The organism is Hymenobacter seoulensis, from assembly GCF_054780535.1.
The window spans coordinates 115344-346029 of the sequence record NZ_BAAGWD010000003.1 but is presented as its reverse complement, the minus strand read 5'-3'; the positions used below and the strand labels follow the sequence as shown (position 1 = coordinate 346029).

The following is a 230686-nucleotide window of genomic DNA, read 5'->3' as shown; positions in this document are numbered from 1 at the left end:
AGTACTTTACAGATACGGCCCGGGTAGTAGTATAACTAGCATTACCATTGTAAATGTTGATCGGCGCGTACTCTCCCCGAATAGCGAGGTACACGGCCTCAATCTGTAGTGAAAACTGCTTTCTTGAGCTTACATTCATAAACACACCGCCCTGATAGCTAAACGGTGCCGTATAGGTAGCACTCGACGGGAAGCCGGGATAATTCAGTCGCGTGGTATGTACACCTCCTTTTACCCCGAAATATGTTTGCAGGCCACCGGGTTCGGCTATCTGTTTGGCCGTCTGCTCAGGGTAGCGGCACGCGTTGTACTCCTTCACTAAGCGCGTTAGGCCGTTGTAATTGTAGAGGTAGCGGCCTTCGATTTGGCTGTAAGCGAAATCAAGGCTGGGGCAGCCGGGCAATACGCGCAGATAGGTAAGGCGAGCAGTAGCAGGCGGTACTTCTACTATGTAAGCCGAATCATGCGGCTGTATGTAAAAGCGCTTTTCACCCAACGTATTTTCACCTGAAAACAAGCTCACTGGGCCCAAAACTAAGGGAGTAACAAACCGAGCTTCGCCCTGCGGACGGCCTACTGCTTGGCTTACTCCCCACACACCGTTGGCGTCGCCGTAGCTAGTCACATCGGTTGCAGAAAAGTCTGCTACAGATTGGTTGGGGCGGTGCAGACGGATCGTTTGGTTTTGGCCTCCGGTTATGCTAATCCTTCCGCGCAGCGTATCTCCTTTAGAAGTTACTAGGTAATGGTTTTCACTGGCACGTTGAGCTAGGGCTGAGAGCGAAGTAAGCCCTAGCATTGCTGCTATAAAATAAGCCTTCATGTAAAAAGTAAAAGTGTTGTATAAAAGTTCGGGTCAGGTAGGAGGAGCAATGGGCATAGAAAAAGCCTGAGCGGTATAGCCCAGGCTTGCTCTACACTACAAAGAAACTGAATTTACTTCAGCTGCATATCATCAATAATGCGCTGGATTTTTTCGCCGGCTAGGCGGTCAGCTAGGTCGAAGTCCACGGCGGAGGCCAGGGGCTGGCGCACGCTGAAGTAGAACTTGATTTTGGGCTCGGTGCCGCTGGGGCGGGCCGAGATTTTGCTGCCATCTTCCAGAATAAACTGAAGGACGTTCGAGCTTTCCAGGCCGGTTTCAGTTTCCAGGCCGGTGCGCATGTCCCGGATTTTACCCGTCTTGTAGTCGCGCAGTTCCACTACGGGCTGGCCGGCAATGGTAGCAGGCGGCGTGGCCCGCAGGCTGGCCATCATTTCCTGAATTTCCTCGGCGCCGCGCTGGCCTTTTTTGGTCAGCGAAATCAGGTGCTCCTTGTAGAAGCCATAGTCCAGGTACATCTGCACCATTTCCTGGTACAAGGTGCGACCGTGGTCTTTGGCAACGGCGGCCATTTCGGTTAGTACGGCGCAGGCCGAAATAGCGTCTTTGTCGCGCACAAAGTCGCCGATCATGTAGCCGTAGCTTTCCTCGCCGCCGCCAATGTAGTTTTCCTCGCCTTCCAGGTCGCGGATGATGCCGGCAATGTACTTGAAGCCCGTCAGGGTCTGGTAGGCCTTCACGCCCTGATGGCGGGCAATATCACCGAGTACTTCGCTGGTAACAATGGTGTACACAATGAAGTCCTTCTCCGTCATCTTGCCAGCCAGTTTGCGGGCCGAAAGGAGGTAGTGCGTAAGCAGCGCAGCGGTTTGGTTACCGTTAACCAGCACCCACTCGCCGACGTTGTCCTTTACGGCAATGCCTACGCGGTCCGAGTCGGGGTCGGTGGCAATAACGAGGTCGGCATCGAGGGCTTTAGCTTGGTCGAGGGCCATTTGCATGGCTACTTTTTCCTCGGGGTTCGGTGATAACACCGTGGGGAAGTTGCCATCAGGCGTAGCCTGCGCTTCCACGATGTGCACATTGGTAAAGCCTAGCTGCGCCAGTGCTTTAGGTACCAGCGTAATGCCAGTGCCATGCAGCGGTGTGTACACAATCTTGAGGTCGTGCTGGCGCTGGATGGCGGCGGGGTTGATGCTGAGCTCCTTTACCCGGGCCAGGTAAGCCTCATCAAGCTCGGCGCCAATCAGGCGGACGCGCGACTCATCGGCCTGAAACTTCACCTCACTCACCGACTGAATGGCTTCTACCTCCCGGATGATGTTCTTGTCGTGGGGGGCTACTACCTGCGCGCCATCGTTCCAGTATACTTTAAAGCCGTTGTACTCTTTGGGGTTGTGCGAAGCCGTAACCACACAGCCGCTCTGGCAGCCCAGGTACCGAATGGCAAACGACAGCTCCGGCGTGGGGCGCAGAGCATCGAAAAGGAACACCGTAATGCCATTGGCCGAGAAGATGTCGGCGGCAATGCGCGCGAATTCCTTGCTGTTGTTGCGCGAGTCGTGCGCGACGGCCACCTTAATTTCTTGCCCCGGAAACTGCTGCAGCAGGTAGTTGCACAAGCCTTGCGTAGCCATGCCCAGCGTGTAGCGGTTCATGCGGTTAGAGCCCGCACCCATAATGCCGCGCAAGCCGCCGGTGCCAAACTCCAGGTTGCGGTAGAAGGCATCAGAAAGGAATTCCTCCTGATTCTGGGCTATCAGGTCGCGGATTTCGGTGTGGGTATTCGTGTCGTAGCTGTCGCTCAGCCAGGTCGTAATTTTCTCTTGGATGCTCGGCGTTAGGGCCATACTCAGGTAGGGTTTGGGTACTTGGGATTCTGAGAACGGGAGTAAAGAAAAGAGGTTTTCTTGTGTTCTGCCTACTTAAGTTAGTAAGTGTCCGAGATTGAGCACTTCCCGGGCCCAGCCCATGCGCAACGGTAGCAACGAGCCATGGAGTTTGCGCAGCGCCGCAGGGTTTAGAATGCAACCGGCCCTAGTAAAACGACGCGAGGTGCGTGCGTATTTACTAGGGCCGGTTGCATTCTAAACCGCAAGCTAACCTAGGCCAGCACCTGAATGACGGCTTCGGAGAAACGCTCCATTTCTTCCAGTTGCGGGCTGCACTGCAGTAAGAACAGGTCAACGCCCACGGCTTCGAAGGCGGCAATGCGCTCGGCTACCTGGTCGGGGGTGCCGGTGAGGCCGGAGCGTAGGCCGCGGTTCGATACCGAGTAATCCTGCAGGCTTACCTGGTTTTCGAGCTGGGTGCCGGCCAGCCACTGCTGGTAGTTTTTGTAGCCAGCCGCCGAGCCGTTTACGTTGGTAATGCGCTCCAGCTCTTTTTTTACTTCCTGCTCGGTGTTGCGCACGATAGAGTACGCTGCTACGCCAAACTTCATGGGTGGCAGGCCCAGCTTTTCGCGGCGCTGGCTCAGGTCCTGAATGCGGCGCCCGATGGCGGCGGGCTCGTCGCCGTGCATTACGTAGCCGTCGCACTGGGCCGCAATCAGGTTTTTGGCTGCTTCCGACTCACCGCCAGCGTACAGAAAAGGCCGTGGGCGCGACACCGGCTTGGGCTGCAGAATGGAGTCTGTAACCTTATAAAACTTGCCCTCGAAGGTGAAGTGGTCCTGCTTCCAGAGGTTGTCTACCACGTGCAGCCACTCGGCGGTGCGGGCATAGCGGTCATCGTGCTGCTCAAAGTGTACGCCGTATTTCTTCGCCTCATCCTGCCACCACGAAGACACCACATTCAGGCTCAAGCGGCCGCCGCTGATGTGGTCGATGTTGGCTGCCTGCTTGGCCAGCAACGCCGGGGAGTGGAACGTAGGCCGCACGGCCACCATGAGCTCTAGTTTCTTCGTAACGGCAGCCAGGGCGGCGGCTGTGCTCCAGGCATCCAGAGAAGGGGCTTCTTCGCCTTTGATGTCGTTGAGGTTTAGCTCGGCAATGAGGGAAAGGTCGTAGCCTAGGTCCTCACTACGTTGGGCCAGCGTTTTCACGTAGTCCCAGTCGGCGCGCATGTTTTCGTCCTCGACGTTGCGCAGCCACCCGCCAAAAACGGGCATCCAATATCCGTATCTCATGATGACCTAGTGAATAGAAGCCGGAACCGGCTGGTGAGAGGTTTGAGCCGCGGCAGTACCTAGCGAACCAGAAGCTGTTGTGGGCGCCAGTTGCGTTTCCAGGTAATCCACGAAGCGGGCGTAGGGGTCGAAGCCCACCACATTCACGGCGTCGGCCACGAAGTTGGAGAGGGCATTGATGTCATAAAACAGTACGTCGCCGGTGCGGTCATCAATCAGGTACTCAATGCCACCCACGTCAATTTTGGCGGCGGCCACAATGCGCTCCACGGCCTCTACTACCTCGGCTGGGGGCGTAAAGGCTTCCACCTGAATGCCTTTCTTGGGTGCTTCCGTGAGGCAAAACTCTGCCGACTGCTCCTCCGGAATCTGGCAGATTTCGGCGGGGCAGAGGTTGAAGCTTTCACCGGTAGTATATACCTTCATGGCGTACAGGAACTTGCCGTTAAGCGTCTCCACGCGGTGAATGTTGCCGTCGCGGGGCGTCACGTATTCCTGCACCAAGGCGGTTTGGTCGATGCCGAGGTCAATCTGGCCGGCTTCTACAGCGGCGCGTACGCCTTCCAGGGTATCGAAGCGAATGATGCCGGCGCCGCTACCCCCAATGTTCACCTTCACCACAATCGGGAATTGCAGCTGTTGGGCCGCGTCCGGAATGCGCGAAGCATGGTTCACGACGAAGGATTTGGGGTATTTCAGATCTAGGGAAGCAAACAGGGAAAGCTGGCGGGCTTTGTTGGTTTCAATGGCCGTAGCCGCCGAGCCGTTGATGATGCGTGTGCCGATGCGCTCAAGGTGCGTAGCGAAGCCTGCGGTGTGGAAAATGCCCTGCCCGTGGCCGCGCAGGTATGCCGAGGAGCTCATGCGGTTCACGACCAACGAGTAGCGGCTTTCAGTTTCGGAAGGGTCGAAGAGGTGGTGCGCGGCGTCGATTTGCTCGTAGGGTAAGCCCCGCCGGTCGAGCTCCGCAAACAAGGGTTTAAACCACTCGGGGTGTTCGTAATAGATGCCAATGGGCTTTACAGCGTGCGCCATGAGGAAAAAGTAAGAAGAGGTAGGTGGGGAAGAGGACGACACGGCAAGCCAGTATCGTCTGAGAAGGCCACGCAGCAGTGCGCAGCCCAGAAGAAGCTAGATGGCTAGTAGTCAGTGGCTAAACAGTAGGAGGGCGTGAGTTGCTCCCTGAGCACCGTACAACATGCGGGCATGCGAGGCCGGGCACGTGCCGAAAGGCCACCATACGCGGTGTTTGCCACGCCCTGCAAGCAGAGGCGAGAACCTGAAAAGTACTAGGGGCAACATGCCAGCAAACGTGCTAGCTCAGCTGGATACAGCGGGGTACTAACAACAACAACACGCGCCAGCCATGTACCAACCGGCTACGTGCATGCACACGCCAGAGGTGAGCCGTTGCGAAGGAGCAACGGGAGAAGCAGAGCGAACCGAAACGTTGTTGGCAGTGTCCACGGCAACTTGTTTTTATATGTGCAGGAGTTGGCACCGTTCCAGTAACTGGGGGTTGCCGGCGTTTCGTCGAGCCTGTCTCTCCACGCCTCTGTATAAAAACAATCCTTTGGTCAGAAAGAATTGACTCTGCAAAGGTAAATCAGGCCGTAGCACATTGCCAAATTCAACCACATATGGTTGCAAGGTACCTTGATGAATTAAACCGCTAGAGCCAAAAAAGCCCAGCCAATTGCTTGACCGGGCTTTTCTTACGCTAAAGGGCTAGTAAAATTACAGGTTGCCGCGCAGGGCCTGCTCACGCTCAATGGCCTCAAACAGCGCCTTAAAGTTGCCTTTGCCGAAGCTCTTGGCGCCTTTGCGCTGAATGATTTCATAAAATACGGTGGGGCGGTCTTCCACGGGCTTCGTGAAAATCTGAAGCAAATAGCCTTCCTCGTCGCGGTCCACGAGCAGGTTCAGGTCGCGGATGCTGTCCAGGTCCTCATCGATGTGGCCCACGCGGTCCAGCAGGTCATCGTAATAGGTGTTGGGCACTTGCAGAAACTCCACGCCGCGGCGGCGCAGCTCCGTTACCGTCGTGCGGATATCGTTGGTGATGAGCGCCATGTGCTGCACGCCAGGCGAGTGATAGAAGTCGAGGTACTCCTCAATCTGCGACTTTTTCTTGCCTTCGGCAGGCTCATTGATGGGGAATTTCACGAAGCCGTTGCCATTCGACACCACCTTGCTCATCAGGGCCGAGTACTCGGTGCTGATGTCGTCGTCGTCGAAGGTGATGAGCAGCTTAAAGCCCATCACGTCCTCGTAGAATTTCACCCACTGGTTCATTTCGCCCCAGCCTACGTTGCCTACGCAGTGGTCGACGTACTGCAGGCCCACGGCCGGACCTTGCGGAACGTTGCTCTTGCGGGCCACGAAACCCGGCAGGAATGGGCCCGAGTAGTTGGTGCGCTCCACGAAGGTGTGAATGGTTTCGCCGTAGGTATAGATGCCCGACAGCGTCACGGAGCCGTGTTCGTCCTCGATGGTATAGGGCTCGAAAGCGGGCTTGGCGCCGCGCTTGGTGGTTTCTTCGAACGATTTGCGGGCATCATCCACCCACAGGGCCATCACCTTCACGCCGTCGCCGTGCTGAGCTACGTGGCGGGTAATGTCGGAGTCGGGCAGGAGGGAGGTAGTGAGCACCAACCGAATTTTGTTTTGCTGGAGCACGTAGCTGGCCCGGTCGCGCACGCCGGTTTCGGGGCCGGCATAGGCTACCAGCTCAAAGCCGAAAGCCGCCTGGTAGAAATACGCCGACTGCTTGGCATTACCGACGTAAAACTCCAGAAAATCAGTACCATTGAGCGGCAGAAAATCGTGGGCGGGATGGGCCTGTACGGCCGGCGAAGTCATGGTTTCCATGGGCGGGATATGAAGTAACGGGTGGATAGAATGCGTTGGTAAAAATACAGGAATAGCCGGATTCGTGGCGCTTCTGCCAACATGCGCTTCCGGAACTTCGTAAAATCCCCAATTCCTACGCACCTTTGCAACACACCATTTATTGCCCGTGGCCATGAATAAGGAGGACCTCGACCGCGCCCTCGTTGCGCTCATCGAAAAGAAACAGTTGCTGCACGAGATGTCGTACGACGACGCCCGCTACGATGATGTAGAGGAGGAACTGCACGATCTGGAAGACGATTTCAACGAAGAGTACGGCCCTTTCCTGGAGGCGGCCCTAGAGAAAGTGCACAACGACCTGAACTCGGATACCGACGTGCTGCTGCCTACGGCTTACTTGCCCTCCAGCACCGGCGGCAAACCCTCGCCCAAAGAAGGCGTGTGGGTTGACTCTGAGAAGTACCCCGGCAAAGAGGCGCGTATTACGCTCGTACCCAGTCCCACCCGCATCATGCTAACGGTAGGCAAAGCCGTGCAGCAGGAGCTCTGGAAGGCGTAAGCTGAGCAGTACATTTGCTCTAATCACCTAAAGTATGCCAAGGCGCAGCCGACGCAGCTTGCACGGAACCAAGTGGGTACTAGCCCTCTTGCAACCCGTAAGCTGCGTCGGCTGCGCCTTGGCATGAGCAGGCATTTCATCTATAATGTTAGCGCATGCTCTACCGCATTGCCGAACCCGCCGATTGGGAGCAGGCCCAGCAAACCGGCTTCTTTGCCAGCCCCGACCTAGCAGCCGTGGGCTTCATTCACTGCTCGGAGCAGCACCAGATTCTGGAAACGGCCCACCGCTACTACCCCCATCGCACTGATGTAGTGCTGCTAGAGTGGGACGAAGAAGCGCTGGCTGCGGCCGGAGTGCGTCTGGAGCGAGAGTGGGTGGAGAGCCGGCAGCAGCATTTCGCGCATGTATTTGGGCCGGTGCCGCTGGCTGCCATGCGGCGCTTCTGGGCGTTTGGTGCCGATGCTGCGGGGCGGTTTGAGCTGCCCGAAGGGCTAGTACAGTAGAACTTGGAGCTATTGTTGCGGTGCAGAAACACTATATAGCGCCGGCGTAGTTATTAGTTTTTGCGCCGGCTCTGGTCAGCAGTTATCCTTCCAGAAACTACTTTAATGGCTATTTCATCCTTACGCATCGGGCAGGGGTTTGCGGCCCTGTGGTGCCTAGTATTTTTAACTTCCTGCAGCTCTACATCTTTCCTCAAGATGCTGCCCAACCGCTACGATGGACCCTGGGTAGATGGCCACCCTACCAGCGTGGTGCGCCACCCCGACAGCGTGCAAGTTCGCTTGGGTTTTGTACGCTACGAGCAGAAAGCACTGGTTTTTGAAGCACAGTTCACTAATTATTCCGATCAGCCTGTAGTTGTTGCGCCCGAAACCTTCTACTACCTTATGCTCCCGAACGATTCCTTGGCCGAAGCCCAGCTGGCTCAGGGAATACAACACCTGAAGGTTCCGGCCCTGGACCCGCAGATGCAACTGCAGCAGTTGGCCGCCAAGCGCGACAAGCAGGCCGCCAAGGCCACAAACGTTAGCTGGTTTGAAATCCTGACCAGCGCAAGCCATGTGGCCGAAGATGTAGCTAGCATCAAAAAGAAAGAAACAGCTGAGCAAGTCGCGGAGCGCGACGACCGCCACCAAAGCGACAACGCGTTTTTTGAGGAACAGCGAGAGCAACATGCCCAGCAAGCCGATGAGCTCCACAGCAAATTAGCCCATTTAGAGTCGTCGGTGCTGCTCCGAACCACGCTGCAGCCGGGGGAACGAGTTACGGGCCAGGTGTATTTTCCCCGGAATGACTACATGAAACGCGTGCGCCTCGTGGCCTTCTTCAATGAGCGCCCCGTGCAGTTCGATTTCACCCAGATTCCGGGTATCTAGTACCTAGGTAGTACCTGAAACGCAAAATCATTCAGTAAGAGTGATGTAGCTTGCCAATCACTGCCGAATGCAAATTCAATTGCCCGTAAAAAAGCCCTTCCTGATATAGTTCAGGAAGGGCTTTTTGATGGACTAGGTGCTTGGGCTATACGAGCTCGGCAAGCTCTAGCCACCGCTCTCCTTTCGTGTCGAGGTCAGCGTCGGTGCGCTTGAGTTGAGCGGCCCAATCGGCCAGCTCTTGGTGGGAGCCAGCGCCGGAGTTCAGCTTTCCTATGAGCTCCTGCTTCTGGATTTCGAGTTGCTCCAGCTCCTTTTCCAGCGTTTCGTACTCCTTTTTCTCGGCAAAGGTGGCCTTGCGCTTAGGCGTCTCGCTAGGTTTAGGAGCAGCTGCAACCGGCGCTTGCGCTGGGGCCGCAACGGCAGCTTTGGCAGCGGCGCGCGCCTGCTTGGCTTCTTTCTCAGCGGACTCCACGGCGGCTTCACTTTCGCGCTCGGCCAGGTAGCCGCGGTAGTCGGTGTAGTTGCCGGGGAAGTTGAGCACGGCCCCACCGGGCTCCAGCACAAACAGGTGGTCGGCTAACTGATCCAGGAAGTACCGGTCGTGGCTTACGATAATCAGGCAGCCGCCAAAGTGCAGCAGGAAGTCTTCCAGAATGTTGAGCGTGCCCAGGTCCAGGTCGTTGGTTGGCTCGTCAAGAATCAGGAAGTTGGGGTTCTTGATAAGTACCCGTAGCAGTTGCAAACGGCGCTTTTCGCCCCCGCTCAGCTTACTTACCATGGTGTACTGCTGGGCCGGCGGAAACAGAAACAAGCTCAGAAACTGGCTGGCCGTGAGCACGTCGCCGTTGGCTAGCTCCACAATTTCGGCCACCTCCTTCACAATGTCGATAACTCGCTGCGAAGGGTCAAATTCCAGCTCCGTTTGCGTGTAGTAGCCAAACACGGTGGTCTGGCCCACTTCAATGGTACCCGAATCGGGCTGGAGCTTGCCCGTGAGCATGTTCAGCAGCGTGGATTTGCCCGCGCCATTGGGGCCAACCAAACCAATCCGGTCCTTCTTCTTGAACACGTAGCTGAAATCATCCAGCACCACGTTGTCGCCAAACTTCTTGTTGAGGTGGCTGGCTTCAATAATTTTACCGCCCTGGCGCGTGGTTTTCACGCTCAGCTCCACCTGCTGTTTGCTGAGGTTGGTGCTAGCTTTCTCCTTGGTAATATAGAAGGCGTCGATGCGGGCTTTTTGCTTGGTGCCCCGGGCCTGCGGCATGCGGCGCATCCATTCCAGCTCCTTTTTAAACAGCTGGCGGGCCTTTTCTACCTCGGTGGCTTCCCGCATCTCGCGGTCGGCTTTCTTCTCTACAAAATAAGCGTAGTTGCCCTGGTAGCGGTACATCTGGCCCTTGTCGAGCTCCACTATTTCGTTGGCCACGCTGTCGAGGAAGTACCGGTCGTGGGTTACCATCAGCAGCGTCAGGCTCGGCGACGACAGGCGGTTTTCCAGCCACTCAATGGTAGCCAGGTCCAGGTGGTTGGTTGGTTCGTCGAGCAGCAGTACGTCGGGCTCTTCGATGAGCACGCGGGCCAGAGCCACGCGTTTGCGCTGCCCACCCGAAAGCTGGCTAACGTTACGGGTCAGCAGCTCGCCGAGGATGCCCAGCCGGCTCAAGATCTGCTGCACCTGCGCCTCATAATCCCAGGCATTAAGCGCATCCATACGCTCCAGCACGCGCTGCAGGTCATCAGACTTGTGGTCGGGGTCGTTGACGACGTGCTCGTATTCCTTAATGGCGCGTAGCGTATCGTTCTGGCTGGCGAAGATGGTTTCTTCTACCGTTAGGCTTTCATCAAACACCGGTTGCTGGCCCAGGTACGTAACCCGGATGCCTTTGCGGGTGCTCACCAGGCCAGTATCGGGCTGCTCAAGGCCCGCCAAGATGCGCATGAGCGTGGTTTTTCCAGTGCCGTTGATGCCCACGAAGGCTACGCGCTGGCCCTGGAGCAAGCCAAAGTTCAGGTCCCGGAACAGCCACCGGTCGGCGTAATTTTTTGAGAGATTCTCAGCAGAAAGCAGATTCATACCTGCAAAGGTACGAGAGGGAGGGTTGTGAAAGGAGAAGGAGGTGAAAATGTGAACGGTGGGTTTAATGTTCAGGCCTACCTAGTAGTACAGCCAAACAGCAAACTCACCAGTCCTTATTTTCAGCTCTTCACTTGCCACTTATATCACCCGTACCCGGTCGCGGTGAGTGTCGTCGCGCAGGATTTCGAGGCCGCGGTAGGCCAGCGGGCGGCCAGTGTTGTGCGTGAGGCTGTCGCCTTCATACAGATGAGCCACATCCAGCACGAGTTGCGTGTACTTACGCTCGCCTAGCTCAATGGCAACCGGACGGCCGTGGCTGGAGTCGAAGGTGGCCAGCACCTGGTCAATTTCTTCCAGAATCTTGCTCATATGCTCAAAAGGGAACGGATAAGGCAGGAAATATAAGAAGTTGTGAGGATTTGGCGCGCCCTCCACAGAAATTTAGCATGCTACTAATGGCATGAGCACCAGCACGGCATGGCAACTCAGGAATGGTAACCTCTACCGTAGATAGGAACAGGCAAGCATAATTAACTCAGAGGCAAACGACTGAGTTGTACTAAAAAGTGGAAGTGACAACTACACCAGTCTGCACAAAAAACTGCCCCGATGACTTCTATCTCAGAAGCCATCGGGGCAGTTTGCGCGCCAATCGGACCTAGTTACTTAGCCAGCATTTTCAGCAGAGCTTCGGCCGCTGGCTCCGATGAAGCCGGGTTTTGGCCCGTGATGAGGTTGCCGTCTTGCGTGACGTAGGGCGCCCAGTCAGCGCCTTTAGAGTAGTTGCCGCCGTTTTGCTTCAGCATATCTTCTACCAAGAAGGGAACGACATTGGTTAGCTGCACAGCTTCCTCCTCGGTGTTCGTGAAACCAGCTACCGATTTGCCTTTTACCAGTGAGTTGCCGGTGGCATCTTTTGCATGGCGCAGCACGCCCGGGGCGTGGCATACAGCTGCTACGGGTTTGCCAGCGTTGTACATGGTCTCAATCAGCTCGATGGATGTGCGGTCCTCGGCCAGGTCCCAGAGAGGGCCGTGGCCGCCGGGGTAAAACACAGCATCAAAATCAGCAGCCGAAACAGACGAGAGTGGAACCGTGTTGGCCAACGCCTTTTGGGCTTCCGGGTCTTTTTTGAAACGCTCGGTTGCCTCCGTCTGGGCGCTGGGGTCGTCGCTTTTGGGGTCTAGCGGAGGTTGGCCGCCTTTGGGCGAAGCCAGTGTGAGCGTAGCACCGGCATCTTTAAACACGTAGTAGGGGGCGGCAAATTCTTCCAGCCAGAAACCGGTTTTGTGCCCAGTGTTGCCTAGTTGGTCGTGCGAGGTAAGAACTACTAAAATATTCATTTGCAAGAAAATTAGGTGGTGGAAAGTGACTTGGGTGCAAGCAAGGACGCACGCCGGAGCTGAACTGTAGATTACGGCAAAGAGCTGCGGACAGTTTGCGCAGCAGCAAGGGGTAGTAAAGGACTAGGGCCTAAAACTTACGCAACCTTCACGATGGCCTTGCCGGTATTTTCGCCCTTAAACAGGCCCAGGAAAGCTGCTGGTATCTGGTCGAAGCCGTCGGTAATCGTTTCCTCGGTCTGGAGCTGACCGGCTTTGTACCACTCGGTAAGCTGCTTTACCGCCTCGGGCCACCGCTGATAATAGTCGCTCACGATGAAGCCTTGCAGGCGGGAGCTAGTAGTGAGCAGCTTGCCTTCGGGCCGCGGGCCAACCGGCGCTTCAGTAGCATTGTAGCTGGAAATTTGGCCGCAGAGGGCAATACGGGCGTGCTTATTCAGCAGGTTGTACACGGCGTCCGTAATAGCGCCGCCTACATTATCGAAGTAGCAATCTACGCCATTAGGGGCCGCGGCAGCCAGGGCCGCCTGAATGTTGGCGGTTTTGTAGTTGATGGCTTCATCAAAACCAAGCTGCTTGAGGTAGGCCACTTTCTCATCGGAGCCGGCCGTGCCTATCACGCGGGCTCCTTTAATCTTGGCAATTTGGCCTACGAGCATGCCCACGGCGCCGGCAGCACCCGAAACCACCACCGTTTCGCCGGCTTTTGGCTGGCAGATATCGAGCAGCCCGAAATAGGCTGTGATGCCCGGCATGCCTAGTAACCCCAGGTAATAACTGATAGGGGCCTGGTCGGCAGGTATTTGCTGCAGGCCCTGACCCTCCGAAATGCTGTACTGTTGCCAGGGCAGGTTCCCTACTACCAGAGTGCCTACCGGAAATTGATCCAGCTTGCTTTCCACCACTTCGGCGACCACACTACCGGTAATGGGCTGGCCTACCTCAAACGGAGGCACATACGATTTGCCCGCGTTCATCCGGCCTCGCATATACGGGTCGACGGAAACATAGCGGGTTTTGAGCAGTACCTGGCCCGGCTGAAGCGGTGGAAGCTCCAGGGTTTCAAACTGGAATTGAGCGGCGGTCGGCTCCCCTTTCGGGCGACTGGCCAGCAGGATAGTTTGCGTTTGCATAGCGCGGAGGTAGTGATGGAGAAGAAAATAAAACTGTCATTCTGAGCGCAACGCAACTGCTTCTGGCGCCGGTACAGAATTAACCGTTCACCCGGGATAAGCTCCTGCGTGCTGCTCAGAATGACAGCGTTACTACGTGACCCGCAAAGGGCTAGGCCGCGTTAGTGGTGGTAGTCAGGTTTACCTCGATGTTGCCTTTGGTAGCGCGCGAGTAAGGGCAGATGCCGTGCGCGGCTTCCACTAGTTGCTCGGCTTGGGCCTGCTCAAAACCCGGTAGGTTCACGTGCAGGTCGGCCGAAATGCCGTAGCCGCCGTCCTCGGCTTTACCAAAGCCGATGAACGCTTCAACCGTAACGTTTTCCAGCTTCACTTGCGCTTGTCGGGCTGCTACCCCCAAAGCACCTTCAAAGCAGGCGGCGTAGCCAGCGGCAAAAAGCTGCTCCGGGTTGGTAGCACCCGCTTTGCCCGGGCCACCCATTTCTTTGGGAGTGCTGAGGTCAACCGTGAGCACGTTGTTGTTGGTGGTCACGTGGCCGTCACGGCCGCCTTTGGCTTTGGCTTGAGCAGTGAAGATTTTCTCGATTTTCATGAGAAGTGGTTAAATGGTAAATGAAGCCGGCTAGGCCAGCCGGGTAAGTAAGGTGTTGAGTTGCTGCCGTAAGCTTTCAAACTCAGGCGGCGACATATCGAGCTTAGTTAGAAGCTGCTCTGGTACCTGGCAGGCCCGCTGTTGCAGAGCTTGCCCCGCCGGCAGCAACCCAATAATCACGGAGCGCTCATCGCGCGGGTCGCGGCGGCGGCTAATCCATTGCTTTTGCTCCAGGCGCTTCAGCAGCGGCGTTAAGGTGCCAGAGTCGAGCAGTAGCTTTTCGCCCAACTCTTTCACCGTCAGCTCCTGGTGCTCCCACAGCAGCAGAAACACCAGGTACTGCGGATAGGTAAGGTCAAGTTCTTGCAGCAGTGGCTGGTACGCCTTAGTGATCATCCGCGAAAGGGCATACAACGGAAAGCACAACTGGTTTTCCAGTTGCAGCAGCGGATTTGTGTCGGGGGAGTTGGGCGTCTGAGTCATGCTTCTGGTGTAGTTAACTGAATATGGTTGTGCAATGTTTGGTTGTGCACAATTAAAATAATCACTGCCAAGATAAAACCTTGTCTGACAAGCTAATAAAATTTAGACTGGACAGTTGCTTCATCCATCATTGTACGCTGATGCCAACAAAAAGCCCTGAAACCACGCGGTGCGCAGTTTCAGGGCTAGTGCAAAGCTATTGATGAAACTAAGCCTGCTGGTAGGCCTGCATACCGCCTACTAGGTTGCGAACATGCTTGAAGCCTTGCTGCGTCAAGAAAGCTTTGGCTGAGCTGGAGCGGCCGCCGCCTTTGCAATGCACTACCACTTCCTGCTCTTTCAGGTCTTCCAGTTCGTCGAGCTTGGTTGGGAGTGTGCCGAGCGGAATATTCTGGCTGCCTTCAATGCGGCTTTCTTCATTTTCCCAAGGCTCGCGCACATCAATAATAACGGGAGCCGTGCCAGCGGCCTGGCGCTCTTTCAATTCAGCAGCGGTGATGTCGTTCATGTAAGGCATTGGTTACGTTTCGTGGGAATAAGGGGTAGGGGTGGTGGCGCTTTTCTGGGTGCAACAATAAGAAGAAACTACCACACCTACCGGTCAACTAGGGTTTGTGGTTGGCAGAACCCTAGTGAGCCGCTACAGCTAGGCGCTTGGTTACAATTTGGCCATTCAGAAGCGTGAGCCGTACAAAATACAGGCCAGCCGGCAATACAGGCAGCGCCAAAATGGCTTGGCCGCGCTGGCCCGTGGGTTGCTCCCACACTACCCGGCCCAAGGCATCCAGAGCAGATGCGCGGGCATAGCGGCCCTGCACCTGCACGCGGCCATCACGGGTTGGATTAGGAAACAGTTGATAGCCCGCCGCTACCTCGGCCGGAGCGGCCGATGAGGTAACTACACTGCTGACTACGGGGCGCATCATTAGGGCGCCGGCAGGGCTAGTGGCCGTGGCCGTAGTAATGGCCGACCAAGTGCCCTGGGCATTAATTAAGAAAGAACCAGCAGGCGGCGCATTGTTCAGGTCCAGGCCAAACTCAATGTATTGCCCTATGGCACCCTGCCCGTAGCCGGCGTAAAATTTACCACTCACCGGAACCGGGGCATCGAAGGCTACTTCTACAAAGTTTTGGCCGGCAGGCAACGTGGCCGGAATCACAAACGACTTAGTGGCTTTGGGTGTCGCCGTTGGTTTGCCCGTGCCATCATCGTCCCAGATGTTAAGCGTGATAGGCCGGCCAGCCGCCGTAATTAGCCCGGGAGCCAGCCGGATAGCACGTATCTGGTCAGGCTGGTTAAGGTCAAAGCGGAGGGCATAGTAGCTGGCTGGCCCCGTTGACACGGGCGGCAGGCTGATGCTGGCTTCGGCGGTGCCGTCGTCGTAGGCATAATAGTCGCTCAGCTCCGTTAGGCGCGTAATGGTATCGTTGGGGAGCGTAAGCGGGTTGGTTTCGTTGGTGACCAGTGTAATGCGCTGCCGCAGTACCTTGGTGGCCGCCGTAACCGGCACAGAAGCGGTACTGGGGTTTCCTGTAACGGGCTGCTGGCGCGCGTTGGCATCTAGTGAGAGTCCACCCTCCAGAAATTGGCTCCGTGGGCCGCTGGGCAATACTTCCAGGGTTCCGGTCCAGGTTATGGGGGTAGGAGCGGGGCCGGCATCTAGGTTGTTGATGGTAGTGCTGGTGCGGTCGGTTAGCTCTTGGCTTGGGTTCTGGTTGAACTGTGCCACCGGCATGGCGGCGTAGCGCTTAAGGGCGCTAGGCAAGGGGCGGCTGGTGGCAATGTCGCGAAAGGCAGAGTCGGTGGCCGTGCGGTTACGGTCCATCCGGATGTAGTCGAGGCTCCAGGCGTCGCGGGCATTGTAGAGGTAGCCGCTCACACGAAACCGGAACCGAAACTGGCTGTGAAAAAAACCTGCCTGATTGACAGGTAAGGCCTTAAACCGGAAGTTGGTGGTATCGCCCTGGCTCCGCAGCTGCCACACCTGCCGCCATTGCTGGTCGCTGTCCAGAAAATCGACATACAACGCAATCGGGCGAGTTCCGCTGGGTGAGGGCGGCCCAACTAGCGTGCCCGCCTGCCAGAAAAAGCTTAGGTATACGTTGTCAGTTGTGGAAAGCGCACTCAAATCCAAAGGCTGAGAAACCAAAGAATCAGCATCCCCAATAAACGAAACCGGGCCCCTAGGTCGTCCTGATGCCGAAAGCCCATCGAGTGTGGCTACTCCCCGGGTAGGAGGCCGCCGCGGAAAACGGCTGTTTACGAGGGTCCCGCCGCTGGTTTCCCAGCGCTGGGCATCGGGTCGGCCTTCGGGCTGGCTGGCAAAATCATCAAAAAAGGGAAGCGTTAAAGCTGCGCCGCGCCGCGCTCCGGCCGTAGGGCTGGCTCGGTGGGCAGGTTCAGCCCCTAACGGCCGCACCACCGCTTGGGCTAGGCTTTGCTGCGAAGCCAGACCTAGTAGAAAAAGGCACCCAAAAAATAAGCGTAACGAAGTTGTCATCAGGGCAAAGTACGGCAATAGAGTGGAGGGAGCGAACAGCCTGCCATGTCCTCACGAAGGGAAACAAAAAAGGTTCGCTGGCAATTGCCAACGAACCTTTTCTGATTGTAGTACAACTCGGCTATTCCACCGCTTTCACAGGCTCTTCACCGGCAATCCAAACGTCAACCATTTGGCCCATCCGGATGGTAGTATTAGGGCCTGACACGGGGCGTTGCTTTACAATGGAGCCTTCCGTTTCGCCGTCTTGGGCGGGCTGATAGAACTTCTCTCCTACCATTAGGCCTTGGCCAGCCAGCAAGGTAAAGGCCTCATCAGCAGGCATATTCACGAGGTTAGGCACCGGGAACTCCTGATTTCCTAGGCCGTCGCCCACCTCCAAGTCAACGCGCGTGTTCTTGGCAATAGGAGCGCCGGGCGTAATTTCTTTGCCGCCCACAAACTGCCGCAACACGGCATCTTTCTGAATGTTGGGCACCAGCTTAATCTGACCTACAATCAAATCATAGCTTTTCAGAATCATCTGGGCGTTTTTCAACGAGCCGTCGGTCAGCTTGGGCATCTTAATCACCGGCGGGTTCTTCATGGCCACCGTGATATAGATTTTGCGACCTTCTTTTACTTTTTCCCCGGCTTTCGGTTCCTGGTTCAACACGGTGCCGGGCCGAATATCGGGACGGTACGTGCTATCGTCCACGAAGTGCGCTAGGTTGCGCTCATCGAGGTAGTCTTCCAGATCGGTCTGGTTCATGCCCGTTACCTTGGGTACCACAATGGTTTCGCCGTGGTTAGTGGTGATGGGCAGGTACACGTAGAAGAACCCGAACACCAGGATACCCGTCGCCAGCAAAATCACCAGCACGTGTTTGAGCAGGTCGGCCGGAGTATCGGATTTAAAAAAAGACATCAGGAGTAGCTAGGAGTTAAAAGCTAGTGAAGCGCCACCGAAGCGGCCGACAAAACTAGGGATTAGTAGGCTAGTTCCTCACTTCATTGGAAGCGGGAGACAAGGTTCTTTGCTGCTTATACCACTGCCTTCTCCGTCCGCTGCTTCCCAAACTCCAAAATTCGGTCGATGAAGTCGTAGGGGGTGTAGCCGGCTAGGGCGGTTTGATGGAAGATGCAGGTAGCAGGCGTCATGCCGGGCAGGGAGTTCACCTCAATGATAATGACTTCTACGGCTCCGTTCTGCCGTACCCGCACAAAGGCATCGATGCGAGCATAGCCCTGAATGTTCAGGATTTCCGCCACGCGCCGCAGCTCACTCTTCACTTCCTCCGATACGCGCTGGCGCTCCGTCAGGTCGGCAGCATAGCGGGCGGGCGTGATGTTCTGGCCTTCACCGGCCAGGAATTTCTCCTCCAGGCTCAGCACTTCGCCGGTTGCTAGGGCCTCGGAAGCCTCAAACACCTCAATTTTCAGCTCGCCGTTTTCATCCCAGTGCGTAAGCAGGCCGCCGGTTACTTCCAGGAAGTGTGCAGCGCCGTCGCGGTCAATGAGCGTTTCTACCAGGAAAGCTTCTTTCTGCGGGAACTCCTCCTTGAAGCCCAGGCTGAGGGTAGTGGCCTCGGCGGGCATCAGGTCTTCCTGACTGCGGAAAATTAGGCGCGTGAAGGCCTCTAGCTCCTCGCGGTTCTTGATTTTCTTTACGGCTGAAGAGCAGCCGTCGTCGGCGGGTTTGGCAATGAAGGGGTAGGGGAACTGCGTTTCCAGGCTACGGTAGAAGCCTTCCGCGTCGGCGTCCCACTCCAGGCGGTTGGCCATGCGGTGCTCAGCCACGCGCAAGCCGGCTTCGCGCAGGCGGCGGTTGGTTTCGAACTTGTTGATGGTGATAGAGGAGCTTTCTACGCCCGAGCCGTTGTAGGGCAGGCCGAATTTCTCCAGCTCGCGCTGCAAAGCACCATCCTCGCCGGGGCGGCCGTGCAGGGCAATAAACACCTCATCTACCATCCCGGCCAACTCCTCAAACGACACACGCCGGGGTTGGGCCGTAAGCTGACCAGCGTAGGTGCTGGTAATAGCCTGGGCCTCACGGCGAATGTGCTCCAGAATGGGGTGTAGGCTGTGGCCTGCTTCCATGTGCTCTACCTTCTCCCGGATGTCGTCGGCGTTGTCCTTGAGCATCACGTTAATGGGTAGCACATACAGGCGGAATTCCTGGCTGTTACCGGTCAGGAACACGGGCACGGGCTCATACTTCACGGAGGAGCTCAGCTTCTCATAGATGTTGCGGCCGCTTTCCACCGAAATATGGCGCTCCGAGGAGTAACCGCCCATAATCACGGCTACTTTGGTGCGGTTGCGCTCCTCACTGGCCCTAGCGGCTACGGCCGCATCCAACTGAGCCAGCAACCCCGCCAACTTCACCGGACGCAGCCCTGCCCGCCGCCGAGCAGCTAGCGAGGTACGGATCAGGTAAGTCAGGAACTGCGAAGGGTTCAGCCCAATTTCAGCCGCCTGGTGGAAGAAGAACGACGCCGGTAACATACCCGACGTTGTGTTCGGGTCGTTTAGGAACAGCTTGCCATCGGCCCCAATGAAGCCATCGAGGCGGGCATAGACCTGGAAACCGAAGGTGCGGAACATTTCCTCGCAGGCCTCGCGGATTCGCTGAATTTCTGCTTCGGGCAGGTCAATAGGCGTGATTTTGCGTGATAGGCCGGGCAGGTACTTCGAGCGGTAATCGAACATCTCCTCGCCCTTCACGATTTCCGTGGGCGGCAGGGCTAGTGCTTTGCCATCGGGGTCTTCTACCACAATGCACGAAAACTCGCGGCCATGCACGAAGCTCTCCACCAATACCTGCGTCTCGCCTTCTACACTGGTCAGGCGCACCGAGCTAGCCGTTTGGAGGCGCTCATTCAGCACGCGTAGCAGCTGCTCCGGCTGGTAAATCAGCTCGGGCTCCTTATTGAGCACAACCGGCAGGCCGATGCCCTCGCGGATATCCACTAGCTGCTGCAGCCACACAATCTTCTTCTGCTCCGATAGCGCCTGCCACTCTTGCTGGGTTACGGTTTTGCGGAACAAGCTGCGCTCTACGGCCGTGGCAAATTTCGCCACATCAGCCTCGCGCAGAATGCTCACGCCAATGCTGCTGCCCTGGCGCGGGGCCTTAAACACCAGCGGCAAACCAAGCTCCCGCACGAGATAGTCGAGGGTAGCTTGGGTATCGGCCACATCCCATTCTTCCGCCGTGATAAGGCGGAAGTCGGGGGTAGGGCGGCCCAGGGCTTTGAGCAACTTCTTTTGGGCAATTTTATCAATGCCGAAGGCCGAAGGTAAAATGCCGGAGCCCGAGTACGGAATGCCGTACCACTCCAGCAAACCCTGAATGGCGCCGTCTTCGCCTCCGGGGCCGTGCAAAGCCAGGAACGCGAAGTCCATGAGGCTACTTAGTTCCTGAGGCTGCACGCGCTGGCCTACCTCCGAGATGATGCGGTCCTGCTCGTCCAAGCTCAACTCGCCCAAGCTCTCAAAGTACATCTGCACCGGTAGCTCCGTGCGCGGCAGCGCCGACACGGGCGGGTAAAAGTCGCGGATGGTGCCTTTGTAGATGTATTCCCACTCCAGCCGGATGAAGTTGCCGCGGCTGTCCACAAACACGGGCACAGCCTCAAACAAGGACTTATCCAGATTATCGTACACGGTGCGGCCGCCCGCAAAGCTGATTTCCCGTTCACGCGACGGGCCGCCGAAGAAGATGCCTATTTTCATACGTAGGGGCAAAGGTAGTATTTCGGGAGGTGCGGAAATAACCCATACGGGCTACTAGCTTGCGCACCCCAACAAAGTGCCTCCCAATAACGTGTCATAGGGAGCAAAACAGCCGGTTTCCGCATTTCGGCAACCTAATCCCAACCCAGAAGCGCCCAGGTTGCTAGGGCAGTTTCTGCACGAAAGTGCTAGATTTTGCCCAATGCTGGGTTTTCTGCCAGCTGCTTAGCTCAAAATCTTACCTTCGCCCCAGCCAAACCCATTTCCTTTTGCATGAAAACTCTCGATCAGTACAACTTCGCCGGCAAACGTGCCGTGGTGCGCGTAGATTTCAACGTGCCGCTCGATAAGAGCTTCGCCATCACCGACGACACGCGCATTCGGGCTGCTACCCCTACTATCAAGAAAATCCTGGCTGATGGCGGCTCCGTGGTGCTGCTCTCGCACCTGGGTCGGCCCAAAGGCGGACCAGAAGACAAGTACTCCTTGAAGCACATTGTAGCCCGCCTAGGCCAGGAGTACGGTCAGGAAGTACAGTTTGCTGATGATGCTCTGAAGGCCGAAGAAAAGGCGCAGGCGCTGCAAGCCGGTCAGATTCTGCTGGTGGAAAATGTGCGTTTCTATGCCGAAGAAGAGAAAGGCAACCCTGAGTTTGCGGCCAAGCTGGCCAAACTGGGTAATGTATATGTGAACGACGCCTTCGGGGCCGCGCACCGCAAGCACGCTTCTACGGCCGTTATTGCTGAGAGCTTTGCGCCCGAAGACCGGGTAGGCGGCTACCTGCTGCAAGGCGAGCTAGACAACGCCAAAAAAGTGCTCGAAGAAGCCGAGCGCCCCTTCACCGCCATCATGGGCGGCGCCAAAATCTCCGACAAAATTCTCATCATCGAGAAGCTGCTGGATAAGGTAGATAACCTGCTCATCGGCGGCGGTATGGCGTATACCTTCGCCAAAGCGCAAGGCGGCCAGATCGGTAACTCCCTTCTGGAGGTGGACAAAATGGACCTGGCTCTAGAGCTCATCGAGAAGGCCAAAGCCAAAGGCGTAAACCTAGTGTTGCCCACCGACAGCATCATTGCCGATAAATTCGCTAACGACGCGGAAACCAAAGTAGCCCCGAACGACCAGATTCCGGAAGGCTGGCTCGGCCTCGACCTAGGTCCGGAATCTATCAAAGCCTTCACCGACATCGTGCGCCAGTCGAAAACCATTCTGTGGAATGGCCCGATGGGCGTGTTTGAGATGAGCAGCTTTGCTAAAGGCACCGAAACCGTTGCCCAAGCCATTGCCGATGCCACCAAAGCTGGCGCCTTCAGCCTCATCGGTGGCGGCGACTCCGCGGCGGCCGTGAATCAGCTCGGCTTCTCAGAGCAGGTATCCTACATAAGCACCGGCGGTGGCGCCCTGCTCGAGTACATGGAAGGCAAGGAGTTGCCTGGTGTAACTGCCCTAGGCGGCCGGTAGAGCAGCACTGAATAGAACAATAAAAAACCACCGACTGAAAAGTTGGTGGTTTTTTATTGTTCTATTTCTGAGCTAGTTGGCTGATGGAGCAAGGCCGTATTCAGTGCCTAACATATTGTCAGAACCATAAAACCGACCGATGAGGCGCGTTTTTAGCTTATGAAATTCATTGTCACTGAGTGCTCCCATGCTCTGTAGCCATTCCAAGCGAGCTAACTGTGGCTCGACTGGCAGCAGCGGATCTATTTTGCCATACTGCTTTATTAAATACTGCGTAGTATGGGCACGGATAGAACTGACAAACGAGACTATCGCTTCCTGATTTCTAGTGCTGTCAAACACGGCTATATTACCACTGGCTGTAGTGATAAGGAAATCATGTCGCCAGAGTTGTAAAGCATAGCTGCTTACGCCCAGCAAGAGTCCGGTTAAAATAAGTAGCAGCCACATGGCAGACTCACGCTGGGTTGGTTGCGCAACGATAGTATAAGTTGCTTTTAAGCAGCCGAACCCAATAAATAGGGCAGCAAGCGTCAATCGGAAAGGGAAAGTATGATACCGGCCAATTCCAACGGGTAGCAATTCTTCGTAGGAAATCAGGATATCGGACCGTTTGAAAAACCGCTTTTCCTCAATCCGTAAGCCTGTTTCTTGAAGGGTAAGATGCGAATAGCCAATGAGGGAATAGGGCTGCTTAAACTCTGGTAGCATAGACAGGGATGAGTCCACAGTAAGGAAAGCAAAAATACTATTTAGTTCACGTACGGTGTCTCCAAATCCTGGCCCATGAGCTTGAGCGGATCAAGGGAGAGGCGGCCCGTGAGGCGGGTACTGAGGGTTTTAAGCTCGGCCGCCGACAGTACATTAAGGTGATGCAGCCAGTTGAGCCGGTGGAGTTGCAGCTCAATGGGTCCTAGCGGATTAATCTGGGCGTATTCATCGCGCAAATACCCGTGCGCGCGCAGGCGCAGCTCGTGGGCAAAAGCCTCCAGCGCCGGGCGTTTACTAGGCTGGTCGCGCAGCGTAACCCGAATGCGGTTGGTACCCAGCGTGATGGTGTGGGCAAGGCGACGGCGTATTAGGAGTATTGTCCATAGACCTAGCAGAAACCCTAAACCGCCGACTAGTAAAGGCGCTGCTTTCTGATTTGTTAGGTAAAAAGCCGTCTGTGCAATTAACCACCCCGCTATCAGGAGGGGCTCAATGTTCAGCGAAGACGGGCTGGCATATTCCAGCTCCACGGGCAATAGTTCTTCGTACGGAATTTCGGTTTCAAGCCACGGCGCACCGTTGCGGTTGCCCTGGCTGACATAAAGCCCGTGCTGGCGCATTAGCAGCACCGTAGTGCCACGAAACAGATGAGACTGAGTAAAAGTAGGAAAGGTCATTAGCAGAGCCAGTCCGGGCGAGTAGGCCCTTTGGCAGATAGCTTTAGCGAAAAATAAAGGGAGTAGGCGTAAAGCACAGCACAAAAATAACCAGCATTAGCCAGCCCAGCACTTTCCGGCTACGGGAAAGCGGCCGCTCATCGGGTGCCGGAGGGTGAAATATGCCGGTGAGTCGGGCCAACATCAGCCCAAAAGCCAACCAACTTGGGTTGCCTTCCAGCCCGGGCGCCGCCGATGCCAAAGCCAGTTGCCCCAGCCAGATACTGATACCGAGCAGAATGGCCCGCCGCGCAGTAGGCACCACGCGCCGCAGTACCAGCCACAAATACAGGGCGTAGGGCGCGGCTCCGTAAAGCCAGGTGTCCTGGTCAGAGCGCAGGGAAATAAGTCCTAGGCCTGCATAGAAGATAAACCCAATGAACAGCACCGCCGACACCCTTGCCGCCCGGCGCGGGCCTAGTAACCCATACACAATATGCCCGCCATCCAGCTGCCCAATTGGAAGCAGGTTCAGCGCCGTGAAAAACAGGGCCAACACGCCCGCCACCAGCACCGGGTAATGCATCAGTTCATTCGGATGTGGCATCCGGGCTGGGTCAGCCAGCAAAGAGGCTAGGCCCTGAAAAAGTAATGGTTGGGCCAGCACTGTACTAACTTCTTGGCCGGGCGGATACACAAAGTTGGCGTAGTTAGCCCCATACATGCGGTATTGCGGATGAATGCCATACAGATACTCAAGAGGAGGCAAATTCAATAAACCATACACTATAACAGCCAGCGCCACTATAAACCCAGCCAACGGCCCCGCCAGCCCCACATCAAAGAATTCCCGCCGGGAGAAAATTCGGTCCTTGATTCGAATAACTGCCCCAAACGTGCCAATTCCCAATGGGAACGGAATGAAATACGGCAGCGTAGCTCGAATCTGATAGTAACGAGCCATGAAATAGTGCCCAAACTCATGCACAACCAGCATGCCCAGAAATGGTACCGAAAACCATAGCCCAGGCTGCAGAGCCGCCAACATCTGAGGCCACGGCTGCAGTAACAGGTCGTAAGGTGGATATTGCTCGGTAATGGCCCCAGCCGTAAGCACCAAGCCAGCAAGCGTGGTAGTGAGCAGCGTAACTAAAAATAGCAGCAAATGAAGCCCATACTGCCAGAAGCGCTGCAACGGACGGCGCTCATAGCGCTGAAAAGCCGCGGCCGCATCTTGGGCCGCTTCAACTGAAGTATACGAGGTAGAAGAAGGCGCCTGGATATCAGGCAGGGGTAGGGGCGGAGTATTCTCGGGGGAAGGCACGGATAGCAGCGGGCAAAGCGTCAGGCAGCGTGAGCGGCGGAGTCAGGAACAGGGTGCGTAGTCCTAACCGCTGAGCCGTGGCAATGTGTTGAGGACTGTCTTCAATAAACAACGTTTCCTCGGCCTTCCAGTTCATCTGCTGCAGCGCGTGCCGGAAAATTTCTTCACCCGGCTTACGCAAGCCTACCTGCTGTGAGTAGAACACTCGGTCTAGGCAATCTGCAATGCCGTGTTCCAAGCCATACTGCGTTTTTAGGCGGCGGTTTATTTCCTCGATGTGAATCTGGTTGGTATTGGAGAGCAAGGCAGTCTGATGTCCCTGCGCCCGTAGCTCGGCAATTAGCGCCAACCTTTCGGCCGGCACATCCAGCAACATCGCATTCCAGGCCGCATCAAGTTGCTCATCGGTGGCAGTTAATTGATAATGCGTGCGCAACCCCTCCCGGAACTGCTGAGGCGAAAGTTGCCCGGTTTCCATCAGGTCGAATAGCTCCGCTTGGGCGGCCTGTGTAAACTCAATGCTGCTCCCATACTGGCGCATTGCCGCCAAAGTCAGGCTGTAATCAATATTGATAATTACACCCCCAAAATCAAAAAGGAGGTTTGGCTTCGTTGACATAAGGAAAAGGAGTAGGGTGTATTTCAAGCCTAAAGCTTGCAGATGCCAAACCGATAAACGGCCGCTTTTTGCCCATCTGCACGCATTGTCTTTGCAAATTCGCCAACAAAAGTCGAAGTTTGCGCAGCTGAAACCAACGAGTGAATCGTTGATTTCGCATCGGGCCTATAGCTCAATCGGTTAGAGCAGCTGACTCATAATCAGCAGGTCACTGGTTCGATTCCAGTTGGGCCCACAAATAGCCCGTCATCTCAGTTGAGATGACGGGCTACTTTTTTATCAGCCAAGGGGCTAAGATTCGACGCTAAGGAGGATAAATAAATACTATTGTATATATTATTGATAATCAATTCAGCTACAGAATTGCTCTAGTAAGAGTAGTAAATTAGAACCATGGACACGACCCAACACCCCCATAACGAGCCCCCGAAACAGCCAGAAGTTAAGCTCGAACGGGAAGATCACACGTTGGAGGACTTAGCTGCTTTGACCGGTTTATTTAATCCAGATGTTATAGTAAACGAAATAATAGCGCTGGATAAGGAAGACGAGCAGGAAGAGACCAAGCCAGAATAATAGGACGAGCTGCCGCCTTAGCTAACAAGGTAAAACTAGCGCATTCTGCTCCGCAGTTTAGCGGTTTGATGTGCGTGTCGTTGCTTGAACGAATGTCTTCTATTGAGGTAGATGAATTTGGAAGGTAGTGCCTTGATCTACTACGCTGTCTACTTCTATATGCCCGCCTGCCTGGTGTACCAGTCGGTTTACTAGGTATAGCCCGATGCCGGAACCAGGTACCTCCGGATGAAATCGCCGGAACAGCTGAAACAGCTCGCTCCCATATCGCTCCATATTGATACCACGACCGTTGTCCTGGATGCGGAGGATAAAGGTATTGCCCTCTTGGTGGGTGGTTAGCTTTATGTGTAGTGGCCGATGGGGCTCGGCGTACTTCAGGGCGTTGCTCAATAAGTTATATAGGATGCTGTGCAGGCTGGCCCGTGCAATGCGCAGGGTAGGAGCTGCAGCAAAAAGCAGCTCAATGTGAGGCTCCGGCTGGGGTGAATGGGGCTGCAAGCTACTGATGATTTCCTCCGTGAAGGGCTGCAACTCAATAAGCTCTGCTGGCACCTGCTCCAGCTGCCGCTGAATCTGTACTAGCTCCGTCAGGCTCTCAATGGTGCTCAAGATTTCCTGTAGGGCCTTCTCAAACATGCATACCATGCCGGGCGCGTCCGGATCATGGAAAGTGGTGGTGCGCTTGAGTTCTGCAAACAGGCCCGTCATGTTGTGGATGGGCTGTTTTAGGTCGTGCGAGGCGGTGTACACGAAATTGTCCAGGTCAGAGTTAATCCGAACTAATTTCTCGTTCTGCAGAATTAGTTGGGCGTTGGCGCGAGCCAGCTCCTCGCGCTGATCCTCAGCCTGGGTTTTGGCTCGTAGCAGTTCCTGCTCGTATTTGCGCCGCTCGGTGATATCAAACAGGGTTACGCGAATCAGCAGAGGCTCCGAGTTGCTGTCGCGAATCAGGGTGGCGTTCATCAGAACCGGAAGGGTAGTGCCATCCTTGCGGCGAAGCAGGTAGCTCAGTTCCCGAACCTGATCCTGCAGCAGCAGCAGCGGAGAGCAGTGCGTTTCGTAGTGCAGGCGTCCGCCAACGGTTAGGAGCTGCTGCAGGCAGTGCCGGGCTATTAACTCTTGGCGCGCATAGCCTAGCCATGTAAGCAGGGTCTGGTTTAATTTTACTAGGGTGCCATCGGGCAGGCAAGTGCAATACCCGCACGGCGCATGCTCGTAAAGGTCATCCAGGTTTTCTTGCGTGAGGCGCAGGTCCAACTCCGGCAGCAGTTCATCTTCCGGCACACTCATGATACTGGTAGCGGGGCGGAAGCCAGAAATTGCTGAATAGCGGCAATGGTAGCCTGCGGCGCACTCAGGTGCGGGCAGTGGCCTGAGGTATTGAGGATTACTAGCTGGCTGTGCGGTAGCTGCTGTTGCAAATAGGTTCCGACTGCTACGGGGGCTAGCGCATCATGAGCACATTGCAGAATAAGGCAAGGCGTAGAAACCAGGGGCAGGTCAGTTCGGTTATCGGCTAGAAACGTGACGCGGGCAAAGTGACGGGCAATAGAGGGCTCAGTGCGGCAGAAGCTTTGGTGCAGTTCCTCCGTTAGCTCCGGCTTATCAGGGTTGCCCATGATTACCGGCGTAATAGCGCCCGACCAACCCAGATAATTGCTGTCCATGGCCTCGAGTAGCTCCTCAATATCGGTCTTCTCAAAACCACCAGTATAGCCAATATCATTAATGAAGCGCGGAGACGGCGCTACCAGCACGAGCTTGGCAAACCGGGCTGGCTCCCGGATGGCAGCCAACACGCCCGTCATGGCGCTAACCGAATGCCCTACGAATATTACCTGCTCCAAGCCAAGCGCCTGAATTACCTCCAGAATATCGTCGGCATGAGCCGAAAGGGAGCTGTAGCGGTCGGGGTCATAGGCAGCCAAATCAGAGTTGCCCGCGCCTACCAAATCAAAAAGCACTACCCGGTACTCAGCCTCAAAGGCTGGCGCTACCAGCCTCCACATGCGCTGGTCGCAGCCGAAACCGTGGGCAAACATGATGGCCTGTTCCCCTGACCCGGAAACTGTGACGTTGTTGCGCTTTAAAACATCCATATGCGGGAAATCAGGAACTGAAGACACTCTATTCTGCCTAGCTACCGCCGACCATCCAGTCTCATACTTTACTGTACGAGTGGTAGGTAGGAGGATGTTGCCGCACGACGGAGCTACCAGAAGGTTTGCCGGAAAAAGCTACCTAGTAGGGCAGTACTTAAGCTGAGCCGTTGTTAGCCTCTTGTCTGAAATACGCCGAGAAAGTAGAGCCGCGCCCTAGCTCACTCATCACCTCAATCCGCCCACCGGCATTTTCCATAATCTTCTTCACCATGTAGAGGCCAATGCCCGTGCCTTCCACGTGGTCGTGAAAGCGTTGAAACATGGTGAAGAGCTTGGTAGTATTGGTCAGATTCAGGCCTAGGCCATTGTCGTGCACGTCCAGCACCGTGTACCCATCCACCACGCGGTGTTGCAGCCGCACATGCGCCGACCTGTCGGGTGAGCGGTACTTGAGAGCATTGCTGAGCAGGTTATACACCACGCTGCGCAGGTTTTTCTCTGAAAAAGGGATGGCCGGGCACGCCGGTAGCTCTATCTCCATCTGGGCTTCTGAGGTTACAATCAGGGGTTGTAAATCCAGCAGTATTTCGTGCACGATGGCGGCCACATCCAGCTGCGCAATGGGCTGGTCGTTTTCTTTTTGGAGCTTAGTGACTTCCGTTAGGTGTTCAATGGTGCGCTTAAACCGATCCACGGAATCCTGCATATGATGCAGAATAGGCTGTACCTGCTCGTGCTGCGAAGTACTAGCGGGCAGCTCTGAGAGAAGCGCATGCAGCAGGCCTTCAATGTTGTTGATGGGCGCCTTTAGGTCGTGCGAGGCTGAATAAATAAAGTTGTCTAGGTCGATGTTGACGCGCGTGAGCCGTTCATTGTTTTCCTGCAGCTGGCGCTGGGCGTGGTCGATACGCTCCTGAGCCAGCTTGTGCTCATGAATATCGGTGCAGGTGCCAATCCACTGCATAATTTCGCCCTCAGAGCTGCGCGAGGGGAGGGCTCGGCCCAGCATCCAGCGGAACGCGCCCGTTTTGTTCCAGAACCGAAACTCAGTTTCGAAGGGCTGGCCAGTGCGCAACGACTCCTGCCAGCGGGCCTGGGCAGCCGGTAAATCGGCCGCATGCATGTATTTGTTCCACTGTAAAGTAGATAGCGCATCGGGCTGCTGGCCGCTAAAATCAAACCAGCGCTGATTCAGATACGTCGTATGGCCAGCTGGGTCAGCGGTCCAGGCAATTTGTGGAATGCCTTCCAGCATACGATTCGCCTCAGCAATGGCCCGTTCTGCCAGTTGCCTAGCCTCTTCTTGCTCCTGAAGCTCCTGGTTTTTACGCGTCAGCAGCACATTCTGCTCGGCTACCTGCGCCCGAATAACCTTGATTTCTTCCTGGGCCGAAAGGCTCGTGGCAATGACAGCCAGCACGGGCGTTTCGTTAAACGTGAGCACGTTCATGGAAACTGAAAGCGGCAGCTGGGAGCCATCGGCAACGCGGAGGGCCAGCTCGCCTTTGCACTTGCCCGTCCAGCCCTTAGCTACCAGCATGTCCCAGTACGTGTGCGACTCAACTGGAATAAAGCGGGCAAAGGACTCTCCGATAACTTCTTCCAGGGCCTTACCCATCCAAGTGGCCAGGCAGGCATTGCAGTACAAAATGGTTGCGTCTTCGCTTAGCAGCATTGCGCCTTCATTCATCTGTTCAATGAGGGTGCGGTAGCCTTGGTCAGCGCTCTGTAGCGTGTAAATCTGGGGGCCATCGGTGCCTTGTACGGCCAGCGCATCCACGGCTCCAGTCCGGATGGCGGTAATTAGTTCTTCCGCTTCCTGCAGGCGGTAGCGTAGCTCTTCATTTTCAAGAGCCAGGTTCTCATGCGTTTGAGCGGAGTGGTCAGGCATGGCCGCTAAGCTATATTAGGAGGCAGAGGAGGCAAGGCCTAGGGCTACTAGCACCCGGCTGCGTTCCGATAAATCGCCGATGAGGCGGCGTACCGGCAGCGGGAACTTCTTGATTAGCGTGGGGGCCGCAATAATCTGCTCCTGCATGGCCAGGGTGGGCTGCTGGTAGATGTCAACAATGTGCAGCTCGTAGCGCCCCTGCAGGTGCTGCTCACATATTTCCTTGATGTTGCGTACCGCTCGGGTGGAGTTGGGGGTTGCGCCCGTGATAAACAAGTGCAGTACAAACTCAGCTGTCGGTGGCGAAGGCGTTTCGTGCGCTATCATGCCTAGCGCAACTCTTTGCTTTCCAACGGACGTATATCCAGCCCTACCAATACACGCTCTTGGTTAGATAAGTCGCCGATGATTTTGCGGATCGGGACTGGTACTTTGCGCACTAGGGTCGGGATGGCCAGAATCTGGTCGCCTTCGGCTAGCTGCGGATGAAGCAGCAAATCAATTACTTCCAGCTGGTAGCGTCCCTTCAGGTACTGCTCGCAGTACTTTTTCAGGTTGGCCAGCGCCGAAACGGATTTAGTCGTTTGGCCAGCTACATACAAGCGTAGCTCCCAGGTTTCGTGGTCCTGGGAAGGGTCCAGGGCAGTGGTTTCAGTCCTCATACCGTCTTGCATAAAAGGTTAGTCGGCCGTGGGTGAGGGCTGCTCCAGTTCGCTGTTCCTAGCAATCTGGTTGCGGGTATTGGTGAATTGTTGCTGGCGGAGCTGCTCTTCTGCATTAATCTGCCGCAGCTCTTCTTCCACCGACTCAAAATTGGTGCGCAAATTGGCAATGGTGGCTTCCAGTACGCGGCGTTTGCGTTCCAGCTCCCGGTCCTTGCGCTCAGCATCCTGTTGGGCCGCCAGCAGTTGCGCCTCTTGCATCATTTGTTGGGTGTGGCGGCTTGCCCCGGTCACGATGCCACTAGGTCCGATTACCACATCAAGTAACTGGATGCCATTTTCGGTAACGATGAACTCGCGCACTTGGTTGGAGTGGCTCATGCCGCGCGACTTCAGGATGCTAAGGCCCCGGTTCCGCTCGCCTACCCCTTCCAGGTCGCGGACGGTTATCCAGGTATCCACCAACGACGAAACGCCTTCTTCCGTCATTTCCTGCTGTAGGTTGCGCCCACTGATTAGGGAGGTGAATACGGCCGTGATGTTGTGGAGCTTCAGGAAATCAATCAGGCGCGTGAGCATACTGCGCACTTCGGCAATGTTGCCCACCGTAATTAGGTTGCTGATGGGGTCGATGACGACGGCATCCGGCTTGAACTCGCCGATGAGCTTGTGCAGCGTTACCAGATGGCGCTCCAGGCCGTTGAGCGTGGGCCGGGAAGCTTCAATGTGCAGCTTGCCCTGCGCTATCCAGGGGGCCAGATCAATGCCCACGGAACGCATGTTGCGCACCAACTGCTGCGGCGACTCCTCGAAGGCGAAAAACAGGCAGCGGCCGCCTTCTTTACAAACTTGGTTGGCAAAGCCAGAGGCCAGCGTAGTTTTAGCGGTGCCGGCCGTGCCCGTTATCAGGATGCTGCTGCCCTCATACAACCCACGGCGACCAAACATGTCGTCGAGGGCAGGTATGCCCGTAGAAACAATCTTGTCTGAAACCTCATGCGACAGCTTTAAGGAGGTAACAGGTATTACCGAAAACCCATCTTCCGTGATGATGTACGGGTACTCGTTGGTGCCGTGCGTGCTACCGCGGTATTTCACAATGCGCAGGCGCCGGGTGGTAATCTGGTCGATAACGCGGTTATCAAGCAGAATTACGCAGTCGGAAACGTACTCTTCCAGGCCTTGGCGCGTGAGGGAGCCGTCGCCACGCTCCGCCGTTATCACCGTTGTAACGCCTTTATCCTTCAGCCAGCGAAACAGCCGCCGGATTTCGGAGCGCAGTACTCCCTGGTTAGGAAAGCCCGAAAACAACGCCTCAATGGTATCAAGCACCACGCGCTTGGCCCCGATGGAGTCAATGGCGTAGCCCAGGCGAATAAACAGACCATCGAGGTCGTATTCGCCGGTTTCCTCAATCTCAGACCGGTCGACGTGCACGTGGTCGAGTCTGAGTTTGCCCTGGGCCTGCAAGCCCGGCAAATCGAAGCCCAGGGAGGTCACGTTGGCTGCCAGCTCATCGGCGGTTTCCTCGAAGGTCATCAGCACGCCGGGTTCGTTGTAGTCCTGAATGCCGCGCACCAGAAACTCAATACCCAGCAGCGTTTTGCCACAACCTGCGCTGCCGCACACCAGCGTTGGGCGGCCTTTCGGGAAGCCACCTTCCGTAATTTCATCCAGGCCTTCAACACCCGTGGGGGCCTTGGGTAGTGCGGAAGGGGTAGGGGCAAAAGAAGTGACGGGTGCTTGCATGCAGAAACAGATTTGAACTAAAGGTACGTGCTTTCTGCAGGAATGGTCTGAGCCCAGCCGCCGGGCAGGAGCATCCAAGCCCTGCACTGCCTGCCCCAGCCTACTACGCCAACCCCCAGACGCTGAGGCAGAAGCTGAACAGTAAGCATTGCGGCTGACAGCGAATGAACTTGGCAACAGATTGAGTAACTGAGCCTCTGCGCGGGTAGCTGAACAGGAAGTGAGGCCGGGTTCTTGAAAGGTTACTAGCCTGGTGACTGCCGTAAAGCTGCCAAGCCATGGGCGCCGCGCAAAACTCACCCAGCAACTAATAAACCCAAAATGGGAAACCGAGTAGCAGATTGACATCTTCTTGGTGCCTTCACGATGGGAATACTACAGGCGCTGCCACTAATAGGAGCATTGGCAGGCAGCAAGCGGTTTGCGGAATAATTTTTGGGGTGGTTGCCGGCTGCGCTACCCCTTTCCAATAGCCCAACTGCCATAACTGCTGTAGTCCTGTTGCGGGCTACTATCCTTCTTGCCGGGTCAAAGCCGATTCGGAAGTTGCGTAGCAAGCTCAACTAGTACGATCTTTATAGTCAGGATGCGTGTACTTCCTTCTTTACATGCGCATCCGCAGCTGCTTTTCTTTGGCTTATGGATTCCACTTTTCCTTCTTCCGACGCTTTGCCTGACTCGCTGGCCGCTGCGCACGCTGAAATATTGGCTTTGCGCACTGCTTTGGCAGAGCAACGGATGCTAGCCCGCATTCCGGAGCAGAACCCGAATCCAATTTATCGGCTGGGCCCCGCTCGGAAACGCCTGTATGCTAACCCCGCGGCGGAGTTATTGGCCAGTGAGCTGTCGGAAGAAGAGCTGGAGGCTGGACGAGACTTGTGCTTTGGCTGGGCCATGAATGGGCTGGTTTCAGGCCAGGAAAGCAAGTATGAGCTGCAGGTTGGCAGCCGCTACTTTTCGGCATGTGTGGTGCCTTTTCCGGAGGAGCAGTATGTGAATCTGTACTTGGTAGAAATAACGGAGCGGGTGATGGCCCAGCAGCGGCAAGCGGCCCAGCAGGCGTTTGTGCAGCAGGTGCTCGATGCGCTGCCCATCTTGGTGTATGTGCGGGATGAACAAGGGACTTACGTTTTCCGTAACCGGGCCACTATTCAGCTAAGCAATCGCCTGCTCAACGAAACGCCTTCCCCCGAAACGGCTGCCATTCAGGCCGCGCAGCTAGCCTCCTACGATGCTACTGACGCGCAGGTGCTGGCTACCGGCAAGGAAGTCTACGTGGAAGAACCCCTGATGCTGCCGGACGGAGAGCCCCGGTGGTTGCAGACGATTAAGCAGCCTCTGGCCTGGGATGGCGGCGAAACCCACGTGTTGGGCGTGAGCACCGATATTACGGAGCTGAAGCAGGCCACCGAAAACGCCACGGTAGCGGCCCGGGCCCGGGAAAACTTCCTGGCCAATATGAGCCACGAAATCCGGACGCCGCTGAACGGAGTACTGGGTATGGCCAACCAGCTCAACAAAACCAACTTAAGCGAGCGGCAGCGCGAATTACTAGGCATCATTCGGTCTTCAGGCCAGCACCTGCTGGGCGTGATTAACGATGTGCTGGACATGGCCAAGATTTCCTCGGGCAAGCTGGAGCTGGCCCGGGAAGCCTTTAACCTTTGCGACTCCATCAGCCAGGCTCTGCAGCCGCTAGCTCTGCAGGCCCAGGAAAAGGGCATTGAGTTCGTGGGCACGCCGCTGCGTAACTCCTGCCCATACCCGTGGGTAGTAGGAGACCCGCACCGCCTCAATCAGATTCTGCTGAACTTGGTGAGCAATGCCGTGAAGTTTACGCCTGCCAACGGCCACATTTCCGTGGGGGGCTACCTGCTAGCTGAAACTGCCTCTACGCTTACCGTGGAGTTCCGCGTGACGGATACGGGCGTAGGTATTGCTCCGGACAAGGTGACGCGCATTTTCGAGAACTTCACGCAGGCTTACGCAGATACCGCCCGGCACTTTGGCGGAACCGGTTTGGGCTTGTCCATCAGTCGGGCGCTGGTAGAGCAAATGGGCGGCAAGCTTACTGTTAGCAGCACCCTGGGGCAAGGCAGTACTTTCGCCTTCCAGCTGACGCTACCCCGCACCGTGGAGCTAACCCCGCTTGAGCAGGAACCTGCCTACGACACCGGCGCCCTGCGCGGCCGCCGTATTTTGCTGGTAGAAGACAACGAGATAAACCGCGTAGTGGCGCGCATGCTGCTGGAAGAGTGGGGAATAGAGCTGGATGAGGCGCCCGATGGTACGGCCGGACTAGCCTGCTTCGAGAGTCAAACCTACGACGCCGTGCTGATGGACATCCAGATGCCCGGCATGAGCGGCATGGCCGTAACAACGGCCATCCGCCACCATCCTGACCCGCGTCGCGCGTCAGTCCCCATTCTGGCCCTCACGGCCAACGCATTTCAGGCTGATACGGAGCGTTACCTGGCCTGCGGAATGAACGACTGCGTAGCCAAGCCTTTCCAGGAGCAGGATCTGTATGCCAAGCTGCTGAATGTGCTGGCCCCGGCGCCATATGATCTGACCTCCCTGCACAACCTTTCGCATGGCAAAAGCACTTTTGTGTACAGCATCATCCGGTCCTTTCTGACGAACATGCCCGCGTCGTTGGAGCTGTTGCGCGCGGCAACCCGCAGCGAGAACTGGCCCGAAGTGGCTCGCCTGGTGCACCACATCAAGCCCAGCCTGCTGGCCTTGGGCATAGCGCCGGCGGCACCACTGCTGGTGCAGCTGGAGCAGCTCACGCGCCAACACCCCGATGAGCAGGAAGCCGCCCAAGTCAAGGGTGCTTCTATGGCCCTTCGGCTGGTAATAGAGCGGGTGTTGCGGGCCCTGCCCGCAGAGTTAGCAGCCTCTGAAGCCTCCTGAGGTGGCTGCTTGCTAGGCCTGGCACTCCCGGCAAGTGCCGGCCAGCAGGTAGTTGCGCGTAGCGGCCTCAAAACCCGCTGGAAGTACTACTGCGGGAATGGCAATCTGGTTTAGGCAGTAAATGTGCTGGCAGTTGGTGCACTTAAAGTGCACATGGTTATCAAAGTGGGCGTGCACATTGCATTCCACGGAGCAGGAAGCGTAACGCACCGTGTCGCTGGTATCGATAACGCGGTGAATCAGCCCGCTTTCTTCAAAGGTTTTAAGCGTGCGGTAAAGGGTAATCCGGTCGGTGTCGCCGCCTAGTTGCTGCTCTATTTCATGGCCGGAAAGCGCAAAAGCAGACTCAAGTAGCACTTGCAGCACCGCGCGCCGCATGGGCGTCTGGCGGAGGCCATGTCTGGAGAGGGTCTGGGAAATACGCTCAGTGCTTGTCATAATGCCCGCAAAGATACTAGGTCGAAACTGACGCCAAACTCACCAGATGGTCAGATCCGCACATCCGGAAGGGGCAGAAGCCAGACTAATAGACCAAGTCCTTGCAGGGAAAAAGTAAAAAGGCCCTAGCCGATCAGCCAGGGCCCTGTTGCAACAGGTTGCTCTTACCGGCAGACACACACCTGTAACAGCCGGTCGGCTAAAATTACGCAAAACATTTAAGCGACTCTATATAGTCCCTTGCACTCAAAAGTAAAGGCCTGACGTTTTTCTGCGTTCTGTAGCAAGTAACGCCTAGCCAATGCTTGCCTTACAGCTGTTTGCTAGCCCCTTACGGGAGCCCAACCTGCTTAAGTCCGAATTATGACCAGGACTAGCTGTATTGGTGGTGGGTTTCCCGATGCTGTATAGAGAAACTGATATATAATGTAATATTTTTTATCTTTTTTTGTAACATTTCCATCCGGCACGAGTACCAGCCTATATGCATTAGGGCAAGGTGTGGTTGTTTCGGTAAATGCTTCTCTAAAAGGAAGTTCAACCCCTTGATATGTAGCGTTATATACGCCAATGGCCTGTTTGTATACCCGATTGTCGTATGATTGATTGTATTACTTTTATAATTTTTGAATAATAAAATCATAATTATTATTGTTTAAAGTATAAAAATTGCTTTCTTTGTGCACCTGAGCTTTCTCTTACCTGTAAACCACCTGTGCTGTCACGTTTTACGTTTGTTACCAACTGCTCTCTATGGAACGTTATAGACACTACGCTGATGCATCGAGCATTATTCTGCCGCTGGTAGATGTAATGCTTATCTTCGGAGCTTTCCGGGTAGCGGGTTTTCTGGTGCAGGGTACCTGGTTTTTTGGTGGGTACTACCCGTTCTTTTACGCCATTTTCGCGTTGCTTTGGTGGATTTTGTCTGGGCGCTTCGCCAACATTTTCCGTACGGATAAGCTGATCACGTACCCCGAGAAGCTCATGTACCTGATGCGCACTTTTCTGCTGCATGCTGGGGTAGTGCTTATCGGAGTGGTAGCGCTAAAAATGTACTGGCTGCCTTCTGATTACCTGTTTTCCGTCTATAGCCTCTCAGTAGCAGGCGTGGTAAGTGGCCGTTTCCTGATTACGTTCTTTTACCGGGCCTACCACCGCCATGTGGCCCGCCCCAGCAGCCGCTTCGTGATTGTGGGCGCCGGCGCCAGCGGACAGGAACTCTACCGTTTCCTGGAGTCGCATGACCCGATTGCCAACCAATTCATGGGCTTCTTTACTGATAACCTCACCTCAGTGCCCGAAGGCTTGCACTCCCTGGTTCGGGGCCGACTCTCAGAACTGAAAAACTACTGCCTGCGCGCGCAAGTCGATGAAATCTACTTCGCCATGCCGCTCGACCGCCGCCAGCTTATTGAAGACCTGTCACGCTTTGCGGACGACCATTTCCTTTCCTTCCGTATCGTCCCCGACTTCCGGGGAACTGTCCGTAAAGACGTGAGTGTGTATTTCTACGACCATATGCCCATCCTTACCATCCGGCACGAGCCGCTTGGTATTCGCACCAACCTGCTGCTGAAACGCCTGTTCGACATTGCCTTCTCGCTACTGGTTATTGTGGGGGTTTTCCCGATTGTGCTCACCGTTCTTGCCATCCTGATCAAGCTAGATTCGCCGGGCCCGGTGTTCTTTAAGCAGATGCGTCCTGGTAAGCGGAATCAGCTATTCCCGTGCTACAAGCTGCGCACCATGCGCTCTGACCACGGCCGCACTGAGCTGCAAGCCACCAAAGGCGATGCGCGGATTACGCGCGTGGGCCAGTACCTGCGCAAATACAACCTCGATGAGCTGCCCCAGTTCTTTAACGTGTTGATGGGCCACATGTCGGTGGTAGGGCCGCGCCCCAACATGATTTCGCAGCTGGAAGAGTACAGCAAGCACATCCGGACCTACCAGATGCGCCACGCCGTAACGCCCGGAATCACGGGTTACGCCCAGGTAAATGGCTACCGTGGCGAAACCCGCGAAGCCGGCACCATGGAAAAGCGCGTGGAGTACGACCTGAAGTATGTAGAAAACTGGTCGTTTGGGCTGGATATGAAGATCATTGGCCAGACCGTCTGGAACATGGTGAAAGGGGAGAAGAACGCCTACTAGGCTTCACCTGAGTACCAAGCGTTTGGGAGCTGCAAGCAGGGGTGTAGAACGCTGTGCTGGCTCTCCCGAGTTCTGACTTTCCTTCTCTTACCGTCCGAAGCACCGTTTATGCTACCAAAGCTACCCGTCCTGGATTCTTGGATTTCAACTGGCACGCCCACTGATTTTGTAACCTCCATTCTGAAGCTGGGCGCCATGCGGGTGTCGGCGTACGTGTGCTTTGCCAATGTGCACATGGTAGTGGAAGCCCAGCGCGACCCTGAATTTCAGCAGATTCTGGCTAACGCGGCCATCGTCGCGCCAGATGGCAGCCCCGTAGCGGCGGCGGTTGGCTGGTTTAACGCGGAAGGCAAGGCCCAACCCCGGGTTGCCGGCATGGATCTGCTACCTGCCCTGTTAGAAGCCGCCGCCGAAAGCGGTCAGTCGGTGTACTTTTATGGTACTACCAACGAGGTGCTGAACGCCATGGTGGCCCGGGCCCGCCGTGAGTTGCCCACGCTGCGCATTGCAGGCGTTCACTCGCCCCCATTCCGCCCCCTTACCCCCGAAGAGGATGCGGCGGAGGTAGCCGCCATCAACGCCGCCGACCCCGACCTGCTGTTTGTAGCTTTGGGCTGTCCGCGGCAGGAACGCTGGATGGCCACGCATCAAGGTCAGGTTAGGGCCTGCATGCTGGGCGTGGGGCAGGCCTTTCCGGTATATGCCGGCCTAGAGCAGCGCCTGCCGGTGTGGGCCCGCCGCTTGTGGCTGGAGTGGGCGTACCGCTTGTGGCTGGAACCAAGGCGCTTGTGGCGCCGCTACCTAGTAACCAATACCCGGTTTGTGTATATGCTCTCCCGGCGGGCACTGGCGCTGCTAGCCGGCCGCCCAGCAACCCGCGCTACCGTCTGAAACGGAGGCAACTGCCTAACGCAACGCTAGGACTATTCTGTGAGGCTGATTAGGAGGCTCAAAAGTGGCTTTGTAAGGATAATTATGACTAATTTTTTAACAGTATTAAATAAAAGTTAAAAAATTTATTGACAAGGTTATAATTTATAGTATATTTCAGCAACTGTAGATCAGTAGATAAATCTAGAAATAGTACACTGAGTACTTCTCGTCGGCTCCTCTTTCACTACCTCCCTATTTATCTGTAACCCTATGAAAGCAGTGATTTTCGCGGGCGGCTATGGCACCCGCATTAGCGAAGAGAGCGGTGTACGCCCCAAGCCTATGGTGGAGGTTGGCGGCAAGCCAATTTTGTGGCATATCATGAAAATTTATGCTCACCACGGCATTCACGACTTTGTGATTTGCTGCGGCTATAAGGGCCACATGATTAAGCAGTATTTCTCTGACTATTTTCTGCATAACTCCGACGTGACGTTCCGCATGGACCGCAACGAGATGCAGATTCACCGTAACCACGCCGAGCCCTGGACTGTGACGCTGGTGGATACCGGTCAGGAAACCATGACCGGTGGCCGCTTGCGCCGCGTCCGCGAGTACCTCGATAATGAAACCTTCTGCCTAACCTACGGGGATGGGGTAGGGGACGTGAATATCAAAGAGTCTATCCGCTACCACCGCGAGCAGGGCGCGTTGGCCACACTTACGGCAGTGCGCCAGCCTGGTCGTTTTGGGGTGTTTAACCTCCAGCATGGGAGCAGCATGGTTTCCAGCTTCACTGAAAAGCCCGAAGGCGGCGAAACGCCCTGGATTAATGGCGGATTCTTTGTGCTGGAGCCAGCCGTGTTCGATTACATTGACGGCGACGATACCGTGTGGGAAAAAGCGCCGCTTGAGCGCTTGGCCGCCGCCGGTAACCTAGCGGCTTACCGTCACGCCGGATTCTGGCAGCCGATGGATACGCTGCGCGATAAAAACATCTTGGAAGAGATGTGGCAGCAAGGCAAAGCCAGCTGGAAAGTGTGGGATGATACGGCCAAAGCAAAAGTCGCGGACCCCGTACTGGCTGACATTCTGAATACGCCGGTAAAGGCACCCCTTGATCAACTGGTGGCGGCTCCAACCATCATGCCGGCCGATTAATTTCCTCTCCTACGCAGGTAAAAAGTGCTTGCGCTAGCCTGGCTACGGGCCAGAAGCTGGCCCGTGGCTGAACCCTTATGCCCGCTTTTCGCTAGTCTGAGTACTGCTTTTTTCAAAACTAACCTCCCTTTATGCACCGCATTCTTATCACCGGAAACATGGGTTATGTGGGGCCAGGCGTGGTGCGCCACCTGCGGCAGCAATTTCCACAGGCCGAGCTTATTGGCTATGATATGGGGTATTTTGCCCACTGCCTGACCGGGGCCCAGCGTCTGCCGGAGTCGCGCTTGGATCGGCAAATTTTCGGTGATGTCCGCTTCTTGCCGCACGGGCTTTTGGAGGAGGTAGATGCCGTCGTGAGCCTAGCTGCCATCAGCAACGACCCCATGGGGCAGACTTACGAGGAGGTTACGCTGGATGTAAACTACCGGGCCACTATTGAGCTGGCGCGGCAGGCCAAGGCAGCGGGCGTACGTAGCTTCGTATTTGCTTCTTCTTGCAGCATGTATGGAGCTGGGGGTGAAGGGGCCAAAACCGAGGCCTCGGACCTGAACCCCCTAACGGCCTACGCCCGCTCCAAAGTATTTAGCGAGCAGGACCTGCGCCCCTTAGCTGACGATGCCTTCACGGTTACCTGCCTGCGCTTTGCCACGGCCTGCGGCTGGAGCGACCGGCTACGGCTTGACTTAGTGGTGAACGACTTTGTGGCTGGTGCCGTAGCGGCCGGCGAAATCAGTATTCTCAGTGATGGTACGCCCTGGCGGCCGCTCATTCATGTAGAGGATATGGCGCGTGCTATTGAGTGGGCCATTGGGCGCACGCCCGAGGTTGGTGGCAATTTCCTGGCTATCAACACCGGCTCTGATCAGTGGAATTACCAAGTGAAGGAGCTGGCCTATGCGGTGGCTGAAGCGTTGCCCGGAACCCAGGTAAGCCTCAATGCCGCCGCGCCGCCTGATAAACGCTCGTATCGGGTTGACTTTAGCCTATACCGGGAGCTAGCGCCCGCGCACCAGCCCCGTCGCACCCTCACCGATGCCATTGCCGAGCTGCGCGACGGACTGCTTCGCATGAACTTCCGCGACTCCGCTTTCCGCTCTTCTGAGCTCATGCGCCTCAAAGTTCTCACGGGCTTCCGCGCCTCAAGCGAGCTGACGGACAGCCTAGCCTGGGCGACAGCCGCCATTTCGCACCCAATTCTGCAGCCGGTTCCCGCCCTAATCTGATTTCGTCTCGCCAGAGCCTACCAACCGCCCCCGCTACTATCCTGCCTTTCATCCCGACCTCCTACATCAACCAGCACTACCTATGATTTTCACTGAATCCGAGCTGCCGGGCGCTTTCATTATTGATGTAGACCGGATGGCGGATGATCGGGGGTTTTTTGCACGCTCCTGGTGCGAAGATGAGTTTGCCGCACACGGTATCCTGATGCCGCCGGTGCAGGCCAATGTGTCCGCGAATCCGCGCCGGGGTACACTGCGCGGCATGCACCTGCAATTGCCTCCTTATGAGGAAACCAAGCTGGTGCGCTGCACCCGCGGCGCTATTTATGATGTAATTGTGGATTTGCGAGAAGAGTCGCCAACATATGGGCAGTGGCTGGGCGTTGAGCTCACCGCTGATTCGTTTCGGATGCTGTTTGTGCCCGGGCGCTTTGCGCACGGCTTCATTACCCTGCAGGATAATTCTGATGTCAGCTACCAGGTGTCGGCCAAATACGCCCCTGGGTACGAGCGGGGCATCCGCTGGAACGATCCGGCCATTGGTATTCGCTGGCCCCTGGCGCCCACCATTATTTCAGAAAAAGACCAGAACCTGCCAGATTTCGATTTAAAAATTCCGGCCGCAGTAGAGTCAACGCCATAGCCTGCCGGTGCCCACCTGAAGTTACTAGGGGCAGCAGGCCGGCCAACCTCAGGTAAGTGCAGTTTGATACCTAGTCAGCCCTTTCCCAACTCCCTCCCCTCGTTATGCTCTAGAAGTATGCTCATCATAGATACGGCGCTTCAAAAGCGTCAGCGCGAAGGCCGCCCCATTCGGGTGGCAATGGTTGGTGCCGGCTTTATGGCCCGTGGTATAGCGCGGCAAATCTGCCGGTATGTGCCGGGCATGGAGCTAGTGGCGATTGCCAACCGCACGTTGGGAAAAGCGCGCGCAGCCTATACCGAGGCCGGCGCGATGGATGTGGTGGAAGTAAACTCAGAGGTTGAGCTGGAAGCCTGCATTGCGCAGGGCCGCCCCGCCATTACCGATAACCCATTGCTGCTCAGCCGGGCCGCCGGTATTGAAGCCATTATTGAGGTGACGGGTGCCGTGGAATACGGCGCGTACGTAGTGCTGGAGGCCATTCAACACGGTAAGCACGTGGTGGTGCTAGGCGCCGAGCTCGATGGCACGGTAGGTCCTATTCTGAAGGTATATGCTGATCAGGCCGGGGTAATATACACTGTGTCGGACGGCGACCAGCCGGGCGTAACCCTGAACTTGGCGCGCTTCGTGAAAGGCCTGGGCATCACGCCGGTGCTTTGCGGCAACATCAAAAGCCTCCACGACCCGTACCGCAACCCCACTACCCAGGAAGGTTTTGCCAAGCAGTGGGGCCAGAACCCGAGCATGGTTACCAGCTTTGCCGATGGTAGTAAAATCAGCTTTGAGCAGGCCGTAATTGCCAATGCGCTGGGCATGCAAGTGGCCCGCCGTGGTATGCTCCGGCCCACCGTAGCGCCAGGTACATCCATAACCAAAGCCGCAGACTGGTATCCGCATGAGCTGCTGCTCAATGGCGGGCCCGGCATTGTAGATTACGTGGTAGGAGCGGAGCCCGGACCCGGCGTATTTGTGCTAGGTACCATTGATGATCCAATCCAGCAGCACTACCTGAAGCTGTACAAGCTAGGCGACGGGCCACTGTATTGCTTTTATACGCCGTATCACCTGTGCCACTTCGAAACGCCCACCACAGTAGCCCGCGCTGTTCTGTTTCAGGATGCTGCTCTGGCTCCTGCCGGCTCCATGTGCGTGGAGGTGGTCGCGGCCGCTAAAATACCGCTGCAGGCCGGGCAGGTGCTGGATGGCATCGGGCACTATCACACCTACGGCCTGGCCGAAAATGCCGCTGTTACCCGCCGCGAAAACTTACTGCCCATTGGGGTAGCCGAGGGGTGCATCCTGCGCCACAATATTGCCCAGGACCAAGTGCTTACCTATGATGATGTACTACTTCCGGAAGGCCGCCTAATTGATAGGTTGCGCCGCGAGCAGGAAGCCTATTTCCATCACCCGGCCAGCCAAGTAGAGCAAGTGGCCAGATCCCAGCCCGTTGTGTAACCAGGTTTTACTGTTTTTCTATGTATCGCTAATTCTTACTCCGTCATGAACTCACATCTCCCTGCTAACCATCATCCGGCTGTTCCGGCTCCTCATGTGCCGTTTACCTTGCTGGAGCAACCGCCTGAGCCCCTGGTGCCGCCAGCTAGCCCGTGCCGGTTTTGTGGTACTCCGCTCGATGTTACGCTGGTTAACTTGGGTACTTCGCCCTTGTGCCAGCACCATGTACGCCCCCATGAGTTCAACCTGGCGGAGCCTTTCTATCCGTTGCACGCACGTGTTTGCCGGGAGTGCTTTCTGGTGCAGCTGGATACGTTTGTAACCTCGGCAGAAATTTTCCAGAACGAGTACGCGTACTTCTCCTCCTATTCGGCTTCTTGGCTGCGCCATGCCAAGCGCTATACCGAAATGGCTACGGAGCGCTTCGAGTTAAACAAGGAAAGCCTAGTAGTGGAAATTGCCTCCAATGATGGCTACCTACTGCAGTATTTTCTGGAGAAAGATATTCCGGTACTCGGGATTGAGCCAGCCGGCAACATTGCCAGTTACGCCCAAGCCAAAGGCATCAACACGTTGGTCAGGTTTTTTGGCAGCGAAACCGCTACCCACGTAGCCGAGCAGATAGGCAAAGCCGATTTGCTGCTGGGCAACAACGTGCTGGCTCACGTTCCGGATATTAACGACTTTGTGGCTGGAATGAAAATCCTGCTTAAGCAGGGTGGCGCCATCACCATGGAGTTTCCGCACCTGCTGCGCCTGATGGAAGGCAATGAGTTCGATACCATCTACCACGAGCACTTTAGCTACCTGTCGTTCTATACCGTGGAGCGCATTTTTGCGCATCATGGCCTTACCCTCTTCGATGTAGAAGAACTCTCGACGCATGGTGGCTCGCTGCGCATTTATGCCTGCCACACCCACGACGCGTCGCATCCGGTAACTAGCCACGTTACCGAGCTGCGGGAGCGGGAGTTGGCTATTGGGGTTACAGAGCTTTCGTATTACAGCGGCTTCGAGGAAAAGGTGAAGGAAACGAAGCGCAAGCTTCTCGAATTTCTGATTGAAGCCAAGCGCGAAGGGAAGTCCATAGTGGGCTACGGAGCGCCCGGCAAAGGCAACACCTTGCTTAATTACTGTGGTATCCGGACCGACTTTTTGGAGTACACGGTGGATATCAGCCCCCATAAACAAGGCAATTTCCTGCCGGGCACGCGCATTCCCATTTGCCACCCAGACCGGATACGCCAAACTCAGCCCGACTACCTGTTGATTTTGCCCTGGAACCTGAGGGAAGAAATCATGGAGCAGATGCAGGACATCCGGGAGTGGGGCGGCCGCTTTGTCGTGCCGATTCCAGAAGTGAAGGTGTACTGCTAGCGCCTAGCCCTTGCCGCCGCCTGAACCGGTACTACCGGGTTTGGGCGCTGGCAAGGGCTAGTGTTAGTTTATCAAGTCTACCAATTTCGTTACCCTTTCCATGGCTTCTGTTGTGCCGCCTGCCTCTGCTACTGTGGAGGAGCTAACCTCAGCTCCTGCAACGGCTATGTATGCCCTGCTGGAACGACTTTTTCCTATCTGCCGCAGCATTACTGGCAATGGGGTCCGGCAGACGCTGGCCGTGCTACAGGAGTACCTGCCTGATTTACAGATTCATGAAGTGCCGAGCGGCACGCCCGCCCTCGACTGGAAAGTGCCGGCTGAGTGGAACATCCGGGATGCTTGGGTGAAGAATGCGGCCGGCGAGCGGGTAATTGATTTCCGGCAGCACAACCTGCACGTGATGCAGTACAGCACCCCAGTTGCGGGCTGGTTTTCGCGCGCAGAGCTGGAGGAACACCTGTTTTCTTTGCCAGAGCAGCCCAGCCTTATTCCGTATCGAACCAGCTACTATCAGCCGAACTGGGGCTTTTGCCTTAGCCAGCACGCCCGCGACCAGTTGCAGGACGAGTACTACGAAGTGTGCATTGACAGCACCTTGGACGAGGCCGGCGCCTTAACCTATGCCGAGCTGGTGGTGCCCGGCACTACCTCTGAGGAAGTGCTGTTTTCGTGCCACTGCTGTCACCCGTCCCTCGCCAATGATAACCTGTCGGGGCTAGTGACGGCCGTGTTTTTGGCGCGGGAGCTGGCCCAACGGCCCCAGCGCTTTACGTACCGCTTTGTATTTGCGCCCGGCACCATTGGGGCCATTGTGTGGCTGAGCCAGCATGCTGAAAATCTGGCGGCCATCCGGCACGGCCTAGTGCTGGCGTTGCTTGGTGGCCCCGGCAACTTCACCTACAAACAAAGCCGCCGCGGCACCGCCGCCATCGACCGCACCGTGGCCCTAGCCCTCCGCAACTCCGCAACCCCCCATGCGGTGCGCCCCTGGCTGCCCTACGGCTACGATGAGCGGCAATACTGCTCCCCAGGGTTTAACCTGCCGGTGGGCTGCCTTTCCCGTACGCCCTTCGGGGAGTTTCCGGAGTACCATACCTCCGCCGATAACCTGGCGTTTGTGCGCCCCGAGCAGCTAGCCGAAAGCCTGCACCTGCTAGTTACCATCTGCGAAGCGCTGGAAAGCAACCGCACCTACCGCAACCTGAGCCCCTATGGCGAACCTCAACTGGGGCGCCGGGGACTGTACAAAGGCATCGGGGGCGGGCAGGAAGGCGCCGACTGGCAGATGGCCCTGCTGTGGGTGCTGAACCTGGCTGATGGCGAGCATAGCCTGCTAGATACAGCGGAGCAAGCCGGGCTACCGCTGCCGCTGCTGCATAAAGCTGCCACTGCCCTGGAAGCTGCCGGGCTGCTGCAACCCCTTTAACCTGCTACCTGGCCTAGGGCCACCACCTGATGGAACCTACCACTTATACTACCTTAGAATCTGCTGCTGCGCTGGATTCACCGCAAAGCCCTGATTTTCATGCTTCTGATAGCTTGCGGGCGCGGTTTAACGCGGCCATTCCGGGCGGGGCGCATACCTATGCCAAAGGCGACGATCAGTTTCCGGAGCATATGGCACCGTACATCGTGCGGGGCGCTGGGTGCCGCATCTGGGATGCCGATGGCAATGAGTTTATTGAGTTCGGCGCCGGGTTGCGTTCCGTAACTCTGGGGCACGCCTACGAGCCGGTAATTTCGGCTGCGGCTCGTCAGATGGCACTGGGGTGCAATTTCGGCCGCCCGGCCGTGCTGGAGCTGGAAACCGCCGAGGAGTTCCTGGAGTTTACTAGGGCCGGCGATATGGTGAAGTTCACCAAAAACGGCTCCGACGCAACCAGCGCGGCCGTGAAGCTAGCCCGCGCCTACACCGGCCGGCCCCTGGTGGCCATCTGTCAGGATCATCCCTTTTTCTCAGTCGACGACTGGTTTATCGGCTCCACGCCCTTGCATGCTGGTATTCCGGATGCCATCAGGGACTTAACGGTGGGGTTTCGCTACAACAACCTAGCTAGCCTCGAGCAACTGTTGGCCCTGCACCCGGGGCAGGTAGCCTGCGTGCTGCTGGAAGTAGAGAAAGAAGTAGCTCCCGAGCCAGGGTTTCTGGAAGGGGTGCAGGCCCTGTGCCGCCGAGAAGGAGTTGTCCTGATCTTCGACGAAATTATCACCGGATTCCGCTGGCATAACCAAGGCGCCCAGGGCCTGTACGGCGTGCAACCTGATCTGAGCACGTTCGGGAAAGCGCTAGGCAACGGCTTCAGCATAGCAGCGCTGGCCGGCCGCCGGGAGCTGATGGAGCGCGGCGGCCTGGAGCACTCGCACGAGCGGGTATTTCTGCTTTCCACTACCTACGGGGCCGAAACCCACGCCTTGGCGGCGGCTAGGGCCGTCATGCAGGTATATCGCCAGGAGCCGGTAGTAGACCAGCTGTACGCCGTGGGGCGGCGGCTGGCAGCTGGGTTACAACAGTCGGCCCGGGAGCATGGCCTGAGCCAGCAGGTGCAGGCACTAGGCCAGCCCTGCTGCCTGATCTATACCACCCGCGATGCGCAGGGGCAGCACTCGGCGGCCTTACGCACCCTTTTTCTGCAGGAAACCATGCGGCGCGGGCTGCTTATGCCTTCCCTTATTGTGAACTACTCGCACACCGAAGAAGTGATTGACAACGTACTGGAGCGGTTGCACGAAGTACTGGGAGTGTACCGCAAGGCCCTGGATGAAGGCGTGGAGAAATACCTGCACAGCCGGCCGGTGCTGTCCGTGTATCGTCGGTTTAACTAACACACTAGCCCCCAATAACTACTAAAGCAGGAAGGCCACCATGTTTTATGGTGGCCTTCCTGCTTTAGTAGCTGTCTGACGCAGCCCGGTTTAAAACGATGACCGAAGCTTTGGTAGCAAGGGCGAGGAGAACGGAAGCGTCAGGCGTACCAGGCCGCTCAGCGCCAGGCGTACCGAAAGCCAGCGGGCAGGTATGGGCAGCTTCTGCAGAACCGGTAAGTGGAACAGCTGAAGAATGCGGTGGGCATCCTTGATGTCGCGGCGGCGCAAAGCTCGGTACGCGCCCGCCAGGATAAACTGGTGGAAAAAGCGAGCCTGCGCCATCCGCATTTCCGAATCGGTGAGAAGCTGGTGGCATTCCGCTTTCCGGAAAATGCGCAGCACCAGGTTAATATTCGTTTCGTTGAACATGCCCATGGTCAAGGCCCCGGCATGCACCGTGTAAGCAGCCGTAAACTCGGGCACCCGGTACAGACCGTAGCGCGCAAATACCCGCATCCAGATGTCCGTGTCATCAGTATCCTTCTGCTCTACATCAATGCCACCAACGGACAAGTAAGCTTCCCGGCTCACGGCAATGGCGGGCATTCTAACCAAGGAAGAATTGGAAAGCACTTGCTCAACGGCCTGCTTAGGCGCCAGATATTCTTCCCGCTTAGAGGCCTGCTCTTTAATCAGCTGCTCTTCGCCATCTACCACCTGTACATTAAACAGCACAGCATGATACAACTCACGCGTTTTGCGCAAGGCCCGCACAATGGTTTCCAGCCCGTTAGGCAGTAAGTAGTCATCATCATGCAGCATCAGGATGTAATGCCCCCGGGCCCGCTCCAGACAATGCGTCCAGTTGGTGCCAATGTTGCCGCCGGGTTCGTTCCGGAAGTAGCGCCATTGGCTGGCGGGCTGCTTATCCAGTACCTGCTTGGTTTTCTGCTCGCACAGGTCGTTATCGGTTGAGTTGTCGGATACGATAATCTCTACATCAGCTGGCAGCGCCCCGATTGAGGATAGCGCGCGGCCTAGCAGCTCAGGCCGGTGATAGGTAGGAACACAAATGCTAAGTACCAGATTGGGAAGCTCAGGACGCTCGGCCATTCGCTTCTCACCATGTTGTGGGCGGAGTGTTTCGACGGACATGGATGAGAGGAGGGGAAGGGTGAACAAATGCTAGGGAGTTATGCTGTCATGGGCATATACTATCAATAAGTTACACTAATTGTGGCTGAGGAGTGGCCCGCTGCCAGTCCGCGGACTGCAGCACTGCCGTAATGCCCTGCCGTAAGCCAATGGAATGGTGCCAGCCCAGCTTCTGCAGCTTGCTTACATCAAGCAACTTTCGAGGCGTACCGTCGGGCTTAGAAAAATCAAATAGTATCTCGCCGGCATAGCCGGTTAGCTCTGAAACCAGGTCGGCCAGCTCCTGAATACTGATGTCGCGGCCCGTGCCAATGTTCACCGGCTCGGCTTCGTTGTAGTGCAGCATCAGGTGCAGGCAGGCGTCGGCTAGGTCATCTACGTGCAGAAACTCCCGGCGTGGGGTGCCCGTGCCCCACACCGACACCCGCGGCAGGCCCAGAGCTACTCCTTCTGAAAACTTGCGCAGCAGGGCCGGCAGCACATGCGAGTTGGTTACATCGTAGTTATCACCGGGACCATACAGGTTGGTGGGCATGGCGGTGATGAAGTTGCAGCCATACTGCGCCCGGTAGGCTTCGCACAGCTTCAGGCCGGCAATTTTGGCAATGGCGTAGGGCTCGTTCGTGGCTTCCAGCGGGCCCGTCAGCAGGTATTCCTCCTTGATGGGTTGAGGCGCCAGGCGGGGGTAGATGCACGACGACCCCAAAAACAGCAGCTTCCGGACGGCAAAGCGCTGACTTTCCCGCAGCACATTGCTCTGAATCATTAGGTTATCGTAGAGGAAGTCGGCGCGGTAGGTGTTGTTGGCCACAATACCGCCTACTTTGGCCGCCGCCAGCAGCACATAATCAGGGCGTTCAAATGAGAAGAAATCCTCAACAGCGGCCTGGTCGCGCAGGTCAAGTTCCTGGGAGGTACGCGTAACGATATTCTGGTACCCCGCCTGTTGCAGGCGGCGCATGAGGGCGGAGCCTACCATCCCCCGATGGCCGGCCACATATATTTTAGCATTCAGTTCCATGAGAGGGCTTGGTCAGAGAGCAAGTGGAGAAACGGGAATTTTGGTATTGCAGGCGAAAGGAGAGAGGTTAATCCGTTCAGGGCCAGTTGCTAAATAGTGCAGGAGTAGTTTATTCGTCTTATTCGTCGTGATACATAATCTGGTGACCGGCTTCCAGGAGCACAGCGTCGCGGCGGAACAGGCGCAAATCGGCCTGCACCATGTCCTGCACCAAGGCAGGTAGGTCGTAGCGGGGTTCCCAGCCCAGTTCGGTCTTGGCCCGCGTTGGGTCCCCGATGAGCAGCTCTACCTCCGTGGGGCGGAAGTAAGCGGGATCAACGGCTACTACCTCCTGGCCAATGGCCAACTGATAATCGGGGTTGTGGCAGGCTACTACAAAGGCGGTTTCGGCGGCGCCATCACCGCTAAAGCCTACCTCAATGCCCAGCTCCGCAAACGCCAGGCGCACAAATTCCCTAACCGTGGTGGTTACGCCGGTAGCTACTACGTAGTCGCGAGGTGTGTCTTGCTGCAACATGCGCCACATGGCTTCCACGTAGTCCTTGGCATGGCCCCAGTCGCGCTTGGCGTCCAGGTTTCCTAGGTAGAGTTTGTCTTGCAACCCCAGGGCAATGCGCGCGGCCGCCCGGGTGATTTTGCGTGTCACGAAGGTTTCGCCCCGTTGCGGGCTTTCGTGGTTAAACAGGATGCCGTTGCAGGCATACATGCCGTAGGCTTCGCGGTAGTTTACCGTTATCCAGAAACCGTAGAGCTTGGCCACGGCATAAGGCGAGCGAGGATAAAACGGCGTGGTTTCGCGCTGGGGTACTTCCTGTACCAGGCCGTACAACTCGGAGGTGCTGGCCTGATAAATGCGCGTTTTGTGCATTAGGCCCAGAATGCGCACTGCCTCCAGCAGCCGCAATGTGCCAATGCCATCTACGTCGGCGGTGTATTCCGGCGTATCGAAGGACACCTTCACGTGGGACATAGCCCCAAGGTTGTATATCTCATCGGGCTGCACCTCCTGCACAATCCGGATGAGGTTAGTAGAGTCGGTTAGGTCGCCGAAGTGGAGCTTAAAGCGCACGTTGCGCTCGTGCGGATCTTGGTAAAGATGGTCAATGCGCTCGGTGTTGAACATCGACGAGCGGCGCTTTATTCCGTGAACTTCGTAGCCTTTGCTAAGTAATAATTCTGCCAAATAGGAGCCATCCTGGCCCGTGATGCCTGTAATGAGTGCGCGCTTCATGAGGAAGAAGTAAGAGTGTTACAACACAGAAGGTGCCGAAGGTTTATGTAGAACTTTAGCGACAAATTATTGTATTTTATTCCATGAATACAACACTATTTGTGAAAATAATTATTCTTTTTATTTAATCATGAAAACCGAACTTCTGCTAATGCGTTGCGTACTAGGGCGGCTTAAAACGAAAAAAGCCCAACTCATAGAATGAGCTGGGCTTTTAAGGTAAAGGAAGGCTAGTGCCCCCGTTAAGCAGAAGTTATTTTGCGACTGAACCAGATCTAGATCTGTTCAGTAGCGCTTCGGATCAAGGGTGGTGATTAGCCGAGCGTGGTCGAGTCGTTAGCGGTAGTCAGGCTGCTAGCCACTGCTTAGTTGCTGGCAGTCGTTATGGTATTGTGCTTCCATACTTCCACACCCGAGAGGTTGGGGTGGCCACCCGAGGTAGAGATGACGATGTTGCCATCCGTCACGTTTACCTGGAACGGACCCAGACGCTCCCAGTGGCCCGCTTGGCCGGTGTTGTAGCCTGAGCGCACGGTCTGGCCTTCTACCAAGATGTTGGTCGTTTCCGGGCCGTTATCTTCCCAGATGTAAGTGTAAACGCTGTAGGTGCCGTTAGCTACGTTCGAAAGCGTCGCACCTACTGTAGTACCACCCACTGCACGGCTGAGCATGCTGGCCCGCGTGGCATCGGTGGTAGGATTCAGGGCAACAGCGGCGTTGCTGAAGGCCATGCCAGTTACCTGTAGGTTTGGGGCGCCAGCCGAAGCTTCCCAAGCGTTGCCATCTAGCGTTAAGGCTGTGCCGTTGATGTTGATGCCCCGGAAGAAGGTAGCATTAGCCGGACCAGGGAACGAAGTTGAGGTAGTAGCTGCCGGGTTTACCGTTACGGCTACTGCTGCCGAAGTAGTCGTGGCACCTGCGTTATCCGTGGCACGGGCCGTGAGCGATACCGAGCCAGTGGCCGTAGGCGTCCAGCTTAGCTGGTAAGGTGCCGTTAGGTCTTCGCCTAGCTTAGTTGAGCCATTGAAGAACTCCACTTTCGTTACCGAGCCGTTAGCGTCAGCCGCCGTCGCCGTCAGGGCTAGGGCCGTGTTCACCGTTACCGAGGAGCTAGCTGCAGCCAGGCTTACCGTCGGGGCCTGGTTGGTAGTAGTAGTGGTGGTGTGTTTCCACACTTCCACACCCGAGAGGTTGGGGTGGCCGCCGGACGTAGCAATGACGATGTTGCCATCCGTCACGTTTACCTGGAACGGACCCAGACGCTCCCAGTGACCCGCTTGGCCCGTGTTGTAGCCCGAGCGCACAGTCTGGCCTTCAACCAAGATGTTGGTCGTCTCGGGCGCGTTGTCTTCCCAGATGTAGGTATAGACGCTGTAAGTGCCGTTAGCCACGTTCGAGAGCGTTGCACCGACCGTGCTACCGCCTACTGCACTGTTGAGCATGCTAGCGCGGGTAGCGTCCGTAGTGGGGTTCAGGGCAACAGCGGTGTTGCTGAAGTTCGTGCCAGTTACCTGTAGGTTTGGGGCGCCAGCCGAAGCTTCCCAAGCCTTGCCATCTAGCGTTAGGGCTGTGCCGTTGATGTTGATGCCCCGGAAGAAGGTAGCGTTAGCCGGACCAGGGAAGGAAGTCGGGCTAGTAGTAGTAGGCGTGGTTGAAGTAACCGAGGTCACCGTTACGGCTACTGCTGCCGAAGTAGTCGTGGCACCTGCGTTATCCGTGGCACGGGCCGTGAGCGATACCGAGCCAGTGGCCGTAGGCGTCCAGCTTAGCTCGTAAGGTGCCGCGAACTGTTCGCCCAGCTTGGTCGAGCCGTTGAAAAACTCCACTTTCGCTATTGAGCCGTTAGCATCGGCTGCCGTGGCCGTCAGGGCCAGAGCGGTGTTCACCGTTACCGAAGATTTAGCTGCTACTAAGCTTACCGTGGGGGCCTGGTTGGTCGTCGTGGTAGGGGTAGTAGTTGTGTTGGTGCCGCTAGCGCCAATAGTGATGCCGCTCTGCTTCAGCTTCTGCTGCCACAGCACAAACTCGTTGTCCTCCGTTGCCAGGGTAATGGGGTTTGGCAAGTGGTTGGTGCCGGTGCAGTTGCTGCAGTTACCAGTGCTCAGGTCATGGCGGTCAGGGAAGGGGATGTTGTAGCCCCACTTCACAAAACCGATGGTGTTGTTGCTTACCGAGTTGCCATAGTATACGCTAGAGGGCTGCTGGTAGGCATTGAAGATGGAAGTAGCCGCGTAGGTTGCGTTCAGGCGAGTGCCGTCGGGCAGCAGGCCGCTGGTTACCATGCGGTTGTTATAGAACTTGATGTCGTGGCCGGCTGCAATGTTCATTGCCGCGTTGCAAGTCGAAATGAACTGGTTCTCGAAGGCATTCAGGAACGCTACCGTGGTAGAAGCCGAAGAGCCGTCACCGTCGGTGGTGATACCCGTACCCGTAAACTTGGTTCCGTTGGCAGGGTAGGGGTAGGCGCCCTTTACAAAGTTGTTATGAACGCGGGCTGGGCTCTGCTGAGTGCCGCTTGAGTTATAGAAGTTGATGTTGTCTTCTACCAAGCTCTTGTTTGGCTCATTGATTACCTGGTTCCAGCTAATGTCAATGTTGCCCACGTTGCGTACTTGGTTCAGACCGCAGAACTGTACGTACTCGCCACCGCCATTGCGGAAGCGGCCGTCGATGTTCTTTACCTGGTTGTAGCGCACGGTCAGGGTGCCAGTAGCCGACCCATCGCCGCTCCACTGATAGGCAGCAATACCCGAGGTGTGCTCAAAGTAGTTGTTTTCAACCCGTACCGAGCGTCCGGAGTTAACCTCCAGGAAGCGGCCGTGGCGGCGGTTATCTACGCTTTGCTGAATGCCGTAGCCTTTGTTGCCGGTGATAACAAGGTTGCTACCACCGTTTTTTGCGTCAATCAGGTCGCCAGCGCCTACCAGAACACAGTTCTTAATGATAACGGGCTGGGTGGTTTGGATGCGAATACAAGGCGTGTTCGAATCGTTGCTGCGGAAGTTGCCAGTGTACGTACCGCCCTGGGTAATGGTAATAGGGGCAGAATACGTAATGTCGGTGGGGAATTGCCCCTGAGCCTGGCTGAAAGATGGAATTAGGTTGAGCAGGAACATCACTACTGCCGGAAGCGGCAGAAAGCGGGCGCCAGAGCGGTTGCGTGGAGTCATCAGGAAAAAATTTGGTCCGAGGGCTTTTTGCATTCTGTGAGCCATTAAAAAGAAAAAACTGTTTCGGAAAGTCAATTGTGAACATCCCGTAAGTCAATTCGCTCCTGGAGCTTGAATGAAATTAGTGCTATTGGCTGGTAAGCGTTTGGTTTTTATTGCCGGCAGTAGTACCGTTACTGTTTGAGCGGTGCACGTGGCGCCTGGCGCAGCTCAAACAACACCTCGAAGCTTTTGGTACTACCTGCCTTATAGTAGGCATTAAGCATTAAAAACGTGTGGCTAACCAGTTTATCCATCTTCACATTCCATTCTAAGCCACCAGAGACCTTGCCGGTCCGCTGAACGTTCGGTTCTTTCTTCGATCCAATCTGAAAGTCGTCAAACAAGACTATCAAGGGGATTTTAGAATAACCTGCTCAATGCTAAACTTTGAAAAGTGCTAGATTGATACCCGTTGTTCATTACAAATGTATAAAAATGATTGAAGATGCAACGAATGCTTGCAAATAACGCAATTGTACTATTATCATATTTTAATATCACTGGCAACAAAAAAACGGCTTGTCAGTAGCTGACAAGCCGTTTGTATAAAATTCGGGCATTTTAAAATTACCGTCGCTTGCTAGTCAGGCGGTTACTTCTGAAAAAAGTCGTTAAAACGCACTAGAACGAAGCGGAATTGATTGCGCCACGGGCCCTACAAAAACGCCATGCTCCTTTACCCGGGCCTGCCAGGCAGCCAGCTCCTGTTGCTCTTGCTGCAGCGTAATGGGGCCCGGCAAGTGCGTTGTGTTACTGCAATCAGCGCAATTGCCATTGCTTAGGTCGTGGCGGTCAGGGCCGGGCTCCTGGCGGCCCCAGCTCACAAACCCAATGGTGTTATCAGAAATCCGGTTTCCGAAGAAGACGGTAGTGGGTTTTTTGTAGCCGTTGAAGATGGAAGTGCCGGCATATGTGGCCCGTAGGCGTGTGCCATCAGCTAGCAGGCCGCTGGTTATCATGCGGTTGTGGTGAAATACGTTGTGGTGGCCTGCTGCAATATTCATGGCCGCGTTGCAGGTGCTTACCACGTAGTTCTGAAAGGCCTCCATATACGCCGTGGTAGTATGCGGAGAAGAGGCGTCGCCGTCGGCAGTAATGCCGGAGCCAGTGAACTTCTCCGCGGTGGCGGGCATCGGGTAGGCACCCTGAATGTAGTTGTGGTGCACGCGGAGGGCGCTGCGGGGCGTGCCCGATGAGTTATGGATGTTGATGTTGTCTTCTACCAGGCTGTTGTTTGGCTCATTCACTACCTTATTCCAGCCAATATCAATATGCTCGATGCCGTGCACCTCATTGAGCTGCAAAAAGCTGACGTGGGTGCCACCGCCATTGCGGTAGCGCCCATCAATGTTCTTGGCCTCGTTGTAGCGCACAGTTATGGTTTGGTCAGGGGTGCCGTTGCCGCTCCAGCGGTACACCAGTATTCCGGCTGTGTGTTCTAGGTAGTTGTTTTCGGCCAGCAGGCTTATGCCATCATTCATTTCCAGGAACCGGCCCCGGGCACGGTTGTCTAGGTTGGGTTGGGTGCCAAACCCCCGGCAGTTTCGCACCGTCAGGGAAGCAGAGCCAGCCCTAGCATCTATCAGGCGGCCCGGGCCGCGCAGCTCGCAGCCATCCAGCACAACAGGCTCCGTGGTCGCAATCCGGATGCAGGCCTTATGCGGGTCATTGCTTTCGTAGACGCCGGAATACGTGCCTCCTTTCTTGATTACCAGCACGGCATCCTGGCTCCCCAGTAGGGTAGTACACATGGTACTAGTGAGAAGCAGACCCAGGATACCGATAAGCTGCAGGATAGAAATAGGCATAGCGGATACGAAATAGAGCAGTATGGGCGGCGGTTGCGGCGGCCAGAGAGCCTAGTGCAGGAAATACCCTACCAGCCGGCGGGCATAGCCATTAAGCAAAAAATACGGCAGGTACGGGCGCGGACAGTTTTTGAGGCTGAAATGGGTGAAGTTGCGCAGGTTACCGCCGCCCCGTATCCCGAACAGGTGCAGGTAATAGCCACGCAGGCTACGCTGCCGGCGGGTGATTTCCTGCCCACTTTCCTCGGGGTAGGTGCTCAGGCGCGCATCGTAGTTGCAGTATACCGGGAAACCATGCCGGCGAGCTACGCTGGTGTAGTCGAAATCGGCGAGGTAGTGGGGCAGGCGTTTTTCATCAAACAAACCGATGGTATCCAGCACCACGCGCGGAATAAGTAAGCCGCGGCCCGGCAGGTAGGTAACCGGGTGCAGGCCTTGGCGCTGGTCGGAGGGTAGTGTTTCCAGCAGGTCGCGGCGGGTATTGGTGCGCCAGTCTAGGGTTTCGCCGCCGTACACGGGTTTACCTGTGTTTACATCCAGCTCCAGCGCGCCCAGCACCGCAGTAGGGTGGCGTTCTGCCGAGGCCAGCATCTGGGCCACAAAATCGGGGGCGGTAATCACATCGTTGTTAAGCGTCATGACGCGGGTAGCGCCTTCCGCCATGGCGCGCCGGATGCCCAGGTTTACCCCGGCCGTCCAGAACAGATTGCCGTCGCCCTCCTCAATCAGCACCTCCGGAAACTCGTCGCGCAGCATCTGGCCGGTGCCATCCGTCGAGCCATCGTCTACTACTACTATCTTAAAGTCGGGGGCGGTTTGCTGCCGCAACGACTCCAGACAGGCGCGGGTAAACTCTTTTCGATTGAAGACGGGAATAACGATGTAGAGCATGATGGTTTTCTTACTTGGCAGAATTCGAGGAAGCGCCCTAGGTGGCAAAACAGCCGAAACCGCTCGCCTACGCTACTGTAGACGAAGGTTTGGCGGCCCGCCTATGAGCGTGCAGGTTGTGGAGGCGCTCGGGCCTAGTAACGGCGGAGTGAAGCAGGGAGGAAACACGTTGCAGCAGCCGCTCACTGCGGGCCGACCAGGTTTGGGTGCGGGCAAACTCGTAGCCGGCCCGGCCCATATTTAGGCGTTCTTCGGGGTGGTTGTAGAGATACTCGACGGCCCGGGCCATGGCGTTGGCAGCTGCATCGGGAGTAGTAACGGGCACTTTAATGCCGGCAGCAGCCGGAATGAAATCATGCGCGCCCTGGTGGTCGAGGGTGATGATGGGCAGGCCGGTAGCCATGGCTTCGAGGAACTGGGAGGCAAAGGAGTCGCGCAGGCTACCGAACAGGAAGGCATCATGAGCTAGGAAAGCCTCCTTTACTTCCGTCCAGGGTACCGTGCCACGCCACGTCACGTTGTCAACCAGGCCGTAGCGCTCAATCCAGCCATTTACCTGGGGCCCTAACGGACCGTCGCCAATAATAGTAAGGTGAAACGGGATGCGAGTATCAACCCGAGAAAGCGCCTCCAGAGCTAGTACGAGCCCTTTGCGCGGAAAAAGCCGACCGAGCCACAGCAAACGCAGCACGGGCCCCGGCTCCCGCTGCGGAAAAGCAGCCGGAAAAAACGATTCCGGCAGGCCAGAGTCAACGAACATCTCGATTCGCTGGGCGCCAAGCTTTTTGGCCAAAGCCGCCGTTTCAGAGTTGCCGGCCAGCACAAGGGTAGCATGGCGTAGCGTTTGGCGCACGTTAGGGTCAAAGGTCATCAGCAGCCAACTGATGACGTTGCGCATGGTTTCCGTCTTAAACCAGTCCGGAATAAAGGAGCGGAATGCTACGGGCGCCTTCTGGGCGCCGCCTACTGGGCCAAAGATGAGCGGTTTGCCCAGGCGCCACATCCAGGAGCCCATTTGTAGGCTGCCGTAGGTGGCATGGTGCACATAATCAAACGATACATGCTGGCTGAGGGTGCGGGCCTGGCGCCAGGCTAGATACTGCCACACCAGGTAGTGCAGATACACCCCAAACTGCCACCTGTATAGGAACTGCACCCACGCCGGTACCGCTACATATATAAACTGCAGCTGCGCCGCCGGAAGCTCATGGCCGTGCTTGGCCACGAAATCTTCTACATCCGTCTTGCCCTCGGGGGTAGTGAGGCACCACACGTGGTGGCCGTGCAGGGCGGTTTGCCAAGTCCAGTGAAAGCCGCCTCCGGCTTCGCCGCCATTCACTGGGTTGCATGCGTATGCCGATATCAGGATGTTCATGCGAGTTGAGTGTTGGGCACGGGAGCAGCAGGAGCTGGTGCCGGTACCGGCCCCGACGAGGCCGGGCGGAAGCCGGTAACGAGGCGGCGCACCTTGGTGGTAATGCGCCCGAGCAGGAATTCCTGAAAGCGCCGGGTGTCCCGGCGCTGGTCAGCCAGCACAAATTCCGGATGACGGAGCGGAAACTTTATTTCGGTGGTAGGAATGCCAAAGTAGCTGTCCTGGGCATCCATGGTGTGGGTGCCGTGGTTGCCAAACCCAATGTTTTCAACCAGATGCACCGCCGGTACCACGGCCAGGCCCGAGTGGGCCACAATGGTGTAGTGCCACTGGTAGTCCCACACATCACAGGGCTGGGGCAGGCTCAGGATGCTCTCGAATTTGCTGAGGCGGTACTTGGTTTCAGCCCAGGAGCTAAACACCTTGTGGAGCTTGCCTTCCTCCAGCAACTGCTGATACCCGCTCAGGTTGAAATCGAACAGCTGCCAGGCCCGGCGCCAGGTAGCCCAGCCCCAGGAGTTGATCTGGTGCGAGAAATAGTAGGAGAGCGAGTCGGCGCTGAGCGGCTGCTGGGCCTCGCGGCCGAAGTTATTGCCTCCAATGTGCATCACGCGGGTATCGTGCCGGTAGCGGGCGAGCAGCTCCTGACAGAAGGGAAAAAACGACGCGGCCGGTACGCAGTCATCTTCCAGAATAATGCCCTCTTCCTCGTGGCTGAAAAACCAGTCGAGGGCCGTGGCTGGCCCCACGCCGCAGTTCAGGTTGGTGGTCCGGAACAGCGTGAACACCTCGCAGGGCCAGTCAATGCCAGCTACAATAGATCGGGCCGCCGCGCACTGGGCCTGGTCATCGGGGTGGGTGGTACGCGGGCCGTCGGCGGCGATGTAGAGCCGCGCCGGCTGGGCCTTGCGTACGGCCTCAAATACCTGCCGGGTGGTATCGGGGCGGTTGAAGATGAGCATGAGCACGGCCGTTTGTAGCGGTGCCTGGCTGACAGAGGATTCAGGAGACTGTAGCATACGCGGCGTTGGGGGCTTCAGGTGCGGGTTGCCCTACCCGGCTCGGTAAACCCGGTGCCGTAGGATAGGATAGAGGGTTAGGAGCGTCAGGAGGGGTAGTGTTCCAGTGCAGGGCAGGAGCAGCGCTTGGCACTACCAGCGGATAAGCCAAGGCCAGCGTCAGGCCCACCAGGCCGTAGAGGTAGGTTGGCCAGTCGTAAGAAACGCCGTAGAGCAGGGAGCTAATGGTAAAGCAAATGAAGGCCACGGTAACCGGGCTCATGAGCGTGGGTTGACGGATTCGTTTCCAGAGCTGCACGATGGGCACCGCCAGCACCAGCAACAGGCCTACTATCCCAAAGTAAAAGAGGCGGTCGAGGTAAAAGCTGTGGAAGTGGTGGCCGGTGCGGTCGGGCCAGATGGGGGCATTATCATCACCGTAAAACTGCACGGGCAGCTCAAACCCCTCGAGCCGCATGCCCAGCACCGGGTACTCCTCCACGTACGACTGGTAGGACTGGAACTGTTTCAGGCGCCAGCTGCCTGTGCCCTGCTTATCGGCGTTTTCAATGTCGCTTACGCTTTTTTCCAGTTTGCGCAGCACCTGCGGGTTATCGATTACCACGGCGGCGCCCCCTAGCAACCCTACAATCAGGGGCATCAGGAAAATGGGCAGAATACGATGCGTACTGAGCCGAACGCCTTCTACCCTGCCCAGCACCAGCAGCAGTATGTTCACGGCCAGGGCAAAGGCGGCGGTAAGCCACACAGTGCGGTGCTGCAGAAACACAATAAACGCCAGGATGGTGAAAAACAGCGCCAGCCGCAACAATCCGCCTTTATTCAGGTACTGGTTGAAATAATACAGCGCTGGCAGTAACAGCAGATACGCCGAGGTTACGTTAAACCCGCGCTCATTGTCCAGAAATGCCGATAGGCTGAGGGCATCCGGATGATAGACGGCTATGTTGATCAGCAGGCCTAGTAGCAACAGCACCATCAGGGAGCTGACCGGCAAAGGGTAGCGGCGGTAATACGCATAGGCGGCAAAAATGAGCAGCAGCACCAGCAGTTTGTTGAACACGTGCGGATACACCAGGTACGTGCCCCACTCGTTGTACGACTCCAAAACCAACGCGCCAATGGCTGCTACCACCACAAAAAGCCAGCGGCGCATTACTTTGCTTAGGCGCCGATAGAAGAGTGCGGTAAGTAGCATGGAAAACGCCGTAACCCCCAGAACAAATTGAATGATGAGCGGCGAATCAGGGTCTTCTACCACAAATTCGGTGAAGGCCGGGTCCGTTACCAGCATCAGCAGGATGGGGATAATATGCAGGAAGCGGAAGTTGATTTTCATAGCTCAAGGGCAGAAACAGAGGGTGCCACGGCCGCCGATGCCTCCAGGGCTGGTACCGGCTGGCAAACGGCTTCATACACCTCCCGGGTACGCCGGGCAGTATGCTGCCACGTGAAATCAAGCAGGCGCAACTGGCCTAAGCGCACCAAATCTTGGCGAAGAGCGGCGTCAGAAAGGACGCGCTCCAGCTGCTGCGCCAGTTCGGCGGGCTGGTTTAGTTCGAAATACAGAGCCGCCTCGTGGGCAATTTCTGGAAAGCACGAGGCATGGCTTAGTACCACCGGGCACTGCTGGCCGTAGGCTTCCAGAATAGGAAGTCCGAAGCCTTCGTACTCAGAGGGAAATACAAATACCTGTGCATCGCGGTACAACTTGTTTAGCTGCGCATCAGACACGGGGCCAAACTGATGGGCGCGGGTACTCAGGCCATGTTTCTGAAGTAGTTCCTTTTCAGAGGGGGTGAAGGCGCCGCCGCCGGCGCACACTAGGTGCAGATTTTGGGCTATAGCGGGTGAGAGCAAGGCCATGGCCTCTACCAGGCAGCTAAAGTTTTTGTACAGCGCCCGGCTGCCGGTAAACAGAATGTAGCGCTCCGGTACGGCCAGTTCTGGCCCGGCAGTGCTGTATTCCCGATCAGCATAGCCATGATAAATGACCGATACCTTCTCGGGTGCTACCGGCAGCAGGCGCAGCACATCGGCACGGGTGTGCTCCGATATGGTAATGATGTGGTTGGCGCGCTTGGCAATCCGCTCCAGAATGGAATGGTCGCGGGTAGGATAGTACTGCGGAAACAGCGCCTGAATCATATCATGAATGGTGATAACCAGGGGCTTGTCTTCGAGCAGATCCAGGAAATAGTCGCTATCTGTGAGGGTCGGATGAAACACATCAAACTTGCCCCGCTGCAGCGCCTGTACTGAAGCCCGCCGGTTGAAATACCGCATGACGCGCCACCGGCCCGGCAGCGGAATGTTGGGCAGAAAGGTGCTGTGGCTGGAATGCTGCCGGTCGCGCAGGTACAGATTGTTGCTGAGCGCCACGGCCAGCTCCGTTTGCCAGTTGGCGTGGGAAAGCAGCTCGTGGTGGTAGCGCGATACGCCTCCGAAATCCTGCAGCGTAAACGCCTGATGGTCGTAGAGAACACGCATAGCTATACCAGTTCAGTTTCAGGATCAGGCAGCAACGACGCCCGTGGCTGCAGCTTACTAGCTCGGTTTACCTCAGCAACCGCTGCCGCACCGGCAAGTATTTCGCCATCTAGGCGGGCTAGGCGCGCCGAGAACATGCTCAGTAGCTCATGCAGGCGCCCAGTGGCAAAGCTGCCTTCGTGCAAGCGCCCCAGCAGGCGGCGCAATACGCTGCGCAGGCGAGCCGGCGGTGCTCCAATGGCCAGGGCCAGTACCAGCACCGCGCCGGCCGCTATTTCCGCCATCAACAGCACAAACGAAGGCACGGCCTCAGTGGGCACCAAGAAGCGCAGGCCGGCAATACCAGCGGCCACCACGGTTCCGGCCAAAATCCCCGGCACATAAGAGCCCAGTACATCGGCCACAGTTACGGCCAGTACCTGGCGCATCAACAGCAGGTACAGCACCGTCCGGATAACCTCCCCGATAACCACGGCCCAGGCCACGCCTAGCAGGCCGTAGCGGCTTAACCCAAAAAAGAGGCCGGTTAGCAGCACGGTGTAGCCTAGGTTAAGCCAGAGCTTGGGCGTGAGCGTAGCCGTGGCATCGCACACCACGCCGGCAAACATCGTAACCATGCTCAGGCTAAACGCAGCGCATACAATCTGCAGGATGGGAACGGCTGCCACCCAACTGGGGCCTAACATTACCTGCACAATCTCGGGCGCTGCTACTGCTGCCCCGGCACAAATAGGAATTACTAGGGCCGCAATGAGGGTAATGCTGCTCAAATACACAGATTTAAGGCGCGGCAAGTCAGACTGAACCTGGCTGAAAGACGGGAACACTACCCGCGAAACACTGGTAGTAAGCATGTACACGGGCAAGCCAATCAGCATCCAGCCGCGGCTGTAAATCCCTAGGGCTGCTGCCCCGAGCAACCGGCCAATCAGGAGTGTATCGAGGGAGCCGGTTACAAACTCCAGAAAGCTGATAGCCGACATCCGGCTGCCATAAGCCACCAGCGGCCGATACGTTTCCCAATCAAACAGCAACCGGACATCATGCCGGACGGCGCCGTAGCTCAGAATGGTAAGCAACACGCCATGGCCCAGGGTAGCCGCTACTAGGCTCCAGACGCCAAACCCCTGAAACGCCAGCCCAATGCCAAACACGCCGTAGCTGACTACAAATGACACTATCTCCATGATAGCCAGGGCCCGGAACTGCATCCGGCGGCGCAGCAGGCTTAGCGCCGTAGCATTAAACCCCGTGAGCAGAAGCCCAATGGCCAAAGTGCGGACCACGGGCACTACCTCCGGCTGCCGCACAATGCTGGCGGCCAGCGGGGCACCCAACGCCAGAATACCGGCAAACAGAATGCCTAGGGCCACGGAAGAGGTAAAGGCCGCCCGAATATCGGCGCGGGTGATTTCAGGCTTCTGAATGATGGCCTGCTCCATGCCCATCTGGGCGAAATAGCCACCAAACCGAAGGATAACACCCGCCAAGGCTACTAGCCCAAATGCTGCCGGACTCAGCAGCCGCGCCATGGTGGCCGTGTAGCCGATCTGTAGAAGAGAGGTAGTTATAGTAGCAGTAGTGGTCCATTTAACGCCATTAACGGCGGCGGTGGTCAAATTCGAAGGAGAAGATGCCATAAGGCGTCCGGAAAGAAAGGAGTGAGAGCAGGCGAGAGAGCAAGGACGGGAACCTTCGGGTTGGCTGCCAGCGGTTCCGGCAGCCAACCGGGGACTTTACTAAGTAGGGAAGGGTAGCGCTTAAGGCGGCGCTAGTAACCGTAGGTATAGGCTTTTTCCTTGTAGCGGTATTCGTAGGTTTTAGTGAAGTGCACGTCGTTGATAATCATGTAGAGCTGCTTCACCTTTTGGTCGCGGTGCAGCTCATTAATGTGACTGATCAGGCCTTTATCGGTATAGTTCTGGCGCACCACATAAATGTTGGCATCGAGGTGGCGAACCAGCATAAAGAACTCGGCTACATAGCCGGTAGGCGGCGTATCGACGATGATATAGTCATATTGGTCGCGCAGGCTGCTAATGAGCTCATCCATACGCTTGCTTTCGAGCAGCTCCGTGGGGTTGGGCGGAATCGGGCCGCAGCACATAGCGTCCAGGTTGCGCACCCCAGTTTGGTGAATGCATTCTTCCACCGAGCTCAAATCCATGAGGTAGCTGCTCAGGCCATGCTCAGCGCAGGCTGCCTCCAGCTGGAAATACGAGGCCATAGTGGGGCGGCGCAGGTCGCATTCAATCAGGAGCACTTTGCGGCCGCTCTGGGCCATTTCCGCTGCCAAATTCACGGCGCAGAAGCTCTTGCCTTCCCCCGGAATAGAGGAGGTCACTCCAATCACTTTCTTATCGAGGCCCGCCGACAGGTACTGCAGGTTCACCCGGATAGAGCGGAACGACTCGGCAATAGGGCCTTTAGGGTCGCGGAGCATGTTCTCTTTGTCCAGCTTCGTGCCGTGGGCCACCACACCCAGCATAGGAATAGTGGTGATGCGCGAAAGATCTTCCTTGCTCTGGATGCGGCGGTTCGCTTTGTCCAGGAACACCGAGACCCCCACCGGAATAGCCAACCCTGCAATCAGGGCAATGAGGGCCACTACGCCGGGCTTCGGAGCCGTGGCCGAGTCGCCTACCATAGAGGCTACGTCAACTACTTTCTTGTCGGTGGCGTTGGTAGCTAGCGCAATGGCGGCTTCGGCCCGCTTCTCAATCAGAAACTGGTAGTTCTTGTCGTTAAAATCGGTTTTGCTTTTCAGCGTAGCCAACTGACGCTCATTTTCCGGCATCTGGCTCATGTTGCCGCGTACCTGGCTTAGTTGCGAATCCAAGTCGCGCAGGGCAATATCAGCGGCCCGGCTCATGTTGGTAAGCGTCTGCATCAACGATTCCTTGGCGGCCTTAATGCGCTCATCGAGCAGGGTTACCATGGGGTTATCGGTGCTGGCGTTCAGGCCTAGCACGGCCCGCTGGCTGTTCAGGTCGGCCAGCTGAATAATCAGGTTATTCACTACCGGGTCCTCAATGCCTACGCTGCTCGGCGACACTACCTGCGAAGCGCCCCGATTGGCCTTCACGTAGTTCAGCATGTTCTGGTAGTACTTGCGGTTGGTTGCCACTTTGGCCCGCAGCATCTGGAGCTCGCCTTGCTGCTGAATGCCGCGCGCCGACTGAGCTTCTACATCTACTACCCCCCGTGAGGCGCGGAACGAGCTCAGGGCTGCCGTTGACTTGCGCAGAGAATCAGAGAGGTGCCCGATTTCCTTGTCCAGAAAAGCTACCGTTTTCTGGCCCGTTATATTCTTTTCGCGCAGGTCAGCCTCCACGTAAACCCGCATAAGAGTATCCAGAAACTGGATTTCCTTTTCAGGAACTGGCCCTTTAGACGTTAGCTCCACCACCCGCGACTCCTGGTCGATGGGGCGCACCTGTAGGTGCTGCTGGTACTCACCGCGCAGGCTGGCTGGGTCCTGCAGCGTTACGTAAAACTTGCCTTGGCCGGGCTCGGCCGGAAAGTTGGGTTCAGGTTGAATAACGGCCGTGAGCAGGGGCGTGCGCAGTGTGTCGCCGGCCTGCACCGTTTCGTTGATGTGCGGATTCAGCACTTCCCGAATAAACGTGCCGTCGGCCAGGCTATAGAGCGAGCCCTTTTCGGCATCGGCCTGCACCTGGTAGCGCCCGTTGGGCAGCGGCTGTACATAAATTTGCACGCCAGTCAGTTGCGGAGCCGAGGCAACAGGGGTAAGGCGGAAGGGCGTCGAGCCCAGGGGCATTTCCCGGACCTGCAATTCTTTAAATGTGTTCAGCCACGTATCGGGGGCCGAGTAATAGGATACAGTGAAGGGCAGACGCGCCAGGGCTCGCTGCACCATGTCGTCCGAGGTCAGCAAGGCAACTTCGTCTTCCATCTTGGTGCCTTGCTCCTTTACTTCCAAAATTTTGAGCAGCTCCTGCGCTTGCTTGGACCCCGTGCCCTGGTCGCCGAGGAGCATGGTAGACCGGAACGCGTACACGGGCTGCTTCACCCGCAGATACAGGAATGCACCTATGCCGGCAATAAGCAACGATACCAGAAACAGCGGCCACCGGTTGCGCAACCGAAAAAACAGCTCGTGTAGGTCAATTTCATCGGTGGGTGTGTGCGGACGTGATTCCATTCCGATACGTGTTTAGAGAGGATGTAAGGAAGAGGCGCAGTAAGGCAGGCGAAGCCGGAAGACTAGAAAGCCTTCAGATAACTTAAGATGAGAGCCAGGGCCGAGATGCCGGAGAACACCAGGCCTAGATTATTCGCATTACCCCGGTCAGTGCGGGCCTTCATTGGCTCCACATACAGGGCATCGTTGGGCAGGAGGTAGAAATAGGGCGAGGATAGCAGGGCCGGGTCTGTGAGATTCACCAGGATGGTTTCAGAACCCTTGGACGTTTGGCGGATAAGCTTCACGTTCTGGCGGTTACCAAATTCCGTCAGGTCGCCGGCCAGGCCTAGGCCTTCCAGTATGGTGCACTGGGCATTATACACGAAGTAACGTCCCGGATTACGCACCTCTCCTAAAATTGTTACTTTAAAGGAAAGAAGTTTAACTAAAACGTTAGCGTCGCGCACTAGCCGGCCTACTGCCTGCTGCACCGAAGCCTGGGCTTCTTCCACGGTTAGGCCCTGGAGCTTGAGCCGGCCGGTAGTGGGCAGGTTGATAGTGCCCGCCTCATCAACAGAGTAGCCGGTCAGGAACAGGTTGCCTGGGTCGCCATTAAAGATAGAGCGGCCTTCCATGGTGTTGAAAATGTCATTAAGCTGCGGCTGAATGCTTTGCACCCGAATGCTGAGCACGTCACCGGGCTGTATGCGGTACGCATTGCGCGCATTATCCACGACTACAGGTGTGCGCGTATTATAGCTTCGGCCTTGGAGGTAGGGTAGGTTTTTCTGCGATACGCAGCCAGTAACAAGGGTTAAAACAAGCGGTAACAACAAAAAGGTACGGCCGAGACGGCGGCAGAGAGCAGACAGCATATAGCGGAAAGGAGAGAAGTGGCTGGGAGAAGGCAACTACTGAAAAAGAGCAGTGAAATGTGATGTGGCTACATTGGTAGTAATATTGAAGATTTCCATAAACGTATTGGATTGAAACTGCAATGTCAAGAACTATTTAAATTATTTCCATAATTATTTGTATTGATAACAGGAATAGCTTTTTGCAACCCTCCATTGCTTTGCACGGTTGTGCTTACAGAGTCCGCCGCCAAGCCCCTACCTTGGCAGTGTAAATCCGCTTAAAGTCATTCCATGAAAATTCTGTTGGTTGAAGACGAACCGAAAGTGGCCGCTTTCCTGCATCAGGGGCTAACGGAGCAGCACTATACCGTTGATCTGGCGGCCGATGGCCTGCTAGGCCTGCGCCTGGCCCAAGCCGGCGGCTATGATTTGCTGATTCTGGATACACTGCTGCCGGGCCTGAGCGGGCTGGAAGTATGCCGCCAGGTGCGCGCCCAGGATACCAGCGTGCCCATCCTGATGCTCACGGCCCTCGGTGAAACCGACGATAAAATTCGTGGGCTTGATGCCGGCGCCGATGATTATCTGGTGAAGCCCTTTGCCTTTAAGGAGCTGTTGGCCCGCATTCGGGCGCTAGCCCGCCGCCGGCACGAAAGCCCCACGGCCAACTCGGTGCTGAAGCTGGCCGACCTAACCCTGGACCCGGTGCGGAAGGTAGTGCAACGCGCAGGCCAACTGGTGCAGCTCACGGCCCGCGAGTTTGCCCTGCTCGAGTACCTGCTGCGCAACCAAAACCGGGTAGTATCGCGCGTAGATATTCTGGAGCACGTTTGGGAAACGTCCTTCGATACGGGCTCTAATGTTATTGATGTGTACATCAACTTCCTGCGCAAAAAGCTCGACAAGGATTTCACGCCCAAGCTGATTCATACGCTGGTGGGTATGGGCTACGTCATGAAAGAGGAGTAAGGCGGTTTCAGCCGAAACCCGACCTAGTGATTTTGTCTCGGCCCCGAGTGCCCCGGCGTGAAAACACTAGGTCGGGTTTCGGCTGAAACCCACCCGTTTTACTATGTATTGCTTCTTTCGTCTGACGCTGCCCGCATGACCATTCGTACCCGCCTGACGCTGCAGTTCGCCGTTATTCTGGCTGTCACGCTGATTTTGTTTTCGGTGGTGATTTACTTCTTCACCTACCACTCGCGCCGCGACTTCTTTACGGAAAGCCTGTTTGCGCGGGCCCGCATTGTTGCCCACGTGTATCTGGATGGTACCAACCGCGGCGATGAAGCTAGCCGCACCTCGTACCGCCAGTACCTGCGTCAGTTCTACCGGACGCTGCCCGAGGAGGAAGTGCGGGTGTTTAATAGCCAGGATGTGGTGGTGTTTGAAGAAGGGCGTGAAGGAAAGAAACAGGCGCCAACCGAGCTGCTGCAGGGCGTCCGGAAAAGTGGCCGCCAAGTGGTACTGGAAAACGATTACCGCCAAACGGTGGGCCTGCTGTACCGCGACATTCACCGCGGCGACTTTGTAGTAATTGCGTCGTCCGTTGATGCTGATTCGCGCCAGAAAATGAGCGACCTACTCACCATTCTGTCTTCCGGACTGCTGGCTTCCTTCGTTATCGTCGGGATTGGGGGCTTTTTCTTTGCCGGTCAGGCCCTGAAACCCATGCAGCGCATCATTCAGGAAGTAGACAGCATAACGGCTTCTGATTTGCACCGCCGCCTTTCCCAGGCCGATGGGCAGGACGAGGTTTCCTTGCTGGCCCAGCGCTTCAACAGCCTGCTCAACCGCCTGGAAACGGCCTTTGCGGGCCAGCGCACCTTCGTGCGCGATGCTTCTCACGAGCTGCGCACGCCACTGGCCGCCATTATTGGGCAGCTGGAGGTAGCCCTGCTGCAGCAGGAGCGAAGCACGCAGGAGTACCGGCGCATTCTGCAAAGCACCCTCGATGCGGCCCGGCTGCTGAAAGACCTCACCAACGGCCTGCTCCAGATTGCCCGCGCCTCCGACGACCCCTCGCAGGTGCCGCGCACCCTGGTTCGGGTAGATGAGCTGCTGCTGCAGGCCCACGAGGAAGTGCACCGCCGCCACCCAACCTGCCGCATTGATCTGGAGTTTAGCGAGCCCGCTGACAGTCGGCGGCGCGTGCCCTTTGGGGTGTTGGGCAATGAGGCGCTACTCCTGTCTGCGTTTCTCAATATTCTGGAAAATGCCTGTAAGTTTTCAGTGGGTAGCACGGAGCCCATTGTGGCCAGCCTCACGGCCACGCGCACCCGCGTACGGCTGGTAGTGCGCGACCAAGGCGTGGGCATGACGGAATCAGACCGGCAGCAGGTGTTTGTGCCATTTTTTCGGGCCGATACCGTGCGCAACGTGCCTGGCCATGGCATTGGGTTGCCACTTACTTCTAAGATTATGGAGCTGCATGAGGGCCAGATATGCGTGGAAAGCCAGCTAGGGGCCGGCACCGCCGTAACCCTCGATTTACCGGCTGCCATTGTGTAAACGAGCCAGGCTTATACGGTTCAGCTTAATTAATTTATAAATATCTGTAAATCAATAAGATAATATTTTTAATATCGTTTTAACTCGCTTTTAATTAGGTCTTAACAAGAGGGGTGTAGACTTGCACAAAGTCGATGAAGTGCGTGCGCTCCATCAGCTGAATCTGACCTGCCAACCTCCCCTCATTTATGTCAAAAACTGCTCTAGCTGCTGAAGCTACGCGCGTTCAGCGTCCCGTGGACGCGGCGCCCTCCCCTTGGAAAAACCTAGGGAAAGACCTGCCTGCTGGTCTGGTTGTATTTCTGGTGGCACTGCCACTGTGCCTGGGCATTTCCCTGGCCTCGGGTGCGCCGTTGCTGTCTGGAGTCATCAGCGGTATTGTGGGCGGAGTGCTCGTGTCGTGGCTTAGCGGCTCGCAGCTAAGCGTAAGCGGCCCGGCAGCTGGCCTCACGGCCATTATGGTAGGAGCCATCCAAACGCTGGGTTCTTTTGAAGCCGTGTTGGCCGCTACCGTAATTGCGGGGGCATTGCAGTTGGTGTTGGGCTTTGCAAAAGCCGGCATTATTGGGTTGTATTTTCCTACTTCCGTCATCCGGGGCATGCTCGCGGCCATTGGTCTGATTTTGATACTGAAGCAAATTCCGCACTTCCTGGGGGCTGATGCCGACTACTTTGAAGACCTGTCTTTTCTGCAGTTAGATGGTCAGAATACCTTTTCAGCCATTAAGTCGGCCATGAATGGAATTAGTCCCGGCTCGTTTCTGATTGGTGTTACCTCGCTGCTGGTGCTCCTGTTCTGGGACAACTACCTGAGCAAGCGCGCCGGGGTGCTGCGGTTGGTGCCAGGAGCCTTGCTAGTAGTGGTTCTTTCCATCGCCCTCAATAACATATTCGACGTGATAACGCCGGGCCTGCGTATTCGGCAGGAGCATTTGGTAAGCTTGCCCAACATCAACTCTTTCTCTGATTTCACCAATTTGTTTACGGCTCCTAGCTGGGCCGCCTTCTCACGCCCTGCTACCTATGTGGTAGGGGTTACCATTGCCCTTATTGCCTCGCTGGAAACCTTGCTGAGCGTGGAGGCAGTGGATAAGCTTGATCCGCATAAGCGCATTACGCCCACCAACCGCGAACTGCTGGCTCAAGGTGCAGGCAACATGATCAGCGGCTTGCTTGGGGGCCTGCCCATGACGGCCGTAATCGTGCGAAGCTCGGCCAACATCAACGCCGGTGGCCAAACGCACATGTCGGCCTTCTCGCACGGCCTGCTGCTGCTGGTAAGCCTGTTGTTTCTGGAGCCCGTGCTCAACCAGATTCCGCTTTCGGCCTTGGCGGCAGTGCTGCTGGTAGTAGGGTTTAAGCTCACCAAGCCGGCTCTCTACCGCACCCAATGGAAACTGGGCTGGCAGCAGTTCCTTCCTTTCATCGTCACGATTCTGGCCATTCTGTTCACGGATTTGCTGAAGGGCGTAACCATTGGGATGGCCATTGGCATCTTCTATATTCTGAAGGCCAATTACGAGTCGGCGTACTACGTGAGCCGCCCCGACAGCCAGGTTGGCGGGCCCATTCGGCTGCTGCTGGCCGAGCAGGTTTCGTTTCTGAACAAGGCTAGCATTGTTAAGATGCTGGACGAGCTACCTCCCAATTCCGAGGTGCTGATTGATGGCTCTGAGTCGTCGTTTATTGACTACGATGTGCTGGAAGCCATTGAAAACTTCCGGGTATCGGCCCCCGACCGGGGCATTCGGCTAGAGCTGCGGGATATTCCGCAGGTACAGGTCCTGGGGCACTAGGGCTGCCCGCCGGATGAAGTCTTGTTTTCTCACTCTTTTAAAATCCCCCTATGAAAGGTATAGAGTCCATTCTGGAAAATAACCGCAACTGGGTAAAAACCCAGCGCGACGCCGACCCGGACTTCTTTAATCGGTTGGCCGACGGACAAAAGCCCAAGTACCTTTTCATTGGCTGCTCCGACTCGCGCGTGCCCGCCTCGGCCATTACCGGCACCGGTCCCGGCGAGATGTTCGTGCATCGCAACATTGCCAACATGGTGGTGCACACCGATTTAAACCTGCTTTCCGTGCTCCAGTATGCCGTGGAGGTGCTGGGCGTTGAAGATATCATGGTGGTAGGCCATTACGGTTGCGGTGGCGTGGCCGCGGCGGCCAGCAACAAGCAATATGGCCTCATTGACAATTGGCTCACCAACATCCGCGACGTAATTCGGGTGCACGAAATGGAGTTCCTGCGCATCAAGGATGAGGAAACCCGCCTGCGCCGCCTGGTGGAGCTGAATGTAATTGAGCAGGTGCGTAACCTGGCCAAAACCAGCATTATCCAGAATGCCCGCAAAGGCAGCAAACCGCCGCGCCTGCACGGCCTAGTCTACGACATCAAGGAAGGCCTGCTCACTGACTTACAGGTTGATGACGATACCATTGCCGAGTTGGTACACATCTATGGTACGGAGGCCAAAGAGTATGCCGCCGAGGTTGTAGAAAAGCAAACCAAGGACGGCCTGACCGAAAACCTCCCCGACCTGACCGACGGCAAAGCCGCCGGTGAAAAACCTACAAGCAAAACTGAGAAAAAGTCGTTGGTGAATTCGAACTAACTCAGTGTTGATATCATCGGGCGTAGTCTGAGGGGAGTGCGCTTTCGATGTGTGGAACCGCCGCATCCTTTGGGTGCGGTGGTTTTTTTTTGCGGCTACCCCTTGTTTGGCCCGGAAGTAGGCCTAGTCGGTGCTGCGGGTAAAGGCAATCAGGACGGCGCCGCCTACCATCATGGTGGCTCCTAGCACAACCTGCCACGTGACCTTTTCTTTCAGAAAAAACGCGGCCAGTATGATAGAAAAAACCAGCGAAATTTTGTCGAACGACGAGGCCCGAGAAGCCAGGCCCAGCTTCAGCGCCTGAAACGAAAAGAGCGACGAAAGGCAGGTGATAATTCCGGCTGAAATCAGGAAAACCCAGGTGCGTCGGTCGATTTCCGCCACCTGGCCCAAATGCCCCTGGTAGGCTACCACGCCCCACGCCACGCCCACAATCAGCACCGACTGAATAGCAAACGCCACGCTCGACTCAATATTCTTGACACCCACCTTGGAGAGCGTAACTACCACAGCGGCCGAAAGCGCGGCCAGCAACGAAAACATCCACCACATAAGCTCCTGATAAATACGGTTATGCCAACAGGTACGTAGCTGGGCCGTGTTTAGCTGAAGGTACTAGGTCTGAAAAGCACGCAAACCGCCAAAGCCGCCCGGCCAGATGCCGTAGGTTATCTTACGCCGGAAATCACGTTGCTTCTCGCTTAAAAAGGCCACCGCTGCTTATGTATACCTTGTCTCTTCCACGCTTTGTCCTGCTTGCGGGGCTAGTACTGGCGCTGCTGCCGGCTACCCTTGTGGCGCAGCGTAACCAAAAAACGAGCACTGCTGCACCTGGCTTGCCCGAGCCGCCCGGCACCGTTCGGGTAGCGGAAAACCTGTTCATGGATGAGGTGGAGGTGGCCAACCTGCACTGGCTGGAGTACCTGTACTTTGTGCGCCGCGACTCCACACTTCGCGTTTACCGCAGCCAACTCCCGGACTCTAACGGCTGGAAACCCGTGGTACTGCCCGAGGCTACCGAGGCGCCGCAGTCGTACTTCCGGGCGCCGGGCTATCGGTATTTTCCTGCTACGGGCATCACCTACGAGCAAGCCCAAGCCTATTGCCGCTGGCGCAGCGCGGCCGTAAACCGCAGCTATTTCCAGGGGGCCACGTTCCGAAAGCAGCATCCGGAGCTCCGCGATTTTGACGTAACGGTAGAATATCGGTTACCTACCGAAACGGAGTGGCAGCAAGCCGCGGCCGGCAACATGCCGCCCGGCCCGCGTGCTTTCGACATCATCCAGACCAAGCCGGAGCGCAAGCCTAAGTTACAGAAACTGGCCGATGCCCCCGACCTTATTGCCTGTCTCGATGCGCTGCAGCTGCCGCATCCGGCCACGGAGGTAGCCGTGGAGCTGCCCTTTAACCTGCGCGAAAACTACTACCTAGCCGGAAGCGGCCAAGTGTTTACCTGCGCACCAGCAAAAGAGAAATTTCCGCTTCAACCCACCACGGCAGGCCCTCCAAACGGCTTCGGTATTCATAATATGATCGGTAATGTGGCCGAAATGACAGCTACCAAAGGAATAGCGAAAGGCGGCTCATTTAAAACATCAGCAAAGGACATTCAGCTTGACGCTCGGCAACCCTACCAGGGGCCCCAGAACTGGCTAGGCTTCCGGTGCGTGGCAACCGTGCGGGTGCAGAAGAAGCCTGCTGCTGGCAGCGAGTAATAGCCTGCTCAACAGCTAAACGCCGCGCAGAATAGGAAAGCGGGCCTGCACAAACATATAAAGGCCATACACCACTAAGCCAACTGCTACCGCGCCCAACACTGCAGGGCCCATGGTTTGCAGCACCGTAAAACAGCCCTCTGTGTCTCTGATTTCGTTGATGTTGGCGTGGCGGGCCGCCAGAAAGCAGAAGTACCCCATAAGCAACAGCACCACGCCTCGGGCACTATATCCTACTTGGCCCATGTGGTACACCAGCCGGCGTTGGCCCGCCGTGAAGGGGTAGTGTTTAACGTCGGTATCAAACTTCCCCGACCAGGCACGGTATATCTGGATCAAGCCAGCCGCCAGAATAACCAACCCAATCAGCCCAAACACTGCCTGCCCATACGGCTGATGAATTAGCTGCTGCAGCCACGATTTGCTGGTGGTGTCGGCTGGTAATCGGCGGCCGTGCCAGGCTAATTGTGCAGCGTAGTAGGCCAGGGCCGCGTGCAGAAGTCCGCTGAATACATAAAATCCGCGGATGGCCAGCCCGGTAGCGGTATTGCCTTTTCTTTCCGTATCGAGGACGGCCTGGGCCAGCCGCCACACTACATACCCGAGCAAGCCCGCCGCTACCAGCCATAGCAGCAACTGACCCAGCGGCATGTGCTGGATGGCCTGAAACGCTTCTTGTTGGTTGGGTGTGTTGCTGCCGCGCACCCCAAGGGCGGCCATGGTGGCCAAGCCGCCTAACGTAAGGTACACAAACCCGAGAGAGGCAAAACCCAATCGTGCCCACGCCTTCAGACTGGCCGCCGGCGAAGGCAAAGCATCAGCAAGAGTAGTAGAAACGGTTTCCATGGACTTGAGAAATGAGCCTATTTACGAAAGCTTGGCTCCAGCAGATATGCCGGTTAGGCTCTCTATGCAACCTAGTAATGTAACCTGGGGCCACTGCTTTCTTTGAGGTACTAGGGCAAGTGCCAGGCAAAACCGCGCCTTGCCCCCTGATTTTAAGTCGATACGGAGCGCGGAAAATCTAACTAGTCTTAACGAGGTAAAATCGACTTTTTATCCGGTTATCTTTGTTGATTCCTCGCTGCCGTTACGCAGCGAAATACGTGTACTCAGCGAGAATCTGCGATTTTGAAGGTTTGTATTGCCGAAAAGCCCAGCGTGGCCCGCGAAATTGCCCAGGTATTGGGCGCTACCCGCAAAATGGATGGCTACTTCGAGGGCAACGGCTATCAGGTGACTTGGACGTTTGGCCACTTCTGCCAGCTCCGGGAGCCCGAAGACTACCGCCCCGAGTGGAAGCGCTGGAGCATCCACGACCTGCCCATGCTGCCCGAGAACTTCGGCATAAAGCTCATGCGCCGCGATGATGGGGTAGTGCGCCAATTCAACGTTATCAAAAACCTGCTGGCCTCGGCAGAGGAGGTTATTAACTGCGGCGACGCCGGCCAGGAAGGGGAGGTGATTCAGCGCTGGGTGCTGCTAGAAGCCAAGTACCGTAAGCCCATTAAGCGCCTCTGGATTTCCTCTCTCACCGAAGAAGCCATCCGCCAGGGCTTTGCCAACCTGCGCGATGGCGCTGAGTTTGAGAAGCTCTACCAAGCGGGCAAAAGCCGCGCCGTGGGCGATTGGCTGCTGGGCCTGAACGCTACCCGCTTGTTTACCCTGAAGTATGCGCCTGGCCAGCGCCAAGTGCTCAGCATCGGAAGGGTACAAACGCCTACGTTGGCCTTGCTCGTTGACCGCTACCACGAAATCCAGAATTTTAAGCCCGAGCCGTATTGGGTGTTGCGTACCGAGTACCGCGGCACTATGTTCAGCCACGTGGCTCCGCCCAAAAAAGGCAAAGCCGAAGACGACGAGCCCGATGAGAAAGCCCGCCTGAAAGCCCGTGGTTATTTCGTGACCCAGGAGGAAGCCGATGCGGCCATGGCGGCCGTAAAAGACGTGCCCCTGACCGTAACCAATGTCGAAATTAAGAAGGCCCTGGAGACGCCGCCTTCGCTCTTCGACCTCACCTCGTTGCAGGTGCAGTGCAACAACCAACTAGGTCTCTCGGCCGAGGATACCCTCAAAACGGTGCAGGCGCTCTACGAAAAGAAAGTGGTGAGCTATCCGCGCGTAGACACCACCTTTTTGCCCGACGACCAGTATCCGAAAATAGCCGGCATCCTGCGCGGACTAGGTGCCTACGCGGGTCTAACCGCCCCACTGCTGGCCGGCAAAATCAAGAAATCGGGTAAAGTCTTCAACAACAACAAAGTAACCGACCACCACGCCATTATCCCGACGGGGGCAAGTGCAAATGGGTTGGGCGGCACCGAGCAGAGCGTGTATGATATTATCGTGCGTCGTTTCCTGGCTGCGTTTTACCCCGACTGCGAAGTATCGAACACCACGGTAACGGCGGAAGCCGCTGAGCGCACGTTCCGGGTAAGGGGCCGGCAGATTCTGAACCCCGGCTGGCGCGTAGTGTACGGCGACCCGGAAAAGCAGCAGGCGCCCTCGGCCCCCAAAGCGGCCGGCGAAGGCGATGATGACGTGGTAAATACGGTGCTGCCTAGCTTCGAGAAAGGCGAAAGCGGCCCGCATAAGCCGCGCCTCGACTCGAAAATGACCCAACCACCGCGCGAGTACACCGAGGCCATGCTGCTGCGCGGTATGGAAACGGCGGGCCGCAACGTAGATGACGACGAGCTGCGCCAGGCCATGAAGGAAAACGGCATCGGCCGGCCTTCTACCCGCGCCGCCATCATCGAAACATTGTTCAAGCGCGGCTACATCCGCCGCGACAAAAAGAAGATTGTGCCCACGCCCACTGGCGTTGAGCTGATTGGTCTCATCCGCAACCCCACGTTGAAATCAGCGGAGCTGACGGGCCAATGGGAAAAGAAGCTGCGCCAGATTGAAAGCGGCCAGCTAGATCAAGAGCAGTTTTTGGGTGAGCTCAAGCAACTAGTGCGCGAAATGGTGCACGAGGTAAAGCAAGATGGCTCGGGCCGCGCCGTGACGGTAGCCTCTGCTGAAACCAATGCGCCTGGTAAACCTGCGGCGCCGCGCCCAGTTACGAAGGCCGCCGCTACCCCCGCCGTGCCTGGTGCCCTTGGTCCGTGCCCAGCCTGCGGCAGCGGCCACGTGTTGCGGGGCAAAGCGGCCCTAGGCTGCTCGCGCTGGCGCGAGGGCTGCCAGTTACGCCTGCCTACTGAGTTCGAGGGCAAAAAGCTCACTGATAAACAGGTCGGCGACTTGCTCAAAAAAGGCCGCACGCAGGTAATGCAGGGCTTTCTGGATGATGCGGGCAATAAGTTCGGGGCGGCTATCCGGCTCACGCCCAAGCACACCCTGGAACTGGTACGCGCCGCCGAAAGCAAACCCACCACGGCCCTCGACCCCGGCCAGATTCCGTGCCCGGTGTGCCGCCTGGGCCAGATGCTGAAAGGCAAAAGCGCCTGGGGTTGCTCCCGGTTCCGCGAAGATTGTCAGTTTCGGGTGCCCTTTGAGTGGGGCGGCAAAACCCTGACCGATGCGCAAATGAACCAGCTCCTGCGCAAAGGCAAGACCGGCGTCATCCGGGGCTTCATCTCCTCTAAAACCGGTAACCGCTACGAAGCCGTGTTGCAAATAGGAGCCGAAGGCCGCATCGAGCCGGTATTCGGACAGGGGTAGTACGCATGAACTGCTTCTCTCACAGCAGCAATTCGGGCCGGACATACCTGACTAGAATTGCTGCTGTGAGCGAAGGGGCCTTAGTTGCGCACTGCCGGTGAGGACCTAGTTGGCAATCGAAAGCTGACCCGGAGCCGTACTGCCTGGGTATTACGAAAATTGGATGCGGCAAATGGCTCCAAAGTCCATTCTTCCCCCAACGGAATTTGGGCTTGCAGAAAGGGAAAGGGCTGGGCTTCGCTGTCGTCCACTTGGGATATATTAAACTTACTGTTGGCTAGCACCACACCACCTATCAAGCGAAGCCGCTCCCCTCCGAACCCGGTACCCAGCCCTACCGTGTTATACCCATTGCCCAGGCCCAGGAGGCCGTGGTTCATGCTAGCATGATAGTACAGCACCCGTAGTATTCCTGCTTCAATTAGCAGCTGAGGCCGTAATCGGCCTAATTGGCCCGGACGATGAGCAAAGTCGTACGCAACATCGCCTAGGTGAGCTCCCAGGCCAAACCGGAAGTATTTTGGGTTGCTAAGCTCAACATATGGATTGACGCTGTACAGTTGGGCATGGCCTTGCTCGAAAGGCTTCGGGTTGATGGAGCCGGAGATATTTCCGTAGTAAATGGTGTCTTGTGGTAACCGAAAGTTGCTGCGACCCAGACCCACATTTATTCCTAGCGTAACGGTGCCGGAGCGCCTAAAAGGCAGCGTGTGGGCAACTCCAAGAGAGCCAGCTGCATACCGTTGCTGGTAAGCAGAAACCGGGTATCGGGAGCCGGAGCAGCCATACGGGTAATCAAAGTACTGTTCCGAAGCTCCCACCAGGCCGCCGGCGCTTACAGTGGTGTAGCGTCTGTCATCAGTAGGGGTGGGCGCCTGGCTGGTGAGCAGCATGATGAGGCTGCCGAGCAAGACGGGCCCACCTGCTAGGTGCCGGGGGCGCTCAAACTGCCCGCGTACCCACAACACCGCTTCCAGGCCCAGGCTGGCAAGTAATATTGCTTTGATGATAAATTGCTCCGGTAACGTTAGCCAATTCGGGCTCAGCACCGCCGTAGTAGCTAGCAGCGCCCCGAGCAATAGCCGTGCCCGCCAGTGGCTGAAGGCGGCAAGGCGGGTTTGGCTTAGTGCACGGCCTAGGCGCGCCCGGTAGTACATTAAGCCAAGTACGCCTGCTACAGCCAGCAGCAACATCCACTGCACCTGTTTCAGCCCGTGCCAGTAGGAGCTGCCCAGCCCGTCGCCGGCAGTATCGCGCAGAAACTCCAGGCCCAACCGGCCCGCCGCATACAACAGAATAGCCTGCAGAAACTGTTGACCTGGCGCTTGTCGGCGGCAGGCTGGTAGGCACAGAAACGCGCTAATCAGCAGGCAGAGGCCAATCTGGTACAGCTGCGCCGGGTGCACCGGGGCGGAGTGGGCGGCCGTAGCCGGCACCAGGCCCTGAGCCGCGTGGGCTAGAAACGGGAGCGTGCCCGGAGCGTAGCAGATGCCAAGCGGCCCGGAAGTAGGAGTCCCGAAGCAGCAGCCAGTCAGCAGGCACCCTACTCCCTGCACCGCTAGCCCCACCAGCAAGGGCAGCGCAAAGGCATCGTACACCTCGCGGCCAAAGCCCAGAAACCGCCGCAGAACGGTTAAGGCCAGACTAGCACCTAGTATACCGCCTAAAATAGAGCGCGTGTCGGGGCCGCTCCAGGCCGCGTGGGTCAGCAGGTGGTACCAATCAGAGGCAGTGCCGGCAACCAGGCGCGTGCCCAGAATCAGGCTGAGCAAGGTGGCCGCCAGCAACGGCAGCCATTGCCGCCACGGATAGCGGCGCATATGGCCCGCACGCAATAGCAAGGCCCCCGCAACCCCGAAGCCCACCACATAAAAGAATAGATAGTAATCGGTTTGGGAGGAAGAAGGGGGGAGTACTACAGGCATAGAAGTCAAAAGGACATGAGCACGAGTAAGGAATCGGCTACTAGGTCGGAATCCGACTGCAAACCACCAAGCCACTATACCTCTCGCATCAGACTTCTTGCTCCCTGATGCGAGAGGTATAGTGGCTTGGTAATAAGAGGCTTACTATATATATAAACTGATTTTAGAGGAGTCGGCTTCGTATTCAGGCCCCGCATGTGCTGCTGCGCCTGCATCATAGCCAGCCAGCATGCGTAAACAATACTGCAACTTACTAGCCTGTCATGACTCCTCAACTCGGTAAAACCATCGTAGTACTTGGCTTCGTTATCGTGGCGTTGGGGGCTTTTTTGTGGCTCGGGGGCGGCAGTTTGCTCAGCTGGTTTGGCCGCCTGCCCGGCGACATCCGGATTGAGCGGCCTGGCTTTCGTTTCTATGCGCCCCTCGTCTCAATGCTGTTGGTAAGTCTGCTTATCAGCGCCATCCTGTGGCTGGTGCGGCGCCTCGGCTAGCTGCCACTACGAGCAGGTTGTGCACCACCTTAGCTTGTTGGCTCCGGATTTCAGTTGCAAAACGAAGCTTAAACAGCTTAGTAAGATAGAGGTTGGCTAGCTCCTGAATAGTATTGCAAAAGGAAAGCGTTGAACAAAACAATGCCTTGCCTTCTTATATAGCGCGGCTGCCCAGATGCAGCCGGAACCGTGTACCTTGCCGGCCTTGGGCTGGCGTATCCTTTGCGCGACGCCAGCCTTGCTGCATGTCGCAACCCTACACTTTCTCCCTCATGGCAAAACTGATTTCTCCGCAGGTTGAGTTTGGATACCTGCTGCAACAAACCAAAACCGTAACTCCCGAAATCTTCACCCCCGATGGCAACGGCTACCTAAACCTGCTGGAAGGCCGGTGGCAGGAACCTGGCAAGCCCCGTCCGTTTGTTTCGCCCGTTGATGGCTTCGAAATCGGCTCATTGCCCATGCTGGATCATGCTACTGCGCTGCGGGCCGTGGCCGCCGCCAAGCAGGAGGCCGCTGCTTGGGCCGCTGTTGACCTCGATGAGCGCAAGCGCCGCGTGCAAGACTGCCTAGACCAACTGCGCCCCCAGGTCGACCTCATTGGCAAGCTCCTGATCTGGGAGATTGGCAAAACTTACAAGCTCGGCTTCACCGACATTGACCGTGCCATTGAGGGCGTGCAGTGGTACATAGACAACATTGAAGGGATGCTGGGCCAGCGCAAACCCCTGGGCCTGGTGAGTAACATTGCCTCCTGGAACTATCCCATGTCGGTGCTGCTGCACGCCGTGTTGGTGCAGGTACTGTGCGGCAACTCGGTTATCGCCAAAACCCCTACCGATGGCGGCTTTATTTCCCTTAGCCTGACCTTCGCTATTGCCCGCCGCTGCGGCCTGCCGGTTACATTGGTGAGCGGTTCGGGTGGTGAGCTCAGCGACGTGCTGGTGAAAAACGAGGCCGTAGATTGCCTCAGCTTTGTGGGCGGGCGCTACAACGGCCGCAACATCGCCGATGCCCTGAGCTCCGTGCATAAACGCTATATGCTGGAAATGGAAGGCGTGAACACCTACGGCATCTGGAACTTCTCCGACTGGGCCGGGCTTTCCGACCAACTCAAGAAAGGCTATGACTATGGCAAGCAGCGCTGTACCGCCTATGTGCGCTTTGTGGTGGAGCGCCGCTTGTTTCCGCAGTTTGTGGAAACCTACTGGAACACCATCAAGGACCTAAAAGTAGGCAACCCCACGCTGGTAGATAACGCCGACGACAAGCTGCCAGACCTGGCTTTCGGCCCGGTAATTAACGCACGCCAGGCCGAAGACCTCGACCGACTATACGCGGATGCGCTAAAAACCGGTGCTACCCCCATCTACGAGGGCAAACTTGACGAGAGCTTGTTCCTGCCCGGCCAGGATATGAGTGCCTACCGTGCCCCACGGGCCCTCGTGAATCTGCCGCGCCAAAGTGAGCTGTACTTCAAAGAGCCCTTCGGCCCGATTGACTCCATTGTGCTGGTTGACCGCGTAGAGGAACTGGTAGGCGAGATGAATATCTCGAACGGCGCCCTGGTAGGCGCCCTGGCGTCCGACGACGAAAAGTGGGCCCAACGCACGGCTAAGGAAGTACGAGCCTTCAAAATGGGCATCAACAAGCTTCGCTCGCGCGGCGACCGGGAAGAAGTGTTCGGTGGCCTAGGCGAATCTTGGAAGGGTGCCTTTGTAGGTGGCGCGCTGCTGGTGGAAGCTGTAACGGAAGGCGAAAAAGCCATTCTGGGCAACTTCGAGGATGCCACCTTACTACCTGAAAAAATCTAGGCAAAACGTAGGCGCCTGATGCGTCCAGCAAGGTAACCTTAAATCAGCCCTGCCGACCGGTTGCTCGCTTCACGGAGCCTAGTGGTTTTTACGAGAAAGCCCCATTCCTGCGTACGGGAATGGGGCTTTTGTCTTCTGGGGCTGAGCGCCCTAGGAGCTGGTTGCTACTGAAGTGGCTGCAGGAAGCGGCACGGGTACAGATGCACCGTAGTTCACAATATTTTCAATCATGCCCTTGAAGATGATGAAGTGAAACGGTACCAAGGAATACCAGTATAAGCGCCCGGCTAGGCCGTGTGGCCGAAATGCGGCTAGCTGCTCCAAGGTATGAGAGCCATCATCATTATCCAGAATGCGAAACTGCAGCCAGGCCTCCCCGGGGAGCTTCATTTCGGCGTAGAGCAGCAGCCGGCGGTTGGTGCGGTCGGCTACCAGCACCCGCCAAAAGTCGAGCGGGTCGCCGGCGCGCAAGCGGGTAGGAGAGCGGCGGCCGCGGCGCAGGCCTACGCCGCCCACCAGCTTGTCCATCAGCCCCCGAATGCGCCACAGCCAATCTACTTTGTACCAGCCCCGCTGCCCGCCTATGCTCCACACATTGCGCAGCACTTCCTGCGCCGGGCGGGTGAAGCGCAGCGTTTGGCGGTCCTGCAGCAGGCCGTGCTGCGGAATCTGGATGTGGTCCATGTAGTTGCGCGGCATCACGCCGCTGCTCAGCGCATCGCTCCAGCTGCTGACCACTTCATTCTGCTCAATGCGCTGGAAGGCCAGCTCTACGGCGGCCCGGTAGTTCATGCATTCATGCGGCACAACTTCTCGGATGCTGCGTTTGGGGTCGGCTACGGTGTCGTTGCGCAGGCTTTCGACTAGGCTTTGGGCTAGGGAGAAAGTAGTGCTGGTTACCAGATACAGCCACCACGAGGAGAGCCGCGGCGTGAGCACAGGCACCGTAATAATGTAACGCTTCAGCCCGCGCGCTTCGGCCAGGCCCAGCAGCATTTGGCGATACGTGAGCACATCGGGCCCGCCAATATCAAACGACTGGCCCAGGCACTTGGGGTTTTCGAGCACGGCCAGCAGGTAGTGCATCACGTCGCGGATACCAATGGGCTGGCAGCGGGAGTTTAGCCAGCGCGGCGTAACCATCACGGGTAGCTTATCTACTAGGTCCCGAATTATCTCAAACGATGCCGAACCCGAGCCGATGATAATGCTGGCCCGCAACACCGTAAGCGCCGCTTTGTGGGCCTTCTTTAACACTTTCTCCACGGCCTTGCGGGAGCGAAGGTGCACACTTAGGGCCCGGTCGTTGGCGATGCCTGATAAGTAGATGACCTGCTGGCAGTTGGTGCTATTGAGGTAGCTAGTAAAGTTCTGAGCCGACTCTTGCTCCAGCCGGAAAAAATCTTTGTCGTGCCCGCTCATGGAGTGCACCAGGTAGTAGGCCGCGTCAATATCAGTGGGCAGAGAGGCCAGCGTATCGGGCTTAAGCAAATCGGCTTGCGCTACGGTCACGTTGGCGCGCAACCGCTCTGGCAGTTCAAAGCGGCGGGCGTCGCGCACGAGGCAGATGATGTGGTGGCCGGCATCCACGAGAAGCGGGAGCAGCCGCTGACCAATGTAGCCATTGGCGCCGGTAAGCAGAATGTTCATGGCAGCAGCAGACGTTTACTTGTCTAACCACTTAGCAGCTCAACAGGTTGTGATTCTAGGCAATGTGTTGTTGCCAGAGCCCCGTCGAACTCCTCTTACTTGCGCTTTGGGCGCTTGCGCCGGCGGGCGGCTACTCGTTCCCGCTCAGCCTTCCGCTCGGCCCGAAACGCCAGGCGCTCTTCCATACGGCCCATCAGCTGGCGCCGTACGTGGTGGGCCAGCGCCGAGAGCGTGACGAGTTGGGTGGTGCGCAGGAAGTTTAGCACGTCGCGGCGGCGTAGCGTACTCACACCCACTAGGCCCTGAGCCAGCAGAAACTGTTTGATTTCCTCTAGCCGCAATAGCGCGGCTACGGCAGGCCGCTCCACAGTGGCGTTATACAAAGCCGGCCGATGCGTTTGTAAGCCCTCAGCTGAAGCTACCAGCACGCCCACCCACTCGGGTAGCTGGGGCAGGAGCTTGGGCAGATGCTTTTCCGTGACGACAAACGTGACGAAATCGTAGGCTTTGCTGTAGCAGGGCAGCTGCTTAGCCACGCGCTGCAACGTGTCGCCGTCGCCTTTCAGCTCGTAGCCGTGCATAAACTGCTCCGTGATGTGCACGACATCGGCGCGCGTGGTGCCGGTAGGCAGCTCATCTACGTACACGCCGCCCTCCAGGAGCGGGTATAGCAGCACACGGATGTCGGGGTCGTTCATGGGTAGCAGGATATATCGTTCACAAAAATGCTGTAGTGAGATTTTTGAAATTTTAGTAACATATATGTTATTCAAATTTAGATATAAGTTTTATGTTTTGTTATTTTACAACTTGATAATTAATATGATAATAATGATTGGGATGATGTTGATATAAATAAATGAATTTTCAATATTTTTGCCAACTGTAAATTCTATGCCTATTGGTTTAATTGCGCTATATATATTGTTAAAAGGAAAATTGTATCCTATTACAAATAATGAGCCAGCACAAAATATATATTTAATTCCTAATATACAGAAACCTATAACCTGAATTGATTGGAATAAAACAGTGTGCCATAAATATTTATTTAGCTTGAAAAGCATGTATCCTGATAATCCGATAAGTATATAAACTATTCCAAAAAATAACCTGCCCAGATGAGGTTAGGATAATCATTAGCAGATAGTATAAAATTTACACTTGTATATATGCCTAGTATTGCCCCTGTAATTATGCATATGGCTAGGGATTTTTTTATTAATGAAGAATTCATGTAATTATTATTGAATGCTATGATTTATTTGTAAAACAAACGAATAATTTATTTAAGCAAAGGAACATGCTTGTTGCTTCCAATCGAGTATTGCAGCATTATATCAAACAGTTTTGCTGGAGTTGCACTCACTTGATCAAAGTATTCGCTTAGTTCGAATGAACTATGTGGATTTACTGCCTTATCATGGTCACCTCCCAGGTGGTTACCGGTTGCAGGCAAATAATAGCTAACCGTTCGCAAAGTACCAACGAGAATGTGTAGGATGAAAGCGCTTCTGATTTAGCTTCTAGGCAGAACAGCTAGCAGAAGGTTACTAGGGTAGGTGAAAGTCAAAACCGCCCACGCAAATCTGCACGGGTACTGCGGGTCGGCTGCTGGTTCGTTCTACCTTTGCAGCCTCATTCAACCCTGCGAATTTAGCTATGCCCTTCCCCATGACGTCTCGCCGCTGGCTCTGGCTTTTTCTTCTGGTGCTTGGTGCAGCGTTTTTGTGGCAGCTCGGTAGCTGGGGGCCTCTGGAAAGCAGCGAGGCCCGGTACTCCGAAATAGGCCGGGAGATGCTGGCTAACCAAGATTGGCTACACCCACGGTTGCTAGGTATTCAGCACTTTCATAAGCCGCCGCTTACCTACTGGCTCACGGCGGCCGGGCTAGGGCTATTCGGCGCAAATACCGTTGGGGTGCGCATACTGCCGGTGCTGGCGCTGCTGCTACAAGCCGGGCTGATGTATGGGCTGGGGTTGTTGCTGTTCAAGCAAGACCGTGCCCGCGCCCTGGCCGCCGCTGTCATCTACGGCACTTTGCCCGTCGTCCTGATTTCGGCCCTCAACGTGACTACTGATGTGTACCTGGCCACGCTGGAACTGGCGGCGGCCTACGGCATTTTGCGCTACTACCACGGCGGTGGGGCCCGCTGGCTGTATTTGTTTTGGGTAGGGCTGGGGCTGGCTTTCCTGACCAAAGGTCCGGTGGGGTTTGTGCTGCCTTTGATGGTAGTAATCAGTCATTACTTTAAGCAGGGCCAGCCCAAGCGGCCGTTTACAGTGCATCATGGCCTAGGGTTTGGGCTGTTTCTGCTGGTAGGGCTGAGCTGGTATCTGTACCTGATTGCCGAGAATCCGGCCTTTGTGCGCTACTTTCTGTATGAGCATACCGTGGAGCGCTTTGCCAATGCGGCTACGTTCAACCGCGCCAAGCCGTGGTGGTTTTATATCGTGCTGGCGCCGGCAACTAGCCTGCAGTGGGCCGTAGCCTTAGTAATGCGGGCCGTGCGTACGCCCTGGAACTCGGTGTCGCGGGAGTGGCGCAACGTGCTGATCTTTTGGGTACTGGTGCCGCTGCTGTTCTTCTCACTTTCGAAGTCAAAGCTACTGCTGTATGTGTTGCCCATTTTTCCGGGGGTAGTGCTGCTCACGGTGTATTACCTGGGCCGCTGCACCGAGGCCGCCCTGCACCGCTGGTACGTGGGCATTGTGGCCTTTTATGGATTTCTGCTAGGTGCCCTGTGCCTGTTGCCCATCCTGACCACAGTCGTAGACCTAGGGTTTGAGGTGAAACCATTCACAGCTATCTGGCCGGCGGCGGGTGTTATTACGCTGGTATTGGTGCTCACGCTCTGGAACCAAGTCCGGATTGCCCCGCGGTTGTTGGTGGCTACCACGCTGTTCACGGTGTTTCTGTTGCTTTCGGCCAAGCCTATTATGCAGCAGAACGAGCTGGCCTTTAATGGCAGCCGGCCCCTAGCCGAGTTCATCCGCGAGAAAAAACTTGCCACTCGTCAGGTAGTCGTCTATGACCAGTTGCTGCCGTCCTTGGCTTTCGAATTAGGGCAGCTACCAATCTTTCTGAACGATGGCAACCACAACCTCAACCGCGAAACCCAGTTTGAGCCCGGCACCAGCTGGCACCGCTACCTACTGTATCTGCAGCAACCCGAGCAGGAGCCGGCGCTCAATGCCTTGCTAAATCAGCGCCCCGTGCTGCTGGTGAAAGGCGAGCTGAAACCCGAGCGCCTCTGGATGCTGCGCCACTTTAGCCAGCACCAGACCCTAGGAAAGTGGACGGTGTGGTGGTAACATCCTAGCCCAGGTAAGTAGATGGGTAGTGTGCTACCAATGTGTAGCAGATAACTACACTTGCAGAAATAGAAAAAGCCGCTGCTAAAAGCAGCGGCTTTTTATCTACGGGCTGTGGTTGGCAATTCATAATGTCCACCCTACTCCCTTCCCAACCACAACACTACACGCGGAGAGCCTCCTTTCCAATAAACTCTTCGTGTGCCGTTTGTTATTGAATCAAAGATAGGGTAAGCCCATACCGGTCTGCTGAAAGTTTTGACCAAATGAAGCTTGTGCCCGGCCAACAGCAACCTATAGCCGATGAAGTCATCATCAGAGTCAGCAGAGTGGGAGCGGTAGTGGTTGCCTACCGGTACACTGCCTCCGCCTTCTCACGCAAGTTGTACGCCGAGGACATCACCTCGCCATAGGCGCCGGCCGAACGGATAGCCACCAAGTCGCCGCGCTGGGTTTCCGGAAGCAATACTGCTTTGCCAAACGTATCCGACGACTCGCAGATGGGCCCCACAATATCGTAGGCAAGCTCCGGGCGCTGGCTGCTCAGGTTCTGAATGAGGTGAAAGCTGCCGTACAAGGCCGGCCGAATCAGCTCCGTCATGCCCGCATCAAGAATAGCAAAGCGCGTCTGCTGGCTTTCCTTCACGTACAGCACGCGGCTCATGAGTGTGCCGCACTGCGCTACCACGGCCCGGCCCAGCTCCACATGCACCTGCTGCTGTGGGCGGCGTACCAGGTGCTGCTCAAACATGCCAAAGTACGCCCCGAAATCCGGAATCGGGTTCTGGTCGGGCTGCTGATAATCGATGCCGAGGCCGCCGCCCACATTGAGGTGGGGCAGGTGGTGGCCACGGTCTTCGAGCCAGGTTTGCAGCTCATTCAGCTTGCGGCTCAGGTTGGCAAACGCCGACAGCTCCGTAATCTGAGAACCAATGTGGGCGTGCAGGCCAATCAATTCCACGTTCGGCAAGCTCTCAAGCCCATCTACTACCCCCGCCAAATCAGGAAGGCTTATACCGAACTTGTTGGCTTCCAGTCCGGTGGTAATATAGGCGTGCGTATAGGCATCTACGTTCGGGTTGATGCGCAATGCTACCCTAGCGGTGCGGCCCTGCGCGCCGGCCAGCTCATTGAGCACCTGTAGTTCCGGCACCGACTCCGCATTAAAGCAGAAGATGTCAGCGGCCAGGGCGCGGTTGATTTCGGCGTCTGATTTTCCGACCCCGGCAAACACCACGTGGTCGGCGGAGAAACCGGCCTCCAGGGCCCGCTGCACTTCGCCGCCGCTTACGCAGTCGGCCCCCAGGCCAGCCTGTTGGATGCGCTGTAGAATGGGAAGGTTGGAGTTAGCCTTGAGGGCATAATGCACCTGAAAGTTGCCGGGGCGGGCCGCCGCTGTCAGAGCCGCCAGCGTTCGGTCCAGCAGGGCTAGGTCGTAGTAGTAAAAGGGCGTCGGCTGGGAGACTAGCTCCGCAGGAAGTTGAAAGGGCATCGGAATGAGAAAAAATTACCGCTGAAACAGACCGGCGTTTAGTGCTTGGAGGGCGCGTACTTTGTCGTTGGTGTGCACCAGAATGCTGATGTTGTTCGGCGAGCCGCCGTAGCTGATCATGCGCACCGGAATGTCTTTCAGCGCGGCAAAGGCTTGGTTGGCAGCGCCATGTGCATCCTGCTCTAGGTTGCCGACGAGGCAGATGATGGTTTGGTTTTCGTCCACTTCCACGGTGCAGAAACGGCGCAGCTCCTCCAGAATTTGGGGCAGGCGGCCGGCATCGTCAATGGTCAAGGACACGGCTACTTCCGAGGTCGTAATCATGTCGATGGAGGTGCGGTAGCGCTCGAAAATCTCGAACAGGCTGCGCAGGAAACCGTGGGCCAGCAGCATCCGGCTCGACTTCACGTTGATGGCCGTGATGCCATCTTTTGCCGCTACGGCCTTGATGGCTTCGGCGCCGGTTTTAGCTGAAATAAGCGTGCCGGGCGCATCGGGCTGCATGGTATTGAGCAGGCGCACCGGAATACCGTGCTGGCGGGCGGGCAGCACCGAACTAGGGTGCAGAATCTTCGCCCCGAAATAGGCTAGCTCCGCCGCCTCATCAAACGACATTTCCCGGATGGGGTAGGTGCCTTGCACGATGCGCGGGTCGTTGTTGTGCAGGCCGTCGATGTCAGTCCAGATTTGGATTTCCTCGGCTTTTACTGCTGCTCCAATAAGGGAAGCGGAGTAATCGGAGCCACCGCGTTTGAGGTTGTCAATGTGACCTTGGACGCTCCGGCAAATGTAGCCCTGCGTGATAAACAACTGCTCGGTGGCGTAGGGTGCTAGGGTGCTAGCCAAGTGCTCCTGAATGTAGGCTGCGTCAGGCTCTTCGTCCACATCCAGGCGCATAAAGTCGAGGGCAGGCAGAAGCACCGCCGGGCGGCCCAGCACCTGCGTTACATAGCGGTGCACTAGCAGCGTGCTCAGCAATTCGCCCTGGGCCAGAATTACCCGCTCACCATCAGCGGAAAGTGGCGCGGCCGTCAAACCCAGAATGGTATCGAAGTTCTGGTTAAGCGTTTGGATGGCGGCTTCGGCTATGGCTGACTCCGGGAGCAGTTCGCGGGCCACCTCGTGGTAGCGCTGGCGCAAGGCTTCTAGGCGGGCCGTGGCCGTGGTGGTATCGGCGGCATACAGCAGGCTGGCAATTTCGACCAGCGCGTTGGTGGTGCCGCTCATGGCCGACAGCACCACAATGCGGCGCTCCAGGTGCGGGGCATGAATCAACTCGGCAACTTCGCGCATCCGCTGCGGCGACCCAACGGACGTACCGCCAAACTTTAGAACTTTCATAAACGGTGAAAAACGGGAGATAAGTGGCGCAGAAATGCCCGATTGGTTGCGGGCCAAATGAAAAAAGCGCCGGCCCTAGGTAGGACCGGCGCTTGAAGGTTCAGTGGTAGGTGGCTACAACGAACAGGTGCGACGGTCAGGTCGGGTTACGTTTCTTCGATTTCTTGACCATCATCAGGCCCATCGCCATCGGCGAAGCCACCTGTTTACCCTGCTTCCGGCCTGCACACACGGCTACTATCCCAGCCGAAGCCCGGGATGTAATAGCAAGAAATACAGCGGATGCTTGTGCCATGTACAAAAAGAAAACGCGACGAGCTACAGCAGACAGGGCGCGTTTGCGGCTGCAAGTACGGAGTTTCTTCTAAAAACTCCAGCAGCTTGTATGAGAAAATTTCTATTTGCTAGGTGTGCCTTTGCGCTAAACCTAGTTGGCAAGCTGCTTTTTTACCCACTCGGTTAGGGCGGCGCCAGTGCCTAGCTTGGCTACTTCATCTAGGGGTTTTGTACGCTTCATGTTGCCGATTTGGTAACCTTTCAGCAGGGTTTTGATGCCCTCCGTGTTGAGTATGGCCGCGTCCTTCACCTCGGGGTGCTGAATCTGGTAGCGGGCCCAGCCGCCCATAAACAGCATCAGCAGCTCCGGATTCTGGCCCGTGAGGTCAGCCACAAACTTCTGCAGCTGCACCGATACGGTGGGCGTACCGCTGATCCACTGAAACAAAAAACGGGTAGCCTCCTGGCGCTTTGCGGCTTCCTTCCCGATGGGGGTAGCCTCCAGCCAGTTCACCGTGGCCACTACCTGCGGCTCATATTCGGCATAGTCGTCGGGATCCTGCAAGGAATAGCCAGTAGGCGGTTTGTAGGTCGACTGAGCCAGGGCGGCCGGAGCACCGCAAAACAGGGTCAGGGCCAGCAGAAGCGCAACGTTTTTCATAGGATAACAAAGGATGCGAGAAAGCCAGATACGTAACGTGAATTTGTGTAAAAGGTAAGCTATTTGCTGGTTGCTTGCGTGCTACTGCAGAAGACATTACCAGCATTAGCAGGGTTGGGCCACGCGCAGGACCTAGTACCTCTTAGCGGCCCAACGACAAGAGCCTGAGAAACCAGCGCCGGTTGCAGATGTGCAACGTACTTGGGCTGGTTTCTCAGGCTCAGGCCTGCGGAAGAGAGGAAGCCTAGCGCACGGGCTTGGGCAGCACCGGCAGGCTTTCGTGGCCCTCCGCATCTACGGATACTACCCCGAAAATGTAGTTGTCTTTGCTGTGCGGTAGGTCGGCTTTGGTGTCAGTTACAAAGAACTTCTGCTGCCACTCCGGGGCGCTGGTTTCGCGCATCAGCACGTAGTAGCCTGCGGGTTTTTCGCCGGCTTTGGGGGCTTCCCATTTCAGCTCCGTGCGGTTAGTGAGCTGGGCCGTGAGTACGCCCACGTTTTCGGGTGCGGCGGGGGCTAGGGCCAAGCTGGCTAGGGTAGCCAGATTGACGCCGGTGTTTTTGCGCAGATACGCGAAGTCCATGAACTTGGCGTGGTCACCGTATTCGGTGCCGCCTTCGTTGCGTAAGTCCTGGTGTTGGTGGCGGAAGTCTTCGTTCATTTCCGAGAAGCGCACCGCCGTGAAGCCCTGCTGGTTGAACGGTGTGTGGTCGCCGCCGCGCAAGAACCGGTCGGGCCGATATTCCAGCACTACCTCATGGCCAGCCACGTACTGCTTGGTGGCCTCACGGGTGTAGCGGGCCAACTGCCGTGAAGGTGAGTCGTTTTCCGACGAAAGGGTGCGGCGCACCTTGGCCTCATCGGCGGTTTCGGTGGCGGGTACGCCTTCGCTGAACACGCGCAGGCGCTTATCGTCCTTAATCTCCGGGTCGTGGCCCGTGGAGTTGCCCATGATGTCGTTGTTGAGCATGGCCACTAGGTTCCAGTCTTCTTTTTTGGCGCGCTTTGCTAGGTGCGTAGATCCGTACAACCCCTGCTCTTCGCCCTGCACTGCCACGAAGATGATGGTGGCCGGAAACTTTTGCTTCGACATTACGCGGGCTAGCTCCATCACGGCCACCGTGCCGGAGCCGTCGTCGTTGGCGCCGGGCGCATCGGCGGTGGCGTTCATCACGTCAGTCACGCGCGAGTCGATGTGGCCACTCACGATGAAGATACGCTTGTCGGTGGGGTCGGTGCCGGGCAGCGTGGCCATCACGTTGGCCATCAGCACGGGCCGGTCGATGCGGCGGCCGTCGGGCTTAATCGTGAAGGTATCCTGCTCTACTTTCAGGCGGCCGCCGCTGGCTTTGCTGTATTTCTTGAACTCCGCTTCTACCCAATTGCGGGCCGCGCCAATGCCACGTTTTTTGCTTTTGGTATCCGAAAGCGTGTGGCGCGTGCCAAAGCTCACGAGCTTATCGATATCCTCGCGAAGGTTTTTCTCCGATATTTCTTCCACCATGTTGGTGATAAGCGGATCGGGTGTGGTGGTGGGCTTGGTTTGGGCTAACGCCTGGGTGGTGAGGCCCAGGGAAAGCAGCAGCAGGGTAGAACGGCGCATGGTTGATGGAGAAAGTCTGGTATGGAGTGGGCAAGAGACGCAGAACGGAGCCCTGGCGTTGCGGCACAAGGTAGGAGTGTAGCGCGAACTTTGTAGCTCAGCCACAACACGTAAAATTTGGCACTGCTGGCAGCCCCCGCTCCGCTACTTATAGCATGGCTACCACGGCACTGGCAGCGTTGCCACCAAAGCCGGCCGCATTCACCAGAATCCGGCGGACAGGAGCGGCTGGTGACTGCGCCAGATCCGTAGCAAAAGGTTGGGCGGGCCACTGCTGGGTTTCGAGCACGTGCAAGGCAAAATCGAGGCTTAGGGCGGCCGAGGCACCTAGCGTATGCCCCACCAGCCACTTATTAGACAGCAGTGGCGGTAGCGCCTCACCAAATATAGCTCGCAATGCCGCTCGTTCAGCCGCGTCGCCGGCGGGCGTGCCGGGGCTGTGCAGCACCACAGCATCCACGGCTTCGGGCGCGCACTGGGCCTGTTGTAGTGCCTGCCGGATGGCTTGCTGAAAGTGCTGCCCATCAGGCGAAAGCCCGGTTTTACTACCTATGGCCTCAAAGCCAAACCCCACGCCCTCTAGCACGAAAACGGGGCAAGGGGAGTTTTCAATAGTAAGCTGCTGGCGATTAGCCTTCTCCAAGGCAAATACCGCTGCGCCCTCGCCGAGCACAAACGTAGAGGGCTTGCCAGCACCTGGTCGGCAGGGCCAGTCGGCGGCGGCGAAAGGTGAGTATATGCCGATGGCCTGCATTTGAGCCAGCGTGAAACCCGTGAGGGGAGCCTCGGTGCCGCCCGCCAGAAACCGCGTGGCCATGCCTGCCCGCAGCCAGGCCGTAGCGTTGCCCAAGGCCTGAAACGCGCTGCTGCACGTGCTGGAATGGCTTAAAGAAGCGCCATCCCTAGCGCCGGCATCAAAGGCAACCCAACTGGCCACGTTGCCGAGAGTAGTAAGCGGGGAGGCCGCGTTCGAAACAGCTCCTTCCTTGAGAAATTCCGTGTGAAATTGCTCTAAGCGGCCCGTGGCGCCACGGCTGCTCCCGAGGCTAACAGTTAGTGGCGAGGTTGCCGTTTGCCAGCCGGCCGCCGCCGTGGCCTGCCGAGCTGCCAAGAGGCCCAATAGCACAGTGCGGTCGAGCTGACGGTAGGCAGGATGGGCGCGGCGCAGGTCCGCCACGTCCGCATCAGCGGTAGCAGGCAGGGCCGCTACGGGCAGGCCGCTTGCGTGGGTAGTGAAAGGAGAGGTAGCTACGTCGGTTGGGGCCGGCAGCAGACCTAGTGACGAAACCCGGCCGCGCCCCCGAATTATAATCAGTTCCTCGCCATGCGTTGCGTTAGTCATGCAGGTATTCGGGCAGGGTAGGCGCGGGCTGGAAGTTGAGGACGAGCTCGCGCATCTTACGAAGCACCTTGTAGAGCAGCTCTAGCTCGGCATCGGTAGTGCAGTAGGGCGGCAGCAGGTACACCACATTGCCCAGTGGGCGCAGCACTACCTGGTTATCAATGGCCAACTGATAAAAGGCATCGCGGAGGCGGCTGAAGTAGCTGGTGCCCTCGCCAGGGTCATACTCCACGGCCAGAATAGTGCCTTGGTGGCGCACCTGCCGTATGCCCGGTAGGCCTTCTATTTCCTCGCGGAAAGCCGCGTGGGCGGCTTCTATACGCTGGCGCTGCTCGGTGCATTCCTCGGCGCGGGTAAGCTCTAGGCTAGCTAGCGCGGCGGCGCAAGCCACGGGGTTTGCAGTGTAGGAGTGGCCATGAAACAAAGCCCGCATCTTGTCGTCGCTGAGGAACGCCTCGTAGATGGGCGCTGCGCAGGTGGTCAGGCCCATAGCCAGCGTGCCGCCGGTTAGGCCCTTGGAAAAGCACATAATATCAGGCTGCTCTTCAAGTAAGCTGCTGGCAAACAAGGGGCCAGTGCGCCCAAAGCCGGTCATTACCTCATCGGCAATACAGAGCACACCGTGTTGGTGGCAGCGGCGCACCATTTCCGTGAGTACCTCAGGCGAGTACATGACCATACCCGCCGTGCCTAGCACCAGAGGTTCAAAGATGAACCCTGCCACATCGGGCCGGGCTACTAGGGCATCAAGCTGCGCCAACCCTTCCGCTTCGCGGCCGGGCACTGGCACGTCAATAAACTCTACCTCAAACAGCAGGGGCCAGAAGGGCTGGGTGAAGGCACCGCGGCTGCTCACGGCCATGGCCCCAAACGTGTCGCCATGGTAGGAGTCGCGGAAGCAGAGGAAGGTGCGGCGCTCGGGCTGGCCGAGGTTGTGAAAGTACTGCAGCACCATTTTCAGGGCTACTTCCACGGCCGTCGAGCCATTATCGGAGTAAAATACGCGAGCCTGGTTGCTGGGCAGCAGCGCCAGCAGTTGCTCAGCCAGTTCTACGGCGCTTGGGTGCGTGAAGCCGGCAAACAGCACGTGCTCCAGGGTGCGCAGCTGCTCGCTTACGCGGGCTGCAATATGCGGATGGCTGTGGCCGTGCAGGTTCACCCACCACGAGGAAATACCATCGAGGTAACGGGTGCCGTCTTCGGCAATCAGCCAGCTGCCTTCGCCGCGCACGATGGGCACGGGCAGCGGGGCAGTCTGCATTTGGGTGTAAGGGTGCCACAGTACAGCGTGGTCCCGTTCAGCTAGGGTAGGCATGGGTGGTAAACAAACGAGGGCCGCAAAGGTAGCTGCCAATTGCCAGTAGGCCAGATATGGTGCTCTCCAGGGCTACAAAGCCTGACTTCACTAGCCCATGCTACAGCCCAAACCACTCCCGGAATTCCGCTGCATAGCGGCTCACCACCGCGGCCGAAACTTCTGGTTCGGGTAGCACCCTGGGCATAATGGGCACGGCGGTGTGCGTGGCAATAAACTCTTCCGTAGCGGGTGTCGGCTCGCCGTTGAAGATGAGGCCCCGCACTGGTATGTTCCGCGCTTTCAGGGCTTCCAGAGTGAGCAGCGTGTGGTTGATGCTGCCTAAGTAATTACGCGACACTACCACCACCTCCAGTCCCAACTGCTGAGTCAGGTCGGCTATCAGAAAACCGGGGGCTAGCGGCACCAACAGGCCGCCGGCACCTTCTACCAGCAAATGGTTGTTAGTTTCAGGCAGTTGAAAATCTTCTGGGTGCAGGGTTACTCCTTCTGCAGCGGCTGCGGCGTGAGGCGAGGCGGGTAGCTGCAGACGGTAGCGCTCTGGCCAGAAGTGGCTCCGAGTGTTCTGAACCAGGCTGCGCACCGTAGCCGCGTCGGTAGTAGGGGTGAGGCCTGCTTGCACGGGCTTCCAGTAATCGGCCTGCAAGGCTTCCGTCAGGATGGCTGAGACAAGAGTTTTGCCTACATCAGTGCCAATACCGGTAATGAAAAGTCGTTCCAAGGAGAGAAGGGTAGGGAGATTTTCGGGAGAAATGGCTGCTGCCAAGTGAAGTATAAATGAAACGGAAGGTAGAGTTGGCAGTCAGCTTAAAAGCAGCATGATTTCATGCCGTTATTGTCTTTATTTCATGGCTACACTGTGCCATTCGTGCTCAACTCGTGTCATTAACAAGGCATTATCGAATTTGACGGACCCCTTTGGGAAAATGGCGTCATCAGCAAAAAAACTCGATTTTACTTCGCTTACTGCCAATGGTTTCACCTGCCAATCATAGGTCTGGAGCTGCAAACCATCGAAGCTGTTTCCGTTTGGAGAGTAGCCAAGGGCACCCTTTTCGAAGAAGTCGGAAGCATTTTCAAGCGTTTGAAAAATAGACTCGGAATTGAAGTGCTCAACTTCGGCCGCATCAATCGAAATGTACGTTTGATCTGAGCTAAGGAAACCAACGTGATAATTCGGGCCCGTCTCACGCACGTTGAAAGTTGCTACGTGATGTTTGCCAGGAAATAAGCGTCCACCCACCAGCGCGTTTAGTCGTAAGGACGTGTCGCGCCGGGGGATGAAAACGCTCTCTTGAGTTTTTCCAGCCTCATCCCATTCTACTGCAATCCGATGAGCACCATTTTCAGAGGAAACACCCAGCCAATTAGGAAGGCCCTTCGGTTTGATGTTCTTCAGGCGGATCAGGCAAATACCAACGATGGCTTTGCCTTTGTACACCTTCGGCCGAAAAGGTGCAGGTAGAATGGTTGCAACATCTTGTGGATCAGCCGTAAAGTTGATTAGAATCCTTCTGTCGATAATGCCGTGGATGGTTGGGATTCTCATACTTGAAGGGCTAGGGGTACAGTAGTAGCTAACGTATATCTAGGGTAAATACTTGATGAGCCTTACGCCAGGGGCTGCAGGGCTTGTTTCAGCACATCTGCCAGCTCATCAATTTCTGCCTCGGTATTGTAGCTATGCACAATCAGCCGCAAACGCTCGGTGCCTACCGGTACTGTAGGCGATACAATGGGCCGCACATCGAAGCCGGCCGCCTGCGCCGCCGCCGCTACGGCCCTCACGTTGGCTGGGCCGGGGCTGGCAGTGAAGAAAACGGGATGAATTACGTGGCTTTCCAGCGGTACTCGTAGGCCCGGCACGGCGTTCAGGGTAGCTGTCAGGTAATCCGACAGCTCGAATAGGCGGTTGCGCTCAGCAGTGAGGGTAGGGAGCACCGCATATGCGGCCCTGAGGCCGGCCACTGTGAGCGGCGGCAGGGCTGTAGTATAAATGAATGGCCTACTGAAATTCAGGAGATAGTCGCGCAGTAGGGTGGAGCCAGCCACGGCGGCACCCTGGCTGCCAAGGGCCTTCCCGAACGTGAGAATGCGGGCAAACACCTGTTCTTCTAGGCCCAACGCCGTAACCAACCCCTCGCCCTGGGTGCCATAAATGCCATTGGTATGCGCCTCATCTACCACCAAGTGCAGGCCTTTTTCCTGACACAAAGCGGCCAACTCCGCCAGCGGGGCCATGTCGCCATCCATGGAATACAGAGCCTCTACGGCTACAAAAACGGCGCCGGTAGCGCGGACTAGCTTGCGCTCCAGGTCCTGCACATCGTTGTGGCGGAAACTCCAAGCGGTGGCGAAAGAGCCCCGGATGCCGTCTTTCACCGATGCGTGCGAGGCTTCATCGTAGAGAATGGTGTCGCCGCGGCGCGGCAGGGCGCTGAAGAAGCCCAGGTTGGCTGCATAGCCGGAGTTGAACAGTAAAGCCGCCTCCGCCCGATGAAAGGCCGCTAACACCGTTTCCAGCTCTTCAGCCGCCTGGGAGTTGCCGGTAAGCAAGCGAGAACCGGTGCTGCCGGCCGGTTCAGCCAGAGCCTCTTGTAAGGCTGCCTGCACGGTTGGGTGCCGACTGAGGCCTAGGTAGTCGTTGGAGCTAAAGTCGACTAAGCCCGACGCGGAGAGCGTGAGCCGGCGCTGGGTACCATCAGCGTCCCGCTTAGCAAGATGCTGCGCAAGACGCTGATGGAGAGAGGAAGAATAAGGCATAGGCTGTTCAGTACCAAGCTAAAACCGGTTCCCCTGCTCAGCTGAGGAGGGGCTAGGGGTGGTTGACTGACCTAGAACAATGACTAGAACTATATTCTACTTCCTGTTCAACGATTCATCAACCACTCCTGGCCTCTCCTCAGTTGAGCAGGGGAACCGGTTTTAACACTCAATTAGGCAACTACAGGTGCGGCTTCTTTGCCCAGCACCATAGCTCCTTCCGGAACATCCTTGAACGATTTGCGGGGGGTGAGGCCTAGCAACGCGAACATCTGCTTATCGGCGTCGAAGTCAGGGTTGGGAGTCGTGAGGAGCTTCTCGCCGGAGAAGATGGAGTTGGCGCCGGCCAGGAAGCACAGAGCCTGCTCCGTAACGGGCATTTCCTGGCGGCCGGCCGAGAGGCGTACCATGGTGTGTGGCATCAGAATGCGGGCGGTGCCAATCATGCGCAGCATTTCCCACACACTCACGCGAGGCTGGTCGGCCAGGGGCGTGCCTTCCACCGGTACTAGGGCATTTACGGGCACCGACTCGGGGTGAGCAGGCAGGGTAGCCAGCGTGTGCAGCATGGCAATGCGGTCCTCGTCGGTTTCGCCGAGGCCAATGATGCCGCCCGAGCATACTGAGATACCCGCTTTGCGCACGTGCTCCAGGGTGTTGAGACGGTCGTCGTAAGTGCGGGTGGTGATAATTTCAGAATAGTGCTCGGCGCTGGTATCGAGGTTGTGGTTGTAGGCGTAGAGGCCCGCCTGCTTCAGGCGCTCGGCCTGGTATTCGTTCAGCATACCCAGGGTGCAGCACACCTCTAAGCCCAGGCCGTTTACTTGCTCTACCATGCCTAGCACGCGGTCGAAGTCGCGGTTGTCGCGAATTTCGCGCCAGGCGGCGCCCATGCAGAAACGGGTGCTGCCCGAGTCTTTGGCGCGCTGCGCCGAGGCCAGCACTTCAGCATCAGGGAGCAATTTGTGGGCCTGCACGCCGGTATGGTAGCGGGCTGCCTGAGGGCAGTAGGCGCAATCTTCGGGGCAGCCGCCGGTTTTTACGCTCAGCAGGGTGCACACCTGTACCTCACCAGTGGCCTGCGTTTCGGCATGGATGGCCGCTGCCTTGGTCACCAGCTCCAGCACGGGCAGGTTATAAATAGCTTTTACTTCGTCGAGGGTCCAGTCAGTCCGAATCATGGGTGGGAAAGATGTCGTGTCTAGGTTTCTGGTTGGAGAATGCTGCAAAGAACAGCCCGCGCGCAGTAAAGCTACTGCCGCGGGCTGCAAGATACATGAGAAGTGGATTTACACCGCCTCATATAGTGCGCAGCACCCGGCACGGATTGCCCACGGCTACTACCCCGGCCGGAATATCGCGCGTTACCACGCTGCCCGCCCCAATGGTGGTACCGTCGCCGATGCTCACGCCGGGCATCACTAGCACGCCCGCGCCTAGCCACACGTTGTGGCCTATAGTAATTGGTTTTGCAAACTCCCACCCAGCAATGCGGGGCGCTACCTCCACCGGATGGCCGGCCGTAGTCAACAGCACATTCGGCGCCATAAACACGTTGTCGTCAATGCTTACGGGTGCGCAGTCTAGGATGGTAAGGTTGTAGTTTGCGTAGAAATTCTGCCCTAGTCGGATGTTGTAGCCATAGTCACACCGGAAGGGGGCCTCAATGTGCGCATCGGTTTCGTAGCCGAGCAGCTCGGCCAGCACGTGCTTGTTGAGCTGCACTGGCTCCTGGTTGTAGCGGTAGCACAGCTGTTTGGCGCGCAATCGTTCGGCTACCAGCACTGGGTCGTTGGCCTGGTACAGCTCGCCGGCCAGCATTTTTTCTTTGTCGGTGGATAGCATAAAGGCTCGGCGGAGAAGTAAGGCGCCGGGGCAATATACTCGGCCTCAGGCTTACCTGTATACGCCGTTACTACCCCACTTACAGGGCCGAAGCCTCCTGCGCTGGGCTAGTGCTGCGGGCGTCGCGGGTGTTTTTCTGCACGGCAATGGCGGCAAACAAGCTCAGTACAAACGACATGGCATAAAATCCTTTTTCGCTTAGCGTGAGGCTAGCGTTCCAGAGGCCTACGGTGAGCAGGCAGATAACCAGAATAGTGGAAAACCAGCTCAGACCGTAGTAGATGCCCGTTACTGGAATGCCTTCCATCTGGTCGCGCACTGTTTTCTGCAGAGAAACCGCCGCAAACAAGCCATACATCAGAATGGTAAAGTAGTAGCCCTTCTCGTTGAGCTGCATTTGCGCGTTCCAAAGGCCAATGATGAAAGCGGAAATGCCCGCCAGCAGGGCAACCCAAGAGGCGGCAATAAAGGCGTTGGAGGGTTTGGCGTTCATAAGGGGGTAGTCGGAAAAGGTTGACAATCTCATCGGAGAACTAGTCCTCCGACAAGCCAAACATAGCGCCTACCCCGGGCTAGGTCGTATCCAAACTTTAACCGATATTAGACTTTTACTTTTTGCCAAGTAGTACTGTTTTCGATAGTTTCAAGTGCGTTGTGTTGATTCAGAAAAAAATGCTTTAAAACGCAAGAAAAGCAATATTACTCGTGTAATTCTGAATGAAGTAGGTTGGCAAAAACACGGACGCTACGTGAATTTTCAGACTTTTCACAAGGCATACTTGCCGTGTTTGTGAGATGCCTTAAACCAAAACGGGCCGCTCCTATAGGAGCGGCCCGTTTTGGTGTTAACGTTTGCCGGGGCGGCTGGCGCCGCGGGTACCACGGGTGCTGGTTTTGCCCTTCGGCGGACCAGCGGGTGCTTTCGGGCCTTTGCCAGCGGCCGCGCCTCGTGGGCGGGTGCCCGCTGGCCGGCTTGCTTTCCCAAACCCCGGGCCATCCGGCCGGACGCCCGTGGGGGGGCCGGCTTGGCGACCGGGGCCGGATGGCCACTCCGGCGTATCAGAGGGGCTAGGGGCTGCTTTCTTCGTGGCGGAACGGGCAGCAGCGCGCTTATTGGTTGGTTTTTCAATCCAGGAGCCAGCCGGCTTGGGCTTCGATGCGCGAGCCGAAGTGCCTTCGTCCTCCTTGGGCCTTGGCGCCGAAGACTGGCGGCCCGGGCGGTCGGCCCAAAACTCGGCGGAAGAGGCGCGCTTGCGGCGGCGCGGGCTGGAGCCGTTATCGGTGCCATCAGAGTCTTTGATCATCTCAAATAGTACCTTCAGCTCCTTTTCCTTTAGCTCGCGCCACTCACCCACGCCCAGGCCTTTCACGTTGATGTTCATCACGCGAATGCGCTCCAACTGCACCACCTCGTAGCCAAAGTACTCGCACATGCGCCGGATCTGGCGATTGAGGCCCTGCACCAGAATAATGCGGAAGATGTAGGGCGTTTCCTTGGTGACTTTGCACGGCTGCGTCATGACACCGCCGAGGGGCACGCCGTTGGCCATGCCTTCAATGAACAGGTCGTTGATGGGCTTATCCACCATCACGATGTACTCCTTCTCGTGCTTGTTGCCGGCCCGCAGAATCTTGTTCACAATGTCGCCATTGCTGGTGAGCAAAATCAGGCCCTGCGACTCCTTGTCGAGGCGGCCGATGGGGAAGATGCGCACCGAGTGTTTAATAGCCCGGATGATGTTATCCTTGATGCCGGTATCGGTGGTGGAGATGATGCCCGGCGGCTTGTTGTAGGCAATGTACACAGCATCTTCCTCGGCGCGCGGCTCAATGATGTTGCCGTTCACACTCACGCGGTCCTTGCTGGTTACCTGGTCGCCGATGCTGGCGCGCTTGCCATTAACCAGCACGTTGCCCTGCTCGATAAAGCGGTCGGCCTCCCGCCGGGAGCAGACGCCGCTTTCGCTGATGTATTTATTGAGACGAGTGGCCATGAGGTAAAAATGCTAAGCGAAGGGTAAAAAACAACGGCCCGCCAAAGCAGCAAGTGCCGGCGGGCCGCAAAGATACGGCAGAACAAGAGGAGAAGTACTAGGTGGCCATAGCGGCTAACACGCAGCTCGTTTATCGGGGTAATTGCAATACTAACACGAGGCGGTTAATCGACAGATAAAGCATAGAAAAGCCCGATGAGAAGTGGAGTAAATACAGCTAAGCAAATAAGCAGGGGCTTCCAGATCTTTTTGGCCGGGAAAAGCTCCTTGTTTTCTACTATTCTGTCGAAATAGGCATTTAAAGCAATACCACCACCTATGCCGAACGCTACATTGAAACCCGAACCACCAACCTGACGGCCAGGCAAAGCCGATAAGAGCACTATAGCAACTGCCACAATTCCGATAGTCCCCCATATTACTTTGCGCGCTGCATCGGGGCGCCCCACATCTCTAAAGTTCTGTGCGAGCATAAGCCCGCCAGCTATAGGACTAAACAAGAATGAAAAAATACGGATAGCCAGTGCTGAATACAAAGGCAGTTTAGTAGTTTCTACTGCTTCCACGGTATGAGGTATAAAATGGTGCAGCTAGTTCCGTCTTATTGAAAGCAGAGTTGAGGCACTCCCACAAATATGAATAGATATAATGGCATAAGAAGGGTTAGGCCCCGATAAAATACCGCTGGATGGCATCATCCAATTCTGCAGGAAGTTCGGTCCCGTCTTTAGGCTGCAGTGCTACTGTTTCACTAGCCCCTGTCGGAGCATAAACCCCACTGCTCTGGTTGAACTGCAGTTTGCCCTGCCGGAACTCCCGCTGCTGCTCTGCCCCATCCTTGTTCATAGACACAAACTCGAGCTTTTCCAGCGTGTGGCTGCTTTTGTCGAACCGGAACCAGAAGTACACTTCAGCGGGGTCGTCGCTCTGCACATCCAGGGCTTTTATTTCAAGCAGCGAAAACGCGTCGGCTTCGAGCAGGAAGAGGGTTTTGTAAGCGAAAGGCATAGTAGGAAGCGGTAAGTGGCTAGCTATTACTGGACCGGGTGATGAAGTCGTAACCGTGTTCTGTGCAATACAGCGGAAGTGTGCTCCACGTCAGGCCCTCCTGTTGGGCCAATTTGTGAGCTGCATACACGAGCTCCATGTATCTGACTATGATAAGTTGCTCGCACCAATCTCGAGCATTTTCCAGCTCATCCGAATCTAACTCAATTTCCTCGAATGCCCGTTGCAGACTTTCATATCTAGTCACTACAAAAGAGCTGTCAGCTGTATCGGCTATACTGGAACCAGACAACCATTCTGGGTCTTCGAGGCCTAGGTCTGTTGCGTAAGCGAAGCCTTCAATACACCATTCATCTGTATTGATGTCGAATTCGGTGAGTTCGAAATAAAGGGCTGCAACCGGCTCCTGATGCTCTACTACAGCTGCGTGAAACTCATCAATCCATGAGCATAAGCTGGCTGCTTGGCTGAGCAATGAATTCCCAATAATTGCATGAAAAGGCGACTCAGGAAGTGCTGAGAGCTTGTCCTCAGCAATAACAACAGCCTCTGCGAAATGCCCACGCTCAAGGTAAGGATTAATCTCTTCGGCAAAGTCAAAATTCATAGTAATGGAAGTTAGTTAGATTACCACTGAATAGTTACAACGAGCTGAATTTCTGATAAAGGCGGCCTATTGATACAGAAAGGGTTAACGTATCCGATTTTGCAATCTTAGCATCAGAGCAATACGCTGTGTACTAAATGCTATTTCTCCTCGGCCAGCCACTGCATGGCGTAGTACTGGCCGGCGCCTACAAACAAGCGTAATATGTCGTCGGTGAGGCGCAGGCCGTTGGCGCTATTGGTAATGAACAGTAGGGTTTCCTGAGTATCGGGGAAGAGCATAAAGAAGCCCCGGAAGTCGCCGTTGTCGCCCCAGTGCCAGAGGGCGGGGCCGTGGCTGGTGGTGGCCAGGCCCACACCACATGCCCAGGCAATACTGGCATCGGTGGGGCTGAGGGGGGTAGTGCACCGGTTAGCAGCATTTGTAGGGGTAGTAAGCATCTTAGCTGTGGCAGGTTGCAGCCCTTTACCCGCCAGAATGGCCTGCAGAAACCGACTATAGTCAGAAGCGGTGGTAAGCAAGCTAAAGCCGCCATTCGGCTCCGCAAACCGCTTGATTTCGGTGGGCTGTCCTGCCTTATCGTGGCCGAAAGCAGCGTTTTTATCGAAACGGGTGTGCCAAATGAAGCTGCTGTTTTTCATTTTCAGCGGTTCAAACACTTCCTGCTGCGCCAACTGCTCGAGCGTTTTTCCGGTCAGGTGCTCCAGGGTTTTCTGCAGAAACACGTAGCCCTCACCCGAGTAGCTCCAGCAACTGTCGGGCACAAACTGGAGGCGCAGCTCTGAAGTTTTCCAGCTCTCCGCCAGTGGGTATCCGGCCCAGTTGGGCAGGCCCGTGGTGTGCCCCAGCACCATGCGCGCCGTAATGCGGTTGGCGCGGGGCTCGGCTTGCAGGCGGGGGTAGGGGTAGTAGCTCAGCAGCGGCTTGTCCAGATCGAGCTTGCCTTGATCATGGAGGCGCAGGGCGGTATACGCCAGTACCACCTTGCCCAAAGAGGCTGCCTGAAAAATGGTGTTAGCATTAACGGTTTGTGTGGTGCCAGCCTTGCGCGTGCCCATGCTGAACCGCATTGTCTCGCTCTTGCGGCTGTACACGAGTTGCAGCCCCGCTACATTTTCCTTTTTGAGCAAGGCAACCAGCTCTGCCTGCTGAGCCATAGCGGCAAACGAGAATAGTAATAGTGCTAAGGTAAAAAGATGTTTCATAAGCGGTTAAAAGTATAAGAGGACTGAAATAAGGAAAGCACAATAGTAGCGGTTGCTGCGCAACAAAGGCCGATTTAGTAGCCCCTGGACAAAAAGAAAGCGGGCTGCTCTAAACTAGAGCAGCCCGCTTTCTTTTTGTCCAGGGGCTAGCAGACCTACCCGAGCGTGTGGTATACGGCCTGCACGTCGTCATCGTCCTCAAACTTCTCAATGAGGTTCATAACCTCTTCCAGCTGCTCGCCTTCCAGGTGCACGGTGGTGTTGGGTATGCGCTGGAGCTGAGCCGAAACGACGTTCAGGGCTTTTTCCTCCAAGGCTTTCTGCATCTGGCCGAAGTCGGTGAAGGCAGTTTCTACTACAATGTACTCCGTCACGTGGCCGTGCTCGTCTTCCTCCTGGTCGGCGTACACGTCTTCGGCGCCGGCATCAATCAGCTCCAGTTCCAGCTCATCGAGCTCAAGGCCTTCGGCGGCCAGCTTAAACACACCTTTGCGGGTGAAAGTGTAGTCAGAGGAGCCCGCGGTACCCAAGGCACCATTGCCGCGGTTGAAGTACATGCGCACGTTGGCTACCGTGCGGGTGGGGTTGTCGGTAGCGGTTTCAATTACCACAGCCACCCCGTGAGGCGCATAGCCTTCGTATACTACTTCCTGATAATCCTTTTCCTCGCGGGAGCTGGCGCGCTTAATGGCGGCTTCCACGCGGTCCTTGGGCATGTTTACGCCCTTGGCATTCTGCATGGCCGTGCGCAGACGGGAGTTGGTATCGGGGTTGGAGCCGGATTCTTTCACGGCCATCACGATTTCCCGGCCGATGCGGGTAAAGTCTTTGGACATCCGGTCCCAGCGCTTCATTTTGCGGCCTTTGCGGAATTCAAACGCGCGTCCCATCTATCTGTGAATTTGTGGAGTTGTGAAATAATGACTGCCTAGCCAGCACGGGTAGGGCCGGAAGGGGCTGCAAGTTAGCAGAAAGCCCGGCGGGGCGCAATGAGGCCGCCATATTGGTATGCGGGGCACCCGGTAAGTAGCTGCACTGCTCTCAGCGAACCCGAGGAAACAGCCCTATGCCTCGTCCGATTAGCCAGTCGAGCAGGCGCGCGGGCACCAGCCTAGGTACAATCCAGGCCCGAACTATGTCAGCAGCAATAGTATAACGGAGGCGCGGTCGCGGCGTTTCCAGAATCCTGACGAGGCGCCCGGCTACGTATTCGGGCGTAAGGCCGTGGGCCCGTGTGCGGTTAATAAGCTGCACGAAGCGTTGGGCTGCCCCAAAATATGGGGTGTTGTGATACGGCTCCAAATCAATACCCTTTTCCCAGATGGGAGTTTGAGTTACGCCCAGCCCAATCAGAATCATGGGGATGCCAAACAGCTGCAGTTCGCGGCGCCAAGAGGCGTTCAGGCCTTCCAGCGCGTGTTTAGTGCCCACATATGCCCCCATAAAGGGAGCGGCTACCTGCCCACTCACCGAGCCAATGTTGATGACGCGCCCCGGCTGACCCCGAAAGCCAGGACGGGCACCGAGCAAGGGCAGAAAGGCCTGCGTTACCTGAATCAGCCCCAGCACGTTTACCTCAAAATGCTGCCGCACCACGGCAATGGGTTGGTACAGCAAGGGACCACCAAACGCTACCCCGGCATTGTTGATGAGCCCTCGCAAAGGTTCTCCCTCCAGTTGGCGCTCAACTTCCTGCACAGCTTGGGCAATAGCCTCGGCATCTGTGACGTCGAAAAGCAGGGGCACGAAGGCCTCGCCCAGCTCGGTGCGCAAGCGCTCTGCATCGGCAGCAGTCCGGACGCTGCCAAAAACGCGGTAGCCCCGCTCCAGAAAAGCCCGGGTGGCGGCAAGCCCCACGCCACTTGATACGCCTGTAATCAGCAGGGCTGGGAGGGTAGATTGCATGGGGTGCAAGCTAGCAGAATTTCACTACCCCCTGCCTGAGGCCCAACCGGTTACTGTTGGCGGAGCGTGTACAGGCTCTGATTGCCGGCCGGGTACCCCAGAATGGTAAGACTCAATAGGCCGTTGCGGAGCTGAAAAGTGCCTTCATCGGTGCGCGGCTGGCCCTTTTTATCAGTATAGGTAAAGCTGATGCGGTTACCGCTAAAGGTAAAGCGGCCGTCCTGGTCGAAGGGCATGGTGCCACCGTTTACGGCCAGAGTCAGGCGTTTTTGGTAGGTGCCATCGGGGCGAAGCGTAAGCGTACCGCCGACGCCTTTAGCCGGCATGGGTGTGGGGCTGGTGCCTTTATCGAGGATAGCGTACGTGAGGTAGGTATAGGTAGTAAAGAACGAAGGCGCCAGCCGGGGTACGGCGGTGGGCGTACGCTGAGCCAGGCTTGTGAAACTGCTCAGGCTCAGGGCTCCTAATAAAAGCAAACGATACAACATGCTGCAAGGTAGCTGGTAGGCGGCAGATGTAGTACAGCATGGCCAAGCCGCTGCATATTTGGCCGTTCGGGCGGCTAGCGAAGCTCCGGTTTCCTCCTACATTTGGGGCATGCCCACCTTTCTTCGTGACCTTATTCGCCCCGCCGCCGAGCTGCCCCAGGCCGATGTGTGCCTAGTGGGACTGCCCCTTGATTTTGGAACCGTACTGGAAGGCGGCCGCGCCGGTGCCGCCGGCGCCCCCGATGCCATCCGGCGGGAGCTGCGCCGCTACCACAAAACCTACAACCTAGAACACAATGTGAGCCTGGATGCGCTGCGCATTGCCGATGCAGGCAACCTACCCCTGCGCCACTCCACCGACCACGAAGCCAACCACCAGACTATTCGGGCCGAGTTAACGCGCCTGCTGAACCAGTACCCCCGCGTGGTAGTACTAGGGGGCTCGCACGACGGAACCTACAGCACCGTGCGCGCCCTCCGCGACGCCACCGATGGCCAGCCCGTAGGCGGCATCAATCTCGATGCCCACGCCGACGTGAAAGACCGCCCCGGCATCATTAGCAGCGGTACTCCATTCGGGAAGCTGCTGCGCGAAGAAGTGCTGAGTGGGGAGCGATTCACGGAAATCGGGCTGCACTCCAACCTCAATACCAAAGAGGATATCGACTTCCTGCACCAGCAGCAGGCCACTATTGTGCCGCTGGCCCACGTGCAGCAAGACGGCATGCCCGAGTATATGCGCCGGGCCCTGCGCCGCGCCACTAGTGCTGGCCCTGCCTTCGTGAGCTTTGATATAGATGGCTGCGCCGAAGCGTACGCGCCCGCCGTATCGGCCCCCAGTGCCGATGGCTTTACGCCCCGCCAGGCCACAGAAGCGGCTTTTCTGGCCGGTAAGGAGCCGGAGGTGTTGCTGTTTGAAGTAGTAGAATTCAACCCCGTCTTCGACCGCGACAACCAAACTGCCCGCCTGGCCGCTACCATTATAACAGCGTATCTGACGGGCGTTGCTGCCGGCCTGAGCACGTAAGCAGCATCCCTTTTAGGCGTACATTTTCTGTTGGTTCCGCCAAGCCACTTTAGGTAAGTATCTACTGGTTTGCTGTAGCGTAGGGCCTAGTAATTCAGCATTTCCGGAAGGCGCAATACTTATCATAATTATACAGAACGTCATTCCGAGCGCAGTCGAGGAATCTCGCGTGCTGACGTTGAGTTACCATTACAACGCCAGCACGCGAAATTCCTCGACTGCGCTCGGAATGACAGTTACTTTGGTAAGGTTAGCCAAGTAAGATGCTTCGGTCACTGGCTTGACGCGCCACTTGCTTAGTATGTCGGTTCTGTTTTTAGCATGACGTTCGGTTGCGCTCAGTAGAGCATTCTTTCGTGACTTGTTGAACCGCGTTACTGCTAACCCTAAGAAAGCCGGGAAGATGCTGCCAACACAATTGCCGAAAGACCCTATCAAACAGAATACAGAGGCAAATAGAGACCGCCGCACCTCTCCAGCTTAAAGCGAGAAAGGTGCGGCGGTTGACTCTAGGCCTGAAGCAGACCTAGTATTCTTCTTCGTAGCGAATTACTTCCTCGGTCCGTTCGCGCTTGGGCAGGGGAGAGGTTTTCTGAGGGTAGTCGTTTTGCTTGTGCTTCTGGTAACGCTTCACGAGCAGCGCGGCTCCTACCAAAGCGCCTAAACCAGCGGCCGTAATGGCAAACTTGGTCCGGATCGGGTCGTGGGGAGCGGGCGGCAGGTAGGCCACACCGTTTTCATCGAGGCGGGCAGGGTCCTGCACATAGCGTCCTTTGGCCGGAATCTTAAACTCATCGGCTAACTTCTGCAGGCCGGCAGCGGCTTGTGGGCCCTTAATAACGGGGCCGTGTCCGCAGCCAATACCTTCAGGCTGAAGCGCGGCCAGTTTCTGCACCGACTCCTGCACCTGCTGCCAGTTGTAGTTGAACGGAGCGCCAGCAATGCTAATGCTCGGAATCTGAAGGAGCAGCTGGGGTACCGACTCGTGGTTGGCGGTTGCAAAGGCATCGGCCCCTAGTAGCGTGCGGTCGTTTTCCCGGAACAGTGCAATCTGGCCTGGCGCGTGGCCTGGCACGTGCAGAATCTGCCAGTCGGGCAGGAAGGGTGGCTCGGTATCAGCTGTGGGCAGCGGCTGTACAAAGTCGCTGAACTGGAAAGACTGGGGCGGGAAAAACCGGCTTACAAACGCCAAGGAGCCGCCACCAGCCACGGTTGGGTCGGCGGGTGGGTATACGGCGCGGGCCGTCAGGAAGGGCATTTCAAGAGGGTGAGCCAGCACCGGAACTTTCCAGTGCTCAGCCAGCGCCTGCACCGAGCCCGAGTGGTCCATGTGGCCGTGCGTGAGGATGATGGCCTCAGGGTGCGTGCCAGGATAGAAAATCTTGTCGGCGGCGGCAATAATATCCTTTTCGGAGCCGGGCAAACCGGTATCAACCAACACCCAGCCGCCGGCCGAGCCGGTTTCCACAAAGTATACGTTAACAAATCGTTGGATCGAGAGCTGGTGAACCCCAGCAGCAACCTTTTCCATAAGTTCAAGAGTAGGTGAAACGATACTACAGCAATACGGGCACCACAGCAATTAGGTAGCGGAAACGGCCGGGTAATGGCTCAAATGCCTGAATTCTACTGTTCAGCTACTACATTACAGCGTCATAAAAACAAAAAGCCCCAGCCGACGAATCGGCTGGGGCTTTTTAAATCTGAATAGACTAGTACCTGGTTTACTAGGCCAGCGCTTCACGCAAAGCCTGCAACACGGTGGCTACCCCAGCTTCAGCGCCAGCGGAGCCGAGGTGCACGCGCAGGGTGCGGCGGTTGTAGTTGTGCAGGGCCTGCAGGTCGCCGGCAGCTTGGGCGTTCTGGAAGGTGCCGAAGGTATAGGGGCGGCCGGGCAGGGGCAGGTCTTGGGCGTGGTCGGTGGTGAGCTGCAGGAACAGGCCAGCATCGGGCCCGCCTTTGTGGTACTGGCCCGTGGAGTGCAGGAAGCGGGGGCCGTAGCCAGAGGCCGTGGCAATGTGCAACTGCTGCTGTACTAGGCTGCGCAGGTCTTGCAACTCCTCGTTTAGTGCCGGAGTTTCCTGCAGGTAGGCTTGAATGCACAGGAAATTGCCGGGCTCCGACTGGTTAAAGAAGGCGCGCAGCACCTCGGTCGCCGAGCCGCCCGAAACGCTGGTATAGTAGGCAATGCCGTTTTCCTCCAGCACCGGAGCGGTGCCTTCGGGCAAGGCGCCTTTCTCTACTACCACTTTCATCAGCTGGTCGGTAGCGGTTTTGGCGGCCTGCACGTTGGGCTGGTCGAAGGGGTTGATTTCGAGCACGGCGCTAGCTACGGCCGTAGCTACTTCCCAGCGGAAAAACTCCTGGCCCAAGTCCAGCGGGTTGTTCATCAGGATGGTAATCACGGGGTGGCCGGCGGCTTGCAGGGCGGCTACTTTGCTACGGTTGGCTTCGTCGGGCTGGCTAGTGTACCCGATGTACACAAACACGCGGTCGGAGCCGTACACCTCGGGGCCGTTGAGCGGGTCGCCGGCCAGGGGCAGAATGCCTTTGTTTTCTTTGCCAGTGCTTTCGGCAATCAGCTGCTCCAGCCACAGGCCCAGGTCGGTGAGGTTATCGGGTACTACCAGCGTGAGCTTGTCGCGGCCTTGCTGGGCCAGTACGCCTAGGGCCACCCCAAGCTCTAAGCCGGGGTTATGCTCCACCTCGCCATCGGCGCCGCAGGCGCGCATCATGTTAATAGAGCGCTCCAGCAGGGTTTTGATGTCGATGCCATAGAGTGCGGCGGGAACCAGCCCGAAGTAGGAGAGAGCCGAGAAGCGGCCGCCTACCTCAGCAAAGTTCAGGAAGATGCGGCGGTAACCTTCGGCCGTGGCCTGGGTCACGAACTTGGAGCCGGGGTCCGTGATAGCCACGAAGTTTTCGCCGGCTTTGTCGCCTTTCAGCTCTTTCAGGCGGGCATAGAAATAATCGCCGAAGGCCAGCGGCTCGGCCGTAGTGCCCGATTTGCTGGCTACCACAAACAGCGTTTCGGACAGGGGTACTGCTTCTTCAATCTCGCGCACCGAGCCCGGGTTGGTGGTATCCAGCACCGAGAGGGGGAGGCCGTTGGCGCCTTTCTCAAACGCCTGCTTGAACACAATCGGGGTCATGGTGCTGCCGCCCATTCCCATTACTACCACGTGCTTGAAGCCGGCTGCCTTCACCTCCTGGGCAAACTCCTCGATTTCAGAAACGCGGGGCAGCATGGTTTCGGCTACCCGGAGCCAGCCCATAAAGCTGCGCAGGCTCTGCTGGGCTTCGGCGTCCTGCACCCACAGGTCGGCTTGCTTTTGCCAGAATCCGGCGGTGAAGTTGCGGGCGTTGAACTCCTGCAGTTTAGCGGTGATATCGGCCTGGTACGAGCCCAGTTGCAGGGTCATGGCGGGGATGTTCAAAGTAGGTTGGCTCATGCGGGTATAGTTCGCGAGGTGTCAGTAGAAATGCAGTTTTCAGGGGGGCAACTTACATACGGCCCCGCCGAAAAGAAAACGGCACAGCAGCCAACAGCTAAAGCTGTGCTGCCGGGCAAAGGTAGAAAAGTAGCCAAAATTGCCTCGTTTTAGCTGTAACTGCTGGTCTGGATTAGGGATTGGGCGTTGGCAAGAGCAGCAGTACTAGGCTCCCGGAAAGGCCAAAGTGGTTGGACTGCCGCTTGATAAAAGGGCATCTTAAGATCTGGCGAAGGATATTTGCAGCTGATGACGAACCTTGCCGAACCTCTTGCCCCTGTAAACCGCTACCCCTCAGCACCCACCGGAATTCGCTTGCTGCGCCTGAAACTGCGGGTGCAGGCGGCGGTATCAACAGAGTGGGCATTCGGGGCGGCCTGGAAGCTGTTTACGACGCCGCGCCGCTTGCCCGAAAAAAAATGGGAAGCGGCGGCGCTTGCTGATGCCCGTCAGTTTTGGGTGCCCACCAAGCGGGGTAATATAGCGGCCTACGAGTGGAACCCCACTGGTACGCGCACCGTGCTGCTGGTGCACGGCTGGGAGCACCGGGCCAGCTTTTGGGGCTTTATGGCGCGCGGGCTGGTAGCGAGCGGCTTTCGGGTGGTAGCCCTGGATGGGCCGGCCCACGGCGCTTCGTATGGTTCGCGCACTACCCTGCCTTCCTTTGCGTATGCCGTAGAGGCGGTGGCCGATACTTTAGGCGAAGTGTATGGGGTAGTAGCGCATTCGCTGGGCGGGGCCGCTACGGCGGGTATTCCGGTTCGGTTCAACAAAGCTACTTCCGGGCGCCTGGAGCGGCTGGTGCTGCTGAGTGTGCCGGCCAGCACTACCGCAGTAGCCCAACGCTTTGCGCAGCTATTGCAGCTGCCAGCGGCTGTAGTGCGCCGCATGAACCGCTATGTGCAGGAGCAGAACGGCCGCGACGCCGAGAGCTTCAGCCTTGTGCAAACTGGCCGCAACTTCCCCGCCGACCGCGCGCTGCTCATTCATGACACCGACGACGAGAGCATCCCGTTCACCGAAGCGCAGGAGCTAGCCGCCAGCTGGCCCGGGCTCGACTTTCGTGCTACCTCCGGCCACGGCCACAACCGCATCATGCGCGACCCGGATATAATTAAGCAGGTAACCGATTTTTTAGCCTAATTAGCAGCACCACTCCCTCACACAAGCTGCCTGCATGACCAACCCTGAATACGATGCCGTGGTAGTAGGCTCCGGACCAAATGGGCTGGCCGCAGCCATTGTCTTGCGGCAGGCGGGGTTATCGGTGCTGTTGATTGAGGGGAAAGATACGCTGGGCGGAGGACTGCGTACGGCCGAGCTCACGTTGCCCGGCTTTCACCACGACATCTGTTCGGCCATTCATCCGCTGGCCGCCGCCTCGCCTTTTTTTCAGACGCTGCCCTTAGCTCAGTATGGCCTGGAGTACCTCACGCCCCTAGTAGCCGCCGCGCATCCCTTCGATGATGGCACTGCCGCGGCAGTTACTATGTCGCTGCCCGATACGGCGCGGCGACTTGGAATGGATGCGCGTGCGTACGAGCAGTTGCTGGCGCCCCTGGTGGCACAGTGGCCCAGCATTGCGAACGACGTGCTGGCGCCGCTACAGTTTCCGAAGCATCCGCTACATATGGCCCGGTTTGGCTTGCCCGCCCTACTGCCTGCCACAGCGCTTACCCACTATTTCCAGACGAAGGAGGCGCGCGGATTGTTTGCCGGCATGGCGGCTCACGCCATCCAGCCGCTTTCCAACCTTACCACTTCCGCCATTGGGCTGGTGCTCCTGATTGCCGCCCACCGCCAGGGCTGGCCGCTGCCCAAAGGTGGCTCGCAGCGCATTGCTGATGCGCTGGTGGCTCACTTTACGGCCCTGGGCGGCCACATTGAAACCGGCACCTTCATTACTTCCCTGAGCCAGCTACCCAAAGCGCGCGCCGTGCTCCTAGACGTGACGCCGGCCCAGCTGCTGCAGATTGCCGGGCATAGCCTTTCTACCATCTATCAGTGGCAGTTGCGGCGCTACCGCTACGGCATGGGCGTGTATAAAATTGATTGGGCCCTGGATGGCCCAATTCCGTTTACGGCGCCTGAATGCCGGCAAGCGGGCACGGTGCATCTAGGCAATACGCTGGAAGAAATTGCGGCCAGCGAAAAAGCTGCTGCGCAGGGCCAGCACCCAGAAAAGCCATTTGTACTGCTGGCCCAGCAAAGCCTCCTAGATGCGAGCCGCGCCCCGGCGGGTAAGCATACCGCCTGGGCCTACTGCCACGTTCCGAATGGCTCCCGCCAGAACATGACGGCAGCAATTGAGCAGCAGGTAGAGCGTTTCGCCCCTGGTTTCCGGGAACGAATTATTGGCCGCCATACTTTCGATACGGCACAAATGCAGGCCCACAACCCCAATTACGTGGGCGGCGATATTAACGGGGGGCTGCTGGATATTACGCAGCTTTTCACGCGGCCGGCTTTGCGCGCTTCGCCTTATCGTACCTCCAAGCCGGGGCTGTACCTCTGTTCCTCGTCCACGCCTCCCGGTGGCGGCGTACATGGTATGTGCGGCTATCACGCCGCCCGCCGCGCGTTGCGTGACGTGTTCGGGCTAGCAGCTTCGCCCTTGTACAAAGGTCGGTGATCAGGCAGAACCGGTTTGAGGCAACTTAGCACCTAGGCGCAAGCCCTGGCTAGGGTTGCTAGTGGTCTAAATCGTTTCGTGGCCCTCGGCGGCCAGGCCGCGCAGTACTTCGCGCAAGCCTTGGGGTTCCTGAATCAATTGGTGCACGTGGGCCAGGTAGTCGGCTTCGGCGCGCAGGTGGCGCTTCAGCTGGCGAATTTCCTGCTCCCGCTTTTTGCCGGTACTCCCGAAGAAGCCATTATCCCCGAACTTCAGCTCATTCAACTGCTTTTTAAGGTCGGTTTGTTGCTGCAGCAGGGCTAGCGTGTAGCGGGTCAGCACGTCGTCATCGGCGGCGTTGGCCGGGCCCGATTCGGAGAGCAATTGCAGCAGCGTATAGAGGTCGTTAGTTTCGTAGGCTTCCGTGATGCGCTGCATCAATACGGTTTTCTGTTGCTGCACGGCCGTGTCGCGAACCAGATCGGGGTGGTGAATGCGGGCCAGCTGCCGGTACAGGGTTTTGGTGTTTGAGAGCAGCTGCTGCTCTTGGGCTTTGGCTTGCTCTGCGGCGCTATCCTGGGCTTTTTGGGCTTTGCTTTTGCGGCGGGCTCGGGCCGCTGCAGCAGCCTGCTCGTGGGGCGGCAGGTTGGGGTCGATGTCGGGGCTAGGGCTAGGCGCGGCGAGCTCTTCGGCATCATCATCTTCCTCTACGCGGCGCCGCGGCGCGTATTTGCGCAAAATATCGGCGGCGTCTTCGCCAAACCGGTTTTGCAAGGCCCGCGCATTCCCAACAATAACGTCCTGAATCTGGCGGTGCTCCAGGCGGCTGAAGAAGTCGAAAAGGAGCGCTTCCTCCAGCGGGCCGAACAACGCACGACGGGCCTCAACGACCATTGCGGCCGCCGGGCCTACCTGCTGCCAGTAGCGGCGGCGGGCTTCCGCTTGCTCGGCCTGTAGTTCCTGCAGCCGCTGCCGTAAGCCTTCAACCTGCTCTACCGCCGCCCGAAAGGCTTGCTGGGCCGGACTGCCAGGCGCGGGGGCGGCGGCCGGAACGGGGAGGGAGTTAGCGGCAGGTAGGTCAGTGAAGGGGTTGTGCAAATCCATGCGGCAAAGGTACGAGCCTGGCGCGGTGCCTGCTGCTAGGGGGCCGTTAGCCATACAGCTCATAGGCCACCCGAAAAGTATTGCAGTGAGCATCTACAATGTCGCGGAGCTGCTCGGAGTAGCCGCCGCCCATGCTCACGGCTACGGGTAGGCTTTGCTGGCGGCAGAGGCCTAGTACGTAGGCATCGCGCGCTTGGCAGCCGGCTTGTGTTAGGGCCAGCTTGCCCAGCTTGTCGGTTGCCAGCACATCTACACCGGCCTGAAAAAAGACAAAATCAGGCTTTACCTGCTCTAGCAGCCTAGGCAGCGTTTCCTGCAAAATACCCAGATACGTTGCATCATCGGTGCCGAGGTCCAGCGCCACATCCAGGTCCGACTGTTCTTTGCGCAAGGGGTAATTGGCGCCCGCGTGCATGGAAAAGGTGAACACACGTGGCTCGCCCTGGAAAATGCTGGCGGTTCCATCGCCTTGGTGCACGTCCAGGTCTACTACCAGCACTTGGCGGGCCAAGCCGTGGTGGAGCAAGTGGGCCGCCGCAATGGCAATGTCGTTGAGCACGCAAAACCCCTCGCCCCGGTCTCGGAAAGCATGGTGTGTGCCGCCCGCTAAGCTCAGGCCAATGCCATCCTGCAGCGCCCGCCTTGCCGATTCCAGCGTGCCGGCCGAGCTGCTCAGGGAACGGCGCACTAGCTCGGTACTTTGCGGCAACCCCAGTCGGCGCACTTCTGCTGCAGACAGTTGCAAGTCGCGCACCCGGTGCCAATACTCCACTGCATGCACTCGCAGAATATCGTCTTCGGGACAGAGGCCGGGGTCATAAAAATCCTCAATGGGGGCAATGCCCTGCCACAACAGCTGTTCCCGAATCAGGGCGTATTTGGCAATGGGGAAGCGGTGGCCGGCGGGCAGCTGAATACTATAACGGTCGGAAGTAGCGAGGCAGGGCATGCGGGAGAAAGCACAGAAACAGATAAGATGAGCCGGGGTTCTTCAACTTTTTTTCACCCAAAACGCATTTTTTTCTCAAACGGAAACAGCCGATGAAAAGAGGAGAGTCGTCTGGATTAACCGGCAATTGGTAGAGGTAAGGCGAGGGGAGCAGCCCGCCTGAAATACGTTTGTAGGGCCGGGAGGGCCTTTTCGGCTGCAACCTGCTGCGGGTGCTTAGTGCTCTACCCCGCAAACAACAACTACCATACGTATGAACTATCCCCGTGTCCTGCTCTGGCTGCTGCTGGCGCTCACCTGGAATCTAACCTCTTGCTCCTCCGATGATGAGGACCCCACCGATGAAGTGCTGGGCACCTGGACCAGCCGCTCGCAGTTTGAGGGGCTAGCCCGCAACTCGGCCGTTAGCTTCACCCTTGATGGCAAGGCCTACGTGGGCCTGGGCACCGATGGCGTGGAGAAGTTCCAGGACTTTTGGGAGTACACTCCGGCCACCAACACCTGGCGCCAGATTGCTGATTTTCCGGGGGTAGCGCGGTTTCAGGCGGTGGCTTTTACGGCCGGCGGCAAAGGCTACGTGGGCACTGGCACCGATGGCGTGAACAAGCTCAAAGACTTTTGGGAGTATAACCCCGCTACCAACAAATGGACGCAAAAGGCTGACTTTGCCGGCTCAGCCCGCTATGGCGCCGTGGCACTCACCATTCAGGAGAAAGGCTACGTGGGTACTGGCTACGATGGCAACTTCAAAAAGGACTTCTGGCAGTACGACCCCGCCACCGACCAATGGACGCAAAAGCCCAGCTTTGGAGGAAACAAACGCATTGGAGCCGTGGCTTTCACGCTCTCAGACAAGGGCTACATCCTGACGGGCTCCGATAATGGCCTGACCCTGTCGGATGTATGGTCGTATACCCCCGCCACGGAGCAATGGACGGAGCATCGTACCCTCACGGCCAACACCGACGAGGACTACGACTACAGCAACGTGCCCCGCACCAACGCCGTGAGCTTTGTCATCCATAACCTGGGCTACGTGGCCTTGGGCAACAGCGGCGGCTACCTGACCTCGTGCTGGGTATATGACCCAACGGCGGACACCTGGGCCCTGAAAACAGGCTTTAGCGGCTCGGCGCGTATGCAATCGGTGGGCTTTGGGCTGGGCAGCAAAGGCTATGTGGGCCTAGGCACCACCGGCAGTACCCGCCTCGATGACTTTTGGGAGCTAGACCCCACCGCCACCGATGAGTAACGGACGCCAAGAACCGGAGCGGTGGCTCTTCGGGGCAGCCGCCCGCTTGGTTGCGCTGCTACTGCTGCCGAGTTTGCTGAGTAGCTGCGAAACCACTTCTGACCTGGGCGCTGAATTGTCAGTAGACCCCGTTTCGGGCACGGTCTACGTGGATACGTTCACGGTCCGGACATCCACGGTACTCATCGATTCGGTGGAGACTTCCTCCAGCAACTACCTGCTGGTGGGCCAGTACACCGATGCGCGACTAGGCACCATTACGGCCCGCAGCTATGTGCGGCTAGGGCTAGGTAGCGGTGCTTTCATGCCCGATGTAACGGCGCAGTACGACTCACTAACCCTAACGCTTCCCACCGATACGTACCGCTACGGCGATACTACCCACCTGCAGCATGTGCAGGTACATCAACTTAAGGATGCCATCCGGCCGGCTCAAAAATATTACAGCATCAGCGCGCTGCCTTATAATGCTACGCCACTGGGTATGCACGCGTTTTTGCCGAAATCGGGGCTTGGCTCCTTGCGGTTTCGCCTCTCCAATGCCCTAGGGCAACAACTGTTGCAAGCCGGAATCCGAAGGCAGATTTCTAGCGATGCTGAGCTGGAAGCCTTGTTGCCGGGGCTGGTGCTGGCCCCCGCCTCAGCTGATAATGCTGCTTTGGTGCGCTTTCTGGCTACCTCCACTGACTTGGTGTTGCAACTGCACTACCATCTTCCGGCAGCGCCCACAGAGGCCGTGAGTTATAGCTTCACGGCCCTGAGCGGTGAGCGACATTTCTACCAGTTGCAGGCTGACCGCCGCAGTACGCTGCTGAGCACGCTTTCGGCTTCCCGCCAAAGCATACCTAGTACCCTAACGGCCGCGGAAACCTACGTGCAAGGCGGGCTGGGGCTGCAAACCAAAGTTGAAATTCCATACCTGCTCAACCTTAATATGCTGGGCCGTACTTGGGTAATCAATGGTGCTACCCTCACGCTGGAAACGGTAAACGGCAGCGAAAACCACCTGCTACCTGCGCCCAGCACCTTAACTGCCCAAACCACCAACCGCGCCAACCAACCCGGCATGTACCTGGCTGGGCCAGATGGCACGCAGTTACTAGGGTCCTATTCAGTCGGAACCTCACCGCGCACCAATCTGGAGCAGGGCAGCTATACCTTCGCGCTTCAGCCGTACCTCGAGGCCTTATTGAAACGAGAAGTAGCCAACGAAGGCATTCTGCTAGCCCCCAACTCCCTCGACACGCCTGAACGCGTGGTGCTCGGCTGCTCTGGTCATGCCACCAATCCTATTCGCCTGGGGCTCTACCTAACGCGAGTACAGTAGCAAGCACACACAACTTCCGCCGACAGAGGAAAAGCAGGTGCCTGTAAGCCTACTTTCCCTCTGTCGGCGGAAGTGCTTGGTGGGTTGAGCCTCAGTGAGGGGCTAGTGCATGTTGCGTTCCTCGATCAGCTTATGAAACGCATCGGCATACGAGTCGCCAATGGGAATAATGGTTTCGCCCATGTAGATGCGGTTTTTGCGGATGGAGTCGATGTGGGCCAGCGCCACGATATAGGAGCGGTGCACGCGCACAAAATCCTGCGACGGTAAGCGGTCCTCGAACGCCTTCAGGGAATTGAGCGTGAGAATGGGCTTGCCGCTGGCGTATATCTTGATATAGTCTTTTAAACCTTCCAGATAGCGAATATCGCGCAGATTCAGGCGCTGTGTGTGATAGTCGGCCTTCACGAAGATGTAGTCTTCGGCTGGTGGAGCCGGAGCCGGCGGAGCGGGCAGGCTGGCCGCCGGTTCGGCAGGTTTAGGGGCTAGTCGGTCTTGGGCCTTCTGGGCTGCCTTCACAAACCGCTCAAACGCAATGGGCTTTACTAGGTAGTCAACGGCATTCAGGTTAAAGCCTTCCAGCGCGTATGACTCATAGGCCGTTGTGAAAATAACCAGGGCCTGGGGCTGCATACTGCGCACAAACTCTATTCCCGTCAGGTCAGGCATCTGGATGTCCAGAAACAACACATCTACGGGTTCTTGCTGCAGTACCGTCATGGCTTCTAGGGCGCTGCGGCAGGTGCCTGCCAGTTCCAAAAAGGGCACACGCTCCACATAACTGGTTAGCAGGCGCAGGGCTAAGGGTTCATCATCAACTAGCAGGCACCGGAGCATAGGCCAAGGTTAAGATCAGTTCTACCATAAATTCAGTGGAGGTTTGTGCAATGGTCAGGTGGTGGCGCCCGTCAGGGTACAGCAGGTTTAGGCGCTGGCGCACATTCGGCAATCCTATGCCCGAGTTTGGATCGTGGGTGCCGGAAACCGGAAATAAGGAGTTCTGGACGGTAAACAAGAGCTGCTGATTTTGCACTGCCAAGTGTACGGCAATACGAGAGAAATGCTGGGAGCTGATGCCGTGCTTAAATGCGTTTTCCACGAACGGAATCAGCAGCATGGGCTCAATCAGGTGGCCCTCCAGCGGGCCATCTATGGTTAGCTGAATATTCACCTGGTCGGGGTCGAGGCGCAGGCGCTGCAGGTCCATATAGTTGCGCAGGTAGTCTACCTCGCGCCCCAGCGGTACGCGCGCCGCCTCTGACTCATAGAGCATGTAGCGCATCAGGTGCGAGAGCTGCATAATGGCTTCGGGCGTGTCGTCGGATTTCAGGTGCGCTAGGGTGTAAATGTTGTTGAGGGTATTGAACAGAAAGTGCGGGCTAACCTGCGACTTCAGGAACGCCAGCTCAGCTGTAAGGTGCTTGTTCTCCAGTTCGCGCCGGGCCCTCTCTGTTTCAAACCATTCGCTGGTAATGCGCATGCCGCTGCTCACAATCCAGGCCAGCACCCCAATCAGCCACAGTCCCCGCGGCGGGCGAGAGAAATGCTCGCCCGAAGGAGGAGGCCCGGGCGGCGGCCCTAGGTGGTGGGGCCCCGTTGGGTGCAGCAGGCCGGTCATATGCAGCAGCATCGGCAGATACACCAGCCCGAGCAGGCCTAGCGCTACCAGGAAATACAACGCAAACCGCTTCCGGGCAAAAAGGCGCGGTATCAGAACGTAATAATTCAGGTAGAAGTACCCGGCCAGCGTGAGTGGCAACAGCAAGCTGCCCAACCGAAAGGGGGGAGGGTTGCTGGAAAGCAAGCGTGGCAGGGTGGCCACTGCTATCCAGGCGGTAACGTGCACAATCACATGGAGCACCTGCCGCCAGCGGGTTCGGGGCTGAGAAAGATTCATGAAATCGAAATGCTATGGGCCGCGCCCCGAAGAAAACGGGTTTGCGCTCCTGTGAGGCCTAGTAAAAAGGAAGTTGCTAAGAGCTTTTCCATCAGGCAGGAAAAATAGTAGAAAGGTATAGAGGCTGTTGGCTCATCGGCAGCAAGTACTCGTGCAAACGTAGTTCCTGCCTGCGGGAAGGTCCCCAAAACATCTGCCAACCGGCCCATTCCCTCGACGCGGCACTCGGTCCGGGCTCGGTTTCTTGCCATAGCTACCCTAGTGCCTAGCGGTGGCAGCACCGCGGAACAGCCCTGCCGGAATGCACAAACCTTTCGGAGGTAAAGGCAGCTACCTCCGGTAATGAAGTGGTTACTCACAAGCTCTACCTCAGGTTTGTGTAATGCCGGGAGAGCAGCACCTTGCCGAGCAGATAACAGAATAATTTGTTTGGTATTTGTTGTGATTTTACCAACCTTACTAACCGATTCTCAGGTCGAAAACAAAAAACCGCATTTCCTGCTTAAAAACCCGGTTCACCATTCCCTGAGTAATTCATCACCTTTTTCACAACGCCTTTTTTTTTGAATCTGTACACAAACGATTGTGGAATTTTTACTACACACAAACGATTGTGTTAATCTCACCTCAATTCCCACACTATTCATGAAAAAGCCTGTACCCAGAATGCGCCGGCTAACTGTTCCGGCTCTGCTTTGCTGCCTTCCTCTGCAGCCTGCTTTGGCAGAAATTGCGGGGACGCCTGTAGCCGTTCGGGCCACTGAAGTAGCCCAGCCCGACGTTACCGTAACGGGCCGGGTAGTAGATGAAAAGGGCGCTGGTATTCCCGGCGTCAACGTCATTGTAAAAGGCACTACCACCGGCACCCAAACAGATGCCGACGGGCGTTACTCCCTGACGGCTCCTGATAATGCTACGCTGCTCTTCTCTTTTGTAGGCTACACGGCACAGGAAGTGCCCGTAAGCGGCCGTACTTCTGTAAACGTGTCGTTGGCCCCCGATAGCCGCGCGCTGTCAGAGGTAGTGGTAGTAGGTTACCTGACCGAAAACCGCCAGAACGTAAGTAGCGCCGTAAGCAGCCTCGATGTAAAGGAAGCCAATAAAGCTCCGGTAGCTACCGCTACCCAGGCCCTGCAGGGCCGCCTGCCGGGCGTGCAGGTAACGGGTTCCGGCGGTCCTGGTGCTGCTCCTATCATCAACATCCGGGGCATTGGTACGCTCGGCAACGCCAGCAGCGCCCCGCTGTACGTGATTGACGGGTTGTGGACGGATAACATCCGCGACCTGAACCCGAACGACATCGAGAGCCTCACTATCCTGAAAGACGCTTCCTCAACGGCCGTGTACGGCTCGCGGGGTGCCAACGGGGTAGTGCAGATTACCACAAAAAAAGGCCGTGCCGGTACGCCTTCCATCAGCTTCAACGGCTACCGCGGCTTCGACCAGGTATACAAACAGTATAACCTCACCAACGCCAGCGAGTGGGCTGACCGGGCAGTGGGCGCCTATGCCAACGCCGGCCTCGACCCCCTAAACGCGGGCCAGAACAGCTTGGCCGGCGCCGTGAAAGGCCCGGGCGGAGCGTTCAACCCTAACGTGGACACCGACTGGCAGAAAGAGTTCTTCCAGACCGGCGTAATCGAAGATTACAACCTCTCGTTTTCGGGCGGCTCAACGGGCGAGAAAACGGCTACCAACTTCTTGGTTTCGGGCGAATACTTCCACCAGGAAGGCATTGTAAAAGGTCCTGATTTCAAGCGCTATAGCCTGCGCGTGAACTCGGGCCTGACCCGGGGCCGGTTGAAGTTTCAGGAAAACGTGCAGTTTACGCACCTGAATACGACTCTGCTCAATGGCGCGCCGTTCATTGACGTGCTGATCATGATTCCGAGCATTCCGGTGTACGATCCGGCCAACAAAGGCGGATTTGGTACGGGCTCGCCTATCCTGAATACGTTTGCTACCAACCCCATCGGGGCCCAGCAGCTGCTGCGCCGCACCCAGAACGACAACCGCCTGGCCGGTAACGTAAGTGCCGACTTCTCCATCTTCGATTTCCTGACGTACCGCCTGAATCTGGCCATGGATGGCCACACGTACAGCAACGCCGATGCCCAAAAGTCTGGTATTCTGCGTCAGAACACCGAAATCAATACTTCCTCGCTCAACGAGTTCCTGGGCTACGATGTGTTCTTGCTGGCGGAGAACACGCTGAACTTCAACAAAACCTTCGGCGACCACACCATCAATGCCCTAGGTGGCTACTCCGAGCAAAGCTATCGACAGCACAACATACAAGCTGGAGCTCAAGGCTTTACCAGTTCGCCTCAGTACTATTTTGAACTAGGCGCTGGTTCCGAGAAGGGCATTATTGGGGGCGGTAGTGCTCGCTACACCAAGCGCTCATTCTTCGCACAGGCTACTTACGACTACAAAAACCGTTATCTGCTCTCTATCAGCGGCCGGCGCGATGGCTCATCTCGGTTCACGGAGCAAAACCGGTGGGGTAATTTTGCCGCCGCTTCCGTAGGATGGCGGATCAGTGAGGAAGACTTCTTCAAGGATGCGTTGCCCGCGGTTAACAATCTGAAGCTGCGCGCCAGCTATGGGGCTAATGGCAATGATGCCTTGAACGATAACTACCTCACGGCGGCAACAATTGGCCAGAACGTGAACTATGTCATTGGTACGGGCCAAACCATTGTGAACGGCGCTACGCAGTTGGCACTGAACAGCCCTAATATAAAGTGGGAAGAACGCTACACCAAGAACATCGGTCTCGACCTGGGTCTGCTTGAAAACCGATTCAGCCTGTCGACTGACTACTACATCTCGCAAACCCGTAATGCCCTAGCCCCCGTGCAGGTACTAACCTACCTAGGTCACTTCGGGCGGGATCTGTTCCAGAACGCTGGCGACATTGAAAACCGGGGTTTTGAACTAGCCCTGGGCTACCACGAAAACCGCAACGCCTTCACCTACGGCGCTGATTTCACGCTGACAACCGTAAAAAACAAGATTACGGCCGTGCCCGTGGAAGGTCAGACTTTTGGTGGTGGCGAAGGCGTAACCCGCTCGCAGCTGGGTACTTCGCTGGGTGAGTTCTTCCTGATTCCGTTCGACGGTATTTTCCAGTCGGATAGTGAAGCCGAGAACTACAAGAGCTCCAATGGTACCATTATTCAGCCCTACGCCTCGGCTGGTGATGTGCGCTACCGCGACGTAAACGACGACGGTCGCATCGACAACGCCGACCGCGTGTTTGCCGGCAAATCCATCCCGAACTTGGTAATGGGCCTGAACCTGACGGCGGCCTACAAAGGCTTCGATCTGTCGGTGTTCCTGAACTCGGCCAGCGGCAACAAAGTCTATAACCAAGCCCGCCGCGACCTGGAAAGCTACAACGGCCCCAACAACTACAATGCCGACGTAACGCCCTGGACGCCTGAAAATCCTTCTACTACCACGCCGCGCCTGTTGCAGGGTGGGGGCCTCGGAGATTTGGGTTTGGCCGCGTCTTCCAACGCCATGTTCAACACCACGCGCTGGCTCGAGGACGGCTCCTACATGCGGTTGCGCAACATTCAGCTAGGCTACACGCTGCCCAAATCCCTGACCAACCGCATGTCGGGCCTGGGGGCTGTGCGCCTGTACGTTACGGGCCGCAACGTGTTTACCATCACCGATTACACGGGCTTCGATCCGGAAATCACAGGAACCGGCTTCTATAGCCGCGGCGTCGATGTAAGCTCTTACCCCAACGTGCGCAGCTTCACTGGCGGCCTGCAGGTAAACTTCTAGATCAGGACTGAGCGACGGACTTCGGTAAGCCGCTCTAACTCAAAACGTCTTCTCTTCTCTGACATGAAATCAAATAAGATAGCAACCCTGCTGCTGGCAGGAAGCCTTTTAGTAGCTACCGGCTGCGAAAAAGATTTGCTCGATCAAACCAACCCCAACGCTCCGACTACCGACTCATTCTGGAAAACCCAGGATGATGCCATTAAGGGCGTATATGCCTGCTACTCCGGCCTGCAGCAGTTTGCCTGCTACTACCGCAGCTGGCACTTTATGGCGCACCGCTCCGATGAGTCGTACAGCCAGAGCCCCTTCGTGGAATTGGCCAACTTCACGCGCTTCGTCACCCCCGACAATAACTTCTTTATCTCTTCCTTCGCCTGGAACGACTATTACCGCACCATCTACCGTACGAACCAGGTAATTACCAACGTACCCAACATTCAGATGGACGAAACCATCCGGAAGCGTTTGGTAGCGGAAGCTCGGTTTGTACGGGCGCTGTCGTACTTCGACCTGGTATACTTTTTCGGCAACGTGCCCCTGATTACGGTAGAGCCTACGGTAGCCACCCGGGCGCCCCAGGCAACTGTTGCCCAGGGCGAAGCCCAGATTATTGCTGACCTAGTAGCCGCTATTCCGGACCTGCCGCTTTCCTATGGCGACGCGGAAAAAGGCCGGGCTACGAAAGGTGCGGCGCAGGCTTTGCTGGCTAAAGTGTACATGCAGCAGCGTAAGTGGGCCGATGCCTCGGCGCTGTTCACGCAAATCATTGGCTCAGGCCAGTACTCGCTGGTAAGCAACTACCTCGATAACTTCACCGACAATAACGAGAACAACTCGGAGTCGGTGTTTGAAGTGCAGTTTACGGGTGCGGTGCTGGAAGTAGGGCAGGGGCAGGACAATGCCTCCGCTTCGGAAAGTCACGACCGTCCGAACTTCTTCGGCCCTCCCGGCCCCACGTTTGCCGACGTACAGCCCCGCCGCTGGCTGCTGGATGAGTACAAAGACTCGACGGTGGCATTTGTTCCCGGCAGCACCACGCGTCACCGCATTGACCCCCGCCGCGACATCAGCATTATTCATGCGGGCAACCCCGATAAGTTCTACGGCAAAACCTTTGCTGAGTGGAACTGGAACCCCAATCAGCAGTACTGGCGCAAGTATCTCAACGACCGTACCCGCGTCAATGAGAACTTCACGTCCGGCATCAACCACCGCGTAATCCGCTATGCCGATGTGCTGCTGATGCAGGCCGAAGCCCTCATTGAAATGGGGCAGCCAGCTGATGCGCTGCCTCTGATCAACCAGGTGCGTACGCGTCAGTCAGTTAACCTGGCGCCGCTTACCGGCACGTATTCGCAGGCACAGCTCCGTCAGATTAACCGCATGGAGCGGGCCAAAGAGCTGGCAGGCGAAGGAACCCGCTGGTTTGATATCCTGCGCTGGGGCCTGATGGATGACCAGGCCGGCATCGATGAGCTGAAAAGCCGCGACTCCGACTTCACCAACTTCCGCCTGGGCGTGTCGAAGCTGCTACCTATTCCGCAGCGCGATATCGACATCGATCCGAACATCAAGCAGAACCCTGGTTACTAGGCTGTTGAAATCCTGAAACCCGTGTAAAACAGCCGCTCCGGGCCACCGCTTGGAGCGGCTGTTGTGTTTTACTAGGGTCGGAACAAAGACAAACCCCAGGTTTACCAATTTGTAAGTCAATGAAGTATAGGATTCAAGCCGGGTTTCGGCTGCTATCAGTGCTGGTGCTGGCCGTGCTGCTGGGGTGCGGTGGCAGCGAGCAAACGGCCGCGCCGGCGCCGCCGCCGGTAGTTACTCCGCCCGTTACAACTAACACGTTCAGCAACCCCTTGCTGGCCTCGGGGCCTGACCCGTGGGTGTACCAGAAGAATGGTACCTACTACTACATGCACACCACCTATACCAACCTTCGAATCTGGAAAACCAGTAAGATGTCGGACCTAGGTAACACCTCCAGTGTGGTAGCCTGGACACCGCCGCCTACCGGGCCTGCCTCGGGCAACCTGTGGGCGCCCGAGCTTCATTTCCTGGATGGCAAATGGTATATCTACTATACTGCTGGCCCTCCCGGCCCCGATTTAGGCCGCCAACGAACCTGGGTGTTGGAAAACGAAGCCGCCGACCCTACTACCGGAGCATGGGTAGATAAGGGCCGGATTTATAACCCCACCGAGGATTTCTGGGCCATTGATGGAACGGTGCTGGAGCAGAACGACAAGCGCTACTTCATCTGGTCGGGCCATAACGGTATCGACGGCATTCAGCGCATTTACATTTCGGAGATGAGCAACCCCTGGACCCTAGTGGGGCCACGCGTGGAGCTTTCGCGCCCCGAGTATAGCTGGGAAAACGTGGGCCCGCCGTACGTGAACGAAGGTCCGGAAATTCTGAAGCACAACGGCAAAACCTTTCTGGTGTACTCAGCCAGCTTCTGCGGCACCGACCAATACGCGCTTGGCATGCTCACCACCACCAGCACCGCCGACCCGATGCAGCTTAGCTCCTGGAAGAAGTCAGACAAGCCGGTTTTCTCACAAAACCCGGCCGGCCGCGCATACGCTACGGGGCACAACTCCTTTTTCAAGTCGAAAGACGGGCAGGAGGATTGGATTATCTACCACGCAAACTCTAACCCCAATGAGGGCTGCGTGGAAAAGCGCAACCCACGTATGCAGAAGTTCACCTGGAATGCCGATGGTACACCCAATTTCGGTATTCCGGCTTCTATCAGCACACCCTTAACCAAGCCGAGCGGGGAGTAGCTTCCCGGCTTTCCGCTTCCTACTCAAAATTCCCATCCAATATGGCTTCCACTTCTACTTTCACTAGGCCTGCTGCCGTCTTAAACCCATCCTTGGGCCAGCGCCTGCGCCGCGGGCTGCAGCTGGCCACGGTGCTCCTCCTGATGCTAGGTTATTTTGGGGTACCCAACGCCTATGCCCTGCAAGGGTTGGTGGGCGTGCACGATCCTTCCACTATTGTGAAGCAAGGCGACAAATACTGGATTTTTGCTACCGGAAGGGGTATCTACAGCATGTACTCCACGGATCTGGTTAACTGGACCCCAGGGCCTAGGGCCGTGTTCGTGAACAACGCTTATCCGGGCTGGATCAACTCAAAAGTGCCAAAGTTCCAGGGCGATTTCTGGGCGCCGGAGTGCATTTTTATGAACGGCAAGTATCACCTGTACTACTCCTGTTCCTCGTTTGGCGAGAAGGTGTCGGCTATTGGCCTAGCTACCAACGTTACGCTGGACCCGGCCAGCCCCGACTACCGGTGGGTTGACCAGGGAGAGGTGGTATCATCAAACCAAAGCAGCATTGCCAACGCCATCGATCCGGCTGTGTTCAAGGATACCAACGGCGACGTATGGTTTACCTACGGCTCGTTTTTTGGCGGCCTGCGTACGCTACAGCTGAACGCTACCACCGGCAAGCCGCTCAGCACCACCAGCTACGGTGTGGCAACCGGCGACGTAGAAGCCGCCTTCCTAACCAAGCACGACAACTGGTACTACTTGTTCATCAATCGGGGATCCTGCTGCAACGGCATCAACAGCACCTACCATATTCTGGTGGGGCGTTCCGCATCACCTAGGGGCCCGTTCCTTGATCAGAACGGAGTGGACCTGAATAGCAACGGCGGCACCATCGTTCTGAACAGCGCCGGCCGGTACATTGGGCCGGGCCACGCGGGTATTTTGGAAGAAAACGGTGCGAGTTACTTCTCGCATCATTACTACGATGGCGACCAGAACGGCGCGCCGAAGCTGGGGCTAGCTAAACTCACCTGGAGCGCCACTGGCTGGCCCACCGTAACCCGCGACTGGGTAGCGCCGGGCCGCTACGAAATCAAGAACCAAAACAGTGGGTTGGTATGGGATGCCTGGGGCTGCACCGGCGTAGCCGGTCAGATGATTGCCCAAGGAACCTCCAGCGGCCTGAACTGTCAGCGCTGGGATTTTACGGCCCTCGGCAACGGAGAATATAAAATTACGAATGCCATGGGCGGCCTAGCCGCTGATGTAGCCGGGTGTTCATCGGATGCTGGCGCCAAGCTGCAGCTTTCTGCTTACACGGCCTTGCCCTGCCAGCGCTTCCGCCTTGATCGGGCCGCCGATGGCAGCTTGGTTTTCGCTTCCGTGAATGGCAATAGGGTAGTAGAAGTGCCCAATGCCGCCACCACGGCGGGCCAGCAGCTGGGCCTCTGGGATTATAACGGCTGCCCCTGCCAGCGCTGGACGTTGGCGGCTACCAGCGGGCCACTAGCTACTTCCGCCAGCCAAAAGCTGAAGGGAGTGACGGTTTACCCTGTGCCTGCAACTGGGCATGGTTTCACCATCGAGCTTGGTCGCCAGTTGGCCGTGGAAACTACCCTAGTAGAAGTGTTTGATTTGCAGGGCAAGCGCGTACATCAGCAAACGTTTGCCAAACAGCAAACTACGCTTAGCGTGGCAGCAGCCTTACTACCCGGCGTGTACCTGGTTCATATCCGGCGCAACAGTGGTTCTGCAACTCAGAAAGTAACCATTCAATAAGCCCACCAAGGAGGGAGGTGAGTGAGCCTATAAGAGAGCTCATTCACCTCCTTTTTATCAACACAATACACAAACGATTGTGTAAATTGAAAAGGTTTTTTTACTTTACACACCAGATAGCGACATCTTACATGAAGGTTTCTATGATTTCGGGAGGTAGTGAGTGAGTACACAATTGATTGCCAACACCTAAGCATTCACAAGGTGGTGCTGGCAGCTGCGTACTGCTTCGTTGCTTCTACCTGTTAGGCAAGCGTATTCTGTTCTTTTCCTGATAAAATTCCCAGTTCAATTCTCTTGACCATGACACATTCTTCCCGCGCCGGATTACTGACCAAGAGTGTAGCTGGGTTGGCCGGCTTGCTGGCCCTAGCAAGCTGCAACCAGTCGTCAAGCTCTGAGCAAACGGCAGGCTCCTCTCCAACCATGACCGACACTACCCAAACTGCTGCCAGCACTACGGCTCCGGCCAGTGCTTCCTTCGGCAAAACCACTGAAGGTACCGAAGTACAGCTCTATACCCTCACCAACGCCCATGGCCTGAAGGTGAGCATCACCAACTACGGGGGCACCATCACCAGCCTGATGGTGCCGGACAAAGCCGGCAAACTTGGGGATGTAGTGCTGGGCTTTGATCAGGTGAGCGGCTACCAGAGCCCGGAGTTTCTGAAGTCGGGTCCGTACTTCGGCGCGCTTATCGGCCGCTACGGCAACCGCATTGCCAAAGGCCAGTTCACGCTCGATGGTAAGCAGTACACGCTGGCCAAGAACAACGGCGAGAACACGCTGCACGGCGGTAAAAAAGGCTTCGACAAAGTCGTGTGGCAAGCCGAGCCCGGTACCTCTGCTGAGGGCCAGACGCTTACGCTCACCTACCTGAGCAAGGACGGCGAGGAAGGCTACCCCGGCAACCTCAACGTAACGGTGGTCTATACCCTTACTGCCGACGACGCGCTCAAAATCGACTACTCCGCCACCACCGATAAGGCTACGCCCGTTAACCTCACCAACCACGCCTACTTCAACCTGAGCGGGGGCAACGACGTGCTCGGCCACCAGGTCACTATTCCGGCCGACCGCTACACCGTGGTCGATGCGGGCCTGATTCCGACCGGCGAGCTGCGCCCGGTGAAAGGCACGCCCTTCGACTTCACTACGCCCCACACAATTGGCGAGCGAATCGGGCAGGTGCCCGGCGGCTACGACCACAACTGGGTGCTGAATGAAACCAGGGGCCTGCACGCGGCGGCTACGGTGTATGAGCCGACTACCGGCCGCACCATGGAAGTCCGGACCACCGAGCCGGGCCTGCAATTCTACACCGGCAACTTCCTCGATGGCACCCTGAAGGGCAAAGGCGGCCAGGTGTACGGCCAGCATGCCGGGTTCTGCCTGGAAACCCAGCACTTTCCCGATTCGCCGAACCAGCCCAAGTTCCCGACCACCATTCTGCAGCCCGGCAAAACGCTGCAATCAACTACTACTTACAAATTCGGCGTGCGCCAGTAATTGCGCGCTGTCTCACGACGAACTATTCCCGCCATGAATCCAACTTACGTTATCGGCATCGACTACGGCTCTGACTCCGTGCGGGCCGTACTGGTGAATGCCCATACCGGCCAGGAAATTGCCCAGGCCGTGCACCCCTACGCCCGCTGGAAAGAGCAGCGTTACTGCAATGCCACTAAAAACCAGTTCCGCCAGCACCCCCTCGACCACATTGAGGGCCTAGAGGCTACAGTGCGCCGCGTGGCCCAAAAAGTGCCCGCTGAGCAGATTGTAGGCCTGGCCATCGACACTACCGGCTCTACACCCGGCCCGGTAGATGAGCACGGCGTCGCGTTGGCCCTGAAGCCTGGCTTCGAAGAAAATCCGAACGCCATGTTCGTGCTTTGGAAGGACCATACGGCCCTGCCCGAAGCCGCCGAAATCAACCACAAAGCCCGCACCTGGGGTGGTGAGGATTTTACCCAGTTTGAGGGCGGTATTTACTCCTCGGAGTGGTTTTGGGCCAAGATTGCGCACGTAGTGCGTGAAGATGACAGCGTAGCCAAAGCCGCCTACTCCTGGATGGAGCACTGCGACTGGCTGACGCTGCTGCTCACGGGCGGCGACCTGAAAACGTTTAAGCGCAGCCGCTGCGCCGCCGGCCACAAAGCCATGTGGCATGAGAGCTGGGGCGGCCTACCCTCCGAAGAGTTCCTGACCCTGCTGGAGCCCAAGCTAGCTGGCCTACGCGAGCGGCTGTTCGAGGAAACCTACACCGCCGATGAAGTAGCCGGCCACCTTTCCGAAGAGTGGGCCCAGCGCCTCGGCCTGACCACGAACACAGTGGTAGCAGTGGGCTCTTTTGATGCCCACGCTGGCGCCGTAGCCGGTGAAATCGAAGCCTATTCGATGGTGAAGGTAATGGGCACCTCTACCTGCGACATCGTGGTAGCGCCCATGGATGAAGTAGGAGGGAAGTTGGTGCCCGGCATTTGCGGCCAGGTAGATGGCTCTGTAATTCCGGGCATGCTAGGCCTCGAAGCGGGGCAATCTGCCGTAGGAGACTTACTAGCCTGGTTCCGGGGCGTGATTGAGTGGCCGTTGCGCACGCTGCTGCCAAAGTCATCGGTCCTGACGTCGGAACAGCGGGAAGCCTTGCTTGCGGAACTCAGCGACAACATGATGGCCGAGTTGAACATTGCGGCGGCCGCCGTAAATCCTGATGAGTCAGCAGTACTGGCCCTGGATTGGGTGAATGGCCGCCGCACGCCCGATGCCAATCAGGCCCTGAAAGGCGCCATCATGAACCTCACGATGGGCACTTCTGCCCCCCAGATTTTCCGGGCACTGGTAGAGTCTATCTGCTACGGCTCCAAACAAATTGTGGAGCGCTTCGAGCAGGAAGGCATTCCGATTAAGCAGGTGATAGGCCTAGGCGGTGTCGCCAAGAAATCGGGCTTCATGATGCAGACCCTGGCTGATGTGCTCAACCGCCCCATTAAGGTAGCCGAGTCGGACCAGGCACCCGCGCTGGGTTCGGCCATGTACGCCGCGGTAGCTGCCGGCATCCATCCGGATGTGGTAACGGCGCAGAAGGCCATGGGCAACGGCTTTGCCGAAACCTACACGCCCAACCCCGAGCGGGTAGCCGATTACCAGCGCCGCTACGAGCAATATCAGGCCTTCGGGCAGTATGTAGAACAAGCAACCGAGCAACGTGCCGGCGAAGTAGCCGAAACCGAACTCGTAGATCAAGCATGAGCCAGTTCCAGGAGTTAAAGCAGGCCTGCTACGAGGCCAACATGCAACTGCCCGCGCTTGGGTTGGTGCTCTTCACCTTCGGTAACGCCAGCGTGGTAGACCGCGAAAAGCGCGTGTTTGCCATCAAGCCCAGCGGCGTGCCTTACGCCACCTTGAAGGCAGAGGACATCGTCATCGTCGACTTCGCCAATAACATTGTGGAAGGCACGAAGCGCCCTTCTTCGGATACCAAAACGCATGCGGTGCTTTACAGCCACTGGGAGCACATTGGTGGCATTGTGCACACGCACTCTACGTATGCCACCGCCTGGGCGCAAGCGCAACTGGACATCCCGATTCTGGGAACCACGCACGCCGACCACCTCACGGCCGACATTCCGTGCGCGCCGCCCATGGACGACGCCATGATTGCCGGCGACTACGAGCACCAGACCGGCTGGCAGATCATCAATGAGTTCCAGCGCCGCGGCCTTTCGGCGGAAGAAGTGGAAATGGTGCTGCTCAGCAACCATGCGCCCTTTACCTGGGGCAAAACGGTGGAGAAGGCGGTGTACCATAGCGCGGTGCTGGAAGAAGTAGCCCGCATGGCCTACCTCAGCTGCACCCTGCGCCCCGATGTGCCACGCCTCAAAGAAGCCCTGATTCAGAAGCACTACGAGCGCAAGCACGGCCTGCATTCGTACTACGGCCAGAACTAGAGTTAGCAGCCAGTTCCCACCTTAAGTGACTCCGCGCATCAAGCGGCGGCGGTTAGTGGTGGTTGATAATCCTGAGCCAGCATCCAAAACGTCCTGCTGTGTTTGACCATTTGGTGGTGTCTTTTCTGGCTACTTCAATTGACTTGGGCACTTCACACGTGATAGAAGGGCCTCATTTCAGCTTCTTCTTTTCAACATTTCACAATCGATTTTCTAAACCTTCACAAGGTTTTTTACCTCCGATATCATGATCGACATTTCCCACTACGAAGCCTGGTTTATCACGGGCAGCCAGCACCTCTACGGCCCCGAAACCCTGGAGCAAGTAGCCCAGCACTCCCAGCAGATTGCGGAGGCCCTAGGCCAGGCGCTGCCTATCAAGGTAGTGTATAAGGACGTGCTGACCGGCCCTGATGGCATTACCAAGCTGGTGCAGGAAGCCAACACCACGCCCAACTGCGTAGGCCTTATTGCCTGGATGCACACCTTCTCGCCGGCCAAAATGTGGATCAACGGCCTGAAGATTCTGCAGAAGCCGCTGGCCCACCTGCACACCCAGTTTAACCGCGACATTCCGTGGGGCGACATCGACATGGACTTCATGAACACCAACCAATCGGCGCACGGCGACCGGGAGTTTGGCTTCATTGGGGCACGGTTGCGCCTTAAGCGTAAGGTAGTAGTAGGCCACTGGCAGAGCGCTGATGTGCACGAGCGCCTGAGCATCTGGAGCCGTGCTGCCTGCGCCTGGGCCGATTGGCAGGGTGCCCGCATTGTACGCTTCGGCGACAACATGCGCTATGTAGCCGTAACGGAAGGCGACAAAGTAGAGGCTGAGCTGAAGTTTGGCTACAGCGTGAACACCTACGGCATCGGCGACTTGGTAGCCGTTATCAACGCCGTAAGCGACGAGCAAGTAAACGAACTGCTGGTTACGTACGAGCAGGAATACGAGCTAGCGGCTGACCTGAAAGAAGGCGGCAGCCAGCGCAACTCTCTGCGCGAAGCAGCCAAGATTGAAGTGGGCATGCGCAAGTTCCTACAGGACAACAAGGCTATCGGTTTCACCGATACCTTCGAGGATTTGCACGGCATGGCGCAACTACCCGGCATTGCTACCCAGCGCCTGATGGCCGAAGGCTATGGCTTTGGCGGCGAAGGCGACTGGAAAACTTCGGCGCTGGTGCGTGCCATGAAAGTGATGGGCAGTGGCCTACCAGGCGGCAACTCGTTCATGGAAGACTACACCTACCACTTCCAGCCCGGCAACGAGCAGGTACTCGGTTCGCACATGCTGGAAATCTGCCCTACCATTGCCGAAGGCAAAGTGAAGGTAGAAGTGCACCCCTTGGGCATAGGTGGCAAGGCTGATCCAGCTCGTCTGGTGTTCAACTGCCCCGCCGGCCCGGCTCTGAACGCCACCATCGTGGACCTGGGTCACCGCTTCCGCATGATTGTGAATGAAGTGGAAGCCGTGGCGCCGGAGCAGGATCTGCCGAAGCTGCCCGTGGCCCGCGTGCTCTGGAAGGTGAAGCCTAGCCTGAGCGTAGGTGCGGCTGCCTGGATTTATGCCGGCGGTGCTCACCACACCGGCTACAGCCAGAACCTAACAAGCGAGTACCTGGAAGACTTCGCCGAAATGGCCGGCATCGAATACCTCATCATCGATGACGAAACCAAGCTGCGCACGTTCAAGAACGAGCTGCGCTACAACGACGTGGCCTTCAGCCAGCGCTAGTGCAGCAACGGTTTAGCCCGGGGGCAAACCTAGCAGAAACCCCGTGAAGCGGTGAGTTGCTAGGCCAACCTCTGGGCTAAACCCTACGCAGCATCAGCACCCGGAATACGTTGCCGGGCGCCGCCGGGCAGCCTAGCCCAACGCAAAGGGGGCAGGTTTTGGCAAACGAATTCAGATCAGGCAGAGAATGATATAGGGTCATCTTTGAAATCATAGCGCAACTCAACCGGGCTGGCTTTATCTTCCCGCTCACCTTTCATACATTTCTTACCCGTTCCATGCGTAATAACCTTACTACGCTTGACCTGCTTGTCTTCTTTTTCTACCTGATTGGGGTTTCGGCCTACGGGTTTTACATCTACAAGAGCAAGCAAAAGGCTGAGCAAAGCACCAAAGACTACTTCCTCGCGGAAGGCTCCCTGACGTGGTGGGCCATTGGCGCGAGTATGATTGCCTCCAACATTTCAGCCGAGCAGTTTATTGGCATGTCGGGCTCCGGATTTAAGGTAGGGGTAGCCGTAGCGGCCTATGAATGGGTAGCCGCCGTGGTGCTCATTATTGTGGCCGTGTTCTTTATGCCGGTGTATCTGAAGAACAAAATCTTCACGATGCCGCAGTTTCTGGAGCAGCGCTACAACTCCACGCTCAGCCTGATTATGAGTATTTTCTGGCTGTTCCTGTACGTGCTCGTGAACTTGACCTCCATTCTGTACCTAGGCGCCTTGGCCCTGAGTAACCTCATTGGCGGCGACAGTTTCCACGTTATCATCGTGTTGCTGGCGCTGTTCTCGCTGCTCATCTCCATTGGCGGCATGAAGGTGGTGGGCTACACCGACGTAATTCAGGTAGTGGTACTGGTAGTGGGCGGCTTAGTAACCACCTACATTGCCCTCTCGCTGGTAAGTGAGCAGTTTGGCCTCGGCGGCGGCGCCATCAGCGGCTTCACGGCCCTCATGGACAAAGCCCCCGACCACTTCCGGATGATCTTTGATAAACCTACAGCCGACACGCCGCAGCCCGAGATAGATAAGTACCTGGCGCTGCCCGGCATTGCCATGTATTTCGCGGGCCAGTGGATTGTAAACCTGAACTACTGGGGCTGTAACCAGTACATCACGCAGCGCGCTCTGGGCGCCGATTTGCACACCGCCCGCACGGGTATTCTGTTCGCAGGTCTGCTCAAGCTGATGATGCCCGTGATTGTAATGCTGCCCGGCATTGCTGCCTATGTGCTCTACAAAAACGGTGGCCTGCAGGCAGAAATGTCGTCTACGGGCTCCTTCAACTCTGACAACGCGTATTCCGCCATTCTAACCTTCCTGCCCAACGGCCTGAAGGGCTTGAGCATGGCGGCCCTCACGGCAGCCATTGTGGCTTCGCTGGCGGGTAAGGTAAACTCCATTTCCACCATCTTCACTCTCGATATTTACAAGCGCTACCTCAACAAGGATGCTACCGAGAAGAAGCAAGTGTGGGTAGGCCGCCTGACTATTCTGGCGGCGGTAGTACTCAGCGTGGCCATGACGTGGCAGGATTTGCTCGGCATTGGCGGCGAGGGTGGGTTCCAGTTTATTCAGAAGTACACGGGCTTTATCTCGCCCGGTATCTTGGCGGTATTCCTGCTAGGTATGTTCTGGAAGCGAACCACCGCTACCGCTGGTATTGTAGGCATCTTGGCAGGTTTTGCCATGTCGGTGTTCTTCAACAACTACGCTCCTTCCGTATTGGGCACCGAAACGCTGTTTTATACGGCTTTCCCTAACGGACACGGCGGCTATGAAATCCCGTTCCTGATTTGCATGGGTCTGTCCTTTGCCTTCACGATGGTTTTGATGGTAGGCGTGAGCTTGGCAGGCCCAGTAGTGAGCCCTAAGGCAATTGAGCTGAGCCCCGGCATGTTCCGTGTGAGCACCCAAACTATGTCGCTTATCGTCATCACGATGCTGATGCTAACGGCTTTGTACGTGAAGTTCTGGTAGGCATGGGCGCCGGCTAGTCCGCACTAGCCGGCACTACGCTGGTAATGCCAGTTCTAGGTCTGGAATCCTTGGATTTCGGGCAAATCGGCTAGCTGCAACTGGCCACTTGTACGAGGTGCTGCTCCGGTAGCACCAAACCGCCAAAACGGGGACGTGAACGATGGTCACGTCCCCGTTTTTGGTTTCTATCCGCTCTGATTACCTCAACCAAAACCCACAACCCATGAACCCCACTTCTACTTTCGCTAGCCTCAGGCTGGCGGCCTCCTCCACTACTAGCCCAATCCGTCGGGCCAACCGCTGCCTGCGCGCACTCATGTTGCTGCTAGGGCTAAGCGGGATGCTAAGCTCCCGCGCCTTCGCCCTGCAAGGCAACGACAACTGCCACGACCCGTCCAGCATTGTGAAGGATGGCAACAAGTACTGGGTTTTCACGACGGGTACCGACATCTACGCCATGTACTCCTACGACCTAGTGAAGTGGGAATCGGGCCCGCGGACGGTGTTCAACGGGTTTCGGCCGGCCTGGATTGCGGCCAAAGCCCCCAATTTTAAGGGCGACTATTGGGCCCCGGAATGCATTTACCGCAACGGCAAGTACTACCTCTATTACTCGCTCACCGACGCCTTTGGCTCTAATATTTCGGCCATTGGGCTAGCCACCAACGTGACCCTCGACCCCGCCAACCCCAACTACCAGTGGGTTGACCAAGGCGAGGTTATTTCTAGCAACGCCAGCAGCGCCTACAATGCCATTGACCCCGCAATTGTGACGGATGCCAGTGGCGGGCTTTGGATGACGTTCGGCTCGTTTTTCAAGGGACTTGGCATTATCCGGCTCGATGGCACTACCGGCAAACGCTCCGGTACTAGCTTCAGCTGGCTGGCCGGCAACGTAGCCGCCGATGGCGTGACGCGCAATACCAGCGGCAGCGAAGCACCCTACCTGGTGCGCAATGGCAGCTACTACTACCTGTTTATCAACAAGGGCCGTTGCTGCCAGGGCTCTAGCAGTACGTACTACATTCAGGTGGGGCGCTCTACCAGCATCACGGGACCTTACCTAGACAAGAACGGGGTTGACCTCAATAAGAATGGCGGTACTACGCTCCTGGCTACTAGCGGCAATTACGTTGGCCCTGGCCATGTGGGCCTGTATCAGGAAGGGGGCGCCAACTACTTAACCCACCATTACTACGACAGCAACGAGAACGGCCGCGCCCGCCTCAGCGTAAGCAACATGGGCTACGATGGCGCCGCCTGGCCCTTCATCACCCGCGACTGGGTGGCGAGTGGCCGCTACACCATTGCCAACCAAAACAGCGGATTGGTGTGGGACGCCTGGGGCTGCACAGGAGCATCGGGCCAGGCTATTGCGCAAGGAACCAGCAGCCCCGGGCTGCTCTGCCAGCAATGGAACCTGACGCCGGTAGGCAATGGCGAATACAGAATAACCTCCGCAGTAGGTGCAGGCCTAGCGGCCGATGTAGTGAATAAAGACCCAAACAACGGCGCCAAGCTGGCGCTGTATGCCTATAGCGGCGGCACCAACCAACGCTTTAAACTGGAGCGCGCCAACACCGGACGCTATGTGCTGTCGTCGGTAAACGGCAACCGGGTAGTAGAAGTACCCGGCTGCTCCACTACGGCCGGCGTGCAGTTGTCGCTTTATGACTACCTAGCCAATACCTGCCAGCAGTGGGCCATTGCTCCAACAACAGCTGCCCGAGTGTTAGCCGTACAGCCAGCCACCACTGCGCAGTTTAGCGTCTTTCCGAACCCTAGTGCTCGTGGGCATTTCACTCTTGTGCTAGGTCCTGAGCTGAAGGGCGAATCCGTAACCACCACGCTCACAGATATGCAGGGCCGGCAGGTATACTCGCGTACGAGCACTGGTAAAGCAGCAATAGAAGTAGCGGCCGAAGTACGCGCTGGCATGTACATGCTGCAAGTAAGTGGAGCACAGAAAACGTACATGGAAAAAATAGTAATTCAGTAATGCGGATTACAGCAAGTGCAGGCGCGTTTTTACTAGCGCTTCGTAGTAAACTTTAGAATTGTGTGTCTATCCGGGTAAGTAAATCGGAGAAAGCCGGTAGTTATTTATCCGGATAGTTTACACAATCGTTTGTTTAACTTGGCGTAGCTTTAGCTGCTTTAGTAGCTCTATACTAATTCATTCTTTTCCATGCTAATACAATTACGAAATAAGGTCAGCCTGCTGCTTCTGCTGGGGTTACTAGTTCTGGGGGGGCACTCTGCTTTGGCCCTGCAAGGCGCAACAGGTATTCACGACCCATCCACTATCATTAAGCGCGATGGGGTGTATCATACCTGGGGAACCGGCGACCAGATCTACCACCTTACCTCTACTGATCTGATTACATGGAAGACGGCGGCACCAGTATTTGCCGCTGGCACCTGGCCCAGCTGGATTAACAGCTATGTGGCTGGCTTTAAAGGATTTTTCTGGGCGCCGGAATGTATCTACCGCAACGGCAAGTACTATATGTACTATTCCTGCTCTATGGGGCAGCGGCCCTGCGCCATTGGGTTGGCTACCAGCACCGACCTAGTAAACTGGACGGACCAGGGCATGGTAGTGTACTCCGACAACAGCACGGTGTATGGCAGCATCGACCCCGCCGTGTTTACCGATGCCAACGGCCGGCTCTGGATGGTATTTGGCTCGCACCTGACTGGTATCTGGAGCATTGAGCTGGACCCCACAACTGGCAAGCGGCTCAACAACGTAGCGAAGAACTTAGCCGGCAGTGCTGAGTCGGAGCATGAGGCCGCGTATATGGAGCAACACGGCGGCTACTATTACCTGTTCTATAACCGGGGCACATGCTGCGCCGGCACCAACAGCACCTACTACATCCAGATGGGACGCTCTACCAGTCCCGACGGCCCGTTTGTTGACAAAAACGGCGTGAACTTGCTCGCCGGCGGAGGCTCCGATTTTCTGGTTCGGAAAGACAATTACTACGGTCCGGGCCATGTAGGCCTTCTGGCTGAAAATGGCGCTACGTTCCTCTCGTATCATTACTACGATGCCAACCGAAACGGAACGCCCACCCTGGGCATCGGAAGTCTGACCTGGGACGCCGCCGGCTGGCCCGCTGCTACCCAGGATTGGCTCCCGAGCGGAACCTACACCATCACTAGCCCCAACAGCAGCAAGGTGTGGGCCCCGGCAGGCTGCACCACCACGGCCGGGCAAGCGTTGGTGCAAGCCACTGCCTCGGCTGGCCAGACGTGCCAGCAGTGGAAGCTCACGCCGCAGGGAAACGGCAATGGCGTTTACATGGCCACCAACGTGCTGAGTAATCTGAATGCCAACGTAGTAGAGTGCAACGAAGCGGCCGGAACCGCCCTGGATGTACAAGCCGCTTCGCCGCTTAACTGCCAACGATTCCGGGTGGAACGCGCCGCCGATGGCTCCTTTGTGCTGGCTTCCATCTACGGTAACCGGGTTATTGGCGTGCCCAACGCAGCCACTACTGAAGGCGCTGCGCTTAAGCTCCTGGACTACACCAGTGGGTCTAGTCAGCGCTGGACTATTAGCGCGGTAGGTACCACTACGGGTACTCGTTCAGCCCAAGACGCTCTAATTCAGGTTTTTCCAAACCCCGCCCACGAGGGCAATTTCTCGATGCAACTGCCCGCTGGCACTGCCGCTACCATCACGGTGGCCGACATCAGCGGCCGGGTGGTTTACCGCCGCGAGCTACCTAGTAGCCGCAGCAGCCATGAGATTCGGGCGGGGCTGAACCCGGGAACCTACGTGGTGCAGATACAGACGGCAAGAGGTATTACTACCCGTCAACTACTGTCATTCTAAGTATTGCTTGCTCCTACATTGGCTATGAAAAAACGACACCTCGCCCTGCTAAGCGGACTGCTTGGCTTCTCCTTGTCCCCGGCATTAGCCCAGAAAACCCCGGCGAAACCAGACTTCCACCAGTGGGCTCTTACCCCGCCCATGGGCTGGAATAGCTGGGACTGCTACGGCCCCACCGTAACGGAAGCCGAGGTGAAAGCCAACGCCGATTATATGGCCAAAAACCTGCTGCCCTTTGGCTGGGATTATGTGGTAGTAGACATCCGGTGGTATGTAGGCAACGATACGGCCCACGGCTACAACGAAACCAACCCCGACTGGAACATTGATGCGTACGGCCGGTTTGTGCCTGCCCCGAATCGATTTCCATCAGCAGCAGGAGGGAAGGGCTTTAAACTGCTGGCTGATTACATGCACGCCAAGGGCCTGAAGTTTGGTATCCATATCATGCGGGGCGTGCCGGTGGTGGCGGTGCAGCGCAAACTGCCCATCCTCGGCAGCAAGGCCACGGCCGCCGATATCTACTCCAAAGAAGGGCAGGCCGGTTGGCTCCGCGACATGTACACCATAGTAGCCGGCAAGCCGGGTGCCCAGGAATACTACAACTCCCTCTTTAAGCTCTATGCTTCGTGGGGCGTCGATTTTGTGAAAGTGGATGATCTGTCGTCGCCGTACCACAAGGCAGAGGTCGAGATGATTCGCAAAGCCATTGACCTGACGGGCCGTAAAATTGTGCTCAGCACTTCGCCCGGCGAAACCCCCATTGTCGAGGCCAAGCACGTGCAGGCCAACGCCAACATGTGGCGCACCGTGGGCGACTTTTGGGACAGCTGGGAGCAGCTCAAAGAACACTTTGACGTTTGCGACCGGTGGTCGCCCTACATCAAGCCCGGGGCTTTCCCCGATGCCGATATGCTGCCACTAGGCCGGTTGGGCATCCGAGCCGAGCGCGGCGACGACCGCATGAGCCGCTTCACCCACGACGAGCAGTACACGCTCATGAGCCTGTGGAGCATTTTCCGCTCGCCGCTTATGTTCGGGGGCGACTTGCCCAGCAACGACGCCTTCACGCTCTCGTTGCTAACCAATAAAGAGGTGCTGGCCATGCACCGAAGCAGCACCAACAACCGGCAGTTGTTCCGGAAAGACAACCTAGTAGCCTGGACCGCCGATGACCCCAAAACCGGCGACAAGTTCCTGGCCCTCTTCAACGCTCAAGATCAGGAGCTGGCCCCGGCCAGCGAAGCCGCGTGGTCCAGCAATATCATCACACGCCAAACCCCCGGCCAGAGCCAGTCCATTGAGGTAGACATTACGGGCGCCAGCAAGCTGTACCTGAATGTGCGCGACGGTGGCGACGATATTGCCTGGGACCACGCCGATTGGCTAAACCCTGTGCTCAGCAACGGCAGCAAAACCGTTGCGCTCAGCACGCTTCCCTGGAAAAAGGCCTCAGCAGGCTGGGGCAACGTGACGGCCAATAAAAGCGTGTCGGGCGCTGACTTAATAGTTGCTGGGAAAAAGTACGAGCAGGGCATTGGAACGCATTCCAACTCCATGGTGGAGTATGAGCTGCCAGCTGGTTTCACACGCTTTCTGGTTACCGCCGGGCTCGATAATGCGGGCGCGGCCCAGAATACCGGCGGTACCGTACAGTTTCTAGTCTTTACAAAGAACCCGTTTCGGCCCATGCCCGCTGATTCGGTTAAAATTCCAGTAGCGCTTACTCAACTAGGCCTGTCAGGCTCTTACACCGTCCGGGACATGTGGACGGGCAAAACGACCAGCAGCGTTACGGGTGAATTTGCGCCGTATGTGCGGCGGCATGGCGCTAAACTGTATCGAATTTCAAAAGCCAAAAAATAGTCGCGCAACAGAGGCGTGCATTTTACCTCATTGTACTGAACGACTGAGTTCGAGCATCTTGTTTACCTAGCATTCGCAAACACGCAACCCAAACGGGTGTGTTACTCTTGCGGTGCAATTCCCACTTGCTTATGAAACGTATTCTTCCTTCTCTTTTGCTGACTGGCGCGCTTGCCTTGCCTGGTTTTACACAATCGATTAAGCGCTCAGATTATCCTATTCAGGCGGTTTCGTTTACCAAGGTAAAGCTGGCTGATAACTTCTGGCTGCCGCGCCTGAAGACGAATACGGAGGTCACGATTCCGGCTTCGTTTCAGCGCTGTGAGGCTACCAACCGCGTGAAGAACTTTGAGATGGCCGCCGCCAAGTCGGGGAAATTTGCCACCATCTTTCCCTTCGACGATACCGATATTTACAAGACCATTGAAGGCGCCTCGTATTCGCTCAAGCTCTACCCCGATGAAAAGCTGGATGAGTACATGGATGAGCTGATTAAGAAAGTAGGCGCTGCCCAAGAGCCTGATGGCTACCTCTACACCGCCCGCACCATTGACCCCGCTCACCCACACGCGTGGTCGGGGCCGGAGCGCTGGGTGAATGAGCGCGAAATGAGCCATGAGCTCTATAACTCGGGGCATCTGTATGAGGCTGCTGTAGCGCATTATGAAGCTACCGGCAAGAAAAGCTTACTCAACATCGCCCTGAAAAACGCCGACCTCGTGTGCTCGGTATTTGGGCCAGGCAAGCGGGGTGTAGCGCCGGGTCACGAAATAGTGGAAATGGGTTTGGTGAAGCTCTACCGCGTGACGGGTAAGCCGGAGTACCTGAGCACGGCCAAATTCTTCATTGAGGAGCGGGGCAAGTACAAAGGCTACGACCCCAAGAGCCCCGACCCCTTCCGCAATGGCTCCTATTGGCAAGACGACAAGCCCGTGGTAGACCAGCGCGAAGCCGAAGGCCACGCTGTGCGCGCCGAGTATCTGTACTCCGCCATGGCCGATGTGGCAGCCCTCACCGGCGACCAGAAAATGCTGGCCGCAGTGGACAGCATCTGGCAGAATATGGTGTCGAAGAAAATGTACGTGACGGGCGGAACGGGTGCCGTGCCGGGTGGTGAGCGGTTTGGGGGCAACTACGAGCTGCCCAATACCACTGCCTACAACGAAACGTGTGCCTCAGTAGCCAACGTGTACTGGAACCAGCGCATGTTCTTGCTCCACGGCGACTCAAAGTACGTGGACGTGCTGGAGAAAGTGCTTTACAACGGCCTGATTTCAGGAGTGGGCCTCGATGGCAAATCGTTCTTCTACTCGAACGCCATGCAGATCAAAAACAGCACAAGCTTCCCGCAGACGGAGCCCGCCCGCGCCGGCTGGTTCGACTGCTCGTGCTGCCCCACCAACATGGCGCGCCTAATGCCCTCGCTGCCCGGCTACGTGTACGCCCAAAAAGGCAATGATGTGTACGCTAACCTGTTTATCAGCGGCACTACGGACCTGACGCTGAACAAGAAGCCCTTGCGCATCACGCAGCAAAACAACTACCCCTGGCAAGGCGACCTGAAGTTTACCATCAGCCCAGCCGCTACCACCGATTTCAATTTGCTGGTGCGCTTGCCGGGTTGGGCCCAAGGCGAGGCTATGCCGTCGGATTTGTACCGCTTTGCTATGCCTTCTGCCCAGAAAGTAAGCATTAGCGTGAATGGCAAACCCGTGACCTACACCACCCGCAACGGCTACGCGGTGCTAAGCCGTAAGTGGCGCAAAAACGACGTGGTAGAAGTGAAGCTACCGATGGAAGTGCGCCAGGTGGTGGCTAGCCCCAACGTGCACGACAACCTCGGCAAAGTAGCGCTGCAGCGCGGCCCCGTGGTGTATTGCGCCGAGTGGAAAGACAACAACGGCAAAGCCAGCAACCTCATCGTGCCGGCTGCTACCTCCTTTACCACCGCCTACCAGCCCGACGTGCTCAATGGTGTGATGCAGCTACAGGCCACGGTGCCCGCCGTGCAGGTAGATGCGGCCAATAACTCCATCAGCACCACGCGCCAGACCATGACGGCCATTCCGTATTACGCCTGGGCCAACCGCGGCAAAGGCGAAATGACCGTGTGGTTTCCGCAGCAGCTAACCGACGTTGACCTGATTTCGCGCCAGCCCAAAGAAGTAACCGTGGGCAAGTAAACGCTAGCTCCGTAACACGAGTAAACCGCTCAGTCCGGCTGTCAGATAGCATCAGGGAGTTGCCAGTTGCAGGTACACTAGTGATGCTCCGATGGCCGGACTGAGCGGTTTAGCTTTTTCCTTGACCTAGTTATTTCTTTCGGAAGGCCAGGTAGTCGAGGTAGTACAACACTTTGATAGAAAGCGAGTTGTTGTGCGGTGTATTAATGGTGTTATTGAAATTGTTGAAGTATTGGGGGGTAGCCTCTTCGGCTAGCAGATACGTGGAGCCAGCATTTTTCCAGACGATGCTCACCTGCGAGCCAGGGGCAAACCACCACGAGTACACCGCATCCACGTTGAAGGCGTTGTAGGTATTGTCGCGGTTGCGCTGGTAGTCGACCAGGGTTTCGGTGCCGCCGGGGGCTAGGGTAGTAAAATCGGCGTAGCGCACGTTGCTGGTGTAGTGGCGCGTGCGCAGCGTAAACGACATGCGGTTGGTGAACGTGTACGCCACCGAAACCACATTCGAGACGGTATTCACGTTGCGACGGCCTAGCATAATCTGGTTTTTGAAGGGCAGGTCAAGCGGCTCCTCGTCGTTGAGGCCCCCGTTTACGTAGCCAATCTGATTTTCACTCAGGCTCCAATCGAGGCTGTAGCGGAACGTAAGGTGGTCATTCACGCGGTAGCGAGGGTAGGCACCAAAGCTGTACCGTACGCGCCGGGGCCGGTCAAGATGCTCATCCGTAGCGTAGTGCTGAATGCCCGCATTTAGGCCCACGGCAAAAGGCTTGCGCGTATCGGAGTTAATAAAGCCTACAAAATCGGCGTAAGCCGGAACGCGCACAAAGTATTTGCCCAGCGTGTCGGTGCGCGGCTCAAAGAAATCGTGCGTGACGGCATTGTATACAAAGTCGTAGCCGATTTGCAGGAAGCTCTTGGTGAAAGTGGTGTTGAAACCGTTGTAGAAATACAGGCTTTGGTAGCGCGTGGGGCTGTACAGAAGCGCGTGCCCTACCTGGCTGAAAAAGGCCATGTTATTCACCTTCCAGAAGGGCTTGTACTTGCGGTAGGCCACGCTGGCTGTCTGGGTGATGTTGTTGTTGCCAAACAGAATGCCTAAGTCATTGGGGTTGTAGGTATCCGACTCAATCTTGTGGTTTACATCCCAGGTGAAGTTGCCGCTGATTTTGCCTACGCCCACCGTGTACTTGTAGCCATCTTGGTCATCAACGGCCTTATTCGAGCCGAAGTCAGTGCCGCGCCGCCTGGAGTACACCATACTGCCATCCATAGCGTAGGAGTTCTTCTTGTTGGCAAAGCGAAACAGGCCACCGGTCACGTTGGCATCGTAGGTGCTGCCCCAGCGCGTGACGTTGGTGTTGATGAGCGACACGTACGAGTTGTTTTTCAGGCTCTGGTCCAGCACCATGATGTTGTAGTTGCTGAAGGGCTGCGTCAGCACCTCGCGCTCCTCGCCGGTTTCCGTATCGCGCAGTGTGGCGTAAACATCGTTGCTGAGCGCATTAAAAAAACCGATGCCAAGTCCTTGTTTGGTTCGGCCTGAAATCTTGGTGGCGTTCAGCAGGCGGGTTTCAGCGGGGTTGCGCACCAACCGTTCTTTACTACCTGCCCGAACCCCGTAAAAGCCGATTGGCGTGGCGCCCACACGCCTTGAATAAAACAGGTTGCCTTTGTTGAACAACTCCGTGCCTTCGGTAAAGAACTGGCGGTTCTCATTGAATTGTACCTCGAAAGGGGAGAGGTTGAGTACTTGGTTGTCGCTCTGTACCTGCCCGAAGTCGGGTACTAGGGTCGCGTCTAGGGTAAAGCTCTCATTGATGCCCCATTTGATGTCGGCGCCCCCATTGAAGCTAGTGGTAGTGCGCTTGGTGCCTTCGGCATTCAGCGGATTGTGATTCACGTAGCTTGACACGTAGGGCGTGAGTGACAGCCGCAGCGGCGGCTTAATATCGCGCACGCCGCGCAGCTCGCCCCACTGGTTTACAAAGCCGTTCACAGCGGGCTTCACTTCGTTCCAGAAAAACTGCGCGTTGTCGCGCTTGCGTTGCCTAGCAAAGTTGAGGCCCCAGAGCTGCTCTTGCGCATTACTAAAGCGGATGGCCGAATAGGGAATACGCATTTCCGCAATCCAATCGGTGCCGGTTTGGGTGGTGTGGGCATCCCACACCGCATTCCAATTGAAATCCTCGCCGCCGGCCGGGGAGTAGCGGCCATCCAGCTGCACGCCGGAGGTAGTAACGGTAAAGTTGTAGCCATTCAGCTGGTCATGGTACGTATCCAGAAACACCGAGAAAATATCGGTGTTGCCAAACTCATCCCGCTGGGTCATTTCGCGCAGAATGGAATCTTGGGCCACATCGTGCATGATGGCCCCGATGTAGAGGTTCGCATCATCGTAAAGTACCCGTACTTCTGTTTTCTGCTTTTCCGGTACTCCCGGATTAGGGCGTTGCTGAATGAAATCGGTGGCAATCGGGGCTTGCTGCCACACCGCTTCATCCAATACCCCATCGAGCTTGACGGGCTCCGCGATACGCACCGCCTGTAGTTGGCGCTTAGGCGCTGGGGTGGAAGCAGCGGTGGAGGCACTGCCCGGTGTTGAGGTTTGGGCCGATGCTAGCCCTAGTCCGCCCCAGAACCCCAGGAGCAGGAAGAAAAAACGCAGAATAGAGCTAGGATACATAGTCTTGGGGGTGAGGGGAGTGCAAACGGGAGGGAAGAAAGGCCCCGAAAGTTTGGGCAATACTGTGGCTGCAGCAGCTTGAGCTGCGCTTGCCATAAGGGTCAGGAATGGGAGGAGTACCGGCTAAAAAACTATTCGTTACAGGGACTTCTGTGCGTCAGAGCAAAATCTGGTTTCACCGTCCGGCGGAGCACGTAACAGGCCCCTCTACGCGTAGCTCAGACTAATAGTGTGTGGATGTAATAAACTGCTTAGTAGTAAGTTAAATAAAATATTGCTTCTGTATTTAAGTATTCCTGTTAACTAAACCTGCCGTTGCTCTCATGATGGCGAGAACCGGCTTTGTTCTATCAGGGCTGTTGTCCGGGCTACACCAAAAGCGGGGACTTGGTTGCAGCCAAATCCCCGCTCGCTAGGCCACTCACTTTGCCTTGCGGATGTAGATATTGCCGTTCAAGGTTTTCATCATAAACTCCGGGCCACCGCCGTTAATTTTGCCGCTTGTCCAGCTGTCTTGGCTAACGCGGTAGGTGCCATCTTTGGAAGTGCGGGTTACTTTAGGAGCGCTATTGTCCACCGCCATGTCGAAGTCGCTGTAGATTTCACCGCGGTCCGATTTCAGCTTCAGGTTTGCTTTGGCTCTGCTCGGAAAGCTCACGTCAATCTTACCGTTCACGCTGGAAAAAGCCATCGGCACGCCGCTTGTGATGTCTTTGAAGCTCGTGAAGATGTCGCCATTCACGGTGTTGACTACGGCCGAGCCCGCTACATCTTCGAGGCGCACGGAGCCGTTGACGTTTGAAATTTCCAGCTCGCCGGTCACGTTCTGCACCGAAATGTTACCATCATTCACGGTCCCAATCTGGAGGGAAAACTGACGGGGTACTTTAATGACGAAATCCACCGGGTTTTGCCACGACTGCGTTTTGATGTACACATGGTTGTCGCGCTCCTGGGCTGTAACATCCAGGCCATTCACTTTCGAGAGGCGCCGCATACCGGGCGGCGCGTCATTATCTGAAGAGCCAGAAGAGCGGCCGCCGCCCCGGTTGGCTACGTCAATCACCACATCTTTGCCGGTGGTGCCTTCCACTTTAATGGAGCCGCCCACCAATTTTAGGTGTAACACACCAGGCTTGCCGGGCGAGCTAAGGGCGACAGTGAGTTGTTCTCTACCTGCCTGTTGCGCCGCAAGCGGCCGGACCCACGCCAGTACAAGTAGGGTCAGAAGGGTGCGAAATAGGAGCTGGTTCATCGGGTTTGCTGTTTGATGGTGACGTTGCCGTTGATGGTTTCAAAGCGGAAATCGGTGCCGCCTTTGCCCAGCCGTACGGCCGTCTCTTTACTGATTTTGTATTTGGTGCCCTGGCCGTCGCGCTGCTGGTTTTGCGTCACGCGGGCCGGTAGTACTTCGGTTTTAGGAAAATCCGTGAACATCTCACCGTGCATGCTCTTGAAGTAGAGGTCACCGGATACGTTCGGCGGATAGCTTACCTGAATGTTGCCATTGATGGTATGGTAGCTGGCCCCTTTGGTAGGAGCCACGGCGTACGTCACGTCCACGTCGCCATTTATGGTATGAGCCAGCGTAGCCTGCTGGGCGTTTTTAATCGTGACGGTGCCGTTTACATTGCGGGCTTGCAGCGGGCCGGTTACGTCCTGCACCAGCACTTTGCCACCGTTCACCGTCGAGACGCGCACATCCATGTTGGCCGGCACTTTCACCGTGTAGTCAAACTGGTAGGAGTAACGCGGGCCTTCGTTGTTTTTCCAGTTGTCCTTGAAGCGGCCGTTCTGCTGTTTTTCGCGGTTTGGCCGCGAGTCCTGGGGGCCAGAAATGTAGAGCAATACACTGTCGCCGTGCTGCTCAAAGCCGGGTTGGGCTTCTTTCTGGCCTAGGGCCAGCAGCTCTGCGGTGGGCGCCTTCACGGTCTTCGTGATTTCCACTACCACGGTCTTGCCACTGTAGCCCTGCACTGTTACGGAGCCGAAGATGTTGTAGAGGGCAAGTGTGCTGCCGGGGTTGCCGCTGAGCGTAAACTCCTTGTTGATTTTCTCAGTGGCTTCGCGAGTCTGCGCTTTCAGCGAGCAGCTAGGCAACCACAGGAGTAGGCAGACCAGACTGAGTATAGTTGTCGGTTTCATAGGAAGTCGATGAAGTAGAGGGTGGAGGAGTTTTGTCGTTCGACAGGGACTCAATGCTTTGCTCGATTTTGTCTTTCACTTGCTCATTCAGGTTTTCCTGCTTGAGCAGCCGGCGCAGGGGGCGCACCGAGCGGCGCTCCTGCAGCTGCACCATCACATCTGCCAGTGCCGATTGCACCAACGGTGAATCCTGCAGGGTAAGGGACCGAACGAGGCCCTGGCGTACCATGGGGTCTTGGCTAAGGCCCGCTAGTACCTCCAGAGAAGCCAGCCGCACGTTCACGTTGGGATCTTGGTTGAGCGTGCTGAGCAAGGCTGCCACCACACGCTCATTGGTGGGGGCTACTTCCTCAGCGTAGCTCACAGCCCGCAGGCGCTGCACGGCCGAGGGGTTATTCAGAAGGGCCAGTACTTGGGTTTGCTGCACATCGGATGAGGAGGCAGCGGGTAGCGTAGTAGTAGGCTGCTGAACGGCTAGCTCGGACGTCTCCGGGCGACCTTTCAACAGATATCCGGCTACCAGACCTACTAGCAGCAAGGCCAAGCTATAGGCTACGCGCATGCCGTAAGCAGGCTGCCACCATTCTTTTATGCGCTCCAGAATGCCGGCCACCGACCAGCGTTGCTTGCGCTGCTCTTCTACTTGAAACTCGGCCAGCATGGAGTAGAAGCGCGGGCGCATCTGCTCGCTGGTTGCTGGCACGGGGAGTTCGCCCATGGAGGTCCAGAGGGCCTGCACGGTGCTCAGTTCCTGCTGGCAGCCGGGGCATTGGGTTAGATGAGCTTCTATGGATTGGTGCTGGGCGGCCGGTAACGTGCCCGCTAACCAATCCATCAGCTCTTCTTGTACCCCCTCACAGTTCAACTTTGCTTCCATTTTCGAGTTTCAAATAAATATCCTTGAGTTGGCAGAGGGCCCGGTGCGCGCGCACCTTCACGGCCCCCACCGTAGTATCGAGCAGCTGCGCTATCTGCTCGTATTTCAGCTCCTGAAAGCGGCTCAGCACGAGCACTTCCCGCTGGTCAGGACTTAGGCAAGCCATAGCCCGGTGGAGCAATTCCACATCCTGCGTTTTTTGCAGATGGCCATCGGCGGTAGTGCCCCCGGCAATCTTCTCGCTCCAGTCGGCCACATCTTTGTGGTGGAGCGAGGGTTTTTCTTTCTTGGCGGCATCGGCTAGCACGTTGCGCGCCAAGTGGTACATCCAGGTTCTGAACTCGCCCTCCCCATTGAAGGTGTGGCGGTACTTCAGCATCCGGTAGAACACGTTCTGCACGAGGTCTTCACTGGCCGTGGCGTTCCCATTGGAATGGTAGAAGAACGCAAACAGCGGCCTATGGTAGCGCTCGAACAGCAGGCCCATCTTCTCGACCTGGCCGGCCTTCACTTGCAGCATGAGCGAGTTGTCAGTAAGCGAGTTCAAGCGTTTGGTCGGTGAGGTGTGGGAGCGTATTCGGCGGTGGAAACTTCGCCTTTTCCCGAAGGTTACAGCTTCCTGTGAAATATTTTTTCGAGCGGTGTGCAGAGAGGTATTTGCCTGACTGGCATTGTTACAAAAGCACGTCTTGCTGAGCACCCCCGAAGCATCTCTGCCTCTGACTATTCAAACTACTTAGACCTCCGCACCGAAGCGCTAAAGATGCTTCGGTGGCGCCTAGCAGGGCGTTGAAGGCCACGTGCTTAACGACGAGCCGTGGGAGGTTGCTTTGTTATTTAGGCTTAGTAAAAAGTAAAGCAGCCGCTTCAGCTCACACCGGAAATAGGCGCGAGCTGAAGCGGCTGCTTTAGGTAAAATAAAGGCCTAGAAAGGCGCTAGGCTATTTGCTTGGCTGGCTTTGCAGATGGCGTGGGCAGGGCAGCGAGCAGGCCAATGGCGGCGCCTAGGCCTGCTACCAGCGTAAACGATATCCGTAGGCTGGAAAACTCGGCTACTAACCCAATCAAAGGCGGCCCCAGCAGAAATCCGAGGTAGCCAATGGTGGATACCATAGCCAGCGCTACCCCCGGCGACACGGTAGTAGACTGCCCAGCTGCGCTGTAGGCTAGGGGCGTAACCGACGCAATGCCAAAACCCACGAGCAGAAACCCAATAACCGATGGTATAAAAGCCGGCCACACCACCGCCGTTAAGAGGCCAGCCGTAATAAGTGCACTGCTGATTTGCAGCATGCGGTTGGTACCGAAGCGGTGCGTAAAGTAGTCGGAGATGAAGCGGCCCAGAGCCATGGTGCTCATGCAGGCCACGTAGCCAGCGGTAACCAGCGTTGCATCGGGGCGCACTACTTTTTGGAAATACACGCCGCTCCAGTCAAACATGCAGCCTTCGCAGAGCATACCGCAAAACGCAATCAGGCCAATGCGGAGCAGGTACGGCTCGGGGCGGCGCAGGCTGGGGCCGCTGGCATCGGAGCCGGTATCCTGCGGTAAGGTGTGCTGATGCGCCAGCACCGTGAGCACCAGCCCTAGGCCCATCACGAGCGTAAAGTGCCAGAGCGGCGTCTGCTGCCACCGAATCAATAAAGTACCCAGTGCACCACCCAGAAAACCGGCTAGGCTCCATAGTCCGTGAAAGCTCGCCATAATGGGCTTGCCGTAGGCTGCCTGCACGCCAATGGCTTGGGTATTAACGGAAATATTGAGCAGGTTGCCGGCAAAGCCAAACAGCACCAGGCAACCCGCCAGGCTCCAGAAACCTGCCGCCCAACCCAGCAACGGCAGAAACCCCGCATACATACACGTTGCCAGCAGCACTACCACGCGGCTGCCATAGGTATGCACCATCCAGCCCGCCACGGGCAGCGCCAGCATGGAGCCCACCGGTAACGCCAGCAGCAACTGGCCCAATTCACCTTCGCTCAGGCCCAGCTTCAGCCCGATGTCGGGGATGCGCGAAGCCCAGGAAGCAAAGCACAGCCCCGCCACAAAGAACAACACGCTAACGGCTACGCGCCGCTGCGCAGGGGAGGTTTCAGCCATCCGTGTACCTAGTAAACCAACGGGGAGCCACATCGTGACTCCCCGTTAGTAGCTTCAACATCAATAATTAATAACATCATGCTGCGCTTGCCGAAGCATCTCTACCGTTTCGTACTCACGATTGGAGTTAGCCAGAAGTAGAGATGTTCCGCGGGGCTCAGCATGACGGGCTCTTTGGCTTCTTCGTTACGCAGTAGCACCAGTTAGCGCCTCTTGGCGCTTCTGCTCCAGCACCTGCATCAGTTTGCCGAAGGGCTCCGTGAATTTTTTTGCGCCTTCCTGCTCCAGCTGGTTGGTAAGGGCTTCCAGATCCAGACCCAGCTCGGGCAGGCGGGAAAGAACTTCTACCTCCTGCTTATCGGCCAAGCGGTTAGCAGGCTGGCCTTTAGCGCGGTAAAAATCCAGGGTTTCTACCGGAATCGTATTCACCGTGTTCGGACCAATAAGGGCCTCCACGTACTTCAGGTCGTCGTACTTGGGGTTTTTGTTGCCGGTGCTGGCCCACAACAGGCGTTGCGGTTGCGCTCCTTGCGCTTTCAGCGCCTCCCAACGCGGGCCCGCAAAAATTTCGTGGAACACCTGGTAGGCTTGCTTGGCGCTGGCAATGGCCACCTCGCCCACGAGGCTTTGGGCTAACTCGCCTTTATCACTGCCTTCGGCTGCCAGCTTTTCCAGCATGGGGTCGATCAGCACATCAATCCGCGAGAGGAAGAAACTAGCCACGGAATCCAACCGCTTCACCGAGCCGCCCACTTTCACCCGGTCTTCGAGGCCTGCTAGGTATGCCTCGGCCACTAAGCGGTAACGCTCCACGCTGAAAATCAGCGTCACGTTTACGTTTACGCCAGCGGCAATCAGCTGCCGGATAGCAGGTAGGCCCTCCAGTGTGGCGGGCACTTTAATCATCACGTTCGGGCGGTTCACTTCTTTCCAGAAGTGGAGGCCTTCTGCCACCGTGCCCTCCGTATCGTTCACTAGCTCCGGCGAAACCTCCAAGCTCACGTAGCCGTCGCCGCCCTTTTCAGGGTGGTCGTAGAGGGGGCGCAGCAGGTCGCAGGCTTGTTGCACATCAGCTACGGCCAGCTTGGCGTAAATCTCATCGGCCGAAAGACCTTCCTGGGCAAACTGACGAATGTCGGCGGCGTAGTCGTCGGAGCCGGCAATAGCTTTCTCGAAGATGGCCGGGTTAGAGGTTACGCCCCGCAGGCCGTCTTCGGTGATGAGGCGCTGCAGCTCGCCGTTGTGCAGAATATTGCGGCGAATATAGTCGAGCCAAATGCTCTGGCCGAAATCGTGAATGGCAACGAGTGGGTTCATATCAATGGGTGTTTTTTTAAAGGGAGTAAAAAGGAACGTCATGCTGCGCTTGCCGAAGCATCTCTACCGCTGGCTAACTCAACTGGCCTAGATGAATCGGTAGAGATGCTTCGGCAAGCGCAGCATGACGTTCCTTTTGAAAGCATCAAGTGTTTACGATAAAACTTCCTTCTTCTCAATTTCAGCGGGCTGGCCTTGCAGCACCCAGTTGGCCTGCTTCACCACATTCTCCACACTGAACCCGAAGTACTCCATTACGGCCTCGCCGGGGCCCGATTCGCCGAAGCGGTTCATGGCAATGACAGTGCCTTCATCGGTGGCATATTTATGCCAGCCCATGGGCGAGCCGGCCTCTACTGCTACGCGCTTGCGCACGTCGGAGGGGAGCACCTGCTGGCGGTAGGCCTTGTCTTGCTTTTCAAACAGCTCCCACGAAGGCATGCTAACCACGCGGGTCGGTACGCCTTGCTGCTGCAGTTTCTCCTGCGCTTGCATGACTAAGGCTACTTCTGAGCCGGTTGCTAGCAGAATCAGCTCAGGTTTGCCCCCTTCGGCTTCGCTGAGAATGTAGGCGCCTTTCGCTACACCTTCGCGGGCCGAGCCGTACTTCTCTTGGTCCAGCGTGGGAAGCTTCTGGCGCGACAAAATCAGGACCACCGGCGACTTGGGCGTGGTCATGGCAATGCGCCATGCTTCTACGGTTTCGTTGGCATCGGCAGGGCGCAGCACCACAATGTTCGGGATGGTGCGCAGCGCGGCTACGTGCTCAACGGGCTGATGCGTGGGGCCATCTTCGCCCAGGCCTATGCTGTCGTGCGTGAACACGAATGTAGCAGCCGACTCAGCTAGGGCCGTGAGGCGGATGGCGCCGCGCATGTAGTCGGAGAAGGTGAGGAACGTGCCGCCGTAAGTGCGTACGCCACCGTGGTGGGCCATACCGTTCATGGCACCGCCCATGGCATGCTCGCGCACGCCAAACCAGATGTTGCTGTGCTCATAAGAGCCTGGCTGGAAGCTGGCGTCGCCGCCGGTAGGCATCTCGTTGGAGCTGGCCAGGTCGGCGGAGCCCCCGAACAGGAAGGGCACGCTTTTCTTCAGCGCATTAAGTGCTTTGCCGGACGCCTGACGAGTAGCCATGGCGCCATCGGCGGGGGTGAAAACGGGCAGCGAGGCGTCCCAGCCTGCGGGGAGCTCTCCCGCAAACGAAGCCCGGAACAGTTCCCACTCTGTGCCAAACTCCTGCTGGTACGCCTCTGATTTCTGCTGCCATTCTGCCTGAAGTTGAGCACCGCGCTGGCCGGCTTCAGCCAGATGCGTGCGTACTTCTTCGGGCACTACAAACGTGGCCTCGGGGTCGAAGCCAAAAAACTCTTTCGCCTTCTTGACATTGTCGGGGCCTAGTGGGGAGCCGTGCACCTTGCTCGTACCTTCCTGCGGGCTGCCGTAGCCGATGATGGTCTTCACGGAGATAATAGAAGGGCGCTCGGTTTCCTGCTGAGCGGCTTTAATGGCAGCCTCAATGCCATCGAGGTCGTTGCCATCCATCACGCGCTGGGTGTGCCAGCCATAGGCTTCAAAACGTGCCAAGGCATCCTCTGTGTAGGAGAGGTTGGTTGGTCCGTCGAGGCTGATATCGTTGTCGTCGTAGAGATAGATGAGCTTGCCGAGCTTCAAGTGGCCAGCCAGCGAAGCCGCTTCAGCCGCAATGCCTTCCATCAGGTCACCGTCGCTGACAATAGCGTAGGTGTAGTGGCCCATTAGCTCGTGGCCAGGTTTGTTGTACACGGCGGCCAAGTGCGCTTCCGCCATGGCCATTCCCACGCCATTAGCGAAACCCTGGCCTAGCGGGCCCGTGGTTACTTCCACGCCGGGTGTCAGGTTCGACTCGGGGTGGCCGGGCGTTTTGGAGTGCATCTGCCGGAAGCTCTTCACATCATCCAGGGTCAGGTCGTAGCCATAGAGGTGCAGCAGGCTATACAGCAATGCCGAGCCGTGACCCGCCGACAGCACAAACCGGTCGCGGTTAGGCCACTTCGGATCCTTCGGGTTAAAACGCAGAAAGCGCGAAAACAGCACGTACGCCATGGGAGCAGCGCCCATCGGTAGGCCCGGATGGCCCGAGTTAGCCGCCTGCACCATATCCACCGACAACAGGCGGATGGTGTTAACGCTTAGTTCAGCAGGAGAGAAAGTCGACTTGGTCACGGAATGACGATAAAAATGGTGGGAAGATTCTACGGCTTGCGGTAACAAAGCAACAGATGTACTAGGGTGCTGTACCTAAGAAAGCTGTTTGCCATCAGTACCAAAGCGAGGCGGATGAGCAATTGGCCGCGCTAAAGCCGAAAGTACTCTTTTGTATTAGGATACACAAACGATTGTGTGAACTTTATGCTCCGCCTTACTTCTCTAGGGCTGTACAACGGGCCAACCGGCAGCATCCCAGCTCAGCTTCTCAATACGCAATTTGGAGTGTCCTTTATCCGCGGCATCGTAGCCGTGGAAGACCAAGTAATCGACTTTGTCGAAGGTATACACCGAGTTATGACCTAGGCCAAACCAGTTCTTGTCGCCAGCCAATACTTCGGTACCTCCGCCCTGATCGAGCGCTACGCCAGCCTTATCCACGTAGGGACCTTTTACGTCTTTCGAGCGGCCCACCATAATCTTATAAGTACTCTGCGGGCCGCGGCAGCAATAGTCGAAGGAGGTGAATAAGTAATAGAAGCCATCCTTCTTAAAAATGAATGGCGCCTCAATGGCCCCGTCGCCAGGCAGGGAGTCGTTGAGCTGCGGGCTGCGGGGGCGCTTGGCAATGGTGCGCCATTGCTCCGGTTGGGCAGGTGCTTTCAGATCTGGAGTGAGCTTCACGAGCTTGATGCCATCCCAGAAAGAACCAAATGATAGCCAAGGGCTTCCGGCTTCGTCTCGGACCAGGTTGGGGTCAATGGCATTCCACATATCACGTCCTGGTACGGACTGAATCACGCGGCCATGATCAACCCACTTGAAATCTTTGGAAGTAGGATCAAGGGTTTTGTTGGTGGCAAGACCTATGCAGGATGTGTTCTTGCCGAACGCCGAAATGGAATAAAACAGCGAGTATACCCCGTTGTGGTAGGAAATATCGGGCGCCCAGATGTGGTTGCCTTTAAAGCCTGGCACTGCCTTCGTAGCCCAAGTAGGAGCCGTGGCGAAAATTGGCTTTTCCCGCGTCCAATTCTTACGGTCCTTCGATGACCACACCGCAATGCCCGGCCCCGTGCAGAACATGTAGTATGTACCGTTCTGCTGCGCCATCACCGGGTCGTGCGCCGGAATCAGGGCAGGAGCTGTTTGGGCTTGCGCTCCCAAGCTACCTAGTACAATGGACAAGGTAACGAGAGGCTTTATTAAGCGAGAATACATAAACGATTGTGTTAAAATTGTCGGGTTTATGGAGGGCAACTTTACCGCTACCGTGTGCCTAGTGAACCAGCACCACAAGTAGTGTTTACTCTGCAGACAGCTCCAGCACGTGGCTCGTGAGGGCAGGAGCATTAGGAGATGAAACCACGATGCCTACCTGCATCAGATAATCGCCGGAGTAAGTTTGGCTGTTGGCCGGCAAGCTGGATGTAGCGCCGGGCATTAGGCTGATTTCCGTGATACGGTAGCGTTTAGCTGGGTCGAGGCCCTGCAGACGCACAGGCAGCACAGTTTCGTTGAAGCGGGTGCGCAGGTTATAGCCATAGAGAACCGCTTTTGCTTTGTGTTCAGCTACATACATGAGGGCGGCTTGGTTGCCTTCGTAGGGAGAGCGGAGGCGATATTGGTCGCCCTGCCAGATGACCTCGCTGAGGCGTTTGTAGTCTTTTACGGCCTGCTGGCTGTATTGCAGCTCTTCAGGCGTCATCTTCTCCACCTCAATGTCGTACCCCAGTTTTCCCATCATGGCTACATCCGTCCGGAACTTGAGGCTTTGCTGGCGGTTCCAATTCGTGACGTGGCTAGCGAGTGTGTTGGAGGGGAAAAAGTTGGAATAGCCCCACTGGATATAAATGCGCTCCAAGGCGTCGGTGTTATCGGAGGTCCAGAACTCCGTGAAGTACTTAAGGCCGCCATAATCGGTGCGGGCGCCACCACCGGAGCACAGCATCATGGGCACGTGCGGGTACTTTTGGCGCACGCGGCTCAGTACTTTGTAGAGGCCGCGCACATAGTCGACATACAAATGGCTCTGGTTTTTCTTGAGGTGCTGCGAGTAGCCGTTGGTGATCATGCGGTTGCAGTCCCACTTCACGTAGGCCACTCCCTGACTTAGCTGCTCATCCACAATGTTGTACACGAAGTCCTGCACCTTGGGGTTGGTCAGGTCGAGTACCAACTGGTTGCGGTAATAGTCTTCGGGGCGGTTGGGCAGCTTCAGAATCCAGTCGGGGTGCTTCTCGTACAGTTCGCTCTTGGGGTTTACCATTTCGGGCTCCAGCCAAATGCCAAACTTTACGCCTTCCTTGCTGGCCGTTTGCACGAGGTGGCTTACCCCGTTCGGGAGCTTCGTTTTGGTGGGCTGCCAGTCGCCTAGGCCTGTCTGGTCGCTGCTGCGTGGGTATTTGTTGCCAAACCAACCGTCATCGAGCAAGAACACATCTACACCGAGCTTGGCCGCGTCGCCGATGATACGATCTAGCTTGGGCTCATCGAAATCAAAAAACGTCGATTCCCAGTTGTTGAGCAGGGTTACGCGCGGCTTCGTGCCATCGAGCACACCGAAGTGGCGGGCCCAGCGGTGCAGGTTGCGCGACGCCTGCCCTTTGCCGGCAGCGCTGTAGGTGAAGATGAATTCGGGGGTAGTAAACGTCTGGTTGGCGGGCAGCGTGTACTCGGAGGCGTAGGGGTTGATGCCCGCCGAAATACGCAGGGAGTTCACGTTGTCCAACTCAAAGGCAAACCGGAAGTTGCCGGTCCAGGCCAGCGTGCCGGCTAGTACCTGGCCGCTGGTTTCGGTTGCGGGCTGATCAAGGCCTAGGAAAAACGCGGGCGTCTGGTACCAGTTAGCGCGGGTGCCCAGCTTGGTGTCGATGACCTTAATGCCGCTAGTGAGCTGGCTTTCCTGCTGTTGCGCTTCCTCGGCCCAGTCGCCGTGAAACTGAGTGAGCCAGTACTGGTGGGCATCGAAATGCAGCATGGCCGAAGCGTAGCTGGTCAGCACCACCGGCTTCTTTTCCCGGTGCCGAATCTCAGTCCAGGTCTTGATTACGTCTTCTTGAAAATACGCCGCAAAATGCAGCAGCACTTCCACCGGATACTGCGGGTCGCGCAGCCGAATCACGGTTTCCGTTACATCATCGCCCGACTTCGTGGTCTTCTGATCGGCAAAGGTTAAGGCCAACGACGGGTTACCATCCGGATGCACCACCCGAATGGCGGGCTCAAATAAGTTATCGGTGCCAGCCGGTACGTAGGCTTCGTGGCGGTGTTGGAGCTGCTGATATTCCGCGGTATTAGCCAGCTTCGTGCCCAGGTATGTTTGGTACAACTTCTGGTTTTCGCCCACGGCCAGCACCATGCTCACGTGCTCAGTTTCTATAACGATGGGCGGGGTAGGCTGAGCCATGGCAGACGCCATACCGCCAAGGAGCAGCAGGCAACTACTAAGTACGCGTTTCAGCATGAGCAGGGTGGGAGAGGTGGGAAGGAGCAGAGCAGGAAAGGGCCTATAACGTATTCAAAAACAGATCGTCATGCTGAGCGGAGTCGAAGCATCTCTACCGCTTCGTTGCAGGCTTCCTTGAGTAGCCAGAGGTAGAGATACTTCGACTCCGCTCAGCATGACGGGTACTGTGGCAACAGCAGCACGCGAAATGCTTTGGCTACGCTCAGCGTGACGGTTCGGGGTGGCAAGAGGCCTAGGCCAGTTACTTGGCTGGCTTCACGCCTTCGGTCGTCATGACAACCCGCTTCATCGTTCCGTCTTTATTGTAATACAACTCATCGATGCAGACGGAGCGGCGGAAGGAACCGCCATCTGTGGGGATGCTGCCGTTGTGGTAGATGAAATACGACTTGCCTTTGAAGTCGATGATAGACTGGTGGTTGGTGTTGGAATTACCCGCCACCTCGTTTAGAATACCCTTGAATTCCCAGGGTCCCTCAATGCTGCGGCTCATGGCGTAGGCAATCTTCTCAGGGAATTGGTAGGCGTAGCTGAGGTAGTACCAGCCATTGTGCTTATGAATCCAGGGGGCTTCCGTGAACTTGGGCAGGGTAGTCACCTTGTTAATCGGGCCGTCCAGCTCGGTCATGTTGGGCTTCAGCTTGGCCCAGTAGCAGTTGGTGTTGCCCCAGTAGAGGTAGGCCTGTCCCTTATCGTCAATGAACACCGTTGGGTCGATGTCGTCCCAGGAGATGGGACTTTCGGTCATGTTGTTGGTGATGATGGCCGAACCGCGCGCATCCTTGAAAGGACCCGTCGGGCTATCCGACACGGCTACTCCGATGGCTTTGCCGGGAATGGTGCCGTGCTCCACGGCCACGTACCAGTAGAACTTGCCGTTGCGCTCAATTACCTGGGAGGCCCAGGCATCGGCTTTGGCCCACGCAAATGCCTTCACGTTCAGCGGCGACGGATGCTCTTTCCAGTTCACCATGTCGGTGGAGGAATAGCAGAGCCATTCGTTCATCACGTAGCGCTCCTGCCGGGCGGGGGCTTCATCGTGGCCGGCATAGAGGTAAACCGTGCCTTTATGCACGAAGGCAGCGGGGTCGGCGGTGTACTTGTCTTTGATGATGGGGTTGCCGGCCACGGCTTCGGGCGCTGCCTGCCCTAGCGCCGCGGTGGGCGCCAGGGTAGGAGCGGCCGCTGCCAGCAGCAGACCAGTGAGCAACGAGCGGGAAGTGAAAAGCAGGTTTTTCATACGTCAGAAATCACCGCTTAGCGCTTGCCAGGAATACGCAGCACCGTGAACGAGTTCGGGGCCAGCGTGTAGGTCACATTCGTCGACGATACCTTGAAGGGTTCCTCCTTAGGTGCCACGTTCATGGGCTGCTCCAGGCTGTTCACGGCGTTCAAGTCATTGCTGGCCAATACAATGGCTTTGCCGGCTTTGCCCAGCTTCTTGACACCCTGTAGGTTAACCGTTACGGGGCGAGCCGAAGTAGAGTAGTTCACCAGCTTCACAATGATTTCGCCGGTTTTGTCGTCGGCGGTGGCGCTGCTGAACAAGTTGTCATCACCATTCTTGGCATTGCCAGCACGCTGCACCGGCAGCATAGTGGTGCCGGGGTTGGTGCTGTACATCTTCTGCACATAGTAGTTTGGCGTGCCGTAGGCTTTCAGGTTATCAAACCAGATCATATCAGGCGTCCACTGCCAAGCGTCTACGTGTGCGAAAAGCGGCGCATAGGAGGCCATAATTACCTTATCGGCGTTGCGCTCTAGGCCAGTCATGAAGGCTGCTTCCGAGATGGCACAGTCCCAACTGTTCTTGTTGTCGGGGCTGCCGATGGCTACACTTTGCGCAGCGTACTCGCCGGCGAAGATTTTGGTGCCGGTAGTGGGATAGTTGTCGTAGCGGCCCACATTCTGGCGGAACCACTCCGGCTTGGCGTAGTAGTGTTCATCAATTACCTCGGCCTTCAGCTCCCGCAGGCGCTTGCTGGCTTTGTCGAACAGCTCCCCATCGGGGCTTGGTCCCGCGCTGGATACGATGTTCATGTTGGGATACTTGGCTTTTACGGCTTTCATAAACGGCTCGTAGCGCTCCAGGTACTGCGGACCCCACTGCTCGTTACCGATACCGATGTACTTCAGGTTAAACGGTGCTGCGTGGCCCATGGCTACGCGCTTGGCGCCCCAAGGGCTACTAGCGGGGCCGTTGGCAAACTCAATCAAATCCAACGCGTCCTGAATGAAGGTCTCCAGCGTCGGGTCGTCGTCTTCGTGGTTATGCGAGGAGCCGGCATTTGGGCCGCCCGCCGCTACCCCCGAAACTGGGGCCAACTCAGCGGAGTTGAACTGGCAGGCCATGCCTACGTTCAGGATTGGAACGGGCTCGGCTCCAATATCCTCGGAAAGCTGGAAGTATTCAAAGAAGCCCAACCCGAAGGACTGGTAGTAGTCGGGCGTGGAGCGGTGCTTGAACTCCATGTTCCAGCGGTTTACCAGCGGCACGCGGCTAGCCACGTCGCCAATGGTTTCTTTCCACTGATAGCGCTCCGTCAGGTTGCGGCCTTCCACGATGCAGCCACCGGGGAAGCGCAGGAAGCCGGGGTTCATGTCCTTGAGCAGCTGCACCAAATCAGTGCGTAGGCCGTTCTCGCGGTTTTTATACGTATCCTTCGGGAACAGCGAAACCACATCAATATCCAGCGTGCCGGCGCCTTCCATCGTGAGCTTCAGGCGCGCTTTCTCAGCCGTACCCGACGATTTCAGCACCACGCTGTACTTCTTCCATTCGTTGGTCAGGCCAGTAATCTTGGTCTGGGCCAGCACTTTGCCCGAGGGGCCAGCTTCCGGGCCCGCGCCGGGTCCACCTTCTTCCAGGGTCACGTTCAGGCCGCTGGCGTTGCCGGCACCCTTGCGCAGGTATACTGAGAAGGTGTATTCACCGCCCTGCTTTACGCCCATTCCCCGGAAGCCTTCATTGATGAAGCCGGCATCGGGGCTGGCCGTGGCGGCCGTCATGCGCAGGAAGTGGTTGTTCTGAGCGCTGATGGGCTGCTGGCTTGATACCGTGTAAGTCGATAAAGCCGCTGCGCCCCGAATGCCGCGCCAGCCTAGCAGGTGCTCATCCAGCTCAAACGACTTGTTTTTAACCAGCTCCGGATACAGGCCGCCATCGGCAGCAAAGTTGATGTCCTCGAAGAAGAGGCCATACATGGTTTTGGCGATGGGGGCGCCGGGCTTGTTTACCTGCACCGTAATGGTGTTGGCAGCGGTGGGCTTGGTTTGGGCAAAGGCAGTGCCTAGGCCGAGAGTACTGAGCAGGCCTAGACCAGTGGCCAGCTGCGCAAATCGGGTGGGAGAAGATGTGAGCATGTGGTAGATGAAATGAGCGAAACGCGTGTAGGCTATCAGTGGGGTTGCAGCCTAGGGAAGGGCTAGTGAGTCCCCACTTTTTTTCATGTGTAATCTGAACGATAGGTGCTTTTGTCTAGAACACAAGGCACAATCGATTGTGTAAAGTAATAAGAAAAACGCAACATGATGGTTGTTTTCTTTAAAAAGAACCAGATTTCATTTGCCATAAGAGCATAGTAAATAGGCTTTGTAGGGCATTTTAATTCAGAAAATAAGCTAAAATCGATGTTTGCAAAGGGGAGTATACATCTAAGATTCGAAATCATTCTATCTTTACACAAAGCATTGTGTAGCCCACTCCCTTATGTCCCTTCGAAAAAAACAAGTCCCGGACTCAAATACTACTAGCCCTGTTTCCATGGCCGACCTGGCCCGGGAGCTAGGCGTGTCCATGACAACCATTTCGCGGGCCCTGAGTGACCACCACAGCATTGGGCCGGCCATGAAGCAGAAAGTGCTGAAGCTGGCCAAGAAATATAACTATCAGCCCAACCGGCTGGCTTCGGCGTTGCGCAAAGGCAAAAGCCAGTTGCTAGGCATTGTGGTGCCCTATATCGAGGGGCGCTTTTTCCCTTCGGTAGTGCACGGCATTGAAACCGCTGCCAGCAAGGCCGGTTACAATGTTATCATCTGTCAGTCGAATGAAGATGTGGCCCAGGAGCGTCGTAACCTCGATATTCTGCTGAGCGCCCAGGTGGCGGGTATTCTGGTGTCGTTATCACGCACTACCCACGATTTTCGCCATTTTGAGAAAGTACGCAGCCGCGGTCTGCCGCTGGTTTTCTTTGACCGGATTGTGGAAGGCGACAACGTAAATGCCGTGGTACTGGATGACCAGGAAGGCGGCTACGTTTCTACCAAGCATCTGATCAGCCAGGGCTGCCACCGCATTGCGCACCTGGCTGGCCCCCAACACCTGAACATCTACAAAAACCGCCGCCAAGGCTACCTCGATGCCTTGCGCGAAGCCGGCCTGCCCGAAGACGAAAGCCTGATTATTTGCTCAGATATGGGTCAGGACCAAGGCGCCGAAGGAATGCGTCAGCTGCTGGCCTCCGCAAATCCGCCCGACGGAGTATTTGCCGCCGGCGACTATGCCGCGCTGGGGGCCATGCAGGAAGCGCACCGCCAGGGGTTGCGAGTACCCGAGGACGTAGCCATTTCAGGCTTCAGTAACGAGACCTTTACCGTTATCACGGAGCCTTCTATTACTACCATTGACCAGCGCTGCGAGGAAATGGGCCAGGCCGCGGTACGCTTGCTGCTAGAAGTGATTGAAGCCGATGGCCGCGCGTTTGTGCCCCGGCAAGTCTCGCTTCGGCCGGAGCTGCTGGTGCGAGGCTCGTCTGCCCGCGCGGAAGTAGTCGGTCAAGCCAGGTCTGTGGCCAAAAAAGTCGGCGTAAGGGCGCACTAGGTTCGGGCTATGCCGCAGGAGTATCTGCTGTTCGTGGACACCGAAACCACGGGTCTGCCGGCCCGCTGGACCCGGCCTTACGCCGAGGAAAAGGAGTGGCCCCACATAGCGCAGCTGGGGTGGGTAGTGTATACCTCAGAGGGAGACCTAGTAAAAGCAGACCAAGCGTACCTGCAGATTCCGGCCGGGAGTATGCCCGCCGCCGCCATTGAAATTCATGGCCTGACGGAGCAGTTTCTGCGGGAGCAGGGCCAGCCGCCTGAGCTGGTGTTGCGCCGCTTGCTGGCCGATCTGGCGACGTATCGGCCAAGGGTAATTGGCCATTTTCTGCAGCTGGATTTTCATGTACTAGGGGCCGCGTTCCTGCGAGCTGGGCTGAATAACCCGCTGCTCACGCTTCCGCAATTTTGCACCATGACGGCCACCTGGCCGCCCGTATCTACTACCCAGCTCCGCCGGCATTTGAGGCTGCACGAGCTACACGAACTGCTGTTTGGCGAGCCCATGGAGCGCCTGCACGATGCCTACCTTGATGCGGCTGCTACGGCCCGCTGCTTTTTTGAGATGCAGCGCCAGGGCTTTATCACCGCTGATCTTCTCACAAGCCAGGAAGCGCTTACCGAGCCGGTAGTAACATCCCCGCCGGCCGCCAAGCGCTGGCTTTTCTTGGTGGCGCTCCTCGGATGCGTTCTTCTGCTGCTATATTGGTTTCTCTATGGATAATCGTCTTGCTTTTCTCCGCACCGTGGCGCCCTTCACGCTGCTGCCCGAAGATGTGCTGGAAGGAGTAGTGGACCTGCTGCAGGAAGTGCAGCACCCGCGCGAAACCTTGCTCTACCAGCAGGATACATCCAAGCTGCGTAGCCTCGATATTATTGTGGAAGGCGAGTACGAAACCTTCTTCTACGACAGCGAGCAGCACAAGCGCCTGCCGGAAGTATATGGCCCAGGCACCTGCTACGGCGGCATGTCCATTCTGCTCAACAAAAAGCGCTCCTTGCGTACCGTAGTCGTGCACAAAGGCACCCGTGTGCTGCAGTTGCCTCGCCGCGACTTTCGGGCCTTATGCCAGGCCTACGAACCGTTCTTTCATTACTTCACGGCGCGCTACGGCGAGCGGATGCTCGACGAGGAATACGCCCATTTCGTGAAGCCCAGCTCGCTGCCGGAGCAGAATTTTCTGGTGGCCGATCAGCTGTTTTCGCGCCGAATCAGCCGGGTAGAGGTGCGCGAGCTAGTGACCTGCCCCAGTACAGAGCCGATTTTTGAAGCCGCTAGGCGCATGGCGGCCGCCAAAGTCAGCTGCTTGTTCGTGACCAACCCCGAATCAGGTGCTGTGATTGGCTATTGCACCGATATCACGCTGCGCGACGCCGTAATTGCTAGGTGCCTGGATGCTCGCAAGCCGGTTGCCGAAGTGGCCGCTTCGCCACTGGTTTCTATCAGCAGCGAGGCCTATGTGTATGAGGCCATCCTGCTCATGTTCCAGACCAAAACTCGCTACCTGCTGGTGGAGAAGAATGGCGAATATGTGGGGTTTCTGAGCCGAAACAAGCTGCTTAGCGACTTGGCCCAGTCGCCGTTTATGTTTATTCAGGCCGTAAAATTGGCCCAGAGCACCCGCGAGCTGAAGCGCCGCTGGGAAATGGTGCCCGACATTGTAAACCAGTTGCTGAGCCGGGGCGTGAAAGCAGATATCGTGAACCAGGTGATTTCGACCGTGGCCGATACCATTGCCCTGAAGGTGATAGAAAACGTGCTGGCTGAGCTGGGGCCAGCGCCGGCCAAGTTTGTGTTTATGGTGCTGGGCAGCGAGGGGCGCAAAGAGCAAACCCTACTCACCGACCAAGACAACGCCATTATCTACGAAGACAAAGCCAACGAGCAGCGCGAGCTGGTGCGCGAGTATTTCCTGCGCTTTGCCACGGCCGTTTCCGACCAACTCAACCACATTGGCCTGCACTATTGCACGGGCGGCTTCATGGCCAAAAACCCCAAATGGACGCACTCCCTCTCGCACTGGAAGCGCAACTACCGCCAGTGGATGAGCGAGTCGAATGCGGAGACGGTGATGCAGTTTGCTACCTTCTTTGATTGCCGCTACCTCTACGGTGAAGCCAGCCTGATGCATGAGCTGCAGAGCTTTCTGCATCAGGAGCTGGAGCAACCCCTGGAGCGCTTTCTGTTCTTTATGGCCAAAAACGCGTTGCAGTATGAGCCGCCGCTAACCTTCTTCCGTAACATCCGCACCTTCACGCAGGAGGGCCAGCAGGTGTTTGATTTGAAGCGGACGATGTCGCCGATTGTGGACCTGGTGCGGGTATATGCGCTGCAGCATCAGGTGTTCCAGACCAACACCGGTGAGCGACTAGCCCAACTGCGCGAGCAAGGCGTGTTCAAGGAAAAGGAATACCAGGAGCTACTGCAGGCATACTATTACCTGATGGGTATGCGCCTCCAGAAACAGGCCCGCCAGATCATCAACGACCGCGAAGCCCCCACCAATTACCTTGACCCCACGACCCTCACGCAGGTAGAGCAGGTCACGCTCAAGGAAATATTTAAGGTTATCAGTGACTTCCAGTTGAAAATAAAGGTCAGCTTCACGAAATCATTGTAAATATACTTTCACTGTCCTGCCAGGCTCTGCCTGTCTTCGCTCGCTACCAACCCCAATTCCCGCCCCTATGAAACAACTGATTCTCCTGCTTTGGCTGCTGCTGGCAGCTAGTGGCAGCTACGCTCAGAAAACCAAAATAAAGACGAAGGGCCCAGCCGCGGCAGCGGTACTGGACCGTCGGTGGTCGGTAGAGAAAGCGCAGGCTTGGTACAAAGCGCACCCCTGGATGAGCGGCGCCAACTTTGCCCCAAGCACGGCCATCAACCAGCTGGAAATGTGGCAGGCCGCCACGTTTGACCCTGCCACCATTGATAAAGAATTGGGCTACGCCGAAAGTATTGGGTTTAATACCATGCGCGTGTTTCTGCATAGCCTGGCCTGGCAGCAAGACCCTAGCGGGTTCAAGAAACGCATGAACGACTACCTGGCGCTGGCCGACAAGCATCACATTCAGACGTTGTTCGTGTTTTTTGATGACTGCTGGAACAAAGATCCTAAGGCGGGCCCCCAGCCGGCTCCCAAGCCCGGTATCCATAACTCAGGCTGGATGCAGGACCCCGGCGACCCTGCCTCCCGCGACTCGGCTACGTTCAGTAAGCTCAAGCCCTACGTACAGGATGTGCTGACCTCGTTTAAATCTGACAAGCGCATTTTGCTCTGGGACCTGTATAACGAGCCCGGCAACTCAGGCAAAAAAGCTACCTCGCTGCCGCTGGTGCGCAACGTATTTGCCTGGGCCCGCGAAGTAAACCCCGAGCAGCCCCTAAGCGTGGGCCTGTGGGCCTGGGACTTCCCGGAGCTCAATGCCTACCAGGCGTTGCACTCCGACATTATCACCTACCACAGCTACGACGAAGCAACGTCGCATCAGCGCATTATTGAACTGCTGAAGTCGCACGGCCGGCCCATGATATGCACCGAATACATGGCCCGGACGCGAAATAGCCGTTTCTCCAACATTATGCCTTTGCTGAAGCAGCACAATGTGGGTGCCATTAACTGGGGCCTGGTAGAAGGCAAAACCAACACTAAATACCAGTGGGACACGCCCTTGCCCGATGGCAGTGAGCCTATCGAGTGGTTTCATGAGGTGTTCCGCCAAGATGGTACCCCATACCACCGCGACGAGACCGAGCTAATTAAGAAGCTGAACGGCAAGTAATATGGCGAATCGGCTTCATCAGGGGCGGGCCGCCAGCAGGCGGTGGCTGACGGTTGCGCTGCTGGGGCTGGCTAGTGGCCTGGCCGTGCCAGGACTAGGGCAAACAGTGCCTGCAACCGTTACTACCCCAGGCACTTTCACCAACCCGCTGCTGCCTTCCGGCGCCGACCCGTGGAGCGTGTACCACCAGGGCTTCTATTACTACACCCACACCACCGGCAACAATATCACGCTCTGGAAAACCAAGTCCCTGAGCCAACTCGATAAAGCCCCGAGCAAGGTAGTCTGGACGCCGCCAAAAGCCGGGCCCAATGCCCACGGAATTTGGGCGCCGGAACTGCATTACCTGAACGGCAAGTGGTACCTGTATTACTCCGCCGACAGCGGCACCAACCAAACGCACCGGCTGTGGGTGTTGGAAAACGAGTCGGCAGATCCATTACTAGGCACATGGGTCAGCAAAGGCCAGCTCACCGATGCCAGCAACAAGTGGGCTATTGATGGGTCGGTGTTTGAAAACCGGGGCCAGCAGTACTTGGTGTGGTCGGGGTGGGAGGGCGATACCAACGGGCGCCAGAACATCTACATTGCCCGCATGAAAAATCCCTGGACAGTAGAAGGCCAGCGGACCAAAATTTCGACGCCCGTATACTTCTGGGAGCGTGATGGCGACCTGCACGATCCGCAAAATCCGCCCCACGTGGATGTAAACGAAGGCCCCCAGTTGCTGCGTAACGCCGGGAAGGTTTACCTCATTTACTCGGCTAGTGGCTGCTGGACCGATTCGTATGCGCTGGGCATGCTCACGGCCGAAGACGGTAGCAACCTGCTCGAACCTGGTTCCTGGGCTAAGTCCCCGAAGCCAGTCTTCCAGCAAAATTCCACGGCGGGCGTGTATGCGCCGGGGCACAACTCGTTTTTTAAGTCGCCGGATGGCACCCAGGACTGGATTCTGTACCACGCCAATAGCATGCCCGACCAGGGGTGTGGCCCGCGCCGCAGCCCGCGCATGCAACAGTTTACCTGGAACCCCGATGGCTCCCCCAACTTTGGGTTGCCGGCTCCGGCCGGGGTAGCACTGCCCCGGCCCTCTGGAGAATAACGCTACTTCTGGCAAATAAGCTACATGCACTGCTGCTGTTCGAGGGCAGCCCTTTCACACCAACGCCCCAGCCCTAACTAGGACCGGGGCGTTGGTGTGAAAGGGGAATCAGAATGTATGGGGGCGGCTTTGTTTGGGCCGATGCCGACGATGCCGATTGGCGTTGGGTGTTTCTGCTTTCCCGGTCTGCCCAGAAAAAATCGGAAACAAATCGGCCAGGAGTAGTAGGGCTACTGCTGTGGCGGCCAGGTTAGGGGTGGGGCCATAGTGGGTCATACAACATGCATTTATCCATACCAAAAACACTAATAATGGCCTGTAACCGGTGTGTGGGCGTCAGGCAATAAGATAAGAGCGGCAAGTAGTACCCGGTTGCGTTGCTTAAGGTAGCGTGGGCAGGTAACTCAGCCATTTACGCTTAAAAACCCTGAATGGATTTCAATTGGTTAGGCTACTATTATGGGTAAGCAGCTTACATCCCTCGTTAAAAGGCACAAATCGCCTGATAAAAAAGGCCACACCCCAGGTAACTATACCTAGGGTGTGGCCTATAAACGGGTGGCGTAAGATGGCTTGTGGTTTGTGTTGGACCTAAGAGGCAGCCTCGGCGGGTAGTACCTGCACTACATCGCCAACACGGAATACGCCACCCTGAAGAATGCGAGCGGTAAGGCCGCCGTGGCCGCGCATGGCGTTGTAGCCACCCGGGCCCAGCTCTTCCTCCATCCGGGAGCAAGGGTGGCACTCGCCGGTAATTTCCAACACCACCTCATCCCCAATCCGGATTCGACGGTTTTTGAGGGCTAGTAGGTTAAGGCCACTGATGGCTAAGTTACGCCGTAGCCGGCCGGGCGCTACTGGCTCTGCCAGCCCCAGAAAACTGCCCACTGCCGCCAGATGCTCGTGCTGAATCAGGGTGATTTGTCGCTTGCCACCCGGCTTCGGGCGGGCGTGGTCGCCGGCGAGGTGGCGGTCGGTTTCGGCGGTGGCTTCCTGTACTTCTTGCAGGGGTTCCCGCCGCACCGGGCGCAGGCCAATCCACTCTACCCGGCCCTGTTGGGGCAAGGTGCTCAGTAGCTGCGCAATGGTAGATTTATCATCGCCAACAAACGGAAAAGGCATAGCAGCAAAGGATAAGAAGATGAAGGGATAGTGCCCGCGGAACCGGCAAGTGGCGAAATGCAGTTACGGCTGGGCCGTGGCCTGCAGCTCAGGATGGCTGATTTGGCCGCCCAGGTTGCCAGCGCGGGCCAGCAACCCAAAGCTCAGGATGGCTCCCGCCAACACCGCTAGCCGGAATAGGCGGGGGCGCGTTTTATTCAGCAAGGCAACGAGTGCGAGAGCGCCCGTAAGCTCCAGCGCCCAAAACCCCAGCTCGGCGGCTTCTTCGTGGGCGTGAATGAGCTGGTGCGAAATACCTGGCAAATGCTCTACTACCTCTTCCGCGCCTTCACCGGTAAGCTGGGTGGGCAGGCACAGCACGGCCGCTACCACCAGGCTGATCAGGCCAGTTTTGCTGAGGATGGCATCATGGCGCACGATACCAAAAGCCAGCACTACCAAGCCAAACAGCGTGCCCAGAATAGGAGCATGATTGAGTACCAAGTGCAAATGCGCTTCATTCATAAGGGTAGGCCAAAGGAAAGTACGTGGTTAAATTTTCGCTAAGGTAAGAGGGGCGGCTATCTTTATTCACCACCAATCTGGCGGGCAACCAGGAAGGCGGCTCCCGCTGCCAGCGCGCCAATGCCGGCCATTTTGAAGGCTCCTAGCACGGGTGGTTGCCCCGTCATGCGGCTTTTCAGGTAGCCAAACAGAAACAAGCACACTAGCGTAATCACCGCCGACCAGCCCAGCCCCTGCGCCGGATTGGCCGTAAAAAAGTAGGCGCTCAGCGGAATCAGGCCGCCCAGGGCATAGGCAATGCTGATGGTGGCGGCACTTTTGGGCGCCTGCCGCAAATCGGGCTTTTCCAGGCCTAGCTCATATTTCATCATAAACCGCACCCATTGGTCGGGGTCGGCGGTGAGCTCGCGCACGGCCTGGGCCCGGGTGGCTTCCGACAGCCCAATTTCCTGCAGCAGCTCATCTACCTCGGCGCGCTCTACGTGCGGCACTTCCTGTATTTCGCGGTACTCGCGGGCCAGCTCGGCCTCGTAGTGCTCTACCTCGGTGCGCCCGGCCAAGTAGCCGCCCAGCCCCATGGCAATGGAACCAGCCACAATTTCTGCTAGCCCCGCCGTAATCACCAACCCCGAGGACTGCACGGCTCCGCTCAGGCCCGCCGCCAGGGCAAACGGCACCGTCAGGCCATCAGACAGGCCAATTACGATATCCTGCAGCATGGCCGAGCTGCTCAGGTGGTCTTCGGGGTGCGGATGAATGTGCTGCATGAAAGCTAATATAGGGTTTCGCTTAACCTGAGCCGTTATTGTGCGTAAAGATGCGAGGCGCTGCCTTTTGGGCGGGCGCCCACATTCATGCACTCTATTTCGTACTCCTATCATGGCTAAAACACCCGCCAAGAATACCGCTGCCACCCTAGCAGCTCCTAAAGCAAAAGCACCAGCCGCCAAAAAAACGTCACCTACGGCTTCTACGTCGGTTAATGGCCAAGCAGCACCTAGTGTGCAGCCGGTCCTGAACCAGCAATTCAACGCGCCGGCTCCGTTGCAGAAGTACGGCACCGTATCGCAGCGCCTGCCTATCGGACTTGATGAAAAAACGCGTCAGCAAAGCGTTAACAACCTCAACCAGATGCTGGCCGATACCATCACGTTGCGCGACTTGTACAAAAAGCACCATTGGCAGGTAGTAGGCCCCACGTTTTATCAGCTGCACCTGCTCTATGATAAACACTACGAAGAGCAAAGCGTGCTGGTAGATACCATTGCTGAGCGCATCCAGATTTTGGGTGGCGTGGCCGTGGCTATGGCCCATGATGTGGCCGAGCTGGCCAGCATTCCGCGTCCGCCCCGCGACCGGGAAGAAGCGCCCATTCAAGTATCGCGCCTACTGGAAGCCCACCAGATCATCCTGAAGAACTGTCACGATTTCGCCAAGCAGGCTGATGATGCCGGCGACGACGGCACCAACGACCTACTGGTGAGCGAAGTGCTCCGCGCCAACGAAATGCAGGTGTGGTTTGTGTCAGAGCACGTAGTAGATACGCCCCTAGCCCGCGCTGAGTAGCCAACCCCGCTACCAACACGTAAGAAAGGCCTTTCCGATAGGAGAGGCCTTTTTGTTTATCGATGGGCGCGTCTTCTTCTTTTTTGGCGGTGGTTTTCTTCGGCTTCTTCCATTGAGTGCGTGCGGCCCAGGTCATGGTCGCGCTTGGCTTTTTCAGCAAGCAAACAGAAGTAGCCGTGAATCAGGTTGATTTCCTCTTCCGTAAAATCCTGAGCATTAATCAGGCGGTTACTAGCCCCTTTGTGTGCCGCAATTAGCTCATTCAGCTTCAGGTGCATCACCAATGAATCTTTGTTTTGAGCGCGCTGGATAAGGAATACCATCAGGAAAGTGATGATGGTGGTGCTGGTGTTAATGACCAACTGCCAGGTTTCAGAGTAATGAAAGATAGGGCCCGTAACGGCCCACGCCAGGATGGTGCCTAGCGCCAGGCAAAACGCGAGGGTAGTGCCCGACCAGGCCGTAACCTTGGCTGCAAAGCGGGCAAAGAAATTAGATGGGCGAGAAGCAGGCAGTGGCATGGCGTGAAAAGGGCTGGTTAAGTGCGTAGGCCACTAGAAGGTGCGAAAGTTTGGCGGCTCTTCCTGAAGATTGCATGAAATTTTTCAGGCTGACACTGAGAGCGAAACCTCCGCCAAGCCAACTGAGAACAGCAAAAACCGGAAAAAACACCGTCCGCACTTGCAGGCGTCGTCGCAACCCTCTACTTTTGTCCTCGATTCGCCGCCTCAGTGAATCCAAAAGCGCTGGCTTTTGCTGCTTACAAGAGTGCTTACCAAATCTGCGCACGTGGTGAAACTGGTAGACACGCCATCTTGAGGGGGTGGTGCCTTCGGGTGTGGGAGTTCGAATCTCCCCGCGCGCACTCTTCTAAAAAGCCCGCTCTGGTTTTTCCGGAGCGGGCTTTTTCGTGTCTTTACTGCAACGGGCTTCCGGTACTAGGTCAGTAAATGGCTTAAACCGGTTACATAAAAAAGGCCGCTAGCAATGCGCTAGCGGCCTTTTTACTAGGGTATTGCTTATTCCCACTCAATGGTTGCTGGTGGCTTGGAGCTGATATCGTACACCACGCGGTTGATGCCGCGCACCTGATTGATGATTTTGTTGCTGACCTCGGCCAGAAACTCGTAGGGAAGGTGCGCCCAGTCGGCCGTCATGCCGTCTACGCTGGTTACGGCGCGCAGAGCAACTACCCGCTCGTAGGTCCGCTCGTCGCCCATTACGCCCACGCTCTGCACGGGCAGCAGCATCACGCCAGCCTGCCACACTTTCTCGTAGAGGCCATGCTCTTTGAGGCCGTTGATGAAGATGGCATCGGCGCGCTGCAGCAGGTCTACTTTCTCTGGCGTGATGTCGCCGAGGATGCGGATACCCAGGCCTGGGCCCGGGAAGGGGTGGCGGTGCAGGATGTTGACCGGCAGCTCCAGCGTATGGCCTACTTCACGCACTTCGTCTTTAAACAAGGCCCGTAGCGGCTCCACAATACGCAGGTTCATTTTTTCGGGCAGGCCGCCCACGTTGTGGTGGCTCTTGATGGTCACGGCCGGGCCTTTCACCGACACCGACTCAATTACATCAGGATAAATGGTGCCTTGGGCCAGCCAACGGGCGCCGTCTACCTTCTGCGCCTCGCGGTCGAAGACCTCAATAAAGGTGCGGCCGATGGCTTTGCGCTTCAGCTCGGGGTCGGTGAGGCCTGTGAGGGCATCATAGAATTCCTGCGAAGCATCCACCCCGCGAACATTCAGGCCTAGGTCCTTATAGGAGTGCAGCACGTCTTCGTACTCATCCTTGCGCAGCAGCCCGTTGTTCACGAAGATGCCGTGCAGGCGCTTGCCAATGGCCTTGTGCAGCAGCAGCGCCGCCACGCTGGAGTCTACGCCGCCCGATAGGCCCAGAATCACCTGATCCTCGTCGCCGATGGTGCGCTGCAGCGTTTCCACCATACTGTCCACGAAGTGCTCCGGCGTCCAGCTTTGATCTAGCTTACAGATGTTGACTACGAAGTTCTGGAGCAGGGTTTTGCCATCGGTAGAGTGCGTTACCTCTGGGTGAAACTGAATCCCATAGGTAGGCTGGCCGGCAATATGGAAGGCCGCTACGGCAACCTCCGGCGTGCTGGCAATGATGTCAAAGCCTTCGGGCAGTGTTTTGATGGTGTCGCCGTGCGACATCCAAACCTGCGACTCCGAAGGCACGCCATGCAGCAGGGGGGAATCGTGGTGCACACGGGAGAGGCGGGCGCGGCCATACTCCCGGATGGTAGCAGGCATCACCTCGCCGCCCTGTTGGTGGGCCAGCAGCTGCGCGCCGTAGCAAACGCCCAGTACGGGTACGTTGCCTAGGTACCTAGAGAGGTCGGGGTTGGGCGAATCAGCATCGCGCACGGAGCAGGGCGAGCCCGAAAGCACAACGCCCCGGATGTCCTCAGTGAGGTCCGGGGCGTGATTATACGGATGGATTTCGCAGTAGACGTTCAACTCCCGGATGCGCCGGGCAATGAGCTGCGTGTACTGCGACCCAAAATCGAGAATGAGAATCTGTTGAGGCATGGGCAAAGGTAGCGCGCAGATTTCAGACCTGAAGCACGGGTTTTCATTTCTCAGCTCACTTTTCTGGTGAAAGTAGGGGCTGAGCAGCGCCCCGTTTGCGGCTAGGTAGTGGAGAGGTTAGTAAAATACCCTGGCAGAAACCTGCGCCAGAGTCAGCGTAAGCAACGTCACAAAAGCTGAGCTGCAGAAACAAAGTGCAGTTCATGATAGAAGAGTGTGAGCCTGTAAGCGCGTTTTTTAGTTAATAGTCCTATTTCGCTACTGCGTAAATACTAGTCACAAAGTATGGGGAGGTTGCCTTTACAGTCCGGCCCAGACCGGGCACCTTTATAGCGCTTCTATTTCTTCCTGCTTTCTAACTGCGTGGTTTATGCACTCCTCTCTTCCCCTGCTTGCATTGTCTTTGCTAGGTGCATTGGTATTGCCTGCCACTGGCCTGGCTCAGCAATCAACGGAAACCAAACGTGTTGAGCCTGACACCATAGGCACAGTTGCCGATGTATTTGCAGTTGTTAGTGCTTCGCCGGCAGCTACTAGGGTAGTTTCAGCCGAAAAGGCACCCACTGCTCCGGAACCAACACCAGCACCTGTAGTACCCGCGCCAGCACCTACAGTTGCCGAGCCGGTGGTAGTTGTTGTGAAGCCTGCCGTTAAAATATTGGCCGGCAACGTGGTAGATGAATGGGGAAACCCGCTGATGGGCGCTACCATTACAATAGTAGGCGACAAAATGCAGTCCGTGAGCACCAACTCGGAGGGAAATTATATGCTGCCCACTACGGCCAAAGCTCCCGTTATTCAGGTGAGCTTTGCCGGCTACCAAGATGCTGAGCGCATTGCCCGCGGCCCCGCCGACCTGTTGTTCAAACTGGACCCAATTTCTGACTACAAGCGCGATTTGAAAAAGCGCAGCAAAGCGGCCACCAAAGCCTGGAAAAACTAGCTTGCCCCCGGCTGCCAGCAAAAAAAGCAACTGATACTCTTGTAGATATCCGGGGTTCAGGAAAAATATCTGCCTAGGGCGTGCTTTCTGCCCTAATACGTGCGTACCTTTGTCACGGCGAGTCAGAACGACCAGCTCCTGTTGAACTCCCCCAGGACCGGAAGGTAGCAAGGGTAGACGGTTGAGCGGTGCGATTTTGGCTCGCTTTTTTTTGCCCTTTCCGCTCGTCAGGCACCTAGTAGCCAGCGTAGGGCCAGCCCCATCTATTTCTGAGATTTCGCGTGGGTAGCAGCGTGGGCACAAGGGCGTTTGCCAGCAAATGGGTAGCTTTGGGCATCGTTGTTACCAAACTACCCGCATGAAATTCTTCATTGATACCGCCAACCTGAAAGAAATTCAGGAGGCCGTAGAGCTAGGTGTGCTCGACGGCGTAACCACCAATCCTTCGCTGATGGCCAAGGAAGGCATCAAAGGCACGGATGCCGTGATGGCGCACTACCAGCAGATCTGCGAAATCGTGGATGGCGACGTGTCGGCTGAGGTAATTGCCACCGACTTCGAAGGCATGATCCGGGAAGGCGAAGCCCTGGCCGAGCTGCACCCCAACATTGTGGTGAAAGTGCCCATGATCCGCGACGGCGTGAAGGCTATCCGCTACTTCTCCGACAAAGGCATCAAAACCAACTGCACGCTTATTTTCTCGGCCGGCCAGGCGCTGCTAGCTGCCAAAGCAGGCGCAACCTACGTGTCGCCGTTTGTGGGTCGCCTTGATGATATCGGGCACGATGGCTTGCTGTTGGTGCAGCAGATTGTGGATATTTTCAGCAACTACGGCTACCCTACGCAGGTATTGGCCGCCTCGGTGCGCCACGTACCGCACCTGATCCAGTGCGCTGAGCTTGGTGCTGATGTGGTAACCTGCCCGCTGAATGTAATTACGGGCCTGCTCAACCACCCCCTCACCGACAAAGGCCTGGCTACGTTCCTGGCCGACCACAAGAAGGTTAATTCCTAAACGAGCAAGGTAAAGCCAGGCGCTGAAAGCCAGAAGCAGCTAAAAATTGTTGCTGCCTTGTGGTTTCATCTCCTGGCTTTCCTGTTCAGCTCCGGCTCCCGCTATGTACATCATTAAAGTAAAAGGCAAGGCCAAGATTCCGGACTACATACAGCTGCGCGACGAGCATTTCGTGCTAATTGCTTACTTCCGTGCCGACCGCCCCCTGAAGGATTTGCACCGCTACGGCCTGGAGGGCAAGGAAACCGAGCTGGCCGCCGTTATTGGGGAGCTGGAGTTCGGGAAGCTTCAAAAACTGGAAATCTGACCTACGCCAGCATGTAGTATTCCGGGCCCGACAGGGAGTCTGCGTTGTAAGACTTCGTGCCGGGCCCGGAATAAACGTTTCTGGAAGCCCGCCCTGCCCGTTATCTTCGTCCCTATGCCTACCACTTCCGCTCCCGTTATTGAGTTGCACGACGCCTACATCATGCAGGATGTAAACACCGTGCTACAAAAGGTCACGTTTACGCTGGAGAAAGGGGAGTTTGCCTACTTGGTAGGGCGTACGGGCTCGGGCAAAAGCTCCCTGCTTAAAACGCTTTATGCCGATTTGCCTCTGCCTGCGGGCTCAGGCACGGTAGTAGGGTTTCCGCTGCCTAAAATTGACAGCAACGGCAAAGTGCCCTATTTGCGACGCAAGCTGGGCATTATCTTCCAAGATTTTCAGCTCCTCTTCGACCGCTCCGTGGCCGATAACTTGTTGTTTGTGCTGAACGCCACGGGCTGGTCGGGGAAGGCCCGCAAGCAGCAGCGAATTTCAGAAGTGCTGATGCGCGTGGGGTTGGCCAACGCGGCCTCGAAAATGCCACATCAGCTTTCCGGTGGCGAGCAGCAACGCGTGGTAATTGCGCGGGCACTGCTGAATGAGCCCTTGCTGCTACTCGCCGACGAACCCACCGGCAACCTCGACCCCGATGTGGCCGACAGCATTATGCGCCTGTTTGTGGAAATCAATAACGCCGGCACCGCCGTGCTCATGGCCACCCACAACTACCAAATCATCCGGCAGTATCCGAAGCGCGTATTAAAGTGTGAGCAAGGCCATCTAGTAGATTCGGCCGTTACGCCGTTTGAGTTGGCTGTCTAAAACAAAAAAGTACTAGGGGTGCCAACCATCCGAACCGTTTGGGGCTCATGTGGGAGAATGCAGGCCGCCGGCAAATAGCCGCTGCCCGCAATGTGGCAGGTTAGTAACTTAATTAGGATAGAATGAGTGGCCTTTCAGTACTGATTCCGGTGTTTAACCACGATGTGCGGCCTTTGGTCCGGGCATTGCTGGCCCAAGCTCCGGACTGGCAGGGTACTGTTGAGATTCATTGCCTGGATGACGGCTCTAGTGAATCGTTCCGCAAGCTAAACCGGCAATTAATCAGCCTGCCGGGCGTTTTTTACCAGGAGCTGGAGTGCAATGTAGGGCGAGCAGCCATCCGCAACCAGCTAGCCGCGGCGGCTCGGCAAGAATGGCTCCTGCTACTGGACAACGACAGTCTGCTTCCCGATGCAAAATTTCTGGCCCGTTACGCCAGCGCCCGGCTTGCGGCACCCGTCGTTTCAGGCGGCACTGCCTACGAGCCGCTGCCACCTGGCGAAGCCTGCCTGCACTTGCGCTGGCTGTATGGCCGCCACCGCGAGGCCCGGCCCGCCGCGGTTCGGCAGCGCGCTCCGCATCGGCAGCTGGCGTTAAATAACCTCCTGATTCGGGCGGATGTGTTCGGGCTCCTAGGCCTCGATGAGAGCCTAACCCGCTACGGCCACGAAGACACCAAATTTGGGTGGCTGCTGCGCGATTTGGGCGTTGGGGTAATGCACCTCGATAACCCAGTGCTGCACAACGGGCTGGAGCCGGCGCCTGTGTTCCTGCAAAAAACGCATGATGCCGTGCGCAACCTCGTGCAGTTGTACCGCACCGAGGGGCTAGGCGCCGATACCAAACTGCTGCGAGCCGCGCTGCACCTCAAGCGCTGGGGCCTCGGCAATGCCGTGCGGGTTGCATTTAGCTTACGCCGGGACAAAGTACGGCGCAATCTGCTTTCCGGGCGCCCCAGCCTGCACCAGCTAGATGCCCTCAAGCTGTACTGGTTGCTTACCGAGCTGCGCTAAACGCGGGAAATACTTCTCGGCCAGAAACAAAAACGCCGGCTACTCTTCGAAGAGAAGCCGGCGTTATACTGTAAGCCAGGCAGGAGGCTAGTCGTTGTCCGTGTTTTTTACTTCCGACTTTACTTCTTTGTAGGCGCCTTTCACGGCGCTACCGGCTTTTGAAGCGGCCCGCCCTACGGCTGAGCGCTCATCTTTGGTTTCGTCGGCTACTTTGTTGGCACCGCTTTCGGTGGCATCAGCACCCTGGGCCACCCGGGCCTCCGATTTATCAAACGACTTGAAGGCTGCATATTTCAGCTTTTCCTTCTGAATTTCGGCTAGGTCGCGTGCCGGAATGTCCTTTTTTACTTTATCGTAGGCTTCATCGAGGGCGCGCCACTCGGCGTTGATGTTGCGCCAGTCGTCGATGTCATATTTGTCTTCGTTGGCCTTGATGTTGCTCACGAAGGTCTCGTAGGTCTGGCGGGCGTTGGCAGCCGTCAACTGAGCGGCAGGAGTGCTAGGCTTATAGTATTTGCCCATCTTCATGGTGCCCGATGACATGGCGCTAGTAGTGCCAGGACGATTTTTCCAGGCCATTTCGCGCTTGTCGTAGGCCGTGGTATAGCGGGTGCGCAGTTGCTCTATTTCCTGGCGGCGGGCGTCATCGTAGCTGTCGGCGTATTTATCAACCGAGGCAACTTTGGTATCGAAGTCTGATTTCAGCTGAGCTGTTTCCCGCTCGTAGTCGGCTTCCGCCTCAGTAGCCACCGCGTCGGCTTTGGCTTCCGTGTCTGAGACAAACGTTTTGAAGTCATTGTACGCCTGATCGGCTTCGCCGGAGGCTTCATTTTGTTGATTCTGGGTGCAACTGGTGGCCGTAACCGCTGCGCCACCGAGCAGGAGCAGAGCCGAGAGGGCCTGTGTAGTGAGGATTTTCCTGAACATGGTGTGAAGTAAGTAGGTGGGAGAGAGTATATAGACGCGCTAGAATATAGCAGCTTCCGCTTCGCTTAACGCAACCTCCTTCGCGGTGGTTGCGCTTGGGTGGCGGTGGTGTTAGCCTGACGGCTATCTTTGAGCCTCTCCTGCTTTACTTGCCTGCTTTCTGTGCCGCTACTATCTGCCTCGCTTCCCGCAATCCAGATGCTCGACCTAGCGGCCCAGCATGCGCCAATTCGGGCTGAGCTAGATGCGGCCTGGCAGCACACACTCCATGAAAGCGCTTTTATTCAGGGCTCAGCAGTAGCGGCGTTTGCGCAGGAACTAGGGGCGTACCTGGATGGGGCCCAGGTGGTGCCCTGTGCTAATGGCACCGACGCCCTGCAGCTGGCCCTCATGAGCCTGAATTTGCCGCTTGGTGCTGAGATACTAGTGCCCGCCTTTACGTACGTAGCCACCCTGGAAGCTGCCGCCGTACTAGGGCTGCGGCCCGTGCTGGTCGATGTGCTGCCTGGCACCTTTAACCTAGACCCTGAAGCCGTGGCGGCGGCCATCACGCCTCGCACCGGGGCCATACTAGCGGTGCATCTGTTTGGGCAGTGCGCTGATTTGGAAGCTCTTACTGCTTTGGCTGTCCGGCATGGGATAGTACTACTAGAAGATAATGCCCAGGCAATTGGCGCGCGTTTTACTACCTCAGGCGGGCAAACCTGGTGCGCCGGCACAGTAGGGCATATCGGTACTACTTCCTTCTTTCCAAGCAAAAACCTGGGGGGCTTTGGTGATGGCGGCGCCCTAGTAACGCGCGATGCGAAGCAGGCTACATTGCTGCGCCAGCTTGCCAACCACGGCCAGGCCCACAAATACCACCACGAGCATATCGGCCTGAATTCCCGCCTCGATACGGTACAGGCGGCACTGCTGCGAGTAAAGTTGCGCTACCTCGATGCCTGGACCAACGCCCGCCAGCATGTAGCCGCCCAGTACGACGCGGCTCTGGCCGATGTGCCGGGCGTCACTATTCCGCAGCGCGACCTGCACAGTACTCACGTCTTTCATCAGTACACGATTACAGTATCCGATGAGCCTGGACGTAGAGAGGCGCTCCAACAGCATCTTGCGGCCCATGATGTACCTAGTGCCATATACTATCCGGCGCCGGTGCATGCCCAACCCGCCTATGCTTACCTGGGGTACCAAATGGGGCAGTTTCCTGTGGCAGAGCGGCTAAGTCGGACGGTGTTATCCTTGCCCATGCACCCGATGCTGGCGCCGGAGCAGGTGGCCTATGTGGCAGCAGTAGTGCGGGAGTGGGCCGAGCAGTAAAGCGGCTTGGCACTGTTTTTTCTTTTCTGCGTACTACCTCCCTCTAAAACTTCACTTCCTGCTCTTATGCGTCGTTTCTTTCTGAAGCTGTTTCTGCCGCTAGCCGTTGTTTCGGGCCTAACTACGGCGGCCGTCATGAAGCCCCAGCAGGGCTTCAACCTTTTCTCAATTAACCAGGATATTGCATTGGGCGCCCAAGTGGCCAAGCAAACCGATTCGTTGTACCGCGCCAAAGGCCAGCTGTTGGCTCGCTCTAGCAATGCCCGCGCGTATAAGCTGCTCGATGGGGTAGTAAACCGGGTGCTGGATAATGGCAATATAAAGTACCGCAAGCAGTTCCCCTGGGATGTGCAGATTATCAAAGATGACAACATCCAGAATGCCTTTGCTACACCAGGGGGCCACATTTATGTGTTTTCAGGGCTGATCAAGTTCCTGGACAATGAAAACCAGCTAGCGGGCGTACTAGGCCACGAAATTGCGCATGCCGACCGCCGCCACAGCACGCAAATGCTGCAGCAGCAATATGGCGTGAGCATTCTGCTCGGCATTGTGTTGGGCAACAATTCCAACCAGCTTGTGCAGATAGCAGCAGGCTTAGGCCAGCTGAAATTCAGCCGCAACTACGAAAACGAGGCTGATAAATACTCCACCATTTACCTCAACGGCACCCGCCACTACGCCTGCGACGGTGCCGCCGGCTTTTTCATCAAAGCCGAAAAGCAGGGTGGAGGAGGTGCACCGGAGTTCCTGAGCACGCACCCCAACCCCGGCTCCCGCATTCAAAGTATTCAGCGCAGTGCCCAGCAGCTAGGCTGCACCAACCGAAACCCTAGCAGTGCTAATTTCAATGAGCTGAAACGGTTGCTCTAATTGCCCGTCATTTTCTGCGTGAACAAAGCCCGCAGCGCCAAACAGGTGCTGCGGGCTTTATTTTTCTGTTCGGGAATTACGGTGGGTTTTTCGGAGCTTGCAGGCAGAGGTAACTTCATTCTGATTTCTTTTGGCCGATTCTAGTTCTGCCGTTCGTTTTGCTATTTGTGGCGTGGGCCATATTGGTCGGCGCCATGCCACCCTGGTGTCACGGCACGCTAGCGCCCGCCTGGTGGCTTTGGTTGACATTCGGCCCGAACTAGCACCGGAGCTGGCCGCTGAGTTTCCCGGCGTGCCCTTTTTTTCCTCACTTGATGCCTACCTGGCGGCCGGTGCGGCAGCTGATGTACTAACTATAGCTACACCAAATGACCAGCATGCGCCACAAGCTATGCTGGGGTTGCAGGCTGGGTTACACCTAGTAATTGAGAAGCCCATTGCCCTGCGTACTGCTGATGCTGAAGCCATGGTGCGCGCCGCGCAACAGACTAACCGACTGGTGTTTGGCGTGATGCAGAACCGCTACTCGCCGCCCGCGGCCTGGCTTAAGCAGATTCAGGAGGAGGGGCAACTAGGACAAGTGTATTTGGTGCAGCTGAACTGCTTCTGGAACCGCGATGCCCGCTATTACCGGCCCGGTGGCTGGCGCGGCACCCAAGCCCAAGATGGCGGTACGCTCTTCACGCAGTTTAGCCACTTTGTGGATCTGCTGTACTGGGTGTTCGGCGACATCACCAATATTTCGGCCCGCTTCCGCGACTTCAACCACCAAGGTCTCACCGAATTTGAGGATAGTGGCCTGGTGACGTTTGACCTCGTGCGCGGGGGTAGTGGCACCTTGCAGTATAGCACCGCCGTCTGGGACCGAAACCTGGAGAGCTCCCTCACGGTAGTAGCGGAGCACGGCAGCGTCCGGATTGGTGGGCAGTACTTGGATAAGGTGGAATATTGCCACCTGCGCAACTATCAGCTGCCTGCGCTGCCGCCCACTAACCCCGCCAACGACTACGGGCCCTACCAGGGCAGCGCCGCCAACCACGTGCAGCTAATTGACGACGTAGTGACTACTATCCGGAATGGTGGGCCGGCACCCACCAACGTGCAGGAAGGTGTAAAGGTGGTTGAGATTATTGAGCGGATTTATAGTTTGCGGTAACCGGTCAGTAGCAAGTGCCCGTGCCAGCCGGAATCTGCCGATCTTACGGTAACAATCAGCCTTCGCGTTCTGCCTACTATGACTCTCCCAGATCAGCAAGCACGTACGGAACTGCGCGCCTGGCAACAGAAAATGCAAAAAAAGCCCACGCTGGTGGGGCGTTTCACGCGCCGGATACAAGCGCGGCTGAATGCATTTCTGCCCGAAAAGGTGCACCAGGCTCTCACGGCGGCCATCAAGCAAATGGTGCGCGGCGTTCTGTTTGGCTCTACGCACACTACGCGCCGTCCGCAGGCCGATACGCCGTTGGCTGAGCGCGAAGCTGCGGTGAAGAACACGCTGCGGTATTACCGCAATACGGCTGCCGCGGAAGGAGCCATGACGGGAGCGGGCGGCTTCCTGCTCGGGCTGGCCGACTTCCCGTTGCTGCTCGGCATCAAGCTGAAGTTCCTATTTGATGTGGCGGCCCTCTACGGCCACGACGTGCGCGACTACACCGAGCGGTTGTTCCTGCTGCACATTTTCCAGCTAGCCTTCAGCAGCCAGCATACTCGCAACGAGATTTACAGCCGCGTTGCTAACTGGGATGCCTACCGCCACACGCTCCCGACCGATGTGCAGGAATTCGACTGGCGCACGTTTCAGCAGGAGTACCGCGATTACATTGACTTGGCCAAAATGGCGCAGCTAGTGCCCGTAATTGGAGCGGCCGTAGGAGCGGTGGCCAACTACCGGCTCCTGGAGCAGCTCGGCGACACAGCCATGAACTGCTACCGCCTGCGCTGGTTTGCCGCAGAGAACACGCCTGATGCTTTACCCAACGTAACTACCTAGTAACGGCCTAGACTGGCTTTGCTCATAAAACAAAAAGCCCCAGCGCAGGAATGCGCCGGGGCTTTTGGGTGAGGTAGGTGGCACTAGCTTTTGGCCTTACGTGGATGCTGGGCTTTGTGCTTGGCCATTTTCTCCTGTTGCAGCTGAGCATACTTCGCGTATTGATCAGCGCTTAAAATTTGCTTGAGTTGGGCTTCGTAGCGCTCCTTGCCGGCCTTCATGGCTTGGTGGCCCTGCTTTTTATCGGCGGTGGAAGCTACTTGCGTGCGCTTGGCCTGCATTTCCTGGTAGCGGGCCAGGTTCAGCTGCCGGACTTGCTCGGTTTGAGCAGCCGAGAGGCCTAGCTTCTGGCTGAGACTTTTTGCTTTTTGCTCAGCGCGCTGCTCAGGGGTTTTGGCGGCCTTGGTGCCTTTTTGGTGCTTGGCGTGTGCTGCTTTTACGGGCGTAGTTTGAGCCGAAGCGGCAGCAGCAGAAAGGGAGAAAGCGGCGAGGAGAACGAGAAGCTTTTTCATGGCTATGTTAGATTGTTTAAATTCAGGGAAAGAAGCAGGCCGTCGTCCGGAACAGGCGTTTATGCTTCTGCTAGGTCAATAGGCAACTCAGATGCCAACTTTAAGCAAACCCGGACCCTAGCAGCCTCTGAAAATATTTAAATTTTCCGGTTAAACTTCCGCCAGTAAAATCTATCAGCAAAAGCAGTGTTCTGATAGTGAGCGTGTTATGAGTTGATAAGACTTGGCTGCTAGGGCACCAGTTGGCTTCAGGAGTTGATAAAATACGCAGTGTGGTAGAGCGAGAAAGACCCTGTTTGCAGGAGCAGCATTCCGGTTCTACCTTTGTCGCATCAATTCTTTCTAGCCCAAAGGATTGTTTTTATACAGAGGCGCTGAGAGACAGGCTCTATGACGCGTCGGCAACCATCCGCAACAGCCGGAACGGTGCCAATTCCTGACCATATAAAAACAACAAGCCGTGGACTTTTGCCTCTGCCGTAGTACCTGTTTCGTAGTTTCCGCTGCCCTTCTCAGTGGGCCCTATAGGGCCCAGCGCTGCTGTATGAGCCGCTGTTGTTGCTGTTGAGGCTGCGGCTTCTGCCCTGAGTTTTTGACCCATTTGGCTTTGGATGGTATCGTTACCTAGCATTCAAGCCCTAGGCATCTCTTTTCTTCTCTTCATTTCCTGGCCAGCGCTGCTGCCTGTAGTTGCCCGGCAATACGCGTCGCTTTCGGCTTTTTAAGAAGCTAGTAAGGCTACGTAATGTGCTGACATCGGCAACCCGCGTTGCTAGCCGGTTAAGCGGCAGCAGGCGTTGCAGCCAGGATATTCTCTTACCAGCCAACTACTACCTGGCGAATCACTTTATGCTCAGAAAATCATTGGAACTGCTTCGGCAGGAAGCGGCCGAAACGGGCGCTAACACCCTGAAACGAAGCCTGAACGGCTTCAATCTTATTACCATTGGCATCGGTGTCATCATTGGGGCGGGCCTGTTTTCGCTCACGGGCATTGCGGCCGCCAACAATGCTGGTCCGGCCGTTACGCTCTCGTTTGTGGTGGCAGCAGTGGGCTGTGCTTTCTCGGCGCTGTGCTACGCTGAGTTTGCCTCCATGGTGCCGGTTGCGGGCTCCGCTTACACCTATGCCTATGCCACCATGGGCGAGCTGTTTGCCTGGATTATCGGTTGGGACTTAGTGCTGGAGTACTCCGTAGGCGCGGCCACGGTGGCTATCAGCTGGTCGCAGTATCTGCTGAAGTTCCTGAGCAAATACGGTATCAACCTGCCTCCGCAGCTGGTGATGTCGCCGTTTGAAACGGCTACGATGGCTAATGGCACCGAAGTTCACGGCTTGGTGAATATACCGGCCATGCTTATTGTGCTGGCCATCACCATGATTATTATCCGCGGTACCTCGGGCTCGGCCTGGTTTAATGCCTTGGTGGTTACGCTGAAGGTGGCCGTGGTGCTGGTATTCATCGGGCTCGGCTGGCAGTACATTGACCCCGCCAACTACCAGCCGTACATCCCGCAAAACACCGGCACGTTCGGGGAGTTTGGCTGGAGCGGTATTCTGCGCGGGGCAGGGGTAGTATTCTTCGTATTCATTGGCTTTGATATTGTTGCCACCATGGCCCAGGAAACCAAAAATCCGCAGCGCAATATGCCCATCGGCATCATCGGCTCCCTGCTGATTTGCACCGTATTGTTTGTGCTTTTTGGCCACGTCATGACGGGCCTGGCCAACTACACCGAGTTCAAGAACAGCGCTGCGCCCGTGGCTATTGCCATCGAAAAAACGCCGTACGCCTGGCTGTCATCGGCCGTGATTCTGGCCATTATCATCGGCTACACCTCCGTTATTCTGGTGGATTTGCTGGGCCAGAGCCGCGTGTTTTTTAGCATGGCCAAGGATGGGTTACTACCCCCGGTATTCTCCCGAATCCATGAGCGGTTCCGCACCCCTTTGCAGTCGAATCTGCTACTAGGCTTGTTTATTGCCTTATTCGCGGGGTTTGTGCCGATTTCGGTGGTAGGCGAAATGACCTCTATTGGCACCTTGCTGGCCTTCGTAATGGTGTGCCTGGGCATTCTGATTATGCGCAAGCGTGAACCCGACGCCCCACGTGGCTTCCGCACGCCGTGGGTGCCGCTGGTACCTATTCTGGGTATCCTGACCTGCCTCATAATGATGCTGTCGTTGCCTTGGGAAACGTGGTTGCGCCTGGCAGTGTGGCTGGCCATTGGCTTGGCTATTTACTACGGCTATGGCCGCAAGCACAGCAAGCTGGGGCAGCAAAAGCAGCAGCAAGCCGCCTAAACGCAGCAATTCTTCTTATCAAGATGACTATCACAACCAGCCGATGCGCTACGCTCGGCTGGTTGTTTTTTTATGCGCCAAGAACAGTAGTTTTGACGCACACTACTTTATACTAATCCTGATTTTACTGTGGAAACGAGTACGCCTGAAGTTGCTACCGCCTCTCTATCGAAACCAGCCCCAGCTTATCCTACCTTAAAAGAAAGCTGGACATTTATCGGCTGGTATTTACTCGTGACGCTACTCGTGGGCCTGCCTACCTCTTTGCTCGCCAGCAAGGTGCTGCACCTATCAAAATCCGTAACTGGTATGGTTGTGGCCGTGTTGTCTAACGTAGCCCTGCTTGGGTTTATGCGCTGGAAAGCCGGCAAGCGCTGGAACCCGGTGCAGTTCACGGGGCAAGAGAAGGGGTGGCTGTACGCCCTGCTGCCCCTACTGGTGCCGGCCCTGGTAATGGTGCTGTCGGTGGTGCAGCTACTAGGGCTTCCTGACTGGCAGCAACGCTTTTTTGAAGAACTTGTGCACGAGCCAGTAGCGGCGTTCCTCGTAGGAGTTGTTGCGGTACCCATACTGGAGGAAGTGCTATTTCGGGGCGTGATTTTACAAGCCTTGCTCCGCGCATACCGGCCGTGGGTTGCCATTGGCCAGTCGGCGCTGCTCTTTGGCATAATACATTTTAATCCCGCCCAAAGCCTGGGAACCGCCCTAATTGGGGTAGTACTAGGGTGGCTTTACTACCGAACCCGCTCCCTGTGGCTGTGTATCAGCATACATGCGCTCAATAATCTGTTGGCTTTCGCCTCCATGATATGGCCTGTGGGCAAGGCGGCTGATAGCCCGGGAATCTTGCTTGCTACGTCGCCGGGGCTGTATATCGGGTTGGTGCTGCTCAGTGCCCTAGTACTTTTCCTGGTGCTGCGGCGTGTGCAGCAAACCACCACACCGGTACCGATGCCTGAACTGCTACCAACTGAGGAAGAACCACTCCTTTCTGTTAGGGCTTAACTCCGTTTTACTAGGTAGCTAAATGCCTCAAACCGGTGCTGACTCAACAAGCTAATCAGGATAACGCTGGGCTTGTAGGCTTTCCGGCAGTAGCTTTAAATTACTAGGTCTGCTAAGTTGATAAATCACAAAAAAGCCCCACCAATGAATCGGTGGGGCTTTTTTATAGGGCGCTCATACGCGTTACATAAACACTTTGCGCAGCGCCCAGAGGCTCCAGATGATAACCATCAGGCCCACGCAAACAAACATCCAGCGCACCGGAATGCGGCCGGCCAAGCGGGCGGCAAGTGGAGAGGCCGCTACGCCGCCCACAATTAGGCCCAGGATGATTTGCCAGTGCGAAATGCCCAGCGTGGCGAAGAAGGTGACAGCGCTGGCAAACGTGACAAAAAACTCCGTGACACTAACCGAGCCGATAACATACTGCGGGGTGCGGCCTCCGGCAATGAGCGTGCTGGTAACCAAAGGCCCCCAACCGCCGCCGCCAAACGAATCGAGGAAGCCGCCGGCCGCGGCCAGCACGCCCAGCTTCTTGTGCTTTTTGCGCGGACCCGGCTTGGCAAAGGCTTTCGAAATAATGCGAATACCCAGCAGCAGCAGGTAAAGAGCCAGAAACGGCTTCACGTAGCCCGCATACACTTCGCCAAACCTGGAAAGCAGATACGCGCCCGTAATAGCGCCCAGCACTCCCGGAATCAGGAGCACTTTGAACAGCTTTTTATTCACGTTGCCGAAGCGGTAGTGATGGTAACCCGAGGCCCCGCTGGCAAACATTTCGGCGGTATGAATACTGGCACTCACGGCCGCTGGCGCAATGTTGAGGCTCATCAGGCTGATAGCCGTTACTACCCCGTAACCCATGCCCAAGAGCCCATCAATCAGTTGAGCCCCGAAACCGATAACCACAAACAGATAAAACGTTTCGGAAGAGCTGGCCACATCCCACACCTGCTTCCAGGTGAGGTAGTAGGAGAGGATGTTGAACACCAGCATGGCCGCAAAGGCCAGCAGGGCAGTGGTAGCTATGCGCCGCCACTTGGCCGCCGCCGGCGACTCATAGGCCGGGCCACCGGTTAGCTCAGCCGTAACGGCATTCAAGGACTTTACTTTTTCGGCAAAATCGCCGCCTACCTTCTCCCGAATGTGCGACATGCGCTGCAGCACGTCGTGCAGCTCATCGGGCAGGGTTTGGGTCAGCATTTCCCGGAGGCGCTTGGCAATGGTCGGCGACTTGCCGTTGGTGCTGATGGCAATTTTTAGGTCGCCTTTCTGCACAATAGAGCCCAGGTAAAAGTCGCAGGCATCGGGCGTGTCGGCCACGTTGCAGAGCAGGCGCTGGCGCGTGGCATCGGCCTTGATGGCTAGGTTCAGAGCTTTATCATTGGTAGCCACAATTACCAAATCGTGGCCTACTAGGTCGGTGGTATGGTAGGGCTGCTCGCGCAGCTGCACGGCCGGGTGTCGCTCCGCCAGTACCCGCAGCTCCGGCGAAAACCAGGTGGCTACCACCGTAATAGCCGCATCGGGGCTGTTGGCCAGTAGCGCCGAGAGCTTCTCGTAGCCTACGTAGCCGCCGCCTACCAGCAACACGTGCAACTGCTCCAGCTTCAGGAAGATGGGGAACAGCCGATTGGAATTAGGTTGGGGCGGCGGCTCCGGCTGGGGAAGTAGTTCAGAGGAGGAAAGAGGCATTAGCTGGTGTTGGTTGGGGGCGGAAAATGCGGTACGCAGCGAGGTCGAACGTTCTGCCAGCAGGAGCTCAGATAGTGCATGAAACTACTAGGCCTCCGGCAGTCAGAAAGTCAATTTAACGACTTCAGGTTATTACTCATGAAACGTGAGGCCGCTGGTAGTGGCTTGCACGTAGCCCCGGCGAATCATAAAATCGCCGAAGTGCTCCTGCGGCTGGCGGTTCTGGGCGTAGTCGGCGAAGAGGGGAGTGAGCTCCGCCACAATACCGTCTTCATCCAGCATTTCCTTATAAAGCTTGTTCATCCGCTCCCCATTGAAAGCGGCGCCGAGGTACAGATTATAACGGCCCACGGCCCGGCCTACCAGCCCAATTTCTGCGAGGTACGGGCGGGCGCAGCCGTTGGGGCAACCAGTCATCCGAATCAGGATGTCGTCGTGAGTGAGGTGGTGTGTGGCAAGTATAGGCTCCAATCTATCAATAAGTTGCGGAATATAGCGCTCGGCCTCCGCAAATGCCAACGAGCAGGTGTTCAGGGCTACGCAGGCCAGGGCCCCACGGCGCAGGCCTGAGGTGGTACCCACGGCTACGCCGTATTTCGCTAGGGTAGCCTCAATGGTAAGCCGGTCTTCGGGCGCTACGTTGGCCAGAATCAGGTTTTGATTGCCGGTCAGGCGGAAGTCGCCGGTGTGGAAAGCCGCAATTTCGCGCAGGGCGGTTTTCAGCTGGTGGCCCGGCCGGTCGGCCACCCGGCCGCCTTCCACAAACAGCGTCAGGTGCTGGGCGCCATCGGGGCCAGTGCTCCACCCAAAGGCGTCGCCGGTGCTCTTGAATTGGTAGGGGTGGGTTGGCTCCAACTCAAAGCCTAGGCGCTGGTTGAGCTCCTGCCGAAAGACCTCCAGGCCCACGCGGTCTAGGGTGTATTTCAGGCGTGAGAACTTGCGGTTTTCGCGGTTGCCCCAGTCGCGCTGAATGGTTACTACCTGCTCGCACAGGGCCACTACCTTGTCGGCAGGCACAAACCCAATGAGGTCGGCGAGGCGCGGGTAGGTTTCGGGCATCCCAAACGTCATGCCCATGCCACCGCCTACGGCCACATTGAAGCCTAGCAGCCGGCCGTTTTCTTCAATGGCAATCAGGCCCAGGTCATTCGCGAAGATGTCCGTGTCGTTGTGGGGCGGCGCGGCCAGCGCAATCTTGAACTTTCGGGGCAGATACGTTTTGCCATAAATCGGCTCTGCGTCTTCTTCGCCCTCGTTTGGCGCGCTGCTGTATTTCGATTCGCCGTTCAGCCACAGCTCCCAATAGGCCGAGGTGCGCGGCGTGAGGTGGGTGCTGATTTGCTTGGAGACTTCATATACCTGCTCGTGCACCCGGCTTTGATGTGGGTTGGGGTTGAACATTACGTTGCGGTTCACGTCGCCGCAGCCCGCAATGCTGTCTAGCAGCACGTCGTTAAAGCCTTGAATTGTTTTTTTGAGGTTGCGCTTGAGCACGCCGTGCAGCTGGAAGGCCTGGCGGGTGGTAAGCTTGAGCGTGCTGTTTGCGTAGCGGTCGGCCAGCGCATCCATGCGCAACCACTGGTCAGCGGAGGCCACGCCGCCGGGCAGGCGCACCCGAATCATGAGAGAATACAGCGGCTCCAGTTTCTGGCGCTTCCGCTCGCTGTCCAGGTCGCGGTCGGTTTGCTGATAGGAGCCGTGAAACTTGATCAGGTGGGTATCATCGGGGTTGAGCGCGCCCGTGAGCGGCGTCAGGAGGCTTTCGGCCAAGGTGCCGCGCAGGAAGTTGCTAGCCTCCTTTACGTGTTCAACCTCTGAAAGCTTTTTGGTATCGGCCATAAGACTAGGGGGCAGAAGTAGGAGAAACCGGGACGGGCGGCGGGGTGGGCCGCAAGTCGAAGTTGTGGAAGTAAAACACCCGAATGGTGTGCTGATTGCGGTAGGCATTGCCCGCCGGCAACTGCTGAAACAGATGCATGTAGCCGCCCTGCAGCTGGGAATGAGAAGTGAGCTGATACACCACGCCGGCAAACAGCCGGTTCTGGTCGAAGTAGTTGTAGCGAATCTCCTTGCCGAAATTCATCATTACCTCGTTGTTGAGCAGAAACTGCAAGCCACCGGGCTCAAAGCCGTGCTTGGTCAGGGGCAGAAATAGCGCGGCGTTGTAGCGGGTGCGGTAGTTAAAATTGAAGTCGTCGGTGCGTTCAGTGCTTTGAATGGTGCGCCGGAACCGTTCTTCTAGCCGCACCCACTGCATCAGGCGCGCCTTCGGAAATTTGCTAAACCACTGCACCTGCTGCCAGGGCCGATGCTCGGGCTGCCCGATAGTGCGGGCCCCATCGGGGAAGTGGTGCACGTAGGCATAGCCACCGGTCAGGCGCACATCATCGGTTAGGTAGTACGTGAGGCCTAGGCGCGCTAAGGTCTGGAACATGTCCTGCACGTAGTGGTCGTGCAGGCGTAGGTGCAGGTCGGTCCAGGTGCCCCAGCGGTCCGAGAAGCGGGTTTGGTTGAAGATGCCCAGCCAGGTTTGCTGCTCCCGTACGTACTGCTTCTGCGCCGTGGCTTGCTGGCCTAGCAGGAGTAATAAGCTCAGAGAAAATAGTAGCCGTTTCATCCTAGCGCAGCACGGTGTTGTCGAACGTCAGGGCCACGTAATAGAGCCCGCCAATGGTGGGGCCAGCGGCGTACTGGTAGTAGCGGTTATTGAACAGGTTAGCGCCGCCCACCTTAATGGTCGATTTGAGGCTAGGCACGCGCACGTTCACTTGGGCATCAACGGTCTGGTAAGCGGGCACGCGGCCATTGGCCAGGGGGCTTTCCCAAGTGAAGGTGCTTTGGCGGCGCCACACCACGTTAAAGCCCACGTTGCGCACAATCTCGCGGTTGCCGAAGTTGATGTTCGTTACCCAGTGTGGCGTATTGAAGCCCGTCACGAAGATGTCGGCCTGGTCGTTGGCGGAGAGGGCGTTGTAGTTGACGTTGCCGCCTAGGGTGAATTTCTGGTAGAAGTTATAGGTAACGCCCAGCGTGGAGCCGTAGCTGCGGTAGTTGTTGCGGGCATTAGTGTACACGCGGTACCGGTCTTGGCGGGCGGCGCGGTTGGTGGCCAGGGCCGCCAGCACGGCATCATCGGAACCTACCTGCACCTGCTGGCCGCTAGCGTTTTTGGGCACGCTCACTTCCACCTGGCCCAGGAAACCGGAGTAGATGTTGTAATAGGCATCGGCATCAATAGAAAGCCGGTTATCAAGCAATACACTGCGGTAGCCCACTTCGTAGGCGTTGATCTGCTCCGGCTGCTCGGTGGGCAGATTGCCAACCTGCAGCAAGCTCCGGATTTCGGGGCGCAGAGCAGCTTGCGAGGCGGTGCTGCCAGTGTTAGCGGCCACATAGGCATTCACAGCCGCGTTGAATGTCGAAATGGACGCTAGGGTGTAGGAATTATCCAGGTAGTAGAGGCCTTCGTTCACGCGGGCCAGACCACCCACCCGTCGCACGTTGCCATTGTTCACGAAAGACAAGGCCTCAAACAACGACGGGAAGCGCCAGCCGTTCTGGTACGAAGCCCGGAAGTTGTGCTTGGCAGCTACCGTGTACACAGCCGCTACCCGCGGGTTCAGCTTGGGGTCGAACTCCGGGTTGTAGTCGAGGCGGAGCGAAGCGGTGAGCTTCAGGCGGTCTTGGAGCAGCAGCTTGGTGGCCTGCCCGAAACCCCCGATTTTCTTGTAGTACTGGTTGTTGCCGCCCGGCGTGGTGCGCTCCGAAAGCGGCCGGCTGAAGTCCACAAAGTTGTTGCCATCCGGAATCACCTCATATAAGCGGGCATCGGCGCCAAGTACCACATCGGCAAACTTCACACGCTGGCCCAAGTTCCAGAGGGCGTCGGCGTGGTAAGTGCGGCTGCGCTGCGTAAGGGCCGCCCCGCCCGGAATAGGCGCGCCGGGTACGTTCACGCCGCTGTCCCAGTTGTTGGTGCGGGTAATCTGGTCTTTGAGGGCGTTGAACGCCGGAGTGCCTGGTACAGCTCGGCCTTGGTCGGCTACTACGCGGGCTTGGCGCATGGCGTCTGCTAGGGCCGCACCAGCGCCCAACTGGCTTTGCAGCTCTGCTTTAAATGTATTGCCCCAATCGGCATTCTTGCCGTTCTGCAGGTCGAGGTTGAGGGCCAGCGGATTGAGGTTGTAGGAGTCGCCGGTGTTTTCTACGAGCATGTAGGCGCGGGCCGTGAAATCCTGGCCCTTCAGCTCCAGCTTGTGGTTTTGCACCGTCACGCCGTCCAGCTGAATTTTGTTGCCCCGCTGAAATACGCCGTCCATGAGCCCGAAGCGGTAGCCGTAGCTCAGCTCCATCTTGTCCGTGAGCTTGTAGTGCAGGCTGGCATCGGCCTTGATATTGCGCACAATGGGGTTCACCAAATCCCGCTCGTAGTAGCCCGTGCGCCGGATGTTAAAAGTCTCGTTGCGGCCGTTGTAAGGAATCGTAATGCTGACGTTGCCGGCGTTGTCATCGCCGTAGCGGTTCCAGAGGTCGGCGGCGGGGTTGTTGGGGCCACTCAACTCCGGAAAGCGCGGGTTGGCTGAGCTCAGCTTCTGCGGGTTCTGGTCGTTCTGGGTGTCGGAAAGCCAGTCAGTGCCACGCAGGTAGCTCAGGTTTACTTTGTAGGCCGAGCGCTGGCCTGCGCCCAAAGCCTGCGCCCAGCGCACGGCGGTTTCAGTGAGCACGCTAGGGTCGCGGTCTTTGCCATCTACGTGGTTTACGCCCACCTTCTGATACACGCTCATGCCCTGGTAGCTGAACGGGCTTTTGGTGGTGAGGTTGGCCATGCCGTTGATGGCGTTCATGCCATACAAGGCCGAGGCCGCACCGGGCGTAATTTCCACGCTGGCAATGTCCAGCTCGGTTGGGCCGATGGCGTTGCCTAGGGGCACGCCAAGCGTAGCGGCCTGCATGTCCACGCCATCCACGAGCTGCATAAAGCGGAAGTTGTTCGGGATGTTGAAGCCGCGGGTGTTGGGTACTTTAAAGGTGAGGCTGGAGGTTGTCATCTGTACGCCCTTCACGTTTTCCAGGGCGTCGTAGAAGCTAGGCGCGGGCGTTTCCTTAATGGCCCGGATATCGAGCTTCTCAATAGCGACTGGCGAGGTCAGCCGGCTTTCCTCCACCCGCGAGGCCGATACCACCACCTCGTTCATGGCCACTGCCTTCGACTCCAGCTGAATAGCTATGGGCTGGCTGCCGCTGGCAATTTCCAGTTCCCGGGCTTCGTAGCCGAGAATGTTAAACACTAGGGTAAACGGGAATCGCAACTTGGCCTTGAGCGCAAACTGCCCGTTTCCGTCGCTGAGCGTGCCCGCGGCCCCGCCCTTCACACTGATACTTACCCCAGGCAGCGGCTCCTGGGTAGTTTTTTCGCGCACGGTGCCGCTGATGGAGATAACCGCATCTTGGGCGTGGAGCGCAGAAGTGCTGGCCAGCAAAATCGCCGGCACCAATAAAGAAGCGTAGGATTGCTTCATAACTAATCGGAAGGTTTCTGAAAAGAGGAAGGGTAGTACTCAGTCAGGCCCATGGCACTAGGTGCTGCAGGCTAGTAAAGCATTCGTAAAAGCCGCGCAAAGCGCTACCGGAGGGCTGCTCGCATCAGGCCTGCGGCAGCGGTTACTGGCTACAACAACATCGTCTTGGCAGAAGGCGCATCGGATTAGTTAGAAGGAATTTAGGTTGAAGGGGAGCTAGAAGATGGTTTGGCCAGTTAACCAGGCTAGTACACATCCTCCAGGAAGCGGCGCGATTTGCGGAGCTGCTTGAGGTAGTCAGCGGCATAGTCCTCGCCCTGGCCGCTTTCTTGGCTAATGACGGTGAGCAGAGCGCGCTGCACATCGGCGGCCATGCGGTTTTTGTCGCCGCACACGTAGAAATAGGCGCCGTTTTCGAGTTGGGCAAAGAGGCGGCGGCTTTGCTGAAGCAAGCGGTGCTGGATGTACACTTTCTCTTCCTGGTCGCGGGAAAAGGCAACATCAAGATGACTGAGCGTGCCGCGCTTGTGGTGCTGCTGCCACTCCGTTTGGTAGAGGAAGTCGGTGGTGAAGTGAGGGTTGCCAAACACCAGCCAGTTTTGGCCCGAGGCACCTGTTTCAGCCCGCTCCTCCACAAATGCCCGGAAAGGCGCAATGCCAGTGCCGGCTCCCACCATAATAATGTCGGCGCTCGTGTCCTGCGGGAGCTTGAAGTACTCGTTTCGGTCTACCCATACGCGGGCCGTGTCACCAACATGGAGGCCGTCGGCCTGGTAACTGGAGCAGGCACCCTGCTTGGCGCGGCCGTTGCTGTGGTAGCGCACTGCCCCCACCGTAAGATGTACTTCCTCAGGATGAGCCAGCAGGGAACTAGCAATGGAGTACGCCCGGGCGGGCAACGGCCGCAATACTGCCGCCAGCTGTTGCCCCGACAGCGCCACCGGAAACTCCATCATCAAGTCGGCAACGTCGCGGCCGTAGAGGTAGGCGGGTAGCGCGGCTTTGTTGGTCAGAATTTCCCGCAGTTTTGGGTGTTGTGGGGCCACAGCGGCGTAGCGCTCCAGCACGTCGCGGGTAACTACCGAGAGTTCGAGGCGCTCCGTAAGCGCCGTGCCCAGCTCCAATTCAGTGGTTTCGAGGCGGACGGGGGCGGTTGCCTCCAGACGAGCCGCATCCAGCACCTCCTGCACCAGGCCGGGGCGGTTGTGGGGCTGCACCATGAGGGCGTCGCCGGCTTCGTACTGAATGCCGGAATCGGCCAGTGAGAATTCCAGATGATAGGTTTCCTTGCTGGAGCCGCGGCCATTAAGCTGAATCTTTTCCAGCAGCTCAGCCTCAAACGGGTTACGGCTGCTGTATTCCAGCCGCTCAGCCAGTTGCACCTCATTGCCTAGGTCGGGATGCAAGGCAAACTGCTTTACCTGCGCCGTGACTACGCTAGCTGCAATGGGCGAGGCGACTTTAGGGGTTTGCTCTGCCAGCAGGCCTAGTACCTGCTCGGCCCACTGGCGGGCTTCAGTTTCAAATTCCACGTCGCAATCCACGCGTTCTGCCAAGCGCTTACCACCCAATTCTGCTAGGCGCTGATCGAACTCAAACCCCGTTTGGCAGAACTGCAAGTAGCTTTTGTCGCCGAGGGCCAGTACGGCATAGCGTAGCTCGGGCAGCTTGGGGGCGCGGTTGCTAAGCAGAAACTGGTGGAGCTCCTCGGCCGCAATGGGTGGGTCGCCCTCGCCCTGGGTGCTCACAATCACCAACAGTTGCTGCTCGGCTTTAAGCTCCTTGGTAGGGTAGTCGTTCATGTCGCGCACGGTGGCCACCAGGCCGCGCTGACGGGCAGCTTCCGCTACAATACCGGCCGCTTTCTTGCTGTTGCCGGTTTGAGAGCCATATAGAATGGTCAGGCTAGGTGCCGCAGAAGGGGAAACCGCCGAGGCCGCCGCCGTGGCTGTAGGCGCGGTTTCAGTGCCCACACGGCCGTAGAGGTAGCCGCTCAGCCAAAGCAACTGCTGGTCGGTGAGGCCCGCCGTCAGCTGCTGCAGCGTCGCTTCATCCAAGCCGATAGGAAGAGTGGGAGAAGGGAAGGACATGATGAAGAGTGGAATGGCTGTGTGGTGGCGGATAGCGAATCAGAAATCAGGCAACTTCAGCGTAGGAAGTAGGAGCAGCAGTAGCAAAAGCCGCTGGAACCAGTGCCTGGGCTAGGCTAGCGGAGGAAGCAAGCCGGGCTACTTCCCCAATAATGATGATGGCCGGTGCCCCAATGCCAGCTGCCGCCGCACGAGCAGGTAGCTCAGTTACTGCACCGGTTACTAGTTGGGCATGGGGTAGCGTGCCGTTTTGCACAATGGCGGCCGGCGTATTGGCGTGCCCGTGCTGGCTGAACACCGCCACAATCTGCTCCAGCTCGCTAAGTCCCATCAGTATCACGGCCGTAGCGCTCGATTTGGCAGCTTCAGTTACGCTGCCCGAAAGCTCGCCGCTGGCAGTGGTGGCGGTAATCACCCGAAAACCTTCGCTCAGGCCCCGGTGCGTAACCGGAATGCCTACGCTGCCCGCGGCGGCTACCGCACTGCTGATGCCGGGCACATAGTCGGTGCTAAGGCCGTGGGCTTCGGCGTACAGCATCTCCTCGCGGCCCCGCCCAAACACGAAGGGGTCGCCGCCCTTTAGGCGCACCACATGGCCGTAGCGGTGGGCGTGTGTCACAATCAGGCGGTTAATTTCGTCCTGTGAGTGGCTTCGCATGCCTCGGCGCTTACCCACGGGCACCAGTACGGCTTCGGGGCGGGCGTGCGCAAGCAATGCTTGATTGGCCAGGGCATCAAAAAGAATGACGTCCGCTTCCGCCAGCACCCGCGCCCCCTTAAGCGTAAGAAGCTCTGGGTCGCCGGGGCCGGCACCAAGAACCGTAAGACGAGGCAGTTTGGACAAGGACATGGCTAGGGCGTAGGTTAGAAGAGCCGGAAAACGGGCGGTCATCTCAAGCTTGCCGAGACATCGCACGTGCTGACGTTGCAGCGGTAATCAGACATCAGCATGCGAGGTGTCTCGGCAAGCTTGAGATGACGGTTTGTTGGATAAATGGGCGCGTGTTGGCTGCCAGGCTCAGGTTTCTACTAGATAGAAAATGCAACTGGCGGGCCTACGGGCAGGGTGAAGTACTCGGCATTGGCTGCTTCCACTAAGCCTGCAGCTACTGTGTCGCCGGTCAGCTCGTCAACTAGGATGAAAGAGCCAGAAGCACGGTTTTCCAGGTAGTTGTCGATAGCCAGGGGCACGGCCGTTTTTAGCCGCACCCGCACAATGTCGTTGAGCTGGGCCGAGTCGGTGGCCGCGCGGGCGAAGGTGTGCACGTTCACCTTGTAGAGGATGGCCGGAATGGCCGCCTTCACGAGGGCCGAGTGGTGCTGCACCAGCAGCTTGCGGCCGGGCCACAATGGCTGCTCGCTCATCCAGCATAGCGTGGCTTCCAGCTCGCGGGTAAGGGTAGGCTGCTCGGCGAGCGGCACAATAGAGTCGCCGCGGCTTACGTCCACGTCGTCGCTCAGGCGAATAACTACGGCCTGCGGCGCCGAAGCCGATTCTACTTCCTGCTGGTTTACTTCAATGGCTTCAATTGCTGACTCCAGGCCTGAGGGCAGCACCTTTACCCGGTCGCCGCGGCGGTACTGCCCGCTCCGGATCTGACCGGCGTACCCACGGTAGTCAGGCAGCTCAGCCGTTTGAGGCCGTATGACATACTGCACCTGAAAGCGTGGGGCCGCCTGAGTTTCGGTGGCGCCGGGCACACGTTCTAGGTGTTCCAGCAGGCTAGGCCCAGTGTACCAAAGCAGATGCTCGGACCTCTTCACTACATTATCGCCGTTGAGGGCGCTTAGCGGAATGGCCGTGGCGGCCGGCAGGTTGAAGTGGTTGGTGAGCTCGGCATAGTCGGTGGCAATCTTGGCAAACACCTCCTCGCTGTAGCCTACCAGGTCCATTTTGTTCACGGCCAGCACAAAGTGCCGGATGCCGAGCAGCGCGGCAATCAGGGTGTGGCGGCGGGTCTGTTCAATCACGCCCTGGCGGGCATCTACCAGCACAATAGCCAGATCAGCATTGCTGGCGCCCGTTACCATGTTGCGGGTGTACTGCACGTGGCCGGGGGCATCGGTGATGATGAACTTGCGGCGGGGGGTAGTGAAGTATTTGTAGGCTACATCAATGGTAATGCCCTGTTCGCGCTCCGCTCGGAGGCCGTCCGTCAGCAAGGCCAGATCCACGGTGCCATTCGCGGCCTGCCGCTTTTCCAGCGCCGCCAGAATGTCCAGCGACACAGATTCAGAATCATATAGCAAGCGGCCGATAAGCGTGCTTTTGCCGTCGTCAACGCTACCGCAGGTAATAAATCGGAGAAGGTCCATTACAAATGGTGAAATTGTGAGGTTGTGAACTTGTGAGTTGGTTGGGCCAGTGAAGCGTGAGTACAGTTCACCACTTCACCTTTCACAACTTCACCACTTAGAAATAGCCGTTGCGTTTGCGGTCTTCCATGCCGGCTTCCGAGATGTTGTCGTCGAGGCGGGTGGCGCCCCGCTCGCTTACTTTGGCCAGCAGCAGGTCCTGGATGATGTCCTCGACGGTGCTGGCGTCGCTTTCCACAGCGGCCGTGCAGGTAGAGTCGCCCACGGTGCGGAAGCGCACTTGCCGGGTCACAATTTCATCGTCGTCATCGAGGCGCAGGTGTTCCGAGAGGCCGAGCAGCTGGCCCGTAGGGAGTACCACGCAGGTGCGCTCGTGGCCGAAGTAGATGTCGGGCAGGGCAATGTTTTCGCGCTGGATATAGCGCCACACGTCCAGCTCCGTCCAGTTGGAGATGGGGAACACGCGCACGTTTTCGCCCTTCTGGATGCGGCCATTGTACACATTCCAGAGCTCGGGGCGCTGGCGCTTGGGGTCCCACTGGCCAAACTCATCTCGCACGGAGAAAATGCGCTCCTTGGCGCGGGCCTTTTCCTCGTCGCGGCGGGCCCCACCAATGCAGGCGTCAAACTCAAACTCCTCAATTACCTCCAGAAGCGTGTAGGTCTGGAGCTGGTTGCGGCTGGGGTACTTGCCGCCTGGCTCGCGTAGGCGCTGCCGCTTTATAGTATCCTCCACCTTGCGCACAATGAGTTTCTCGCCCAACTCGGCGGCTAGCTGGTCGCGGTAAGCTAGTACCTCGGGAAAGTTGTGGCCGGTATCTACGTGCACCAGCGGGAAGGGAAAACGGCCCGGGCGGAAAGCTTTTTCCGCGAGGCGCGTCAGCACAATGGAGTCTTTGCCACCCGAAAACAGCAGGGCTGGGCGCTCAAACTGGCCGGCCACTTCCCGCAGGATGTGGATGGCTTCCGCTTCAAGCCGGTCGAGATAATCAAAAGTTGGGGTACTCATATAGTCGGGTGTTCAGTGTTGATGTTGGGCGCTCAACAGGAAGTGCCAAGCTTACCTCTAGCCGGCCGGGACGGGCTCCACTACCGGATCGGGGCCATTATGGTGGGCGGTGGCATGTAGGCCGCATTCCTTAGCCGAAAGGTCTTCCCACCACCAGCGGCCGGCCCGGAAATCCTCGCCGGGCCTGATGGCGCGGGTGCAAGGGGCACAGCCAATGCTTACAAAGCCCTGTTGGTGCAGCGTGTTCACGGGCACATGGTGCTCTTGGGTAAAGGCCACGGCCTGCTCCCAGGTCCAGTCGAAGAGCGGGTGGATTTTTACGAGGTTATGCGCCGCGTCCCACTCCAGCGGGTCCATGGTTTGCCGGTTCTGCGACTGCTCGGCGCGGATGCCAGTGACCCAGGCTGCTTTACCCGCTAGCGCCCGGTTCAGGGGCTCCACTTTCCGGATAAAGCAGCACTCCTTGCGGTTGTCCACGCTTTCATAGAAGCTGTTGGGGCCTTTGGTAAGCATCAACTGCTCCACGCTTTCCCGCTCCGGATAAAATACCGCAATGGGCTGCTCGTACTTGAGCAGGGTCTTGTTCCAGACGGAGTATGTCTCCTGAAAATTACGCCCAGTGTCAAGCGTGAATACCTGAATGGGGAGGTGATTAGCGAAAATAAAGTGGCTGATGATCTGGTCTTCTAGGCCGAAGGAGGTCGAGAAAACGGCCTGCTCGGGGAAGGTTTCAGCCACGAGGCGTAGCCGCTCCAGGGCAGTAGCCTGAATCAGCCGGGGGCGCAGGTCGTCGAGCAAGGCGCGAACGGCCGGCGCAGCATCTGCTGCGGACATAGCAAGAAGGGGAGGGGAAACCAGCCAGCGCGGGGCGGAGGTTTCGGTCAGGAATGACCCTAGGCGGAGCTGCGGCCACGTAGTTGGTACGGCACACTAGCTTTCGGCCGGGCGAAAAAGCCGGGCGTACGCACGAAGTCAGCCTACACGTAGCACCGTGTCAGCCGAGCTGTTGCGCGCACAAACCAGAAAAAAGAAGGAGGTGAGTGGCTAACAACAACACGGCATACCCATCATAGCACAACACCCATGCTGTAGAGCAAAGGCAGTGGCGGATAGAGTAGCGGAGTTGGACAAGCGGTTCACGGCTAGTTGTTTTTATATGGTCAGGAGTTGGCACCGTTTCGGATGGTCCGCTGGTTGCCGGCGTTTCGTCGAGCCTGTCTCTCCGCGCCTCTGTATAAAAACAATCCTTTGTGGGGAAAGAATTGGTATGGCAAAAGTAGCTGCCGGAATTTTACACTTCCAAATTTTATTTTTTCAACAGGTGCATATTTTCTAGCAATGCACCCGTGTTCTTGTCCTCTGGGCAGCCGCCGCAACAGAAGCAGAACACTAGAAAAGTTACACTGCTACAGATGGATGATTAAGCGAAAGCTACTAGGTGTTCTTCTGCCGTAAACCTGCATGAAATACACTTTTGAGTAAGCTATTGGCCAGCCCAGAATAAGAAGCGGTTTGCCCGTTACATAGGCCTAGTAACTTCGCCCCACATAAGTATTGTGCAATTAGCGTTTCGGCTGAAAACGAGCCTGTAACTTGCTTAAAAATACGTTGGCCTCGGGGGCAGAATTTGTGACGAGTAGCAGGGCAGCGTACACTATCGTGAGGGTGGCAGAGCGCAAAAGCATAGTCAGGAAGGGAGAGCCTAGCGCCGGAATTAGCCAGCCAGCCAGGCCTGCCGCGGCTGCAATTCCCAATATCAGCGGGATGCGCCACGTGAATGGTTGCATCCGGAAGCTGCGCCACACAAACCACGTGCGGGCCAGGTTGATGCTTACAATAGCGAGTAAAAATGCCACTGCCGCCCCCAGCAAACCTAGTATGGGAATCAGCAAGGCATTGAGCCCGATTGTAACGAGCGCCAGCGACACATTGAACACCAGGTCGTAGCGGTAGCGCGGGGAGGTAACTACAATTAGCCCATTGAGGCCCGTGATGCCATCAAACAGACGCGCCGCTAGCAGTACCAGCACGGCCGTAGTGCCAGCTGTTAGGGCGGGGTTGTGCATGAGGCCATAGATGAAGTCGAGGTTCAGGCCAATGCCCAGAGCAAGGTAGCAGCCCAGCACCGTGTTGAGACGGGTAGTGTCGCGGTAAAAAGCGGCCATTTTAGGCAGGGCCTGTTCTTTCCAGTAATCGGCTAGCAGCGGAAAGGCAATTTTGTTGAGCGAGCGAGCTGGCAGCGTGAGGGCTGTGCTGATGAAAAAGGCAATGCCGTACACACCAGCGGCCGCCAGATTCAGTTGGGAGCCCACCATAATGGTATCAATGTTCATGATGATGGTGCCCGAAATATTGGCTAACAGTGCAAACGCCCCAAAGCTCAGGATGCTGCGCAGCGGCTGCACTTGCAGTGCCGCCTTCGTAGGCCGCATATGCAACTCGCCAATGAACGCCAGGTAGCCCGTTAGCAGCAGCGCCGTGGCGCTCATTAGGCCAATATAGGCCAGCACGTAGCCGTGAAACGAGAGGTAGCCCAGCCCATACAGCACCGCCGCGCCCGCCTGCAATACCCGCAGCAGAATCTCTTGCACAAATGAGGAAAATGCCGTGTGGTAGAGCCCCTTCAGGTACGCATCCTGCAAGGAATATAGCATCACGAACAAGGCCAGCACGCCGGCCCACCCGTAGTAAGCGCCAATCAAGTCTTGGTCGGCCTCATAGAAGTTGAGTACCAGGGGTTTCCCTCCTAGGTACAGCAGCGTGACCAACCCAAAGCCCAGCAGCGGCACGCCCAGCAGCAGCGGCAAAAATCCTTGATGACCCGCTTCGCGGTTGCGGAAATACGGAAAAAATCGGATGCCAACACTGGCAAACCCCAGCGCCGAAAGCTGGGCGTAGATGGTGGCAATGGCTAGCAGCGTACCCGTGAGGCCTAGCTCCCGCGCTGATAAAAAGCGCGGGATAATGAAGGCCGTATTGACGAAGCCCAGTCCCAGCCCGATGTAGGAAATAGCCGTATTTCGCAGCCCCTGCCGCAGAACAATACCCAAGAGGTGAAAGATGAAGTGGTGAAATTGTGAAGTGGGGAGAAAATGGGTTTGACGCTCTAGCGGACCTAGTGTAATAGGCCCTTAGAAGGGCGTCTGTGGTAAATCAAGAATCCATCATCCCGACGATATCGTGGCCATTAACGAAAGCCACGGCGCGGCTGCGAAGGTACTCCATGATTTCGGCGAACTGGCGCGGGCCGGTTGTTTCGTTGGCGGGGTCGAAGTTCTCGTTGTGCCAGAGCACGGTGCACACGCCCCCAAACCGCTCAACTTCCTGCAGCATCGGTGTGAGAGCTGGTAGTATTTCTTCGGGCTGTAGCTGCAAGTAGCGGGGGTGGTGTAGCGTGGCATCCATTACGTTCAGCGGTATTTCCAGGAAAACGTAGGCTTCAGCGGCCGCAAAGTTGAATGGATGGAATGGCAAGCAATAGGAGTTGCGGAAGCCAAAATGCTCGGCAAACCCTAGCGTCGAATCATAGGCAGAAAACAACTCATCAACCAATGCAGGAGTAGCGCGCGGTTCCCAGCTTAAATAATGGAAACGCAGCCCTTGGCTTGGTTGCTCAAGTTGACGAATATGTGCAGCTTCATCTAAGAGCTGGTCCAATTGGTTCGAGGTTCCAAGGCTGCCATGAAGTGCTATTTCGGCCCCGACTTTCATTAATTCATTTACTGAATTGCTAATTCGATGGAAATGGTAATCTGCATTAGCTGTGCCTTTGGCGGCTTTTCGGTGCTCGGGCAAGAAAAAGAACGTGCTTTTGGCACCGTAACTGGCCACGATTTGCTGCACGTCGGCTAGGTTGTCCCAGGCATCGGGGGTAGTGAGGTGCCTCCATAACTGCCGCCCGAAGCCTAGCCAGTCGTGGCGGCGCAGGGAGGCTTTGGCGGGTTCTTTCCAGGCGCTGTACAGGTTGTCGATGTCGTGGGTGATGAAGGCGGCCCAGGTGGCCTCGTTGGTCCAGCGGCGCGGCAGCAAGCGTTGGCCCGTAACGTGCTCTACAGCTGTTTTCAGCACGTCAAAATAGTAATTCACCACCGGCACCGTCACGAAACCATAGCGGTGCTGCACGCTGGCCGCAAAGGGAAACCGACCGTGCTGGTCGCGCTCCTCCGAGTAGTATTCTTGCCAGCCGCTGAGCAGGTAAAAGGCAGCGGAGATGATGTCAGCCTGAATTATGGCACGCCCTTCTGGGAGTAGTTCTAGCAATGACTTCTCGGGCTCCGCATCAAAGAAAAACGGTACTTTTTGACCTAGCCACTCCCGCATGGTGGGGGACTGTGGATATGGGGCTGTTTCGTTGAAAAAAGTGCCGGCGCCATCAGTTATCCTGATTTGTAGCTCGTTCGGGCCATAGCCGATAGTAATAGCCGGCACGTTCTCGTAAGCCAGTCGAAAGTGACGAAGTACGTAGGCCAGCCGGGTCTCTGCCGGAACCGGAGCTATTGGCGTTAGGAAGGCAGGAACAGGCATGGCAGCAAGTATAGCAGATTTGCAGACGGCAATTCCGGCTGATGCTCACAAGCTTTCTGTAAAGAGCGCTGACCTGTATTAGGCTTGTTCAGTAAGCCACTCCTCGAGCAGGCGCAAAGTGCGTTGCTGGCTGTGGCCTTCGTCCGGGGTGCCCAAGGTAGCGTTGTAGTAAGCTGCACGTTGGTACAAATCGGTGGGCTTATGCTGGTGGTAGCCGCGCAGTAGCCCCGCAAGTTCCGCCAACGTGCGGGCATGTTCCACCAGCCCATGTGCCACGTAGCCGTAGTAATCAATGGCCATGCTGTGCTCACCAAAGCGGAAGTACATACTAGCCAGATTCAATAGGGTTGCTTCCAGATGGGTGCTCGTGTCGGCGGCAATCAAGGCATCGTGCTCCGTCAGAAACTCAAACACGTTTTGCTGGCGCGCATCGGAAAATAGTAGGCGGGGGTGCTGCGCCCTCAAAAATGAAAAGTCGCGCGGGTCGCCGGGGTGAGGGCGGAAGGTGAAGCGTAGGTCCGGAAATTCGTGCAGCAGATATTCAATAGTGTCGGCAATGGCCTGGGTTTCATCAAGGGCATTGCAGGCAATAGCAACCCGCTGCACGCGGGGCTGCTGGTTTTTGCGGGCCAGAAAGGCATCAGCTTTAGGCATGCCCACCAGTTCAGCTCGGCCCAACACCGGACCGCACTGACGGTATTTATCCAAGGAATCCTGGCCTTCGAGCAAGCTCAACTCAAAGCTCAGAGGTGGGAAAGCCGTACTGACGCTGGCGTGCTGCACATAGGCCGTGGGCACGCCGCAGGTGCGGGCCGCCAGCAGCAGCGCGCGGGAGTCGTCGTTGTGGTCGTTGGCGAAGATGACGGCCCGGGGCTTATACTGGCGCAACGCCCGGCAGTACACCTCGTAGTAGCCAATGGCGTTAAAAATCAGGTCGAAAAACCGCCAGGCCTTCCAGCCTTCTGTCCGCTTCAGGCCCATGTACACCCTAGGGAACTGCCCATAATACAGCAGCTTCCGGCGCAGAGAAAGTCGGTTTACTAGCCCGTTGTAGCGGCCAATCTGTTTGCTTTGGCCGGCTACCAGCACCGTGTCGGGTCGGGCTTCGTGGATGAAGTGCAGCGCGTCGTAGTTGTTCTGGCTCACCACATACAGCCACACCCGGCCCTGGAGTTGCTCGGGGTTGCGCACCTTCCGAAACATGTTGCCAACCAGCCGCAGGCCAGTATAGCCCGCCACCTTCGCTAGCCGTTTCCAGAGGCTCGCCGGCGAAATGGGTTCCAGCATATGGGCCGGCAGCGAGGCAAACAGGTCGGTGAAGCGCAGCTGCAGGATGTCGCGCAGGCGGGAAACGGCGGGAGAAGGCATGGAACAGAGAACTAGCGACGGGCCCGTTTGCTACAGCGCGTCCCAGGTGAGGGCCGTGCCGGCGCTCAGGTTCTGGCGTGCGGGTTTGCCTAGTAGCTGGTCGTAGTAGCGGGGTGGCAGGCCGTCGCCGGGGCGCACAACGCGCAGGTTCTCCTTGGTAAATATTTCGCCGGCCCGAATGTCCTGCGCTACATACAATGAGCGTTTGTACAGGCGACTTTTCTCCTCGGCCCGCTGCACGCCGTACTGCACGTGGCCCAGTGCCTGCCAGGCCCGCTCGGTTTCGGTAACCAACTGGGCTACTTCCTCGGGCTCCAGAGAAAAAGCCGAATCCACGCCGCCATCGGCGCGGCGCAAGGTTACATGCTTTTCTACCACGCAGGCACCTAGCGCCACGGCAGCCACCGCGGCTCCTACGCCCATGGTGTGGTCGGAGAGGCCCACCAACGCATCGGGGAAAAGCTGCTGAAAGTGCGGGAGGGTGCGCAGGTTGGTATTCTGAGGCGTGGCGGGGTACGTGCTGGTGCACTTCAGCAGGACTAGGTCGCGGCAACCGGCTTCGCGCAGCACCTGCACAGCTTCGGCCACCTCGGCCAGCGTACTAGCTCCTGTGCTCATGATAACCGGTTTGCCCGTAGCGGCCACGCGGCGCAGCAACGGCCAGTCGGTGTTCTCGAAGGAGGCAATTTTATACGCCGGTACGTCCAGCGTTTCCAGAAAGTCGACGGCAGTTTCATCGAAGGGCGAGCTGAAGGCTAGCATGCCGTGCTCCCGGGCGCGGTCAAACAGGGGTTTGTGCCACTCCCAGGGCGTGTGGGCCTCTTGGTAGAGCTCATGCAGTTCCCGGCCAAACCACAGGGAGTTGGGGTCGTCGATGCGGTAGGCCCCGGGCAGGGTCATGGTATCGGCGGTGTAAGTTTGGAGCTTGATGGCGTGGGCGCCGGCCGCGGCCATAGCATCTACAATGGCCAGGCCTCGGTTCAGGTCTTGGTTGTGGTTGCCGCTTAGCTCGGCAATAATGAACGGGGGCTGATCGGGGCCAATCAGGCGGGAGCCAATGGAGAACTGCATGGGGCAAAAATACGAACTGCGCCGTGGATACTCGCTAAACCGTGCCGTGGGCCTGCCACACAAAACTTAGCTGCCCCTCCGTGCCCGGCTCGCTAGGGTGCCGCTGAAAGCCAACTCGTTCAAAGGCCCGCACCGACGCCACGTTTGCCGCTTGCACATGCCCTAGTATCTGGCGCACGGCCGGAAAATATTCAGTTAGGCGCCGAGTGCCCGCCAGCAGCAGCAGCGGGGCCAATCCTTTGCCTCGGAAATGCGCATCCAGTAAATAGCTCAGCGTTGCCGATTCGCCTTCCACTGCAAACCGAATTAAGCCAGCCGGCCGGCCTGACGCCGCATCCTGGGCAAGCAGCAGCAATGAGTTAGGGTCGTGAAGGCGAGCCGCCAACCACTGCTCATGGTCGGAGGGCGCTACGGGATTGGGGTTGAAGGAATACTGCCGCACGGTTGGCTCGTTGGTCCAGGCTAGTAGCTGGTCAGAGTCAGCGGCGGTAACGGGGCGCAGGTAAAACGGAGCCGGCGGCAGCAGCAGCGCCCTGAATTCCTGCCGCAGCCGGGTTGGCGCTTGGCCATCGAACACGCGCCGCTGCTGCTCCCGCATACGGCTGGCGATGCGCTCGGCCTCGGGCGAGGTCAGTACATTAGCGGCGGCGGTAAAGGGCAGTGCCAGGCCAGTTTCGCGCAGGCTGCGGTCGATGTCTGCCTGATTATCCGCCACCCGAAGCAGGAAAAGCAAGCCGCCCCCTGCCGCCGCGTATTCATAGCTGACGGTGCTGGCCGAGCAGACTGCGGCTCCGCACTGCTGCATCAGGACCGCTAGCTCCGGGCCCGAGAGGTTGCGGTGTAGCAGGAGCCTAGGCTGCTCTTCGGCCCAGGCGCTCAGGCTTTCCCAGCCCCGGTAGGCGCTGCCTACCACCGCGTGCACCTGCCGGATGGAAGGCAAGGCCAGCAGTTCAGCCGCTACGCGTTGCGTTTGGTGGGTGGGGTCGGCGCCGCCCAGGCACACTAATACGGTATCGGGGCGGGGGGCCGACATGGGAGCGTCAGCAGCGCGAAACGCGGCTCGCAGCGGGGCAAACGCTGGTCCGCTCAACAGGATAGCGCCGGGCTGGCGCAGCTCATACTGGCGGGAAGTAAGGCAGCCGGCCGGGTTCAGTACTAGGTCGGCGGCGAGCGGAAACCCGTGCAAATCATCTATATATACCAACCGGGCTACGGCTCCGCGCACGGTATTCTGGTAATCATACCGAAAATCGTAGCCATCTAGCACCAGCACATCACTAGGCCGGAGCTCCTGCCTAACCAACGCCGCTGCTTCCTCTGGCAACGGTTGGTTGGGTAGCTCCCGTACCTCTAGCCCAGCTGCCGAAAGCTGCTGCACCAGCGCCGCATCTGGCTCCCGAATTAGGAATATTTGCTCTATAAAATCGGGCCGCAGGATTTCGGCTAGCGCCACTAGCCGCATAACATGGCCCAACCCGATTCGGGAGTTGCCATCGGCCCGCAGCAGGAGGCGCGGCGCAGGTGCAGTACTCGGAATAGGATGAGAAGGCGCTGATGTTTCCATGGCCCGAAAGTAGAAACTCGCGCCCGAATCAGCAGGTCAGGGCCCGTAAATCAGATTTTCTTTTGCTCAATGTGGGCATTCAGCGCCACTAACTCGGGGTGCTGATCAAGTAGATAAATCAGTTCATCCGCAGAAAGCGTGGCTGCCTGATGGTCTTCAATCAGAGTTTTGATAAGCGCAAAATCTTCGGGCGTATCCACCGTAAGGCGGTAATTGCTGCGGTCGGTGGCACGGCGAATATGTTGAATTTCAACCTGGCCCGAGCGGTTTTGGTTGAGGTAAGGTGTCACGTGTTCCCGGTCGCTGGGCAGGGTAGCGTGCTGGTGCGCTTCCTCGAGTAGCTCCCGCGAAAACACCTCGAAATCAAACCCCCTGGGAAAGGTTCTTTCCAATACGTTGGAGAGGTAGAGGCGCGGATTATTGGCCGACACGTACTGCTGCACCGCTTCCGCAATAAGCCGCCCATCCAGCAAGGGGCAGTCGGAGGTTACGCGCACAAGTACGTCTAGCTCATGCTCGTGGGCGCACTGCTGAAAGCGGGCTAGCACGTCATCTTCCGAGCCGCGGGTGTAAGGTATATTATGCTCCCGAGCGTAGTCTGCTAACGGGTTGTCGGTGCTGTTCTCCGTAATGGCCAGGTAAATAGGCAAGCTGCTCCATGCCAACCGGGCCAGGTGGTAATCCAGCAGCGGCCGCCCCGCCGCTTCGCGCAGGACTTTGCCCGGTAGGCGCGTGTTCGTGAGGCGTGCCTGGGAAATGATGCCGACTTTTTTCAAGAATACTATAAGTTGAAGCAGCGCCAGAAGTTGACTTCGAGCGTGGTTGTTGAATTAGTTGGCCGTGAATTCCTGGATGCAGCTAACCACATAGTCCTGCTCTTCGTCGGTGAGGCTTGGGAACAGCGGAATGCTAAGGCAATGGGCGTAGTAGGTTTCAGCCAGCGGAAAGTCGCCGGGTTGCCAGCCTAACTCCTGGTAGTAGGGCATGGTATGCACCGGAATGTAGTGCACCTGGGCAAAAATCTGCTTCTCGCGCAGGAAATCATACAAGCCTTTGCGGTCCGCTATCTGAATCACATATAGGTGATAGGCATGGCCGGCAGCTGGCAGAAGCGTGCGTACGCCCGGCATGCCAGCAAAGGCCGCATCGTAGCGGGCTGCTAGCTCCCGACGGCGTGCGAGCCCTTCGTCGGCGCGGGTAAGCTGGCTGATACCCAGCGCGCACAGCATGTCGGGCATGCGGTAATTGTAGCCGAGCTCCTGCATTTCCATGTACCAGCCACCCTCGTTTTTGTGCAGTTGGGCAGGGTCTTTCGTGATGCCGTGGGTGCGCAGGCGCAGCAGATGCTCGTAGAGGTCAGCGCGGTTGGTGGTAATCATGCCGCCTTCGCCGGTAGCAATGTGCTTCACGGGGTGAAAGCTGAAGATGGCCAGCTCCGCAAACTTCCCATTGCCGCAGCGCTGCTTCTGGCCCTGGCTATCGGTGAAAAAGCCGCCGGGGGCGTGGCAGGAGTCCTCAATAATCCAGAGGCCAAACTCATCGGCCAGTTGGCGGGCTTCTTCCAGATTTACGGGTAGCCCGGCAAAATCTACCGGAATCAGGCCCTGGAAATAACCTTTCGGATGGCTTTCCAACAACCGGCGCACCGCCTTCAGGTCAATCAGCGCGGTAGTAGGGTCGATATCAGCGAAATGCACCTCGCCCTCGCAATAGCGCACGCAGTTAGCCGAGGCCGAAAAGGTGATGGGCGTAGTGATAACGCGCTGGCCGGGCTGTACACCCAGCGCCAGGGCACACAAATGCAGCGCTGCCGTACCATTGGCCACCGCTACTGCATACTTGGCCCCCACATATGCCGCAAACTTCTCCTCAAACTCCGCCACTTTAGGCCCCTGCGTGAGGTAGTCGGAGTACAGAGTTTCCGTGACGGCCTGCACATCTTCGGGGGTTATTTGCTGGCGGCCGTAGGCGATGGGGCGGGTAGGGGTGAAGGCAGATACGCTCATGGTAGTTTCAAAGGTACAGCAGCCAAGGCAACATTAGAACACAACAACGGCCGCCTCCTATGGGAAGCGGCCGTTGAGCTTTACGTAGAAACACTCTTACGCTTCAAACGTTTCGTCGACGTGCAGGCGGATTTCCTTTCGAATCTGCTCGGCGGAAAGCCATTCAGTGTTATTGGAGGAGTCGTAGTAGAAGCCGGAGTCCACGCGTTTACCGTTGAAGTGCCGAATGAAGTCATCCACATCCCAGCGCGGGGTAAAGGGCAGAATCACGTAGTAGCGGTCCAGCTCCACAGTGCTCAGGGCATCGGTTTCGGTAATCATGGCCTCGTGCAGCTTCTCACCAGGCCGAATGCCCACAATCTCCTGGCGGCAGTCGGGGCCGATAGCTTTGGCTACTTCCGTGATTTTGTAGCTCGGAATCTTAGGCACGAAAATTTCGCCGCCCCAGCTGTGCTCCAGCGCATACAGCACCAGGTCCACGCCTTCCTCCAACGAGATATTGAAGCGCGTCATGTCGGGGTGCGTGATAGGGAGCACGCCCGAAGCGCGGCGCTGCAAGAAAAACGGCACTACAGAGCCGCGTGAGCCAATTACGTTGCCGTAGCGCACCACCGAAAAGCGCAGGTCGCGGGAGCCCTTCATGTTGTTGGCGGCCACAAACAGCTTATCAGAGCACAGCTTGGTGGCGCCGTACAGGTTGATGGGCGCGGCCGCTTTATCGGTGCTGAGGGCTACCACGTCCTTTACGCCGCAGTCGAGGGCGGCGTTAATCACGTTTTCGGCCCCGAAGATGTTGGTTTTGATGCACTCCATGGGGTTGTACTCGGCGGCCGGCACCTGCTTGAGGGCAGCGGCGTGTACAATCACATCAATGCCTTCGCAGGCCCGCTTCAGCCGCTCGCCGTCGCGCACATCGCCAATAAAGTAGCGAATGGCGGGGTATTTCGCGTTCGGAAATACCTGCGACATTTCGTACTGCTTGAGCTCGTCGCGGGAGTAAATCACGAGGCGCTTTACCTGCGGGAATTTCTCAAACACCGTTTGCACGAACTTCTTGCCGAACGAGCCAGTGCCGCCGGTTACCAGAATGGATTTATTGTTGAGGTCGAGGGCCATAAGGGGAAAGCAAAGCCAGCAACTGCGCCAGCCGGAGTAAGGGGAACAAAAGTATGCATTCCGCCGGGAGCTTGCGTAGTTTTGCCGATGTTCAGTTGGCAGTAGTGCGGCGCCGGTTATCAGTTTGTTTCCGGATGGGCTGCTGAGGCTGCCGCCTGGCAACGCACACCCTAGTTTCGTAGCAATGGATTTGGCAACTGGCACCGCCCACCTTTCACCTAACTCTCCCATTAAAGTTATCATCTGGGATTTAGATGATACGTTTTGGAAAGGCACGCTTTCGGAAGGCGCGGTGGAGGCCTTGGAAGAAAACCTGCAGCTCGTGCGCGACACGGCCGCGCGGGGCATAGTCCATACCATCGTTAGTAAAAATGATTTTGCACCCGCCGAGGCGAAGCTAATAGAGCTGGGCATCCGCGACCTGTTTGTGTTTCCCCAGATCAGCTGGCAACCCAAAGGCCCGATTATCAAGCAGCTGCTGGAGCAAATGCAACTGCGGGCGCCCAACGCGCTATTTTTGGATGATAACCCTATCAATAGGGCCGAAGCGCACTACTATAACCCCCAGCTGCAAGTAGCCGACCCCGCCGACCTCGTGTTACTAGCCCCTCAGCTGCGGCAAACCGGCAAGCCTGACCCTACGTTTTCGCGCTTGGAGCAATATAAGCTGTTGGAGCGCCAGCAGCAGGCCCGTACCCAATATGATGACAACCTGGCCTTTCTGCGCGATGCCCAGGTGCGCATTGAGTTCCGGGAAGGCGCCACTACGGTGCCCGATTTGGCTAGGGTGGAAGAACTAATCAACCGCTCTAATCAGCTCAATTTTACCAAACGCCGCGTCAGCCAAGAGGAGCTGGCCACCAGCTTCCAAGACCCAAAACTTCGCTGGGGCACGGTGCGTGTGCAAGACAATTTCGGCGACTACGGCTTGGTTGGGGTGTATTGCCTGAACCAAGCTACTAAGCAGCTAGAGCAGATGGTGTTTTCCTGCCGGATTCTGCACCTGGGTATTGAGCAGTTCACGTATGCCCACCTAGGCTTTCCGGAACTAACGGTACAAGGAGAAGTAGCCACCGAGCTTAACCACACCGAGCGCCCCGACTGGATTACGATAGAGCAGCGGACTACCCCCGCACCGACCGCCAACCCCTCGGGCAGCCGCCTGCGCGTGCTGCTGAAGGGCGGCTGCGACCTGGGCCAGCTCACGCCGTTTTTGCAGGCGTTTGCGCTGGACGTAACCGAGGAATTCAACTTTAATAATGAGCACCAGATTCCGGTGCATCTGGAACATACGGCGCTGCTGCGAGCCAGCAAGGAGTGGCCGGCGGCTGAGCAGCAACGTTTAGCTTCTCAGCTGCCTTTCCTAGGCCGCGAAGCCTTTGAAACCCAGCTCTGGAACGATGGCTACGACGTGCTGGTGTACAGTCCGCTGATGGATTATACCCAGGAGCTGTACCGCGAAAAAGCCACTGGCCTCGAAATACCCTTCGGTGGGTACCAAGATCTGACCACGGTGGAGCCAGCCGCCCAAGCTGCCAAGTATGCCCAGCGCCGCTTTCAGGGCCTGGATGAGGCCTTTCTGCGGCGGTTTCAGCAGGAGTTTGAGTGCCGGGGGCAGCTAGCGCCACCTAGGTTCCTAGACAACCTAAAGTGGTTGCGCGCTCAGGTGCCGGCTGCCGTGCCCATCTTTTTCCTGAATGGCAGTGAAGTTGAAGTGCCTGGTTCTGGTGAAAAAGGGGCAGTGCAGCGGCATCAGCTGATGAATAACGCGCTAGCTGACTTTGTAGCCTCGGCCGAAAACTGCTTTGTGCTGGATGTGCGCGAGTTTGTGCAAACGCCCGCCGACGTAACCAACAACCTGCGTCACTACCAGCGCCAGCACTACCGCACCTTGGCGCAGCGCCTCGCTGCCGCCATTAGCGAGTGGCACGGCCAGCAACTGGAACACTCTACCTGGACAGACCTGAAAGCGCGCGCGGCTAGCCTGGTGCCGGGCAAACTGCGCGGGCTATGGCAAAAGCTGTAGGTTAGGGCTGAATAAGCTTTGCAAGCTGCTCCGTGAGGGCGCGGCGGGAGTACCGTTCGTGCGCATTCCCCGCTAGGTCCAGATTGGGGCTAAAGTGCCACTGGCCTACCAACGACTCCAGCCGGACTAGCATAGCAGCGTAATCAGCGTAGGGAAGAGCCTGGCCCGCGCCACATTCGCGCAGTAGAACGTCTGCATCGGAGCCGGCCGGCCCGACGCACAGGATGGGCTTGCGGGCGGCCAGGTACTCGAAAACTTTGCCGGGCAAAATGCCCAGATTGTTGGCTACGTCCGGAATGGCCATGAGCAGCACCGTGCTCCGGAGCAGGTAGCCCACCGACTCATCGTGCGGCACGAAGGGAATAAACTCCGTCCGGTTCTGCAACCCGGCTGCCACCACTTGTTCCCGCAATCCATCGGATACTTTGCCCACGAAGCGCAGTCGTAGCGGCACGCGAGGGTGGCGTCGGGCGCACTCAGCACAGGCCGCTAGCAGCTGCTCAATGTGGTAGGTTTCAGAGATAGTGCCCGTGTGGGTAATAAGTAAGGCATCCGGAGGAGGCGCGCTCGGCTCCCGGAAATCAGCCTCATCATAACCATTCGGCAGCACATGAATTTTCTCGGCCACAATCCGCGCCGACTTTGCGCTGAACAGACGCTTGGTGCTGGGGCTGGTGACCAGCACGGCATCGGCCTGTTCCAGCACTTGGCGCTCGTAGCGCGCATCAAGCCAGCGAGCCGGTGGCGTATGGTTCAGCTCTTTATAGTAATAAATATCCGTCCAGGGGTCGCGCATATCGGCCAGCCAGCGCAGCCCGTAGCGGCGCTTTAGCTCCAGCCCAATCAGCTGCGTGGAGTGCGGCGGCGAGCTGGTTAGCACGGCGTCAAACTGCTCGCCGGCGGCTACTAGGTCGGCCACGGCTTGCAACACGTAACGGTTCCAGCCGCGCCGCGCATCAGGGATAAACACGTTGCCGCGCACAAACTTGAAGAGGCGCTGTACCAAGCTGGTTTTGCTTTCGCCCACAAAGCCGCCGTAGGGAACTTGCTTACCAGTCAGCTTCTTATAGCTATCAAAGGGCTCAAAGGTGCTGGTGCGCAACACCCGCACGTGGGGCGGTACATCGGCGGCCAAGGAGTGGTCGAGCACGGGGTAGGCGCCCTGCGCGGGGTCGACGGTAATAACGGTTGGCTCTACTCCAAACTGAGGCAGGTGCTTCACGAACTTGAGGCTGCGCTGCACGCCGGCCCCACCGGAGGGCGGCCAGTAGTAGGTAATGACAAGCAAACGAAGCGGACGAGCAGCAGACACGGGCAGAACGAGAGGGAATGAAACCGCGAAGGTACATAGCCGCGGCCTTTCGGGGTTTTCTGGTTACTTTTGAAGGCTGAACCCCCGAAGGCCTTCTGCCTTTCCCAGGCTCTCTTCCCGAGAGTGGGCTAGCTTCAGCAATTTCACGACAATCAGCGCAAATCTGCGACTCCATGTTCGATAATCTCAGTACCAAGCTTGATAAGGCCTTTAAAACCCTCAAAGGCCAGGGCAGCATCACCGAAATCAACGTTGCCGCCACGGTTAAGGAAATCCGCCGTGCTCTGGTGGATGCCGACGTTAACTACAAGGTAGCCAAAGAAGTAACCGACAAGATTAAAGATGAGGCCATGGGCCGCGACGTGCTTATTAGCGTGTCGCCGGGCCAGCTGATGACCAAAATCGTGTATGATGAGCTGACCCAGCTCATGGGCGGCGAAAAGCAGGATATCGTCATCAAAGGCGAGCCGGCTGTGGTGCTGCTTTCGGGTCTGCAGGGTTCGGGCAAAACCACATTTGCCGGTAAGCTGGCTAGCTACCTCAAAAAGCAAAACCGTACGGTACTGCTGGTAGCCTGCGACGTGTATCGTCCGGCCGCTATCGACCAGCTGAAAGTGTTGGGTGAGCAAGTAGGGGTAGAGGTGTACTCGGAGCCGGAGAATAAAAACCCGGTTCAGATTTCGCAGAACGCCATTGACTACGCCCGCAAAAACAACAAAAAGGTAGTCATCATCGACACCGCCGGCCGCCTAGCCGTGGACGAGCAGATGATGAACGAGATTGAGGCCGTAAAGCGCGCCATCAACCCCTCGGAAACCTTGTTCGTAGTTGACTCGATGACGGGTCAGGACGCCGTGAACACGGCCAAAACCTTCAACGACCGCCTGAACTTCGATGGCGTGGTACTCACCAAACTCGACGGTGACTCGCGCGGTGGTGCTGCCCTGTCCATTCGGGCCGTGGTAGAAAAGCCCATCAAGTTTATCTCGACGGGCGAGAAGATGGAGGCGCTGGATATGTTCTATCCAGACCGTATGGCCCAGCGTATCCTGGGCATGGGCGACGTAATCTCGCTGGTAGAACGTGCGCAGCAGCAGTTCGACGAGGAGGAAGCCAAGCGCATCAACCAGAAGATCCGCAAAAACCAGTTCAACTTCGACGACTTCCTCTCCCAACTGGAGCAGATCAAGAAGATGGGCAACCTGAAAGATCTGGTGGGCATGATCCCCGGCATGGGCAAAGCCATGAAAGACGTGGAAATCGACGACGACGCCTTTAAGCCGATTGAGGCCATTATCAAGAGCATGACGCCTAAGGAGCGCGCCCAGCCTGAACTGCTGAACGGCTCGCGCCGCCGCCGCCTTGCAAAAGGCTCCGGCACGGATATTCAGCAGGTAAACAACCTAATGAAGCAGTTTGAGGATATGCGTAAAGTAATGCGCACCATGAACAAAATGAGCTCCACCAAAGGCGGTATGCAGCAAATGGCTCGCATGATGGGCATGAAAGGCCCCCTGCGCTAGGCCCCAAAACGCCTCAAACCTCAAAGCCCGGATGCTTCTGCGTCCGGGCTTTTTTGTGCTCAGCCGGATCTAAAATGACGTCGGAAATAAACGTCATGCTGAGCGAAGCTAAAGCATCTAGCGCGCTGCCGTTTCAGGTGTAAACTGTCCTACATGCCTACATCAGACCGTCATTCCGAGCGCAGTTGAGGAATGACGGTCTGTAGGGAACTGAACGCTAGGATAGTTTGCTCCTGCAACCTCAGTTAAGCGAGTTGTCATGACAATCTCGACATGACATGTACTTTATAGACTTCAGCTTAAAGCAGAGCCTAGTAAACTGGCATGTGCTCAATTGCTGTTCGTTTTCTGCTACCCTTCTCGCTCAAATGGGTTGGCGGGTACTACCAGCAGCACGTTCTCGCGCTCTACTACCACCTGACCCGCAATGGCGCCTTTGGGCTTGCGCACAAACTTTTTGGGCGTGTAGGTGACGGGGCAGAGCGAGTCGTTTTTGCGGCGCGAGTACCAGGCAGCCAGCTGGGCGGCCCGCTCCAGCACAGGCGCCGGCACGGTTTGCCCGGGCTTCTGTCGAATAACCACGTGCGAGCCGGTTACATCTTTGGCATGCAGCCAGAGGTCATCTTTATGAGCGTAGCGCTGGGTGAGCAAGTCGTTGTTTTGGGCATTGCGGCCCACCAAAATAGTAAAGCCGCTATCCTCGAACACCTTAAACGGCAGCTCCTGGGCGGTGGCTTTGGCAGCGGCTGCGGGGTCGAGGCCGTGCTGCTTGCGCCATTGCCGGAAGCTTCGCAGGTCGTCGGGGGGTAGGGCGGCTAGTTCCTCCAGGCGCTCCAGGCACCAAAAAGCATCTGTTTCGCGGCGCTCGGCGCGGGCGCTTAGCTCCTTGGTTTCTACTTGCTGGTTTTTGGCTTTGCGGTAGAGGTTTTGGGCGGTGCGTTGGGGCGTTTCGGAGGGCTTGAGCTTGATGATGCGCGGCTGGTTATCTTGGTAGAAATCCACGACCTCCACCTGCGCGGCGCCGGCCGGAATCTGGCTCAGGTGGGCCATAATCAAGTCGGCCGTTTGGCGGTAGCCCACGGTGTGCTCCAGGTCGTGCAGGCGGCGCCGGGCATGCTGGGCACTAGTAGCGGCTTCGTCGGCGCGCTTTTCTAGCTGCTGCCTGATTTGCCGGACTTCTAGCTCGTAGGCGCGGCGGTTAAGCAGCATCGGCACAAACCGCCGAAGCGCCGCAATGGGGTCGTCAGCTGGCAGCGTGAATTCTACCTCGCCTACGGGCAGCAAACTCAAGCGCGTGCGGCCCTCCAGGCGCGTGATATAGAAGGCTTCCGGCTGCTCTAGGCGGTGCACTACCTCACGTACTAGTGCCCATTTTTGCTCCAAAGGGGCTGGGTCGTAGCCATGAGTGCGAAGGTAGGCCAAGGCCAGGTCGCCGAGGCTGGGATAGGCTTTAAGTGGGTTGGCCGGTAGCTCGGCAGGTGCTGCCGGGGGAGAAGAGGTTGCCGTTGCTGGTAGGGGTAGTAATTCCGCATCGGCGGTGTAGCGCTGGTGAAACAGCTCCGCCGCAGCGCCCGGTGCCGAACGAAAAATAGCGTTGGGTCGGGTGCTGTACAGCTTGAATACCAGGGTAGCGCCACTCCGAAAGCTAAACTGCAGCACCCGGTCGTTAGGCCAAGCGTTGGTTTGCGCTACTATCTGACCTAGTAAATCCGGAAGCAAGTCCACTGAATTCTGCCGGGCCCGATGAAACGATTCGGGCAGCGCCAGCAACGGGCCGGCCGCTGCTAGGTGTGCCTTTAGCCAGAGCTCGTGTTGCCCGTTTGTAAGCCCAATTACCAGCTCATCCTTCTCCTGCGAAAAGCACGTGGCTACGGTATAGCCGGCCAGCTGCTGCGTAAGGTCTGGCGCTAGTTGCCGCAGGAAATAGTGGTTGGTGTGCATTTACTTGACAACAGACTGACGGGCAATGCCGGCTTCTTCTAACTCCAATAGCTCAACTAGCAGGGGCCGGGATTTACTTACCTCAAACCAAAAGGGTAACGTAAACAAGGCCAGCCCGGAAATCAGCATGCCTAGGGGGATAAGCATCGCTTCTTTATTCGACGACCAACTGCTTAAGCTCATCAGTAAGCCGATGCTCACAAACGCAAGCCAGACGAGGTTGAAGGCCAAAACAAAATGCGACAACCGATGACACACCCGAACCACGCTGCATGTACCGTCTGGCTGCAGTGTCACCCAACCGGTGATCTGGGGAAGCCAGGAATTGCGGTAGCTAATATTACGTTGAAGTTTAAAAGTGTCCGTACTGGCGGAACCGCGAAAAAAAGCGGAGGGCTGCCCAATAAAAAGGCTTCGCCATGTAATAGGGTCGGCCAAATTATCCTGCAAGCGTTCCTGAATCTCGGTGGGGGACAGGGGCGAGTAAAACGCTTCGGTAATGCGGGGAAAGAAGAGCATCAGATTTTTATGCGTAACCCATCATACGCCAGCTTAATAAAGTCGGGCAGCTCCGCCTCGGTTTCGCGGTGGCGGCCCAGCTGGTGGCTAATATGCGTCAGATAGCCGCGGGTAGGAGCTAGGTCTTCCAGAATATGCACCGCCTCCCGCAGTGTGAAGTGCGAGATATGCTTTTCGTGACGCAAGGCGTTCAGCACAATCACTTCAGAGCCGCGCATCCGCTCCAAGGCCTCTGGGCTAAGGTAGTTGGCGTCCGTGAGGTAGGTAAAGTTGCCTACCCGAAAGCCTAGTACTGGTAGTTTGTAGTGCAGCGCCCGAATAGGCTGAAACTCGACGCCTTCCACCCAAAAACTATCGGTGTCGCTGGTAATGGCATGGGTTTGTACCTGCGGAATGCCCGGGTACTTGTTTTCGGAAAAGATGTAGTCGTACTCGCGCCGCAACTGGTCCAGCACCCGCTGCTCGGCATACACAGGCATATCCTGCTGTTGCCGGAAGTTATAGGCCCTGATGTCATCCAGCCCGCCCGTATGGTCTTTGTGCTCGTGCGTGAACACGAGGGCATCTAGGTGGTGGATGTGCTCGCGCAGTGCCTGCTGGCGAAAATCGGGGCCCGAATCGATGATGATGCTTTTGCCCTGCACCTGCAGGTGCACTGACACGCGCAGACGCTTGTCGCGGTAGTCCACCGACCGACAAACTATACACGAGCAGCCAATAACAGGCACGCCCTGCGATGTGCCCGTGCCCAGAAAGGTAATTTCCATAAAGGAGAGGGTCTTGGCATTTTAGGGTTTGGGGCTCAGATGATGTTCTGCTGTAAACCAGCCTCTGGTTAAACGTCATCCAACTCCCCCAACCCTAAAATGCCACTACCCTAAATCAATTAACCAATGTACTGCTTCACCACGCGCACCAGAGCATCAAAGTCAAGTGGTTTGGGCAGGTAGTCCGTTACGCCCGCCTCACGGAATTGCTCCATGGAGTAATTGTTGGCGTTGCCGGTAATGGCAATAACCGGGATTTTGGCAATGCGCGGATCCGAATGACGACGAATCTCGCGGGTGCATTCCATCCCATCCTTTACCGGAATGTTGATGTCCATCAGAACGCAGTCGATGGGTTGGCTTTCTACCTGCTTGATAACCTCGCCGCCGTTTTTAGCCGACACAATGCGGTATTTTTGGAGCTCCAGAATTTTTTTGGTCAGGTTCAGGATAACGGAGCTGTCTTCGGCAATCAGAATAGTTTTAGAGTCGGCCATGGGGGAGAAGGGATTGTAGATTTCGGTGAGAGAGTGTGGTTTGTTTCAGCAGGTTAGGGCACACGTATAGTCTGTTTCCCAACATCAGAGTGCCTGAGTCAGGGCAGGGTACACAGCCTTGAACTGTGTAAAGTAATCAAGCATCTTTTGAAAATCCTCTTTGACCGTTTCCGTACGGCCATTTTTGAGGTCATGTTCCAAAGCTTTGGCACTTTCTGCTACGTAGCGAATGCCTAGTGTGAAGCCGGTGCCTTTCAGCTGGTGCAAATGTGGCAAAATCTGCTCGTATTGGCCTTGTTCCACGAAAGTAGCTGCTTCCGACAGTAACTGCCCGGCTTCGAGCTCAAAATCGGTGAAAAGTTGGGCTGCAAACTCGCCCCCGCCTAGCTGCCGCAGCTGCTCCACTATTTCCATATCAATGATATCGGCGGCGGGCGGAGCTTCCGCTTTTTTGTGTTCAACTAGGTCGGGGTTAGGCAGCACCACGGGCTTGTTTGATGTCCACTGGCGCAGCACGGAGTACAAGTCCTGGCTTTTCACCGGCTTCGATACGTAGCCATCCATACCCTGCTGCACAAAGCGGTCGGCATCTTCCTTCATGGAATATGCCGTCATGGCCACAATGGGCGGGCAGCTGGTGCCTAGTCGGCGCCTGATTTCCTGCATAGCCGTCACGCCGTCCATTTCCGGCATCTGGATATCCATGAAAATCAAATCGTATTGCGCATCCGGAGCAGTAGCCCGGCTGATGGCCTCAAATCCATCGGAGGCTACTACAATGTCGCAGCCCAGCTTGTCGAGCAGCCGAATAGCCACCTTCTGGTTGATGGGGTTATCATCCACAAGCAGCACCTTAGGGGCTGTTTCAAAGCGAACCACCTCCTGCGGCCGTTCCCGCGCCGTAAGGCGCTCCTGCACAATCTCGGCCTCGTTGTGCGCAACCCGGCACCGGATGGTAAACCAGAACGTGGAGCCATCACCGATGTTGGAGTACACCCCAATTTCGCCCCCAAGCAATTCTGCTAGCTGCTTGCTGATGGCCAACCCCAGCCCGGTGCCGCCAAAGGCTTTGGTGGGAGTGGTATCGAGCTGCGTGAAGTTGGTGAAAAGCAGTTTTTCGTTGTCTTCTGAGATGCCAATGCCGGAGTCTTGCACGGCAAAGCGCAGAGTGTGCTCTTCCCCGTCCGTCACCGTCGAGGACACAATCACGCTTACCGTACCCGCCGCCGTAAACTTAATGGCGTTGGAGGTTAGGTTGCTCAGGATCTGGAGCAGGCGCGTTTCATCTGTAATGATAAAGCGCGGTGTGTGCGGCGTGATGTGGTAGGTAAAGGAAAGATGCTTCTGGTTGGCCCGGTTGGCAAACAGCGAGTGAATCTTATCGAGGGTGTAGTGCAAATCAATGCCCGACTCACTAAGCTGCAGCTTACCTGCCTGAATTTTCGAGAGGTCCAGAATATCGTTCAGAATAGCCATCAACGCATCCGACGACTTGCGCAGGGTATCCACATACTCTTCCTGCTCTTCCGAGGAAACCGTTTGGTGCAGCAAGTCAATCATGCCAATGATACCGTTCATGGGCGTGCGCAGCTCATGGCTCATGTTAGCCAAAAACAGCGTTTTAGCTTCCAGAGCTTGCTCTGCGGCTTCTTTGGCTTGGCGCAGGTCGTCCTGCATCTGCTTCATCTCCGTGATGTCGCGGGCAATACCTTCCGTGCCACCGTCGCCGTCGGCTACCTTGCGGGCGTTCACTAACACGCTGACTGCGTGCCCGGCTTTATGGCGCATGGCAATTTCAAAGTTGCGGGCCTCGCCGTTCTGCCGCACGCTTTCCAACAGGGTTTCCCGCTGCTCGGGGTGCATGTAAAACTCGCCTATGTAGCGGCCCAGCACTTCCTCCGGTGCGTAACCTAGCATATCCAGCACAGATGGGCTGAGCAGGGTGAGCTTGCCCGTGCCATCGGTGCGGTAGTACACATCCTGGAACGACTCGAAGATGGCGCGGAATTTTTCTTCCTGCGCCGCCAGCTCTAGCTGCGAGCGTTTTTTCTCTGTGATGTCGTGGGCAATGCCCGAAATTTCCTCGAAGGAGCCATCGTCGAGGTAAATGGGGTTGAGGTAGATTTCGCGCCAGGTATCCTGCCCACGGGCGTCGCGCAGGCGTACCTCAAAGCGCTGCGGATGCCCCTGAAACGCCTTGCGGTAGTTTTCAATGAATGCGCTGCGGGCGTCCTCATCCATCAGGGCCACATCGGCTTGCCAGAGGTTGATGTTCAAGGATGGATACACGCCATTACGGCGCAGGAAATAGGCCGCATAGTTGCGGTTAAAGGAGCTCAGGCGCGAGTGCGTATCCACGGACCACATCAAGTGCGAGCCGCTTTCAAAAATGGCGTTCAGTCGGGCGTTTTGCTTCTGAATCTGGACCTCGTTGCGCTTGCGCTCAATGGCCAGGGCCACCTGGTTCGAGATGAAGTGCAGGATTTCAATGTCGGCCGCGGCGTAGGCATCGGCTTTCTGATAATCCTGTACGGCAATTACCCCAATAATTCGCTCGCCAATGCTCAGGGGGGAGCAAAGCATGACTTCCGGCATCAGGCCATATGCCGTGATGGTGCCATTGGCAATTAGCTCCTGTAGCTCGTGCTTGAGCAGGTACAAGGGCCGGCCCGTCCGGATAATGTACTCTGACACGCCCGACGAGAAGGGACGGGCCATTAAGTTTTGGTCGCCCTGCGAGTTCTGGTCTACGAAATACGCAAACTGCAGCTGCGTGCGGGCTTCATCGCAGAGGGCAATGTAAAAGTTGTTGGTCTCGATAATCTTGCTCAGCTCCCGATGAATAGCCCCGTAGAGGGAGCTTAAATCTTTGGAGCTGATAGCCAAGTTGGCAATGCTATAGTACACCTTCTGCAACCGCTCGGCCTTGATGCGGTCTGTGATGTCGTGCAGAATGGCGCGGGTGCTGACGGGCTCATTATCCTGCCAGGAGCAGCTGATGGAGCCAATCAGGTGAATGGGCTTGCCTGATTTGGTCAGGAAAACGGTTTCCAGCTTATTGACTTTTTCGCCCTTATAGAGGTTGCGCAGCTGATACAGCAGCTTGGCCTTGTAGTACGGGTGCACTACATCCGACAGGGTCAGGTGCGGCAGTTCGGTGTCCTCGTAGCCCAGCTTTTCCTTCCAGGCTTTATTTACAAACAGGAAGTGATTATCAATGCTCAGGTTCTGAATCAGGTCGTGGGCATTGTCCAGAAAGTCTTGAAGGCGGTTGCGGTTATCGGTAAGCGCCCGCACGGCCACCTGCTTGTCCGTGATATCGCGCCCCACGAACAAGATGCCGGTAATGGCGCCGTGGTTGTCTCGCTCAAACTCGGAGTGCCAGAAAAAGGTGCGGCCCTGCCCGGAAATCGTGAGCAAGGAGCGCTCAAAGAAATCCTGCAATTCTTCTTCTTCAATAGCTCTTTTGAAGGCGTAGCGGCGTGGCTCGCGCTCCTGCTCCGGAGCAAACAGGGTAAAGTAGTCGCGGCCATAGAGCGTGGGCGCTGGCCGGCCGGTTAGCTCACAGAAGTATTCGTTTACGTCCTGAATGCGAGCGTCCAAATCCAGTAACAAGTAGCCCATGCCAGCTCGGCTGAGCACATCCCGGAACTGTCCGCGCGAAAAGTCAGAGAGGTGCTCAATAGGAGCAGCGGGGCTAAGGGTGTCGGGGCGGTTGTCCGTAAGGGGCGAGGGCACCGCTAGGTCCCGGAGGGTGAGCAGCACCATCGGCTCATCGTTGATATTCAGCCGGCTGAGCGTTACCCAGGCCTGCAGGGTGGTGCTGTTGGTAGAATGACCGCTCCATCGATGCGAGAACCGCTGGCCCGTGGCGATGCACAGCTGTATTCTTTCGCGAAGCTGCAGCTCCGACACGAGCTGGGTAGAGGCTGTGGAGTCCGGGATAAAGGAAAAAGCCATCAGGCCGGTGCCCAGCAACATGGGGCGAGTAGTGCCCAGGTACTGTACGGCCTGCTGGTTGCAGTCGATGAGGATGCCGCGCGCGTCATACAGAAGCAAGCCGTCGTACGATTCCTCAAATAGCGCACGGTACACGTCAGGAGCCAGGCGGGAGCCGTGGGCGGGAAGAGATGCCGATGTACTCGGAGTTGTATTCATGAGAAGAAAAATGCGCGGAACCGGAAGCCAAGGGCCTGGCTAGTCTCCGGATGAAGTTCTTAAATTTGCGACAATTCCTGAAACTACCGTCGTTCCGTTACCGGAACCTGTTTGCTGCCTGTGTCGACACGCCTGGTCTTTGCTGTTACGACTGACCTGAACTACGACCAGCGGATGCAACGCATTTGCGGAACGCTGGCCCAGGCCGGCTACGAGGTGCTGCTAATTGGAAGAGAATGGCCGGCTTCCGTGCCGCTCACGCCTCAGCCGTACCAGCAACACCGACTAGCGTGTTATTTTACGCAAGGCAAGCTTTTTTATCTGGAATATACCCTGCGGTTGAGCGTGTTTTTGCTGGGCCAGCGGGCGGCGGCCTGGTGCGCCATCGACCTGGACACCGCTTTGCCCATGTGGCTTCGGGCGCGCCTAGGAGTCCAGCCGTTGGTTTACGACGCGCATGAACTGTTTACGGAAGTGCCGGAGGTAGTGGCGCGGCCCCGGGTACAGCGGCTGTGGCGGTGGGTAGAAAACTTTATTGTGCCGCGCGCTTCCCTGGCCTACACCGTAGGGCCGGCCCTGGCCCGCGTGCTGGAGCAGCGCCACGGCCGGCCGATTGAGGTAGTCCGGAACATCAGCCTCCTCACCGACGAGATGCTACCCCCGGCGCCGGCCGCAGCCCCGCCCGATGGCTTTATCCTGTACCAAGGAGCGCTGAATGTAGGGCGGGGGCTGGAGCAGTTGCTTCGCGCTATGCCCCTAGTGCGCGGCCGGCTGGTCATCTGCGGCGAAGGCAACCTGTCAGGAAAGCTGCGGGACTTGGCCGCTGAACTGGGGCTAGTACAAAGCGGGCAGGTTGAGTTTCGGGGGTATGTGCTGCCCGCTGAGCTGCAGCAGCTTACGCGCCAAGCCACGCTGGGCGTAATGCTGCTGGAAAACCAGGGGCTGAGCTACTATTACTCGCTGGCTAACAAGTTTTTCGACTACCTGCATGCCGGCGTGCCGCAAGTAGTCATCGACTTTCCGGAGTACCGGGCCCTGAATGACTTGCATGACGTAGCTGACCTAGTGCCCGATCTGGAGCCTGCTACCCTGGCCCGGGCGCTCAACCGCCTGCTGCCCGGCGGCGACGCGGCTCGCTACCAACAGCTGGCCGAAAACTGCCGCCGTGCCCGCCTTGAGCTAAACTGGCAACAGGAAGCAATCCGGCTGCTAGCCCTCTATAAGGACGTAACCGCCTGCCAGCACAAGGAAAGCCTCAAACGCAGCCGCTAGCAGCAGATGCTGTATTTTTGTCTTTTCTACGCCTTTCTTTTACGCTTTTCCTTGTGCCTTTGCTGATGCTCTCTGACCTGGCGGCCGCTACTTCCCCTACGCTGCTGGTAATTACCGGCCCTACGGCCGTGGGGAAAACGGACTTGTGCGTGCGGCTGGCCCAGCAACTGAATACGGAAATTGTATCGGCTGATTCGCGGCAGTTTTTCCGGGAACTAACCATTGGCACTGCCAAGCCAACTGCCGAAGAAATGCAGGGCGTGCCGCACCACTTCATCAACTCGCATAGCATTGTGGAGGAGTACAATGCCGGCCGCTTTGAGCAAGATGCGCTGGTCCTGCTGGCCGACTTGTTTCAGCGCCACCAGGTAGTGATTCTGACGGGTGGCTCCGGCCTGTACCTGCAAGCCGTAACGGATGGATTGGATGAGCTGCCGGCCGTACCACCGGAGGTGCGCCAGCAGCTGCGCGCTGAGCTGGAGGCGCAGGGCCTGGAGCCGCTCACGCAGGAGCTAGCCCGCCTCGACCCCGTAACCTACGCCCGCATCGACCGGCAAAACCCACAACGGGTGCTGCGGGCCTTAGAAATCAGCCGGGCAACTGGGCAGCCATTCAGCTCTTTCCACGGCAGCAAATCGGCGCCTAGGCCATTCAAGGTGGTGAAGGTGGCCCTGAGCCGGGAGCGGGAAGAGCTATATGCGCGTATTGATCAGCGCATGGACCAGATGCTGGCTGCGGGCCTTGAAGCCGAAGCCCGCGCTTTGTATCCGTATCGGCACCACAACGCCCTCCAAACGGTAGGGTACCAGGAGCTGTTTGGCTACTTCGAGGGGCAGTATGATTTTGACGAGGCTGTCCGGCTGCTTAAGCGCAACTCGCGCCGATACGCCAAGCGCCAGCTCACCTGGATCCGCCGCGACCCGGAGTACCAGTGGTTTCACCCAGATGAGCTAGCAGCAGGGTAGGAGCAGCGCTTACCAGGCTCGGCTAAGCTGCAGTTGTGCTCCGGGCAAAATATTGCCACGGGTATCATTCTGCACGGCCAGCCGTCCGCCTATGCGCCAGGTGCGGTCTTGGGTAAGCGCCAGATCTGCATAAAGTGAAGCCATGTAGCCTAGATGAAAGCCCTCCTCGATGGCGGTTTCATAGTAGTAAGCGCCGCTCTGGCTATTGTAGCCGGCACTGGTGAAGGTTTCCTGCTTGGAGTAGCCCGCTACTAGGCCGCCCCCAATGCCAAACTCAACAACCTTATTTACCCCGAAGGGTACCCAAAAAGCCTCTTGCTCCAGATTCAGCGCCCTATACGACTGCGGCACGGCAAGCTCTATGCCTGCATCCAAGTAGTACGGCTGATTGCCCCCGATATAGGCCAGCCGCGACCCTAGGCGCACGTGCTGGCCAAACTGCGGTGCGTACTCAACAAATCCTTTAAAAACCGGATAATCGCCGGTACCATTACGTGAGCTGCCAGCCCCCAGCCGGAACAAGGCCGGACGGTGGGCAGCAGGGGTAGGGGGTGCATCTTGTGCCTGGGCAGAAGAGAAGGTTGCCGTTAATAGAGTGCCTAGTAAAATGGCAGAAGCGTAACGAAAGAGCATAAGCAGAAAAAATATAGCGACGAAAAGGAACTATATCGTGAAATGCAAATTCCCTGCCGAGACCGTACGCCTCAACAGGGAATTTGCATTTCCTGAATACTTACCCGAAAAACTATACGCTCAGGATTTCAACCATGCGCATAAAGCTCTGGTTGATAAGCTTTTTCTTGTGAATGGTATCGGAGAAGGGGGTGTACACCAGTTTGCGGTCGATGATGCCGGCCATTACGTTGCGCATACCGTTCATGAGGCCTTCCACGGCGGCTATACCAATCTGGGAGCCTAGCATGCGGTCGGCAGCCGAGGGGGCGCCGCCGCGCTGAATATGGCCGATAATGGTCACGCGGGTGTCGAGCTCCGGAATAGCGGCTTTCACCTGCTTCGCTACGGAGTGAGCATTTCCTTCTTCGTCGCCCTCGGCAACTACCACCAGAAACGAGGTTTTGGAGCGCTGCCAGCCCGATTTCAGGTTCTCGATGACGGCTTCCGTCGACATCTGCGTTTCCGGAATCATCACGATTTCGGCCCCGCCGCCAATGGCGCACGGAATGGCGATGTAGCCGGAGTCGCGTCCCATTACTTCCACAAAAAAGCAACGGTCGTGCGAGTCGGCCGTGTCGCGAATTTTGTCGATGGCTTCGAGGGCGGTGTTCACGGCCGTATCGTACCCAATGGTATAGTCGGTGCCGTACAGGTCGTTATCGATGGTGCCGGGCGCGCCTACCGTCGGGATGCCGAACTCCTGCTCAAATAGCGTGGCTCCCGTGAAGGTGCCGTTGCCGCCGATGGCCACCAGGCCATCAATGCCGTGGTTCACGAGCTGGTCGAACGCCTGCTGGCGTCCTTCCTTGGTCAGGAACTTTTGGCTGCGGGCCGATTTGAGGATGGTGCCGCCCTTCTGGATGGTATTAGCTACGGAAGCTGAATCCAGCTTCACGAACTCGCCCTTGATCATGCCGCTATAGCCGCGCATGATACCATATACTTCAATGCCGTGGTACACGGCCGTGCGAACTACGGCCCGGATGCAGGCATTCATGCCGGGCGCATCGCCCCCACTGGTGAAAACTGCAATGCGTTTCATCATAAACTCTTCGGTACTCAAACAAAAACCCGGACATGGCCGGGCCGGGCAAAGGTGGCAAATCCCGGGGGAAAGTAAAGGCTTTGCCCGGTAAAAGATAAAATAGGCTGGCCAGACAGCTGTTTTTTTTCGGGCTGCGTATCGGGGTATTGTGTACTGCGCCGCTTCTGGTTACCTTACTAAATGCTTGTACGGCCCCCACCTCGGGGCCGTAGTGCTTCCGCTCGTACTACCTCCCACTCTACCTAATGCTCGCTGATATGTTTGGTTTTTTTGAAAATGAGCAAACCAAAAAGCTCAAAAGCCATATCATGAACCTGGTTGCCCTGGCCAAAGCCGATGGGCACATTGACGAGCGGGAAATGAGTTTCATTGTGCAGGTGGGCAAAAAAAACGGCATGCGCGCCGAAGATGTCCGCTCTATTGTGGGCAATGCCAGCTCCGTGCATCTGGTTCTGCCCGACAACGACTCCGAGCGGTTTGACCAGATTTTTGACCTAGTGGATATGATGCTGGCCGATGGCATCGTGGACGATACGGAAATGGAATTTTGTGTGGATATGGCCGAGAAGTTGGGTTTCCGCAAAGATGTGGTAGGCGTATTGGTGCGCAAAATCTCACAGGGCGTGAAAGACGGTTTCCCGAAAGAGCAAATCAAAGAAGACTCACAGGCCTTCCTGGAACACTAGGCCTTACAGCTGCTCAAACCGCCCTCAAGCCTACCCTTGGGCGCTAGGCACTACCCACTCAATAGCCCGCAGTAGGCCCGCGCAGGCTTCGTCAATCTGCTCGTTGGTGATAGTAAGCGGCGGAGCAATGCGCAGGGAATTGTCGCAGAACAGAAACCAGTCGGTGAGCAGGCGTTCGTGCCAGAGGGCGCGGTCGATAATGGGCTTCAGCACCTCAAACGAGTCGAACTCCACGGCCATCAGCAGGCCGCAGCCCCGCACCTCCCGGATGGCCGGGTGCACCAGCTGCCGCCGAATTCGGGCCGCTTTTTCGGCTACGCCCCCTAGTAAATTCTCTTCCTGAATGGTTTGCAGCGTGGCCAAAGAAGCCGCGCAGGAAACCGGATGGCCCCCAAAGGTAGTGCAGTGCCCTAGGATAGGATTCGTCTTGAACCCGGCCATTACTTCCTGCGACGAAATGAAGGCCCCGATGGGCATCCCGCCGCCCATGCCTTTTGCCGTGAGCAGAATATCGGGCTCAATGCCGAACTGCTCGAAAGCCCAGAAGGTGCCTGTCCGGCCAAAGCCGCATTGTATTTCATCCAGAATAAGCAGGGCGCCGACCTCGGTGCAGCGCTGGCGCAACGCCGGCAAATAGCCCGGCGCCGGTACGCGCACGCCCGCTTCACCCTGGACCGTTTCGATGACCACGGCGGCGGAGTGCTCGTCAATCAGGGCCAGGTCGTCGAAGTTGTTGTGGCGGAAATGGCGCACATCGGGCAGCAGCGGGCGGAACGCGTTTTTGAACCCCTCGGAACCCGTAATGCTGAGCGCCCCGTGCGTGGAGCCGTGGTAGGCATTATGGCTGGAAAGCAAACCCGTGCGGCCCGTATGGCGCTTGGCCAGCTTCAGGGCGCCTTCCACGGCCTCGGTGCCGGAATTCGTGAAGTACACGTTGTCGAGGTGGGCCGGAAGGGTTGCGTGCAGGGCCTGGGCTAGTAGCGCGGGCGGAGCCTGCACTACCTCGCCGTACACCATCAGGTGCAGGTATTTATCGAGCTGATTCTGAATAGCCTGCAGTACCCGCGGGTGACGGTGCCCCACATTGCTGACCCCGATGCCGGAAATCAAATCGAGGTAGCGCTCATTTTCCGGCCCGTACATGTACACCCCTTCGGCGCGCTCAATTTCAAGCAGCAGCGGGAAGTCGGAGGTTTGGGCCTGATGGCGCAGAAAAAGCTGGCGGGGAGTAAGCATATACAAGAAACCAATTCGGGCCCCAAAGGTACGCCACAACGGTTGCCGATGTGCTTCCCCCTGTAAGCTAGCACTACAACGCCGCCTTTCTATTAAGCTGCTTTGTGATGACTGATAGATAGTTATAACAAAAAAGCGGCTGCCGAAGCAGCCGCTTTACCTAGTTAGGTGCGTTTGAAAGCCTAATTACTTTCTCGTTCCTGAGGTTTCAAGCCACGAGGGCCGCCCCGGCGGTCGGCCACGCGTTTGATGACTTCACGGGTGAAGTCGCGCTCCGCGGCGTAGAGCTGGCCTACCTGCCGGATGCTGAGCACCTTCTGAAACTTATCGAAGTAATCCTTCTCCAGTTTTACTTCCTGTTGGCGCAGGTCAAGGGCCTGGGTCAGGTTTTCCTTGATTTGCTGATCGGTGAGGGCTTCGGGAGACGTGATGCGGAGCTGGCGCTGGCGGCGATTCAGGTCGCGGCGTTTGTCAGTGAAGTCGTTGTACACGGGCCAGAACTTTTGGGCCTGCTCCTGCGTCAGCGAAATTTTATCGGTGATGTAGGCAATTTTGGCGTTTTCCAGCTGGCTCAAACGTTCCTGGCGGCCCGTTTGGGCAACCGACACACCGGGCAAGGAAGTAAAAAGCAACAGCGCCAGAAGGCTGCGAAAAAGGTATTTCATAGGGAGAGAAAAGCGAAAATAGCGGTTAGAGAAAAACGTCCTCCGTGGGCTGTGCATCCAGCGCCTCCTGCACCTCATCCGGCGACGCCTCGAAGTACGACT

The 230686-nt window shown here is 57.1% G+C and carries 182 protein-coding genes, 2 tRNA genes, 1 other RNA gene and 3 riboswitches (2 of these 188 only partly in view); of the genes, 67 read left to right on the top strand and 118 right to left on the bottom strand.

What is annotated here, in order from left to right:
- From ACYVHC_RS15080 to hppD, 5 genes are all read right to left on the bottom strand, one after another.
- Window positions 1–823 carry the 5' portion of an outer membrane beta-barrel protein gene (locus ACYVHC_RS15080; RefSeq protein ID WP_460614600.1) on the bottom strand. It extends 338 nt beyond the left edge of the window, so only the first 823 of its 1161 coding nucleotides appear in the window; it begins with the start codon at window positions 821–823; its stop codon lies beyond the left edge, outside the window.
- 113 nt (window positions 824–936) lie between these two features.
- On the bottom strand, window positions 937–2673 hold the full coding sequence (locus tag ACYVHC_RS15075) for a phospho-sugar mutase (protein WP_460614599.1): 1737 nt from the start codon (window positions 2671–2673) through the stop codon (window positions 937–939).
- A 254-nt stretch (window positions 2674–2927) separates the two neighbouring features.
- Window positions 2928–3953, bottom strand: coding sequence for an LLM class flavin-dependent oxidoreductase (locus tag ACYVHC_RS15070; RefSeq protein WP_460614598.1), 1026 nt, complete (start codon window positions 3951–3953; stop codon window positions 2928–2930).
- A 6-nt stretch (window positions 3954–3959) separates the two neighbouring features.
- Complete coding sequence (locus tag ACYVHC_RS15065; RefSeq protein WP_460614597.1) at window positions 3960–4988, bottom strand: ATP-grasp domain-containing protein; 1029 nt, start codon at window positions 4986–4988, stop codon at window positions 3960–3962.
- Between the two features lie 441 nt (window positions 4989–5429).
- A riboswitch (SAM riboswitch) is annotated at window positions 5430–5519 on the bottom strand.
- 171 nt (window positions 5520–5690) lie between these two features.
- Window positions 5691–6824: a 4-hydroxyphenylpyruvate dioxygenase family protein gene (gene hppD / locus ACYVHC_RS15060; RefSeq protein WP_460614596.1), complete on the bottom strand. Its 1134-nt coding sequence runs from the start codon at window positions 6822–6824 to the stop codon at window positions 5691–5693.
- A gap of 154 nt (window positions 6825–6978) precedes the next feature.
- Here hppD and ACYVHC_RS15055 point away from each other — a divergent pair, with 154 nt between their 5' ends.
- The 3 genes from ACYVHC_RS15055 to ACYVHC_RS15045 all read left to right on the top strand — a co-directional run bounded on the left by ACYVHC_RS15055 (window position 6979) and on the right by ACYVHC_RS15045 (window position 8747).
- Window positions 6979–7365 carry a hypothetical protein gene (locus ACYVHC_RS15055; RefSeq protein ID WP_460614595.1) on the top strand — a complete coding sequence of 129 codons (387 nt, stop codon included), beginning with the start codon at window positions 6979–6981 and terminating at the stop codon, window positions 7363–7365.
- Window positions 7366–7520: 155 nt separating this feature from the next.
- Complete coding sequence (locus ACYVHC_RS15050; RefSeq protein WP_460614594.1) at window positions 7521–7871, top strand: DUF952 domain-containing protein; 351 nt, start codon at window positions 7521–7523, stop codon at window positions 7869–7871.
- A 105-nt stretch (window positions 7872–7976) separates the two neighbouring features.
- Window positions 7977–8747 (top strand): hypothetical protein, encoded by a 771-nt coding sequence (locus ACYVHC_RS15045; RefSeq protein WP_460614593.1) that lies wholly within the window; start codon window positions 7977–7979, stop codon window positions 8745–8747.
- A gap of 145 nt (window positions 8748–8892) precedes the next feature.
- On the opposite strand, the gene ACYVHC_RS15040 is transcribed toward ACYVHC_RS15045, so the two are convergent.
- From ACYVHC_RS15040 to ACYVHC_RS14995, 10 genes are all read right to left on the bottom strand, one after another.
- Window positions 8893–10824: an ABC-F family ATP-binding cassette domain-containing protein gene (locus tag ACYVHC_RS15040; protein WP_460614592.1), complete on the bottom strand. Its 1932-nt coding sequence runs from the start codon at window positions 10822–10824 to the stop codon at window positions 8893–8895.
- 141 nt (window positions 10825–10965) lie between these two features.
- A complete protein-coding gene (locus ACYVHC_RS15035; protein ID WP_460614591.1) occupies window positions 10966–11196 on the bottom strand; it encodes a hypothetical protein in 231 nt (76 codons plus the stop codon).
- 293 nt (window positions 11197–11489) lie between these two features.
- Complete coding sequence (locus tag ACYVHC_RS15030) at window positions 11490–12170, bottom strand: type 1 glutamine amidotransferase domain-containing protein (RefSeq protein WP_460614589.1); 681 nt, start codon at window positions 12168–12170, stop codon at window positions 11490–11492.
- Between the two features lie 137 nt (window positions 12171–12307).
- Complete coding sequence (locus tag ACYVHC_RS15025) at window positions 12308–13303, bottom strand: NADP-dependent oxidoreductase (protein ID WP_460614588.1); 996 nt, start codon at window positions 13301–13303, stop codon at window positions 12308–12310.
- Window positions 13304–13454: 151 nt separating this feature from the next.
- On the bottom strand, window positions 13455–13892 hold the full coding sequence (locus tag ACYVHC_RS15020) for an organic hydroperoxide resistance protein (protein WP_460614587.1): 438 nt from the start codon (window positions 13890–13892) through the stop codon (window positions 13455–13457).
- A 30-nt stretch (window positions 13893–13922) separates the two neighbouring features.
- Window positions 13923–14375 (bottom strand): MarR family winged helix-turn-helix transcriptional regulator, encoded by a 453-nt coding sequence (locus tag ACYVHC_RS15015; RefSeq protein WP_460614586.1) that lies wholly within the window; start codon window positions 14373–14375, stop codon window positions 13923–13925.
- Between the two features lie 208 nt (window positions 14376–14583).
- Window positions 14584–14883 carry a rhodanese-like domain-containing protein gene (locus tag ACYVHC_RS15010; protein WP_460614585.1) on the bottom strand — a complete coding sequence of 100 codons (300 nt, stop codon included), beginning with the start codon at window positions 14881–14883 and terminating at the stop codon, window positions 14584–14586.
- 121 nt (window positions 14884–15004) lie between these two features.
- The gene (locus ACYVHC_RS15005) at window positions 15005–16876 is read right to left on the bottom strand and encodes a T9SS type A sorting domain-containing protein (protein ID WP_460614584.1); all 1872 of its coding nucleotides are present in this window, start codon (window positions 16874–16876) and stop codon (window positions 15005–15007) included.
- 121 nt (window positions 16877–16997) lie between these two features.
- Window positions 16998–17783 carry a PASTA domain-containing protein gene (locus ACYVHC_RS15000; RefSeq protein ID WP_460614583.1) on the bottom strand — a complete coding sequence of 262 codons (786 nt, stop codon included), beginning with the start codon at window positions 17781–17783 and terminating at the stop codon, window positions 16998–17000.
- A 116-nt stretch (window positions 17784–17899) separates the two neighbouring features.
- On the bottom strand, window positions 17900–20593 hold the full coding sequence (locus tag ACYVHC_RS14995; protein WP_460614582.1) for a D-alanine--D-alanine ligase family protein: 2694 nt from the start codon (window positions 20591–20593) through the stop codon (window positions 17900–17902).
- 273 nt (window positions 20594–20866) lie between these two features.
- On the opposite strand from ACYVHC_RS14995, the gene ACYVHC_RS14990 reads away from it, so the two are divergent.
- Window positions 20867–22057, top strand: a complete 1191-nt coding sequence (locus ACYVHC_RS14990) for a phosphoglycerate kinase (RefSeq protein ID WP_460614580.1) — start codon at window positions 20867–20869, stop codon at window positions 22055–22057.
- Window positions 22058–22129: 72 nt separating this feature from the next.
- Here the strand turns inward: ACYVHC_RS14990 and ACYVHC_RS14985 are convergent, their stop codons facing one another.
- Genes ACYVHC_RS14985 through ACYVHC_RS14970 form a run of 4 tightly spaced genes read right to left on the bottom strand, consistent with a single transcriptional unit; the run spans window position 22130 to window position 25367 of the window.
- Entirely contained in the window at window positions 22130–22786 is a 657-nt protein-coding gene (locus tag ACYVHC_RS14985) for a hypothetical protein (RefSeq protein WP_460614579.1), read from the bottom strand.
- A gap of 23 nt (window positions 22787–22809) precedes the next feature.
- Window positions 22810–23445 carry a hypothetical protein gene (locus ACYVHC_RS14980; protein ID WP_460614578.1) on the bottom strand — a complete coding sequence of 212 codons (636 nt, stop codon included), beginning with the start codon at window positions 23443–23445 and terminating at the stop codon, window positions 22810–22812.
- A gap of 43 nt (window positions 23446–23488) precedes the next feature.
- The gene (locus ACYVHC_RS14975; RefSeq protein WP_460614577.1) at window positions 23489–24748 is read right to left on the bottom strand and encodes a site-2 protease family protein; all 1260 of its coding nucleotides are present in this window, start codon (window positions 24746–24748) and stop codon (window positions 23489–23491) included.
- A complete protein-coding gene (locus tag ACYVHC_RS14970) occupies window positions 24708–25367 on the bottom strand; it encodes an HAD family hydrolase (RefSeq protein ID WP_460614575.1) in 660 nt (219 codons plus the stop codon). Before ACYVHC_RS14970 ends, ACYVHC_RS14975 begins: the two co-directional genes overlap by 41 nt.
- A gap of 161 nt (window positions 25368–25528) precedes the next feature.
- Here ACYVHC_RS14970 and ACYVHC_RS14965 point away from each other — a divergent pair.
- Both ACYVHC_RS14965 and ACYVHC_RS14960 read left to right on the top strand, forming a co-directional pair.
- Window positions 25529–25602 (top strand) — tRNA-Ile (locus ACYVHC_RS14965).
- Between the two features lie 158 nt (window positions 25603–25760).
- Entirely contained in the window at window positions 25761–25943 is a 183-nt protein-coding gene (locus tag ACYVHC_RS14960; protein WP_460614574.1) for a hypothetical protein, read from the top strand.
- Between the two features lie 99 nt (window positions 25944–26042).
- Here ACYVHC_RS14960 and ACYVHC_RS14955 read toward each other — a convergent pair whose 3' ends face one another.
- The 6 genes from ACYVHC_RS14955 to kaiC form a co-directional block, all read right to left on the bottom strand.
- On the bottom strand, window positions 26043–27236 hold the full coding sequence (locus tag ACYVHC_RS14955; protein WP_460614573.1) for a sensor histidine kinase: 1194 nt from the start codon (window positions 27234–27236) through the stop codon (window positions 26043–26045).
- Window positions 27233–28045, bottom strand: a complete 813-nt coding sequence (locus tag ACYVHC_RS14950; protein ID WP_460614572.1) for an alpha/beta fold hydrolase — start codon at window positions 28043–28045, stop codon at window positions 27233–27235. The genes ACYVHC_RS14955 and ACYVHC_RS14950 overlap by 4 nt, the downstream gene beginning before the upstream one ends.
- Before the next feature lie 157 nt (window positions 28046–28202).
- Window positions 28203–29939: an ATP-binding protein gene (locus ACYVHC_RS14945; RefSeq protein WP_460614571.1), complete on the bottom strand. Its 1737-nt coding sequence runs from the start codon at window positions 29937–29939 to the stop codon at window positions 28203–28205.
- A 15-nt stretch (window positions 29940–29954) separates the two neighbouring features.
- Window positions 29955–30266 (bottom strand): thioredoxin domain-containing protein, encoded by a 312-nt coding sequence (locus ACYVHC_RS14940; protein WP_460614569.1) that lies wholly within the window; start codon window positions 30264–30266, stop codon window positions 29955–29957.
- 2 nt (window positions 30267–30268) lie between these two features.
- Window positions 30269–30601: a circadian clock KaiB family protein gene (locus tag ACYVHC_RS14935; RefSeq protein WP_460614568.1), complete on the bottom strand. Its 333-nt coding sequence runs from the start codon at window positions 30599–30601 to the stop codon at window positions 30269–30271.
- A gap of 18 nt (window positions 30602–30619) precedes the next feature.
- A complete protein-coding gene (gene kaiC, locus ACYVHC_RS14930; RefSeq protein WP_460614567.1) occupies window positions 30620–32350 on the bottom strand; it encodes a KaiC family protein in 1731 nt (576 codons plus the stop codon).
- Window positions 32351–32989: 639 nt separating this feature from the next.
- On the opposite strand from kaiC, the gene ACYVHC_RS14925 reads away from it, so the two are divergent.
- Window positions 32990–35266 carry an ATP-binding protein gene (locus ACYVHC_RS14925; protein ID WP_460614566.1) on the top strand — a complete coding sequence of 759 codons (2277 nt, stop codon included), beginning with the start codon at window positions 32990–32992 and terminating at the stop codon, window positions 35264–35266.
- Window positions 35267–35278: 12 nt separating this feature from the next.
- Here ACYVHC_RS14925 and ACYVHC_RS14920 read toward each other — a convergent pair whose 3' ends face one another.
- Window positions 35279–35704, bottom strand: a complete 426-nt coding sequence (locus ACYVHC_RS14920) for a Fur family transcriptional regulator (RefSeq protein ID WP_460614565.1) — start codon at window positions 35702–35704, stop codon at window positions 35279–35281.
- Window positions 35705–36457: 753 nt separating this feature from the next.
- Between ACYVHC_RS14920 and ACYVHC_RS14915 the strand changes: the two genes are divergently transcribed.
- From ACYVHC_RS14915 to ACYVHC_RS14875, 9 genes are all read left to right on the top strand, one after another.
- A complete protein-coding gene (locus ACYVHC_RS14915) occupies window positions 36458–37861 on the top strand; it encodes an exopolysaccharide biosynthesis polyprenyl glycosylphosphotransferase (RefSeq protein WP_460614564.1) in 1404 nt (467 codons plus the stop codon).
- Between the two features lie 108 nt (window positions 37862–37969).
- The gene (locus ACYVHC_RS14910; protein WP_460614563.1) at window positions 37970–38752 is read left to right on the top strand and encodes a WecB/TagA/CpsF family glycosyltransferase; all 783 of its coding nucleotides are present in this window, start codon (window positions 37970–37972) and stop codon (window positions 38750–38752) included.
- Between the two features lie 252 nt (window positions 38753–39004).
- Window positions 39005–39895, top strand: coding sequence for a glucose-1-phosphate cytidylyltransferase (gene rfbF / locus ACYVHC_RS14905; RefSeq protein WP_460614562.1), 891 nt, complete (start codon window positions 39005–39007; stop codon window positions 39893–39895).
- A 131-nt stretch (window positions 39896–40026) separates the two neighbouring features.
- Window positions 40027–41121: an NAD-dependent epimerase/dehydratase family protein gene (locus ACYVHC_RS14900; RefSeq protein ID WP_460614561.1), complete on the top strand. Its 1095-nt coding sequence runs from the start codon at window positions 40027–40029 to the stop codon at window positions 41119–41121.
- Window positions 41122–41203: 82 nt separating this feature from the next.
- Entirely contained in the window at window positions 41204–41764 is a 561-nt protein-coding gene (gene rfbC / locus ACYVHC_RS14895; protein ID WP_460614560.1) for a dTDP-4-dehydrorhamnose 3,5-epimerase family protein, read from the top strand.
- 117 nt (window positions 41765–41881) lie between these two features.
- Window positions 41882–43225 (top strand): NAD(P)H-dependent oxidoreductase, encoded by a 1344-nt coding sequence (locus ACYVHC_RS14890; protein ID WP_460614559.1) that lies wholly within the window; start codon window positions 41882–41884, stop codon window positions 43223–43225.
- Between the two features lie 45 nt (window positions 43226–43270).
- Window positions 43271–44602 (top strand): methyltransferase domain-containing protein, encoded by a 1332-nt coding sequence (locus ACYVHC_RS14885; protein ID WP_460614558.1) that lies wholly within the window; start codon window positions 43271–43273, stop codon window positions 44600–44602.
- A 100-nt stretch (window positions 44603–44702) separates the two neighbouring features.
- Window positions 44703–46031 (top strand): DUF4910 domain-containing protein, encoded by a 1329-nt coding sequence (locus tag ACYVHC_RS14880; protein WP_460614557.1) that lies wholly within the window; start codon window positions 44703–44705, stop codon window positions 46029–46031.
- Between the two features lie 29 nt (window positions 46032–46060).
- Window positions 46061–47428: a PLP-dependent aminotransferase family protein gene (locus ACYVHC_RS14875; protein ID WP_460614556.1), complete on the top strand. Its 1368-nt coding sequence runs from the start codon at window positions 46061–46063 to the stop codon at window positions 47426–47428.
- Window positions 47429–47518: 90 nt separating this feature from the next.
- On the opposite strand, the gene ACYVHC_RS14870 is transcribed toward ACYVHC_RS14875, so the two are convergent.
- From ACYVHC_RS14870 to ACYVHC_RS14805, 14 genes are all read right to left on the bottom strand, one after another.
- Window positions 47519–48565 carry a glycosyltransferase family 2 protein gene (locus tag ACYVHC_RS14870; protein WP_460614555.1) on the bottom strand — a complete coding sequence of 349 codons (1047 nt, stop codon included), beginning with the start codon at window positions 48563–48565 and terminating at the stop codon, window positions 47519–47521.
- 70 nt (window positions 48566–48635) lie between these two features.
- Window positions 48636–49586: a GDP-L-fucose synthase family protein gene (locus ACYVHC_RS14865; RefSeq protein ID WP_460614554.1), complete on the bottom strand. Its 951-nt coding sequence runs from the start codon at window positions 49584–49586 to the stop codon at window positions 48636–48638.
- Window positions 49587–49704: 118 nt separating this feature from the next.
- Window positions 49705–50817 (bottom strand): GDP-mannose 4,6-dehydratase, encoded by a 1113-nt coding sequence (gene gmd / locus ACYVHC_RS14860; RefSeq protein ID WP_460614553.1) that lies wholly within the window; start codon window positions 50815–50817, stop codon window positions 49705–49707.
- 365 nt (window positions 50818–51182) lie between these two features.
- Complete coding sequence (locus tag ACYVHC_RS14855) at window positions 51183–53987, bottom strand: Ig-like domain-containing protein (protein ID WP_460614552.1); 2805 nt, start codon at window positions 53985–53987, stop codon at window positions 51183–51185.
- Window positions 53988–54160: 173 nt separating this feature from the next.
- Window positions 54161–54373 carry a hypothetical protein gene (locus ACYVHC_RS14850; protein ID WP_460614551.1) on the bottom strand — a complete coding sequence of 71 codons (213 nt, stop codon included), beginning with the start codon at window positions 54371–54373 and terminating at the stop codon, window positions 54161–54163.
- Between the two features lie 267 nt (window positions 54374–54640).
- Window positions 54641–55837: a hypothetical protein gene (locus ACYVHC_RS14845; protein ID WP_460614550.1), complete on the bottom strand. Its 1197-nt coding sequence runs from the start codon at window positions 55835–55837 to the stop codon at window positions 54641–54643.
- Between the two features lie 51 nt (window positions 55838–55888).
- Window positions 55889–56728: a glycosyltransferase family 2 protein gene (locus ACYVHC_RS14840; protein WP_460614549.1), complete on the bottom strand. Its 840-nt coding sequence runs from the start codon at window positions 56726–56728 to the stop codon at window positions 55889–55891.
- A gap of 67 nt (window positions 56729–56795) precedes the next feature.
- Entirely contained in the window at window positions 56796–58103 is a 1308-nt protein-coding gene (locus ACYVHC_RS14835; protein WP_460614548.1) for a glycosyltransferase family 4 protein, read from the bottom strand.
- The gene (locus ACYVHC_RS14830) at window positions 58100–59122 is read right to left on the bottom strand and encodes a nucleotide-diphospho-sugar transferase (RefSeq protein WP_460614547.1); all 1023 of its coding nucleotides are present in this window, start codon (window positions 59120–59122) and stop codon (window positions 58100–58102) included. Before ACYVHC_RS14830 ends, ACYVHC_RS14835 begins: the two co-directional genes overlap by 4 nt.
- Window positions 59106–60461: an O-antigen ligase family protein gene (locus tag ACYVHC_RS14825; protein ID WP_460614546.1), complete on the bottom strand. Its 1356-nt coding sequence runs from the start codon at window positions 60459–60461 to the stop codon at window positions 59106–59108. Before ACYVHC_RS14825 ends, ACYVHC_RS14830 begins: the two co-directional genes overlap by 17 nt.
- Window positions 60458–61612 (bottom strand): glycosyltransferase family 4 protein, encoded by a 1155-nt coding sequence (locus tag ACYVHC_RS14820; RefSeq protein WP_460614545.1) that lies wholly within the window; start codon window positions 61610–61612, stop codon window positions 60458–60460. Before ACYVHC_RS14820 ends, ACYVHC_RS14825 begins: the two co-directional genes overlap by 4 nt.
- A 2-nt stretch (window positions 61613–61614) precedes the next feature.
- On the bottom strand, window positions 61615–63252 hold the full coding sequence (locus ACYVHC_RS14815; RefSeq protein ID WP_460614544.1) for a lipopolysaccharide biosynthesis protein: 1638 nt from the start codon (window positions 63250–63252) through the stop codon (window positions 61615–61617).
- 131 nt (window positions 63253–63383) lie between these two features.
- Window positions 63384–65777, bottom strand: coding sequence for a polysaccharide biosynthesis tyrosine autokinase (locus ACYVHC_RS14810; protein WP_460614543.1), 2394 nt, complete (start codon window positions 65775–65777; stop codon window positions 63384–63386).
- A 62-nt stretch (window positions 65778–65839) separates the two neighbouring features.
- A complete protein-coding gene (locus ACYVHC_RS14805; RefSeq protein ID WP_460614542.1) occupies window positions 65840–66493 on the bottom strand; it encodes a polysaccharide biosynthesis/export family protein in 654 nt (217 codons plus the stop codon).
- Window positions 66494–66907: 414 nt separating this feature from the next.
- Here ACYVHC_RS14805 and ACYVHC_RS14800 point away from each other — a divergent pair, with 414 nt between their 5' ends.
- From ACYVHC_RS14800 to can, 4 genes are all read left to right on the top strand, one after another.
- Window positions 66908–67585 (top strand): response regulator transcription factor, encoded by a 678-nt coding sequence (locus ACYVHC_RS14800; RefSeq protein ID WP_460614541.1) that lies wholly within the window; start codon window positions 66908–66910, stop codon window positions 67583–67585.
- Between the two features lie 135 nt (window positions 67586–67720).
- Window positions 67721–69127 (top strand): sensor histidine kinase, encoded by a 1407-nt coding sequence (locus ACYVHC_RS14795; RefSeq protein WP_460614540.1) that lies wholly within the window; start codon window positions 67721–67723, stop codon window positions 69125–69127.
- A 188-nt stretch (window positions 69128–69315) separates the two neighbouring features.
- Window positions 69316–70923 carry a SulP family inorganic anion transporter gene (locus ACYVHC_RS14790; protein ID WP_460614539.1) on the top strand — a complete coding sequence of 536 codons (1608 nt, stop codon included), beginning with the start codon at window positions 69316–69318 and terminating at the stop codon, window positions 70921–70923.
- 50 nt (window positions 70924–70973) lie between these two features.
- Window positions 70974–71744: a carbonic anhydrase gene (gene can / locus ACYVHC_RS14785; protein ID WP_460614538.1), complete on the top strand. Its 771-nt coding sequence runs from the start codon at window positions 70974–70976 to the stop codon at window positions 71742–71744.
- Between the two features lie 123 nt (window positions 71745–71867).
- Here can and ACYVHC_RS14780 read toward each other — a convergent pair whose 3' ends face one another.
- Complete coding sequence (locus tag ACYVHC_RS14780) at window positions 71868–72296, bottom strand: EamA family transporter (RefSeq protein ID WP_460614537.1); 429 nt, start codon at window positions 72294–72296, stop codon at window positions 71868–71870.
- Between the two features lie 179 nt (window positions 72297–72475).
- On the opposite strand from ACYVHC_RS14780, the gene ACYVHC_RS14775 reads away from it, so the two are divergent.
- The gene (locus ACYVHC_RS14775; protein WP_460614536.1) at window positions 72476–73459 is read left to right on the top strand and encodes a formylglycine-generating enzyme family protein; all 984 of its coding nucleotides are present in this window, start codon (window positions 72476–72478) and stop codon (window positions 73457–73459) included.
- A 15-nt stretch (window positions 73460–73474) separates the two neighbouring features.
- Here the strand turns inward: ACYVHC_RS14775 and ACYVHC_RS14770 are convergent, their stop codons facing one another.
- The gene (locus tag ACYVHC_RS14770) at window positions 73475–74305 is read right to left on the bottom strand and encodes a DUF1206 domain-containing protein (RefSeq protein ID WP_460614535.1); all 831 of its coding nucleotides are present in this window, start codon (window positions 74303–74305) and stop codon (window positions 73475–73477) included.
- A gap of 285 nt (window positions 74306–74590) precedes the next feature.
- On the opposite strand from ACYVHC_RS14770, the gene ACYVHC_RS14765 reads away from it, so the two are divergent.
- The gene (locus tag ACYVHC_RS14765; protein ID WP_460614534.1) at window positions 74591–77125 is read left to right on the top strand and encodes a type IA DNA topoisomerase; all 2535 of its coding nucleotides are present in this window, start codon (window positions 74591–74593) and stop codon (window positions 77123–77125) included.
- An 80-nt stretch (window positions 77126–77205) separates the two neighbouring features.
- On the opposite strand, the gene ACYVHC_RS14760 is transcribed toward ACYVHC_RS14765, so the two are convergent.
- Window positions 77206–79050, bottom strand: coding sequence for a prolipoprotein diacylglyceryl transferase (locus tag ACYVHC_RS14760; protein WP_460614532.1), 1845 nt, complete (start codon window positions 79048–79050; stop codon window positions 77206–77208).
- Window positions 79051–79313: 263 nt separating this feature from the next.
- Between ACYVHC_RS14760 and ACYVHC_RS14755 the strand changes: the two genes are divergently transcribed.
- Window positions 79314–79541, top strand: coding sequence for a DUF2905 domain-containing protein (locus ACYVHC_RS14755; RefSeq protein ID WP_460614531.1), 228 nt, complete (start codon window positions 79314–79316; stop codon window positions 79539–79541).
- A gap of 272 nt (window positions 79542–79813) precedes the next feature.
- Window positions 79814–81355, top strand: coding sequence for an aldehyde dehydrogenase family protein (locus ACYVHC_RS14750; RefSeq protein ID WP_460614530.1), 1542 nt, complete (start codon window positions 79814–79816; stop codon window positions 81353–81355).
- Between the two features lie 150 nt (window positions 81356–81505).
- On the opposite strand, the gene ACYVHC_RS14745 is transcribed toward ACYVHC_RS14750, so the two are convergent.
- Window positions 81506–83005, bottom strand: a complete 1500-nt coding sequence (locus tag ACYVHC_RS14745; RefSeq protein WP_460614529.1) for an SDR family oxidoreductase — start codon at window positions 83003–83005, stop codon at window positions 81506–81508.
- A gap of 95 nt (window positions 83006–83100) precedes the next feature.
- Window positions 83101–83703 (bottom strand): sce7726 family protein, encoded by a 603-nt coding sequence (locus tag ACYVHC_RS14740; RefSeq protein ID WP_460614528.1) that lies wholly within the window; start codon window positions 83701–83703, stop codon window positions 83101–83103.
- A 976-nt stretch (window positions 83704–84679) separates the two neighbouring features.
- Between ACYVHC_RS14740 and ACYVHC_RS14735 the strand changes: the two genes are divergently transcribed.
- Window positions 84680–86320, top strand: coding sequence for an ArnT family glycosyltransferase (locus ACYVHC_RS14735; RefSeq protein ID WP_460614527.1), 1641 nt, complete (start codon window positions 84680–84682; stop codon window positions 86318–86320).
- Window positions 86321–86669: 349 nt separating this feature from the next.
- On the opposite strand, the gene lysA is transcribed toward ACYVHC_RS14735, so the two are convergent.
- The 20 genes from lysA to ACYVHC_RS14635 all read right to left on the bottom strand — a co-directional run bounded on the left by lysA (window position 86670) and on the right by ACYVHC_RS14635 (window position 106165).
- Complete coding sequence (lysA, locus tag ACYVHC_RS14730) at window positions 86670–87812, bottom strand: diaminopimelate decarboxylase (RefSeq protein WP_460614526.1); 1143 nt, start codon at window positions 87810–87812, stop codon at window positions 86670–86672.
- A 15-nt stretch (window positions 87813–87827) separates the two neighbouring features.
- Window positions 87828–89153 (bottom strand): aspartate kinase, encoded by a 1326-nt coding sequence (locus ACYVHC_RS14725; protein WP_460614525.1) that lies wholly within the window; start codon window positions 89151–89153, stop codon window positions 87828–87830.
- A gap of 427 nt (window positions 89154–89580) precedes the next feature.
- Window positions 89581–90090: a hypothetical protein gene (locus ACYVHC_RS14720; protein WP_460614523.1), complete on the bottom strand. Its 510-nt coding sequence runs from the start codon at window positions 90088–90090 to the stop codon at window positions 89581–89583.
- Window positions 90091–90334: 244 nt separating this feature from the next.
- Window positions 90335–91693, bottom strand: coding sequence for a M28 family metallopeptidase (locus ACYVHC_RS14715; protein WP_460614522.1), 1359 nt, complete (start codon window positions 91691–91693; stop codon window positions 90335–90337).
- A 148-nt stretch (window positions 91694–91841) separates the two neighbouring features.
- Entirely contained in the window at window positions 91842–93035 is a 1194-nt protein-coding gene (locus ACYVHC_RS14710; protein WP_460614521.1) for a beta-ketoacyl-[acyl-carrier-protein] synthase family protein, read from the bottom strand.
- On the bottom strand, window positions 93028–94350 hold the full coding sequence (gene bioA, locus ACYVHC_RS14705) for an aspartate aminotransferase family protein (RefSeq protein ID WP_460614520.1): 1323 nt from the start codon (window positions 94348–94350) through the stop codon (window positions 93028–93030). Before bioA ends, ACYVHC_RS14710 begins: the two co-directional genes overlap by 8 nt.
- A gap of 100 nt (window positions 94351–94450) precedes the next feature.
- Entirely contained in the window at window positions 94451–95071 is a 621-nt protein-coding gene (bioD, locus tag ACYVHC_RS14700) for a dethiobiotin synthase (RefSeq protein WP_460614518.1), read from the bottom strand.
- Between the two features lie 120 nt (window positions 95072–95191).
- Window positions 95192–95899, bottom strand: coding sequence for a DUF2071 domain-containing protein (locus tag ACYVHC_RS14695; RefSeq protein WP_460614517.1), 708 nt, complete (start codon window positions 95897–95899; stop codon window positions 95192–95194).
- Window positions 95900–95961: 62 nt separating this feature from the next.
- Entirely contained in the window at window positions 95962–97113 is a 1152-nt protein-coding gene (locus ACYVHC_RS14690) for an aminotransferase class I/II-fold pyridoxal phosphate-dependent enzyme (RefSeq protein WP_460614516.1), read from the bottom strand.
- Between the two features lie 173 nt (window positions 97114–97286).
- Window positions 97287–98294 (bottom strand): biotin synthase BioB, encoded by a 1008-nt coding sequence (gene bioB, locus ACYVHC_RS14685; RefSeq protein WP_171593342.1) that lies wholly within the window; start codon window positions 98292–98294, stop codon window positions 97287–97289.
- Between the two features lie 118 nt (window positions 98295–98412).
- On the bottom strand, window positions 98413–98958 hold the full coding sequence (locus ACYVHC_RS14680) for a sugar O-acetyltransferase (protein ID WP_460614515.1): 546 nt from the start codon (window positions 98956–98958) through the stop codon (window positions 98413–98415).
- A 79-nt stretch (window positions 98959–99037) separates the two neighbouring features.
- Window positions 99038–99451, bottom strand: a complete 414-nt coding sequence (gene yiaA / locus ACYVHC_RS14675) for a YiaA/YiaB family protein (protein ID WP_460614514.1) — start codon at window positions 99449–99451, stop codon at window positions 99038–99040.
- 352 nt (window positions 99452–99803) lie between these two features.
- On the bottom strand, window positions 99804–100952 hold the full coding sequence (gene rluF / locus ACYVHC_RS14670) for a pseudouridine synthase (protein ID WP_460614513.1): 1149 nt from the start codon (window positions 100950–100952) through the stop codon (window positions 99804–99806).
- 164 nt (window positions 100953–101116) lie between these two features.
- Complete coding sequence (locus ACYVHC_RS14665; RefSeq protein WP_460614512.1) at window positions 101117–101518, bottom strand: hypothetical protein; 402 nt, start codon at window positions 101516–101518, stop codon at window positions 101117–101119.
- 97 nt (window positions 101519–101615) lie between these two features.
- Window positions 101616–101960 carry a hypothetical protein gene (locus tag ACYVHC_RS14660; RefSeq protein ID WP_460614511.1) on the bottom strand — a complete coding sequence of 115 codons (345 nt, stop codon included), beginning with the start codon at window positions 101958–101960 and terminating at the stop codon, window positions 101616–101618.
- Window positions 101961–101979: 19 nt separating this feature from the next.
- The gene (locus tag ACYVHC_RS14655) at window positions 101980–102567 is read right to left on the bottom strand and encodes a hypothetical protein (protein WP_460614510.1); all 588 of its coding nucleotides are present in this window, start codon (window positions 102565–102567) and stop codon (window positions 101980–101982) included.
- 140 nt (window positions 102568–102707) lie between these two features.
- On the bottom strand, window positions 102708–103772 hold the full coding sequence (locus ACYVHC_RS14650) for a serine hydrolase domain-containing protein (protein WP_460614508.1): 1065 nt from the start codon (window positions 103770–103772) through the stop codon (window positions 102708–102710).
- A 155-nt stretch (window positions 103773–103927) separates the two neighbouring features.
- Window positions 103928–104662 carry a YebC/PmpR family DNA-binding transcriptional regulator gene (locus ACYVHC_RS14645; protein WP_460614507.1) on the bottom strand — a complete coding sequence of 245 codons (735 nt, stop codon included), beginning with the start codon at window positions 104660–104662 and terminating at the stop codon, window positions 103928–103930.
- Between the two features lie 151 nt (window positions 104663–104813).
- Complete coding sequence (locus ACYVHC_RS14640) at window positions 104814–105677, bottom strand: SDR family NAD(P)-dependent oxidoreductase (RefSeq protein ID WP_460614506.1); 864 nt, start codon at window positions 105675–105677, stop codon at window positions 104814–104816.
- A 50-nt stretch (window positions 105678–105727) separates the two neighbouring features.
- On the bottom strand, window positions 105728–106165 hold the full coding sequence (locus tag ACYVHC_RS14635; RefSeq protein WP_460614505.1) for a hypothetical protein: 438 nt from the start codon (window positions 106163–106165) through the stop codon (window positions 105728–105730).
- 109 nt (window positions 106166–106274) lie between these two features.
- Here ACYVHC_RS14635 and ACYVHC_RS14630 point away from each other — a divergent pair, with 109 nt between their 5' ends.
- Window positions 106275–107192: an arginase family protein gene (locus ACYVHC_RS14630; RefSeq protein WP_460614504.1), complete on the top strand. Its 918-nt coding sequence runs from the start codon at window positions 106275–106277 to the stop codon at window positions 107190–107192.
- Window positions 107193–107718: 526 nt separating this feature from the next.
- Here the strand turns inward: ACYVHC_RS14630 and ACYVHC_RS14625 are convergent.
- Window positions 107719–108723 (bottom strand): MBL fold metallo-hydrolase, encoded by a 1005-nt coding sequence (locus ACYVHC_RS14625; protein ID WP_460614503.1) that lies wholly within the window; start codon window positions 108721–108723, stop codon window positions 107719–107721.
- A gap of 196 nt (window positions 108724–108919) precedes the next feature.
- The gene (locus tag ACYVHC_RS14620) at window positions 108920–110644 is read right to left on the bottom strand and encodes a hypothetical protein (RefSeq protein WP_460614502.1); all 1725 of its coding nucleotides are present in this window, start codon (window positions 110642–110644) and stop codon (window positions 108920–108922) included.
- 288 nt (window positions 110645–110932) lie between these two features.
- Between ACYVHC_RS14620 and ACYVHC_RS14615 the strand changes: the two genes are divergently transcribed.
- The gene (locus tag ACYVHC_RS14615) at window positions 110933–111826 is read left to right on the top strand and encodes an alpha/beta fold hydrolase (RefSeq protein WP_460614501.1); all 894 of its coding nucleotides are present in this window, start codon (window positions 110933–110935) and stop codon (window positions 111824–111826) included.
- Between the two features lie 34 nt (window positions 111827–111860).
- Complete coding sequence (locus ACYVHC_RS14610) at window positions 111861–113315, top strand: phytoene desaturase family protein (RefSeq protein ID WP_460614500.1); 1455 nt, start codon at window positions 111861–111863, stop codon at window positions 113313–113315.
- 66 nt (window positions 113316–113381) lie between these two features.
- Here the strand turns inward: ACYVHC_RS14610 and ACYVHC_RS14605 are convergent, their stop codons facing one another.
- Both ACYVHC_RS14605 and ACYVHC_RS14600 read right to left on the bottom strand, forming a co-directional pair.
- On the bottom strand, window positions 113382–114398 hold the full coding sequence (locus tag ACYVHC_RS14605; RefSeq protein WP_460614498.1) for a J domain-containing protein: 1017 nt from the start codon (window positions 114396–114398) through the stop codon (window positions 113382–113384).
- Window positions 114399–114444: 46 nt separating this feature from the next.
- The gene (locus tag ACYVHC_RS14600; RefSeq protein ID WP_460614497.1) at window positions 114445–115347 is read right to left on the bottom strand and encodes a histone deacetylase family protein; all 903 of its coding nucleotides are present in this window, start codon (window positions 115345–115347) and stop codon (window positions 114445–114447) included.
- A gap of 253 nt (window positions 115348–115600) precedes the next feature.
- On the opposite strand from ACYVHC_RS14600, the gene ACYVHC_RS14595 reads away from it, so the two are divergent.
- Together ACYVHC_RS14595 and ACYVHC_RS14590 are read left to right on the top strand one after the other, a co-directional pair.
- Window positions 115601–116599 carry a Kelch repeat-containing protein gene (locus ACYVHC_RS14595; RefSeq protein ID WP_460614496.1) on the top strand — a complete coding sequence of 333 codons (999 nt, stop codon included), beginning with the start codon at window positions 115601–115603 and terminating at the stop codon, window positions 116597–116599.
- Window positions 116592–117926, top strand: a complete 1335-nt coding sequence (locus tag ACYVHC_RS14590) for a DUF4270 family protein (RefSeq protein WP_460614495.1) — start codon at window positions 116592–116594, stop codon at window positions 117924–117926. Before ACYVHC_RS14595 ends, ACYVHC_RS14590 begins: the two co-directional genes overlap by 8 nt.
- A gap of 102 nt (window positions 117927–118028) precedes the next feature.
- Here ACYVHC_RS14590 and ACYVHC_RS14585 read toward each other — a convergent pair whose 3' ends face one another.
- Together ACYVHC_RS14585 and ACYVHC_RS14580 are read right to left on the bottom strand one after the other, a co-directional pair.
- Window positions 118029–118763: a LytR/AlgR family response regulator transcription factor gene (locus ACYVHC_RS14585; protein ID WP_460614494.1), complete on the bottom strand. Its 735-nt coding sequence runs from the start codon at window positions 118761–118763 to the stop codon at window positions 118029–118031.
- Window positions 118741–119823, bottom strand: a complete 1083-nt coding sequence (locus ACYVHC_RS14580; protein WP_460614493.1) for a sensor histidine kinase — start codon at window positions 119821–119823, stop codon at window positions 118741–118743. Before ACYVHC_RS14580 ends, ACYVHC_RS14585 begins: the two co-directional genes overlap by 23 nt.
- A gap of 720 nt (window positions 119824–120543) precedes the next feature.
- Here ACYVHC_RS14580 and ACYVHC_RS14575 point away from each other — a divergent pair.
- The 13 genes from ACYVHC_RS14575 (at window position 120544) to ACYVHC_RS14515 (ending at window position 143757) form a co-directional block, all read left to right on the top strand.
- Complete coding sequence (locus tag ACYVHC_RS14575; RefSeq protein WP_460614492.1) at window positions 120544–123624, top strand: SusC/RagA family TonB-linked outer membrane protein; 3081 nt, start codon at window positions 120544–120546, stop codon at window positions 123622–123624.
- 63 nt (window positions 123625–123687) lie between these two features.
- Window positions 123688–125220: a RagB/SusD family nutrient uptake outer membrane protein gene (locus tag ACYVHC_RS14570; protein WP_460614491.1), complete on the top strand. Its 1533-nt coding sequence runs from the start codon at window positions 123688–123690 to the stop codon at window positions 125218–125220.
- Between the two features lie 119 nt (window positions 125221–125339).
- Window positions 125340–126422, top strand: a complete 1083-nt coding sequence (locus ACYVHC_RS14565; RefSeq protein WP_460614490.1) for a glycoside hydrolase family 43 protein — start codon at window positions 125340–125342, stop codon at window positions 126420–126422.
- Window positions 126423–126463: 41 nt separating this feature from the next.
- Entirely contained in the window at window positions 126464–128197 is a 1734-nt protein-coding gene (locus tag ACYVHC_RS14560; RefSeq protein WP_460614489.1) for a family 43 glycosylhydrolase, read from the top strand.
- A gap of 303 nt (window positions 128198–128500) precedes the next feature.
- The gene (locus ACYVHC_RS14555) at window positions 128501–129706 is read left to right on the top strand and encodes an aldose epimerase family protein (RefSeq protein ID WP_460614487.1); all 1206 of its coding nucleotides are present in this window, start codon (window positions 128501–128503) and stop codon (window positions 129704–129706) included.
- 33 nt (window positions 129707–129739) lie between these two features.
- Window positions 129740–131446, top strand: coding sequence for a ribulokinase (locus ACYVHC_RS14550; protein ID WP_460614486.1), 1707 nt, complete (start codon window positions 129740–129742; stop codon window positions 131444–131446).
- The gene (locus ACYVHC_RS14545; RefSeq protein ID WP_460614485.1) at window positions 131443–132144 is read left to right on the top strand and encodes an L-ribulose-5-phosphate 4-epimerase; all 702 of its coding nucleotides are present in this window, start codon (window positions 131443–131445) and stop codon (window positions 132142–132144) included. The genes ACYVHC_RS14550 and ACYVHC_RS14545 overlap by 4 nt, the downstream gene beginning before the upstream one ends.
- A 247-nt stretch (window positions 132145–132391) precedes the next feature.
- On the top strand, window positions 132392–133882 hold the full coding sequence (araA, locus tag ACYVHC_RS14540; protein WP_460614484.1) for an L-arabinose isomerase: 1491 nt from the start codon (window positions 132392–132394) through the stop codon (window positions 133880–133882).
- 278 nt (window positions 133883–134160) lie between these two features.
- The gene (locus tag ACYVHC_RS14535) at window positions 134161–135861 is read left to right on the top strand and encodes an SLC5/6 family protein (protein WP_460614483.1); all 1701 of its coding nucleotides are present in this window, start codon (window positions 134161–134163) and stop codon (window positions 135859–135861) included.
- Between the two features lie 160 nt (window positions 135862–136021).
- Window positions 136022–137860: a family 43 glycosylhydrolase gene (locus ACYVHC_RS14530; RefSeq protein WP_460614481.1), complete on the top strand. Its 1839-nt coding sequence runs from the start codon at window positions 136022–136024 to the stop codon at window positions 137858–137860.
- A 189-nt stretch (window positions 137861–138049) separates the two neighbouring features.
- Window positions 138050–139708: a family 43 glycosylhydrolase gene (locus ACYVHC_RS14525; protein WP_460614480.1), complete on the top strand. Its 1659-nt coding sequence runs from the start codon at window positions 138050–138052 to the stop codon at window positions 139706–139708.
- 24 nt (window positions 139709–139732) lie between these two features.
- Window positions 139733–141574 (top strand): NPCBM/NEW2 domain-containing protein, encoded by a 1842-nt coding sequence (locus ACYVHC_RS14520; RefSeq protein ID WP_460614479.1) that lies wholly within the window; start codon window positions 139733–139735, stop codon window positions 141572–141574.
- 131 nt (window positions 141575–141705) lie between these two features.
- On the top strand, window positions 141706–143757 hold the full coding sequence (locus ACYVHC_RS14515; protein WP_460614478.1) for a glycoside hydrolase family 127 protein: 2052 nt from the start codon (window positions 141706–141708) through the stop codon (window positions 143755–143757).
- Window positions 143758–143887: 130 nt separating this feature from the next.
- Here ACYVHC_RS14515 and ACYVHC_RS14510 read toward each other — a convergent pair whose 3' ends face one another.
- The 12 genes from ACYVHC_RS14510 to ACYVHC_RS14455 all read right to left on the bottom strand — a co-directional run bounded on the left by ACYVHC_RS14510 (window position 143888) and on the right by ACYVHC_RS14455 (window position 161904).
- A complete protein-coding gene (locus ACYVHC_RS14510) occupies window positions 143888–146446 on the bottom strand; it encodes a DUF5916 domain-containing protein (RefSeq protein ID WP_460614477.1) in 2559 nt (852 codons plus the stop codon).
- Window positions 146447–146867: 421 nt separating this feature from the next.
- Complete coding sequence (locus ACYVHC_RS14505; protein WP_460614476.1) at window positions 146868–147575, bottom strand: DUF4097 family beta strand repeat-containing protein; 708 nt, start codon at window positions 147573–147575, stop codon at window positions 146868–146870.
- A gap of 122 nt (window positions 147576–147697) precedes the next feature.
- The gene (locus ACYVHC_RS14500; RefSeq protein ID WP_460614475.1) at window positions 147698–148591 is read right to left on the bottom strand and encodes a DUF4097 family beta strand repeat-containing protein; all 894 of its coding nucleotides are present in this window, start codon (window positions 148589–148591) and stop codon (window positions 147698–147700) included.
- Complete coding sequence (locus ACYVHC_RS14495; RefSeq protein ID WP_460614474.1) at window positions 148539–149468, bottom strand: zf-HC2 domain-containing protein; 930 nt, start codon at window positions 149466–149468, stop codon at window positions 148539–148541. The genes ACYVHC_RS14500 and ACYVHC_RS14495 overlap by 53 nt, the downstream gene beginning before the upstream one ends.
- Window positions 149446–150015: an RNA polymerase sigma factor gene (locus ACYVHC_RS14490; RefSeq protein WP_460614473.1), complete on the bottom strand. Its 570-nt coding sequence runs from the start codon at window positions 150013–150015 to the stop codon at window positions 149446–149448. The genes ACYVHC_RS14495 and ACYVHC_RS14490 overlap by 23 nt, the downstream gene beginning before the upstream one ends.
- Before the next feature lie 389 nt (window positions 150016–150404).
- Entirely contained in the window at window positions 150405–151568 is a 1164-nt protein-coding gene (locus ACYVHC_RS14485; protein WP_460614472.1) for an MFS transporter, read from the bottom strand.
- A 186-nt stretch (window positions 151569–151754) separates the two neighbouring features.
- Entirely contained in the window at window positions 151755–152885 is a 1131-nt protein-coding gene (tal, locus tag ACYVHC_RS14480; RefSeq protein WP_460614471.1) for a transaldolase, read from the bottom strand.
- A gap of 153 nt (window positions 152886–153038) precedes the next feature.
- Window positions 153039–155090, bottom strand: a complete 2052-nt coding sequence (gene tkt, locus ACYVHC_RS14475) for a transketolase family protein (RefSeq protein ID WP_460614470.1) — start codon at window positions 155088–155090, stop codon at window positions 153039–153041.
- A gap of 204 nt (window positions 155091–155294) precedes the next feature.
- Window positions 155295–156293: a family 43 glycosylhydrolase gene (locus ACYVHC_RS14470; RefSeq protein WP_460614469.1), complete on the bottom strand. Its 999-nt coding sequence runs from the start codon at window positions 156291–156293 to the stop codon at window positions 155295–155297.
- 85 nt (window positions 156294–156378) lie between these two features.
- Window positions 156379–158493 carry an alpha-galactosidase gene (locus ACYVHC_RS14465; RefSeq protein ID WP_460614468.1) on the bottom strand — a complete coding sequence of 705 codons (2115 nt, stop codon included), beginning with the start codon at window positions 158491–158493 and terminating at the stop codon, window positions 156379–156381.
- Between the two features lie 289 nt (window positions 158494–158782).
- Window positions 158783–159781 carry a glycoside hydrolase family 43 protein gene (locus ACYVHC_RS14460; RefSeq protein WP_460614467.1) on the bottom strand — a complete coding sequence of 333 codons (999 nt, stop codon included), beginning with the start codon at window positions 159779–159781 and terminating at the stop codon, window positions 158783–158785.
- Window positions 159782–159798: 17 nt separating this feature from the next.
- On the bottom strand, window positions 159799–161904 hold the full coding sequence (locus ACYVHC_RS14455; RefSeq protein ID WP_460614466.1) for an alpha-L-arabinofuranosidase C-terminal domain-containing protein: 2106 nt from the start codon (window positions 161902–161904) through the stop codon (window positions 159799–159801).
- Between the two features lie 346 nt (window positions 161905–162250).
- Between ACYVHC_RS14455 and ACYVHC_RS14450 the strand changes: the two genes are divergently transcribed.
- The 5 genes from ACYVHC_RS14450 to ACYVHC_RS14430 all read left to right on the top strand — a co-directional run bounded on the left by ACYVHC_RS14450 (window position 162251) and on the right by ACYVHC_RS14430 (window position 168244).
- Window positions 162251–163360, top strand: coding sequence for a LacI family DNA-binding transcriptional regulator (locus ACYVHC_RS14450; RefSeq protein ID WP_460614465.1), 1110 nt, complete (start codon window positions 162251–162253; stop codon window positions 163358–163360).
- 9 nt (window positions 163361–163369) lie between these two features.
- Window positions 163370–164083, top strand: coding sequence for a 3'-5' exonuclease (locus ACYVHC_RS14445; protein ID WP_460614464.1), 714 nt, complete (start codon window positions 163370–163372; stop codon window positions 164081–164083).
- Window positions 164076–165980, top strand: coding sequence for a DUF294 nucleotidyltransferase-like domain-containing protein (locus ACYVHC_RS14440; RefSeq protein WP_460614463.1), 1905 nt, complete (start codon window positions 164076–164078; stop codon window positions 165978–165980). Before ACYVHC_RS14445 ends, ACYVHC_RS14440 begins: the two co-directional genes overlap by 8 nt.
- A gap of 67 nt (window positions 165981–166047) precedes the next feature.
- Entirely contained in the window at window positions 166048–167142 is a 1095-nt protein-coding gene (locus ACYVHC_RS14435) for a glycoside hydrolase 5 family protein (RefSeq protein ID WP_460614462.1), read from the top strand.
- A 1-nt stretch (window position 167143) separates the two neighbouring features.
- The gene (locus ACYVHC_RS14430) at window positions 167144–168244 is read left to right on the top strand and encodes a glycoside hydrolase family 43 protein (protein WP_460614461.1); all 1101 of its coding nucleotides are present in this window, start codon (window positions 167144–167146) and stop codon (window positions 168242–168244) included.
- A 591-nt stretch (window positions 168245–168835) separates the two neighbouring features.
- Here ACYVHC_RS14430 and ACYVHC_RS14425 read toward each other — a convergent pair.
- The 3 genes from ACYVHC_RS14425 to ACYVHC_RS14415 all read right to left on the bottom strand — a co-directional run bounded on the left by ACYVHC_RS14425 (window position 168836) and on the right by ACYVHC_RS14415 (window position 170637).
- Complete coding sequence (locus ACYVHC_RS14425) at window positions 168836–169366, bottom strand: MOSC domain-containing protein (protein ID WP_460614460.1); 531 nt, start codon at window positions 169364–169366, stop codon at window positions 168836–168838.
- A 63-nt stretch (window positions 169367–169429) separates the two neighbouring features.
- Window positions 169430–169870, bottom strand: coding sequence for a hypothetical protein (locus ACYVHC_RS14420; RefSeq protein ID WP_460614459.1), 441 nt, complete (start codon window positions 169868–169870; stop codon window positions 169430–169432).
- Window positions 169871–169932: 62 nt separating this feature from the next.
- Entirely contained in the window at window positions 169933–170637 is a 705-nt protein-coding gene (locus ACYVHC_RS14415) for a VIT1/CCC1 transporter family protein (protein ID WP_460614458.1), read from the bottom strand.
- A 112-nt stretch (window positions 170638–170749) separates the two neighbouring features.
- Between ACYVHC_RS14415 and ACYVHC_RS14410 the strand changes: the two genes are divergently transcribed.
- The gene (locus tag ACYVHC_RS14410) at window positions 170750–171436 is read left to right on the top strand and encodes a Dps family protein (protein WP_460614457.1); all 687 of its coding nucleotides are present in this window, start codon (window positions 170750–170752) and stop codon (window positions 171434–171436) included.
- Window positions 171437–171492: 56 nt separating this feature from the next.
- On the opposite strand, the gene ACYVHC_RS14405 is transcribed toward ACYVHC_RS14410, so the two are convergent.
- A complete protein-coding gene (locus ACYVHC_RS14405) occupies window positions 171493–171957 on the bottom strand; it encodes a low affinity iron permease family protein (protein WP_460614456.1) in 465 nt (154 codons plus the stop codon).
- Between the two features lie 262 nt (window positions 171958–172219).
- Here ACYVHC_RS14405 and ACYVHC_RS14400 point away from each other — a divergent pair.
- Window positions 172220–172301 (top strand) — tRNA-Leu (locus ACYVHC_RS14400).
- A 154-nt stretch (window positions 172302–172455) separates the two neighbouring features.
- On the opposite strand, the gene guaA is transcribed toward ACYVHC_RS14400, so the two are convergent.
- Complete coding sequence (gene guaA, locus ACYVHC_RS14395) at window positions 172456–173988, bottom strand: glutamine-hydrolyzing GMP synthase (RefSeq protein WP_460614455.1); 1533 nt, start codon at window positions 173986–173988, stop codon at window positions 172456–172458.
- A gap of 370 nt (window positions 173989–174358) precedes the next feature.
- Between guaA and ACYVHC_RS14390 the strand changes: the two genes are divergently transcribed.
- The 6 genes from ACYVHC_RS14390 (at window position 174359) to ACYVHC_RS14365 (ending at window position 178088) form a co-directional block, all read left to right on the top strand.
- Complete coding sequence (locus ACYVHC_RS14390; protein WP_460614454.1) at window positions 174359–174931, top strand: carboxypeptidase regulatory-like domain-containing protein; 573 nt, start codon at window positions 174359–174361, stop codon at window positions 174929–174931.
- Window positions 174932–175045: 114 nt separating this feature from the next.
- Window positions 175046–175142, top strand: an RNA gene (gene ffs, locus ACYVHC_RS14385) — signal recognition particle sRNA small type.
- A 147-nt stretch (window positions 175143–175289) separates the two neighbouring features.
- Entirely contained in the window at window positions 175290–175946 is a 657-nt protein-coding gene (gene fsa / locus ACYVHC_RS14380; protein WP_460614453.1) for a transaldolase family protein, read from the top strand.
- A gap of 103 nt (window positions 175947–176049) precedes the next feature.
- On the top strand, window positions 176050–176253 hold the full coding sequence (locus tag ACYVHC_RS14375; protein ID WP_460614452.1) for a fructose-6-phosphate aldolase: 204 nt from the start codon (window positions 176050–176052) through the stop codon (window positions 176251–176253).
- A 114-nt stretch (window positions 176254–176367) separates the two neighbouring features.
- Window positions 176368–177075 (top strand): cell division ATP-binding protein FtsE, encoded by a 708-nt coding sequence (locus tag ACYVHC_RS14370; RefSeq protein WP_460614451.1) that lies wholly within the window; start codon window positions 176368–176370, stop codon window positions 177073–177075.
- Between the two features lie 122 nt (window positions 177076–177197).
- Window positions 177198–178088 carry a glycosyltransferase family 2 protein gene (locus ACYVHC_RS14365; protein ID WP_460614450.1) on the top strand — a complete coding sequence of 297 codons (891 nt, stop codon included), beginning with the start codon at window positions 177198–177200 and terminating at the stop codon, window positions 178086–178088.
- Between the two features lie 87 nt (window positions 178089–178175).
- Here ACYVHC_RS14365 and ACYVHC_RS14360 read toward each other — a convergent pair whose 3' ends face one another.
- A complete protein-coding gene (locus tag ACYVHC_RS14360; RefSeq protein WP_460614449.1) occupies window positions 178176–179015 on the bottom strand; it encodes a hypothetical protein in 840 nt (279 codons plus the stop codon).
- A 162-nt stretch (window positions 179016–179177) separates the two neighbouring features.
- On the opposite strand from ACYVHC_RS14360, the gene ACYVHC_RS14355 reads away from it, so the two are divergent.
- The 4 genes from ACYVHC_RS14355 (at window position 179178) to ACYVHC_RS14340 (ending at window position 183198) form a co-directional block, all read left to right on the top strand.
- Window positions 179178–180335, top strand: a complete 1158-nt coding sequence (locus ACYVHC_RS14355) for a DegT/DnrJ/EryC1/StrS family aminotransferase (RefSeq protein WP_460614448.1) — start codon at window positions 179178–179180, stop codon at window positions 180333–180335.
- A gap of 66 nt (window positions 180336–180401) precedes the next feature.
- A complete protein-coding gene (locus ACYVHC_RS14350; protein WP_460614447.1) occupies window positions 180402–181208 on the top strand; it encodes a M48 family metalloprotease in 807 nt (268 codons plus the stop codon).
- Window positions 181209–181338: 130 nt separating this feature from the next.
- Entirely contained in the window at window positions 181339–182364 is a 1026-nt protein-coding gene (locus ACYVHC_RS14345) for a Gfo/Idh/MocA family protein (RefSeq protein ID WP_460614446.1), read from the top strand.
- A gap of 78 nt (window positions 182365–182442) precedes the next feature.
- The gene (locus ACYVHC_RS14340; RefSeq protein ID WP_460614445.1) at window positions 182443–183198 is read left to right on the top strand and encodes an EcsC family protein; all 756 of its coding nucleotides are present in this window, start codon (window positions 182443–182445) and stop codon (window positions 183196–183198) included.
- Between the two features lie 83 nt (window positions 183199–183281).
- Here the strand turns inward: ACYVHC_RS14340 and ACYVHC_RS14335 are convergent, their stop codons facing one another.
- Complete coding sequence (locus ACYVHC_RS14335; RefSeq protein ID WP_460614444.1) at window positions 183282–183710, bottom strand: hypothetical protein; 429 nt, start codon at window positions 183708–183710, stop codon at window positions 183282–183284.
- A gap of 358 nt (window positions 183711–184068) precedes the next feature.
- Window positions 184069–184161, top strand: a riboswitch (SAM riboswitch).
- Window positions 184162–184559: 398 nt separating this feature from the next.
- On the opposite strand from ACYVHC_RS14335, the gene ACYVHC_RS14330 reads away from it, so the two are divergent.
- Both ACYVHC_RS14330 and ACYVHC_RS14325 read left to right on the top strand, forming a co-directional pair.
- A complete protein-coding gene (locus ACYVHC_RS14330) occupies window positions 184560–186014 on the top strand; it encodes an amino acid permease (protein WP_460614443.1) in 1455 nt (484 codons plus the stop codon).
- 234 nt (window positions 186015–186248) lie between these two features.
- Window positions 186249–187019 (top strand): CPBP family intramembrane glutamic endopeptidase, encoded by a 771-nt coding sequence (locus tag ACYVHC_RS14325; protein WP_460614442.1) that lies wholly within the window; start codon window positions 186249–186251, stop codon window positions 187017–187019.
- A gap of 183 nt (window positions 187020–187202) precedes the next feature.
- Here ACYVHC_RS14325 and ACYVHC_RS14320 read toward each other — a convergent pair whose 3' ends face one another.
- The 17 genes from ACYVHC_RS14320 to pseB all read right to left on the bottom strand — a co-directional run bounded on the left by ACYVHC_RS14320 (window position 187203) and on the right by pseB (window position 211297).
- Window positions 187203–188714: a TSUP family transporter gene (locus ACYVHC_RS14320; protein WP_460614441.1), complete on the bottom strand. Its 1512-nt coding sequence runs from the start codon at window positions 188712–188714 to the stop codon at window positions 187203–187205.
- A 132-nt stretch (window positions 188715–188846) separates the two neighbouring features.
- On the bottom strand, window positions 188847–190553 hold the full coding sequence (locus tag ACYVHC_RS14315) for an assimilatory sulfite reductase (NADPH) hemoprotein subunit (RefSeq protein ID WP_460614440.1): 1707 nt from the start codon (window positions 190551–190553) through the stop codon (window positions 188847–188849).
- A gap of 4 nt (window positions 190554–190557) precedes the next feature.
- Window positions 190558–191331 (bottom strand): DUF2490 domain-containing protein, encoded by a 774-nt coding sequence (locus ACYVHC_RS14310; RefSeq protein ID WP_460614439.1) that lies wholly within the window; start codon window positions 191329–191331, stop codon window positions 190558–190560.
- 1 nt (window position 191332) lies between these two features.
- The gene (locus ACYVHC_RS14305) at window positions 191333–194233 is read right to left on the bottom strand and encodes a TonB-dependent receptor (RefSeq protein WP_460614438.1); all 2901 of its coding nucleotides are present in this window, start codon (window positions 194231–194233) and stop codon (window positions 191333–191335) included.
- Between the two features lie 245 nt (window positions 194234–194478).
- Complete coding sequence (locus ACYVHC_RS14300; protein WP_460614437.1) at window positions 194479–196323, bottom strand: diflavin oxidoreductase; 1845 nt, start codon at window positions 196321–196323, stop codon at window positions 194479–194481.
- Window positions 196324–196369: 46 nt separating this feature from the next.
- A complete protein-coding gene (cobA, locus tag ACYVHC_RS14295; RefSeq protein WP_460614436.1) occupies window positions 196370–197173 on the bottom strand; it encodes a uroporphyrinogen-III C-methyltransferase in 804 nt (267 codons plus the stop codon).
- A 179-nt stretch (window positions 197174–197352) separates the two neighbouring features.
- Window positions 197353–198639: a sulfate adenylyltransferase subunit 1 gene (locus ACYVHC_RS14290; RefSeq protein ID WP_460614435.1), complete on the bottom strand. Its 1287-nt coding sequence runs from the start codon at window positions 198637–198639 to the stop codon at window positions 197353–197355.
- Window positions 198640–198736: 97 nt separating this feature from the next.
- The gene (gene cysD / locus ACYVHC_RS14285) at window positions 198737–199648 is read right to left on the bottom strand and encodes a sulfate adenylyltransferase subunit CysD (protein WP_460614433.1); all 912 of its coding nucleotides are present in this window, start codon (window positions 199646–199648) and stop codon (window positions 198737–198739) included.
- Window positions 199649–199705: 57 nt separating this feature from the next.
- Complete coding sequence (locus ACYVHC_RS14280) at window positions 199706–200482, bottom strand: phosphoadenosine phosphosulfate reductase family protein (RefSeq protein ID WP_460614432.1); 777 nt, start codon at window positions 200480–200482, stop codon at window positions 199706–199708.
- Between the two features lie 315 nt (window positions 200483–200797).
- Window positions 200798–200889, bottom strand: a riboswitch (SAM riboswitch).
- A 321-nt stretch (window positions 200890–201210) separates the two neighbouring features.
- Window positions 201211–202698: a lipopolysaccharide biosynthesis protein gene (locus ACYVHC_RS14275; protein ID WP_460614431.1), complete on the bottom strand. Its 1488-nt coding sequence runs from the start codon at window positions 202696–202698 to the stop codon at window positions 201211–201213.
- A 103-nt stretch (window positions 202699–202801) separates the two neighbouring features.
- Window positions 202802–204172, bottom strand: a complete 1371-nt coding sequence (locus tag ACYVHC_RS14270; RefSeq protein WP_460614430.1) for a polysaccharide deacetylase family protein — start codon at window positions 204170–204172, stop codon at window positions 202802–202804.
- A gap of 78 nt (window positions 204173–204250) precedes the next feature.
- Window positions 204251–205540, bottom strand: a complete 1290-nt coding sequence (locus ACYVHC_RS14265) for a hypothetical protein (RefSeq protein WP_460614429.1) — start codon at window positions 205538–205540, stop codon at window positions 204251–204253.
- 30 nt (window positions 205541–205570) lie between these two features.
- Window positions 205571–206611 carry a pseudaminic acid synthase gene (pseI, locus tag ACYVHC_RS14260; RefSeq protein ID WP_460614428.1) on the bottom strand — a complete coding sequence of 347 codons (1041 nt, stop codon included), beginning with the start codon at window positions 206609–206611 and terminating at the stop codon, window positions 205571–205573.
- A gap of 34 nt (window positions 206612–206645) precedes the next feature.
- Window positions 206646–208175, bottom strand: coding sequence for a UDP-2,4-diacetamido-2,4,6-trideoxy-beta-L-altropyranose hydrolase (gene pseG / locus ACYVHC_RS14255; RefSeq protein ID WP_460614427.1), 1530 nt, complete (start codon window positions 208173–208175; stop codon window positions 206646–206648).
- A 50-nt stretch (window positions 208176–208225) separates the two neighbouring features.
- Window positions 208226–208951: a cytidylyltransferase domain-containing protein gene (locus ACYVHC_RS14250; protein ID WP_460614426.1), complete on the bottom strand. Its 726-nt coding sequence runs from the start codon at window positions 208949–208951 to the stop codon at window positions 208226–208228.
- A 54-nt stretch (window positions 208952–209005) separates the two neighbouring features.
- A complete protein-coding gene (pseC, locus tag ACYVHC_RS14245; RefSeq protein WP_460614425.1) occupies window positions 209006–210181 on the bottom strand; it encodes a PLP-dependent aminotransferase family protein in 1176 nt (391 codons plus the stop codon).
- Between the two features lie 96 nt (window positions 210182–210277).
- A complete protein-coding gene (pseB, locus tag ACYVHC_RS14240) occupies window positions 210278–211297 on the bottom strand; it encodes a UDP-N-acetylglucosamine 4,6-dehydratase (inverting) (protein ID WP_460614424.1) in 1020 nt (339 codons plus the stop codon).
- Between the two features lie 184 nt (window positions 211298–211481).
- On the opposite strand from pseB, the gene ACYVHC_RS14235 reads away from it, so the two are divergent.
- A complete protein-coding gene (locus tag ACYVHC_RS14235; RefSeq protein ID WP_460614423.1) occupies window positions 211482–213323 on the top strand; it encodes a hypothetical protein in 1842 nt (613 codons plus the stop codon).
- A 1-nt stretch (window position 213324) separates the two neighbouring features.
- On the opposite strand, the gene ACYVHC_RS14230 is transcribed toward ACYVHC_RS14235, so the two are convergent.
- Window positions 213325–214635, bottom strand: a complete 1311-nt coding sequence (locus ACYVHC_RS14230; protein ID WP_460614422.1) for a glycosyltransferase family 4 protein — start codon at window positions 214633–214635, stop codon at window positions 213325–213327.
- Window positions 214636–214808: 173 nt separating this feature from the next.
- Here ACYVHC_RS14230 and ffh point away from each other — a divergent pair, with 173 nt between their 5' ends.
- Entirely contained in the window at window positions 214809–216158 is a 1350-nt protein-coding gene (ffh, locus tag ACYVHC_RS14225) for a signal recognition particle protein (protein ID WP_460614421.1), read from the top strand.
- A gap of 351 nt (window positions 216159–216509) precedes the next feature.
- On the opposite strand, the gene ACYVHC_RS14220 is transcribed toward ffh, so the two are convergent.
- The 5 genes from ACYVHC_RS14220 to ACYVHC_RS14200 form a co-directional block, all read right to left on the bottom strand.
- A complete protein-coding gene (locus ACYVHC_RS14220; protein ID WP_460614419.1) occupies window positions 216510–218099 on the bottom strand; it encodes an NFACT RNA binding domain-containing protein in 1590 nt (529 codons plus the stop codon).
- Window positions 218100–218618 carry a hypothetical protein gene (locus ACYVHC_RS14215; RefSeq protein ID WP_460614418.1) on the bottom strand — a complete coding sequence of 173 codons (519 nt, stop codon included), beginning with the start codon at window positions 218616–218618 and terminating at the stop codon, window positions 218100–218102.
- Window positions 218618–219385, bottom strand: coding sequence for an MBL fold metallo-hydrolase (locus ACYVHC_RS14210; protein WP_460614417.1), 768 nt, complete (start codon window positions 219383–219385; stop codon window positions 218618–218620). Before ACYVHC_RS14210 ends, ACYVHC_RS14215 begins: the two co-directional genes overlap by 1 nt.
- Window positions 219386–219504: 119 nt before the next feature.
- Window positions 219505–219882, bottom strand: coding sequence for a response regulator (locus ACYVHC_RS14205; RefSeq protein ID WP_110978142.1), 378 nt, complete (start codon window positions 219880–219882; stop codon window positions 219505–219507).
- Window positions 219883–219966: 84 nt separating this feature from the next.
- On the bottom strand, window positions 219967–224040 hold the full coding sequence (locus tag ACYVHC_RS14200) for a PAS domain S-box protein (RefSeq protein WP_460614416.1): 4074 nt from the start codon (window positions 224038–224040) through the stop codon (window positions 219967–219969).
- Window positions 224041–224160: 120 nt separating this feature from the next.
- Between ACYVHC_RS14200 and ACYVHC_RS14195 the strand changes: the two genes are divergently transcribed.
- Both ACYVHC_RS14195 and miaA read left to right on the top strand, forming a co-directional pair.
- The gene (locus ACYVHC_RS14195; RefSeq protein WP_460614415.1) at window positions 224161–225312 is read left to right on the top strand and encodes a glycosyltransferase; all 1152 of its coding nucleotides are present in this window, start codon (window positions 224161–224163) and stop codon (window positions 225310–225312) included.
- A gap of 65 nt (window positions 225313–225377) precedes the next feature.
- On the top strand, window positions 225378–226277 hold the full coding sequence (miaA, locus tag ACYVHC_RS14190; protein WP_460614414.1) for a tRNA (adenosine(37)-N6)-dimethylallyltransferase: 900 nt from the start codon (window positions 225378–225380) through the stop codon (window positions 226275–226277).
- A gap of 9 nt (window positions 226278–226286) precedes the next feature.
- On the opposite strand, the gene ACYVHC_RS14185 is transcribed toward miaA, so the two are convergent.
- Together ACYVHC_RS14185 and pfkA are read right to left on the bottom strand one after the other, a co-directional pair.
- Window positions 226287–226910 (bottom strand): hypothetical protein, encoded by a 624-nt coding sequence (locus tag ACYVHC_RS14185; RefSeq protein ID WP_460614413.1) that lies wholly within the window; start codon window positions 226908–226910, stop codon window positions 226287–226289.
- Between the two features lie 112 nt (window positions 226911–227022).
- Window positions 227023–227994, bottom strand: a complete 972-nt coding sequence (pfkA, locus tag ACYVHC_RS14180) for a 6-phosphofructokinase (RefSeq protein ID WP_460614774.1) — start codon at window positions 227992–227994, stop codon at window positions 227023–227025.
- Between the two features lie 260 nt (window positions 227995–228254).
- Here pfkA and ACYVHC_RS14175 point away from each other — a divergent pair, with 260 nt between their 5' ends.
- Window positions 228255–228683 carry a tellurite resistance TerB family protein gene (locus ACYVHC_RS14175; RefSeq protein WP_460614412.1) on the top strand — a complete coding sequence of 143 codons (429 nt, stop codon included), beginning with the start codon at window positions 228255–228257 and terminating at the stop codon, window positions 228681–228683.
- Between the two features lie 30 nt (window positions 228684–228713).
- Here the strand turns inward: ACYVHC_RS14175 and ACYVHC_RS14170 are convergent, their stop codons facing one another.
- The 3 genes from ACYVHC_RS14170 to ACYVHC_RS14160 form a co-directional block, all read right to left on the bottom strand.
- The gene (locus ACYVHC_RS14170; RefSeq protein WP_460614411.1) at window positions 228714–229919 is read right to left on the bottom strand and encodes an aspartate aminotransferase family protein; all 1206 of its coding nucleotides are present in this window, start codon (window positions 229917–229919) and stop codon (window positions 228714–228716) included.
- Window positions 229920–230101: 182 nt separating this feature from the next.
- A complete protein-coding gene (locus ACYVHC_RS14165; RefSeq protein WP_460614410.1) occupies window positions 230102–230584 on the bottom strand; it encodes a hypothetical protein in 483 nt (160 codons plus the stop codon).
- A gap of 25 nt (window positions 230585–230609) precedes the next feature.
- A protein-coding gene (locus tag ACYVHC_RS14160; RefSeq protein WP_460614409.1) for a hypothetical protein crosses the window boundary here: on the bottom strand, window positions 230610–230686 show its 3' portion. Its footprint extends 379 nt past the window's final position; the window shows 77 of its 456 coding nt (coding positions 380–456); the start codon falls outside the window, past its right edge; its stop codon occupies window positions 230610–230612.

Excerpts from the sequence above, each read along its gene's own strand:
- ACYVHC_RS14315 (WP_460614440.1), bottom strand. The coding sequence starts at position 190,553 with ATGGCCGATACCAAAAAGCTTTCAGAGGTTGAACACGTAAAGGAGGCT.
- ACYVHC_RS14690 (WP_460614516.1), bottom strand. The coding sequence starts at position 97,113 with ATGCCTTATTCTTCCTCTCTCCATCAGCGTCTTGCGCAGCATCTTGCT.
- rfbF (WP_460614562.1), top strand. The coding sequence starts at position 39,005 with ATGAAAGCAGTGATTTTCGCGGGCGGCTATGGCACCCGCATTAGCGAA.
- ACYVHC_RS14290 (WP_460614435.1), bottom strand. The coding sequence starts at position 198,639 with ATGGACCTTCTCCGATTTATTACCTGCGGTAGCGTTGACGACGGCAAA.
- ACYVHC_RS15040 (WP_460614592.1), bottom strand. The coding sequence starts at position 10,824 with ATGAATCTGCTTTCTGCTGAGAATCTCTCAAAAAATTACGCCGACCGG.
- ACYVHC_RS14835 (WP_460614548.1), bottom strand. The coding sequence starts at position 58,103 with ATGAACATCCTGATATCGGCATACGCATGCAACCCAGTGAATGGCGGC.
- ACYVHC_RS14795 (WP_460614540.1), top strand. The coding sequence starts at position 67,721 with ATGACCATTCGTACCCGCCTGACGCTGCAGTTCGCCGTTATTCTGGCT.
- ACYVHC_RS14270 (WP_460614430.1), bottom strand. The coding sequence starts at position 204,172 with ATGCCTGTTCCTGCCTTCCTAACGCCAATAGCTCCGGTTCCGGCAGAG.
- rfbC (WP_460614560.1), top strand. The coding sequence starts at position 41,204 with ATGATTTTCACTGAATCCGAGCTGCCGGGCGCTTTCATTATTGATGTA.
- ACYVHC_RS14645 (WP_460614507.1), bottom strand. The coding sequence starts at position 104,662 with ATGGGACGCGCGTTTGAATTCCGCAAAGGCCGCAAAATGAAGCGCTGG.
- ACYVHC_RS15020 (WP_460614587.1), bottom strand. The coding sequence starts at position 13,892 with ATGAAAATCGAGAAAATCTTCACTGCTCAAGCCAAAGCCAAAGGCGGC.
- ACYVHC_RS14840 (WP_460614549.1), bottom strand. The coding sequence starts at position 56,728 with ATGCTCTACATCGTTATTCCCGTCTTCAATCGAAAAGAGTTTACCCGC.
- ACYVHC_RS14435 (WP_460614462.1), top strand. The coding sequence starts at position 166,048 with ATGAAACAACTGATTCTCCTGCTTTGGCTGCTGCTGGCAGCTAGTGGC.
- pseB (WP_460614424.1), bottom strand. The coding sequence starts at position 211,297 with ATGGCCCTCGACCTCAACAATAAATCCATTCTGGTAACCGGCGGCACT.
- ACYVHC_RS14865 (WP_460614554.1), bottom strand. The coding sequence starts at position 49,586 with ATGGAACTGAATGCTAAAATATATGTGGCCGGCCATCGGGGGATGGTA.
- ACYVHC_RS14630 (WP_460614504.1), top strand. The coding sequence starts at position 106,275 with ATGCCCACCTTTCTTCGTGACCTTATTCGCCCCGCCGCCGAGCTGCCC.
- ACYVHC_RS14495 (WP_460614474.1), bottom strand. The coding sequence starts at position 149,468 with ATGGAAGCAAAGTTGAACTGTGAGGGGGTACAAGAAGAGCTGATGGAT.
- ACYVHC_RS14570 (WP_460614491.1), top strand. The coding sequence starts at position 123,688 with ATGAAATCAAATAAGATAGCAACCCTGCTGCTGGCAGGAAGCCTTTTA.
- ACYVHC_RS14790 (WP_460614539.1), top strand. The coding sequence starts at position 69,316 with ATGTCAAAAACTGCTCTAGCTGCTGAAGCTACGCGCGTTCAGCGTCCC.
- ACYVHC_RS14720 (WP_460614523.1), bottom strand. The coding sequence starts at position 90,090 with ATGAAAAACGTTGCGCTTCTGCTGGCCCTGACCCTGTTTTGCGGTGCT.
- ACYVHC_RS14565 (WP_460614490.1), top strand. The coding sequence starts at position 125,340 with ATGAAGTATAGGATTCAAGCCGGGTTTCGGCTGCTATCAGTGCTGGTG.
- ACYVHC_RS14945 (WP_460614571.1), bottom strand. The coding sequence starts at position 29,939 with ATGCCTGACCACTCCGCTCAAACGCATGAGAACCTGGCTCTTGAAAAT.
- ACYVHC_RS15065 (WP_460614597.1), bottom strand. The coding sequence starts at position 4,988 with ATGGCGCACGCTGTAAAGCCCATTGGCATCTATTACGAACACCCCGAG.
- ACYVHC_RS14440 (WP_460614463.1), top strand. The coding sequence starts at position 164,076 with ATGGATAATCGTCTTGCTTTTCTCCGCACCGTGGCGCCCTTCACGCTG.
- ACYVHC_RS14520 (WP_460614479.1), top strand. The coding sequence starts at position 139,733 with ATGAAAAAACGACACCTCGCCCTGCTAAGCGGACTGCTTGGCTTCTCC.
- ACYVHC_RS14605 (WP_460614498.1), bottom strand. The coding sequence starts at position 114,398 with ATGGATTTGCACAACCCCTTCACTGACCTACCTGCCGCTAACTCCCTC.
- ACYVHC_RS14980 (WP_460614578.1), bottom strand. The coding sequence starts at position 23,445 with ATGACCTTTCCTACTTTTACTCAGTCTCATCTGTTTCGTGGCACTACG.
- ACYVHC_RS14170 (WP_460614411.1), bottom strand. The coding sequence starts at position 229,919 with ATGCTTACTCCCCGCCAGCTTTTTCTGCGCCATCAGGCCCAAACCTCC.
- ACYVHC_RS14200 (WP_460614416.1), bottom strand. The coding sequence starts at position 224,040 with ATGAATACAACTCCGAGTACATCGGCATCTCTTCCCGCCCACGGCTCC.
- ACYVHC_RS14320 (WP_460614441.1), bottom strand. The coding sequence starts at position 188,714 with ATGCCTCTTTCCTCCTCTGAACTACTTCCCCAGCCGGAGCCGCCGCCC.
- ACYVHC_RS14450 (WP_460614465.1), top strand. The coding sequence starts at position 162,251 with ATGTCCCTTCGAAAAAAACAAGTCCCGGACTCAAATACTACTAGCCCT.
- ACYVHC_RS14365 (WP_460614450.1), top strand. The coding sequence starts at position 177,198 with ATGAGTGGCCTTTCAGTACTGATTCCGGTGTTTAACCACGATGTGCGG.
- cobA (WP_460614436.1), bottom strand. The coding sequence starts at position 197,173 with ATGTCCTTGTCCAAACTGCCTCGTCTTACGGTTCTTGGTGCCGGCCCC.
- ACYVHC_RS14880 (WP_460614557.1), top strand. The coding sequence starts at position 44,703 with ATGGCTTCTGTTGTGCCGCCTGCCTCTGCTACTGTGGAGGAGCTAACC.
- ACYVHC_RS14910 (WP_460614563.1), top strand. The coding sequence starts at position 37,970 with ATGCTACCAAAGCTACCCGTCCTGGATTCTTGGATTTCAACTGGCACG.
- ACYVHC_RS14515 (WP_460614478.1), top strand. The coding sequence starts at position 141,706 with ATGAAACGTATTCTTCCTTCTCTTTTGCTGACTGGCGCGCTTGCCTTG.
- ACYVHC_RS14915 (WP_460614564.1), top strand. The coding sequence starts at position 36,458 with ATGGAACGTTATAGACACTACGCTGATGCATCGAGCATTATTCTGCCG.
- ACYVHC_RS14610 (WP_460614500.1), top strand. The coding sequence starts at position 111,861 with ATGACCAACCCTGAATACGATGCCGTGGTAGTAGGCTCCGGACCAAAT.
- ACYVHC_RS14420 (WP_460614459.1), bottom strand. The coding sequence starts at position 169,870 with ATGAATGAAGCGCATTTGCACTTGGTACTCAATCATGCTCCTATTCTG.
- ACYVHC_RS14935 (WP_460614568.1), bottom strand. The coding sequence starts at position 30,601 with ATGAGGACTGAAACCACTGCCCTGGACCCTTCCCAGGACCACGAAACC.
- ACYVHC_RS14465 (WP_460614468.1), bottom strand. The coding sequence starts at position 158,493 with ATGGCGTCTGCCATGGCTCAGCCTACCCCGCCCATCGTTATAGAAACT.
- ACYVHC_RS14390 (WP_460614454.1), top strand. The coding sequence starts at position 174,359 with ATGCACTCCTCTCTTCCCCTGCTTGCATTGTCTTTGCTAGGTGCATTG.
- ACYVHC_RS14955 (WP_460614573.1), bottom strand. The coding sequence starts at position 27,236 with ATGAGTGTGCCGGAAGATGAACTGCTGCCGGAGTTGGACCTGCGCCTC.
- pfkA (WP_460614774.1), bottom strand. The coding sequence starts at position 227,994 with ATGAAACGCATTGCAGTTTTCACCAGTGGGGGCGATGCGCCCGGCATG.
- ACYVHC_RS14815 (WP_460614544.1), bottom strand. The coding sequence starts at position 63,252 with ATGGCATCTTCTCCTTCGAATTTGACCACCGCCGCCGTTAATGGCGTT.
- ACYVHC_RS14800 (WP_460614541.1), top strand. The coding sequence starts at position 66,908 with ATGAAAATTCTGTTGGTTGAAGACGAACCGAAAGTGGCCGCTTTCCTG.
- ACYVHC_RS14360 (WP_460614449.1), bottom strand. The coding sequence starts at position 179,015 with ATGTTCAGGAAAATCCTCACTACACAGGCCCTCTCGGCTCTGCTCCTG.
- ACYVHC_RS14510 (WP_460614477.1), bottom strand. The coding sequence starts at position 146,446 with ATGTATCCTAGCTCTATTCTGCGTTTTTTCTTCCTGCTCCTGGGGTTC.
- ACYVHC_RS14535 (WP_460614483.1), top strand. The coding sequence starts at position 134,161 with ATGCGTAATAACCTTACTACGCTTGACCTGCTTGTCTTCTTTTTCTAC.
- ACYVHC_RS14650 (WP_460614508.1), bottom strand. The coding sequence starts at position 103,772 with ATGAAACATCTTTTTACCTTAGCACTATTACTATTCTCGTTTGCCGCT.
- ACYVHC_RS14485 (WP_460614472.1), bottom strand. The coding sequence starts at position 151,568 with ATGGCTGAAACCTCCCCTGCGCAGCGGCGCGTAGCCGTTAGCGTGTTG.
- ACYVHC_RS14750 (WP_460614530.1), top strand. The coding sequence starts at position 79,814 with ATGGCAAAACTGATTTCTCCGCAGGTTGAGTTTGGATACCTGCTGCAA.
- ACYVHC_RS14990 (WP_460614580.1), top strand. The coding sequence starts at position 20,867 with ATGAAAACTCTCGATCAGTACAACTTCGCCGGCAAACGTGCCGTGGTG.
- bioB (WP_171593342.1), bottom strand. The coding sequence starts at position 98,294 with ATGATTCGGACTGACTGGACCCTCGACGAAGTAAAAGCTATTTATAAC.
- ACYVHC_RS14595 (WP_460614496.1), top strand. The coding sequence starts at position 115,601 with ATGAACTATCCCCGTGTCCTGCTCTGGCTGCTGCTGGCGCTCACCTGG.
- ACYVHC_RS14165 (WP_460614410.1), bottom strand. The coding sequence starts at position 230,584 with ATGAAATACCTTTTTCGCAGCCTTCTGGCGCTGTTGCTTTTTACTTCC.
- ACYVHC_RS14710 (WP_460614521.1), bottom strand. The coding sequence starts at position 93,035 with ATGACTAACGCAACGCATGGCGAGGAACTGATTATAATTCGGGGGCGC.
- ACYVHC_RS15075 (WP_460614599.1), bottom strand. The coding sequence starts at position 2,673 with ATGGCCCTAACGCCGAGCATCCAAGAGAAAATTACGACCTGGCTGAGC.
- ACYVHC_RS14500 (WP_460614475.1), bottom strand. The coding sequence starts at position 148,591 with ATGAAACCGACAACTATACTCAGTCTGGTCTGCCTACTCCTGTGGTTG.
- ACYVHC_RS14205 (WP_110978142.1), bottom strand. The coding sequence starts at position 219,882 with ATGGCCGACTCTAAAACTATTCTGATTGCCGAAGACAGCTCCGTTATC.
- ACYVHC_RS15010 (WP_460614585.1), bottom strand. The coding sequence starts at position 14,883 with ATGAACGACATCACCGCTGCTGAATTGAAAGAGCGCCAGGCCGCTGGC.
- lysA (WP_460614526.1), bottom strand. The coding sequence starts at position 87,812 with ATGCCCTTTCAACTTCCTGCGGAGCTAGTCTCCCAGCCGACGCCCTTT.
- ACYVHC_RS14625 (WP_460614503.1), bottom strand. The coding sequence starts at position 108,723 with ATGGAAAAGGTTGCTGCTGGGGTTCACCAGCTCTCGATCCAACGATTT.
- tal (WP_460614471.1), bottom strand. The coding sequence starts at position 152,885 with ATGAACCCACTCGTTGCCATTCACGATTTCGGCCAGAGCATTTGGCTC.
- ACYVHC_RS14545 (WP_460614485.1), top strand. The coding sequence starts at position 131,443 with ATGAGCCAGTTCCAGGAGTTAAAGCAGGCCTGCTACGAGGCCAACATG.
- ACYVHC_RS14740 (WP_460614528.1), bottom strand. The coding sequence starts at position 83,703 with ATGAACGACCCCGACATCCGTGTGCTGCTATACCCGCTCCTGGAGGGC.
- ACYVHC_RS14405 (WP_460614456.1), bottom strand. The coding sequence starts at position 171,957 with ATGCCACTGCCTGCTTCTCGCCCATCTAATTTCTTTGCCCGCTTTGCA.
- ACYVHC_RS14950 (WP_460614572.1), bottom strand. The coding sequence starts at position 28,045 with ATGGATGTTTTAAAGCGCAACAACGTCACAGTTTCCGGGTCAGGGGAA.
- bioA (WP_460614520.1), bottom strand. The coding sequence starts at position 94,350 with ATGCCTACCCTAGCTGAACGGGACCACGCTGTACTGTGGCACCCTTAC.
- ACYVHC_RS14555 (WP_460614487.1), top strand. The coding sequence starts at position 128,501 with ATGACACATTCTTCCCGCGCCGGATTACTGACCAAGAGTGTAGCTGGG.
- pseC (WP_460614425.1), bottom strand. The coding sequence starts at position 210,181 with ATGAGCGTATCTGCCTTCACCCCTACCCGCCCCATCGCCTACGGCCGC.
- ACYVHC_RS15005 (WP_460614584.1), bottom strand. The coding sequence starts at position 16,876 with ATGACAACTTCGTTACGCTTATTTTTTGGGTGCCTTTTTCTACTAGGT.
- ACYVHC_RS14820 (WP_460614545.1), bottom strand. The coding sequence starts at position 61,612 with ATGCGTGTTCTCTACGACCATCAGGCGTTTACGCTGCAGGATTTCGGA.
- ACYVHC_RS15035 (WP_460614591.1), bottom strand. The coding sequence starts at position 11,196 with ATGAGCAAGATTCTGGAAGAAATTGACCAGGTGCTGGCCACCTTCGAC.
- ACYVHC_RS14640 (WP_460614506.1), bottom strand. The coding sequence starts at position 105,677 with ATGCAATCTACCCTCCCAGCCCTGCTGATTACAGGCGTATCAAGTGGC.
- ACYVHC_RS14470 (WP_460614469.1), bottom strand. The coding sequence starts at position 156,293 with ATGTATTCTCGCTTAATAAAGCCTCTCGTTACCTTGTCCATTGTACTA.
- ACYVHC_RS14920 (WP_460614565.1), bottom strand. The coding sequence starts at position 35,704 with ATGACAAGCACTGAGCGTATTTCCCAGACCCTCTCCAGACATGGCCTC.
- ACYVHC_RS14900 (WP_460614561.1), top strand. The coding sequence starts at position 40,027 with ATGCACCGCATTCTTATCACCGGAAACATGGGTTATGTGGGGCCAGGC.
- pseI (WP_460614428.1), bottom strand. The coding sequence starts at position 206,611 with ATGCAGTTCTCCATTGGCTCCCGCCTGATTGGCCCCGATCAGCCCCCG.
- ACYVHC_RS14415 (WP_460614458.1), bottom strand. The coding sequence starts at position 170,637 with ATGCAGCACATTCATCCGCACCCCGAAGACCACCTGAGCAGCTCGGCC.
- ACYVHC_RS14455 (WP_460614466.1), bottom strand. The coding sequence starts at position 161,904 with ATGCTCACATCTTCTCCCACCCGATTTGCGCAGCTGGCCACTGGTCTA.
- ACYVHC_RS14680 (WP_460614515.1), bottom strand. The coding sequence starts at position 98,958 with ATGCTATCCACCGACAAAGAAAAAATGCTGGCCGGCGAGCTGTACCAG.
- ACYVHC_RS14695 (WP_460614517.1), bottom strand. The coding sequence starts at position 95,899 with ATGAGAATCCCAACCATCCACGGCATTATCGACAGAAGGATTCTAATC.
- ACYVHC_RS14725 (WP_460614525.1), bottom strand. The coding sequence starts at position 89,153 with ATGAAAGTTCTAAAGTTTGGCGGTACGTCCGTTGGGTCGCCGCAGCGG.
- ACYVHC_RS14280 (WP_460614432.1), bottom strand. The coding sequence starts at position 200,482 with ATGTCCGCAGCAGATGCTGCGCCGGCCGTTCGCGCCTTGCTCGACGAC.
- ACYVHC_RS15070 (WP_460614598.1), bottom strand. The coding sequence starts at position 3,953 with ATGAGATACGGATATTGGATGCCCGTTTTTGGCGGGTGGCTGCGCAAC.
- ACYVHC_RS14370 (WP_460614451.1), top strand. The coding sequence starts at position 176,368 with ATGCCTACCACTTCCGCTCCCGTTATTGAGTTGCACGACGCCTACATC.
- ACYVHC_RS14760 (WP_460614532.1), bottom strand. The coding sequence starts at position 79,050 with ATGCCTGTAGTACTCCCCCCTTCTTCCTCCCAAACCGATTACTATCTA.
- ACYVHC_RS14810 (WP_460614543.1), bottom strand. The coding sequence starts at position 65,777 with ATGGAATCACGTCCGCACACACCCACCGATGAAATTGACCTACACGAG.
- ACYVHC_RS14220 (WP_460614419.1), bottom strand. The coding sequence starts at position 218,099 with ATGCACACCAACCACTATTTCCTGCGGCAACTAGCGCCAGACCTTACG.
- yiaA (WP_460614514.1), bottom strand. The coding sequence starts at position 99,451 with ATGAACGCCAAACCCTCCAACGCCTTTATTGCCGCCTCTTGGGTTGCC.
- ACYVHC_RS15050 (WP_460614594.1), top strand. The coding sequence starts at position 7,521 with ATGCTCTACCGCATTGCCGAACCCGCCGATTGGGAGCAGGCCCAGCAA.
- ACYVHC_RS14530 (WP_460614481.1), top strand. The coding sequence starts at position 136,022 with ATGGTCACGTCCCCGTTTTTGGTTTCTATCCGCTCTGATTACCTCAAC.
- ACYVHC_RS14560 (WP_460614489.1), top strand. The coding sequence starts at position 126,464 with ATGGCTTCCACTTCTACTTTCACTAGGCCTGCTGCCGTCTTAAACCCA.
- ACYVHC_RS14875 (WP_460614556.1), top strand. The coding sequence starts at position 46,061 with ATGGAACCTACCACTTATACTACCTTAGAATCTGCTGCTGCGCTGGAT.
- fsa (WP_460614453.1), top strand. The coding sequence starts at position 175,290 with ATGAAATTCTTCATTGATACCGCCAACCTGAAAGAAATTCAGGAGGCC.
- gmd (WP_460614553.1), bottom strand. The coding sequence starts at position 50,817 with ATGAAGCGCGCACTCATTACAGGCATCACGGGCCAGGATGGCTCCTAT.
- ACYVHC_RS14600 (WP_460614497.1), bottom strand. The coding sequence starts at position 115,347 with ATGCCCTGCCTCGCTACTTCCGACCGTTATAGTATTCAGCTGCCCGCC.
- ACYVHC_RS14175 (WP_460614412.1), top strand. The coding sequence starts at position 228,255 with ATGTTTGGTTTTTTTGAAAATGAGCAAACCAAAAAGCTCAAAAGCCAT.
- ACYVHC_RS15015 (WP_460614586.1), bottom strand. The coding sequence starts at position 14,375 with ATGACTCAGACGCCCAACTCCCCCGACACAAATCCGCTGCTGCAACTG.
- ACYVHC_RS14745 (WP_460614529.1), bottom strand. The coding sequence starts at position 83,005 with ATGAACATTCTGCTTACCGGCGCCAATGGCTACATTGGTCAGCGGCTG.
- ACYVHC_RS14350 (WP_460614447.1), top strand. The coding sequence starts at position 180,402 with ATGCGTCGTTTCTTTCTGAAGCTGTTTCTGCCGCTAGCCGTTGTTTCG.
- ACYVHC_RS14825 (WP_460614546.1), bottom strand. The coding sequence starts at position 60,461 with ATGAAAATCAACTTCCGCTTCCTGCATATTATCCCCATCCTGCTGATG.
- araA (WP_460614484.1), top strand. The coding sequence starts at position 132,392 with ATGATCGACATTTCCCACTACGAAGCCTGGTTTATCACGGGCAGCCAG.
- ACYVHC_RS14235 (WP_460614423.1), top strand. The coding sequence starts at position 211,482 with ATGGATTTGGCAACTGGCACCGCCCACCTTTCACCTAACTCTCCCATT.
- ACYVHC_RS14585 (WP_460614494.1), bottom strand. The coding sequence starts at position 118,763 with ATGCTCCGGTGCCTGCTAGTTGATGATGAACCCTTAGCCCTGCGCCTG.
- ACYVHC_RS14525 (WP_460614480.1), top strand. The coding sequence starts at position 138,050 with ATGCTAATACAATTACGAAATAAGGTCAGCCTGCTGCTTCTGCTGGGG.
- ACYVHC_RS14340 (WP_460614445.1), top strand. The coding sequence starts at position 182,443 with ATGACTCTCCCAGATCAGCAAGCACGTACGGAACTGCGCGCCTGGCAA.
- ACYVHC_RS14855 (WP_460614552.1), bottom strand. The coding sequence starts at position 53,987 with ATGACTCCACGCAACCGCTCTGGCGCCCGCTTTCTGCCGCTTCCGGCA.
- ACYVHC_RS14960 (WP_460614574.1), top strand. The coding sequence starts at position 25,761 with ATGGACACGACCCAACACCCCCATAACGAGCCCCCGAAACAGCCAGAA.
- pseG (WP_460614427.1), bottom strand. The coding sequence starts at position 208,175 with ATGGAAACATCAGCGCCTTCTCATCCTATTCCGAGTACTGCACCTGCG.
- ACYVHC_RS14210 (WP_460614417.1), bottom strand. The coding sequence starts at position 219,385 with ATGGAAATTACCTTTCTGGGCACGGGCACATCGCAGGGCGTGCCTGTT.
- ACYVHC_RS14335 (WP_460614444.1), bottom strand. The coding sequence starts at position 183,710 with ATGAAAAAGCTTCTCGTTCTCCTCGCCGCTTTCTCCCTTTCTGCTGCT.
- ACYVHC_RS14870 (WP_460614555.1), bottom strand. The coding sequence starts at position 48,565 with ATGTCCGTCGAAACACTCCGCCCACAACATGGTGAGAAGCGAATGGCC.
- hppD (WP_460614596.1), bottom strand. The coding sequence starts at position 6,824 with ATGGAAACCATGACTTCGCCGGCCGTACAGGCCCATCCCGCCCACGAT.
- ACYVHC_RS14830 (WP_460614547.1), bottom strand. The coding sequence starts at position 59,122 with ATGCTACAGTCTCCTGAATCCTCTGTCAGCCAGGCACCGCTACAAACG.
- ACYVHC_RS14425 (WP_460614460.1), bottom strand. The coding sequence starts at position 169,366 with ATGCCTTTTCCGTTTGTTGGCGATGATAAATCTACCATTGCGCAGCTA.
- ACYVHC_RS14215 (WP_460614418.1), bottom strand. The coding sequence starts at position 218,618 with ATGCTCTTCTTTCCCCGCATTACCGAAGCGTTTTACTCGCCCCTGTCC.
- ACYVHC_RS14430 (WP_460614461.1), top strand. The coding sequence starts at position 167,144 with ATGGCGAATCGGCTTCATCAGGGGCGGGCCGCCAGCAGGCGGTGGCTG.
- ACYVHC_RS14970 (WP_460614575.1), bottom strand. The coding sequence starts at position 25,367 with ATGTCAACGAAGCCAAACCTCCTTTTTGATTTTGGGGGTGTAATTATC.
- ACYVHC_RS15055 (WP_460614595.1), top strand. The coding sequence starts at position 6,979 with ATGAATAAGGAGGACCTCGACCGCGCCCTCGTTGCGCTCATCGAAAAG.
- ACYVHC_RS14615 (WP_460614501.1), top strand. The coding sequence starts at position 110,933 with ATGACGAACCTTGCCGAACCTCTTGCCCCTGTAAACCGCTACCCCTCA.
- ACYVHC_RS15025 (WP_460614588.1), bottom strand. The coding sequence starts at position 13,303 with ATGCAAACGCAAACTATCCTGCTGGCCAGTCGCCCGAAAGGGGAGCCG.
- ACYVHC_RS14305 (WP_460614438.1), bottom strand. The coding sequence starts at position 194,233 with ATGAAGCAATCCTACGCTTCTTTATTGGTGCCGGCGATTTTGCTGGCC.
- ACYVHC_RS14890 (WP_460614559.1), top strand. The coding sequence starts at position 41,882 with ATGCTCATCATAGATACGGCGCTTCAAAAGCGTCAGCGCGAAGGCCGC.
- ACYVHC_RS14755 (WP_460614531.1), top strand. The coding sequence starts at position 79,314 with ATGACTCCTCAACTCGGTAAAACCATCGTAGTACTTGGCTTCGTTATC.
- ACYVHC_RS14330 (WP_460614443.1), top strand. The coding sequence starts at position 184,560 with ATGCTCAGAAAATCATTGGAACTGCTTCGGCAGGAAGCGGCCGAAACG.
- ACYVHC_RS14445 (WP_460614464.1), top strand. The coding sequence starts at position 163,370 with ATGCCGCAGGAGTATCTGCTGTTCGTGGACACCGAAACCACGGGTCTG.
- cysD (WP_460614433.1), bottom strand. The coding sequence starts at position 199,648 with ATGAGTACCCCAACTTTTGATTATCTCGACCGGCTTGAAGCGGAAGCC.
- ACYVHC_RS14715 (WP_460614522.1), bottom strand. The coding sequence starts at position 91,693 with ATGCGCCGTTCTACCCTGCTGCTGCTTTCCCTGGGCCTCACCACCCAG.
- ACYVHC_RS14460 (WP_460614467.1), bottom strand. The coding sequence starts at position 159,781 with ATGAAAAACCTGCTTTTCACTTCCCGCTCGTTGCTCACTGGTCTGCTG.
- ACYVHC_RS15045 (WP_460614593.1), top strand. The coding sequence starts at position 7,977 with ATGGCTATTTCATCCTTACGCATCGGGCAGGGGTTTGCGGCCCTGTGG.
- ACYVHC_RS14780 (WP_460614537.1), bottom strand. The coding sequence starts at position 72,296 with ATGTGGTGGATGTTTTCGTTGCTGGCCGCGCTTTCGGCCGCTGTGGTA.
- ACYVHC_RS14660 (WP_460614511.1), bottom strand. The coding sequence starts at position 101,960 with ATGCCTTTCGCTTACAAAACCCTCTTCCTGCTCGAAGCCGACGCGTTT.
- ACYVHC_RS14845 (WP_460614550.1), bottom strand. The coding sequence starts at position 55,837 with ATGCCTATTTCTATCCTGCAGCTTATCGGTATCCTGGGTCTGCTTCTC.
- rluF (WP_460614513.1), bottom strand. The coding sequence starts at position 100,952 with ATGGCCACTCGTCTCAATAAATACATCAGCGAAAGCGGCGTCTGCTCC.
- ACYVHC_RS14635 (WP_460614505.1), bottom strand. The coding sequence starts at position 106,165 with ATGTTGTATCGTTTGCTTTTATTAGGAGCCCTGAGCCTGAGCAGTTTC.
- ACYVHC_RS14185 (WP_460614413.1), bottom strand. The coding sequence starts at position 226,910 with ATGCTCTTTCGTTACGCTTCTGCCATTTTACTAGGCACTCTATTAACG.
- ACYVHC_RS14590 (WP_460614495.1), top strand. The coding sequence starts at position 116,592 with ATGAGTAACGGACGCCAAGAACCGGAGCGGTGGCTCTTCGGGGCAGCC.
- guaA (WP_460614455.1), bottom strand. The coding sequence starts at position 173,988 with ATGCCTCAACAGATTCTCATTCTCGATTTTGGGTCGCAGTACACGCAG.
- ACYVHC_RS14770 (WP_460614535.1), bottom strand. The coding sequence starts at position 74,305 with ATGGAAACCGTTTCTACTACTCTTGCTGATGCTTTGCCTTCGCCGGCG.
- miaA (WP_460614414.1), top strand. The coding sequence starts at position 225,378 with ATGCTCTCTGACCTGGCGGCCGCTACTTCCCCTACGCTGCTGGTAATT.
- ACYVHC_RS14265 (WP_460614429.1), bottom strand. The coding sequence starts at position 205,540 with ATGCCTTCTCCCGCCGTTTCCCGCCTGCGCGACATCCTGCAGCTGCGC.
- ffh (WP_460614421.1), top strand. The coding sequence starts at position 214,809 with ATGTTCGATAATCTCAGTACCAAGCTTGATAAGGCCTTTAAAACCCTC.
- ACYVHC_RS14375 (WP_460614452.1), top strand. The coding sequence starts at position 176,050 with ATGTACATCATTAAAGTAAAAGGCAAGGCCAAGATTCCGGACTACATA.
- ACYVHC_RS14735 (WP_460614527.1), top strand. The coding sequence starts at position 84,680 with ATGACGTCTCGCCGCTGGCTCTGGCTTTTTCTTCTGGTGCTTGGTGCA.
- ACYVHC_RS14925 (WP_460614566.1), top strand. The coding sequence starts at position 32,990 with ATGGATTCCACTTTTCCTTCTTCCGACGCTTTGCCTGACTCGCTGGCC.
- ACYVHC_RS14550 (WP_460614486.1), top strand. The coding sequence starts at position 129,740 with ATGAATCCAACTTACGTTATCGGCATCGACTACGGCTCTGACTCCGTG.
- ACYVHC_RS14940 (WP_460614569.1), bottom strand. The coding sequence starts at position 30,266 with ATGATAGCGCACGAAACGCCTTCGCCACCGACAGCTGAGTTTGTACTG.
- ACYVHC_RS15030 (WP_460614589.1), bottom strand. The coding sequence starts at position 12,170 with ATGAATATTTTAGTAGTTCTTACCTCGCACGACCAACTAGGCAACACT.
- ACYVHC_RS14885 (WP_460614558.1), top strand. The coding sequence starts at position 43,271 with ATGAACTCACATCTCCCTGCTAACCATCATCCGGCTGTTCCGGCTCCT.
- ACYVHC_RS14620 (WP_460614502.1), bottom strand. The coding sequence starts at position 110,644 with ATGAGCCAACCTACTTTGAACATCCCCGCCATGACCCTGCAACTGGGC.
- kaiC (WP_460614567.1), bottom strand. The coding sequence starts at position 32,350 with ATGCAAGCACCCGTCACTTCTTTTGCCCCTACCCCTTCCGCACTACCC.
- ACYVHC_RS14995 (WP_460614582.1), bottom strand. The coding sequence starts at position 20,593 with ATGAAAATAGGCATCTTCTTCGGCGGCCCGTCGCGTGAACGGGAAATC.
- ACYVHC_RS14300 (WP_460614437.1), bottom strand. The coding sequence starts at position 196,323 with ATGTCCTTCCCTTCTCCCACTCTTCCTATCGGCTTGGATGAAGCGACG.
- can (WP_460614538.1), top strand. The coding sequence starts at position 70,974 with ATGAAAGGTATAGAGTCCATTCTGGAAAATAACCGCAACTGGGTAAAA.
- ACYVHC_RS14580 (WP_460614493.1), bottom strand. The coding sequence starts at position 119,823 with ATGAATCTTTCTCAGCCCCGAACCCGCTGGCGGCAGGTGCTCCATGTG.
- ACYVHC_RS15000 (WP_460614583.1), bottom strand. The coding sequence starts at position 17,783 with ATGTCTTTTTTTAAATCCGATACTCCGGCCGACCTGCTCAAACACGTG.
- ACYVHC_RS14410 (WP_460614457.1), top strand. The coding sequence starts at position 170,750 with ATGGCTAAAACACCCGCCAAGAATACCGCTGCCACCCTAGCAGCTCCT.
- ACYVHC_RS14310 (WP_460614439.1), bottom strand. The coding sequence starts at position 191,331 with ATGAAACGGCTACTATTTTCTCTGAGCTTATTACTCCTGCTAGGCCAG.
- ACYVHC_RS14655 (WP_460614510.1), bottom strand. The coding sequence starts at position 102,567 with ATGAATTTTGACTTTGCCGAAGAGATTAATCCTTACCTTGAGCGTGGG.